This window comes from Bifidobacterium hominis, from assembly GCF_040095915.1.
GTDB lineage: Bacteria > Actinomycetota > Actinomycetes > Actinomycetales > Bifidobacteriaceae > Bifidobacterium > Bifidobacterium hominis.
Window position 1 is genome coordinate 1 of sequence record NZ_JBBMFR010000002.1, and the last position, 230,686, is coordinate 230,686.

The window sequence follows — 230,686 nt, forward strand, 5'->3', positions numbered from 1 at the left end:
AGGAGTTCCGGAGCATGTCCCTCGCGGTCTAGGGCTGTATCCTAATTAACAACGTCCAACAAACGGGGCGCAGTTCAGACCGGATCATGCGGGATTTTATTTATGAACGAACTTAGGAATGAATCCTAAGAACATGCTCTGGCAATTCAGGAACGTTTGCGCTTAAACACGAACAATGCTCCTGCTGCAACAACCAGAACGGCGACAACCACAACAACGCCGATCACGTTGGAACCGGTGTTGGCAACGTCGGCAGTGTTTGCCTTCTTGTGCGCGGCAGGCTTCGTGTTCTGCTTGTTGTCATCCTTCTTCGGTGCGTTCGGCGTGCTGTCCTTGATGGCCACAGTGAAGCGCACACGTGCACCTTGGTTGTAGAACACCACCACGGAACCGGTGCTGCCGGTTTCTCGACCATTGAGGAATGCGCTGCTCAACACGATGGAACCGTCATCGGCCACGGTGTAATCCGTGCCGGCGGTCAGCGACTGGTAGTCGTACTGCACGTCTTCCACGGTGTTGCCATTGGGGTTGATGGCAACGGTCAAACCGTTGGCATTGGCGGTCTTTTTATCGCTGTCATACTTGTCGTAGTCGAATGCGTCGCCATTCGTCAGCTCAGCATTCTTGATTTCGCCATCATTCAGCAGCCACACCTGAGTGCCATGGTACGGGTTTGCAGTACCGATTGCCAGACCGGCGTCGGTGACGGCAAACACGCGCAGGCCATGGTTGTTGTTGTCACCGAAACCGTTACGGCTGATGGTCTGGAAGTTCGTACCATCGGAGGAGACGATCAGGTCGAAGCCACGGGTCGCATCGTTGGAGTAATGCAGGTAGCTGAGCACGCCCACGAAGTCGGTGAAGTTCTCCAGATTCTCTTCGGTAAGCCACTTATCGAGCTCGTTGGTAATGAATTCCGGCAGATACTGCTTGTTCTTGTTGTACAGGTCGAGCAGGCGCTGCAGGGATGCGAGGAACTGGTAACGATCGTCGAGCGTGTAGGTTTCAGCGGCCTGCGGAGCGACACCGTCAGGGGAGACCACGTCGGTCTGCTTGGAGTTGAGGTCAGCGCCCATGTCTTCCAGCAGCTGCTGCATGGTGGCCACGTCAGCAACCACTTCGTCGGTCTTGCCGGCTTCTTCAACTGCCTGTGCAGCTTGATCGCTCTCAGATGCTTCGCCTTCGTTCAACGGCATGATGTCATCATCGCTCGGCTTGGTGGTTTCCTGAGATTCGGACTCGGAAGGCTTGGTTGCTTCCTGAGAGTCCGTGTCTGTAGTATTGGAAGTGCCGTTCTGATCATTTTTCTTCAGAGAGTCGAAGAAGATCTTGATGTATTCGATCTGCTTCCGCCACTCTTCCGGAGTGCGCTTCAGAATGTCGCCGTTGGCGAATTGGGTTGCCGGGTAGGCAAGATCACTGATGTCGAAGGTGCCGACGTACAGCTTGCCGTTGTAGGACTGCATACGCCACACATACTGGTTCAGGTGACGGCTCTGCTCGTCGCTGTCGCCCAAGCCGGACAGCATGGTATTGCCATCGATGGTGCCTTTGGAATCGCCGAAGTACTTGTTGTTGGCTTCGCCGGCGAGCATTTCGAAGTTTTCGTTGCCGTCTTCGTCAACGTCCATACGCCACAGGTTGACTGGGCTCTCCAGATCCTTGTACAGGTCGGAGAAGTCCATTTGCATGGCCTTCTGCAGAGCGTTCATCGGATCGTTGTAGCCGCCGATGTACAGGTGGCCCTTGTATACCACCATGTTGGCTGCGCCGGAACGACTCGCTCCGAAGCCCCACTCGTACTTGGCGCCGTCTGCCGGATCGCCGACCAGCGGCTTGAAGGTCCACTTGCCGGTGCTCGCATCCTGCGTGCCACGGAGCAAAGCGAAGGACTGCTTGGTGTTCTTGCCCTTGCCGGTCACCACGGTGACATACAAGTTACCCTTGAATCCGACCATATCCCACACGCAGCCACCGAATACGTTGTCAGTCACAGCGCATGCCGGATAGTTGTACAGGCCCTCGGTCTGGGTAGCGATAGTGGCGAAAGAATCCTGGCCTGCTGACGGGTTGGAAGAAGCCACGATAGTGGCACCGTTATCGGTGATCATGCTGGCGATAAGCTGATTGTTGACCACGGTCAAACCACGGATACCAGCAGTGTAGCCCTTCTTCAGACCAGTGGTCATGGCAGCGGAACGATACACGATTTCAGTGGCATCACCACTGTTCGGATCAACTTCCAGTAGGTACGGCTGACCCTTTGCGGCGGCAGCAAAGTACAGCTTGTCATGGAATTCAACGGCTGCACGATAGCCGTTGACCGCATGCTCTCCGCCAATCGCATTGACGATGATCTTCACTTCACCGGTCTTGACGTTGATCTTGAGCAGCAAGCTGTGGTTCTCGCCATTGTCGAGGAACAGCTCGCCGTTGAACGCAACATCCAAAGCGGCCTTGATGCTGGCATACTTGGTGCCCATGGTGTTAGCCATGTATTTCAGCGTGGAACCCATTGCGGAATAGCAGGTGCCCACGTACATCCAATCGCCATAACCGACCGAAGACCACGAATAGTTCTGACCACGCTCAGCCTCACCCTGCGTGAGGTCATCAGTGGATTCGCCGTTCAAGACGTTCACGATGCCGTCGTCTTCGCCCAGCCCTGCATTGGGGTGCGAAATCTTGGTAGCGGTATAGCCGGCACCAAGTGCGGCGGTATTCGAGGGCTCATCAGCATTGGCGCTGCCCGCTACCGGCAGCAACATGGCGCAAGTCGCAAGCGTTGCGATTGCAGCATTAATCACTTTATGGTAGTTGACCATATTTTCCTTAATAATCTCATATTCTCCGAAAAGATATCCCATCGTATGGCATATCCAATGAAAAAATACCAAAAAGGGTTGACCTAGGGTGCTATACGAAAAACATCGGGAACAAAATCCACCAAATAGTATTGCGTTAACTAGTATTTGCATGACTTTGAGGATTTGCGCATTGAGCGCAGCCCGAAATGCCGTCTTCCGATGATCTGGAAGTGTTGGTCGATTGCTTTATTGCAGAGACAGAGCGATGGGAAACTTGTGATGCCGCATGCATCTACTTGCTGCAGTGAAATGAAATACGGTCAACGGTAGATCGTCAGATGATGTCGAAATGCTTGAGAGCATTCCAAATGCCATTATGATCGACGTCATCGGTAATGTAATCGGCCACCGCCTTCGGCTCTTCGGTGGCGTTGCCCATCGCCACGCCGATGCCGGTAAAGCGCAGCATATCCACGTCATTGCCGCCATCGCCGAACGAAATCGTCTGCTCCTTCGACCAGCCATAATGGTCGAGAAAACGCTGAATGCCACGATCCTTACCTCCGTCGGCGGGAATCAAATCAACGAAATCAGGATGCCAGCGCACGCCACGTGTGTTCGGTAGCAGCGACAACAGCTCGGCTTCCTGGTCACGACTGATGTAGGGGCTCATCTGGAACGTCTCATGTTCCGCCGTGCGTACATGCGGATCGTCAAAGAATACGTCCGGTGCGGTCTTGCCCAAGCTTGCCCATGTGCGGCGCATCTGGTCGTTGCTGTGGTTGAAATACACGTAATCCTCTTCGCCGATGCAGGCGACGATGTCTTCATGCTCATCCAGCCAACGCACGATCGTGGCCACATCGGTTGCGTCAAGCGCATGCTTTTCCAAAAATCCGCTGCCGTCAACGCAGTATTGTCCGTTGAACCCGACAATGCCATCAAAATCAACGGGAATGGTATTGAGAACAACGCTCATCTGCGCAGGAGGGCGACCGGTGCAGATGAAAATCTTGACGCCATTGGATTGCAGCCCGTGCAATGCGTCAATGGTGGATTGCGGTACGACGTGCGTGGTGAAGCTCGTCAACGTTCCGTCGATATCGAAAAACGCCGCTTTAATGTCGATTGCGGTCATGGAAAACACCTTCCGAATATGCAATTTCGTAATTGCTCGCTTGTTTCAGTGTAGGGAGCGGACATGATTGCCGACACACCTGTGCATGCCACTATTGTGCATGATTCCATGCATTCCGGAGGATTGATGAAAATGCTGGAATCATTGCGATTGAACGCCCGCTATAACGAACTCCGATAAGGCAATTTTTAGGTTTCGGCGTCTCGCAGCGGAAGCGTCGCGTATGGTTGGACACGACGCGATGGCATGCAGTCCATCACAGACACGTTGGAAACCATGCAAAGCAATGAGGAAGAAGAAGAGAGGATTCATCATGGCAGAAGCAAATCAGCAGCCGGCAGGATTGCCGGAAGAACCGGTCCGCGTCAATCACACGGTACGTAACATCATCATCGCCGTCGTGGTGGTCGCACTGGTCGCGATCGGAGCGTTCTTTGGAGTTCGTGCGTTCAACGGATCCGACAAGACCGCAGAAAAGGGAACCGAGGCCAACCCGGTGAAGATCGGTGTGGTGGGCGCCACCGATCCGCAGTGGGTGGAATTCAAGAAGCAGGCCGAAAAGCAGAACCTGTACGTCGATATCGTTGATTTCCAGGATTACACTTCCGAGAATCCGGCCGTCGACTCCGGTGAGCTTGACCTCAACGAGTTCCAGCACCTACTGTATCTGGCCAACTACAATGTGCAGAACAACAAGGATCTGCAGCCGATCGGCGGCGTGACAATCTACCCGCTTGGTGTGTATTCCACCAAGTACAAGAGCGTCGACGAGATTCCTGAAGGCAGCACCATCCCAATTCCGAACGACGAGACCAACCAGGCCCGTGCCATCGGCGTGCTCAAGGCTGCAGGCTTGGTGACGATGAAGGGCGATTGGACGCCGTTCTCCACTCCGCAGGACATCGACGAATCCAAGTCCAAGGTCAAGGTCACCCCGCTGAAGGCCGAACAGGTCGCCAACTCCCTGAAGGACCCGCAGGTCGCGGCAGGCGTCATCAACAATGATTATGTCGCCGACGCTGGTTTGAAGGCCACCGACGCCATTTACCAGGATGACGCCGAATCCGAAGAAGCCCGTCCGTACATCAACATCTTTGCCACTCGCAAGGCCGACGTGAACAACGAGGTCTACAAGAAGGTCGTTAAGATCTTCCAGACCACGAGCGTGCTTGACAAGCTGCAGGAGAATTCCGGCGGCACTGCGGTTCTGGCCGACAAGTTCAGCACATCCGAACTTCAGGATTACCTGAAGACGATCGAACAGGAAGCCAAGGACGCCGAGTAAGTCCTTTTCGGAAAGCTCCCTCCAAGGAGGGGGCTTTCCTGTATGTGCGACCAACGTCAGGCGTGGTTGTATGGTCAAGGGTTGAAAAACCATTAATGAAAGCGGCAGTATGACAGAACACACACCGATCATCACATTCGACCATGTGGTCAAGGAGTTCCGGCAGCGTGGCAGCGGCACTGACGGCGGCAAACGCGGCACGACCGTTGCTCGCGCCGTCGACGATGTGAGCCTCACCATCAATGAAGGTGACATTTTCGGCATCATCGGCTATTCCGGAGCCGGCAAATCCACATTGGTGCGCCTGATAAATGCTTTGGAGAAGCCGACATCGGGTACGGTCACGGTACTTGGCACCGAAGTGTCGTCGCTCAGCGAATCCAAGCTTCGTCCGATTCGACAGAAAATCGGCATGATCTTCCAGCAGTTCAACCTATTCTCCACCAAAACAGTGGCGCAGAACATCGCCTATCCGTTGCAGCTCGACCATTGGCGCAAGGATTATCAGGACAAGCGCGTGGCGCAATTGCTTGACTTCGTAGGCTTAAGCGACCATGCGAACAAATATCCGTCGCAGCTTTCCGGCGGCCAGAAGCAGCGCGTCGGCATCGCCAGGGCATTGGCCACGAATCCTAAGATCCTGCTTGCCGATGAGGCGACCAGCGCTCTGGATCCGGAAACCACTACGGAAGTATTGTCGCTGCTTAAACGAGTCAATAAGGAAATGGGCATCACCATCGTGCTCATCACCCACCAGATGAACGTCGTGCAGCAGATCGCCAACCGTGTGGCGGTCATAAGCTCCGGCAAAGTAGTGGAATCCGGCAGCGTTTACGACGTGTTCGCGGCCCCGCGACAGCCGGTGACCAAACGATTCATCTCCACCGCCATCAGTGGTATTCCTGAAGAGTCGCGCATCAACACCATGCATGAGGAAAATCTCGGACACATCGTCACAGTGCTTATTCGACAGCATGACGTCGAAGAGCGTGAAGACGGTACCGTCATCGCGGCATCCGGGCAGAACATCTCACAACTTATCGCCAAACACGGCGTACGAAGCAGCCTCCTGTACGGCGGTATCGACACTGTCAACGGCGTGGCCATCGGAGCGATCACCTACGAATTCGGCGGAGACAATGTCGAATCGTTCCTGAACGAACTGGCGCAAAACAGCGATATCGTCGATTTCGGTACCGCGGCACAGCCGACACCATATGAACAGGCCCTTATCAAGGCCGGACAGGAGCAGGCATGACACAAATTGAAGGCGTAACCCTCGCAAGCCGTAGCGACTGGACGGTACTACGACCGCTCCTGTTTGAATCCATCGGGCAAACCTTGGAAATGGTGCTCGTCACCATGATCGTGGGCGGTATTCTCGGACTGGTCCTCGGCGTGGTACTCTACGGAACGCGTCCTGGCAACCTATTCGAAAACGCGGTCGTTTACCGCATCCTCGACGTGATCGTGAACATCATCCGACCGATACCGTTCATCATCTTCCTCGCAGCCATGCAACCGTTGACCATCAAAGTCATCGGCACCTCCATCGGCACGGCCGCCGCGATCTTCCCGATGATCATCATGTGCACCATGGCCACATCCAGGCTTGTCGAACAGAATCTGGTTCCCGTCGACTCCGGTGTGATCGAAGCGGCACGAGCCATGGGGGCCTCGAAATTCACCATCGTGCGTACCGTGCTTATTCCGGAGGCGCTCGCGCCGCTGATTCTTGCCTACGCGTTCCTGTTCATCGGCGTGCTCGACATGTCGGCCATGGCCGGATACATCGGCGGCGGCGGTCTTGGTAATTTCGCCATCGCCTACGGATACCAGAAATTCGACCAGACTGTGACTTGGACGGCGGTAATCATTATGATTGTACTTGTTCAGGTGGTGCAGGGCGTCGCCAATGCCATCGCGAAGCACCTGCTGAAACGCTGACAGCAACGGTGAAAGCCGCTTAATCTTAATGGAGAGAAGCAACCAAGGGGGATTCACGCAAGATGACTGAACATGTCGAAATCACGCCGGAACTCATCGAAATCCGCCATTACCTGCACTCACATCCGGAGCGCAGCTTCAAGGAATTCAAAACAAGCGCCTACATTGAGCAACTGCTCAGAGCGCACGACATCGAAATCCTGAACAATCCGCTCGAATCGGGTGTGGTCGGGCTGATCCGCGGAGAACAACCCGGACCGCGCATCGCATTGCGCGCCGACATCGACGGTCTTCCCATTCAGGAAGACACGGGATTGCCATTCTCCTCGGTCAACGATGGAGTCATGCACGGCTGCGGCCACGACCTGCACATGTCATATCTGCTGGGAGCGGCATTCTGGCTTGCCAAACACCGCAAACAAATCAAGGGATCCATCAAACTGCTGTTCCAGCCGTCCGAAGAAACAGGCACCGGCGCACGCGCCATGATCGACGCGGGACTGTTGGCCGATGTCTCCGCCATCATCGGCGCGCACAACAACCCCAACTATGCGCCCGGGCAGATTGCCATCGGCCCTGACCCCATGATGGCCGGATGCGTGAAATTCCATGTCACGCTCCACGCTACGGGCACGCATGCCGGTTACCCGCACAAGGGCACCGGTCCTATCGAAGCGCTCGCCACGATGATTCTCGCGTTGCAGACCATCGTGAGCCGTAATGTGTCGCCATTCCATCCATTGGTGCTTTCCATCACCGAACTGCATGGCGGTCATGTATGGAATGTGGTGCCGGCCAAGGCAAGTTTCCAAGGTACCGTGCGTTACTTCCACAAGTCAGACGGCATCATGGTCGGTGAACGCTTCAAGGAACAGGTCAACGCCATCGCAGCTGGCTACGGGATCACCGCCGACATCGACTGGGACGATTTCCAGGATCCGCTGGTCTCCGACGAGGGACTGTCGAAGATCGTGGCCGATGATGTGCGGGAATATGCGCAACTTGAGCCGATCCACCCGTCGATGGCGGGGGAGGACTTCTGCGAATACACCGAGGTTGCGTTGCCCGTGTTCGCCTTCATCGGCTCCAATGGTGAGGAAGGATGCCCCGACTGGCACAGCCCGAACTTCGTGGGATTGGACGAATCTTTGCAGGCGGGCGTGGAATTCTATACCAACGCAGCGTTTACCGTGTTGAACGAACTTGCGTAAGCTGGTCGATCTTCGGCCCAATTCTCCTGTGATCGAAGATAGCTGAAGATATATGCGATATGCACGATGATCATTCGGCACGCATGTGGTTTTTCTCGCCATATGCGTGCCGTTTGCATATCTGATACGCAAATCGCAATACACTAGTCAACTATGACAGACATTCGTTTCGCCCTCGCCCAAATCGACACTTGCGTGGGAGATCTCGACTCCAACGCAGACAAAGTCATGCGCTATGCGCATCTCGCTTCCAGCAACAGCGCACAAGTCGTGGTCTTTCCTGAAATGACGCTTACCGGATATCCGATTGAAGACCTCGCATTGCGGGCCACTTTCCGTAAATCCGCGTGGAACAAAGCCAGCTGGCTTGCCGCCGAACTGGCTGCCGATGGGCTTGGCGACCTGTTTGTGGTGGTCGGCACGGTCGGCACTGATCGCGAGACATCCAAGCCTCGCAATCGACTCGTCGTATTGCATGACGGCGTGGTTTGGGCCGGCTACGACAAGCACTTTCTGCCCAACTACGGTGTGTTCGACGAATTCCGCATTTTCAGTCCCGGCAACAAATCCATGGTGCTCGACGTGAACGGTGCACGCATCGGCGTGGCCATTTGCGAAGACATCTGGCAGGATGGCGGTCCCGTGGCGGAGCTCGCCAAGCAGAACATCGATCTGCTGCTCACCATGAACGGTTCGCCATATGAGGAAGGCAAAACCGACACCCGCATCGACCTTGCGGTACGCCGTGCGGCCGAAGTGAACGCGCCGATGATCTATCTCAACCAGGTAGGAGGCCAAGACGATCTGGTGTTTGACGGTGGCAGCTTCGTGGTCGATGCCGATGGCACGCTGCTGGAACGTTCGCCGATGTTCATGGAGGATCTGAGCTTCTTCGACCTCGACACCACTGCCGAACGCCAGAAAGCTGGATCTATCGCAGCCAAGCCCGATCCGGACGAAGAGGTGTACACCGCCTGCGTGCTTGGCTTGAAGGATTATATGGCCAAGAACCATTTCAAGGGCGTGTGCCTTGGCCTTTCCGGCGGCATCGACTCCGCATTGGTGGCGGCCATGGCCGCGGACGCCGTGGGAGGAGCTAACGTGTATGGCATTTCCATGCCGAGCATGTACTCGTCTGACGGTTCGAAGGATGATGCCGCCGATCTGGCGAAGAATATTGGAGCGCACTACGACATTCAGCCCATCGAACCGCTGTTCGTCTCCTTCCAGAAGCAGCTCGATCTTGAAGGTGTGGCCGCTGAGAACCTGCAGGCGCGTATTCGCGGCGTGATTGTCATGGCATATTCGAATTCCAAGGGGCTTCTGGCTGTCGCCACGGGCAACAAGTCGGAGCTTGCCTGCGGTTATTCCACGATTTACGGCGATGCGGTCGGCGGATACGCTCCGATCAAGGATCTGCTCAAGACCCGTGTGTGGGAGATCTCCCGCTGGCGCAACAAGGCTGCCGCCGAAGGCATGGGCATTGGCGGACTGCATATCGTGGGCAACGAGCAGGGGTCTGCGGGAACGCCGTTGCCGGACGGCGTGATGATTCCCGTCAATTCGATTGAAAAGGCTCCATCCGCCGAACTTCGCCCGGGGCAGAAAGACTCCGATTCGCTGCCGGAATATGAGCTGCTCGATCAGGTGTTGGCAATGTACATTGAACATGCGCATGGTCGCGAGGATCTTCTGGCCGACGGCTTCGATGAGACCACCGTCGACACGGTTATGCGATTGGTGGATCGCGCCGAGTGGAAGCGACGTCAGTACCCGCTTGGTCCGAAAGTGACGGCATTGGCGTTCGGTCGTGATCGCCGCTTGCCGATCACCAACGCGTTCCGCGAATAAAACAGCGACGAACTATTGTTTCGTTACACGCTTCGTAAGGAGTGATATGGAAAAGCAATGGTATTTCAATACGGTCACCGAACAGCCTGAACTGGGTATGATCTCACCGGCGAGCCATCGTATGGGACCATACAAAACCAGGGAAGACGCGCTCGATGCATGGAAGATCGTACAGGAACGCAACATCAAATGGGAAGAACAGGATCGCGAATGGAAACGCTGGTCTTCCAATGAAAAGTAGTTGATTCGATATATGAAATCGCGGTGTCCGGATTACGGCACCGCGATTTTTTATACTTCGCAAGTGTGACATATGTCACTTTTATTTCCTCGTAAACTCAGGTTCTATACAGGTTTATGCAGCTAGAATCGATAACTAGCGACGACGTAACGATGCGTCGCCAAACCAACACCCAGAAGGAGTGGAAATGGCAGCAGTTGATGCGACGGCAGTCTCCCCGGAAGAGCTTCAGGCTAAGGCTTGGGAAGGCTTCGCTGAGGGCAACTGGCAGAAGGACATTGATGTCCGTGACTTTATTCAGAAGAACTATACGCCTTATGAGGGCGATGAGTCTTTCCTGGCTGACGCCACCGAGAAGACCAAGCACCTGTGGCAGTACCTCGATGACAACTATCTGGCAGTAGAGCGCAAGCAGCGCGTCTACGACGTCGACACCCACACACCGGCTGGCATCGACGCATTCGGCGCCGGCTACATCGACTCTCCGGAAGTCGACAATGTGGTTGTCGGTCTGCAGACCGACGTTCCTTGCAAGCGCGCCATGATGCCGAATGGCGGTTGGCGTATGGTCGAGCAGGCCATCAAGGAAGCCGGCAAGGAGCCGGATCCGGAAATCAAGAAGATTTTCACCAAGTACCGCAAGACCCACAATGACGGCGTCTTCGGCGTGTACACCAAGCAGATCAAGGTTGCCCGCCACAACAAGATCCTCACCGGCCTGCCGGATGCCTACGGCCGTGGCCGCATCATCGGCGATTACCGTCGTGTGGCACTGTATGGTGTGAACACCCTGATCAAGTTCAAGCAGCGTGACAAGGACTCCGTGCCGTACCGCAACGACTTCACCGAGCCGGAGATCGAGCACTGGATTCGCTTCCGCGAGGAGCATGACGAGCAGATCAAGGCCCTGAAGCAGCTGATCAACCTCGGCAACGAATATGGTCTTGACCTGTCCCGTCCGGCACAGACCGCTCAGGAAGCAGTGCAGTGGACCTACATGGGCTACCTCGCTTCCGTCAAGAGCCAGGATGGCGCCGCAATGTCGTTCGGCCGCGTCTCCACCTTCTTCGACGTGTACTTCGAGCGTGACCTGAAGTCCGGTAAGATCACCGAGACCGACGCACAGGAGATCATCGACAACCTGGTCATGAAGTTGCGTATCGTGCGCTTCCTGCGTACCAAGGATTACGACGCGATCTTCTCCGGCGATCCGTACTGGGCGACTTGGTCCGACGCAGGCTTCGGCGATGATGGCCGTACGCTGGTCACCAAGACCTCCTTCCGTCTGCTCGACACCCTGACCCTCGAGCACCTTGGACCTGGCCCGGAGCCGAACATCACCATCTTCTGGGATCCGAAGCTGCCGGAAGCCTACAAGCGCTTCTGCGCCAAGATCTCCATCGACACCTCGGCAATCCAGTACGAGTCCGACAAGGAAATCCGCTCCCACTGGGGCGATGACGCCGCCATCGCATGCTGCGTCTCCCCGATGCGCGTGGGCAAGCAGATGCAGTTCTTCGCAGCCCGTGTGAACTCCGCCAAGGCCCTGCTGTACGCCATCAACGGCGGCCGCGACGAGATGACGGGCATGCAGGTCATCGACAAGGGTGTTATCGAGCCGGTTCAGCCGGAAGCCGACGGCTCCTTGGATTACGAGAAGGTCAAGGCCAACTATGAGAAGGCTCTCGAATGGCTGTCCGAGACCTACGTCATGGCTCTGAACATCATCCACTACATGCACGATAAGTATGCATATGAGTCCATCGAGATGGCTCTGCACGACAAGGAAGTGTACCGCACCCTCGGTTGCGGTATGTCCGGACTGTCCATCGCAGCCGACTCCCTGTCCGCATGCAAGTATGCCAAGGTCTACCCGATCTACAACAAGGACGCCAAGACCACGCCGGGTCATGAGAACGAGTACGTTGAAGGCGCCGATGACGATCTGATCGTCGGCTACCGCACCGAGGGTGAGTTCCCGCTGTACGGTAACGATGATGATCGCGCCGACGAGATCGCCAAGTGGGTCGTCTCCACCGTTATGGGTCAGGTCAAGCGCCTGCCGGTGTACCGCGGAGCGGTCCCGACCCAGTCCATCCTGACCATCACCTCCAACGTGGAATACGGCAAGGCCACCGGCGCCTTCCCGTCCGGCCACAAGAAGGGCACCCCGTATGCTCCGGGCGCAAACCCGGAGAACGGCATGGACTCCCATGGCATGCTGCCTTCCATGTTCTCCGTCGGCAAGATCGACTACAACGACGCTCTTGACGGCATCTCGCTGACCAACACCATTACCCCTGATGGCTTGGGCCGCGACGAGGATGAGCGCATCGGCAACCTCGTGGGCATTCTGGACGCCGGCAACGGCCACGGTCTGTACCACGCCAACATCAACGTGCTGCGCAAGGAACAGCTCGAGGATGCCGTCGAGCATCCGGAAAAGTACCCGCACCTGACCGTGCGCGTCTCCGGCTACGCGGTGAACTTCGTCAAGCTCACCAAGGAGCAGCAGCTCGACGTGATCTCCCGTACGTTCCACCAGGGCGCCGTCGTCGACTGAGACTAAACGGCACCGTGTGAAACGGTAGAGTGCAAGGGGCGGAGCGTGAAGGCTTCGCCCCTTGTTTTCCCTGTACAATATGGGGAAACCCATTGGAGAGATACAACGAAAGGACATCGATGTCTGAGAACGTACATTTTCGCTCCACAACCAGGCACATGCTCAGAGAATCGCAAAGCTACATCAACCAGACGCTTATGGGAGGATTGTCGGGCTTTGAATCACCGATCGGGTTGGATCGTCGCGATCGCATCAACGCGTTGAAAAGCGGTGATATCGGTTTTGTGCATTCTTGGGACATTAACACGTCCGTCGACGGTCCGGGGACACGTATGACTGTTTTCCTGAGCGGCTGCCCATTGCGCTGCCAGTACTGCCAGAATCCAGACACGTGGAAAATGCGTGATGGCAAACCCGTCTACTACGAAGCCATGGTCAAAAAGATCGAACGTTATGCCGACCTTTTCAAGGCGACGCATGGCGGCATCACCTTCTCAGGCGGCGAGTCCATGATGCAACCGGCATTCGTCTCCCGTGTGTTCCATGCGGCCAAGGAGATGGGTGTGCACACATGCCTCGACACTTCCGGATTCCTTGGCGCAAGCTATACCGACGACATGGTGGACGATATCGACCTGTGTCTGCTTGATGTCAAGTCCGGTGACGAGGAAACCTACAAGAAGGTTACCGGAGGCATTTTGCAGCCGACAATCGATTTCGGACAGCGACTGGCCAAGGCAGGCAAGAAGATCTGGGTGCGTTTCGTACTCGTGCCAGGGCTCACCTCGTCTGAGGAAAACGTTGAGAACGTGGCGAAGATCTGCGAATCGTTCGGCGACGCCGTGGAACATATCGACGTGCTCGGTTTTCACCAGCTGGGCCGTCCAAAATGGCATATGCTTGGCATTCCCTACCCGCTGGAAGATCAGAAAGGGCCGTCCGCGGCAATGAAACAGCGTGTAGTGGAACAATTCCAATCGCATGGTTTCACCGTCTACTAAACGGGAAGCCTTGCATATTCCAGCCAACGATCCCGGGCAAATCAGTCGTTTGAAAGTGCCTCAGCGATTGAAAAAAGGAATATTCGCGCAACTGTTGAACCAGCATTCGCCACGCGGAAAAATCTTCACATTCGACGCGTGGCGAAATGCTGTGAAATACCATGAAAACGGTGTCACGGCCGTAGTCTTGAATCATGGCGGACATCTATGCTTTTCCTCAGGGTGCACTCGACGAAGCGCGCACCACAGATAGGGGATCGTGCGCCTGCGCAGCCCCTCCTGAACAAATGTTGACCCGACCCTCCGGCGTGCCAGACAAGGTATGGGACGCCGTGCTTTCCGTAGAACGCATGCCTCGATTACCAAGCGTGTCGTATCGTGAGATTCCAGTGCCGTGCGCCATGGCGAGTTTCGGCATTGGAGTTGAGATGCAATGCGACGAGGCGCGTTCCACAGGCTGGATCATGGTGTTGTATTCGCACAAATACCGAAATGACTGGCATTCTCATTGGCGTTGCGTCGCTTTCGCCGCGTTGCCGTTGTCTGGAGGCGAAGGCGATTGTCTGACACCGTCCATGTATTGGGATGCGATGATGGACCGTGTCGGCTCGTACGATGTCGAACATGTTTCGGGAACCGTCACAGTCACGAAAAGCACGACGTTTGGCACTCAGTCCGACGCTCCCGAAACCGGGTGTGAGATTCGTGTGTCTTGGACGCCACTAGACTATGCCGATGGAGGCCTTGACGCGGGCGCCCAAGTGGGCGCGTGGGCTAGGTTCCTCCGGTCCATGACGCAATCCGAGGAGGATTATCCCGTTGACTGACGAGCCAAGGTTGCAGGCCGAGCCGCGTGAGGGCGTGCCCGATGTGATCGACACCCTACCGGCATTCCGCGAGTACTGCAGCGCATTGGCGTCTTCGCATGGGTCTTTGGCTGCGGATGCGGAGCGAGCATCCGGTTTCCGATACGGTCATGACGATTGGTTGGTGCAGTTCAAAAGGGACGGTGCCGGCATAGGTTTGCTTGACCCACAGGCATTGGCTGCCGAAGGTGTTAATTGGAACGATTTCAATGCTGCCGTAGGCGACGCGGTATGGATTCTGCATGATTCGTTGCAGGATTTGCCGGGATTCGCTGATTTGGGATTGCAGCCGAAACGTTTGTTTGATACGGAAATCGCCGCGCGGCTGCTGGGTCTCAAACGTTTCGGATTGGCCGCTGTCACCGAACATTATCTGGGATTGACGCTTGCGAAAGAGCATTCCGCAGCTGATTGGTCATATCGTCCATTGCCGCGTGACTGGCGTAATTATGCGGCGCTGGACGTTGAACTGCTGATCGAACTCGAATCGACCATGCGCGCCGAGTTGCAAAAGCAAGGCAAGATCGAATGGGCCGAGGAAGAATTCGATTACGCGCTGCGCGAAGGAACCGCGCCGCGCAAAGAGCATCCCATCCCATGGTTGCGCATCTCGCATATCACCGAGATCATGAAGGACCGCCAGGCTCTGGCCGTGGCAAAAGCCCTGTGGCTCAAACGAGACGAACTGGCTCGCGAATACGATATCGCACCCACATTGCTGCTTGCCGACAGCACCATCATTGAAGTGGCGGAGCGCAAACCGCACAATGCGGCGCAATTCAGAGCGGTTCGTTCCATCAACGAGCGTGTGCGCATCCAGGCCGGTGCCGAACAGGAGAAAATGTTCGAACGTTACGCGCCGATCCAACGTAAAATCAAGCCAAGCATGTGGAAGAGAATAATCCAACAGGCGCTTGATCTGCCGGAAAGCGAATGGCCGGTCATAGACAACAATCCTCAAAATCAGGAAGCACAGACCACGTCCGCTCCACGGGCGACGCGAGTCTGGAGGGAACGTTATCCGGAACGTCTCGCAACGCTTGACAAGGCACGCAAGATGGTGGCGCAGATAGCGGAAGACACGCGTACCCCTGCGGACGTCATCATCAAACCGCAGTATCTGCGCAACCTGTGTTGGACCGACGAACCGCAAAAACGTGACGTTGCGCAATTCCTCACCGACCAGGGCGCGAGGGCGTGGCAGGTCGCGCTGGTTGCAGAGTCCGTGAGTCGCGCTATCATGTAGAGGTTGCCTAACGGCAGAAATGTGAAGAACCGTATTTTTCAGGAGCGCAAGCGTGAAAATCAGCGTCAGGAATCTTGAGCCGACCAAGGTGAAGCTCACCATCACCGTTGATCCGGAAGAGTTCAACCCGTATCTCGACAATGCTCGCAAGGAAATCGCCAAGCAGGTGAACGTGCCTGGCTTCCGTAAGGGCCACGTGCCCGGCAAGATTATCGACCAGCGCATCGGTTTCGGTGCTGTTGCTGGCGAAGCCGTGAACAACGGCGTGCCGGAGCTGTACTCCAAGGCTCTCGAAGAAAAGGGCATCCACCCGATGGCCCAGCCGGACATCGACGTTCAGGAAGTGCCGGAATCCGCTAAGGACGAGACCAAGCTGAAGTTCGTGGCCACCGTTGAGCGCCGTCCGGACATCGAACTGCCGGCAATCGACGGTATGGAGATCGAGGTCGCCAAGGCTGAAATCACCGACGAAGACATCAACAACCGTCTGGAAGCCCTGCGTCAGCGTTTCGGCACCCTCGTGGGTGTGGACCGCCCGGCCGCCAAGGGCGACTACGCCAACATCGACCTGACCGCCGAAATCGACGGTGAAGTGGTCGACTCCCAGGAAGGCGTGAGCTACGAGCTCGGCTCCGAAACCATGCTCGACGGTCTGGATGAGGCCCTCGAAGGCCTGTCCTCCGGTGAAGAGACCACCTTCGAAGGCACGCTGGAAGCTGGCGAGCACGAGGGCGAAAAGGCCCAGGTCAAGGTCAAGGTCAACTCCGTCAAGGCTGAAGAGCTGCCGGAACTCGACGATGACTTCGCTTCCGAAGCTTCCGAGTTCGACACCCTCGACGAGCTGAAGGAAGACCTCAAGAAGGCCGCTTCCCAGGATGCCGAAGGCCGTCAGGCCACCGCAGCCCGCGACGCTTTCATCGCCAAGCTCGAAGAAGGTCTGGAGATTCCGGTGCCGAAGGGCGTCAAGGCTGAAATGGTTGAGCAGCAGCTCAAGGGTGTGACCGCTGATCCGGCCAAAGCCACCAAGGAGCAGAAGGCAGAAGCCGAAGAAACCGTTGAGAAGGAACTGCGCGACCAGATGGTGCTCGACGTGCTCGCCGAGAAGCTGGACGTCAAGGTCTCCCAGGCCGACGTGTTCAACTTCCTCGCTTCCATCGCCCAGCAGTACGGCATGGATCCGAACGCCTTCATCCAGGCCATCATGCGCAACGGCCAGCTCGGCTCCGCAGTGCAGGAAGTCGGCCGTTCCAAGGGCCTGCTTGCCGGCATGCGTGCCGTGACCTTCAGGTCCGAGGGTGAAACCTTGGACCTGAGCGCCTTCCTCGGCGAAGCCGCTGAAGATGAAGAAGCCGAGAGCGTTGAAGCTGCTTCCGCAGCCGCCGCTGTGGCTGACGAACTCGCTTCCGAAGAGTGAGCTTCTCTTAATGCCTGACTCGTTAGAGTCATCTTTCTAGGGCGCTGAGGGGTGGAATCCATACTGGATTCCACCCCTCAATTTATTTCGTATTCGGTTTCGGCATCCTTAAACAGGGCAAGACAGAGACTGCCGAAACATGAGTTACAGCAGGAATTTAATCTCAGCAAAAAACTCGCGAACCATGTTGTTGACAAGCATATCCTGAGGGGAACCGGCCGCAATGCCTTGGGCGTTGTCCAAACCATATTTGTCGGCAATCTGCAACGCGCGGAACATGTGGAAATTGTTGGTGATTACCCCTACGGAAGCATTATCGTCACTGATCAGCTTCTTGCTGTTGACAATGTTTTCCTCAGTGGTCTTCGAATCCGGCTCTTCAAGAATGCGCTGCTCGTCAATGCCATGTTCTTTAAGATAATCAGCCATGCCTTGGGCTTCGGGGAACGGCTCGTTCGGTCCCTTTCCACCGGAGACTATGCATGTGGTATTCGGGTTCGCGTCCAAATACTCAATAGCCTTGTCAAGACGGTAACGAAGCACAAGGCTTGGCCCGGACTTGCGCACCTGAGCTCCAAGCACCACCACATAATCGAGATTTGGTTCACCTTGCGCATGCATTTTGCTGACAATGCAACCTTCCACCGTGCCGAATGCGACCAGACCGACGCATGCGACTGCGATCGCCACACCTCTGACCAGTCTTGGCAGCATCGCCCACCATTGGAAGAGCACTCCGAATCCAAGCACGGCGAACAGCGCCGCGAATGCTAGCCAGACAATCCAGAATACTGTGCCGGAATGCGTGTTACGCACTGCGAAAGAGTAACAAACACATACCGCGGCGAGCACTATGCATAGCGCGCCCGCAATTCGTCTAACCAACGTTGCCATATGAACCTCTCATTCATTGCGCGTCGCACGCAATCCTGTCTCATCCTAAGCGCGTGACCCCAGACCCCCAAGCGTCACACGCCAATGCCAACAAATCCTGCGCATTCCTGCTATCGCAATACCATGTGCATTATGCCATCCAGGAACGGAGCTTTGGCATGGCTGCGGCTAGGATGGGGGAGCATGACTTCAGAAACAATTATGCTTCGGACGATGCGTCGCACGGATTTTCCTGCGCTTGAAGAACTTGTTCGACAAGCTTGGTATGCGGATGATGAGTCGGATGATAATGGGAACGTTCCGAACGATGAGCGCGGGCTGCGTAAGTATAAGCTGCGCAAGGCGATTCACTTGCGTAATATGCATCGACTCGCGGCCATCGACATGCATGATTTTCTTTCCCGCACCACCGAGGCTACGGTCGCTGAACGTGATGGTCGGGTGCTTGGCGTGGTATTGGGATCGTTGAGGTCCCGTGTCACCACAGCGCAGAGGATACGTCATGCTATTACGCGAAATTGCTTGGCGTTGCCCTTGTTGGCAAGTAAGGATGGCCGTCGAGGACTTGCCGATCAGATTGCGATTTTGCAGGTCGATGAAGTGTTGAAACGAGATGCCGGCAAAAGCTATCAGGCTGAGATAACGTTGTTTGTGGTTTCCCCGGAAGCGCGGGGCATGGGCGTCGGTCGTAAGCTGTTCAACCACATGCTTGACGTGTTTCGTGATGCTGGAATGAACGAGTATTTCCTCTTCACTGACACTACCTGTGATTACGGTTTTTATGATTACCGTGGTTTGACGCGTAAAGCGGAATGTACCATACGTAGGGATTCCTTTACTCAGGGCGGTTTGGAAGACGGTTCGCTTTCCTTCTTCCTGTACGAGGGGCGCTGCTGAACATTTTTGCCCATCACTGTGAAAGGCGAGACGGGACGGGAGATTATCCGCAAACGTGACGAACACCTGCTGCGGGCATTGGTAGAGGAGTGTTCGGTCGCGAAAACAGGAACTTAATTTCCGCGAAAAATTCGCGGAGCATATTGTTTGGCAGCATTTCGCGAGGTGAGTTGGCGGCAATGCCCTCAGCTCCGATTAGTCCGTTTTTATGCGCGATCTGCAATGCGCGGAACATGTGGAATTGGTCACGATGCCGATTGTGGCATTGGGCTTTGTAATCAGAGCACGACTATTCGAGATGTTTTTCCTGCGTGGTCTTCGACTTCATCTCTTTGATGATGCGGTTTTTCTTGATGCCGTACGATTCAAGGTAGTTGGTCATGCCCTGCGCTTCCGCGACCGGTTCATTCGGCCCTTTGCCACCGGAGACGATGTAAGTGGTGCCCGGATTTTCGTTCAGATGGTCGATTGCGGTGTCAAGACGATACCGCAGCACTTTGCTCGGACTTGATTTGCGCACCTGCGCTCCAAGCACCACCACATAGTCGAGATTAGGATCGGCGTGCTCGTCCATTCTGCTGATGATGCACCCCTCCACAGTGCCGAACGCCACAATGCCGATAAAGATCAGAGCAATAATGACATTCTGTACGAGACGGGGAACATTTGATCACCAGTCGGTCGCTGCAGATCGCGAGTAGGATGAGAATGATTGCGATGACCAGCCAGATCATCCAAAAGCTGGTGCCGGAATGAACTCTCCGCACGACGAACGCATAGAACGCCGACAATAGAGCCAATGCAATGCACAGAACGACTCCCAACCGTTGTCCCATCGTCTTCATGCCAACCTCTTAATGCGTGTTGCCTTTTTCTTAAGTCCACCACTCAATCCCTGTCTAAGAATAAATGCGATAACGGATAAGACCGTCATATTGTGGATGATGAGACGATTCCTTCGCGTTCCTTTCGGAATGTGAAGTCCTTGCTTTACATGGCATGAATCGCTCGTAATGACATCCGTCGTTCCTGCCCGGGCCGCGCAGGTCGAGGAACGGCCCACGGCGACCGCCGCGATCTCCAATTCACGGTGCGCGGCGTCAACCAAGGCAAGGATTCATCATGGCAGAGCCATCCTCTGAAACGATTACCCAAAAACCACGCATCCCGATGCTGAAGCATGCTCCGCAAACAACGGAGGAAACACGCAGATCCCTGAAATGGCGTGTCGTCGACATCGCCGTCGGAGCGGCCGTCGGCGTAATGTCCGGCGTGATGTTCTGGGTGTTCGATGGCATGTCCTATGGCTTGTTTCCTTTACTGACTCTGATACTTCCAGGCTCCGCGGCACTGCTGCACGCATTGTTCTATTTCCCCGCCACACTGGGCTTGTTGATCGTACGCAAACCGGGCGCGTCGGCCTACGTGCTGTTAGTCGCCTCGTTCGTGGAAGTGGTGCTCGGCACGAAATACAGTGTGAGTCTGGTAGTGATCGCGCTCGTGCAGGCGCTCGCCGCCGAAACGGTGTTCGCGGTGTTCCGCTACCGCCGTTGGACGCTTGGCGTCACATTGCTGTCATCCGTGGCGATCGGCATCGTATACAACTTCTACCTGTTGTTCTTCTACTACCAGGCGTTTTCGTTCTTCAGCCCGCGCGGCCTTATCGGCACGGCATGCGAGCTGCTGAGCGCGATCGTATTCGCCGGGTTCGGCTCGTGGATCCTCTACCGAGCCTTGGCCAAGTCGGGAGTCCTCACCCGCTTTGTCTCCGGACGATGACGCATGCTCGAGGGAATTTACTTTGATTGGTCGGCGTGCCGGAATGTGAACCAGGCGAGGATCTGTTGTTCGCTGACTGGCTTGAAATCCCATGCGTCGAGCCCCACGTTCACGCTGAGCGGATCGGTGCCGTCTGGAATGCCTTGATGCGTGTGGCCGTAGAGCAGCCAACCTTCGGTGGTAGGCGCCACATCGGCGAACTTGTTCCAGTTTTCCGGCCAGTTGCCGTGTTCTTCGGCCAATGCCGAGAGTCTGGGAAAGTGGCTCATGCCTATGGTCTGCCGTGTGGTTGCGGCCGTCGGCTTGCCGGTTCCGTCGAGGACGGGAAGTTCCATGTCGATTTCACGGTAGTCGTCGATGGTCTCGAACACGTTCTCGTATAGCGCGTCATTGGATCGGAGACGGAAGTTGCGGTCGTGGTTGCCGATGATCAGGTGCAGATGGCGGCAGTTGATGCGGCGCAGGCAGTCGAGCGTGTGCTCGACGGTGCAACGGTAGGAGAGATCGCCGAGAATCCATAGCTCGTCATCACGCCCGACGGTCTCGTTGATGTTGCCGATGATGGTGTTCTCATGGCGTGTGATGTCGCAGATTGCTTTGAATGACGTCTGATTGTCGCGCACATATTGTTTGATCCATGTGTGCGCGGCGGCACGCCCCTGCGTCTGCCAGACATCACGGTATTCGGCGCGGAGCCTGCCATTGTTCAGGAATCCGCGCAGTGCGGTGACCAGAGGGTGGCCGAAATGCGTGTCCGAAGTGAAATAGCGCATGTGGTTCCTTACGGTATGCGATTGCTGGATGCCTTTATCAATGATAGAGCGCAACATTACGCGAAAAGCCTTCCCCAAAATGCTTGTTGGCTTGTTTGTGGCACTGTTTGGCGATTATGGCGAGTATGAGCGTTGGAATTCCAACGCTCATACTTCGGATTTCAGCGTTCGGCTGCCACAAATAAGACAAGTAGCGAAAATCAAGTAGTGAAGACGGGCTGGGCCGGCTTGATTTATCCGGTAGATATCAGTGAATAATTACACGACGCGGCAAGATCGATTTACCAGGAAGCGCAATAGTCCGAGCGGTTTCCCGCCCATCAGTTTGGATGAGGAGAGTACGGCCCGCGATCATGCGGCGCATGTGGGGCTGTGAGGGGCTGAAGCATTGCGGGGCATGCATACTGATGGAGGCTAATCAGAGGAATTCCGTGAAAAAACAAAAACTGATGTTTCCGCAGCTGATACACCGCGTATGTTTTGTCGTATCCTTTAACGAATATCTGGGGCGCCAATCAGGTGCATGTTCATCAGATGGGTTCGAAAGTGAGCGAGAAGCCTCGGTCTTTGCCAATGGCTTGCGATGAGGATTATTACGGATAAAGTTCGTCCCTGTTTGACGCTCTAGACGGTAATTAGCTTGTAAGCTAATATATCGGTATGGGAACAATACATGAGCTTAACGAAAAGCGCAATCGATTAGGTTTCTCACAGAAAAGCGTGGCGGAATCCATGGGCGTGACCGCTCCTGTGCTGTCTCGCGCGCGGTGAGGGGGAATCCGACACAGGCTTTTACCCGGCGTTATCAGGATGCGCTTGACGCGATTTCGCGGGACACCACGCCTCAGCAGATAGCGGAGATTGCTCGTCCTATCGCGCTGCGGCATCATGTCAATGAACTGTACCTGTTCGGTTCCATGGCTCGAGGGGAGGGACATGCGGATTCGGATATCGATTTCATCTATCAGTTTGACGACACCGCCAATCCAATGATTGATGAGTGGGCTTTGCGTGATGATCTTGCATCGACTTTTGGTCGGGAGATCGACTTGGTGAAAAAACGATACATTACCATTGAACTGCAGGACAGACTGGCTGAAATGCAGCGTGTGATATTCGTCAATTCCATAACCTCCAATCCGATGTTCCGCATTATCTGAGGTGTGTCATATTTATCATTTCCTTCGATACTGGGCTTTCTCATGACAATGAGATTCGGGGAGCTGACAAATATTGGTCAGGTGGCTGTGTCTAATGCCACCGTTTAGGATGGCATAATCCCCAGAAATAGTCATCATTCGACTCAGCTTGCTTTATAAGCATGGATGAATATGTGGAATTCTTTTTTATTCCATCGATTAAATCCATGAGAACAATAAGAGATTTCCAGACGGAGCGGTCTTCATAAGCATATGAGCCATAGCGCTCAGCTGTGGCATCAAGGACTGGGGGAGGAAGGACAATCTCCCTGTTCCAAAGACGGCAATGGTGCGAGCAAATGTTGCGTAGATACACCATGCTGTGAATGATTTGCGCAGCACGTTGACGATTTTTCCCTAGAGAAAGCGACTGATTGAGTTCGTCAACAGCTGTTGTGTTGGTATGCAATGAAATCATTTTTGAGAGAGTGTCAAAGGGCATCGCCTCGACCGCCGCCCATATGGGAATAGGCTCGTTGTTATTCCGATAATGGCGAATGCATACTTCGCTGGAACGTTCAAGCCATTTGTGAATGTTCTCAATTAGAGCTTCTCTGGCTTCGGTGCCGTCAGGATATTTGATTGTTTTATATGAACTGAGATCAGTGTAGGAGTAGGCACCTTCATTTTGGGCAAGGTAGTAAGCAAAATGGGCCCGAAGCGTTTGTTCTAAGGATGATGTTCCACGAAGGATGAGTAGACGTAGCTGTTCATCCATCAAATAAGGAATCATGAAATCCTTAATGTGCGTTCCATTTCGAAAGCGATTATTGCCATGGGAAGGATCAATCTGAAAGGCTCGGAAGTAGCCGGACAATCTGTAATAGTTGCAATCAAGGAGGACGGTGCTGAATTCGGAGAATCCGGTGATATCCAAGCCGCGTTCTTCGACTAAAAGCGTCATCATTTCCTGTATTGTTTTTGGCTGCTTCGTCATGGCGTATCCTTGTGCGACTTGATAAAAAAAGAGCCCCCGGATTTGAGCATTGTTAAGAGGCTTGGAGGCTACTGTTATTAGTTACGATAGCATAGTTGGTTCGCTTGGTCGATTCGAGCGTGTCTCAAGGAATGCTCTACCGTTGTTACAGAGAAGAAGAGACCCACCGCGTTTCAGGACGTAAACGTAGCCTTGGATAGGACTGTACATTCTTTGGCGATTTGAACATGCCGCATATCATCCATCGAACGAATGAAGGAGCAGATACCATGGGCATTAAACACAGTGCGTCTTATCAGAGTGAGGAGAACATGGCCAAGAACTCGAGTGGTCGATTGGCCGATGTGCTCGTGCGCAATCTAAATGGTGAGTTCGATGAGACCGGTATGGAACTCCGCCCGGAATTCAGAAAAGCTAAGTCCTCGGAAGACGACGAAGTCACGATTCATGCGATTGAGATAGATGACTGAAAAAACCGATGGGTTGGAGATATTAAAAAGGAGAAGGCGACGCATCGGCTCTTCCTAGGTGTCGCCCGAAGGCTTCCACCGCAATTAAATTGTTAACCTAGCATGAAAACGAATGCCGCACGTCGATAGGACGGTTTTTCAATTCTCTTTTTGCAATTCGCCAGAACATGCGATGCCGTTATCGCACAGATGCTGCATAAGTTCATCCAGTGTTTTCGTTGCACCTCTATCCGTCGAAGTCATAAGAGCTAATTGTAACTTGAAGCATGCCGTAACAGTGTGGCATCTGCTGGCTCATGGTGTTGGAGGAATCTTTTCATTACAGCCATGTTTTCGGACACTACCCGATCATGACGGGATTATGACGGGATTCGGATTTTGATGACGCGATTATGACGCGATTGCGACGCGATTCGGATTACAATGACGCGATTGCAGCTTGCGTATTCCCCGATTCAATATCTCGTTGTGCGTTTTACTGCCAAGGAGTTTCATGGGAGCATCGTTGGTTTCCTTGGCGATTGAACATGCCGTACGAATGACGAAGTATGTGATCAAGATCTGAGTGCGCGCATTTGTGCGTGCAAATACGTGCAAATGCGTGCAAATGCGCGAGTGGCCTTGATTGATTCGTTGATTTGAACGCAGAATCTATCTGCTGGAAGTCCCTCGCGCTCGCGAAGAAAACATGGCTTATGGTAAATGCGCATTGTTCGCATATCATCCATCGAACAAGTAAGTGAGTAGATACCATGGGCGTTAAGCGTAGTGCGTCTTATCAGAGTAGGGAGAACATGGCTAACCCGGATTCAATGGATGGAAAGTGGAACAGGCTACACTTTGATGGGAAGACAAAGAAATACGAATGAAGAGGGTTGGCTCTATGACTTCCGATGATTCGCTGTTTGAGGAAGCGAAAAGTGACAAGGACACACGTAAGGCGGTTCAAAATCAAATTGCGGATATTAAGAATTTCGTCAAGGGCATCAATATTGATGAATTCAAAAATGGAGAATGGTTTGCGAAGTTGCTGACCTTCTCTCTTGATAAGTATGTCCAGAAGGTGAATGCTGACTATTTTAGGGGAAAATATCCCAACCTTCCTCCTGATGCAATTGTCCAAGCCCGAATAAAATTAGCGGCCAAATATGCGGGGATAGAGGGGTCTTTGACTGCAGCGGCGTATTCCACAGCTGTTATTGCGACCCTAGGATCAGCTGGTGGTGCTTCCCCTGTTACTGGGCCAGCTGGTCTTACTGCATTCGGTGTGGATTTAGTTTATGCTTCTCAGCTGCAGCTTCGTTTGGCATATGATATTGCAGTTTTATATGGCGTTCCACTGGATTTGGACGATCCTGAAGATTTGTGGAAACTGATCAGAATAGCTTTTGCCATACAGGTTGGAGAGGATGCCGGTAATGCTGTTCTAAAAGGGGTCCCGGCTGTGGTCCGACCAGTGGTAAAAGCGATTTTTTCAGGTCCCAGACTCGTCGCAGCCAAGAGCCTTCCGGTTATCGGCAAGTATTTATTGCAGCGCAACATCATCAAAATTTCAATTCCGGTGGTGAGCATACCGCTGTCTACGGGTGTGAATTATTGGATGACGAAGGTAACGGCAAATAAAGCCCGTGAAATCATGCGCAAAGAGGCCAAGATGATTGAATCCGCAAAGCGCATGGTGAATGCTTCGGAGCATTGCTTGGATGAATTATTATGGGCCGCTTGGATGATTATTGCCGCAAATGGTGCACAGCCGGATGAGGCTGAATATACATTGTTTCATTATCTGACTTTGATCAGTAGCGAGTCAGGTGTCTCAGCTGAGACGTTAGCTGAAATACGCAACACGGTAGAAGTGGATTATTCCAAAATCTGGAGCATGCTGAGTCAAGTTAGTGACGCTGCTCCGATTTATCGTGCATGTACTGTTATGGCAGCGGTCGATGGCAAGATCACAAGCCAAGAGATTGATGTGCTGCGGCGTCTGGCAGATTGTTGCGGTGAAACTTTCAACGAGCAGGAACTGCGCGCAGAAGCAAGACGATGGCGCAAATGATTCCTTCTTGTGAAGGTTGCGTCGTGTAGAATGCGATGCAACCTTCACAAGAAGGACGTTTACCGATTGAAGGAATCAAAACAACGTGGAATCGCCTGATCGTTCTTTGATGAGTGTTTCGACAATTCCTGGAACGTTGTGCTTCAACTCGTACTGCCAATATTCATTTACTGCTGACGCGGATACTTTGGGTTTCATATCCGGAAGGCAAGTGAGAGTAGTCTCTTTGCCATCCAGCATGAAAGTCATCTTGTCGCTTTTGAATGAACATACCGCCCTTACGTCATCCTGGATCACTTCTGCAAGCGAAGCAAAGGCATCCCGTGCATCACCATCAGACACGTGATTTCTCACAGTCCCATTCATCGCATAGTCAAGCAAATCAAGTGCTGCGTGACGATCGAGCTGATTGTGGAATTGCTTGTTATAGTAATGCTTCAGACAGGAGAAGCATGCATCTTCGCAATCGCAACTGGTGAGTATGCCTCTAGTCTTGCCGAAGAGTTTCTCGAGATTATGCCCTTTGGAAAGGGCGGACGAGTATCCGGCTCCACTGGAGAGAGAATCGAAAAGAAACACGTCTGCGAACGCGGATTCACCACTTCCATCAAGACGTGAGCGGCTGCCGACGCATAATTCATTGAAATCGATGTCCAACAGGTCGACGGCGGCGAGACGCATCGCTTCGGCAAGTGATACGCGAGCCCGTTTCAGCCATCTATTCGCTTGACCGACACTCACCTCGCTCGGGTCTAAGCGGAGGGCGAATATGATCATATCCGTATTGAACACGTCTCCGATATATATTCCGCTGTCAAAGTCATGCGTGCAGTCAGGCTGCCGGTTCTGCGGAGTCTTAGTATAAGGCGCCTTGATACGCTTAGCTATACCTGCTGAATCCGTTGTCGGGAAAGCGGCTCCGCACCGGGAACAAATCGTGAATCCCTCGCTATTCGGCCCTTTATTAATGACCATAAGGGAGCAGTCATGCCTTTCGCTGTACTTGATATGAGCATAACCGGCATCCGTCATCTCTTCGGAAGGCGTTGCGGAATAGAAGGGTGGTTCCGCAAAGGATAGTTCGGAGCGCTCGCTTGCTGATGGGGAAGGCTTTCCGTCCTTTGGCGCGAATCCCCATGGTTTGAGGAATGGCTTGTGTTCAAGTCCGGGTTCTTTGCAGAATGGGCAGCGGTCAGGTTCTCTCAATTCTTTTTCGTATCCGAACCATCCACAGGTCGGGTTTGTGCAGAGAAGTACCTCGTTGTGATAGTCCTTATTATTGAAATATTTTCTTGCTGGTTCGAAAGATTCTCCCTGTTTTTTAGCGAATCTTGACGAATGCGAGTAGATCCCGCCAGAAATGTACCGTTTCTTATTCACAATGAGTTCCCGTCCTGGGGCGTATTCGCTGATGGCCATGTCGAGTGACCGTTCCGGACGTTGCTCGAGTGTTTTGGCATCGGATGAATCCTCGATATCGAATCCGGTGACGTTACGAGGGAAGGAATACGTTGGAAGTATGGCTGCTTCAAGGAGGCTGTCCAAAAGACTTTTGCAGGTTTTATTATCTGCGGACAGATAATTTTCTCTGTATTTCCCGAAATCTTCTTTAAGATTGTTCAATTCCACAGATAGGGCCCGACGGAATCCATCGGGATCCAGCTTCCAATTCTGTGGGATTATCTGTTGCTGGACGATGGTGCCGAAATCGTACGATTTGAGGAAGGAATTCCATTCCTTCCAATAGCTTTCGAAGAAATCCTCAATGGTGATGTTCTCCATTGAGAATCCATGTTCGGTGCTGAAATCGGTGAGCAGGATGGTCGCCAGATGCCGTCTGATTAGCTTCTCATTATCCACATCGATGTGTGGCTCTCTCAACTCTCCTCGAACAATATGATCCGGGTGTTCGAAGTAGTGGTTGTCGAATGGCCTGGCATCGACATATGTCACGATAGTGGATATCGAAGAGCCACGACGACCCGCGCGCCCCGCTCTTTGCTGGTAGTTCTCACGCATCGGTGGAATGTTGCGAAGCGCCACTGCGGTAAGGGATCCGATATCTATACCGACTTCCATCGTCGTCGTACAGGAGAGAACATCCACGGGCTCTTCGTTATCGGACGTATAAATATCTTGGAACCGCATCTCGTATTCCTCGGTGGTGGACCAGCTTTCGCTCTGACCATCCTTATGGGACAGCTGGGCTGTATGTTCCTCAGTGTTGATTCTTGCGCGTAGGGAATCGTCATCACCTTGGAGAATCTTGACTATTGGATCGCGCCAGAACGCAACGGAACTGAAATCCGCGAGTTCATGCATGTCGCCTTGCCGGCAATGAGGGCATTTGCCCCATAGATCATATGGTGCGTTTTTGCCGCAGCGACTGCATACTTTCCATTGGGTATTCGGTTCGATTCTCAATGTGAGGCGGTGCGGATTCAGATATTTGTATCGAATATCTTTCGCCGATGTCTCAAGGAAATGATTTAGCGCATTCGTGAGATGCGTCATTTCATCGGCATCGAAACGTTTTTTCAAGAACTCGTACAACGATCTCTTTCCCTGAGTCTGTCCTTTGAAAATATTGTCATGGTCTATGCCATATTCTCTGGAGAAAGGCATTGCCTTATCTCGTGTGGACCATTTGATATTTGAGTCCAAAGCGGCGTTGTGGATGAGCAGATATTCACTCCACGCGTAGAAAATAGCCTTGAACTCGTCTTCAGTAATTCCGCTCTTGTCAAGTTCCTCGCTAATGTCGAATATATCTTCATCAAAAGGATCTATCCATCCGATGGCCATGTCGCTGAGGGACCGATAATGGTCGCAGACTAGTGCCAAAAGAAGGCGCTGATACTCTTCCGGCACATTGCTGTCGCTGCTTCTTAGAATTCTCAGGAAACGGTGTGGATTGTCGAAACGTCTCTGGTCGCTTTTGATTTGATCCATTACGACTGTGCGATCATCTCCATAGAAGATGCGTGATTTATGTTCCGAAACGGTTTTCAGGAACATCGGGTAAATCGCACTGACCGTTGCCTCGTCTTCGTACTGCTGGTACAGGTCGTATGCCGCCCGGCACAACAGCTTGCGCATCAGGTCCTTATCGGAGGATTCGGTCAGGTCGAGCGCTATTCTGGCGGCGGCTTGTCTGCTATCGGAGAAGAGGATCACTTTCTTTCCGGCGTTCGGATTCCTTCGTAGCTTTTCCGGGTCACTTGAAGGCTCTTGCAACGAGAATTGTTCGGCGACGACATTGTAGAACGGTTCGTTGCCTTTGGTCGTGAAATCGCTGACTGAAAGACGGCCATTGCATTTCGGGCAGGTGGTGAACTGCATCCTTTTGCCATCCATGTTTTGGGGTTGGTCGAAAGAGAAGGCCACATGTGAGAAATGCGGTTGTCCGTGATGATCGTCACGGTATATCTTGCCGGATATCGTATTGAGCCATCCTGTTTTGACATCGTCAGGGCGGGAATCCTCCGCTATCGGCATGATGATGAGTTCTTTGATTTCACTGTTTCCGACAGGTTTTTCGTTCCAGAAGAAGAAGCCGTCTTCACTGGGGTTGGCATAACCTCTAAGGAACAAAGCGCCGCAGGTACGATCGGTGGCCAGGCCGTAGGTCTTCGCGCCGCAGAGGCAGCGCCCAGCCGATTTGTTGATGAACGCCTTGCCAAGCGGCAGATCATCTCTTTTCTCCACATGAGGACATCCAGGATCGGCACAGATCGTGAGCGACTGGATTCCTCTGATGAAGAGATGCATGCGCGTCGGCAAGAGCGGCCGTCCATCGTTCAAGGCCAATGCGGCGATGTTCAGCAGGATGTCGGTCGCGTTGGCGGCATCGGGCTCGTCGTTGAAGATCTCTTCCGCGATCTCGTCCAAAGTCATTGTTCTCTGGCGGAGAATCTCCTCCAACATTCCGAATTGCTCAATCTTCTGGAGCTCGTCTCCGGCCAGTTCTCGTATCGTTTGTTCATCCATGTCATTCGGAACAGGTCGTCCGATTCCCGACAAGAATCGTCGGAGACATGTCATCGACGTATCCGGCCCATCACTGGTTCCAGCGGCGGCTACAATGTCCTTCGCGGAAAGGACTCGGGGACCGCAGATGACTTTCTGCTCCCTGCCTGTGATGATGCGCAGTTTTGAAGCTGATCTGCCAGCCATGTCCTCGAAGAATCGTGCGACCGGCTCATGATCCTCGGGAATGGAAGCGGAAGTCAGTATGAACTGGAAACGATCCATCCCGACACCGAGCTTTGCAGCAAGGCGCTTCAGCAGCAGGGCGACCTCGCCTCCAGCAGCGCCTTTATACATATGCGCCTCATCGAGAACGAGCAGCATTCGCTCCTTCGGATTCCGTTCCAACCATTTCGCGGTATTCTTCCAGATACCGTTTTCCGTGGATCGTATAAGCATGTACTGCAGCATGGAGTAGTTGGTCACCAGAATGTCCGGCGTATGCCGTTGCATTTCAAAACGCATCAGCATCTCAGCATCCAGTGGACTCCATCCGTCCCTACCTTCCGCGATCACATCGGCATAGGCGAGAATATCCTGCTTTTCCGGGAAACGTCCCGTTTCTGACAGATGAAGCCTGTCCTCCTCACTGAGTTCACAAAAATCGCGCCGCAGTGTTTCGGCATATTCCTTGTCGCGTCGCTTGCTCCTTGCGTCACCTGCGTAAGGTGTCCTGCCGGTATACATGCCGAATTGGGGGCGTCGTACATCCCCGACGGCACTTTTCCATATGTCAAGGAAGCTTCCTTGCTTGTCGCCGACCATTTTGCGCAGACGGCCGACCTGGTCTGATACAAGAGCGTTCATCGGATACAGAATCAATGCTCTAACCGCCCGGCTTCCTTCCCACGACTGACGGTCGCCGGTCAATCCTATTGCCTCTCCCGCCATTTTGGAGACGAGCGGCCACATGAAGCATTCCGTCTTTCCGGAACCAGTTCCCGTGGAGACCAGGACATCATAGCCGTTCCAGAATGATTCGAGGGATTCGATTTGGTGACTATAGGGTTTGGCGAACACGCCCTTGTCTTTCTCCGCCATAGTCCGGAGAAGGATTTTGATTCGTTCCGGAATCTTGGCATTGCCGATACCTCCTTCGGCAAGCTGATAGGCTTTCGCCGCCTCCAGATACGGTTTCTGGAACAGTGTTCCAGGAGCGGCGAGTGTTTCCTTGCATCTGGAAAGAAGCTCCCGTGTCTTGCCGAAGTATTCGGTCTCGATGTATTCGATGAGTCTATTCGAGATGGCTTTCTCGGCGTCGGCGATACTCAGTTGGACTGGCATGTTTTGCTGTTCCTTACTTTGATTCCGCAGGATTCAAGCATATCCGTGGCGGTTTTCAATAATTCGGTGCGGATGATTCGGAATACGCAATCATCGGGGGTTTTCTCAGGCCATGTCATGAAATCAAGCCATCTGGATGTTTCGGGCGGAAGTAGGCTGAAAGGCGCTTCAATCCTGTAATGGGCATCATCCAGTTTTTCCACGTCCGCCCAATAGGGATTGCCCACGATGTTCCTCAGATGCGTGTACAGCGACGGCCATCGGTAGTCGTCGATGATTCTCGCTTCGATAGTGTCCTGATGGTTATGCAAAAGGAAGTATGTGTATTTATGGGCTTCCTGTCTCCTTCCAAGACCGATTCCATCCGGTAAAACGGGTTTCGGAATCCAACAGTCTCTGACGCTCTTTCGGGATGGGTCGGCGTATTCGTTGATTCCCTCGTCGGAGCAAGACGACCAGGCATAGTATTCTCGTGGCAGATTCCACCATTCCGGGTTACGTTTGATCTGTGGTTCAGCTTGGTCGCGTTTCGAGAGCATCATTCCCGAAATCGGCAGAGACGTGTCGTTGCCTGTCGTATCGTAAACGCCTAAGAGCGCCTTCAAGCCATTGTCGATTTGAATCGTATGGCGGGAGGAACATCTGTATGTTCCGCCGTTGTTCTCGGAGATGATGTCACCGACCATGATGAGTCTGTTGTAGAGGAGTTTGGAAAATGGCGTATAGTGCCGTTGGCTGTTAATCCATTGTCCTATGAACGGATATATGGATGAGATTCTGTCGAGCCAAAGGTTCAGTTTTCGTGAAATGATGCCGGGCTGGCATCCATCAGCCCCCATCCGTCCATCGTCCAGACAAAAGGCTTCGATCCAGAATCTTGAAGCGGAATAAACCGTTCTGATGCCGAACGATTTATCCGATTCATTTCGATATCGACTCATTCCAAGATCCGCGGCCATAATATTGAGCAAGTCGTCATGCTTCATTGGCTGCGTCCTTGTCGATTCTTCTGAGAAGCCGTTCGGCTCGATTCGTCTCATCTATGTTTTTGGCGAAGATCATCATTTCTCTCGGTCCGGCGAAGGCATAGACCAGAATGAGCAGATGATCGATTGTCCATTGCTGGAAATCGCTCATTTCTTTTCTTTTTTGCTGCTCATCTGTTTTGGCGCTGTTACGTCGAAATGCCTCGAGTATCTTGCATGGAAGCACGAGCGCGTTATTTGGCAGCGTGTCTTGAAGATTTTCGTCCAATGATTCCTTGTTCTTGGGCTTGAATTCGACCTGCTCAATATCGGACAAGTCTTTTGCTTTGTATTGGGCCAGCATCTCATCCGATGGATCCTGCATGAATCCATCGGTCGGTACATAGAAGATACGTTCCCATAATTCCGGCGCGAGGAGCTTGAGGTTTCCTCTCGCTCCGATGGGGAAGACGATGGTCTTATCGGTTCCCGATCGCACGAGGGAGAATAGAAGTCCTTCGTTCATGGTGTCGATGATATTGTCTATCACCAAGACTGTGCAGTCTACTTGATTTGCCTTCTCCAACACGGTGTCGGCGTTGGTCCAATCAATTGGCACTGCGACATGGTAAGCGGGTTTGCCGGATATCGTGAACGACAACGAATTGGTAATGCTGCAGCAGAATGATGAATCCATGGCAAGGAATCTGGTCGCTGCCATTGTTGCCAGTAATCCGTCTGATAATTTTTCCGTGCTGATTTCCCCGATTGCGTATATACCGGAATCCTCGAGATTGTCGATGAGCGTGCCGCCCGCTTCTACTCCCGGTTCTGCTTTCTTTGATGCGCCAGACAAAGGGCAGGGGAGGGGAATCGAACCGATTGGGCTGTCGGTGGCCGTTGGCATGTTCCGAACGACACTTCGTAGCCCGATTTTCAGAGCAACGTTATTTTCCAGTTCTTTCAGAACCTCGTCCTCATTTCGACGCGTCATCTTTATCTGTTGGTCGAGTTGGGAAAGCTCCTCAACAGACTTCGAATGTTTGGCTTCGTCGTCAGCTTCTCGTTGTTTTAGCGAAGAAAGCATAATGTTCTTTTCGCGTATACGATTCTCGATTTGCTGGAGGGTCTTGTTCTTTTCCTCGATTTCCTGGTCCTTGCTTGTAAGAACAACTTCAAGACATTTACGATGGAAGCTTTCGTCTGCCGCTAATACGTGGATGATGATCCGATTCATCAAATCATCATCAGCATGTATCAGCCTTTGTACTACGCGCGAGTAGAGCTGTTCATCGTGCTCATTGAGAGGTCTTCCTGCATAGGTTTCCAGTGTGGTTGGTGAGCTGATGGTCTCCTTGAACAACGCTGCGATTCTTTGACGCTCGTCTTTGGAATAATTGAAGCCGGATTGGTCGCAATACCATTTCAGATAGTCGTCAGCATAATCCTCAAAAGGCCTGATGGGTATGGTGCCTTTGGAATCCGGAAGAGTGGCTTTTGAATAAAGCATCCGTGCGGTCTTTTCTCCGAACTGTCTAGGCAGTACCAGCACGTCGTCTTCATTGATGATGAAGCAGGGTGCCGTCACTTTTCCGTCATGCATGTATTTGCGCAGCTTCGCTCTTCCATTCTGGAATTCAAATTTGCTGCTCTGGAGCATAGTCGCTTCCAGCATGTTTTTCTTGTGGCGCTTGTATACGAGGAGAATACGCTCTGCTGGTCTGCCTTGGTATTCGAATCCGACAGAAAGCATCTCAGAAAGCGCGGCGTTGTTGTCTGTCAGATAGACCACCTCGATGAGGCCACGCGGATTGGTGTCATAGGACGAATTATGGAAATCAAAAGGATCAATTACAGTCGGTCTGTCTGGTTTTGAGGGGTTAGGCCTCCACCTCAGGCGTACGAAATCGCTGCTGAAACGTTCACTATTGCTAGTGATGCTCATCGAATACAGCGTTGCTGGGTCATCCGGATCGTTCTTATCGATCCAACGACCGGGATCCAGCCACAGGAAAGGGATATCCTGCGCTTGGGAATCATAGTCGGCAAGACGGAGATAATTGTTGACTGTGCCGTCATGGTTGTATCGAACCATGCAGATTGATTCTCTTATGTACTCTTGTCCCCATGCCATTTTTATTCTCCTCTCCTTGCTTGGATTAGTATTTTGTTTTTTGATGCGCTATTTTCCCTGGTTGTGATGCCGGCACGTCTCATTGCAATTGACATGCCGTGACTTACTTCTCGCAGTCGTGACTTCGAATCAAGCCCAGTGACGGGGCAGGACGCTGACTTCACTGTCATATCGGCATTGTTTACGCATAGCAGGAAAGACCTTGGGAATGCCTTCCTTGCCGATGCAACCAGAACCAGATCCTTCCGCTTCGTAGGAAGCGTTTCCTCGCTTGTAAGAAGGCTCTCGGTCTGGACGTTCCCTGTCCTCGAACGTATTTCCACGTTCACAGGGAATGAGCAAGTCAGATTCGGCTTGTCATCTGATGCCAGGATCACCGACGTTTCGTCGCACTCCGATGCCGAAAATGCTGACAAATCGATTTGATCTTGGCTGATCATTCGCCATGTGTGGAATTCATCCGGTCGGGACACCAAAAAACCGGTGTCCAATTCATAAATTGGGCGTTCATGTTTGCCTGTTCCAATATATCCGAATGGAGATATGTAGTCGTCTCCCAGCGCATAGATTTCTGCGGGATGCGTGAGTTGAACGGTTCCATTATCCTTGTGGCTGCCGGTTCCCTCGGGTTCGTGATATATGATGGATGTGTTCTCGAACAATGGCTGATCGATTCCATTGGAGGTGAGAGATGGAGGCCAAAGCAAATCGACTGTTCTTTCCTTGTCGGTAAGACGGCAGCCGAAATGGGCGAACATATTCGCAGCGGTCTCTCTTTTGGAGGATGACGCGGCAACAGACACACGCCAAACAGTGAAACAGCTGTTTGCTGTAAGGACTCCGACTTTTTTCGCCGTATCGAAGGATGTGGCAACCGATTTGGACAGTTTCGGCTCCCTTGAATCGATTACAAGATAATAACGTCGTCCCACATACACGTCATTTCCACGTCGGATTCGGATTCCGATATGGTTGGCATGATTTGGCGGAGCGCTGTCATAGTCACTGGTGAATACCATGCCGGATCTGCAATCTTCGGCTTCTCCTATTCTTCTGCGTATGGATTCAGGAGCCATTACCGTTATCTCATTGCTTAGTTCCAGCGTTGGAAGTTTCCGAATGGGAATCCTCAAAGACTCAGCTGCCATCTGCCATAACGGGTATGTTCGCCCATTGACTGACATGTAAGCCTCTGTGGTCTTTTTGAGATCGCTGCGCAGTCTTTTTCCGATTCCATACAGTCCCGTCTTCAGCACGTACCGTTTTGTGGATTCGCCTTCGAGATCAAGGAAGATGGGAACGACAGGATTCCTCATGAGGAGGTTTCCGGATCCGTTACTGCTGACATACTCATCACAGAATTTGGCCAGTTCATCATTTCGGTGATGCTTGAAATAAGTTGTGACTTTCGTGGAATCCAATGCGGCGAGATCAACTGGACGACCACAGTAAGGGCACTTGAAACGGGCGCCATGAGTGACGCGCTTTCTCCCCTTACTGCTGAGATCATGCGCGAAGACAGTTATCTCTCTGCCATCTTTTAATGTCTTCGCCCGATCCATCGTTTAATCTCCTGTGGTTGATGATGAACGCTGAATGGTCATGTCCTCACTGACCTTTTCATTGTAGGAACGGGTGGAAAGATTTTGTCAGATTTCTAAAGGGTGTGTTTCCGGAATTGGACGAAAAGAATGAGGAAAAGCAGAGGGTTTCCACCCCTAATGGCATACAATATATGCGAAAACATTGGGATTAAGAGCATATGGGGGAGCACATGGCGATGAAGCATGGCGCGCATTCGGAACGAGAATTGCTCTCTCCGGGCATGAGGGTTCTGGTTCGCGGCCAGGAATGGCTCGTGGATAAGGTCGAGCCGAACAGCCTCGGGAATCACGCCGTCTCGTGCACCGGCATCTCCGCTCTGGTGCGGGATGTGACGGCCACGTTCCTTGATGATTTGGACACAATTACACCTGTCGATCCGGTGAAGACGCGTTTCATTCCCGACACCTCGGCAAGAGCTGCGAAATCGCATCTGTTCATCGAGAGTCTGTTACGTGCCACTGCGCCGACCGATGCGAGGATTCATGTCGGCAACAAGGCTGCCATGGACTCCCTGCCATACCAGCTCGTTCCGGCGAAGAAGGCGCTCGCCCAACCGCGCCAGCGAATTCTCATCGCTGACGCCGTCGGTCTTGGCAAGACCTTGGAGGCCGGTATCCTGATGTCGGAACTCATCAAACGCCGCAAAGGACGTCGTATTCTCGTGGTGACAGCGAAAAGCATGATGGTCCAGTTCCAGAAGGAGATGTGGGAACGGTTCACTATTCCGCTGATTAGTCTGGACTCCTCGCGCATCCAGCAGATTCGTTCCGAGATTCCTGCGAACGCCAACCCGTTCTCCTACTACGACAAGGTGATCATCTCCATTGATACGTTGAAACGGGACATCCAATATGGCGCGGCACTCGATGCCTCGTATTGGGACATCATCGTGATCGACGAGGCCCAGAATGTCGCCGACCGTGCCGTCAACGGCCGTAGTGCACAGCGCGCCAAGCTCGCCAAGCGCCTTGCCTCCCGTTCCGATACGTTGATCATGCTGTCCGCCACGCCTCATGACGGCCGCGCTCGCAGTTTCGCCTCGTTGATGAACATGCTCGACCCAACCACTCTGCCCGATCCGGAGCAGTACGACAAGAAGGATGTCGAACACCTGTACGTCCGCCGTTTCAAGAAGGACGTGATGGCCGAGGTGTCAGGCAGCTTCCCGGAGCGCAAGGTGACGCAGGAGAAATGCATGGCCACCACAGCCGAGGAAGAGGCGTTCGATTACTTGACCGATATGAAACTCGTCATGGATATGCATCAGAAGAGAAGCAATTCCTTTCTGTTCAAGACGATGCTTGAGAAGAGTCTGTTTTCATCGCCGGCAGCGTGCATCAAGACCATCAACGAGCGAGTGAAGCGGCTTGCTAAAAAAGATGCGTCCGATCAGATCGGAGACATCGACAGGCTTGAAGGGCTCAAAGCTGCTTTGGAGAAAATCGGCCCGATGCAGTTTTCCCGATACCAGAGACTGCTGCAGCTTCTGCGCAGTGCCGATTACGGTTGGCATAACGGTGAAGACGCCGACGACCGTATCGTGATTTTCACGGAACGCATCGAGACGAAGAACTATCTCGAGGAGCACTTGCGGCAGGATCTCAAACTACCGAAGAAGGCTATCGTCTCCATGGATGGAGGCATGAGCGATGTGGAACAGCAGAAAATCGTCGAGGATTTCGGTACGAAGTCCTCGTCTGTACGTATTCTCGTGGCCTCCGACGTGGCCTCTGAAGGTCTGAACCTGCACTATCTGAGCCACAGACTCATCCATTTCGACACTCCATGGTCGTTGATGGTATTCCAGCAGCGTAACGGACGCATCGACCGTTATGGGCAGCGTAAACAGCCTGATATTCGTTTCATGATGATTAACTCGCGTAATGCAAAGATTCAAGGTGACGCGCGTATTCTCGAGATCCTGCAGCAGAAGGAAGACCAGGCACGTAAGGATATCGGCGATCCGTCCTTGCTCATGGGTAAATTCGACGTCGATCAGGAGGAAAATTTCACCCGCGAAGCGATTGAATCCGGCGAATCAGCGGAGAATTTCGCAGCCAGACTTTGTATTCCTGATGAGGACATCGATCATTCGGACGAACGTTCCGGAGACGTTGAGACTGTGGTGGATGACGATGTTTTCGATCCATTGAGTTTTTTCAACCTCACTACGCTGGATGGTTCCGATACTACGAGCACTGAGGAAAACGAGTCCGCAGGGGAGAGCGTGGCTGGGAGCGCCGACGATGGCGGCATAGTCGATTCCTCTACGCTGATGTCGGATTATGAGTATGTGGATGAGGGGCTCTCCTGCGAGGAGTTCCGGCAGTCGGCTGGTCTTAAATCGAAACGTCAGTTGCGTGATGCTCATGGATTCGCGGTGGAGTTCCAAGGGGATAGCCCGTTGCGCGCGTGGCTGCGCAGACGTGTGCCGAACACGCAGGTGTTGCGAGATAACATCGCTGAATGGAGTGATGACGCGAAATACTGCGAAGACCAAGCCAACGGTCTGCTGGCCCGTATCAACGACGAGTCATGGAGTCGGGTCCAATACCTGTGGGAATTGAATCCAATCACGGAATGGGTCGGGTTGAAGGCTTCCTCACTGCTGTACCAACGTGACGAGGCCCCGATTATTGGCGTGACCAACGGAAATCTGCATGCGGATGAGACGATTATGCTGATGAACGGCATGGTCGCCAACAGGCACGCATCCCCGGTGATCGATGAATGGTTCGGTGTACGGTATCTCAATGGCGAATGCATGGGCATGCTGCCACTTGAGGAAGTGTGGCGTATCACCGGATATCGTGGGAACTTGATTCCGGGAACTACTGAACGTCGCTATGTGAATCGAGAGGATTCCGCGGCCAGCTCTGAACAGATAGATGCGGCACAACTGCTGTTGGAGGATGCGGTATCGCGCGGCAAGAGCATGCTCAGCGATTGCGGTGAACAATATCGTGCGCAGGCAGATGAAGAAGTGACTCGGCAAATGGACCGCATCGAGCATTGGTCCCATGCACGCAAGGCACTGTTGCAATCCCAAGGCAAAAACACCAAGGAAAACACAAAACAGGTTGATCGGATGCTCGAACAATATGCCGACTGGGTTCAGGACACATTGGACGCCTCCGGCGAACCAGTGATCCGCATTGCGGCCGCATTCGTAGGTAAGGAATAGAAGGGGGAGACCATGGCGAAGGAACTGAACGAGACATTCCCAGGCATCGAGGCGGTCAACGACTTCTACACGCCGTACTACATGAAGGAATATTTTCCGGATGAAGTGAAGAATGCCTCCGCACCTTGGAAACAGCTTCCTCCTGAGAAACGCCCAGCGCGACTGCTGAAGGACATGCGCCAGTCGTTCATCGAAGTCATCAACAACAACGAGAACGATCTGTTTCCAGCTGAACGGGTACGGAATTTCATCGACGGCATGCTCGCCGCACTCGGCTATACGCAGGAGGGGAATCAAGCCAAAGACGAGGGATTGCCCGACCGGATTTCAGGGAAGTCTGTTCCTGTCTACTATCAGGTCAATGATTCCGATGGAGCTCCGCGCTTGCAAGTTTTGGTGAGCCTGTCCGATAGTGCGGAGGCAGGCGTTCTGGAAAGTCCCATCGAAGACGGCTCTGGCAAGGACGGCACCTCCTGTGAGGAATATGCACGTATGCTGCTTGCCGATTTCGACGAGCCGGCACGGTGGATTCTTCTTATGGGGTTGCATCAGATAGCGTTGATCGACCGCCGTAAATGGAATGACAAGAAATGCATGCTGTTTGACCTAGACGAGATCTTCAGCCGCCATCAGGATCATGTGTATGCGGCGATGGCTGTGCTGTTGCGTCGTGATAGTCTCTGCCCGAACAAAGGTGACAGTCTGCTTGACACGTTTGATGACACGTCTGCGAAGAACGCGGTTGAGGTGTCTGATAATCTGCGTTCCGCGTTACGTGAATGTGTGGAGATTCTTGGTAATGAGGTCATCCACGACTGGACTTGTAATAAGGGGCGGAGCATCGACGAAATCGACGCGGGCGACCTGACTGTGCAGGCGTTGCGATACATGTACCGTCTGCTGTTCCTCCTGTTCATCGAAGCGAAGCCGTCGCTCGGCTACGCGCCGATGAAATCCGACATCTACCGCACCGGCTATTCGCTGGACAGCTTGCGAGATATTGCGGAACAGATGCGTGGCCGCATGGATGAGGCTGGCGATTCCACCTATCTAGCGGACACATTGCGCCGACTCGACGATCTGGTGTTCAACGGTTACCCGAAGACGGATGAGGATTTCAAGGGGCTGGCTGGCGAGGAAGCCATCAATGCGGTGTTCATGGTGCCACCGCTCAAAGCGCACATTTTCGATCCGGAGCGGACCGCGCTGATTGAACATGCCGCACTCCGCGACAGCGTGATGCTGCGCATCATAGACCTGATGAGCGTCACCAAGACGGGTAAGGGGGTCAAGCGCAGGCAGCGTATCTCTTACGCGGCCCTTGGCATCAGCCAGATGGGTGCCGTGTATGAGGCATTGCTGTCATACCGTGGTTTTATCGCCAAGGAGAAGCTCTACGAGGTCAAACGTGCCAAGGATTCCTACGACCCTTTGAAAGTCGGCTACTTCGTGCCGGAACGCGAACTTGACAACTATTCGGAGGACGAACGCGTTCGCTACCCGGACAAAAGCCCGCATGCCGGCGAATTGCGCACCTACGAGCCGGGCACGTTCATTTACCGGCTTGCAGGCCGGGAGCGTGAAACGTCGGCCTCCTTCTATACGCCGGACAGTCTTGCGCAATGCCTGGTGAAGTACGCGCTCAAGGAGATTAAGCCACGTATCCACCAGGCTACCGACATTCTGGATCTGAAGATCTGCGAGCCGGCCATGGGTTCCGCGACCTTCCTGAACGAGACCATCAACCAGCTGGCCACCATGTACCTGAACCGCAGGGAGAAGGAACGGGTCGCTGAGGAAGGCCAACGGGCGGCGATTCCCGCGGAACGCCGGCAGGCCGAACTGCAGAAGGTCAAGATGTACATCGCCGACCACAACATCTACGGCATCGACCTGAACCCCGTGGCTGTGGAACTTGGAGAGGTGTCCCTATGGCTTAACACCATCTGTGAAGGATCCTTCGTGCCATGGTTCGGCACCCAGCTGCAATGCGGCAATTCACTGATCGGTGGCCGCCGCGTCGGATACCTTGAGTCGGATCTGGCCAGCACGACCAAAAACCGTCACTGGTATGAGGTCGAGCCCAAGCATATCGGGTTCAACCAGAGCTCGTCGTCCGTCAAGCGCGTCTACCAGTTCCTGACCGGGGACCCAGACATGTGCAAGTACGACGACAAAATCGTCAAAAGCATCGAATCCGAACATCTGGAAACCATCAAGGCTTGGAAGAAGAATTTTGCCAAGAAGCCTTATTCCCAGACGGAGATTGGCCTGATGAGGTCGTTGTCAAAGACCATCGACGAACTATGGCGCGGCCAGATCAAAGCGCGCCAGCAATTGGAAAAGGCGACTCAAGACGATCTGATTATCTACGGGTTTGACGCGAACGCCTCCAAAAAGACCGCGAAGGCTTTGGAAAACCAGCAGAAGCATGGGCAGGGCTCGCTCGGCATCGAAAATGAATACTTCCGTGGCAACAACCTCACCATTCGCGAGAAAGATGAGATGCTTCGCATTGCCTACCATTCGGAAAAGGCCGAGAACGCCAGCGAATACGCTCGTTTGAAACTTGCCATGGACTACTGGTGCTCGCTGTGGTTCTGGCCCATCGACCAAGCGAACCTGCTCCCCACAAGATCGCAGTACCTCACGGAAATGTCGCTGATCCTTACCGGCGAGATCCCGCAGGAAGAAGGATTCACGCTGACATCGATGGACAACGGCCAGCCTACGTTCGATGATGCCATGGACGACAGCCACGAGCGCGATTACATGTATGACCATGCCGTGGATTTGAACGAGCTATGCAAAGGCGACGGGGAACCCGCACAAAGGCTTCGCTTGGTGAAGAAAATTGCCAAGAAGCAGCGTTTCTTCCATTGGGAGCTCGAATTTGCCGACGTGTTCAAAGACGGCGGCTTCGACTTCATGGTCGGCAACCCGCCGTGGGTGAAGCTTCAGTGGGAGGCGGCCAATGCCATTTCCGACGTGAATCCGAAGTATGCGGTCCAATCGATCAGCGCATCCGATTTGAACAAGAAACTACCCGAATTGCTGAAGAACCAGCGCACGCATGACGCATTCATCAGCGAATATGTTTCAACGGCCGGTCAGATGTCGTTCTACAACGCCATCGGCAATTATCCGCTGCTGTAAGGCCAACAGACGAACCTGTTCCGTTGTTTCCTGCCGAACGCTTGGGATTACACGCGCAAGCATGACGGGGTGAGTGCGTTTGTGCATCCAGACGAACTGTATGGTGACACGAGAGCGGGCATACTACGCGAGCAGATGTATCGCAGGCTTCGGTACCATTTCCAATTCATCAATGAAAGGAAACTTTTCGCCGGTGTCCATAACGAAACTATATTCAGTCTGAACGTGTATCGGAATCCGAATACGGATTACAATCTTCCCCGTTTTGATTCCATCTGGAACCTCTACGATCCCAAGACCATCGACGAATGCTATGCGTCCGATGGCTCGGGAGCCGTTCCCGGAGTCAAAAACGAACTAGGCGAATGGAATACGCGAGGGCACAAGAGCCGTGTTGTTTCTATCTCCAAGGATGAACTGTCCATGTTCTCCAAGCTTGTGGGTAATGGACAGGAGAATGGGTGGAAGCAGACTCCGATGGTTGGAATTCATGCCATTGAGCTGCTTTCTGCATTGGAAAGAATGGCTTCTTCTCCGGAGAAATTGCGTAACCATTCCGAGGGAATCACGTACTCTCCAATGTGGGATGAGACCAATTCCCGTAAGGATGGCACCATCAAGGATGACATTCATTTCCCAACCTCAACGAAAGCGCTAATCTACTCCAGCCCATTTATAGGTGTCACGAATCCACTTTTACAAGTGGCGCGCCAAAAATGTCAAACTAATCGAGATTACGATCCGATTGACCTGACCGACATTCCAGCAGACTATATGCCTCGCGTGAAATACTCGCAGGCATGCACGGATGCGGAATATGAGGCGCGTGTGCAAAAAATGGCCGATCCGAATCAAGAAGACGGTGCTGCTGGCCGATTTGATGCCGTTTATAGGCTTTGTAATCGCGAATACGTCGGGCTTAGCAGCGAAAGGACACTGCAGGCGTCCTGTGTTCACCCAGGCGTAGCCTGGGTGAACACCATAGCAGGCTATGGTGTGCACCCAGAGCGCTACGCGTTGCTCGCGCTCATGAGCGGCCTGGAGGCCGCCTTGCCTTACGATTTCTTCGTACGCTCCGCTGGAAAGCCACACATTAACAGATCCGTGCTGGAATCTTTACCAGTTCCGGCAAGTGTCCTCAATCCTGAGATCCGTCTCCGTGGTCTGCTGCTCAATTGCCTGACCAAGCCGTATGCGAATTTGTGGCAATCCTGTTGGGACGAGACGTACACGTCCATGAGCTGGGCGAAGGATGATCCTCGACTTACCGCCGATACGTTCACCTCATTGACGGACGAGTGGGACTGGCATACGCCATTGCGTACGGACTACGAACGCCGGCAGGCATTGGTGGAGCTGGACGTACTGGCATCCATGGCGCTCGGCATCACCTTGGACGAGCTCATTGACATCTACGGATTGACCTTCATGGTTCTTAACCAGTATGAAGCGGATACATGGTATGACGCCAACGGGCGCGTGGCTTTCTCATCCAAAAAAGGGTACGGGAAGCTGACCTTCGACCGTCCCGATTTCGAAAGAATCAAGAACGCGCCTGCAGGCAAAGTATTCACTCGCACCATCACAGACGACACCCAGCCGGGTGGTCCACGTGAGCGGACCATCGAATATGTGGCGCCGTTCGACAAATGCAATCGCGTAGAGGATTACAAAACCGCGTGGAAGTTCTTCACGCAGAAGTACGGAGATGCCAAATGATTCCCATGGTGCTTGCACGGCACATCCAGTCCGGACTCGCCGATTACGTGGAGACCACGTTCCCCATGACCAACAAGCCGTTCCGTGGCTCCATCCGCAGGCTCGCACATCAGGAAGGCATGCTTTCCCAGGAGCCGTTCGTATCAGTCAAACTGCCGTTCCGAGTGGTCGGCAAACACGCGGAATTCCCGTTCCCATGCCTGCACCCCTCGTACCGGCCATACGCGCACCAGATGCGCGCATTCAAACGCATCGCCGCCGGCGAATCCACACTGGTGGCCACCGGCACCGGCTCAGGCAAGACCGAATGTTTCCTGTACCCGATCCTCGACTACTGCTACCGGCAGCGTAGACTTGGACGCAAGGGCATCAAGGCCATCCTCGTCTACCCGATGAACGCCCTCGCCACCGACCAGGCGAAACGATTGGCCGAACTCATCCACGACAGTCCGGAACTACGCAACAACGTGACCGCGGGCATGTATGTGGGCCAGATGAGCCAAGGCGGCAGCGACAAGGACAATCATGCCATGACCGCCACCAACATCGTGACCAGTCATGAGGAACTGCTCAAGAACCCGCCGGACATCCTGCTCACCAACTACAAGATGCTCGACTACCTGCTGGTACGCCCCAAAGACTCCCGGATCTGGGACAGCAATGATCCGGACACGCTCAAATACTTCGTCGTGGACGAATTGCACACCTTCGACGGCGCACAGGGCACCGACCTAGCCTGCCTGCTGCGCAGGCTCACCGACAGGCTGAACACCACCAGCGACAACATGTGCTTCGTCGGCACGTCGGCCACCATGGGCACCGAAGAGACAGTACGCGACATCTGCGCGTACGCCAGCCAAATCTTCAACACCACGTTCACACCGGAATCCGTGGTGACCGAGAATCGTCTTCGCGTCGATGAATTCTTCGTCACCAGCGACTACGACGACACCATGCCCACTGCCGCGCAAGCTGACCGGCTCATCGAACTCGAAGAGGATGTTGACCCCAGCGAATATCTTGCCCTTGCGGCTCAAGCATGGCTTGACGAAGCTCCCACAGAGCCAAGCGCCACAGATAAGGCACGCATCCGGCTCGCCGAATCCCTCCGCCATTCAAGGTTCCTGGCCAGCCTGTCCTCGTTCATCTGCGACGAACCCCAGCAAATCGATCGCAAACTGCTGGACAGACTCGCCATCATGGATGCAAGGTTCAACGCCTTGCATCCACGCCAACAGAAGGCCTGCGTGGACGCGCTGATAGCACTCGTCTCCCACGCGCGCACCGGTTCGGAAGGCCACACACGTCCATTCCTGAACGTACAGGTACAACTATGGGTCAAGGAACTCGGCCGCGTGGTCGCCAACATCACCTCGCAGGAAGGGAACATCGACTACCGTCCGGTCGTCGAACTGTCCAAAGACGACCTCAAGACCCGCATGCCGGTGATCAACTGCCGTGATTGCGGAGGAACCGCATGGATCGGACTCGCCGGCAAAGACGGCGGTATCAGCATGGGCGACCCCCGAACGTTCTACAACGAGTATTTCGCCTACCATGCCGATAATGCGTTGGTGACCCTGCAGCCCTGCACCATGGATTATGTTCTTGACGGTCATGCCGACAACGGAGCCATGGTCTGGTTCTGCAATGCATGCATGAAGGAACAGGCCGTAGGACGTTTCGAATCCACGGAACGTGAATGCCCAGCATGTGGAGAGCAACGCATACCCATGGTCGCCAGGGGCATGGAGCTTGTATCCGGCAACCGCAAACACTATCAGTGTCCGTTCTGCGGCAGCGAACAGGACATCGCCATGGTCGGCGTGAGAACCACCACGCAGGTCAGCGTGATGCTCACCCAACTTTCCGGAGACTCCTTCAACGACGACAGCAAGGCCATCGTGTTCTCCGACAGCGTGCAGGACGCCTCCTACCGAGCCAGCGTGTTTAACTCCCGCACCTGGCGATTCGCCCTGCGCAACTCCGCCATGGACTACATGCGCGAGGAGTGCAAGGAAGGCGTCTCCTTCGCCGAATATCTCAACAAGCAGAACAGCTACTACCATCGCCGCTATCCGGACGAAAACGAATACATCGTGCGATTCATCGCGCCGAACATGACATGGATGCGCGAATACGAAGCCGTATTGCAAGGCAATCCCGCAGGGCCCGGCCGGCGTCAGCTGCTCGATTGGATCGAGCGCAGACTCCGACTGGAATCGCTGCTGGAATTCGGCATGCGCTCCCGTACCGGACGCACATTGGAGAAATCCGGTTGCGCCGCAATAGCATTCGACCAGATTCTCCTGAAACGTGTGGCACAGGCCGTTGCGGAACGTTGCCATAACGAGATCGGATTGCACGAGAATTCCATCATGGAGACCGACTGGCTCCGGCTGATCGTGGCGTTCCTCGACCAGCTGCGCACGAAAGGCGCGTTCTTCGACGTGACCTATGACCAGTTCCTGCAAAACGACGGCAACAAGTTCCTGCTTTCCAACACGAACATCAAATGGATGCCCGGCATGTACGCGGATGGTATGCCCTATTTCCTGTCGGACAAGGAACCAGTGCGCAAAGGCGTTTTCAATACCCTGAATTCGCCGGCATACCGTCAGATCGTCGACCGGTACCTCACCGACGGCGCCCTTGAAGGCGACATCCACCACGAGCTGTTGAGAATCGTGCTCGAAGAGTGCATAGCAGCAGAATTCATCACGCAGCAACGTTATCCAAGCATGAAAATGGAACGCACCGTGTACGGGCTCAACGAGTCCGGCTGCACGGTCAGCGGCAAGGTCACGCAGCTGATCTGCGACACGTGTGGACGGAGCTATTCGTGCGCCACACAGAACCTTGACGCATGGAACGGAGCACGTTGCCGTATCCACAAATGCCCGGGCAGACTGGTATCCGGCACTCCCGAAGCCGAAGCCTTGGAATTGCGCTACTATGGCAAACTGTACTGCGGGGAGCCAGCCGATCGCATCCACGCTGCCGAACACACGGGACTGCTCAACGGCGACGACCGTGCCAAGGTCGAAGAGGAATTCAAGCGCAAGAATCGCAAGCCCGGCGACGTGAACGTGCTCGCCTGTACGCCGACCCTGGAGATGGGCATCGATATCGGAGACCTCTCCACAGTGATTCTCTCGTCAATTCCGCCTACCCAAGCCCAGTACATCCAACGTGCCGGTCGTGCAGGGCGACGTGACGGCAACTCCTTGGTGCTGGCGGTGGCCAATACCAAGGAACACGACACGTACTTCTACCAGCGTCCGAAAGATATGCTTGGAGGCGCGGTGAACCCGCCGCACATCTTCCTCGACGCGACCGCAGTGTTGGAGCGTCAGCTCACCGCCTACGCATTGGATCGTTGGGTGCATGCCATGCTGGATGCCGGCAGCGAACCGGCCGATGTGGTACCCGACAAATTGAAAAACTGTTTGGATAATGTCAACGGCAGCGGCTCCAGCGGGTTCCCGGTGAATTTCCTGAACTGGACAGGCCAACATTCCGGCGAACTGCTCGACGGATTCGGAAGAATGTTCTCATTCTCCGAGGAACTCCGAACGCAGCTCGACGGATTCGTACGCGGTACGGAAGATGGCAGCACCATGGCCAGACGCGTCTACGATGTGTTCCAAAAAACCAACGATACCGTCAGAACGCTGGAATCGCAGAAGAGCGCTGCGAGGCAGCTGCTCGACGAGCTCAAGAAGAAGCCCTCCGACTCATCGTTCGAAGAGCAGCAGCGCGAATGCGAAGATGAGATTCACAATCTTGGCCGCATCGTCACAAGCATTCTCAACACCAACACGTTCAACTACCTTTCCGACGAAGGTATCCTGCCCAATTATGCGTTCCCGGAAACCGGTGTGACCCTCCACACCATCCTCAAAGAGGACAAGGAACCGTCCGATGCGGCACACGGAATCGAGCCTGCCGCGCAGGACAAGACGAAACGCAGGGGGAAGGCCACGCGTGATTTCGTGCGCCCGGCGGCCACGGCCATCACGGAACTGGCGCCGGGAAACACGTTCTTCGCGGGCGGACGCAAATACAAAATCAGCCGTGTGCTATGTTCGAAAGGCGGTGCCGACGACGAACTGGCAATGTGGCGCCTATGCCCGAACTGCTCGCACGCGGAACCCGCCTCCAGCACCGAGAACCTCGCCAGCTGTCCCTCCTGTGGGTCAATGCAGTGGGCCGATAACGGCCAGAAAAGGCCGATGCTGCGCATCGACACCGTCATATCCGATGAGACCTACAGCGAAAGCCTGATTGAGGACACCTCCGACAGCAGACCCAAGACCCAGTTCCTGAAGAATACGATGGTGGACATTGATCCGGCAGACATCCAATCGGGATGGCAGTTCAAGGGAATCACGAACTTCGGATTCGACTACACGCCGCAGGGCACAGTCCGTGAAATCAACTTCGGACAGGTTTCTGATAGGGGAGCCTCGGTGGAAATCGCCGGTAGCAAGGAGATACGTAACGGTTTCAACGTGTGCCTGAAATGCGGCGCGTTGCTCGGCGAGCGCGAATCACGGCACGCCTACTTCTGTCCGGAACGCAAGAAGGCGCAGGAACAGCAGTTGGAGCAATCGGAGTGGAACGGTACGTGCCTGTTCCTATACCGTGAGGTCAAATCGGAAGCGTTGCGTATGCTCGTGCCAGGGCTTGCCGATGCCCAAGGTGCGGATGGTGCTGCGGAGTCGTTGACCGCCGCAGTGATGCTTGGGCTGCGTGAACGCTTCGGCAATGTGGAACATCTACAGGCGACACTCATGAACGAGCCGTTGCCGGATAACTCCGGACTGCGCAAAACCTATCTTGCACTATACGACACAGTGCCCGGAGGAACTGGCTATCTTAAGCAGCTGTCCGATCCGGATACGATGTTCGAGGTGTTTTCCAGGTCAAAGGAAGTCATGAAGCATTGCGAATGTGCAAAGAACGGCGGCGACGGGTGCTACAGATGCCTGTATGCATACAGACAAAGCCAGGACCTGAAACTTATTTCCCGTAAGACCGCGCTGGCGATGCTCACGGGCATCCTCGACCCGTCCAACAAACGCAGTCGTGTGAAGACCGTTTCGAAGATCAACACGAACAAACTGTTCGACAGTGGACTCGAACAGCAGTTCATCGAAGCTCTCCGGTGCATGCATGCCCATCCCTTCGCGGAATCCGACGATGCCAAGGGACGTCGTGCCATCGTCAAGGACGAATTCATCAATAGCAAACCCGGATATTCCATCACCGTGAACGGAAGCGTGTGGAGCGTCGAGCCACAAGTCGCGTTGGGGCCGGCCGATGGGGTCGCGATTCCCTGCAAGCCTGATTTCGTGCTGACGGTCAGCAATATCGATGAATCTGGTGACGTGGTTGAGCATGACGGAAGGAAGCCGGTTGCCATCTTCACCGATGGCCTGCAATACCATGCAGGCATCGTCGCCCAGGATTCCCTGAAGAGGGAAGCGCTTCGTCAGGCAGGCTATCGCATATGGTCCTTGGATTATGACGATGTGATCGGATATGTGCAGGGCAAGGATGTGGCGCAGCTCGCCGATCCGATGCTGGCACCCAAGTCCATGCCGTCTCCGGTGGCTTACAAGAGCACGATTGGCAAGAGGACTGACGAATTCAACCCCAGCGAAGTTTCGGCAATGGCCATGCTGGAATATTATCTCGCGGAACCGGATGCCGAACGGATATTCGCCATCCAAGCGCTGGCAATGAGCTATGCTCTGAATCCGCGAAACAAGAACGTTGAACCTCAGGCCGTGGATATGCTGCATCGGAATGAAGCGTTGCACGGCGAGAACGAATCGACATTCATGATTTGCTCGTCCTGGAATCCTTCGAACTGCACGAGACTGAAATTCCAATCCGGTTTGTGCATTGGAGAGGATATGCGGACCACCGAACCCCACGTCGGCATGGTGTTCTCGGACATTCAGCGTGATGCCGCGAAAGCAAAGAACGATGATTATAATCCGTTGGATGCTTTGGACGAGAACGAGGCAGAGGCGTTCAAAACGCAGTGGGCAGCCTTCTGGCATTTTGCGAACGTGATGCAATTCTCGGAATACTTCCATGCTATCGGTGATGCTGCGCTACGTGACGAATCCATGTACGAGCCGCTTCGCAACGGCCTGCGGAACGCTCCTGATCTGCAGAAAGACAATGATTCCGAATGGAACGATATTCTGGCGGATCCGACCTACGTGTATTGCGCGGATGAAACCAAGGAGGTCGTCAAACGGTTTATTGAGTCTGACATACCGGCACCGGATGCACTCGGATATGAGCTGCTGGACGAGAACGAGGAAATCATTGCGCAGTCAGAGCTCGCATGGGAGGATGGGAAGATCGTGTTTTTCCCGTCCTACGACTTGCAATCCGACCGAGAGAACGCCGACGAATTCGTCAAGCGCGGCTGGACTATCATTACGGAAAATAACGATGACCTTGACAAGGTGTTCGCTTCATTGACGGAAGGCATGGAACGCTGATGGCAGATATACGTACGATGAACAAACCCGTGGTCGCACTCGGCAGCGATCTCATGCGCAGCCTGCTCGAGCTGCCTAAGAAAGCGCAGAAACATGCCACGACGTTTCTGACAAAATTCCAGGCGAATCCTCGATCATCCGGAATCAATCTGGAACGAATCGCCAATGCGGCGGACGAAAAACTGTATTCCGCGCGCATCGACCAGCGATATCGCGCCATCATCGCTTTCCAGAAAAGCAGCAACGTGTACGTTTTGCTGTACGTTGGAGACCACGATGACGCTTACAAATGGGCGGAAACAAAGCGAATCAGCGTCAACCCGAATACGAGGGCCATCCAGCTGTACGATATGGCTCCTCAAGAGGAAATCGACGCAGCGATGCATGAGGATTCCCAAAACAAAGTTGGATGGGGGAGCGTTGCCGCAAACGCGCCCCAATCAGATTCCGCTGCGTCGGAATCTGTTCCCCAGCCCACGGAAGACCATGCCGGCACGAATCACGGAATAGCTTCAGCTATTGCAACTTCAGCTGTGACGGACAAGACGCCGCAGATGCCACAGCAAGCTCCCGAACCTCATACCGGTCCGCTTCCAGACACTTATCGGGCATTGACAGATAATGACATGCGCCGGTTCGGCGTACCTGACATGTATGTGCCAGTCATGTGCACGAGAAAGACGTGGGAAGCGTTTGAACGGTGGGGGGCCAGGCTCCCAAAGGATGCTTTCATGTACCTTACCTTCGTTGCTGAAGGACTTCCCAAGTCCGAGGTCTTCGGACTGCTCGATGAAACCGAAGGCAAGACCAGCGACAGGCTGGGGCTGGAGCAGCAGATGTCTGCCTCGTCCATCGAATCTGGTGAAGAGGCCGATCCGGAGGACTTCCGTGCCGCCCTGTCAAGCTATGCATCGCAGCAGTCTTTCGTGGTCGTGCAGGGAGAAGCGGATCTCAAACGTATTCTGGATGCGCCGCTGGAACAGTGGCGTGTGTTCCTGCATCCATCGCAGCGTCTTTATGTGGAACATGATTACCATGGTCCGTTCCGCCTGCTCGGCGGTGCCGGTACGGGAAAGACCGTGGTGGCCATGCATCGCGCGAAACGTCTCGCTGCAAGACTGCTGAGAAGCGGTAGCCGTCAGAAAGTGCTGTTCACCACATACTCGCGTAATCTTGCCACCGATATTGCATCGAACCTGAAACTCATCTGCACGCCAGACGAATTCAATACCATCGACGTGGTCAATCTCGACAAGCTCGTAAAAGATCTGCTGACGGGGCATGGCTATTCCGGTGAGATTTGGTATGACGGTATCTCCGACTATGGCAACGATCTTGACACCGCGTGGCGTAAGGCTATCGCGTCCATCGGCGTGAACGATCCGAAACTCACGGTTTCTTTCTTCAAAAGTGAGCTCAGCCAAGTGATTGTGCCGCAGCAGGTACGGAATGCTGCCGATTACATGCGCGTGCTACGCAAGGGGCGTGGCACGAGACTGAACCGAGCCCAGAAGCTTGTCGTATGGAAAGTTGTGGAAACGTATCGGCGCATCATGCAGGCGAACGACGCATATGATGTGGACACAGCCATGCAGAACGTCGTGTCGTTGCTTACGCAGGGTGATGCGCCGAGGAAATATGCGCATGTGGTGGTCGATGAAGGGCAGGATTTCTCTGTGCCGGCATACCGTGTGATTCGTGCTCTGGTGGATGAGGGAGACAACGATATCTTTATCGTCGGCGACGCACAGCAGCGCATCTACGGTCATACTGCGGTGCTGTCGAAATGCGGCATCCGTATCCAGGGACGTGCCCGCAAACTGCGGATCAATTATCGCACCACCGAACAGATTCGTAGCGCCGCCGACTCCATTTTCCGTAGTTCCGGCGCCGATGTCGCGGATTCGGTGTTTGCGGCTGTTCGCGGCATCGGAGATGCTTCGCCGGCCACAACGTTCGATGACCTGGACGGAGGGGAGAGCCCGACCGGCGACAGCCGGTCGCTGATGAGCGGTCCCGTTCCCGAAGCGCTGCGGTTTGCATCCCAGTCAGATGAGATGGATGCCGTTAGGGAATGGATTTATGGATTGTGCGGCACGGCGGAAGACGCGGCCAGCGATGAGTCCGACGGCGGGCGTGTGGATCCGCGTAATGTGTGTGTGGTGGCAAGAAGTCGCTACTGCATCGACCAGTGGTATAAGACGCTTGATGACGGCTTGCCGTATGGCGTGTACCGGCTTGATAGGGATGCAGAAAACAGGCAAAGGCAAGGAATTCGCATCGCCACCATGCATCGAGTCAAAGGTCTGGAATTCGACTATGTGGTGGTAGTCGATGTGAACGATGGTGTATGCCCGCCGAAGCCCGCGTTGCAATCTGCCGGTGCCGATCCGGCTGCGTTGAATGACATCTACAGGGAGGAACGAAGTCTCATTTATGTGGCTATGACACGTGCCAAAAAGGGTGTGCTGCTGACTGGCGTCTCGGCGCATGTGAGGTAAGGGAAGAGGAGCACCATGGACGCTGGAAAGAAAATCCTGCTGGACTTATTGACCGGTTCGCTTCGGTTCGTGGTTCCGGTGTATCAGCGCAGATACTCATGGGGCGAGACGCAGTGCCGGCAATTGTGGGCCGACATCGTAACGGCTGGCAGGCATCCTGAGAGAACGCATTTCACCGGATCGATCGTGTGGATGCAGGACGGCGGCATCGGTCCGGATGGTGTCAGCCGGTGTCTGCTCATCGACGGCCAGCAGCGCCTCACCTCGGTGACTCTGCTGCTTATCGCACTGGCCGAATATGCTCGCGAACACCCTGAGAACCTGCGATTCTCCACAGACATGCTTATCGACCGTGGCTATATTGTCGACAAGTACGCAACCGGCGAAGGCCGCTACAAGCTGACGCTTTCCGGCGACGATAGGGAAGTGCTGCACAGCATGTGCGACCATGCGATCGCCCCAGATCGGCCGGACCATGCCAATATGGGTTCCCGGCTGGAAACGAACCTCGATCTGTTCCGTTCACTGGTCGCCGCAATCGATGATGCGAACGTGGTGTGGAACGGTCTGCAGCGTCTCGAAGTCGTGTCTGTCACCTTGGACCAAGATCGTGACGAACCGCAACTGGTATTCGAATCAATGAATTCCACCGGGCTTGATCTGGAGACTTCCGACCTGGTACGCAACTACATGCTCATGGGGTGCTCCATGGCCGAGCAGAAAACCTTATACGAAGACTATTGGCTGCCCATGGAACGTGTTCTCGGCAACCTCTCATTCGATGCATTCCTGCACGACTGGATGGTCGTTACATTGAAAAAGCCCGTGCTCAAAGGCCGCGTCATGTACGCGGAATTCAAACGTTTCGCGGCCGACAGTTCCTTGCTGCGCATGGAACGCACGCGTAATCTTCTGGCGAACATGCTGGAATACGCCAAATACTATGCCGCTATCAAAGGCGTTGCCGCCGCTGGCAGCGGCGATATGAACGTGGACCGCCGTCTCGAATCAATTCAAAAACTGGTCAGCACGGTTACGGACCCGTTGGTTATGTACATGTTCGCGGCATGGAAGCGTGATCGCGTAAGTTGTGATGGACTGCTGCGCATGCTTGCGGATCTTGAATCGTATCTGTTCCGCAGAATGATCTGCTCGGTATCCAGCAACGGATTGAACAAGCTCGTTCCGTCGCTGATCGTCAGACTTGATTCGGCTGAAGATGATTTGGCCGAAACCTTCGCCGCACTACTCATCACCGAGACCGCCAAAGCTACACGCATGCCTACTGACAGTGAATTCAGACAGGCGTTGCTCGGCGAGAACCTGTACCGGCCGGCCTGGCGATGCAAGTATTTGCTTGCCGGCTTGGAGAACTATAACCACCCCAAGGATCCGCGGTCCTTCAGCGAATACACCATCGAACACATCATGCCGCAGAACGCCATGGCGCACGCCGAATGGCGCAATATGCTCGCAGACCTCGACCGATTCCCGCTATTGGTGAACAGTCTGGGTAATCTGACGCTGACCGCATACAATTCGGAGCTTTCCGACGGAACGTTCGAACAGAAGAAGAACCGTGCGGTCGGCGGATACGATAGCGAATACCTATCCATTTCCGCGGAACTGCATGATGCTTTGCAATGGGATGAACAGAAGATCGCGCAGCGCGGAGCCAGACTTGCCGATCTCGCACTGCAGGTGTGGGTACGGCCCACGGCGGGGGAACAGGTTATGTGGACTTTGCATAATCGGAACGCGCGCCAAGGGGAACGTGAACAGAATGCCGTTGATTTCGCTGATTTGTGCAGACGCGGAGTCCTCGCGGCCGGAGATGTGCTGGAAAGCTGTTACGCTGGCGTAACCGCCACGGCTACCGTAACCGAAGACTATCGCATCCGCTTGGCCAACGGCGAGATATTCGACAGTCCATCCGGCGCGTTTCGCCGTGCCAGAATGCTCGAAACCGGCGAGGACAAGCAGGTCAACGGGTGGACAGTGTGGAAAGTCGCGGACGGCAGAACTTTGAACGAATTGCGGTGAGTCGGCAGTAATATCTCGCTGCGGCGTAGTTTCTGGAATGGATTGTACGAATATGCCGCAACACGGCCCGACTTCGTCGACGTGTATGGCGATCCATCCGGCCGCAAGACAAACAGCGACACATGGACAAGTTTCGGCGTGGGTTCGGAAATCTGCCACCCAGATGGGACGCTGAATATCCGTGGCGGCTATATTACGGTCGACCTGTACTTCGCCGACACGTTCCAGTACGCGAAGCTCTACACCATGAGGGATTCCGTTGAACGGATACTGGCAAATCTGGGCGAGGTGATGTGGAACGAGCCGGAAGCCGACAAGAAAAACTGGCATCTTTGAGTGCGTCGTGATGTGGATTTCTCCGGTGACATGACGGAAGCCTACCGGTGGATGACGGACGGGCTGCTCGCCATGCGCAATGTGTATGAGCTGCTCGGCTGATGTTTTGGCCGTTTCGACTGCTGTGTGTTCAATGCTTCATACAATGAACGTAGTCATCCGAAAAGAGGCCGTCATGAAATATGGGATGAGGAAACCTAGCTGGAACATCTACGACGCCGAAACGAACGACATGGACACGAAAATCCACAACAACCAATGCATGGTGAACTGACGGAAACGATTGTAGCCGGCGCCGCCTAGCATGCAATATGGGAAATGACGCCGGCCACAACGACCGGCCAAGACGGACGGAACACACGAAAAGGCGAATCAAACACAGCATGGGCAAGAACGGCACGCAACCAACAACGAAAAACGTCACACCGGCGGTCACACCATGGGGCAAGAACCGTGTGAAGAACACCGAAACCAGCAAGCACGTGCTCATCATGCCGGGCATTGGATACACCGTAGACCGACCGCTGCTGTACTGGGCAGCGCAGGCGCTTGCGGCCAACGGATGGTTCGTGGACCGGCTCGACCTGAAACTGACGGAAAGCGTCGAGTTTCCGGAAATGATCGCCTGCATGGAACGCGTGGTCGACGAATGGCGCAAGGCGGCGCTCGAACATGCTGCCGAATCGGGTGAGGAGCCGCATTTGCTGGTCGTCACCAAATCGCTCTCCACACTCTCATATCCGCATTCCGCAAAACTAGGATTGCGTGTGGTGTTGCTCACCCCGGTACTCAACCCGCCGCCATTCGACAAGCACAAGTCGGTCATTCCCGCGCCGCTGCCGGGAACTGCCGGCAGCCCGATGCCGCTAATCTGCGCAGGTGACGCCGACCCATACTACGATGACGCCAAAGCGCATCTGCTCACCGACCATGTGCGCACGTATGCTGGTGCCAACCATTCCATCGAAGTGCCGGACGATTGGCAGACGTCGCTCGACTACCTGAAACAGGTCACGCAGGCCATCGTCGACTACGCCGGCTGAAAAGAACGAGACGGAATATGCGCATCGTATTGCAGAAGGTCAGTGAAGGATCCGTCGACGTGGTCGACGAGACAAGCGGAGAAGTCGACACCACATTCGAACCACAGCATATAGGCATCGGCTATGTGCTGCTCGTCGGAGTGGAAGACACGGACGGAGCGAAACAAATCGACTGGCTCGCCCGCAAAATCGCCAACCTGCGCGTCTTCGAAGACGAGAACGGCAAAATGAACCGTTCCATCCACGACGTGAACGGTAGTGTGCTGTCCATCTCCCAATTCACGCTATACGCGGACGTGCGCAAAGGCAACCGCCCAAGCTTCGTGAAAGCCGGAGCGCCCGCACACGCCGAACAGACATGGCACGGATTCAACGACGCCCTGCGCGCACAAGGACTCGAAGTAAAAGAAGGACGATTCGGCTCCCACATGCGCGTGCGGCTTGCCAACGACGGTCCGGTCACCATCATCTTTGACACCGACGAACTCGGCGTCTGACCCAGAACCCAACGTGAAACCCTATATCCGACGATTGTCATAGGGTAAAACGCATGGGAATATGGAACGACCGCAAATTGATCGTCAACTGCCTGCCGTTGACCGAATCCGAACGCGCGCAATTCATACGTGCTGCGAAAGACATACCACAGGAATTCGTCGGCGATTCGACCCAACGGGGAAGCATGAGCTGGACCGCCGCAGTACCGGAGGAGCTCAAAGCCAAAGCCACCGCGGTCATCGGCAACATCGCGCCCGAGGAATGCGCGCAATGCCCCAAACTCGAATGGCTGCAAACTTGGAGTGCCGGAGTCGACAAATACCAGCGACCCGGCATCTTACAGCCCGGATCCATGCTCACCAATGCCACCGGAGCCTACGGACAAAGCGTCTCCGAACACATGTTCGCCATGATGTGGGCCATCATGAAGAACCTGCACATCTATGCGGCAAGCAACCCGAATGCCATGTGGCAAGACGCGGGCCGCGCCGTCAGCCCCAACGGAAAAACGGCGCTCGTCATCGGAACCGGTGACATCGGATCACACTTCGCACGACTCTGCAAAAACGTCGGAATGACAACCATTGGCATTCGCCGTAATCCCGCCGTCGAAGCGCCGGGCGTCGATTATATGGTCGGTTTCGATTCCCTCGACGACGTGCTGCAATACGCCGATGTGATCGCCATGTGCGTACCATCCACTCCGACAACGTACCACCTGCTCAATGCGGAACGCATCGCATCTCTCAAACCTGACGCCATCATCATCAACGCGGGCCGCGGCAACGCCATCAACAGCCAGGCGCTTGCCGACGCGCTCGCGGAAGGACGAATCCGTGGCGCCGCGCTCGACGTGACCGAACCGGAACCGCTGCCGGAGGAATCGCCATTGTGGAGCGAACCTCGTTGCCTGGTCACGCCACATGTGGCGGGAGGCAACCATCTTGAGATCACCGAGCGCCGCATCATCGCCATCGCATTGGGCAATGTCCGCTGCTACGCCAACGGTCAGTCGCTTGACAATCGCATGCCCCTTAAAGGCTGATGGCCACGCGTGCGGGGAGATCCGCATGATGGCAGTCGATGGCAGTCGGAAAGAAAGGAAAGGGTATGACATTGAACAAATGGCGTCGTGCGACGGAATGGTTCATGACGGCATTGGCATTGGTGTTCCTGCTCGCGTATTCGTGGGAAGTGCTGGCGAGGACGCATATCCTGTTGTGTGAAATGGTGATCAACATCATCTGGATGGCGTTCATCGTCGACTACGTCGTTTCGATCCTGCTGGCGGAAGACAAGAAAACCTGGTTCAAAGACAATCTGCTGATGCTGGTGTCCATCGCATTGCCCGTCTTCAGGCCATTGAGACTGCTGCGTCTGGTGGCAGTGCTCAACGTGCTCAATCGTACCGGTGGCATGGCTGTGCGTGGGCGCATCACACTGTACACATGCTGCAGCGTGACACTACTGATGTATATCGGTGCCCTTGCCGAATTGGATGTGGAACGTGGGGTTCCAGGCGCTTCCATCACCGATTTCGGTGAAGCGATATGGTGGTCGTTCGTGACCGTCACCACTGTCGGCTATGGCGATTTGTCCCCGGTGACATGGCAGGGAAGATGCATCGCCATCGGACTGATGATAACCGGCGTTGCCCTGATTGGCATCGTCACCGCGACGCTGGCTTCATGGATCGTCGACCGTGTTCGTGACGAGACCGACAAGCGTGCGGATGAGGCGGAATCGGAAACGGAACAGTTGCGCCACAATGTGCGGGAACTGACGGACACCGTCAACCAGTTGCGCGATGATATTGCGCAACTGCGCAGGTTATAGCGGTTCTCATGCCTGCACCGCGGAAATACGGAAAATGCTGAGGCATAGGAAAAGCGCCAGATGAATAACCTGGCGCTTTTCCTATGTCTCACCACCATACGTCTCGCAACCGGAAGGTGGAGACACTGTATTGGATTTATTCGCAGGCGACTCCGTCATGGTCGCGATCCAGTTGTAAACGGTAGCCCGGCTGACCCTGGTAGATAGGCGCGGCGCCAGCGGCTCGTGCCGCGGTACAGTTCTGGTAGTAGACGTCCTGCTGTGGCGCTGGCTGGGACGCGGGAGCTGGAGCCGGAGCGGGTTCGGGCGCAGGTGCCTGTGTCGTTTGCTGATTCTGCTGGGCCTGCTCAGCTGATTGTTCGGTCTGCTGTTCGGTCTGCGTCTGTTCTGCCTGCTCGGATTCGGTGGTCTTCTCGACTGTAGAATCCTTGACTCCCGTGTAATCGGGCACGGTCTGCGTCGGGCAGGAGGACAATACCTTGGATATGGCCTCTTTCTCGGCCTGAGTGATCCACAGCGAATATTTGTGCTTCACACCAATCTGACGTGCCACATATTCGCAACGGAAACTTTTGTTGGACGGCAACCACGTGGCCGCATCGCCATCCGACTTCTTCTGGTTGGCTTTTCCCTGTACCGCCAGCAGATTATACGGATCATTCGCCAGTTCGGTACGCTTCGTCTGGCTGAGTTTCTGCGCGCCCTTCTGCCATGCGTCGCTCAACGCCACCACATGGTCGATTTGTACCGTTGTGGAGGTCTTCCATCCCTTCTTGAACGCGATGTCCTTGCCGGTATACGGATCATGCAGTTGGCCGGATTCCACCACGCAATCGTGCGTACGCACCTTATGCTTCACGTCAGTCAGATCACGGTTGAGGATGTCGTTGCGCGTATCGCAACCGTTGCGATCCACATCGGCCCATGCCTTGCCGAATTGCGTGCGCTTATACCCCGTCTTCGGGGCGCGGCCTTTGACCTCCAACGACTCCAGCGCTTGAGTGGCGCTCTGGCCGGCACCGGTATTATCGGTCGGTTCCACGGCCAACGCGGATCCAACCGATAAGCCGACAACCAACCCCACGGCCAGCAATCCGGACAATACGGACATCATCGAATTGTGACGACGCATGATATGCTCCTCATCTCCAAACTCTCACACGCTATCAGCGTACCTGCAAATCGAAGTCAAATCACTTATATGTGGCAGATTTCCCATTCCGCCTGATGTCATTTCGCTTATATGTGGCAGATGCTTTTGGGGAAACCCGTACAAGGGGGTATTTTCCCGAGGTTATGGAGGCGCTGGCGTGGAAGAAAGTGCCACATATAAGCGAAATGGTTTTCCGCAAGTGGCTGAATCTGCCACATATAAGCGAAATGGAATTGGGGCAGGACGAAATGGGGGCTGAAACGTGCCTTTCTGTCAAGGCATACGGCGAATATCGGCGATATGACAAACAGTAACAAGGCAATCAAATCGGAACGTCTCATGCAATACGCCAAGGACTTCAACGCAGACCGCGCCAATCTCGTGGCGGCCAACGCGGCGGTATCTGCGGGCGTGCTCGAAGCTGCCACTGATTACAAGGGTCAGCGCTCGCTGCCGCGCGACTTCTCCATAGAACTGAAGCAGGGCTCCATCACCAACCAACGTAGATCGGGCCGCTGCTGGATGTTCGCATCCCTCAACACCCTGCGTTATGAGCTCATGCACAAATGGGGACTTGACGATTTCGAATTCTCCGAAACCTACCTGTTTTTCTGGGATGCGATGGAGAAATCCAACGCATATCTTGAGAATGTGCTTTCCACGCTCGACGAGCCGACCGACAGCCGCCTGTTCCAGGAGATCAACTATGGTCCGGCCGACGATGGCGGTTGGTGGCAGATGTTCGCCGCCCTTGTTGACAAGTACGGTCTTGTGCCGAAGAACGCATATCCGGAATCCGCCAATTCCAAGGATTCCGACGCATTCAAACAGTATCTCAACAGCAGGCTGCGTCAGTTCGCGGCGGATTTGCGCGAACGCCATGCCGCTGGAGCTTCGATTGAAGAGTTGCGGTCGGTCAAGGAAGACGACATGTCCACCGTGTACCGCATGTGCGCCATCTCGCTTGGTGAGCCGCCGGAGAGGTTCGACTTCCTGGCCCGCGTGAGCGACGATGACAAGAAAAACGACAAGAAAGCCGACGAAGGCAAGTCCGACAATCCAAAGACCGGCAAGGACGAGCGCAGGCAGATCCGTGAGACCGGCATCACGCCGATGGAATTCTACAGGAAATACGTGCCGGTGGACGTCGATGATCTGGTGACGCTGTGCAACGTGCCAATGAAATCCCGCCCGTTCAACAAACGCTACCGTATCCGCTACACCGCCAATGTCGCCGAAACGGAGGATATGGAATTCATCAACGTGCCGCTCGACGTGTTCAAGAAGGCCGCCGTCGACCAGATCAGTGCCGGCCATCCGATCTGGTTCGCCTGCGACTGCACCCAATTCTCGCTACGCGCGGCCGGCTATTTCGACTGCGACAGCGTGCGCGTGGACCAGCTGTTCGGCACCGATTTCGATTTCGACAAGGCGCACGGCCTCGAATACGGCGACAGCCCGAGCAACCATGCCATGACCATTACCGGCGTAAACCTTGATGAACAAGGCAAGCCGAACCGCTGGAAGGTGGAGAACAGCTGGGGCAAGGACAACGGCGAGGACGGCTACTACGTGGCCTCCGACGCATGGTTCGACCGCTATGTGACCGAGATTATCATCCGCAGGGAATACCTCGACGACGCCACCCTCGCGCTGCTGGAAGCCGAACCGGTGGAACTCGATCCATGGCAGCCGCTCACCAAGCGTTGCCGCTGATATAACCTGTATGGAGCGAAGCCGTGGCTGAGATTGCAGCCACGGCTTTCCTGTTCCGCTGTGCTGATACTCTTTCATAAGAACAAATGTGCGAACGATTGGGGTTCAGTTGGCGGATACTTTGCCATGGCTTTCCGACGAACTACGCAGCGAATGCAGTCAGCCTGTATTGCAGCGTGCCCGTGGAATCGCCAACCAGTGGCGTGCGAAAATGTCGGATCTGCATTGCCTGAACGACTCCGATTCCGATCGCATCACCCTGCATGCCAATATGCGGGGCACCACCTCACCGTCCAGCCGATACGAAGTGCAGGCCACGCTCGATTTGCATGATGAGCTTTTCTTGGCCAGGTATTGCTCGTGCCCGGCGTTCAACGGTTCGCAGCACGGTTATGGCACGTATTCGTCGGCATATTCGCCCAGCTACCGCAACAATCCAAATTATCGCAGTTTCGACGATGATGACGATGAATACGATTACGTCGACGATTATGATGATTTCGAGTCAGGATCGACGTTCGGTCATGTGCAGGACGATGACGAGTTCGATTCGGAGCCGGCTGGGAGGCGCCGCTATACGGGCATGTGCAAGCATGTCGCCGCAATGCTGCTGCTGTTTCTTGACCAGCCCGAACGGTTCCGCGGATTCAAGCGAAGTGGCGTGACCTCGCATATCCTCTCCGACTATATGCGTGCGCTGGATGCGAAGAATGACAATACCGGTCAAAGCGCGCAGCTTGACGTGCTCAAGCGCATCGTCGACGCGAAAAGCCGTCTCGCTGACGAGCAACGAGGCGTCATTACGCAAGGGGCCGCGAAAACAAAACGCAAGAGCGGTTCCATCATAGTGAAACCGGGAAGTGTGCGTCTGGAGCCCACGCTGATCATGAACCGTGAGCTGTGGAGCCTGACGTTGAAAATCGGCTGCGGCGACGCAAGTTATATCATCAAAAGCATTTCCAAATTCGTAGCCGACATGCACGACGAAGCATACGTGTCATACGGGCAGAAACTCTCGTTCACCCACACTCCGGATATGCTCGAACCGTTCTCGCTGCAGCTGTTCCGATTCCTGCAAGGTGTTGTTGGATCACGTGTCGCTGCACAGCTGCAGAACAACTACTATTACGCGCCAGACGTGCGTATCGAACGTGAAATCATGCTTACCGATGGGGAATTGTGCGATCTGCTGAACCTGTTCGAAGCGGAACCGCAACAGGACTACATCGAAGACGTGCTGATAGCACGTGGGCCGCTGGAAGCTCCCAAGCATGAGGGGCGTGAGAGGGCGCGGCAGCTCACTCCGAATGATTTCGCCTATACGGATGACGCCGCTCCGGACTATGTCGAAGTGGCCACGCCAGGGGAGTCCAGATCGCATACTATCGCCATATTCGATGGCAATCCGCAATTTCGGTTCATCGCCGAATATGTGAAGGAAGGCGCTTCGTCGGGCGTGCGTATCACGTCGAACCGTACCATCACGGATCGGATTGTTGGGCAGCGGGGCGTGTACCTCATGAGTGCCGAACATAACGGCACTCCGACGGATTCCCATATGATGCCAGTGAGCGTACTCTTCCGTTGCGCCGACAGCATCCTTCCCGCAGTGGACGCGTTGATGACGTTGTGCGCGTCGAACGTTAGCGATGGTGTGTTCATCGCGGAAAACGACTGGCCCATGTTCGCACGAACAATACTGCCAAAACTTACCGAAGCGGGCATTGGTTTCGATATTCCGCAGGAAGTCGCCGAACGGATGGGAGTCGACTGCCAGATTGAATTCTACTTGGACCGTGATCTGCAGGGCATCACCTGTGAGGCTGTGGCACGATACGGCGATTTCATGTTCCAGTTGGTGCCGACCGCTAAAGCACTACGAGGCGTGATTAATCCGGATTCGCGGTCGAAAGCGGCGCTCATCAAACGAGATACGGCTCGCGAATCATTCGCGGTGCAGGTGGTTCGCCAGCTTTTCCCGACATGGAGTTCCATTGACGTGGCGCGGGTTCGTGAGGAAGATGAACAGACGATTTTGCTCTTGCTCACCGAAGGCGTGGATATCTTGCGCTCGGTCGGGCAGGTGTTCTCCACGGCCGCGTTCGACGGCATGATGATGCCAAGCAGCCCTACAGTGAAGGTCGGACTGTCCATTGACTCGAATCTGGTTGAGATCTCGCCGATAGCCAACGAAGTGCCGATGAACGAGGTCGGTGCGTTGCTGAATTCCTACCGTAGGAACCGCCGCTATCATCGATTCAAGGATGGTACGTTCGTTGATCTGAAGAATGCCGATCTGCATGAACTTGACCAGATTGCCGCAGATTTTGACCTTAATGAGCAACAGCTTGATTCCGGAAGAATCACCATTCCCGGATATCAGGCGTTCCTCTTGGACGCTCAAGTTGATGACGACGGCAAAAGCGAATCATTCGTCGACTATGTCAACGATGTGAAAATCATCGACCCGAAACGATACGAAGTGCCCAGCAACCTCAAAAACGTACTGCGCCCATACCAGGTGGAAGGCTTCCAATGGCTTTCCACCTTGTGGGACAAAGGCTTCGGTGGCATTCTCGCCGACGAAATGGGTTTGGGCAAATCCGTGCAATTGCTGTCACTGGTGGAAGCTCGCAAGGGGAGCGGCCCAGCGTTGATTGTCTGCCCGGCATCCCTGGTATACAACTGGGCCGCCGAATGCGAGAAGTTCACGCAGGATCTCACCATCGAAGTCGTGGCAGGCACGAAAGCACAGCGGCGCAAACTCATCGCAACCGTGGCGCAGCAATGGAACAATTCGACTGAAACCAACGAAACGCAGCAAACCGATGTGGTGATCACCTCTTATGATTTGCTGCGTCGAGACGTGGATGATTATGCCGACTGCCGATTTGCATTAATGGTACTTGACGAAGCTCAATACATCAAAAACCATGCCACCAAACTAGCCAAAGCCGTCAAGCAAATCACCGCCGAACACCGGTTCGCATTAACCGGCACGCCCATCGAAAACCGGTTGAGCGAACTGTGGAGCATCTTCGACTTCCTCATGCCCGGATTGCTGGGAACCTACACGAAGTTCCGAGAAAAATACGAACAGCCGATCATGGCACCCGGTTCTGAACATTCCGTCATGGCTGACAAACTGCAGGCTTTGGTCGGACTGTTCATTAAGCGACGTCTGAAAAAAGACGTGCTGACCGATTTACCTGACAAGTTCGAAAACGTGCTCACCGTCAAATTGGAAGGCGAACAGCGCAAGCTCTATGCGGCACATGAGCAACGGTTGCGTGCCACCCTTACCAAAACCAAGGATGCCGACTTCAATGCCAAGAAAATCCGCATTCTTGCCGAATTCACGTTACTACGCGAAATCTGTTGCGATCCGAGACTCGTCTATGCGGATGCGAAAAATGCTTCCGCCAAACTTGACGCCATTTGCGAACTCGTATCCACGTGCATGGACGAAGGCAAGAAAGTGCTCGTATTCTCGCAGTTCACTTCATTCCTTGACCTGATTGGTACACGTTTGGCTGAACAGGGCGTGGATTTCTACACCATCACCGGTGAAACACCGAAGAAACGCCGTGTGGAACTGGTGGACGAATTCAATGGCAACGATGTTCCCGTGTTCCTCATCTCGCTCAAAGCGGGCAATACGGGGCTGAACCTTGTGGGTGCGTCCGTAGTGGTGCACGCCGACCCGTGGTGGAACGCGGCCGCGCAGAACCAGGCCACCGATCGTGCGCATCGTATCGGCCAGACGCAGGATGTGAACGTGTACCAGATCGTAGCCAAAGACACCATCGAGGAACGCATCCTCAAACTTCAGGAGAAGAAAAGCGAACTCGCCCAACAGTTCACCGACTGTACCGCATCCGGAGGCGTCGGCACACTCAGCAAGGACGACCTGCTCGGCCTGTTGTCGTGACGTGCGGTCGGAGGAATCTTGCGTTCCAAATCGCAAGATAAAAACGGAACACAGGTTGCGAATATCGCATGGTGGGCGTATATATTGTCGTGCAAGTTTCAGGGAAGGTGAAAATCCTTACTGGCGGTAACGGTACGACTGACGTTCATAACAGTCCCATGCCGAAGCCCGCGACCCGCGAAAGCGGCTGATCCGGTGAGAATCCGGGGCCAACGGTCAAAGTCCGGATGGAAGAAACGGGGCTCAACATGAGTGTATCCTCACCAAATAATACCCAAAACAACACCGCCGAAATCGCCAGCGAAAGCATGACGCGTCCCGACAACGCGCATTCCACAGGCGTGGCCGATTCCGGACGCTGGTCCACCAAACGCATCGCCATGTATGCGCTGTTCGTGGCGCTGTCGATGGCCGTCAGCTTCGTGGACTTTCCCATCATGCCAGGCGTGGAATGGCTGAAATATGATCCGTCCGGCATTGTCAGCCTGGTAGCAGGTTTCGCCTACGGTCCAGCAGCGGCGGCAATCGTCAGCGTGCTCGGTTTCCTGCCGCACCTGTTCACCAACCCATGGGGCACGCTTATGGCCGTACTCGTGGCTTTGGCGCTATCCGTGCCGGCAGCACTGATCTACCGCAGGAACAAGACCCGCAAGGGCGCGGTCATCGGCATCATCGTCGGTGCTATCGTGGCTTTGGTGGTGGCGATTGTGGGCAACCTGATCGTCACGCCGTTCTACGCGCACATGACCACCGCACAGGTCGTGGCATTGATCGTGCCGGCGCTTTTGCCGTTCAACGCGTTGAAATTCACCATCCATGGCGTGATCACCTTCCTGATCTACAAGCCGATCTCCAACCTGTTGAACCGCTGAGCCTCGTTCACCATATCGATTCCGCATATTGATGAATAGGAAGGAACCTTTCGACGTATGGAAGGTTCCTTCCGTTTATGAAAGACGATTCCATGAATCCTGATAGCGACACGAACATCGTTGCGGTCGAATTGCGTGATATTCGTTTCACGTATGACGCCGGCGCGACCTGGGCGCTCGACGGTGTGAACCTGACCATCCGCCAAGGAGAACGTGTATGCTTGGCAGGCCCAAACGGATCAGGAAAATCCACACTTTCACGCATCATTGCAGGGCTTGCCGCACCCGATGCCGGACATGTCACGTTGTTGGGAAACAACGTATTCGATGAAAGCGGTGCGCACGCTGACGCTTACCGCAGCGCCCGGCATGGTATCGGGGCGGTTTTCCAACATCCGGAAGATCAGATCGTCACCACCATTACCGAGGATGATGTTGCCTTCGGTCCGGAAAACCTTGCCATTGCGCATGATGATATCGATATGCGGATCGCCATGTCACTTGACGCAGTTGACATGAGCGGACAGCGAGAAGCCGATCCCACGCGAATGAGCGGAGGTCAGCAACAGCGCGTCGCCATCGCCGGCATGCTTGCCATGAATCCTGAAATCCTCGTGCTCGACGAGCCTACCGCCATGCTCGATCCGCAAGGCCGCGCCGACATCATGCATATTCTTGACGAATTGCAGCAGCACGGCACAACCATCATTCTCGTCACCCACCATCGTGACGAATTCGCCAATGCTGACCGCATCATTCGCCTAGATAACGGGAGTATCGTGCAAAGCGCTCACGGTGATACTGCAAGTATTCCGGAAATGGACGAATCAGACACGGCGCAAGAAGACAACCCAATTGCCAAATCCAATATCGCAAATGGTGCATCGAAGCCAACATCAGCTGTACCAATCATTGAAATCCATAATCTGATATACCAATATCCAAACAGTAGCAAGCCTGTGCTCGATAAGCTTTCCATAACCATCAATGCGGGCGAAACCGTGGCCATCACAGGGCATAACGGTGCAGGCAAAACCACCCTCGCGCGTCTTCTCTGCGCGCTTGACCAGCCGCAATCCGGCAACATCGCCATCAATACCATTCCCGTCGCACGCCAACGCACCAACGGCAATATGCAGTCGCTCAAACGTGCGGACCGTGAGAAACTGCACGCCACCATCGGCTACGTCATGCAACATCCTGAACGTCAGCTTTTCGCCGAAACCGTAGCCGAGGATATCGCCTACGGACCACGCAACCAACATCTTGACGAAACGCAGGTATCCGAACGCGTCAATCAAGCCATGACGCTGCTGCATATCGAGCATCTTGCCGATCGTTCGCCATTCGACCTTTCCGGCGGACAACAACGACTTGCCGCCATAGCGGGCGTCATCGCATGCCAACCGCAGATCCTTATTATGGACGAGCCGACCGCAGGACTTGACGAGGCGGCTACAACCCGCGTGCACGATCTCATCCAAACCCTCCACGCACAAGGCGTCACCGTACTCATCATTTCCCATTCACAAACGGAAATCGACGTGCTCGCCGATCGGGTGATTGCGCTTGATCGTAGACAAAACGGTAATGTCGCTACTCGAAATATCGAAGCCAATGGCACTTCCGAAACGGCAGGTTCGAAGAATCCGCACGCGATTGACTCCGGACGCGCAAAGGGAGACGTCCGTGAAAACCGCAGTTTTATGGAACGGCTTGACCCGCGCGTGAAGATGGTGAGTGCGTTGGCGATCATGTTCTCCGCGTTCGCCATCAGATCCTTCTGGCAGTTGCTTGTGGCCGCACTGCTGACCGGCATGATCGTTGCGATATCGGGCATCGGCGTGAAACAACTGTTCAAATCGGTTCACGTGTTCCTCGCATTGTTCGTGTTCTGCGGACTGCTCAATATGTTCTTCGTGCGATCCGGCAACGTTCTTACGAACATCGGGCCGATTCCAATCACCGACGACGGTGTGCGTATCGCCATACTGTACGCCTGCAGATTCGTCGTGGTCATTATCGTCGGAGCGGTATTCCTTGCCACCACCACGCCCACGGCCATCACCGACGCATTCGAAGCGTTGCTCAAACCTTTCGCAAAATTAGGCATGCATGCGCAGGAGATCGCGTTGGTGATGAGCCTCGCATTGCGGTTCCTGCCCACGTTAGGAAGCGAAGCGAAAGCCATTGTGGATGCGCAATCAGTCCGAGGCGGCAGCATTGAAACGGGAACATTCGTGCAGCGGATCAAAGCGATGACCGCCATTATCATTCCGGTATTCGCAGGAGCGATACGCCATGCCGATAATCTCAGCCTTGCACTCGACGCACGATGTTACGAGGAAGGCATCATGCGCACGCACTGGCGAATCATGCGGATCGCCAAACGTGACATCGCCGTAGTCGGTGTGGGTGTGTCATACATTGCCGCATTGACCCTGATCGCTGGACTATGCTGAGCATTCCGGACGGGCATGGCGCTCCACTGATCGTATTGGAAAGCGAAACCGCCGAAGAAGCACGTCTGAACACGCGCAGGAACATCGAAAACGGTGTGAACGCCATCAAAGGCGCGGGAGGAGTGATATGCAAGGTTTTACTGCCCTCACGCTACTCTTAAGCAAGCATCATAGATAGGAATGGAACAAGTTATGGCATTAACCAAGAAGCAGGTCAAGCAGTTGCGCGGCCTGGCCACCAAGCTCAATCCGCTCATCCAGGTCGGCAAGAACGATTTGAGCGAAAACGCCATCAAGCAGGCGGACGAGACCATCGAAAAGCGTGAGCTCATCAAATGCTCTGTGCTCGATGGATCCGGACTGACGGCTAAGGAAGCAGGCGAGGGGTTGGCCGAAGAACTGAATGCGGAACTCGTACAGGTTATCGGCAACCGTTTCGTGCTCTATCGCCGCTCCCATCGCGATGATGTGGAGCATATTCGTCTCGTACGCGAATAAAGCGGGAAACTGACGCGACCAAACATAACAGGGCGGGTGCTTTCTGAAAACCAATCAGAAGGCACCCGCCCTATTGCAATGAAAATAAACAATCGGAAGTCAGGAAAACATGCGATGGAGCGGTGTCAGCGCTCCTGATTCCATTCGGGCTTCCACGTGTACTGCATGTCGTACGCGCTGGCCCAGAACATGTACTCGTTCTCCACGCCGGTCACGAAAATGTCAATCAGCTCGCGCTTGCGCTCTTCGCTCGCGTCGGCTACCAGTTTCTCGATATGTTCGAGCAGCCACACGGAATCCTGCCAGAACTCGTCGGTCTTATACATGTCGACCCAGCTTTTGTACGGATTGTCGTCAAGCGTGTCGGCAAACTCGGCGGCAAGACGGTAACCATAATCCGCATACACCCAGGCGCACGGCAGCACGGCCACAAGAATGTCGAGAATATCCTTGCCATAGGCGATGGAAAGGATATTCGACGTGTAGGCACGCGCGAAGGCCGACTGGCGCACATTGTTCATCTGCTCTTCGGTGATGCCATAGCTGGCCAAGTAGGAGCGGTGTACTTCGGTCTCGACCTGCAGGGCGCCGTTCTGCACTTTGAGCATGAACGCCATGATTTCAGGGTCGGTGGCCTTGGCTAATCCCAAAGCGTGCACTCTGGCGTAATCGTTCACATAACGAAAATCCTGCAGCAGATAGAAGGCGAAACGCTCGCGTTGCAGTGTGCCTTCGCCAAGCTCGCGGATGAACGGCTGCTGGTAGCCTTCCTCCCAAACCAGGTCAGCAGCCTTGCGCATGCGCTGCGCGAACGGAGGAAGATTGTTGCGTTGGATGCCTTTGGCGGCGTCGAACTCATAATCGAAATTGGTTGTTGATGTCACAGCAGTCATTAGACATGCCTCCCTACGCTGGTATTAACCATCAGGTTCAAAGGGTTCAGGCCTCACTTGGCCTATCTCAACCCGACAAACACGGGTTCCCCTGCATTACGCCGTACATTATGGCAAAGCCGTCCGAAATGTGCAAGAGCCTGTCCGCCGAATGGAATCGTGCCGCATGATGCGAACACAGGCGATGTTCGGTTGAGGGCGAGTGCAAGAATAGAACGTATGACTGAAAAGCAAGTTGCGAAGAACACCATCGAAAAGCTGGCTATCGTCGTGGTGACATACAAGCGTCAGCAGCTGCTCGCCACCCTGTTCGAATCCATCGAAAAACTCACTGTGGCACCATGGCGTATCGTCGTCGTTGACAACGAGCACAGCGATGCGACCCAAGGCATGGTCGACGATTTCCGTGAAGCGGTCACCGCGCAGTGGGGCAATACCATCGCCGACCAGTCGGGCAACGAAAGTCGCGTGGTGTATGCACCTCAATCCGACAACCTCGGCGGCGCAGGCGGATTCTCCGCAGGTGTGAAGAAGGCATATGAGCTGGGATCCGAATGGTTCTGGGTGATGGACGACGATGTGGCTGTGATGCCCGAAGCCATCGAACGACTCGCCAAGTGGACCGGCAGCCATGATGTGATCCAAGGCAGCCGATACGACTATGACGGCGGTCCGTTCTACTGGCAATACGATTTCATCATTCCCCTCGGCATCCCCAATCCGATCGCTCCGGCCGCATTCGGACGCCCCGGCTACCGCGTGATGGACACCCTGTGCTTCGAGGGGGGTCTGTTCCGCCGCAACATCGTCGAACAGATCGGCTTGCCGGATCCGCGTTTCTTCATCTACTGGGACGACACGATGTACGGCTACCGCGCCAGCAAAGTCACCAACCCGATCGTGGTGCCTGACGTGATCCTGCGCCGCACTCGTGAAATCGGCAATTGGGATATCGCCGGCGTGCGCCAGCTCAACTCCACCTCTGACATGAACCGTTACCACATCATGCGTAACCGAGGCTACATGGCGCGCTATTTCATGGCGTTCGGCGATTACCGTCCGCTGATGTTCGGTCTGGGTACGCTGCTGACCGCCGCCAAGGAAGTCATCCGTCTGGTGATGGTGGACCGAGAGCATGTGAAGACCGGCTTGGTGCAGATAGCCAAGGGTTGGTGGGATTCACGCAAGCTGTTGCATGATCCGGATTGGAAGCCGATGCCGCCGCTCAAGTGATGCGGTTGCGCCGTCTTCAGACGGTCATCTTCTTACGATTCGCCCCATGCCGATGCGTTGAGTTGACATGGGGCGAATCGTTTGCAGAAAAAAGTTGCAGAATGAATCATTTCATTGCGAAAAATTATGCAATCGTATTCACCATTTATGCTTTTTCGGCGCGTTTTGGGGCATGGGGCGAGTTACTATGGCGCTTACCGGTTCGATAACACCCACTATGTACCTTGATAGGAGAGGTCGAAGATGATTGAAACTGCACAGGCGTTTGGCGTTGACATTGGAGGCTCCGGCATTAAGGCAGCCCCGGTTAACCTCGAAAAGGGCGAGTTTGCCGAACCGCGTCTGAAGATTCTTACCCCGGAAGTTTCCACTCCGAAGGCCGTCGGTGAAATCGTTCGCCAGCAGCTCGAGCATTTCGAGGTTCCCGAATCCGCTCCGGTCGGCATCGCTTTCCCGGCGCCGATCCACGTGGGCGAGAAGCTCGGCTACATGGCCAACCTAGACCAGTCTTGGGTCGGCGTGGACGTCACCGAAGTGTTCTCCGAAGCCTGCGGACGTCCAGTCACCGTGGTGAACGACGCTGACGCGGCAGGCCTTGCCGAGCAGCAGTTCGGCGCGGCCAAGGGCCAGGATGGTCTGGTCGTGGCAACCACGCTGGGTACCGGTATCGGCACGGCGCTGATTTTCAACGGTGAACTCATCCCGAACACCGAGCTTGGTCACCTGGAACTGCTCAAGGGCAAGGGCGACGCCGAAAAGTACGCGGCATCCTCCATCCGTGAAAAGCTTGATATGGGCTACAAGAAGTGGGCCAAGCGACTGACCAAGTACTATTCCCTGATGGAGTTCTACTTGGATCCGCAGCTGTTCGTTGTCGGCGGCGGCGTGTCTCGTGTGTCTGAGAAGTTCCTGCCGTACATCGACATCAAGACCCCGATCGTTGCAGCCAAGTTGCACAATGAGGCTGGCATCATCGGTGCCGCGTACTACGCAAGCACCAAGCAGAAGTGATGCCGTGAACCATTAAGGTTCCCAACTTTTGTATAAGCGAGAGCCGTCCGATTCGTCGGGCGGCTCTCGCTTATTCCGTCAACATTTGTGAGGCGAAGGCATACCATCTTGCTTGACGTAACGACTTGCGCAATCCAAGGAGTATGGTGGAGACTATGCGTTTTTCCTCCAGAGTCGATATCAGCGAGCCCAATCCCATCGCCAAAGCGGAAGCGGAAGCCAAAACAAGCGGCATCACGCTCGGCAAACTCAACGACTCCAATCCAACCAAGCATGCGCTCGCGCCGGAACTTCTGCCAGACATATATGGCGCTGAGCCACGCGGCCAACGGTATGCGCGCGAAGCGCTGGCCGCATTCCTTCAAGGGCGAGGCAATGATGTTGACGTCGAAGACCTGTACATACTGAGCTCAACATCCGAAGCATACTCGTGGCTGATCAAACTCCTGTGCGACGCCGGCGATGCCGTGCTCGCGCCGAAACCCGGCTATCCGCTCATCGAATCGATCGCACGACTTGAATGTGCCGACATGATCGAATACCAGCAGCGATTCGACGGATCTTGGTACATCGATGTGGCCGAACTGCGCGAAGCACTTGAAAGTGAAGAAGGCGAACGTATCCGCGCACTGGTGCTCATCAATCCCAACAATCCGACCGGATCGTACGTCAAAGCGTCGGAACGTGAGGCCATTGTGCGGCTTTGTCATGACCATGAGGTGGCCATCATCGCCGATGAGGTGTTCTACGACTATGATCTTGAACCATTCGATGGCAACGCGCGTCTTGCGGGGGAGACCGGCACGCTCACATTCGCATTGGATGGGTTCTCGAAGACGTTGGCCGCGCCACATGCCAAAGTCGGTTGGATCCAAGTGTCCGGCCCGGCGGCTGAAGTGGATGAGGCCAAGCGCAGACTCGACGTGGTCGCCGACGACTATCTGCCAATGAGTGAGATCATCGCCAAACAGATCCCCGCCATGCTGGGCGCCGCAGCCGCGCAGACCGCGCGCGTGCGAGAGCGCGTGCAAACCAACCTCGCAGCCTTGCATACCATGCTGGATGATGACGAGCAGGGCATGGTCAGCGTGTTGCGTGCCGAAGGCGGATGGAATGTGCTTTTGCACGTGCCCAGCGTGCTTGACGAGAACGAACTGGTGTTGTCCATGATCGAAAAGCACGGAATTTCAGGACAGCCCGGCTATTTCTTCGATATGACGTCGAACGGCTATCTCGCGATCTCGTTATTGCCGGAACCCGACGAATTCAGGCATAACGTTCAGACGGTGCTTGACACCGTCAACACAATGATCGGCTGAAACATGTTGTGGTTCCATCGTCGACACCGATGAAGGAGCCGCAACATGTGGGGAACGGGAATAATCCGTGGGTATGGTCAGGCTTTGGAAGCCTCATATTTAGCGCGGATGAGGTCCGTGTAAAAAGCGACGGCCTCATGCGGGCCACCGTCGAACACAACCTGATGGTCGTCGACCACCAGTGTGCGGTCGATCGCATACTCCGCGCGTGTGATCAGTTCCGTGTCATGCGTGGCGAACACTACCTGTTTGTCGTAACTGAACAGAGCTTTCGCCACATGCGCGGACGCCACCTCGTCCAAACCCTTGGTCGGCTCGTCGGCAACGATCACCGCGGGGGAGAAGCTCAATGCGGAAGCGATCGCCAGCAGATGGCGCTTCTCGCTATCCAACGCGGAAGCAGTCTCGCGCGCGACCGCAGCCAAATCAAAATGCGCGAACAGATTGCCGATGATCGCCTGGCGTTCGCTTTCCGGCACCTTATGCTTCTTCAACGGTTCATCAATCGCCTCGCGAATGGAATCCGCTTTGTAATAACTGTTCGGAATTTCCTCGCGACGAACACGGCCGATCATCGACTCGATACGTTTCAGATCACGCTTCACCGACGGATCATACGCAGCACCATTCGCGTCGATACGCACCGAACCGGACGTCGCTGTCAACGCGCCATCCAACAACTGCAATAGCGTGGTCTTACCAGAACCATTCAACCCGATCACGGCCACACGCTTGCTTTCCGGAGTGATCGTCAACGACGTCGGCTCCAGACCGACATTGCCATCCTCATACGTGTGGCCAGCCTGATCGAGCGTGAACGTGACATCATGCGCCACTTCGGGATGCTTAGATGAAAACAGCGAATCGAAAAAACCCATGGCAACCATTGTACGGGCGTGCCGAACCCATTGCATACGAAACGGGGACAGAAACCCAAACCCCTACAAGGAGTTCAGATTCCAGTCCCGTCAAGATTCGCGAATGCCTACGCGTCAGGCGAAATAGAATCCCGAGAAATCGTACTTGTACACGCGATAGATGTATGAGCTGTTCAACGTCATATGGAACTGCGCCAACAGATCACCATCCTCGTCGTACTGGCCGAACAGGCCCTTCATGCCCGAATCGATGAGAATCTGGCCGTTGTCCAATTCCTGTGCGGAACTGACATACGGCGAATATGGCACGTCGAACGACGACACTTCCGTATACGTGCCTGCATTCTCGTCGACCAGATACTTGCGATACTGCGACTCCGCCGTGTCGGAAGACAGTTCGGTCGAGATGCCGTCAATCACCGTCCAGTCAAAATCAGGACGCGTCAGTGAAGTGCCGAAATTGTTATCGAACATGTACAGGTAATATTGGCCGTCAGGCAGTGAATCATCGGCGACGTATGTGATGGAATGCTGTCCGCCGGTATCCGAAAAATCACCGGACTTCGTCAGGAAACTGCTGGCCTCATCGGTGCCTGCCCACACGGACGGCTCACCGATCATATAGTCGAGCGTCGGATCCGATTCCATATCATCCACCTTGATGATGGTGGACGTTTCGCGTGCGGAGAACAATGCGGAACCGTCATTCAACAGTTGGATGGTGTTGCAGTGCAGCCAATCCCAACGATTCTTGGCATTCGAATCCGACTCGTCGGTTCCCGCATGCGTGGTGGAGCCCTTATAGTCGGCGAACAGTTCACCGAAATCCACCAAGCTCGTCACACTGCCGGTGGAGGTGCTGAGCTTGATGACCTGATCTTGCACGGCATTGTCATCGCGGCCTATCTCGGTGGCCAACAGCACGATGTCGCCGTTGGAATCCATCGCATAATCATGATGCAGAATGTAGTCGGATCCCAGATCGTAGATCTTCTCCAACTTGCCGAGACGGTTCATCGCCACCATATGGTGCGTGGAAGCGGAGAACCACATGAGTCCGTCATCGTCGAACAGCAGACGATGCGAACGATAGTAGAGCACGGGGATCTCGCCGCGCAGCACGCCGTTCGTATCGTAATAGAACATGAAATCCTGTTCGTCGGAATCGTTGCCGAGAATGGCATACAGGCCATCGCCCAGATCCTCACCTGAATCGGCTGCGACGGTCTGCTCCAGCCGCACTTCCTCATTGCCAAGAAGGTAAGCGCCCTTATGTTCGAAGACATGTGTACGGGATTTGCCATCGGCGTCGGTCAACGTGATGGTGATGGTGTTCTTCTCGCCGGGAATAAGGCCGAGTAGCTGGAATTCATGGGTTTTGCTGTATTGCGATTGCTGGTAGGCGTCACGGGTGAAATCCGTGTAGCCGTCTGCATGCACGGTATAGGAGACGGCAACCGCGTCGTCGGTAGTGAAATACACATACAGCGACGTGGTGTTGGTGCCATACGGATTCTCGGTGACGAACATGTCGTCTTCCGTGGCGGCGAACTTGCTTTTTCCCTGCTCGAGCTTGTCGTCGGCCATATCCTGATAGTCGACCGTGTACACATTCTCGATACGTGCGTTCAGCCGTTCGATCCTGTTTTGTCTGATGGCCGCATCGACGTTGTCGTAGCTGACGAGACAGACGCCCAATGCGATGGCCAATGCGACGACGGCCGCGGTCCAGCGTCTGACACGAGGATGGTTCGACAGAAGTGGAAGCGATTTCATAACTGATGTCTCCAACAAGGGTTCATCTCATAGCGAACAGTTACGACACCACTGTTATCCGCAAAACTCGGAACAAACCGGCGATTTTATTGGACGGATCGTAACAAAACCCTGAAATAACCCTGAAAACGCCGTGCCTCATATCAGGGTGAACCACGACTGCACGTCGTGGAACAAACCGGGATCATTGCGTATCATTTCGTCGTCGCGACCATATAGGAACAACGACAACACTGTCACCGCCAACATGAACAGCAGCAGCGCCAGCACCAGTACGCGCAACAGCCAGCGCAGCCGCGGACGATCGCAATCCAGCGCAATGAGCAGCAGAGGCAACGAAGCCAAGGCGAACAGCCAACCGAAATCGGCGATGTAACGCCATCCAAGACCACCCAGCCGCGCGTCAAGCGCCACAATCAGCAAACCCAACAGCAGGAATGTCGTCAGCGTGCGCCACATGCCGGCATGGTCACGAGCGTGCATATGCCGGCGCAGGAATGGGCATGCCAGCGAAGCCAATGCGAGAGGTGCCATGACGAACAAGCCTCCAGGCATCGCCTCCGTGAACCCCCAATCCTTCAACGGGGCGGGTTCGACGGCAAGGAACGGGAACATATTCGTCCAACGCAACGGCAAAAACAGATAGTATGCGACCGTCCAAATGAAATTCGACCACGATTGATGGTAACTCGTCATATCCGTGACCGTCAGCTGATACGACGAACCGAAATCGAATGGCGAGGAGAAACGCACCATGTTATAGGCGAACAACGGCACCACCACAACCAATGCGGATACCAGCACGGCCAAAGGCGCACGCAACGCATGCAACATGGCGCAGACACGCCCATGCTTACCGGAAGCGAACACGCCATCACGCAACTGTTTGGCAATCGCACGAATCTGCGGCCAGAACAAAGGAAACGCGGCGAACGCCACCACCACAAACGACGGACGACAACCCACATTTGCGGCAATGCACACCGAACCGGCAGCCAAACGAGGCAGCGATAACGATCCGACCGCATTCCCCTCGCCATCCTCGCCAGCGTAGGCCGTGGATGGACGTTCGGCTCCCAACCATAGCCACAAGCCCAACGTGCTCAACAACAAAGACGCCGCGATCGGCACCGAATAGAAATTCGTCCGATACCACAAATACGGAGCATTCGACGCCAACAACACAAACACGCACAACATGCTGACCGCAGCCACCGAAACATGCGGACGCACACGCTTGATCACACGAATCGTCAACAGGCACGCGAACACCAAAAAACCAAACATCAGCAACGGCACCGCAGCGCCCGACGACATCATCAGACCACCATCAACCCACAACGACGTCATCGCACGATACGGCACAAACAACAGCAACGCCGGCACCACACCAAAATACGAATACCAACGTCCATTGAAAAACGCATAATCCCAATACACAGGACTCACGCCATCGGCAAGCAACTGCTGCCGGGTCGCCACATCATACGGATCATCCGCATCACGCAACCCCTGGGGCACATCCAAATCAAGCCACGCATGACCATCAAGCAACGCCCGAGCCACATGATCATACTGATCGTAATCATACGTATACATGCCATCCGTATGAAAGCTCAACGGCACGGCATACACCAACTGCCACACCACCACCGCAGCAGTCACCAACCCAGGAACCGCCAGCAACACGCCCAACGCCACCCGCTGACGCACACTCGACGTATCCAACGGCACCTTCCACAAGCGCGAACCCGGACGCCACAACGCCACCAACACCATCACCAACACCAACAACGCCACACGCAGCGGACTCACCGAAAAAGGCACACGCACATTCGCACGCACCGCCTCAAACGGAATCAAAGACCCCTTCGGCTCCACCACCTGCACACGCACCGTACGACCAGCCGCAGCCCTCACATACAATGAACGAGACGAATCCAACGACACCGAAGTAAGCTCACACGCCCTACGATCAGCATCAGGACGCACACGCACCGTACGCAACACGCGCTCACCCTGCCGCTCAGCCCCCTGCAACACCTCATCAGAAACAGGAACAACACGCACATAATCCGACGAACCATCCGCCGCCACCTGCAAATACGCCTGCGTCGGATCAGTAACCTCCAACAACCCATCATCACGACGCTCAAGCCCCGGCCCCAACGTGTTATACGCAGCCGCCGAATCACCCGACGCCGCCAACGACTGGAAAAAAGGCACATTACACAACACGCACTCAACCAACGCCACCACAACAAAAGCGACTACAATAGCTGCGCGCACACGATGACGCGCCTGAAAACGCTGTTTCGAAAAAACCACAAATATTATTCTAAAGGCTGCATGTCGCATTGAATTGAAAGAATAGCCCACATGTCACACCTCACACCAGCATCGCCATCAGCACACCATCCACACCAAGGACGGACCATGCTCAACCACGCCATGCAAGGGGTACGACAACTCATCAACCACAACAAACACCCCCACAACACCACCGACACCAACCCCTTCGGCAAAGCCCTCAACACGCCAGACGACATCGTCGCCGAACTCACCCGCAACGCCATCAAACTCAACCCACTCATCAAACGGCACATCATCAAAGGCTTCGAAGGCGTACCAAACACACTCCAACTCGGCTGGGCACAACTACCGCAAACCCAAGGCAAAGCCTTCTCCATCGGCCTATTCACCGACACCAACCACTTCGCACAAATCGCGCTCGCCGACAGCAAAGCGCGCGTCTTCGCAGGCACCGATCCCGAAATGGACGTGCAGGAACTGGATCCACGCTTCATCTTCGTCAAAGAGGAGACCCTCACTCTGCCGGACGGCCCACGATTCGGGCATGCTGCGAACGGCACGCCAAAAATGGTACGCGCATCACAAGGCGGTGTCGTAGGGCGCATGCCCGGAGGACGCATGATGTGGCTCGCATCCTGGCTCAAAGTCGGCAACCGCTACACGCTCGAACAGATGCGCGCCAACCTGCCGGAAGCCATGCGATTCGACCTGGAATACCGTGACGCCATCACCATCGCGTTCTTCGCGGCCTACATGCTGCCGCAAATGAACGGACTACTCGTAGGATTCGGCACTGGCAACATCTTCCGCAGACTCAACAGAGAAGCGCCTATGGGCGCGATCCGCCGATCCATCAGAGATACGATGAGTGCCCGCTCGCACGGCATGCGCGCCTCCGGACTCGAGGATTATTTCGCCGACCTCATGCGCGAGGCCGGGGCGCTCGACAAAGACCAAGGCCTTGAGTCCGTGCATGGCGCGGAACCGCTGCACCTGTACACGTCCAGCTATTCCGGCTGCTACTTCTTCGCATGGGATTCCACGTTGCCGTTCTCAGCATCGTTGCGTGCGTTGAACATCGAAGGCAATCTCAACCGTTTCGCCGCAGTCAGCTCATGGTTGGAACGCAACGCCCGTATCGGCAAGCTCCCCACGGAAGACACCGTGACACGGGCCGAAGCGGCGCAGATCGACATGGCGCTGCTGGAAAATCCGGCGTTGATCGCATTGAAACCGGATGACGAATTCGGCGCAATCCTCGACTCCAAACAGGATGATGGTGTGCAGGCCGTCATGCGTTTGATGGACATTGCCTCGGAAACCAGGCGTTCCATTGCCGAAAACACGACGGTCGGCACGGACAGCGTCGCCTTCGGCAGCGAAGGCGGTTCGGAATGGGTGTACCGCCAGACAATGTCTCGGCTGCTACGCAGCATGCGCCTTCCGTACCGTTTCGACGTGGATTTCCGATGCAGCCTCAAGGACGGCAATATGGCGATCGGCTTCACATCCGCAGGCGTTTCCATGATGCCGTCCACCAGATACGATGCGGCACGCCATGCATGGGTGGATATGACGGACGCCGAACGCGCTCGCATGAGCGCGGACTACAATCTGCGTGTCGGACTGATGATGGCTGCGTTGAGTTTCGGTGCCGATCCAGGCATCCAGCGCGTATCGATGCATATCGATTCGATTGGTTTGGAAGAGGCCGTGGCCGAGCAGGATTCCGCCATCAGCGAGCTGATGAGCGAGGCATTGGCCGCGTTCGAACGAATCCGTACCGGAGATATGGGCGTTTCCGGATCCAAAGCCGATCCGAAAGACGGCGATTTCCATGGGGATCCGTCTCGGCCGGTGACGCCGAAAACCGCTGACTTGGGTGTCGATGGCGGTGACGGTGATGATGCGGACGATTCGCTGAACAGACAGTTCGAGGATTTGATAAAGGATATCGACTTCGACGAGATGACGTTTGCGGTTCCTGACGAAGCTGCAAACGAGTCCACCGGAGAGGAGGGCGATTCCGAGCATTTCACGCATGACGGTCTTGATGCTGGTTTGATTGGCTATAACGATTTCGACGGGGATGGCGACGATCCGTTGAGCCAGCTTCGCAAGAATCCGACCGTGCGCAATTTGGTGACGGTCACCTTTACCAGAGACGAGTTCATGGAACGGTTGGGTGAGTGCGGACTGTCTGACCCGACAGGTACGTACCGCATGTTCGACGCGGAAATGGATGTGGATGGTCTTGGCGCATTGAAACCAGTGGATGCCGCGCTCAACCTGCGTGACAGCCGTTTCTCTCCGGCGGGAAGCCAAGAGGAGCCCGAGCTTTCCGATGTTACATTCGACCATAATACGGCGCAACTGTTCGGCTGCCGCGACATGTCGGGGCTGTCCATCCAGCGTGTGGACCTGCTGCAGCGCGCGGTTGGTGAATTCCATAGGATCGCGCAGGATCCCCTTCTGGAGTCGGTAGCCAAAGCGAAGCAGGCCATGGACATCATCAACGCCATCGCCGACCCTGAGTTAACGGTCTTGGCTCCGCAAGTGACGAGCGCTCTTATCGATGGCAAGGACACGCCGGATTTCTCATTCCGCGTGGCCGACGAGCTTGACGCGGAACGCATCAAGGCGAGAGACCTGCTGTTTTCCGGACAGGTCGACCAAAGCGTGGAACTGGCTGAAGCGGCGTTGGAACGAATGGACCAACTGTTCGCTTCGAATCCGGGCGTGCCGCGGTATTTCAACTCGTATGCGGAACGCGTCATCTACAATCGCATGTTCGCCACGGAAGGCGAACGGACCGTGCTGATTCCGGATAATCTGTTCTACGCGCATATGGAACTCGCCGACGTGCTCGCACAGGTCAAAGGCGTCAAGGCCGCGCTGCCGCATCTCAACGCGATGGTGCGATACGCGCCGGCCTATCCGCTTTCCCATCTCAAGTTGGCGGTTCAACTGGCGCGCGCCGAGGATTGGGATCCGGCCAGAGCGGCTTGCCTCAACGCGTTGCACGTCGCGCTTGACCGTGAGGATGCGTCATTCGCCTATTACAGACTCGCCTATGCGGAATGGATGTGCGATCACTTCGATATCGCGGCCGCCGCATATATCATGAGCGAGGAGATCGCACCGGCGCGTATCGCCATGTTGGAGGGTGAGCTTCAGGAATTGATCGGACGTGCGCAGTCGCAGTGCATTCCGGTGCCTACCAATGTGTCGGAAGCCATGCATGTGCTTACGCAGGCTGGACTGCCGGTATGGCCCAACACACAGGTTGCATCCTTGGTACGCAAGGCCGCGCGAGTCTGCGTGGACGAGGGCATGTTCGTGCCGGCACGTACGCTTTCGGTTGCCGCTTCAAGGATGGATGACGAGGAGCGCGACGGTGCCGATGTGGTGCAGATGCAGTTCCTGAGGTCGTTGAACAACTGACCGGCACCATCCGGGGCGAACAATTCAGCGTCGACGGCACGTTAGTCGAACATTTGTGCGATACTGTTCGAAGCGTCGCCGACCGACAGCACTGAAAGCACATCGAAAAATGTTGACGAGGTAGTGACAATGACAAGGCATGACGATTCCGAACAGCTCGCATGGGATTTTGACGCTCCCGAAACGGATGGCGGCGCCATGGGCACGTCGACGCCCGTGTCGGCAGACGAGGGAGCCGCCTCATATGCACCGGGAAGCGAACAGTGGATCGCCGCATTGCAGCCGACAGATGCGGATGCCATGCGACTGGACAGGATCGACGTTTCATCGATGAGCGCCGAGGCCGCGGCACGATTGTGGGCGCGAGTGGCAGCATGGGTGGAATCCGATCAGATCGCATACTATATCGATGATGCGCCGGTCTCGTCTGATGCGGCCTACGATGCGAGAATGCGCTGCTTACAGGCTTTGGAAGCGCAGTTTCCATCCCTTGACTCCACGCAATCGCCGACGCATCGTGTTGGAGGCACCTTCTCCAACGATTTCGCATCAGTGCGTCATCCGTCACGCATGATGAGTCTTGACGATGTCTTTTCGCTTGAGGAATTGCGCGAATGGTATGACAGTGTCATCCGAGGTCTTGATTGGTCGGATACGAAGCCCCTGCCAATGACCTGCGAAGTGAAGATTGACGGACTTGCGCTCAATCTCATTTACCGTAATGGCGTGCTTGAACAGGGCCTGACCAGAGGCGACGGTGTGACTGGCGAAGATATCACACTCAATGTGCGCACCATCTCCACCATTCCACAGAATCTTGCCGGGCCAGAGGAGGATATTCCTGAATTCGTGGAGATTCGCGGCGAGGTTTTCATGCGATGGGATGATTTCAACACGCTCAACAGGGAAAGCGAGGATGCGGGACGCGCGCCTTTCGCCAATCCGCGCAACGCGGCCGCAGGAAGCCTGCGTCAGAAGGACCCGCGCATCACCTCCACCAGAAGGCTTAGTTTCTACGCGCACGGTATCGGCACGCTCCAATGGGGCGCCAAACGAGGCGACGGCCACGATATCGTCAACAACCAATCCGAGGCGTACGAGCTATACAAGAAGTGGGGTATACCGGTCTCTCCGCACAATCGTGAAGTCACCACATTCAGCCAAATCCTCGACATGATCGACTATTACGGTGAGCATCGCGGTGACATCGAGCATGCGCTCGACGGCATCGTCGTGAAAGTGGACGATCTGGGGTTGCAGCGGTCGCTGGGTGCGACCTCGCGTGCGCCACGTTGGGCCATCGCCTACAAGTATCCGCCGGAGGAAGTCAATACGGAGTTGCTCGACATCACCGTGCAAGTGGGGCGTACCGGCCGCGTGACGCCGGTGGCCATTCTGAAGCCCGTATATGTTGCGGGTTCAACGGTGTCGAGAACCACTTTGCATAATCCGTTCGAGGTGGAACGTAAAGGCGTGCTTATCGGCGACACCGTTGTGGTGCGCAAGGCAGGCGATGTGATTCCCGAACTTGTAGGTCCAGTGTTGGAGCGTAGGGAAGGGTGCGAAGACCAGCTGCGCCGTTTCGTGATGCCTTCGCATTGCCCGAGCTGTGGGGCACAACTCGCTCCGGCCAAAGAGGGGGACAAGGACATCCGCTGTCCGAACGTGGAATCCTGCCCGGCACAGTTAACCGAACGCATCATCAACCTGGCATCCAGAAAGGCGTTCGATATCGAACATCTGGGTGACCAATCGGCCATCGCGTTGACGAATCCGGAAGAGGATCGCCCCGATTCGGTGGCGACCTACGCGCCGAACATCACCGAAATCGTGGTGGCACCGGGGCAGGAGCCCGAACCGTACGAGCCGGTGGAAGGGCTGGAACTGCCGGCCCGGCAAACGCCGGTGTTGTCCAGTGAGGCCGGCCTGTTCTCGCTGACAGCCTCCGACCTGCAGGATGTTCGCGTATGGCGAGAAGCGCCAATCATCGAAATCCACGAAACCGTCGGCAAGAACGGTAAGCCGAAAAAAACGCGCAAACGTATCGGCGGATCAGGCCTATGGCATCAGGTCCCGGCGTTTTGGACGACTCCGACAGCGGCGAGAAAGCGTAAGGACGAAGTCGATGAATCCGCGGAATATCCCGGATATGACGTGCCTGAGGATGCCATGGTGATCCGAGAGGAAACCAAAGTATCGCGTTCCGGAGCATCCAGCGTGCAGCCGGTATATATACGCCCTGCGGAAAACACAAGGAAAATGCTTGACGAAATGGACAAGGCACGCCACGCCGACTTATGGCGTGTGCTTGTAGCCCTGTCGATCCGGCGCCTCGGACCGCCCACGGCACGTGTTATCGCCAATACGTTCGGATCGCTTGACGCCATCGAACGCGCCAGTGTGGACGAACTGTCTCAGATAGACGGCATCGGTCCGGAGATTGCGGAATCGGTGGTCACGTGGTTCACATCGGCCAAGGAACCAGGCGATTGGCGCGGCACGGTGTTGGAAGCATGGAAGGCTGCTGGAGTTGGTGTGGAGCAAGCTGAAATCAGTACACTACCGCAGACACTTGAAGGCAAGACAGTGGTCGTCACCGGTTCGTTGATTGATTTCTCGCGTGACTCCGCCAAAGAAGCGATTATCTCTCGTGGTGGAAGAGCCTCAGGATCCGTCAGCAAGAAAACCGATTGGGTGGTCGTTGGCGAAAACGCCGGCGCCAAGGCCGCCAAGGCAGAGGAATTAGGCGTTCCCATGTTAAACGAGGACCAGTTCAAAATACTGCTGGAAAACGGAACGGTGTGACGTCGGAACGTCAAGCTGGCAACATAATCGCAAGAAGGCTCTGGCATGCCGCGCCTCCAGACGCTAGTCTGGTACGCGGTTAAAGGAGGAACCATGACCGACGAGCGTACCATTGAAGCGCGCATCTATGAGCGACTCAGCAAAGTGATCGATCCCGAGCTGGGGCGGTCCGTGACCGATCTGGGCATGATCGCAGCCATCGATGCGATACCGGTGGAAGGCAAAACGAACACTTACGAAGTCCGTGTGGAAGTCGAGCTGACGGTGGAAGGCTGCCCATTATCGCAGACCATCACCAACCAAATCAACGGAGCGGTGGCATCCTACCCGGATGCGACGCTGCTGCCGCGTATCGAAGTCGGATCCATGAGCCAAGACAAGCTCACCCAACTCGTTGCAGGTCTCAAAGCCGATCGCAAGCAGAACCCCTTTAATAAGCCGGGCATCAAAACCCGTATTTTCGCCATAGCATCCGGCAAAGGCGGTGTCGGCAAATCGTCCGTCACCGCGAATCTTGCCGCCACTTTCGCGGCGCTCGGTTATGATACGGCCGCCATTGACGCCGACATCTACGGGTTCTCGCTGCCGCGACTGTTCGGCGTGCATGCGCAACCCACCAATCTGAATGGTATGCTCATGCCCGTCACCGCTTGGGGGGTGAAACTGATTTCCATCGGCATGTTCGCGGGCGCCGATCGTGCGATCCTTTGGAGAGGGCCGCGACTGCAGCGTTCGCTCGAACAATTCCTTTCGGATGTGTGGTGGGGCGAGCCCGACGTGCTTCTGCTTGACTTGGCTCCGGGCACCGGCGATATGGCGATTTCCGTGGCCCAGGCCCTGCCGAATGCGGAACTGGTGGTGATCACCACGCCGCAGCCGTCCGCATCCGACATCGCAGTACGCTCCGGCTTGGTGGCGCTGCAGGTGCCGATGAAAGTGCGCGGCGTCGTAGAGAACATGAGCTATTACGAGCATAAGGGTGAACGTCTGCGGATTTTCGGCGAAGGCGGTGGTACGCGCGTATCGGAACAGCTGACCGAAAGCCTCGGCTATGACGTTCCTTTGCTCGCTCAGCTTCCACTGGAACCGGAATTGCGGGAGACTGGTGAGGACGGACGCCCGGCCGTGCTGAATGAGGATGGCTCGTTACGTGCCGACGGTATTGGCGAGACATTCAGGAACCTAGCTGAATCATTGATGTGCAGACCTCTGTAAAACTCTATGGAACCGTGTTTCCGTGCTGCATTCAGTACGGGAGGGAAACCCGTGAAGACAGGCCATTGCAAAAATCCGAGCGTGTTCTATGCCGGAAACGAAGCGAAAATGAAACAGCCCTTGTGAAAATCTTGTGCCTTGTGTAGTATCAAGCGCAGACACGGGGGCCGTATGGCTGAGAGGAAGCAAACGCTTCGACCGTATGAACGTATACCGGGTAATGCCGGCGCACGGACGTCTCTCTTTTCCCGTGCCTTGACATAAAGAAAGGCACATTCATGACCGTAAATGAATCTTCCGCGGTGAAGAAGCACAACAACAAATGGCGAGTCGTTGATATCGTTGTGGCCGCCATCGTCGCGGTTGCAGCTGGTGTGATTTTCTGGGGCTGGGATGTTATCTGCGCGGCTCCGATCACGCTGTTCGAAGCGGTGACGCCTGGCTTCGAAGGCCTACTGAACGGCATCTGGCTATTTGCAGGACCTCTGGCCGCCCTTATTGTGCGAAAGCCTGGTGCTGCGCTGTTCGCCGAAACCCTTGCTGCCGCTATAGAACTCGCCATGGGCAATCCCTGGGGCATCGGCGGTTCCCTGATCATTGGCATCTGCCAAGGTCTTACTGCCGAAATCGGCTTTGCGATTTTCGCGTACAAGCGTTGGGATTTGCTGTCGGCCACCATTTCCGGCACCCTCGCCGGTTTGGGATGCTTCCTCTACAACTGGACCGTAAACCCCGCCTGGGCAGGCTTGCGTATTGCCGTCAACTGCGTCACTTCCGTTATTTCCGGCGCTTTGGTGGCTGGAGTCCTGATGTATCTGCTGCAGCAGGCCATTGCCAAAACAGGCGTGCTTGACCGTTTCGAATCCGGTCGTGCGCAGACTCTGGTCTGACGATTCGTTTGTGAAGTCCCGTATCGCATTCACGGTGGGTGGATACGGGACTTCTTTGATGCGTGTTCGCCTTACGAACGCCAAATGCAAAAGGAATGAAAGAACGATTCATGGGTACTGATGCAGAAAAATCGTTTTCCGCAGCCGGGGTGGTCGCACGCGATTGGGGATGGCGACATGCTTCACGTAAGGATTTTGCGTTAAGGCATGTGGACTTCACCATACAGCCGGGGGAGCGTGTGTTGCTGTTGGGTGCTTCCGGTGCCGGAAAATCGACGTTGATGGCCGGTCTTGCCGGCGTGCTCGGCGGTGATGATGAAGGTGAACTCGAAGGTGAGCTGCTGATCGACGGAACGGATGCCCGCCATTCGCGTGGGCGATCAGGATTGGTATTGCAGGATCCCGATGCACAGACGATTCTGGAACGTGTGGGAGACGATACCGCTTTTGGCTGTGAAAATCTGAATCTGCCAAAAGATGAGATTTGGAGCAGGGTCCGTTCCTCACTCGACATTGTTGGACTTGGCTATATGAAACTTGATCGCTCCACGCGCAGGCTTTCTGGCGGGCAGCGTCAACGTCTGGCTTTGGCTGGCGTGCTCGCCATGCACCCCGGATTGCTGTTGTTTGACGAGCCGACCGCCAACCTTGATCCGGAAGGCGTCAAGGAGGTGCATGATGCGGTACGTGATGTGCTTGACCGAACCCATGAAACCTTGGTGGTGGTGGAGCATCACATTGACGTATGGCTTGATTTGGTGGATCGCGTCATTGTGCTTGGCAAGCCGGAAGCCGATTCGCATGTCAGCGGAGTCATCGCCGATGGCACTCCTGAGGAAGTGTTCGGCAGCATGGCGACGGTGTTGGCAAAAGGCGGTGCCTGGGTTCCGGGGCGCACCATTGAAAGCCATATTCCCGAATCCAAGCAGTCATCGGGAAAGGTTGTTCTGCGAACCGAGGATCTCAGCTTCGGACGTGAATTCGCGCTTGGCGAGCATGTGAACCTCGCGTTCCATGCCGGCGAGATTACTGCCCTGACCGGCAAAAACGGTGTGGGAAAATCCACGCTTGCTTTGACTTTGGCTGGCTTGCTCAAACCGATTTCCGGGCGGGTAAGTATGGATGAAAGCATGGTTCCCGCACATAGGGAGAACAACGTCTTCACGTGGAAAAGCAGGGATCTTCTTGGGCGAATCGGCATGGTGTTCCAAGAGCCGGAACACCAGTTCGTTGCATCCAGTGTGCGCGACGAAGTGGCGGTCGGCCCTAAATCCATGGGAAAAACCGATGACGAGGCCTACGCCATCGCCGATATGATGCTGGAACGGTTGAACCTCAAACGGTTCGCCCCAGCCAATCCATTCACGTTATCCGGCGGTGAGAAGCGTCGCCTTTCCGTGGCGTCCATGCTTGCCGCGGCACCGAAGGTGTTGGTGATGGATGAGCCGACTTTCGGTCAGGATTTCACCACATGGACGGAAATGGTCAGGCTGATAGCGGGCGCGCGCGACGCTGGCTGTTCCGTCATCATGGTCACTCATGACGAACCGTTGATCGAAGCGTTGGGAGCGCGTCGCATTCTCGTAAGCGAGGGGGAGTGAGATGGAACAGTTGGAAACCATCAGCGTGGTGCCGCATAAGGAACGTCATGATGACGCCAAGCCGGCGTCTCCGTCATGGTTTGTCGCGAAGATCAATCCGGTCAGTCGTTTCATCGGCGCGCTGATATTGTGCATTCCCATGTTCGTGACGTTGGACGTGGTTTCCGCATCGGTGGCGTTCGTGTTGGAGATGTTGCTGCTCTGGATTGGAGGCGTCGCTCCATGGACGGTGCTTCGTAAAACCTGGCCGGTATGGATCGCAGCTTCGGGAAGTTTCATTTCCGTGGCATTGTATGGCAAAACCTCCGGTGCCGTGCTGGTCAATCTTGGCAATGTCATTGTGATTTCGCAGGGATCGTTGTATTTGGCGTTGGCCACGTTCCTACGTGTGGCAGCCATTGCCGTTCCCGGCGTGATCCTCGCGTTTGGCCTTGACCCGACCGATCTGGCCGATGGCTTGGTGCAGATTTTGCATTTGCCGTCGCGATTCGTATATGGCGGTTTGGCTGGTATGCGCATGTTCACGTTGCTGCAGAATGATTGGTATGCGCTTGGACAATCCCGCCGCTCTCGTGGACTGGGTGACGGTAGTGCCATCAAGCGCGTGTTTTCTCAGGCGTTCAGCCTATTGGTTGTGTCGATTCGACGCGGCACGAAGCTTGCCACCGCCATGGAGGCGCGTGCTTTCGGAGCGGATGCTCCACGTAGCCAGGCCCGGGAATCACGTTTGCATGCCGTCGACTGGCTGTTTTATGCGATTTGTGTGGCAGTGCCGGTGATTGCGTTGTCTTGTGCTTACTTCACGGGTTACTGGCATTGGGCTTTTACCGGTACCGGCAATTGATCGAACTCATGATCTCATAGCGAGAGATTGTTGGATTTGCGGCGATTGCAAAAAGGACGTTTCATTCGTTGTATGGAATGGAACGTCCTTTTTTGTATTTTTTATTATAAAAAGCGTGGCATCCGCTACTTGGCAAGCTTGTCAAGCAACAGCGCTTCGGTGATCACATTGTTTTTCAGACTTGGCAGGCTGATGGACTCGTTCGGGCTATGCGCATTGGCCTTCGGATCCTCCGGTCCGGTAACCAAGACTTGGGCCTTCGGGAAAATACGCTGCAATTCCGGAATGAACGGAATCGAACCGCCTTCGCCCTTGTTGACAGGAGCCACGCCAAAAGCCTCTTCCATGGCTTCCATGGCGTCCTTGGTGGCTTCGGCATTTGGATCCATGGCCCAGCCCATGCCATTGTCGAGCTTGTCTACCCACACTTCGGCGCCGAACGGGGCGTGCTCGACCATGAATGCGGCGAGTGCCTCCTGGGCCTCTTCCGGACGCTGGTTCGGAGCGGTGCGTAGGCTGAGGCGGAACGTTGTCTCAGGGGAGATCACATTGAAGGATCCTTCCACTGGATGCGCATCAAAACCGATGACGGTCACGCTTGGTTTGGTCCACAGGCGTGCGGCCAAAGAACCGGTGCCGGCCAGACGGTAGGAACCGACGATGCCGGCATCCGCACGCACGGTTGTCTCGTCCATGTCTCGCTGCAGTCCGCCGACTGGCTCTTCTGAGGCGACGCCCGGCACCGCCAGATCGCCGTGCTCGTCATACATGGATGCGATCAGCATGGCTGCGAGCGTGTTCGCATCGAGGATCGGTCCGCCGTACTGGCCGGAATGCACCGGATGGTGCAATGCCTTGACATGTACGTCGATGTCGGTGTTGCCGCGAAGTGATGTGGTAAGGGAGGGGATTTCCGCGGACCAGTTGCCTGAGTCGGCGACGATGATCACATCGGAGTCGAATTCGTCTTTGTGCTCTTCGATGAAGGGAATGAAGCTTGGTGAGCCCATTTCCTCTTCGCCTTCGATGAAGACTTTGATGTTGACTTTCAGATCGTCGCCGAGGGCCTGCAATGCGCCTGAATGGATGGCGATGCCGCCGCCATCGTCGGCCGCGCCTCGCCCGTACAGGCGGGTGTCGATTACAGTGCCGACGAACGGGTCGGTGTTCCACGCGGTTGCGTCGGGTACCGGCTGTACGTCGTGATGAGCGTACAGAAGCACGGTCGGTGCGTCGGCGTTGACGAATTTCGATCCGATGACTTCCCACGCGCCTGGCGTGCCATCGGGATTGTGGGACTGCACCACTTGGGCGTTTACGCCGACCTTGCTGAGTTCTTCGGCCACGAATTCGGCGGATCGTTTCATATGATCCGCGGTGATGCCTTTTGCCGAAATGGACTGTAATGCGATTTTCTTGTTAAGCACGTTGACGATGCGGTCAAAATCCGCTTCGACTCGTGATCGAACTTCTTCGACAGGTAAAGCTGCCATATTGCTCCTTACAAAGACGTGCTGCCATACAACAACGCAGCGTGATCATATGCGTGTAACGAATGACCATTGTATCGGTCTCAATCGGCACGTCCAATTGTTGACAGGGCAGGGCTAAAGCGTCGATACGTCACTTTACGCTCTATAGGCATGAGTTTGTTTAACAAGAAGGAAGAGACGACGCAGGAGCCTGTCGAGACCAAGGTTGCGGAAACCACTTCCGGCAAGGGTCGTCCGACGCCGAAGCGCAAGGATGCTCAGGCGCAGAATCTTCGCCCGTTGGTTCCCAAGGATCGTGAGGCGAGCCGTAAGGCCGCCAAGGCGCGTATGCGCGAGCGTGAGAACGCTGAGTACGATGCCATGCAGAAGGGCGACATCAACCACATGCCAAAGGCAGAGCGTCTGCCATGGCGCATTTACATCCGTGACTACGTCGACGCTCGTTTTAACCTCGGTGAGTTCTTCATTCCGGTTGCGTTCGTCATTCTGATCGGTTCGATTTTCGTAACATATCAGTGGCCTGCGCTGGCATTGCCGTTGATGGTGCTCATGTATGTGTACCTGTTCGCGGTGATCATTGACGTGGTGATCATGTGGCGCAAGCTCAAGAAGAAGCTTATCGAGAAGTTCGGCGAGCAGTCCGTGGCCAAGGGCATGCGTTCCGGCTCCTATGCGTGGAGTCGTGCCATCCAGATGCGTCGTTGGCGTCTGCCGAAGCCGCGCTATCCGAAGCGTGGACACTGGCCGGAGTGATCGGCTCCTGCCGGGAATCGCGGCCATCGTTTTTTCAAGCCGTCGGCGAAAACCGGCGGCTTTTCCATTACCATGTAACCAGTTGTAACGCACGAATCAACGAGGACAGACATGACTGAACAGCATTTCGACATCGTCATCATCGGAGCGGGACCGGGCGGATATTCCACGGCACTACGCGCTGCTCAACTTGGCAAAACGGTGGCAATGGTCGAGCGTGACAACACCTTGGGAGGCACTTGCCTCAATCGTGGATGCATTCCATCGAAGGCGTTGCTGACGGCCGCGCATAGCGTGGAGAACGTACGTCAGGCGGAGCGTATGGGCATCAATGCCGCATTGCAGAGCATTGACTTCGGCAGGTTGCGTGACTTCCGTACGTCCACGGTGAAGACGATGACGAAAGGATTGGCGGGATTGCTGTCGCACCGTGGCGTCACCGTGTTCCATGGCGAGGCACAGCTGCAAAATGGTCATGAGGTGCATGTTGCGCCGTCCGGGGGAGGGACGCAGGTTTTGCGTTCCATCAAGGCGGGAATAGAGGAACCTGTAGGGTCGGAACTGACGATCGCAGGAGACGATATTGTTCTTGCGACTGGTTCGCGCCCGATGCCGTTGCCTGACGATCCGTTTTCCGGAGCGTTGATTGATTCGACGCAGGCTCTGGAATTGGACACGTTCCCATCCAGCGCGGTGATCGTCGGCGCTGGCGCGGTGGCGTTGGAATTCGCATCATTGTGGAATGCGTCGGGATGCGAGGTGACCTTGCTCATTCGCAAGGACCGCGTGCTGTCGTCTTGGGAGAAGCGGGCTTCGATGACGTTGACGCGTGAGCTCAAACGCCGTGGCGTGAATGTGGTGACGCACACGTCGGTAAATCATGTGGACACCGGCACGAACTTGGGGGCCACCGTGCATTACAGGCAGGGTGATGGCGGTGAGGAGCGCACCGCGTATGGCGAAGTGGTGCTTGCTGCCATTGGCCGCATGCCGAACACCGATGTCGACTGGTTCGCATCCAACGGCATCGCATTGGATGAACGTGGCTATGTTCTGACCGATGTGTACGGGCGTACGAACGTGGAAGGCATATGGGCTTTGGGAGATATCACGCCGGGGCATGCCTTGGCGCACCGTGCGTTCGAGCAGGGCATCGCCATCGCCGAAACCATCGCGGGACTTGATCCTAAACCTGTTGCCGACGAAACCGTGCCGCAAGTCGTGTTTTCCTTCCCCGAGGCGGCAAGCGTCGGGCTTACGCTCGGCGAAGCGAAAGCCCGTGATACCATTGTCGATCCGCAGGAAACCGCATATCCGATGCTGTCCAACTCGCGTATGCTCATGAGTGGAGAGGGCGGATCCATGACCATCGTCAGCGGTGCGATGGCTGACGCTCCCGATATTCCTCTTGTGCTTGGCGTGCACATCGTTAGTCCGATAGCCAGCGATCTGATCGCGGAAGCCGAACAGCTGGTCGGCAATCATGTGCCGCTTGCCGACGCGGCGAGGCTCATCCACCCGCATCCCACGTTCAGTGAAACGTTCGGAGAGGCGCTGCTCAAAGCGGATGGCAGGCCTTTGCACACCCGATAATCACCGTCAATCAAGGGAAACGGCGGCAATCATGCGATATGGCATGGTTCCTGATAAACTACCGTTCCAGTGTGAGTAACCGCATAACCAAGTGAGGAAGTCGATGGCAGACAAAGAAGAGCCAAAGAAGAAGCAGAGCACCATCAAACAGGTCATTCAGATCTTCAAGTACACCCATGCCGAAGACAAGGCTCTTCCGTGGCTGTGCGGAGGCGTGTTCGTGGCGCCGATCATCGTATTCGTAGTGCTTGGCATCGTATTCAAGTGGTCGGTGATCGGATGGGTCACGTCCATGATCCTGGCCGTCATGCTTGGCTTGCTGTTCGCCACCATGATGCTCACCAACCGTGCCGACAAGGTTGGATACGCCAAGCTTGAAGGCCGTCATGGAGCTGCCATCAGCGTGCTCGGCAACGTCAACAAGGCTGGCTTCAACTTTCCGCAGGAACCGGTGTGGGTTGATCCGAAGACCAAGGACGCCATCTGGCGCGGTACCGGCTACAACGGTATTTATCTGTTGGGTGAAGGCGAATACGGCCGTGTCAAGCGTGCCATGGATCGTCAGGAACAGAACATCAAGGGCGTGACCGCCGGATCCGATATTCCTGTTTACCGCATCTACGTCGGCCAGGGCAAGAACCAGACGAGCCTGAAGAACCTGCGTAAGACCGTGCTCGACTGCAAGAGCTACCTGCCGACCCACCACAAGAACAAGCTGGTGGCTGCCATCCATCCGAAGAGCCGTTTCGTGCTCACCAAAACCGAGTTGAGCATTCTCAACGAGCGTCTGCGCACTCTGCAGATGAAGAACGGCATGGGCATTCCGAAGGGTGTCGACCCGATGCATCCGCAGCGTGTCAGCCGTCGTGCCATGCGCGGCCGCTGATGCCTAGGACTGATAATCCGATATAACGTGCAGGAACCTCGATTGGCATGTCAATCGAGGTTCTTTTTTATTTCATCGTTCCACGAGCCTACGTAAGGGTGTTGCCTGGAAAAGAACTGGCGTTACGGACGGTGTGACGACACGAGTGTCCGCAAATTGAACGGTTTTGCGCAGGCGAATATGCGTGTTCGTAACAATTGAATCCCAGTTTTCCGCGAAATCATCCTTCGAATATGTCATTACGAAACATTCTCGTAACCCAATTGGCGAGTGAGCGAAACGCGCGTTCTTAGACTAAGAGCCTGTAAGTTACTTATTCGAAAGGAGCGGTCCCGTGACTGCACTTGAAACCAAGGCTGATGCTGAGGCCCTTATCAACAAGGAAGGCATCGAGTATGTCTCCGTTCGCTTCACTGATCTGATCGGTGTTCAGCAGCACTTCACCGTGCCGGCAAGCGAATTCCTGAAGGATGCCTTCACCGACGGCATGCCGTTCGATGGCTCCTCCGTGGAAGGCTTCCAGGCCATCAACGAGTCCGATATGAAGTTGGTGCCGGACGTTTCCACCGCATTCGTCGATCCGTTCCGCAAGCACAAGACCCTCGACGTGGCCTTCTCCATCGTCGACCCGCTGACTGACGAGCCGTACTCTCGCGATCCGCGTCAGGTCGCAGGCAAGGCCGAGGCTTACCTGAAGTCCACCGGCATCGCCGACACCGCTTCCTTCGCTCCGGAAGCTGAGTTCTTCATCTTCGACAAGGTGCGCTTCGAGAACAGCATGCAGCGCTCCTTCTACGAGGTCGACTCCATTGAAGCTCCGTGGAACTCCGGCATCGACACCGAAGACGACGGCACCCCGAACATCGCATTCAAGAACCGCGTCAAGCGCGGCTACTTCCCGGTTCCGCCGATCGACCACACTCAGGATCTGCGCGACGACATGGTCGCCAACCTGCAGAAGGTCGGCCTGATCCTCGAGCGTTCCCACCACGAGGTCGCCGGCGCTGGCCAGCAGGAGATCAACTACCGCTTCAACTCCCTGCAGCACGCAGGCGATGACCTGATGAAGTACAAGTACGTCGTTCACGAGACCGCCGCTCTGGCAGGCAAGGCCGCAACCTTCATGCCGAAGCCGATCGCAGGCGACAACGGCACTGGCATGCACTGCCACCAGTCCCTGTGGAAGGATGGCAAGCCGCTGTTCTATGATGAGAAGAACTACGGTGGCCTGTCCGACCTCGCCCGCTGGTACATCGGCGGCTTGATCAAGCACTCCTCCTCTGTGCTTGCTTTCACTAACCCGTCTCTGAACTCCTACCACCGTCTGGTTCCGGGCTTCGAAGCGCCGGTCAACCTGGTGTACTCCGCACGTAACCGTTCCGCCGCCATCCGTATTCCGCTGGCCGGCACCTCCCCGGCTGCAAAGCGCATCGAGTTCCGCGCTCCGGATCCGTCCTGCAACCCGTTCCTCGCCTTCTCCGCACAGCTGATGGCAGGCCTGGACGGCATCCTGAACCACATCGAACCGCCGGAGCCGGTCGACAAGGATCTGTACGAGCTGCCGCCGGAAGAGCACGCAGGCATCAAGCAGGTTCCGAGCTCTCTGGCCGAGGCCATGGACGCCCTTGAGGAAGATCACGACTTCCTCACCGCAGGCGACGTCTTCACCGATGACCTGATCGAAACCTGGATCGGCATCAAGCGCGGCGAAATCGACCAGGCTCGTCTGGCTCCGACCCCGCTGGAGTACGAGCTGTACTTCCACATCTGAGGCCTATACCCAGTTTCCCTTGAAATCAAGCTGTTTTGGACTCCAAGGGTAATCAGAAGGTAGCCAGATTGGTTATAAGGAGAGCCTCTCCAAATTGGGGAGGCTCTCCTTATTCCTACAGAATTTCTTCCATCCGGGACGGCAAAGACCTTACGGACCGGTCTTCTGACTCCTCGCCTCCACGAACACATCAGACGCATCCGATAAATAACCGTTGATATGAGCCGGACGTGCTTCCACAGGTTCACCGTTAATGTCGTCGTATTCATACAACGCAGGAGCGTTTGTGCCTCTGTCGAATCCGACAATGACGACATGCACGTTCGCATTGTCCGTAGTCTGAGCGTCCCAGCAGAACGTACGGTGAGCGAACCGGATACGCCACCCTCGTTCGATCACATGCTTGAATAGCGGGGCGACTTGCTGGCTTTGTGTGATGCTATTCGGGGATACGAACGCGAATTGCGCGGAGGGATTCCCGTCAAGGAAATCAATAGCTTTAAAATACCATCCAGCCACATAATCCAGCGAGCCTCCGGCCTTGCCGCACACCAGTTCCATATCATCCTTGATCTGCTGCGTGTGCTGCTGATGGCCGATGAACGGCGGGTTTCCCATCACATACGAGCATTCATCACCGGTCAGCAGAAGACTGACGAGGTCATAGCCATAGTCACTCGCGAACGCTCTCGCCACCTTGGCGCCGTGGCATCTTCGAGGATGCTTTCAAGCGCCTCACGAGTCCCCAACGTCCTTCTCTGCATGAATGAACCTCCTTGTATGGCTGGAAGTTATCGTCACAGATGATTTCGTACCACTTACCTCTGTTCAAGCGCCGCGTTGACCTGTGCCTTGAGTGCAGGCAAGGTCTCGGCCTCGAACCAAGGATGCCTGCTCATCCATAGCTGGTTGCGCGGCGACGGATGTACCAAAGGGAAGAATCCCCGGCCGATATAGGCATCATAATCGCGCACCACGGTTGTAAGGCTGTCCGAATTCTTGAGATGCAGGTACCTGCGGACGGCATATGCGCCCACAAGCACAGTGAGCCGAACATTGGGCATGAGCGCCAAGAGTGCAGGATGCCGCTGCTCGGCGAATCCCTTGCGCGGCGGTAGATCGCCCGACCTGCCATGTCCCGGAAAATAAAAGTCCATGGGGAGAAGCGCCACCCGCTCAGGATCATAAAACGTCTCGCGAGAAACACCCAGCCAATCGCGCAGACGCTCTCCTGACTTGTCGTTCCAGGGGATGCGCGTCTCTTCCGCCACCGCGCCTGGTGCCTGCCCGATAATCACGATGCGAGCGCCAGCCCCGACGGAGTAGAGCGGATCGATGCCGCGCTTGGTATAGTCTGCATTCGCCCCATCAGCCTTTATGGCATTAAAAATCGCAAGGAAATCCTTGTCCATGTCGAAACCATCTCCTTGGCGACATGCGCCGTTCATGCATATTGATTGCTCGTTTCCCACAAATATACCTTGCCTTTGCGCTGCAGGGTATATCGTAGGAAATTATCCTCATGTAGTAATTCCCGCATAGCCGCTTAGCGTCTTTCAAGATTTTTATTGCCAATGTGTATCACAAAGCACTACGTCTAACTGGATTAAATAAATACTCAGGTTTCAACCGTCCTGCAAGCGTAGCGTTACCGCGAACCGCTCTCTATAAGCACCCATGGCGCCCATCGTAGATAACAAGCCGAAAGAAGGAGAACGCGGTCCGGACGGCCTGTTTCAAGCCTCTAAAGGAGTAATCCTTTCGGGGCTTTTCTATTGTCCGAAAGGAGGCGGCACGCATGCCGAGAAAACCAAGACATCCCTGCCGTTTCCCCGACTGCCCGAACCTTTGCGAGGACGGCGAGCAATACTGTGAGAAGCATCGCAAGGAAGCTGAGCGGCAGTACGAGCATTTCACGCGCGGCCACTCCGCGGGCAAGCGCTATGGCAGGCAGTGGAAGAAGATCCGCGACCGATAGAAGAACATTGGCATAGTCCTCAAAGTGAAATCCCCTTATGAGGCCAGACAGATCTGGCAGCGGGACACCATAGGACGCCGCCACATACGTTAGATATTCCCGGAATGTGAAATACCGAAATGACTGATCTTCCGCTGCCCCTAAATCCAGTGAAAAATCAGAAAGTAAGGGGTGATCTGCGGTGTACCAGACGCTTAAATGGTTCAAGGAAAGAAGTGCCTTGCTGTCCATTCTGCATTACCTCCGATTGTTTTTGTCTTTCTCCCAGAGCGAATAGGCGGAGAACAGGAACATGCCGCCGAGGAAAATGTACAGCAGGACAAACGGGATGTTCATGGTAACGAAACTGTAAAACATGCAGACAATAAAAACGCAAATCCATTCTTCGCGTGGCCGACGGATACGGGTTCCATCCGATCAGCAGGTTCGGCAAACAAAGCATCCCGGAGTTGACCGGATGCGCTGCGGGGCATGTGGGTGCATGCCGGTTGTGATGGGCCGGTTGGAGGATATTCCGGCCGATTATGAGGGTCGTTTGGGCGTCCCCGTTTTCTTGAAAAAGACCTGTCGAATAAAAACGGCCTGACTGAGCCGCCTATGCCTTGTGCATGGCGATAATATGCTCTATCTCGGCAAGATCCGAAGCGAAATAGATACCATGCTGGCGTTCCCCTGTGGAGAAGCCATCGTCGATCATGCGATGCAGCAGCGCCTTCATATCATCGTAGAAACCGTTGAGATTATAGAAAATACAAGGCTGTGCCAACTGGTCAAGACAGACTTTGGACACGACCTCGCTGATCTCCTCCAACGTTCCCGTGCCCCCGGGGAATGCAATGAATACGTCGCCAAGCTCGATCATGCGCGTGCGTCGTTCGGTGATGTTCGGCACGATGGTGAGTTGGGTCAGATTCTTATGCGCGACACCCCTGTCCACGAACATCTGCGCTTCGATACCGGTCACCTTGCCGCCATGCTCAAGCACAGTGTCGGCGATGACTGCCATCAGCCCCTCGTTGGAACCGCCATACACCAAACGGTGCCCGTTCTCGGCAATCCATATGGCCAGCTCCGCCACGGCCTGCTTGTATACGGGGTTGTTGCCTTCGTGAGCTCCTAAATACACCGTGACGTTCATGCTTGTACCTCCAACATTCATGGGATGATGTCGCGCGCCCAACCGTAATCAGACAATAAGTCAGACAATCAGTGTAACGAACCGATGTTCGCAAACCAATCGAAAGCGGTGAGACACACTCGCAAGCTGTGCATATCTTTCATGGATGTGCAAAAGCCCCATACTCGGCCTGCCAAATTCATGACATGCCGAATATGGGGCGAAATAAGGGGAGCGAAGCGTCCATTGACACCCTGCATATCGCGACCGAACTGCGCCGCAACCTTGACTTTGTTCGCACCGATCGCGGTAAGTACGCCGATCTCATACTTACGTTCACGTACGTTCAGCAATGTGATGACCACCAGCACCACAATGAGCAGCGTCAACGCGAACTTCGACAGGTTGTTGAGCGTACCAGGTTGGATTCGCGATTCTCCACTTTTCTGAATCAAAAACACGACATGAACGGGGCATTCGTTGCGGCAATGGTGTTAGGCTAACGCGTATGCCTATAAAATCCGAAGTCATTGCGAACACCAAGTCGGAGCGCGTCCACCGCGTGTCCGAACTTGCCGATCGAAAAGGGCGGAAACGGTCCGGCCATTTCATGGTGGAAGGCCCGCAGTCGGTGCGTGAGCTGCTGACATACCATCCTGGGATTGTCGAGGACCTTTACGTTGAGGTCGAGTCAGCACAGCCCGATGCCTCGTTTGTGACACCTGTCGTCGCGCAGATGGCGGGCAAGGCCATGCAATCCGGCGTGTATGTGCACAAGGTCACTCATGCGGTGATGCACCGTATGAGCGCCGACGCGCAAGGCGTGCTTGCCGTCGCAGACATGCAGGCTTTCCTTGATTCATCCGCTGTTCCAGACGATTTCGACGGACATGCGATGGTCGCCGCGTTTTGGCAGGTCCGCGATCCCGGTAACGCTGGAACCGTGATCCGTTCCGCCGATGCGGCCGGCTGCTCTGCCGTGGTATTGGTCGACGACTGCGTGGACGTGTTCAATCCGAAAGTGATCCGCTCCACTGCGGGATCACTGTTCCACCTTCCGATTCTGGCCATGGGAACAGACGACTTCTTTGCATGGTGCGATACTCACGAGCTGGCAGTGTATGCGGCCGATGTATATGGCACGGATTCCCGACAGCCGGAATCCCTGACGGATGTAATCGCCGCGCCGGAAACGCTTGCCGGAGCCAAAGCGGTGTTGTTTGGCAATGAGGCGCGTGGATTGACCAAGGAAGTTTTGGAACGAACCGATAGGATCGTGTCCATACCGCTCTATGGCAAAGCGGAATCCTTGAACCTCGGTACCAGTTCGGCGGTAATGCTGCTGAGCTTGGCTATGTCGAGTCATGTTGAAAGAATGTAAAGTCGGAAAACGTTGAAATTGCGCGTTTTTCGCGTAAAACAAACGGGAAATGAGAAAGGTATCTCGTGGCAGAAGGTGCGGTATTCGACGCCCAAGCGGTAACCGATGCGGTTGCCGAGGGCATCGCGAAAATCGAAAACGCCTCCAGCATGGAGGAATTGAAAGCCATCAAGACGCAGTACGCCGGAGCGGAATCCGCGATGACGCAGGCCAGCAAGGCCATCGGCGCGTTGCCGAAGGACCAGAAGAAAGACGCCGGCAAGATTATGGGCAAGCTGCGCGCCGATTTCGGTCGTGCGTATGGCACCAAGGAACAGCAGGTCAAAGCCGAGGAAGAGGCCCGTGCGCTTGCCGCCGAAACCGTGGACATGACCCTTCCGGTCAATCGTAAGCCGCTTGGCGCGCGCCATCCGTTGCCGAAGCTGATGGAGGATGTCGAAGACTTCTTCATCTCCATGGGCTGGCAGATTTCCGACGGTCCTGAAGTGGAAACCGAATGGTACGACTTCGACGCGCTGAACTTCGGTCCCGATCATCCGGCACGTCAGATGCAGGATACCTTCTACGTCAAGGGCAATCAGGCCAAGGATGCCGCAGGCTTCGTCGGATCCAACATGGTGCTGCGCACCCAGACCTCCTCCGATCAGGTGCGTGGTCTGCTCACCCGTGGCGTGCCGCTGTACATCGCATGCCCAGGCCGTGTGTTCCGCACCGATGAGCTCGACGCCACCCATACGCCGGTGTTCCATCAGGTGGAGGCTCTTGCGGTCGACAAGCATCTGACCATGGCCGACCTGAAGGGCGTGCTCGATAAGCTTGCCGTGGCCATGTTCGGTCCGGAAGCCAAGACCCGTCTGCGCCCGAGCTATTTCCCGTTCACCGAGCCGAGCGCCGAACTCGACCTGTGGTTCCCCGATAAGAAGGGTGGCGCAGGCTGGCTTGAATGGGGCGGCTGCGGCATGGTCAACCCGAACGTGCTGAAGTCCGCAGGCCTCGATCCCGAGGTCTACACCGGCTTCGCCTTCGGCGTCGGCGTGGAGCGTACCCTGCTGCTGCGCCATGACATCAACGACATGCACGACCTGGTCGAAGGCGACGTGCGATTCAGCGAACAGTTTGTGATGGGGGAGTGATTGACCCATGCCAATGGTTGACATTGATTGGCTCAAGGACCACGTCGAGGTTCCGGAAGGCCTTACGTACGAACAGCTTGCCAAGGATCTGGTGAAGGTCGGTCTCGAAGAGGAAGAGATTCACACCTCCCAGCTGGTTGGTCCGATCGTCGTCGGCTACGTGGTCGATGCCACTCCGGAACCGCAGAAGAACGGCAAGATCATCAACTGGTGCCATGTCGACGTCGGTGACGAATACAACGAAACCGATGAGAACGGCAACAAGGTGCCGCGCGGCATCATCTGCGGCGCTCCGAACATGGCCGCAGGCGAGAAGGTCGTCGTGACGCTTCCCGGCGCTGTGCTTCCGGGCGATTTTAAGATCGAGCCGCGCAAGACCTACGGTCATATCTCCAACGGAATGTGCGCTTCCGAGCGTGAGCTTGGTTTGGGCGATAACCATGATGGCATCATCCTGTTGCGCAAGTACGGCTTCACCCCGGAAGAGTATGAGAAGCTCCAGCCGGGCGACGACGCCATGCACCTGCTGCACTTGGATGAGCCGCTGCTGGAAATCAACATCACTCCGGATCGCGGCTACGCGTTCTCATACCGTGGCGTGTCTCGCGAATACCATCATTCCACCGGTGCCGCCTACACTGATCCTGCTGTCGCTCTGAATGAGAAGGCGCCGATCACTAAGGGTCTGCCGGAAGGCACCAAGACCGATATCGAAGTGATCGTCGACGACAATAATCCGATTCACGGTGTGGTCGGATGCGATCGCTATTACGCTCGCGCGGTCAAGGGCTTCGATCCGGCCAGCCATACGCCGAACTGGATGCGTCGCCGTCTGGCCCGTGCAGGCATGCGTTCCATCTCCTTGGCTGTAGACATCACCAACTATGTGATGCTCGACTTGGGACAGCCGATGCACGCCTACGATCTGGATAAGATCGAAGGACCGATTGTGGTGCGCCGCGCCAATGAGGGTGAGAAACTCACCACACTGGATGGCAAGGACCATGATCTGAGCATCGAAGATCTGCTGATCACCGATTCCCCGAACGGTGAGCGCGGTTCCCGTGTGCTCGGCATCGCCGGCGTCATGGGTGGTCTGTACGGCGAGGTTACCGCTGAGACCAAGAACATCCTGCTGGAATCCGCGCACTTCGATCAGGTGTCGATCGCGCGTTCCGCACGTCGTCACAAGATTCCGTCCGAAGCCTCCCGTCGTTTCGAACGCGGTGTGGACGACCAGCTGCAGCCGGCAGCCGCCCAGATGGCGGCCGAACTGATGGTCAAGTACGGCAATGGCGAGCCGAGCGAGCACCCGACCGACTTCAATACCGTCTCTAACCGCCGTCCGATCCTGTTCAAAGCTTCGGAAGTGGCTCGTGTGGCCGGACTTGATACGGACGTGAACACCATCAGCGACATTCTTACCGATATCGGTTGCTCTGTCGCAGGAGGCGGCAACGGCGAGTTTTCCGTGGTGCCTCCGAGTTGGCGCCCCGACTTGAACGAGCCGTGCGATCTGGTTGAGGAAGTGGCACGTCTTGTCGGATATGACGAGATTCCCGTCACCGTGCCGCCGGCACCGGTCGAAGGCAGGGTCGGTCTGACTGCTGAGCAGCTGCGTAAGCGTCAGGTTGCCGATGAACTTGCCGAATACGGCATGGTGGAAACGTTGAGCTATCCATTCGTCGGCGATGAGGATTACAAGAACTTCGCGTTGGACGCCGCTGAGACGAAGAACATCAGCGTGGAGATCGCCAACCCGCTCGCCGGTGATCGTCCGTTCCTGCGTCGTGACATTATTCCAACGCTGGCACAGACCGTTCAGCGCAATCTGCGTCGCGGTGTGGAGAATGTGTCTCTGTATGAGATTGGCCACGTGTATCTGTGGGATCCGAACGCTCCGGCGATTCCGGCGCTGCCGGGTGCCGTCAAGCCGACGGACGAGCAGCTTGCCGCGCTTGATGCCGGTCTTCCGGAACAGCCGATGCACGTTGCTGGCATTCTGACCGGCAACGCCGTTGACTCCGGTTGGCTGGGCGACCGCCGCGCAGTGGATTGGTCTGACGCCGTCGAGGCGGTGCAGCGCATCTCCGACCGTATTGGCGCAGCTCTCACACTGGATCAGCCGAAGGCTGAAGATGTGTCGGCACAATGGCATCCGGGCCGTGCAGCCCGCGTGATGGCCGGTGACGTATTCGTCGGCATGGTCGGCGAGCTTCACCCGCATGTCAACGAGGCGTTGGGCTTCCCTGCCCATTCCGCGGCCTTCGAATTGGATTTGACCGCGCTGTTCGCCACGTTGAGCGGCAAGCCGGTGCAGGCCAAGCCGATTTCCACCTTCCCGCCGGTCAAACAGGATCTGGCTTTCACGGTGTCCACCGACGTTACGGCCGCTGAACTCAAGCAGGTCATCGTCGAAGCCGCCGGAAACAGTCTTGAAAGCATTGAGCTGTTCGATGTGTACACCGGCGATCAGCTGGGCGAAGGAGAGAGGTCCTTGGCCTACGCGGTCACATTCCGTGCTCCGGATAAGACTCTCGCCTCCGAAGACAGCGAAGCTATCCGCAAGCGTATTGTGGATGAAGCGTCCAAACTGGGTGCGCAGCTGCGCGCCTGATCTCGACCTTCCCAAGAACAGAGGATGATTATGAACGAACCGGAACAGTATCAGCCGAACAACACCGACGAACGTCAGGAGACGGCTGATGCTGCTCCGGTTTCGTCATCTTCTGGTGCCGCTGCGCCTTCACAGCCGGAGTATGGTCAAATCAACCAACCCGAATATGGCGCGATGAGCAGCCAGCTGCCAGCCGGCTACGATCCGTACGTGTATGGCGCGCCTGAACCTGAACCGCAACCTGTGGATGCCGTCCAGCAGCAGAATATGCAATATCAAACGGGGCAATACCCTCCAAACGGGCAGCAGCCAATGCCTCCGTACAATGCGAACGGACAACAGAATCCATACGGTGCCAATCCGTATGGGTCAAATCCGTATGATCCGAACCAATATCCACAACAGGGCAATATGCCCTATCTGCCGAATCTGGATCTCAACGATCCCCGGCAGAATCCCGCATACGGCCATTGGGATGCCTATGCGATCATGTCTCTCGTGTTTGCCGTGCTGATGCCGGTGCCGGTCCTTCCTGCGTTGGTCGGCGCAATCTCGATGTGGCGCACCAAGAAGCTCCACATGAAAGGGCATGGCTTGGCTCTCGCCGCGGTGATCATCAACGTGCTGTATACTTTGGCCGTGATTTGGTTGGCGATGCATGGACTATCCGTCGCCGACCTGTATAACGAGACCTTGCAGTACATGCTTGGCGGTGCGGGATCAGGCCAAGGAGACGAGTCAATCACCGCCTGATTCGGCGTGTTTCCTTGTCTTCTGATAATCGTCATAGTCACGCAATGACCACTATGCGACACGAAACGAATGCATAATTATGCAATATAGTGCATAAAGTGTATGCTGAATGTGTTTTCAGTGAGTCAATGAAAAGAGACGTGACTATGGCCAAATACACAGTAGCCGTGGCCGGCGCGACCGGATATGCGGGAGGCGAGGCCCTCCGTATCCTCGCGGCCCATCCATATTTCGAAGTGACGTGCGTGACCGGGCATTCGTCCGTTGGGGACAAGCTTGGCAAGCATATGCCGCATATTCCGCAACTTGCCGACCTTGTGGTGGAAGACACCACTCCGGAAGTTCTTAATGGGCATGATGTCATCATTCTTGCTCTGCCTCATGGGGCATCCGGCGCATTGGCCTCGCAGCTTGATCCGAATGCCGTGGTGGTGGACTTGGGGGCCGACCATAGGCTTGAGGAAAAAACCGCATGGGATGAGTTCTACGGCGGTGACTTCTATGAGCACTGGACTTACGGCATGCCTGAGCTTATTACCGGCATATCCGAAGATGGTTCTTACCGGCGCCAACGTGAAGTGATTCCAGGAACCACGCGTATTGCCGGTCCGGGATGCAATGTGACCGCAACTACATTGGCGCTGCAGCCGGGCATTGCCCAAGGGCTTGTTGAGCCGACGGATATTGTTGCCGATCTGGTGGTCGGTTACTCCGGCGCAGGGAAGAATCTGAAGCGCGTCAATTTGCTTGCAGCTGAGGCATTCGGTTCCGCATTACCGTATTCTGTCGGCGGCACTCATCGTCATATTCCTGAGATTTTGCAGAACTTCGCCCATGCTGCAGGAAAGAACGCAGCTGTGGCAAATGAGTTCACGCTGGGATTCACTCCTATTCTTGCGCCAATGGCCCGTGGCATTCTTGCCTCGGTTTCCGCTAAACTAACCGATAAAGCATTGAGCATGTCGGATGCTGAAATCAGGCAGGTTTGGGCTGACGCATATGCGGATCAGGATTTCATGATTGTTTTGCCTGAAGGCGTTATGCCGGCCACCGCCAACATCATCGGATCGGACGCGGCCCATATTCAGGTGGCCGTCGACCGCAAGGCAAGTCGTTTGCTGGCCTTCGCGGCAATTGACAACCTCAACCGTGGCACGGCCGGACAAGCGGTGCAGTCGTTGAATGTAGCACTGGGACTTCCTGAAGATGCAGGACTGACAAAGATTGGAGTGGCGCCATGAGCGTAACGTTTGCGCAAGGTTTTTCCGCGGCTGGCGTGGAAGCCGGTATTTCCGCAGTCGAAGGTAAGAAGGATCTGGCTCTTGTGGTCAATAACGGTCCGCTGGATATGGCTGCCGGAGTGTTCACTTCGAACCGTTTCTGCGCAGCTCCCGTGCAGTGGACGCGCAAGATCGTGGCCGACGGTCATGTGAAAGCCGTCATCCTTAATTCCGGAGGCGCAAACGCATGCACCGGCCAGCCGGGATATGAGCAGTCCAAGGCCACGGCCCAAAAGGTCGCGGCGCTTGTAGGTGCCAAAGACAGTGATATCGCGGTCTGCTCCACGGGCCTGATCGGTGAGCTTCTGCCTCTTGACCATGTGCTTTCTGGCGCAGACAAAGCGTTCGCGGCCCTTGCCGATACCGCTCAGGCCGGTGCGGATGCGTCCCATGCCATCATGACCACCGACACCAAGCCGAAAACCGTTGAGTTGGAAGGCTCCAACGGCTTCCATATCGGAGGTATGGTCAAGGGGTCGGGCATGATTGCCCCGCAGTTGGCCACCATGCTGTGCGTCATCACTACGGATGCCGTGGTGAGCGCCGGCCAGTTGCAGGCGGCATTGAATGCCGGAGTGGAGATGTCGTTCAACCGCATCGATGTGGATGGATGCATGTCCACCAACGATACGGTGCTCCTGCTCGCATCCGGCGCTTCGGGCATCGAACCCGATCCGGACGAATTCAACGATCTCGTTGCGCAGGCCACGGCGTCTCTGGCACGCCAGATCATCGGCGATGGCGAAGGCGCGAGCCACGACATCCGTGTCAAGGTGATCGGCGCCACCACGGAGGATGCGGCGCTTGCCTGCGGTCGTGCGGTGGCCGCGTCCAACCTGCTTAAATGCGCCATTTCCGGCAATGACCCGAATTGGGGACGTATCGTCAGCTCGTTGGGCACCGTGCCGCCGGAAGTCGCGCCATACGATTCCAATAAAGTCACGGTTGATGTCAATGGCGTGCGTATCTGTGAGAACGGCGGAGCCGGACGCGACCGATCCGAAGTCGACATGACTCCGCGCGAGGTGCACATCGACATAGATTTGCATGCGGGAAATGCGGAAGCAACTGTCTGGACTGACGATTTGACCCACGAATACGTACACATTAATGCAGATTACGAAAGCTGATTGAACGGTAATGACCAAGGAACTCAAAGGACCTGGATTCCATTTTGACGTGCATACCGATTTGCGCGCCGACCAAAAGGCGGAAGTGCTGATTGAGGCACTGCCATGGCTTGAGGAATTCGCCGGACAGCGCATCGTCATCAAATATGGCGGCAATGCGATGATCGACGATCATCTCAAAGCCTGTTTCGCTGAAGATATGGTTTTTCTGCGACAGGTCGGCTTGCATCCGGTTGTGGTGCATGGCGGAGGCCCGCAGATCTCGCACATGCTTAAGGCTTTGGGCATTAAGTCGGAATTCAAGGGAGGTCTGAGGGTCACCACGCCGGAGGCCATGGATGTGGTGCGTATGGTTTTGACGGGCAAGGTTTCCCGTGAACTTGTCGGATTGATCAACGCCCATGGCCCGTTCGCAGTCGGTCTTTCCGGCGAGGATGGTGCGCTCTTTTCCGCCATGCAGCGCAAGCCGATCATCAATGGCTCTCCAACCGATATTGGTTTGGTCGGCGACGTGGTGAGCGTCGACGCATCCGCGGTTGAGGATCTGATCAATGCCGGACGCATTCCTGTTGTTTCCTCGGTGGCTCCAAATGAGGATGATGCTACCGAAGTGTTGAATGTGAACGCCGATTCCGCGGCTGCGGCGCTTGCGGCCGCCCTTGGAGCCAGCAAGCTGGTCGTGTTGACTGATGTGGATGGCTTGTACGCCGATTGGCCAGACAAGGACTCTTTGATCGGACGCATCGGCGTGGAGAACCTACGCGATATGCTGCCGGATTTGGAAAGCGGCATGCGTCCCAAGATGGAGGCCTGCGTCAGGGCCATCGACGGAGGTGTGCCTCGCGCCCATATCATCGACGGACGCAAGCCGCATTCCATCCTGAATGAGATTTTCACCACAGATGGCATTGGAACCATGGTCGTTCCCGAAGACGGTATTGAAATGAGGAGCTCGTATGGCAACTGAACAATTGGAAAACCTCGGCAGTGAGGACGCCAAGTGGCTGGGGAAGTACTCCCGAGTGCACATGAACGTGTTCGGCACGCCGCTTCGCGTTATGGACCACGGAGAAGGCGCGCATGTCTGGGACGTCGATGGCAATGAATACCTCGACTTCCTTGCGGGCATCGCGGTGAACGCACTCGGCTACGCCCACCCGAAATGGGTGAAGGCCGTCAGCGAGCAGGCCGCCAAAGCCGCCCATGTGAGCAACTACTTCGCCACGGAGCCGCAGATCAAACTGGCGTCGAAGCTCATTGAGCTTGCGGACGCTCCCGAGGGATCTCATGTGTATTTCGGCAACTCCGGAGCGGAAGGCAACGAGGCGGCATTGAAGCTTGCCAAACTGTATGGACGCACCTTGCCGGGCGCATCGCCTGCCATTGGCGGGAAGCCGGCACGTATCATCGCCATGACCCACGGCTTCCATGGGCGTACCATGGGCGCGCTGTCCGCAACGTGGAAGCCCTCCATCCGAGAAGCGTTCGAGCCGCTGGTTCCCAATATCGAATTCGTCGAAGCTGGTGACGAGGCCGCATTGCATGACGCGTTTGCCGAAACCGGTCTCGGCAAATACGGCAAGGGACCTGTCGCCGCCGTCATCATGGAACTGATCCAAGGTGAGGCTGGCGTGCGTCCGCTTGGGGCCGGCTATGTGAAGAAGGCCCGTCAGATGTGCGACGACAACAACGCGCTGCTCATCATCGATGAGGTCCAGACGGGTATCGGGCGTACCGGATCCTGGTTCGCGTTCCAGCGTGAGGATCTCTCGGGCGGAGTGGTTCCGGATATCGTAACCTTCGCCAAGGGCGTTGCAGGCGGTTTCCCGATGGGTGGCATGATCTCCTTCGGCGCCAAGCTTTCCGCACTGTTCACCCCAGGCTCCCACGGCTCCACCTTTGCGGGCAATCCGCTCGGAGCGGCCGCCGCGATGGCCACGTTGGAAACCATTGAGGAAGACGGCCTTGTGTCCAACGCCGAGGCGCGTGGCCAGCAATTGCGTGACGGCATCATGGCTTGCGGCAATCCGCTTTTCGTCTCCGTGCGTGGACGTGGCTTGCTCGATGCGGTCGAACTTGCCCATCCATGTGCGCATGCGGCGATGAATTGGGCGTTGGAGCACGGCTTGATCGTCAACGCGGTGGCGCCAGATGCGCTTCGTCTTGTTCCTCCGCTGGTGGTGACTGAACAGGATATTGATCAGGCCATCTCCATCCTCGCGAAGATCCCCGCGAATCTTCCCAACGACTGAACATAGCCGGCAATCACAACGAACTGAAACTCTTTTGAAAGGAGCCAACAATGGCAACTCCTGAATTGCGCCACATGTTGCGCGATGACGATCTCAACCATGAAGAACAGAAGCAGGTTCTCGAACTCGCCATCAAATTCCACAACGATCGTTTCTACCATCAGCCATTCGCCGGCCCGCAGGGCATCGCGGTGATCTTCGACAAGCCGAGTACCCGAACCCGTTCCAGCTTCTCCATTGGCGTTGCCGAACTGGGCGGCTATCCGCTGGTCATCGACAAGTCCGGCTCCCAGCTTGGCCGTGGCGAACCGGTCGCCGACACCGCACGCGTGCTTGACCGCATGGCCTATGGCGTGGTGTGGCGCACCTTTGGCCAGGATCGTGTGGAGGAAATGGCCAAGTATTCCACCCATCCGGTGGTGAACGCTCTGACGGATGAATTCCATCCCTGCCAGATTCTTGCCGACTTCCAGACTATCGCAGAACATCGTGGTGGCGTCGACAATCTGAAAAACCAGACCATCGCCTACCTCGGCGACGCGGCCAACAACATGTCGAACTCCTATCTGCTTGGTGGCGCCGTGGCCGGCATGAACGTGCGTGTCGCAGGGCCGAACGGCTATCTGCCGGATCCGCAGATCGTTGCCGATGCCGAAGCCATCGCATCCGAAACCGGCGGTTCCGTGTTGGTGACCACCGATCCGAAGGAAGCGGTCGCCGGTGCCGACTGTGTGTTCACCGATACATGGGTTTCCATGGGCGAAGAATCGGAATACGCCATCCGTTCCAAGCCGTTCTGGGATTATCAGGTGAACGCCGAACTCATGTCTTATGCCAAGGAAGACGCTATCTTCCAGCATTGCCTGCCGGCATACCGTGGCAAGGAAGTCACCTCCGAAGTCATCGACGGACCACAGTCCGTGGTGTGGGACGAGGCCGGCAACCGTCTGCATGCGCAGAAGGCACTGCTGACTTGGCTTACCGGCAAGACCCGCGGCGATGAAAGCCTGCTGGCCTGATGACGGACCAAACACCTGCGCTGCAACGTCCTGCCACACGGGCCGCTCGATTGAGCGCCATCGAGCAGGCGTTGCTGACGCGCATCGTCACCTCGCAGTCGCAGCTGTCCCAGATTCTCGCGGATCAGGGCATCGAAGTGACCCAGGCCACCTTGAGCCGCGATCTTGACGAGATCCATGCCACCAAAACCCGTTTGGCTGACGGAACCGTGGCCTATGCGCTGGGCAGACAGCCGGAGGAAAGCGCGTCGGCCAATCCTGATGCAAAAACGGAACAACAGATGAATCGTGTGCTTTCGGGACTGGTCACTTCGGTCGCGGCGGCTAGGAATCTGGTGGTGGTCCACACGCCGTCTGGCGCGGCCCAGTATGTGGCAAGTGTGATCGACAAGCAGCCCATCGATGGCGTGCTCGGCACCATTGCCGGGGACGATACCGTCATGGTGATCTGCGCCGATGACGATTATGCGAAACAGCGTGCGCAATGGCTGTTGGACGTCGTGTCCAAAGGCTGAATAGCCGTATAGTGGACGCGACGCACCGTATATGCATAAATATACAGAGCATTGCATATACTGATGAATAACGTTTGATGTTAGAAAGGGAAACCATGAGCGATCAGAATCGTCTCGTCTTGGCATATTCCGGTGGTCTGGATACCTCCGTCGCCATCTCATACCTAAAGGAACGCACCGGCAAGGATGTCGTGGCCGTGTCCCTCGACGTCGGTCAGGGTGGCGAAAGCCTCGAAACCATCAAGCAGCGCGCGCTTGCCTGCGGCGCCGTCGAAGCCTACGTGGTCGACGCCCGTGACGAATTCGCCAATGAATACTGCATGAAGGCATTGAAGGCCAATGCGCTGTACGAAGGCGTGTATCCGCTGGTTTCCGCCATTTCCCGTCCACTCATCTCCAAGCATCTTGTACGTGCCGCACACCAGTTTGGTGCTGACACCATTTCCCATGGCTGCACCGGCAAGGGTAACGATCAGGTTCGTTTCGAGGTGTCCATCTCTTCCATCGACCCGACGTTGAAGGCCATCAGCCCGATCCGCGACCTGTCGTTGACCCGCGACGTCGAAATCGCCTTCGCCAAGGAGCACAAGCTTCCGATTGTGCAGACCGAGAAGAGCCCGTTCTCCATCGACCAGAACGTGTGGGGCCGTGCCATCGAAACCGGCTTCCTCGAGGATCCGTGGAACGGCCCGACCAAGGACTGCTATTCCTACACCGATGATCCGGCATTCCCGCCGGTCGAAGATGAGGTCGTCATCGAATTCAAGCAGGGCATCCCTGTCAAGATCGACGGTCATGACGTCACCCCGCTGCAGGCTATCGAAGAGATGAACCGTCGCGCAGGTGCACAGGGCATCGGACGTATCGATCTGATTGAGGACCGTCTGGTCGGCATCAAGTCCCGCGAGCTGTACGAGGCTCCGGGCGCTATCGCACTGATCACCGCCCACCAGGAACTCGAAAACTGCTGCCTCGAGCGCGAGCAGCACCGCATCAAGCGCGATATCGACAAGCGCTGGGCCGAACTCGTCTACGATGCGCAGTGGTTCTCCCCGGCAACGCAGTCCCTGAACGCCTTCATCGAAGACACCCAGAAGTACGTTTCCGGCGAAATCCGCATGATCCTGCACGGTGGGCGCGCCGTCGTGACCGGTCGTCGTTCTGACACCTCGCTGTATGACTACAATCTGGCCACTTACGATTCCGGTGATAGCTTCGATCAGAAGTCGTCCAACGGCTTCATCGACATCTATGGTCTGCCGAGCCGTGTGGCCGCAGCCCGCGACGTCAAGTTCGGCAATGGCATCGAGGTTCCGGAAAACAGCGTTGAGTAAGTGAGTTTTTTACGCTGAATCGTCTCGATAATGGGGGAGAGCGTACCGTTAGGACCATCCTGACTGGTATTCTCTCCCTCAGTCATATCTGCAAGGAGAATGAAGTAACAATGACCGAGAGCACAACCAATGGTGAACACCTCGCCCTGTGGGGCGGCCGTTTCAAGTCCGGCCCGTCTCCGGAACTCGCGCGACTAAGCAAGTCCACCCAATTCGATTGGCGTCTTGCCGATGACGACATCGCAGGCTCACGTGCCCATGCCCGTGCGCTTGGACGTGCAGGACTGTTGACCGCCGATGAATTGCAGCGTATGGAAGACGCTCTCGACGAACTGCAGCGCCGTGTGGACTCCGGTGCGTTCGCTCCGATCGAAGACGATGAGGACGAGGCCACCGCATTGGAACGTGGGCTGCTTCAGATCGCCGGAGATGAGCTTGGAGGCAAGCTTCGCGCCGGTCGATCCCGCAACGATCAGATCGCCGCGCTGATTCGCATGTGGCTCCGCCGCCACAGCCGCGTCATCGCCAAAATGCTGCTTGGTCTCGCAGCCACACTGACCGAACAGGCCGAAAAGGCCGGACGCACCGTCATGCCGGGCCGCACCCACATGCAGCACGCCCAGCCGGTGCTGCTCGCACACCAGCTCATGGCCCACGTGTGGCCGTTGCTGCGCGACGTGGAACGTCTTGCCGATTGGGATAAGCGCATCGACGCCAGCCCGTATGGTTCCGGCGCCCTCGCCGGCAACACTCTCGGCTTGGAGCCGGTGGCCGTGGCCCGCGAGCTCGGTTTCTCCAAGGTGACCGCGAACTCCATCGACGGCACCGCCAGCCGTGATCTGGTCGCCGAATTTGCATTCATCGCAGCCATGGCGGGCGTCGACATCAGCCGACTGTCTGAAGAGATCATCATTTGGAACACCCAGGAATTCGCGTTCGTGCGCCTTGACGACGCCTATTCCACCGGCTCGTCCATCATGCCACAGAAGAAGAACCCGGATATCGCGGAACTCGCACGAGGCAAGTCCGGCCGTCTCATCGGCGATCTGGCTGGTCTGCTCACTACGCTAAAGGGCCTGCCTACCGCTTATGCGCGTGATCTGCAGGAAGACAAGGAAGCGGTGTTCGACCAGGTCGACACGTTGGAAGTGCTTCTTCCGGCCTTCACCGGTATGGTCGGCACCATGGTCTTCAACAAGGAGCGCCTCGAAGCGGAAGCTCCGACCGGCTTCGCCCTTGCCACCGACATCGCTGAATGGCTCGTCAAGAATGGCGTGCCGTTCCGTCATGCGCATGAGCTTTCTGGCGCATGCGTGAAGATCGCCGAAGACCGTGGTCAGGAACTTTGGGATTTGACCGACGATGACTTCGTCGAGGTCTTCAAGGAATTCCTTCCGGCCGACAAGGCACCTGAAGTGCGTGAGGTGTTGTCCACCGAAGGTTCGGTTTCCGCCCGTAACGGCAAGGGAGGCACGTCTCCGCTGCGCGTGCGCGAGCAGATCGTTTCCGCGAAAACCGCCATCGAACAGCTGCGCGCGTTCGCGAACTCCGTCAGCGATGGCCCTGCATACAAGACGCCGGAATCATTGCTCAAGTGAGCTTTAATCGGATCCCAAACAAACGATTCCGAAGTCGACGAAACGAAAACCAATCGACACCAATCGAATAGGCAAGGCAAAGCGGTGCTGCTGACACGCATGCAGATACAACATCTTGTCCGTATTCACGGGCGGGAAATCCTTAACCATGAACATATGCGGATCGAGAGAGAATGCTACCAGCATGGCGTGGTCACCACATTCGCGCATTCCATCCGTGTGGCCTGTCTGGCCGTATGGATCGCAGACAGGCTGCACTTATGGCATAGGGTGGATTTGCGTTCGCTGATTCGCGCCGCTTTGCTGCATGATTATTTTCTTTATGATTGGCACGAGTGGGACGATGGTGTGCATCGCATGCATGGTTTCACTCATGGTGGCACCGCCATGCGCAATGCCATGCGCGATTTCCGCCTCAATCGTGTGGAACGCGACAGCATCGAAAACCATATGTTCCCGCTGACGCCTTGCCCACCAAGGTATATCGAAGGATATCTGGTGACTGTGGCTGACAAGATCAGCGCCACGCAGGAGACGCTTTCTCTGGACCGTTTCAACAAGCCGGCGCTTGACAATCCGGAGAGTGGAAAGTGAAATGCATGGCATGATTGCATTGGAATACCTGTTTTTATGGTTCCTGCTGTATGCATTTGTCGGATGGGTGTACGAGTCGATTCTGGTATCCATTTCGGAACATCGTTGGGTGAACCGAGGTTTCCTCAACGGTCCGCTTTGTCCGATCTACGGTTGCGGCGCGGTTTTGGCGATTGTGCTGTTGCACGATCTGCATAACCCCGTGGTGATTTTCTTCATTTCGTCGTTTGGCGCATGCACGCTCGAATACGTTACCTCTTGGGGTATGGAAAAGCTGTTCCACGCCCGATGGTGGGACTACAGCCACTACCGGTTCAACATCCAGGGGCGAATCTGCCTACTGGGAGCCGTGGTGTTCGGCTTTGCGGGCGTGATCATCACTGACGTCACCCAGCCGGTGGTGGAACGTATAACACGGATGATTCCTTTGCCGGCCGTGCATTGGATGTGTGCGATTTTCGCTGTGATCGTTATTACAGATACCGTCATCACAGTGCTTGGCGTCATCGATCTTGCCGACAATCTTGCGAAGTTCAGCGAAACCGTCCAAACATATGCGGAAAAGGCCGGCGACTCGTTGCAATGGGGTAGGGATGCTTTCCGAGATAAATTCCGTGGTACGTTCCAAGGCCTGTCGGAATCCTCCCAAGAGGCGTTTGAGGCTCTTGCCAACATGCAGGCCACTGCAACTTCCATTTTGAACAGACAGCAGCGTCGTATGATCAGTGCGTTCCCGCGTTTGCGCTCCACGGATTCCACCAAATACAGCAAGATCATCGAAACCGTACGTGAAATGCTGCGTCGCAGGCAATCGCACAATAATGCCGACATCAAATAATTCCACGAAAAACGCCGAGTGTGGCTGTCTTCATCTTCTGCGAAACTGTAGGATGCGTAAAACGCAGTATCATCCGCAATTCAATAGGGAGAAAGCACAGCTATGGCTCACGTCATCGATTTCAAGGAGGCCGGTTTCGAGTCCGTCCTCGATGAACTGGAATGGCGCGGGTTGATTTCCCAGTCCACTGACAGGGATCGACTCGCCGAAGCGTTGAATGGAGATCCCATTTCCTATTATTGCGGTTTTGATCCGACCGCAGCTTCCCTGCATATCGGCAATCTGGTGCAGCTGATCAATATGCGCCATCTTCAGGCTGCGGGTCATCATCCGATTGCTTTGGTCGGCGGCGCCACCGGTTTGATCGGCGATCCGCGCCAGTCGGGCGAACGCACGTTGAACCCGAAGGATGTCGTGGCTGGTTGGGCCGAGCGTCTGAAGGCGCAGATCGGCGGCATTCTCGAAGTGGAAGGCAGCAATCCGGTTCGTTTCGTATCCAACTATGATTGGACCGCCTCCATGAACGTCATCGATTTCCTGCGTGACGTCGGCAAGAACTTCCGTTTAGGCACCATGCTTGCCAAAGACACCGTCGCCCGTCGACTGAATTCTGAAGAGGGCATTTCCTTCACCGAGTTCAGCTATCAGGTGCTGCAGGGCAACGACTTCCTGCATCTGTTCGACGAATACCAGTGCGTGCTGGAGCTTGGCGGATCCGACCAGTGGGGCAACCTCACGTCCGGTCTTGACCTGATCCACAAGGTACGTGGCGCGGATGTGAACGTGTTCACCAGTCCGATCATCACCGACGCTCAAGGCAAGAAGTTCGGCAAGTCCGAAGGTAACGCCGTCTGGCTTGATGGCACTATGCTGAGCCCGTACAAGTTCTACCAGTTCTGGTTCAACCGCCCCGACAGCGAGATGGAGAACCTGCTGAAGGTGTTCACGTTCCTGCCGAAGGCGGAGATCGAACGTCTTGTGGAGGAAAGCAAGACCAATCCGGGCGCACGCGAGGCGCAACGCACCTTGGCTTGGGAGGTCACCAGCTTGGTGCATGGTGAGGAAGCCACCCGACAGGCCATTGAGGCCGCCGGCGCGTTGTTCGGCCGTGGCGGCGATCTTGCAGGCATTGACGAGTCCACGCTTGAAGCCGCTCTTGACGGCGTGAAGATCGACGGCGAGTTCGCCAAGGCTGCGGTGGGCGACCGTGTGGCGGAAGCCGGCATGAAGGCCGGACTGTTCAAGTCGATTTCCGAAGCGCGCAAGACGATCAAGGCCGGCGGCGTGTATCTGAACAACGCCCGTGTTGAAGACGAAGAGCAGATCCTCAACGAAAACGACTTCCTGCATGGCCGTTTCGCATTGATTCGTCGCGGCAAGAAGGCCCTCGGCGTCGTCGAAAACGCGTAAGCGATCGCGAACGGCGCAAACAAGCGTAAGCAAAGAACAAACGAAGACCACCCTCAAAAAATACAAGGAATATAAGGAACAGCATGGCAGAAGAACAGCGCGGATCGCGCGGCAAGTCCTACGGCAACCACAAGTCCTACGGCTCGGGCAGGCCGGGCAATCGCGGCGGCAAGGGATTCAAGCCGCGTGGCAATGGCGGCAAGTCCTACGGCCACAAGTCCGGCGGCTTCCACAACGACGACCATAAGGGCGGATACCGCAAGGGCAATGGCGGCAATTTCCACCGCGACCGCGATTTCCGTCGTGATGGTGAGGGGGAAGGTCAGGAGCGCCGCTTCCATAACGGTCCGCGCAAGTTCAACCGTGACGGCGAGCGTCGCGACGATCATCGCGGTTATCGTGGCGGTCGTGGAGACAATCCGCGCTATCAGCGCGATGGCGAGCGTTCCGGTTTCCGTCGTGACGATCGTCGTGATGGAAACCGTAAGGACTTCCATCGTGACGGCGATCGCCGCAACTTCCGCCGCGATGACCATCGTGGCAATGATCGTCGTGACGGCGGCCGCCGTAATTTCCGTGATGGTGATCGTAAGGACTTCCATCGTGACGACCAGCGCCGCGACTTCCACAAGGATCGTAACCAGCAGCAGGGTGAGGAACGCCGCGAGTTCACCCGCGAAGAGAAGATGGCTTACCGCGAGGAGAAGCGTGGCGAGTATATGGCCAAGCCACGCCGCAATTCCGATGGTACGGTGAGCTTCCCCTCTCAGAATCCATATACGCATCGTCGTCCTGACGAGCCGAAGATGCCGAAGGGTATCGAATGGCGCATGCTCACCACCGACGATCGTGAACGCCTGCGTGGACTGTCGAAGGAGCACGCGGAGAACATCGGTCTGCACATTCTTGCCGCATACACGCTTGAGGAAAGCAATCCGGAACTGGCTCTCGAACACGCCAAGTGGGTGGCGCGTCAGGCTTCCCGCATTGATTTTGCTCGTGAGACGCTCGCCTTCGTGGCATACCGTCAGGGTGATTATAAGCTTGCACTACGCGAGTTCCGTACCGCGTTCCGCATGAACGGTTTCCTGGATTACCTGCCGTTCATCGCCGACTGCGAGCGTGGCATGGGCGAGCCGAAGAAGGCCATCGAAGTGGCAGCGAGCGACGACGCCAAGTATCTGCGCGGCGAAGCCAAGGCTGAAATGTTCCTGGTTTACGCGGGCGCCTTGGGCGATCTGAAGATGTGGGACAAGGCCATTGAGATCGTGCATACGCTGGGTCGTTCCAAGGGATTGGCCGGCGAATACCGCATGCGTGCGGTGCAGGCCGAACAGTACTTCCTTGAAGAGGCCGGTCGTACCGATGAGGCCATCGCATTGGATCGTCTGCTTGACAAGCTCGAACTGCAGTATGCCGATGTTGAGGATGATGAGACTTCCGATGATCTTGTTGTCGAATACGATATGCAGGAGCTGAACGACGAACTCATGGATGTGCTTGGCATTTCCGAAGATGACGCGCAGTACGCCCCGGAAGATCCTGAGGATGAGGAAGGCGAATCCGAAGCCATCGACGAGAACGGCGAAACCAGCGATGAAACCCAGCTTGAGGCCGAGGAGGCGGAAGCTGGCGCGGAATCCGATGACGAGCCGGCGACTCAGGCCGACGCTGAACCATCCGAAGCCGACAAAGCGGATGAAATCGTGGAAAACGAAGCCCACAGCGCCGAAGATGAGGCCGAGGAATCTTCCGAAGCCTCCGAAGACAACGAGTGAGGTGCGTGGCCCACATGCTGAAGTTCACGAATCAGCCGCTCAGTGAGACATACAAGCTGGCGTTGCTCGATCTTGATGGTGTGGTTTACCGTGGTAAGAACCCTGTGGAACATGCCGCCGAGAATATTCGCAAGGCCGAATCCTTGGGCATGACGGTGGAATACACCACCAACAATTCGTCCAGATTGCAGTCCGTGGTGGCGGACCAGCTGAAAGGGTTCGATCTGGAAGCCGAACCATGGCAGGTCATCACCTCGTCGGTTGTCGCCGCACGAATGGTGGCGCGTGCCGTGCCTGAAGGCTCGAAGGTTTTCGTGCTTGGCGCCCAACATCTGCGTGAGGAAGTGTCCAAGCAGGGACTTGAGGTCGTCGATCGTGCGGAAGAGCAGCCGGTTGCCGCCATTCAAGGCTGGTATCCCGACATGTCATGGAATGAGATGGCGCAGATTGCTTATGCAGTCGAGCATGGCGCGACCTATTTCGTTACCAATCGTGATCTGACCATTCCCCGCGAGCTTGGCATCGCCCCGGGATGCGGTTCCATGATCATGGCGGTGATCAACGCCACCGGTGTGGAACCGGTCTCGTCCGCAGGCAAGCCGGAATCCGCCATGTATGATGAAGCGCGCGTTCTCGCAGCCCATGATGGTGACGATCCGGTGGCCAAGGAACTGTGCCTCGCCATTGGAGACCGTCTTGACACCGATATCGAGGCGGGCAATCGTGGAGGATATGATTCCCTTGCGGTGTTGACCGGCGTCACTAATCCGAACGAACTCATGTTCGCGCCGGCGCATCTTCGCCCAACCTACATCGCCAAGGATTTGCGCGGCCTTAACGAGCCTGCTCCTGAAGTGGTGCATGATGAGGGCGCATGGCTGTGCCGCGATGCGAAGGCTCGTGTTGACGGCGATCGTCTGTATGTCACCGACGTCACCAGCGTCGACGGGTTGCGTGCCGCATGCAGTGCCATGTGGGCCGCTGCTGACAGCGGACGCGACGTGAGCAGCATCATCGTTCCGGAACTCCGTATTTCCTAACGAACAGTTCATGCCGATTATTGGAAAACCATTGCGAAACAGTGATTCCGTTCAAGTGGTTCGTCTTGACGTTGCGTTGTTGGAACGAGGTCTGACCGACAGTCGTTCCAAAGCGCAACGTCTGATCGCGGACGGCAAAGTCAGTGTGAACGGTGTCACCGTCACCAAGGCGTCAACGAAAGTCTGTTGCGATGACGTCATCGCCGCCGATAGGGGAGACGGCTACGTTTCCCGTGGCGCATACAAGCTTGTCGGCGCGTTCGAACGGTTCGCCGACGTCGGATTGCGTTCCGCGCAAGGATTACGTTGCTTGGATATCGGCGCGTCCACCGGCGGTTTCTGCGACGTGCTATTGCGCAATGATGCCGCGCAGGTCATCGCTTTGGATGTCGGCCATGGGCAATTGGATCCGAAAATCGCGCATGACGACCGTATTATCGAAATGAGCGGCGTCAATATTCGCGACGTGTATGCGGAGGATTTGCCGTATCGTCCGGAAATGATTGTTTCCGACGTATCGTTTATTTCGCTGACATATGTGATTCCGGCGATCGCAAGAATCGCCGCACCGCAGGCGCAGATCGTGCTGCTGGTCAAACCGCAGTTCGAGGTCGGCAAAGGCAACCTTGGGAAAAACGGGATTGTCGAAAGTCAGGAATTACGCGAACAGGCGTTGGCATCCGTCGTGGCATGCGCGGAATGCAACGGGCTTGACGTGCGCGCCACAACGGTATCTCCCATTGAAGGCACGCATGGCAATATCGAATATCTGCTGTACGCGGTCATGCAATGAAACAGTGGCTGATTGAGAAAACCGTGTCTGCAGTGTAAGCAAGGCAAATAAGGTAAGTAAAAGAAAATCCGGAAATCATGATTATGAAATTCCGGATTTTTCCATATGGAACGAGCATGTCAGCCGCGTAGGAACCGGTCGATCTGATCCTGCTTGCCCATGATGATGAGCTCGTCGTTGCGGTGCATGATGAGCTCTTTCGAACCGTATTCGAATTCCTTGCCCGGGGATTTGATACCGACCACGGTGATGCCGAAACGTTCATGCACGCGAGCGTCTTCGATTGTGTAGCCGACCACGTGTGCGGGGGTATGTATTTTGACGACGTTGTATGCGCCTTCAAGTTCGATGTAGTCGAGATAGTTGCCGGACACAAGATGTCCGACGCGTTTGCCTGCATCGGTTTCCGCGTTGATGATGTGGCGTGCGCCGATGCGCTGCAAAATGCGGGCGTGTTCCTTCGACACGGACTTGGCCCAAATGTCGGAAATGCCGGCGTCGAGCAGATTGCCGGCGGTAATGACGGAAGCTTCGACGCTGTCGCCGATGGCCACGACGGCCGTGTCGAAATCGGATGCGTTGATTTGCTCCAACGCCATCACATCGGTCATGTCGGCCTGCACAGTGGGAATCTGCGAAGACCAACGGTTCACCAGTTCGCCATCTTTGTCGACGGCGAGCACATCCTGGCCCATCATGTCGAGCGTGGTGGCCACAGAGCTGCCGAAACGCCCCAAACCAACTACGAGAACGCTTCTGGTGTTGTTAGCCATGATGTTATACACCTTTCGAAATTCCGTCTTCAAAAAACTATATTCATGTGTGATTGCAGGCAACTGCAAGTATATGAAGCCGTATCGTCAGCCGACCACGATCTGCTCGGTGGGGTAGCGGACGGCCTCGAGATTGTGTGGACGCGAAATCGCGTAGGCGATGGTGAGCGGTCCGAGACGCCCGATGAACATGGTGGCGGCGAGAATGTATAGCACCGTGGGACTGCTTTCACTGGCCACGCCCACCGAGTAGCCGCCTAGGCCGAACGCGGAGCAGGTATCGAACAGTGCGTCGCACAGCGAGCAGTCGGTGATGATCATCAGCGCCATCGACACCACGGTGACCAGCATGAGGCATGCCGTACTTACGGCCACGGCGGTCATAACCGCCTGCGTGTGTATGCGGCGGTGGAACGCGTTGATGTCGTGGCGTCCGGTGAATGCGGCACGACAAGTCAGCAGAATCACCGCGAACGTGGTGACGCGGATGCCACCTGCGGTCGAGGTGCTGCCACCGCCGATGAACATGACGATGGACAGGAACACTTTGGTTGCGTCGCTGACGCCTGGCATCCACGACAGGTCAAATCCGGAGCTTCGTGGCATGACGGCCGCGACCATGGCGTGCCAGAGGCGCGGCTCGATGCCGTCTCCGGCGAACAGCAGCTTGTTGTTCCATTCCATCAGCAGGAACCACGTGAACGAGGCGATCACAATGCAGAACGTGGTGGTCAGTGTGAGCTTGGTGTGCAGGCTCCAGCGCTTCGGAGGACGGCGCATGCGCCAGGAGCGCATCAGGTTCAACAACACCGGGAAGCCGAGGGTTCCGCAGAAAGCACTGGCCAGGATCGGCAGGCCGACCGCCCAGTTGTTGACATGCAGCCCGGCTCCGTCGGGGGTGAAGCCGGCATTGTTGTACGCCATGACCGCGAAGAACAGCGATTCCCACAATGTGTGGCGCACATTGCCGTGGTTGACTTTGTAGAGGCCGGGGAACAATGCGACGAATGTGATGCCTTCGATGACGAACGCGGTGGTGATGACCACGGTGAGCACGCCTTTGATTTCACCGAGCTTCGTGGTGCCGAGTTCGTTGGCGGTCAGCATGCGTTGCGTGGCCTTGAGATGGTGGTTCACGGCCAATGCGATCAAGGAGGCGAACGTCATGACGCCAAGGCCGCCCATCTGCACGGCGAAGATGAGCACGCCTTGGCCGAAGGTGGTCCAATGCGTGGTGGAGTTGACGATGGAGATGCCGCATGTGGAAATGGCGGATACCGCGGTGAAGAACGCGGTAGTGAACGTGGTGGTTTCGTCTTTCGGTGTGGCGATGGGTGTCATCAGCAACGTAGTGGACAACGTCGCGAGCGTCAGGAAGTAGAAGATGGTCAGGCAGCCCGGATGGTTGACGAGTCGGTGCATGAGGCCGCGTTTGCGCGGCTTGCGGTCTTCCGCCATGGCCTTCTCGAAAGTATCTCCCGAGAACCACCATGCGTAGCCATGCGAGGCCTCACGATTGGAGGAGGACTCGTCAAAGACGAGGTTTGACATGCCGTTCCTCTCTCCTTTTCTTATGATGTGTTGGTCTTCTTTCCTGTGAGCTATTGTAGGCATATGTGCGACTAACAGGCTATTTGACGGCTGACATTCCTGATTCGTGGCTTGCATTGGAGGCGGATTTGGGGTATTTCCGCGGGTTCTGGCATGTTTCCGACGCGCATTGCCGGTTTTCGTTCATTTGTTCGATTACACTGGAGGTCGGTGGCGTCTTCATAGGCGTTTTTCATAGGACGTTTCCTTTGCTGGAAAGGGATTGACGATGTTCGGTACCCGTCATGCGGTGGTGGTGACACATAGTCGCCTGAGAGAGAGCGGAACGGTGGTTGAGGAGGCGGTCGAGCAGCTGACCCAGGCCGGTTTCGAAGTGTCGATCATCGACAATATCGAGGCGCCGGACTTCGGCAGGCAGTCGCCGGTGGTTCCCGAACGAACCGAAATCGTGGTGGTGCTCGGCGGGGATGGCACCATTCTTCGAGCGGCCGAACTGGTGCACTGCACCAGCGTGCCGATTCTTGGCGTGAACTTGGGACATGTCGGTTTTTTGGCGGAATTTGAAAGCTTCCAGATGAGTGAGGCGATCCGCAGGGTTGCCGAGCATGATTATTCCATCGATGAACGCATGATCGCGCATGTTGACGTGTGGCTGCCGGGGGCGAATGAGCCGATTGGCGATTGGGCGTTGAATGACATCACGCTGGAGCGTGCCGACCGTGGCAAAATGGTCGAATTGTCGATTCGCGTGGATGATGTGGAAATGAGCTCCTTCGGCTGCGATGGCGTGATTGTATCGACGCCGACCGGTTCCACTGCGTATGCGTTTTCCGCAGGAGGGCCGATCATGTGGCCGAACGTGAAGGCGTTGCAGTTGGTGCCATTGGCGGCTCATGCCTTGTTCGCCCGTCCGTTGATTATTGGTTCCGGTTCCACGTTCGCCATCGATATTCTCGAGGATTCCACGTCGGACGGCTGGATCTGCTGCGATGGCCGCCGCCAACGCGCATTGCCACGAGGCACGCGCGTCGAAGTGCGCGAATCGAAGAGCACCTTGCGTCTGGCCCGTCTTTCCGGCGTGCCCTTCACGAATCGCTTGGTCACGAAATTCGATCTTCCTGTTGTCGGATGGCGCGAACAGGCACGTAAAACCGGGGAAGTACATCGTGGCCACGTGTCTCCGGAAGATAAAGAAGCGAACGAGTAAAAACACTGATGCTTGAAGAACTTGAGATTCATAATCTTGGGCCGATCCGTTCGGCATTGATCGCACCTGCCGGCGGTATGACGGCGATCACCGGTGAGACGGGTGCCGGCAAATCGATGCTGCTCAGTGCGATCCGGCTGATTTCCGGCGGCCCTTCCGACGGTGGCCGCGTATCGGTTGGAGCGAACGAAGCGTGGGCGCAGGGCGTGTTCGAGGTCGCCTCATCGCCTGCGGCGGTTGCCGCGGCGCACGAGGCGGGTTTCGAACCTGAAGACGGAGAACTGTTCCTGTCTCGCAAGGTGCCTGCCTCCGGTCGTTCCCGCAGCATGCTGTCAGGGCGTAGCGTGCCTCGTTCCGTACTGGGGTCGATCGCAGCGGAGCTGGTGACGATTCATGGTCAGGCAGACCAGCTGCGTATCGCTTCTTCCGTAAGACAACGTGAGTTTTTGGATCGCTATGCCGGCGATGACGTGGCGTTGGCCGCATACGGCAAAGCTTGGAATGCGCTTCGTGCCATGGATGATCGGTTGGAGCGATTGTCGAGCCAGGAGTCGTCCATGCGTCAGCAGGCGGACTACCTGCGCGAGTCCATCGAACGAATCAACCGCATCGATCCGCAGCCGGGGGAGATGGCCGAGTTGCGTGCTCGCCGTGATCGCATTGAGAACGCGGCCGAGATTGCCGAAGGGGTGAACCGTGCGTTGAGTGCGTTGGATGCTTCGCAGGTTGTTGACGATGTTGAATCATCCAGCGCCACCGATCTGATTGATCGCGCGTCGCAGGCGCTTCGTGCCATTCACGTGGACGGCGTGTTTTCGGAATTGGCCGATCGGCTTGATTCCATCAGTACTGATTTGTCTGATGTGGTGTTTACCTTGTCGGGCGAAGTCGACAATGATCTCGGCATGGAAGACTTGGACGCCATCAATGGACGTATCCATGAGCTTGACGAATTGGTTCGTCGTTGGGGGCCGGAACTGTCGGATGTGATCGCGTGGAGGGATCAAGCGGTGTTCGACTTGGAAGACTTGGATGCATCTCCGGAAAAAGTCGGCCAATTGCAGGAGGAACGCGAGAAACTGTTTGGTGAAGCGTTGAAAGCGGCACGTGCGGTAAGCAAAAGACGTACCGCCGCGGCGAAAGAGCTCGCCGCCAAAGTCACTGCGGAACTTGAATCACTGGCCATGAGTGGATCAAAGCTGGAAATCCGCGTATCGGAACGTGAACATTTGGACGCCTCCGGTGCTGACGACATTGATTTTCTGTTCACACCGTTTCCCGGCTCACCACAAATGCCTATGGGTAAAAGCGCGTCTGGTGGCGAGCTGAGCCGACTCATGCTGGCACTCGAACTCGTTGCGGCGGAAAAACATGTGGTGGCGGGCGGTTCCGTGCCTCCCATGACGTTCATTTTCGATGAGGTCGATGCGGGTGTCGGTGGCAAAACCGCGGTGGAGCTTGGCGCGCGATTGGCGAAACTCGCTCAATCCGCGCAGGTCATAGTCGTCACCCATCTGCCGCAGGTCGCATCCTGGGCCGACGAGCAATATGTTGTCGCGAAAGGCGAAACGAAAGATGGGTCGGTCGAAACCACCATCAAACAGGTGCGTGGCAGCGATCGTGTGCATGAGATCGCACGCATGCTGTCCGGCAGCGAAAGCGAAGCCTCGCTGGAACATGCCGAAGAACTGCTCAAATCATCGGTTCTCGATTAACGTAGGACGCACAATAATAAAGGACCCCGTGAAACAGGAATCGACCATCAAAAACTGCGTGAGCAGTTTTGAATAAGAATCGAAAGGCAGGATATCGATGGCAAGCAACCAAGGCAAAGGCGCCATTTTCGATCTTGACGGCACGCTACTTGATTCCATGGGCGTATGGGATCAGGTTGACATCGATTTTCTTTCAAAACGAGGCATTGACGTGCCGGACGATTACATGACGAAAGTTGCAGCCATGCAATTCCGTCAGATCGCCGAATATACGATCGCGCGTTTTGATCTATCCGACACTCCCGAAGAGCTGATGGACGAGTGGGATCATATGGCTCGCGTCATGTATTCCACAGTGGTCGAAGCCAAGCCATATGCGCGCGAATATCTCGCTCAATTGAAGGGGAGCGGAGCGAAACTTGCCGTTGCCACATCGCTGCCGCCGATGATGAGAGAGCCGGCGATGAAGCATGTTGGTATTTTCGACTACTTCGATGAAGTGGTCAGCGTCGATGATGCCGGCGATGTCGGCAAAGACCGGCCGGACGTGTATCTGTTGGCTGCATCTCGTCTCGGAGTAGAGCCGGGGGAGTGCACCGTGTTCGAGGATTTGCTGGTCGGCATGCGTTCCGCCAAGTCGGTTGGCATGAAGGTATGGGCCATGCACGACGATTCGTCCGATGCCGATTGGCCGGCGATTTGCGGTCTGGCAGATGGTGTCATGTTCGACTTCCACGACGCGCCTGCCGTATTGTAGGAACCGGCGTCGTACGGGGATATATGCATTTGGGGCTTTCCGTTGATTCGGAAGACCCCAAATACGTTCCATAAGAGTCTACCGGCTGGCTCGGTTCAGATGTCCTTGCTGCCGTAAATATGCAGCGATATCTTGCGGGAGAACGCCAAGGCGAGTACGTCGATGATCAAGAATGCCGCTAACGCAATGGCTTGGTGCCGGCTGATCGCCTCGGCCAGCTGTTCGACGGTCTTTGCGAGTTTCGGCAATGCCTTGCACAGTCCGATGACTGTGCCCCCGATCACGCCGATGCTCAGAATAATGGCGGCCATGGCGCGATAAGGGGAGAACCGGTACAGGAACGGCTGCACGATGGCGTTGAGCAGCACGAGGGTTAGCACGGTCATCGCGGCGAAGCCGATCGCATCCGTCACTTTAACTGGCTCGTGCATGATGATGCCGGCGCAGGCGATGCTGACGGCCACTTCCAATCCTGCCACCAGATCGCAGACGATAAGGAATGCGAATCGTCCGAGGATCTGGTGGTTGCGGCTGATGGGCACAATGCCGTTCATCCAATGATGGTTGTTCATCTGTTCATAGGAGAACAAGGTGATATTAAGCATCAGGAAGCCGGAGGCCGCTCCGCCGATGGCGGCTCCCGCAACGCTAGCGAGAGTGGACCCCGTGGCCGCCATCAGGCATGTGAAACCTGGAACGTACGCGAAGAAGATGGCTATGTACGACCGCCCGTAGCTGATGGTACGGTTCCAGTCCAAGGAAATCTGCCTAAGGATGGCGGTCATGGCGTCCGCGTTCGCTGTCGTGTTCATCGTACGTCTCCTTCGTTGGTATTGCCGATTGCCGTATGTGCCGCGGCGTTGGTCAGTCTGATCACATCTTCAATCGAAGCATGCTGTGTCAGGAGACCGTCGGTGCCGCCGATGTGTGGGATGTCCTGCGTGCGGACCAACGCGTCGAAGCCGGTTGCGTATGTGCGGATGCCGACCATTGCCCGCCGCAGACCATCAGTAAGCTCATCCGGACCGCCCTTGACCAGACGGAACGCGTCTTCGAACTCGTCTTTCGGCCCGCTGTAATACAGCATGCCGTTCGTTATATACGCGAGGAAATCCGCGCAGCGCTCCAAATCGGCGGTGATATGCGTGGAGAAGATTACGCTGTGTCCGCCATCCGCAACATAATCGGACAGGATGTCCATGAGCTCGTCGCGGGACAGTACGTCCAGACCGCTGGTCGGCTCGTCGAGAATCAGCAGTTTCGCATCGTGGCTCAACGCCACGGCGAGCATGAGCTTCATCTGCATGCCGCGCGACAGATCCTTGATCTTCTTGTTCCGTCCGAGTCCGAACCGTCTGAGGTATGCGTCGAACAGATTGTGGTCCCACAGCGGGTACATTGGGCTGCTTGTCCGTTCCACCGCGTCGACCGTCATGTATTCGATGAAATAGCTGCTGTCGAGCACTACGCCCAGCTGCTCTTTGGCCCGCTCCTCATCGGCCATCGCGTCAAGGCCGAGCACTTCGATTCGTCCCGCGTCTCGCGTGGTCATATTGAGGATCAGTTTGATCAACGTGGATTTGCCGGCTCCGTTCGGACCGACCAGACCCATGATGTAGCCGGACGGCAGGTCGAAGGTCACGTCATCCAATGTGAAGCCGGAATCATAATGCTTCGTCAATCCGGTTACGCTCAAGGCCAAGGTTGGCCGTGTTCCTTGGGGGAGTGAGGAATCGTTCATGATTGTTCCCTGTACGCTTTCTCGAACATGCCAAGCAGATCAAGCAGGTTGATGTCGGCGGCTTTGGCCTCGATGGAAACTTCACGGAGCTTGTCCATGATGCGTTCACGCGCACGTTCCTTCATGAGTTCGTTGCCTCGTTCCATCACGAATGTGCCTTTGCCCTGCACATTCTCCACGAGCCCCTCGTCGGCCAGTTCGTTATACGCTCTGGTCACGGTGAGCACGCTGACGCGCAGTTCCTTGGCGAGCTTGCGCAGTGAGGGAAGCGCCTCGCCTGCCGTAAGCTCACCCGACATGATCACGGACCTGATTTGGCTCTTGATCTGTTCGTAAATCGGTTCTCCGGACACGGATGAGATGATCAGCTTCAATCTGTGCCTCTTTTTCTGTATATTCCGTAGGTGATATATCTCCCAGCTGAACAGTTAGATGCAAACTGTTTAGCTGTTATATATAACAGTAACACAGAAAACCCGTACTGTTATTGCGTGTCGCATAACAGTACGGGTTTTGTCGGAATATAAGGGAATCCGCCGCTCCATGAACGTCTCTTGCGGTCGGCGATTGACGGAAGCGACATTTATTTGCGTTCGCGGATTGTTTGTTAATCGTTCACGTTTAAGGCGTTGCGTGTTCGCCTTCCAAGCCTATTTTGTCGCCCGGGCTGGCTTGTCTGACAGCTTCAATGTGGCAAAGCAGAAGAGGTAGAAGAATGAGGATAATGGCGAAAAACCATACGGCAACAAAGGGACAGCGGCAGGCAGGAGCCTGGCGCAAACGCGGTACCAAATCGGTGGGCGGTGGCATGCTCGCGTTGACAAGCGCTGTAGTGGCAGCGGCCATGCTCGCAACGCCAGCGGCTTTGGCTGGGGAAGGAACCGCCCGGTATTACAGCAGCAAGCAGCCGTATGTTGCACCGGCGAGCACATCATATTCAGCAATTCCGAACAGATACCATCTTGCATACACCGAGTCTGTGGTAAGGCATGGCTCGCGTGGCCTGTCGCGCTACAAGTATGACGCTTTGCTGGCGCTGATGGCTCAGTCCGCTGCGGAAAACAATTATGCTGGATTCGTTAGCCCAGAGGTTGGCAAGGAATTCATCAACAATGTCAATGCCATTACCGCGGCCAACGTAGGCAACGGGTATGGCATGCTCTCTGGTCAGGGCGCCATACAGCATCAGGGCATTGGTGAGAGAATATACCAGCGTGATGCTGATCTGTTCGCCAATGCCGCAAATCAGGGACTGCGCGTCTCATACCAGAGCTCGGGTGAGCCTCGTGCGACCGAATCCGGAGAGAATTTCAAACTAGGATTCGATCAGGCTTCCAACGGTTTGCTGGCGAATGCGGTTGTAGCACCGAATAATCCTGCGGATAACAATTCCGGCAAGGATTTCGACAAGAACACCACCACGTTGTATTTCCATAAGACCGATAATCCGGATGGTACGCAGAAAACGGGCGAGGCCAAGGAGCGCGCGGAACGTTACCAGCAGTTCGTCGCGAATGATGAGGGCATCGCCAAAGCTGAGGAAAACGTGACGAACGATCCATCCATGACCACCGCTTCGCATGATCTGCTCTCTCAAATCTTCACTGACGATTTCCTCGCGTCCATCGGCAAGGAGGAAGGCCAGCGCATCTGGTACAACACGGCTGACGGCACGAAGAAGGGCGCGGCCAATTGCGCTGCCGGCGCCGACCCTGCCAAGGATGCGAACGCGTGCGGTGACGCCAAGAAGAAGATCGCGTCGGAACAGGACGCGGCAATGGATTTGTACAATCTGTACATCATCGCGGCCGATATGGAACAGGAGAACACCGGATCCCACACGTTCAATTTCGACCAGTACTTCCAAGGTCAGCACGCCCAGGATGCGAAGACGTTTGCTTGGTCGCTTGATGCCGAGGACTTCTACGAGAAGGGACCGGGGCGCGCAGGTCAGGATGAGACCTACCGCATCGCCCAGCCGTTGCTCGACGATTTCTTCAATGCGATCGACACGAGGGAGCGGGCCGGCACCGCCGCGACGTTCCGATTCGCACATGCCGAAACCATTATTCCGTTTGCGGCATTGCTGAAGCTGCCTGGATCGCAGCAGCAGGCGAGTGAACTGTACACGTATGAGAACAATCCGTGGCGTGGCGAAAGTGTGACGCCGATGGCTGCGAATGTGCAGTGGGATGTGGTTGTGCGTGATGGTACGGACGCTTCGGGGCAGCCGTATCAGCCGTTGGTCAGAATGCTGTACAACGAGACGGAAATCGGATTCAACGATTCCTGCACGCCAATTGCGGATGGTTCGACCTGGTATAAGGAAAGCGAGCTGAAAAGCTGTCTGAATGGTAAGGGAACCACGGTTGATGCCCGACTGACGGATGAGGAAGGTCAGCCTGAAACGCCAGGCCATGAATCGACACCAGATGATTCGCAGAAGGCTCCGGGTGCGAATCATGCGAACGGCCAGCGGGAGCATCCGGTGAAATCGTCCGCGAACGGCGGCGATGCAGTCAAGCTCGCCAAAACCGGTTCGAACGTGACGCCCGCCATCGTGGCGACCGTCGTGATGGTGTCCTCCGCGATACTTGGAGGAAGCTACGCGCGGCGTTCCCGCCGGAAGGCTTGATTTAAAACCTTATCTCGACCGGGTTACGGCCTGACTTGCAACTTGGCCGCAGCCGGACTTCGGTCTAGCGTTTTACATCTGATGCGCTGTTCCCAATTCCCATCCTCGGGCTTGGAAGCAGCGCATCATTGCGTCAGGTGAGGTATGAGGTCAGTGCGTATGCAGCTGGGGCTTTTCGCGCACTTTGGCGGTGAAGTAGTCCGCTTCCACCTTCCATACGGTGACGGCGCATACCTGCTGGTCGGTGAACTCCACATGCTCCATACCGGCCTGCTGTCTCATCAGCAGTGCGAGCCCCTGGCGCGCCTCGTCAAGATCGTCGATGATGGACGCGGTACCATTGCCGACGATCGACTTGAACGCCTCGCCCCAATTGCACAGCGTGCGCCCCTCGATCACCTCGCAGTCAGTCGCCATTTCGAATGCTACAGGAAGCGCGTTGCCCGCGGCCTTGACCGCGTCCATCTTGCGCCCGGTCGCAGAACCATGGAAATACAAGGTGAGATGATTGGATTCCGTGTCGAATACGTATCCAAAATTCAACGGCACGATGGTGATGCCCTCCGCATCGGTGTATGCAATATTCACGATCTTGCACGTTGCGATAATCGCATCAATCTGCTGTGGTTCGGTTACCTCACGGTCGGCACGCCTCATCATGCGATGCCTTCCCGCAACCGTCCGCTCATCATTACGACGCGTCACCATGGCACGTTCCTCTCTGCTGGATTTACACACCCAGCCTACCGGCTCCCTCGGCCGATGCTGTACACGCCGGAACCATCATCTCACCAAGCATGATCCACCGGCTCCGGCTGCGCAAGACGCTTCGGCCCTTCAGCATTTCAATCGCCTTCAACTCCAAACGTTCACGCTCCTCAGCCAACGCATCGCCAACACGATCAAGCAAACCGCACACGCGAGCCGTGGACTGACATGTCGGAAGACGATGATTTATTGTTGGAAGTCTGAGTCTCATCGCGCTTCTCCTCTTCTCTTACGAGGCCGTGCCCCGCGCCGTTACGAGACCTTCGAAAGGCTTGTCGAAGAGACCATATTCGAAGACATCGGCACACTGCACGACCGCTATCAGGAATTCGGCATCTACCCGCTACTGACGCTGCTTGCGTCATTCGCATGAAAAAGCTGATCTATAAACAAAGCGGCATCGCATTCCAAACTAGAAAACGGAACCATCAAGCTTGTCGAGCGCCCGCAGCAAAGAATCAACATGACCCTTCGCGCGCACGTTGTACCGAGCGATACGAATCACTCCATCACCATCGATCACGAAAGTCGAACGAATTACACCCTCATAGACCTTGCCGTACAATTTCTTCTCACCATACGCACCATACAAACGATGCACAGTCAAATCAGCATCCGACAACAAAGGAAACGTCAAATGATCGCGCTCGCGGAACCGGACGAGCTTGTCCAGCGGATCCTTTGATATGCCGAGCACAGTGAATCCGCGGGAGCGCAGGCGTGCGAGGTTGTCGCGGAAGTCGCAGGCCTCAGTAGTGCAGCCAGGAGTCATCGCGGCAGGGTAGAAGTATAGGATGATATTCTGGCCGCGCAATGCGGAGAGCGCGATGCTATCGCCGTTGTCGCTGGGAAGTGTGAAGTCCGGGGCCGTCTGCCCCGCTTCGAGTCGTGCAGATGTACGGGAGTCCTGCGCTGCTGGGGTTGCTGGCGAATTGATGTCGGACATGATTGCTCCTTACCGTTCTTCGGACTTCGTGCCGATACAAAGCGCGAATAGGTGTCATCATACCCGCCTTACGTGCGCGCGGCTTGCTTGACTCGTTGCGCGACGATCTATTTTTCTCGTTCCAAAGCAAGCGCGGTATCGAATATTTCGATGTGAGCGGAACGGTTTTGTTTGTGCATGGGCTATTATTGGGATGACAAGTTTTGTGCCATTCCCCAAACCGGCTTGCCGTCGGTCGGGGCGGCGGAAGGCTTGCGAGAGGTCACTGCCGGATACCTCCGCCACGTCGGAGACGTGGAAACCGTAAGGGAGGCGTAGCATACCACCCGTGCGAAACCGTTGGAAAGCGGAAGGGTGAGCGAAACGTCCCGCGAGAGCGTGGCGAACCGCCCAAGCAGTGGGCGTCAGACCCGTCAAGGGAACAGATCCGAAAAGATCTGTTCCCTTCTTTTTATTCGGAGGGCAATGATGGCTGACCACAGCAAAGAGAAGGCGGAGTGGCTTCGGAAAGTAAGGGACGAAATCCGTCCCGCATATGCCCGGTTGTTTTCCTCGGGACGGTTGATTCTTCAATGTGATGACGGTAGCGAAGTTGCCATCAGGTTTACTAAAGGCGTTTTGCCCATCTATGTGGGTTTGAATACTACATGGACTTCCATAAGGGACGTCGTGCCCGGCAATCGGATTTCTATGACGACATCATACGAAGGAATTTTACGGCGAAGCGCGTGGACTACACCCATAGACATAGCGACAGGAACACGTCATACGAAAAGCGGCGGAGTCATACAAAATCAAAACTGGATATAGCAGGTGAGGCCTTCAACCATGTGGCGAGTGCTGCCTATGTGGTGGAATCTGCGAAAAGTGGCTTGATTTTATTTGCTGGTGATGAGCGGTGGGCGTTGGGCTTGTCGGAACAGGTGAACAAGAAAGATGAGCGGACGGGTGATTACATTCCTGCATCTCTTGTGAATGAGAGTGTTCTTTCCGAGAGCATCCACAGGCGGGGTACGCGTGTGAGAAGCGTCGTATCAGCAAGATGGGAGTGATTCCGGAAACCGTTTGCTTGGTCTGTAGTCGTAGGCTTTGGTGGCGTAGTGGCGGTCATCGCTGCAGGATAAGAGCGGGATGATATTCCGGACGTGAACGATGTCTCGATCATTCTCTTTGGGATTCCTCGTCGGCCATGAATTAAGGAAAGCAGGCTGTATCTCGCCTATATATGGCAGATTTCGGGATGCGACGGGAGGTATTTCGCTTATATATGGCAGCCTGTTCCTCAAAAATGAAGCTTTTCATACCCCCTACCTACTGTTTCGGCAGACTGGCCTGCCATATATAAGCGAGAAGCCTCCGGACAAGTCCGTGAATCTGCCATGCATAAGCGAGATGAGGACAATGCACATCGAGGTGATGATGTTTTGTCTTTGCCGACGTGCTGGGCATCCCTGTCGAAAACGTCGCAGTAAACGAGCTCGGCGGCCTTGGCGACGCGATGTGCTCCGCCGTGGGAACCGGCTTGTACAAGGATTTCCAAGAAGCGCTCGACCACATGTCGAAGCCGGGCAAAAGATTCGAACCCAGAATCGACCAGACCGCCATCTACGACCGCAAGTACAAGGCCTACGAGTCGGTCCTGCGCGTCACGGACGCGGGATGGAACACCCTCCGCGTTATGCAAAACAGTCCGACCCACTGAACTAATCAACAGAAGCACACGAAGCAAGAGTCGGACACGACGTGTCGATCGTCGTGTCCGACTCTTATATGGCGTGCGCCTGTTGGATGCCGATTATGGTTTGAAGGTTTTTTGGATTGGCGTCCCCCCGGAATATCGCGAATGGGGCTAATGAAGGGAAACGAAAACATGGCGTCTAAACATGTTCTGAACTGCGCTCCGTTCATTGTCTGTTTTTGAGAATAAACTTGAAAGACAAAGGTGATTCCTTAAAGGCGAGGAGGGTCTCATGAGCGCTATGGAGCTGTCGGAGTGGGAGGGAAAGCTCAACGAAGAGGTCCGAATCGACTGCACTCTGGAGGCCTTGGCACCGGGTCAACTTATCGAATGTGCGGGTGGAGAAGAAAAAGGGAACGCAACACGAGTCGATGACGAGGTAACCGTCATCAATGTCGAATGCGAGGAAGCATCTAACGGAAAACAGGCCAACTATTATCGGCTGGCGTCGTGGTGTGGAGTAATCGCGGGTGCCATCGACTCGTTGTGGGTCGGACGATTTGACCTTGATCGTGCAAGAGAATGGGGAAGCGGTCAGATTGATGCGTTCGTGATTGCTGTAGCGAGGATGGATTCGGAATACAAGGGTGACGATCTGAAATCGGCGATTAGGTTCCTCGAGAAGATGCATCCGTTCGTCGGTGACAAGGTCACTCAGGAGTTCGGCGGCGGATACCAGCATCATTTGCGGGATTTTTCGCATCACATGAGCTTGGGAGGTCTTGCTTTCTCCATCCTGACGCAGTTCACGGGGAAGGTGTATGGGACGGACCGGCATGGGGAATTCCTGGCCGTGCCTGTGGAACGGGATGAGCTGATTGGTGGGAATCTGGAAGAGAAGCTCATGCTTGGCGTGGTGGGGTGGTTCTTCCATATGGTGAGCGATATGGCGGGGTCGAGCGGGTCAGTAGGGAAGGGGACTGGTACTCCTGGGCCGGTGTTGTCCTTGGTGAAGGAGTTGTCGGCATTGCCGTTATTCAAAGACGCGATGGCGGATGAGAGGTCGTTCCGTAAGATGCTGTCGAAATTGTTTAATGGAACACTGCTGAAGGATGTTGGTGAAGGTGGCGAACGGATTTATCGGCGCTTCGATCTCAGGGCGGAACTGGGTGTGGGACGTGAGCTGGCAAGGCAGTCCGTGCCTGTGATAATCAACGAATGTTTGGTATGCGTATGCTATACGGCGCAAAAACTGTATGAAATGTGTTCGAAGGGGATGTTGGACCGTGAGTCGCTGATGCGGCTTGGGATTGATACGCTGCTTCCGAATGGGTCTGCAGTCGCTGCAAGGATGGTCACCATTGCGACGGGAGTGTTTTCGCTGTTTGACGTTGCTGACGGGGTTATCCGCGCGCTCGTGGGAGGTAAATCGAAGATAGGAGCGTTGGCGGTTAAGGATCTCTTTCTGCACGTGAACTTTGTCGGGATCGCTCGGTTTGCATTTGCTGTGCGTACGGATTATCAGGTGAGTTCCGACGCGCGCAAAACGGCGCAATCGATCCCATATTCCGGGTTTGAGAATCGAGGCAATGGGTATGGTGATGATTCCTCGGTTATGCGATTCTTCGAAATGGATTTGGCGAAGACGAACATGTTGGTCTCCATCGAGTATCAGGCGCTTCTTGCCGATATAGAGCAGACGAAGAAAAAGTCTTTGCGGGCAGGCAAAGAGCAATGGCTCCAAGATTGGGAGAGAGATGTCAGTGCCGAATTCACGCTATTTTCCTTTGAAGAGCTCAGGGAAGAGGCGCAGAGAATCCAGACATATTCGGCAGTGGGATGGCAGGAGCTGGTGGCGTTGGAAGCTTCGCAGTTCGTGCCGTATCAGTTTATGTCTGAGGGTTCCGGAAATAAGACTGGCAAGAAACTGAAGTTTGATTCAGAGACGTTGGATGAGGTATGCGATAGATTACCGGGATTCGAAAAAGGAAGTTGCAGAAAATACGCGAAGGCGATAGCCGGGCAGGAGAAACGGCTGAAAGGCGTGAATGAGACAATACTGGTGGGTGCTGTCGGCAGTGTGTGCCTAATCACAGCGACAGGGGGAGCCGCATTTGTGTTGGCTCCGACCATCGCTCCGGTATTGGCGGGATCGACAGTGGCAGGCTTGTCCGGAGCCGCGTTGACGAGTGCGAGTCTGGCCGCGGTTGGGGGCGGATCCCTTGCGGCTGGAGGCCTCGGCGTGGCAGGAGGTACGGCCATCATTGCCGGTGGCGGCGCACTGGTGGGTGCTGCCGCCGGTGGAAGCGCCACCACATTAGGCACGTGGATAGTGTCGAATCAGGACGCATACGTACTCAACACGTGCGCGAAATTGACGGTGTTCTGCCGGAACGTGCTGCTCAATGATGAGCAGGGGAAACAGAGAGTTACCGAGATATGCCAGTACATACGTCAACAGATATGGATGGCTGAAGCGCAACTTGGGTTCATGTCGCAGCTTGAGAGTCTCGTGAAGAAAGAAGGCGGGATTTCCCTCGGTTCAGGACGTCAAGCCAAGCGGTACCGTAATGAGGCTGTGAAAGGGATTGAAGGCAGCATGAAGAACATGAAGAACAGTGTGAAATACATGAAGGCCTGCGAGAAACAACTCAAAAAGATCGCGGGTATTGATAGGGAGAGTGAAAAGAGTTCCACATGGAGGGTAGCTCCGCAAATCGAAAGCCAGTGAGTGATGGCGGAATAATGGAGCAAGCCGACGTGCCGGAAGAAGGCGATTCGCTTGTTGGTGGCTGGGGTCGTCGCGCTCTTTCCTCTGCAAGGACTTCTCCTGCGAGACGCCTAATTAATGCGCGTAAATTAGCTTGCACCTTTCATATGGAAAAACTGATTCAAAAGACCGCATCGCATTCCAAGCTAGAAAAACGGAACCATCAGGCTTATCGAGCGCACGCAGCAAAGAATCAACATGGCCTTTCGCGCACGTTGTACCGGGCCACACGAATCACTCCATCACCATCGATCACGAAAGTCGAACGAATTACACCCTCATAGACCTTGCCGTACAATTTCTTCTCACCATACGCACCATACAAACGATGCACAGTCAGATCGGCGTCCGACAACAACGGAAACGTCAAATGCTGTCGGGCTACTGGCGAATTGATGCCGACGTGATTGCTCCTTACGGTTCTTCGGACTTCGTGCCGATATAAAGCACGAATAGGCGTCTGTTGAGGTCGGTCGGAGGACTGTGAGCCACGGTCGGCCTCAACGTGCTAGATGGTTGTTAGAGGTTAGAAGACGCTGTAGCCGCCATCTACGCGAATATCAGTGCCAGTAACGTACGAGGAGGCGTCGCTGGCGAGGAAGAGGACCGTGCTGGCAATCTCGTCATTCGTGCCGAAACGGTGCATTGGCACGACTTCGAGCATGGCGTCGTGGCCAGGCATGTCGATACGGCCATTGAAAATTCCAGACCACACGTATCCGGGGGAGATGGTGTTGGAACGGATGCCATCTTTGGCGAGCGCTGCGGCAAGGTAACGTGAGTGTTCCATGATGGCCGCTTTGGTGGCGCCATACGCGTTCACCGGCGTCGGACTTCCCATCATGTAGTTCGCGTTGTGTCCGGACAGGGAGGCTGTGAAGATCAGTGAGCCGCCATGACCGTGTTCGCGCATGATTTCATGCGCGATGCGGCCGGTACGGTAGGTGCCGTTGAGGTTGATGTTGATGGTGCGCGTCCATACTTCTTCGGTGGCGTCTTGGTCATCTCCCGGTACGTTGACTCCGGCGTTGAGGAATGCGAAGTCGACGGTGCCCAGCTGTTCCACCAATTGCGTTTTGAGTTCCGCGACTTGTACCGTATCGGTGACGTCGCAGGTGAGCGCAATGACGTTGGTGCCGAAACCTTCGCGCATGTCTTCCACCAGTTCGGTGAGCTTGTCTTCTTGGCTGGGCAGGTCGACTAGTGCGACGTCTGCTCCGGCTTGGGCGAGTGCGGCTGCGGCGTTGCGTCCTAGACCGCCTGCGGCTCCGGTGACGAAGCCTTTGCGGCCGCGCATTGAGAATTTATCGAGTATCGAGTAGTTTGAATCCTTCCATTTGTCGAGGGGATAACGTTCGTCGAAGATTTGTTCGACGGTTTTCTCTGGAATCTGCGATGATTCATCTGCCATGTTTCGCTCCTTTGCGTTATGATGACCGCTTTTTAGATGCGTTCGCAGCACCATGTTTCCAACACATCATATGAACCGCGTTTGCGGTTGCCTATGCTCGTGCCTGCGGTCGTTCGGCGTCCGTGCCGAACCAATCCGAGTGTAGCAAATAAAACGATGGCGATGCTGTCAGTATTTGTCAGGTAAAACGTAGTGAGGAAGCCGTAGAGTCAAGACCAGAAGATGGTTGGCGATCAAAAGGGGGGTGGTGATGGCGGATTTGAAAATGTTTTCCAAACCCGTGGTGTTCACGGATTTCGATGGGGTGCTCAACGCATTCCCGAATGACAAGCTTCTGCGCAGGGGCGGCGTGAACAAGGTCATGGCCTGGGCGAAGCCCGACAGTCCCTACGTGAAAATGTATGATCCGGAAAAAGCGTTCCACTTGGACGGCAACGAAAAAGCCCACACGCCCGTAGGATCATGGCGTATTCATTGGTCCAGCGAACTGTCCGACGCGATGTATGCGTTGGCGGTCGACGGTATCGTGGAATTGTGGTGGCTGTCCACCTGGCAGCCGTACTGCAATCAGATCCTCGACCTGATGCTCGGCTGGGATCCCATGCTGGTCGATGTCGTCACCTGGTATGATCCCGTCACCAAATGGGGACGTGAGACGGGCAAATGGCAGACCATCCAACGACGCGTACGCATCGAATGCGAAGAGAATGAACCCGCGCCGATCGTATGGATCGACGATGATGAATGCTTCGAACAGCGCGCGCAGCTCTTGGAGGAACTCCAGCCGAAAGCGCCGGTGCTTATGGTTCGCCCGGACTATCGTATCGGCATCAGCCGTCGTCAATGGAAGCTGATCGATACGTTCGTGCACCATCCCGAACAGTTCGACACGGTCACGTTCGACATGGAACCAACCTGCAGGATATACGACATCCACCACGGTTTCTAGCCTAAATGAATTACCATGGGAGGATAGTCGAGCGGAACGAGATGAGGATCTGGAATTCGCCAAGCTCATCGACACGAAGGCCCAGCCGTTGTTCGATGAGGAGTATCAGTAGCGCGAACGGCTTCTATGGGGCGAGTAACGGTCCGACTATGTTGCCGTGGTTTCTCCTTCCGAACGTGACATGAACCGAATGTGCATTGAGATGTGCAATTCATGCACATTGCGGTCGCCGGCCGTTCACCTTCATGTAAGAAGGAATCAGCCTTCGGGCTTTAGCATGAGTTGCAATGGCGCGTATTGGATGCGCGCGTACGAGGAAGTGAGAGCTGCTTACATGCGTGTGTTCGATTTCGACGGAACCATCTATGACGGAGAAAGCCTGTTCGACCTGTACCTGTTTTCGGCCAAATACAATCCGAAGGTATTGCGGTACATCGCCCCGGTACTGCGGTACGCCATCAAATACAAGCTCGGACGAGTCACGCTCGACCAAATGGAATACGGTGTGGGCAAACTATGCCACGGATATTTAAGCGAACTTGCCGAATCGTTGGAATTCGAAGAATTGGTCAACACCTTCTGGGATCAGAACATGAAGCGCATCAAACCCTGGTATGAGCCACGCGAAGACGATGTGATCCTCACCGCCTCGTTCGACATCACCGTGGGCGAGGCCTGCCGCAGGCTTGGCGTGCAACATTTGGTCTCGTCCACCATCGACGGCAACACGTTGAACGTAAACTACCTCAACTTCAACACCAACAAGCCCAAACGATTCCGCGAACTCTACGGAGACAACGTTCGAGTGGACGAATTCTACACAGACAGCCGATTCGACCAGCCCATGATCGACATGGCCCGACGTGCCTACATGGTTAAAGGCAACAAAATCCACCAAGTCAAATAGCCGGAAAGGCTGGAACGGAATACGGCGGCATGGGCTGATTCTTGCGTGTCCTTCAGTGGGGATGCCTTGCGTGGGCCAAGATGGGCGCCGGTTGTTCGGATTGCCGCATATAGGGAAAATGCAATCGAATGCAAAAACTAGGGCGACACGCGCTTGTAGGGGATTGATCCCGCGGAAGAAAAGTGGGATGATTGCTCGCAAAACAAAAGGGCAGGGCACGAAGCCATTCAGGATTCCATCGAATGTGGGCCGGAGCTTTTTCCCTTCAAGACCAAAGGCATTCTGCTTGTCTCGTCGAGATACGAAAACCTCGATAGGGACCGGGTGCGCATACATTTCGACAGCAGGAACATCGAAGGAATCCTCGATGGCGGGCACAATACCCTCGTCATCGGACTGCTGATCCTGAAGCGTGCCTTGGACTTCACCGGAGGGAAACTGCCTCGCGGCCAAAAGACATGAGGCATATTCAAGGCTTTCTGGACGCAATACCGGTCCAATATCGACGAATATCAGAAAGCCGTCCGCAAAGACGAAGATGGGACTGCGCCCGAAACGACAGCCGAAGGAGACCTATCCTTTTATGTTCCAATGGAACTCATCGTCCCGACTGATCCGGACGACAGGATGTGCGTGACGGAATTCCGCAACAATCTATTGGAAATCTGCGAAGCGAGAAACAACAACGCACAGCTGACCACAGGAACAAAAGCCAACCAAAAAGGATACTTCGACACACTCTCACAACAACTACGCCTCCAAAACAAACAAATCGCCGACCGAGTGGAATGGAAAAGCAACGACGGAGGAGACGCACCCATACAGAACCTAATAGCACTCACATGGATCCCACTCACCCTAATCCCGCCAGTCTCCGACGCAAACACCCTACAATGGAAAACAAGCCCACAAAACTTCGTCGAACAACACTTCGACGAAATCATGCGCCAATACTACATGAACCTGACAGCATGCCAATACGATCCACAAAAAGTCGGCAAAATGCCAAGCAGTTACAGCACGGCCCGCAACGCATACAAAATGGCGCTCGCAGGTATTGGCGGGTAAAGCCTTGTGGATTATGAAGGGGGTAAATATGGAATGCTGCATGAGCCGAAGCAAGGTGTCTACATGCTGAAGGTGAAAGAAGTATCCGGTATGAAGACCACCCGCCGCGAGAGCGGGCAATATGCAAGAAAAGGACGTTAACACGCGCGACGAATATGATTTTAGCGACGCGAAGGCGAACCCCTATGCCGTTGCGGCCCGCAGGCCGGTGACCATGAACCTCGCGGGGTAAGCGATCGAATACTTCAAAGACATGTCCAAGGAGACTGGCATTCCATATCAGAACCTCATCAATCCGTATCTGGTGCAATGCGCCCGGGAACATAAGAAGCTCGAATTCGTCTGAGCGAGGCCGTTCGCCGACGTCGGACCGACCGAACCGCGGATCGTCCCCCGCGATCTGGCACTGGCGTTCGGATCCGGTCGAACTTGCCCCTTCAGTCCGTTTTGCCGCCGTACAGCAGTCCGCCAGCTCAGCCGCCCACGCACATGTAGACCAGCCATCTGGGCAGGGGATAATAGGAACCCGTCGAACCCGTCTTCCACCCAGCCACGCTCCTCGAGCGAGTACGGAAAGAAACTCGTACCGTGAGATGTTGGAGACACGGTACGAGTTACAACCGTTTTCAGCGCCCAGTTAGGAAGGTGGGATATCGGGCAATGATTTCATCGAGCTGCTCTTCAGTGGACGTGGCCGCACCATGCACGAGGAACGGTTCACGATAGGAGGCGTGTACATAACGAGACATGGCCTCATACGGCGACAGCAACTCTTCCATAGTTCTCGCCTGACTACCATCATGCGTATAGCATTCAGCCGGTGCACCAGTGGAAACAGCCACCATGATCTCCTTGCCCTCCAACGCATAATCACCATAAGCCCAGCCGATATTCAACACGTCATCCTCCCACTGCTTAAGCAGTGCCGGAGCCGAATACCAGTAAAACGGGAACTGCAACACAATGCGGTCATGCTCCTGCAGCAACGCATGCTCACGTTCCACATCAATTTTGAAATCCGGATAGGCGGCATACTCATCCACCACAGTCACGCCATCGACCTTTTCGGCCACATCCATCAGCTTACGATTAACGTGGGAATCCTCCACATGCGGATGAAACACCAACACCAACGTCTTCATAAGTCGCCTCCTGACAACGGCCGTTCTACGTTACCCGCCATAGTAACCCCAATCGCAATCACAAATACGAAACACAACCGTTCAGCCCACGGCTCAAAAACGCAAGTAAACTCCCACTCACTTCCGTAATCCGAAATCCGGCAACGAAGTTTCGAACAAGCAAGTCAGAAACTTCACACCATCATCCAACAACTACCGCGAAACACGTCTCACACACAACCAATAAATCAACCAAGCAACAGGAACCGTCAACATAAACACCGGATAAAACCACACAACCGGCAAACGCCCATACACCAAACCACCCACAAACGGACCAACCGACATACCCAAATCAATACCCGCATAATACGTACTATTCGCAATACCACTGCGCTCGCGGCCGGCGATCACTACAGCCTGCGCCTGCGTGACTGAACTCATCAAGCCATATCCGACGGCGGTGAAAAACGCAGCCAACAACAGCATCCAATCGTTGAACAGGAACGTCATACACGCGAGCATCGCCAGCATGCCCAATGAGCAGAGCGTAAGCCAAGAACGGAAGCCCTTACTGTCGAATAGGTCACGCAACACCAGCCTCAACACCAATAACGTGACCGCATAGAACATGAAAAACAGGTCGGCCGACACCGGCAGATGACGTGCCTCGACATAGTTCATTATGAATGATTGGTTCGCGAAATACGCTATGGCGAACATCATGAACGTCAACGACAACGGCACCACGCGTGGTTCCAAAATCGAACGGATCGAAAGATGATGTTTTTTGGTTGCGCCAGCAGAACCGTCAATGTCTACGGCAAGGGAGGGATTCTCCGTTGTGGAAGGCTGCTTTTTGCGTACCGGCTGTCCGCCATTCTTCACCATTAACGTGGCAATCAGCATGATCACCGCCAATATCAGCGAACTTAAAAACGTCAGTCGGTAGCCGATGTACTTCTGCGCGCGAATACCCAATGCCGGGCCGACCGCCATGGCTAGCGCGTTCATTGTGCCGTACAACCCCATGCCGGCACCCATATGGCGAATCGGCAGCAGAAGCGACATCCACGTGGCCAAGCAGACCGAACAGCATGCGAAACCGACACCGTTGATCACACGCGCCATGATGAGCATGATGGGGGAGTTCGCGAAATAGTACAGCAGTCCCGCGGTGAAATAAAGCACTGTGCCGGCCGTTACAAGCGTACGTTTGCTGGTTCTGTCGGAAAGATTGCCTGCGATCGGGCGGCAGAACAATGAGGTGAAACTCATCGACCCTGCCACCACCCCCATCAACATACCGGACGCGCCTAACGATTCCGCATATCCGGCGACAATCGGATTGGCAAGCATATTGCTCGACATGAAACAGAAGGTCGCGAGCATGACCAACGCCATGTCACGGGTGATGAGACGATCATGCTTACGTTGTAGCTGCTTCGGCTTGTTTGATTGTTGTGCCGGTTGTTCCTGCTGCATTGATTCAGATGCGGATGTCGTCGGTAATGTCATGCTCGTTCGCCTCCGAACATGCAACTGTAGCAGTCTTGACGAAAAACGGCCGTCCACATATTGCGGACGGCCGATAATGACGAACTAACGGTTCGAAGACATGCTTCGTTTACAGGGTTTTGGCGGCCTGCTCGACGAAGTCTTCCATACCGTCGATGTCAACGAAATGGTCGAAACGCACGTTGGCGGTTTCCAATCCGCGCAATGCGGCTGGGGCAGTGGTGCCGGTCGCTTCGGCAAGCACGTCCATGCATTCAAAATCCGTACCGGAAGCGTCCAATCCCAAGGACTCGTTGACCACACGCGGGAACTTGTACGGGCTGGCGGTGCTCAACAGCACGCGCGGCGTCAGCGGATCGCGAGGCATCTGCTGCATTACGTAATAGCCGCACGCGGTGTGCGGGTCGATCACGTAATGGTTCTTGTTCCAGCAATCCGCGATCATCTCACGCACCTGATCCTCATCGGCCCAGCCAGTGCCGAACAGGGAACGGATCTTAGCCAGCATCGGTTCGGGAACCTCATAGGCGCCCCACTGGTTCAGATCGTTCATCAGCATGGCGATCAGACGAGTGTCCTTGTCGGACATGTAATACAGCATGCGCTCCAGATTCGAGGAAATGAGAATATCCATCGACGGGGAAATCGTCTGATAGAACGGACGCTGACGGTTATACGTGCCGGAAGTCAGGAAATCGAACAGCACATTGTTCTTATCGGACGCAACAACCAGATGCTTGACCGGCAGGCCCAGCAACTTCGCATAATATCCGGCGAGAATATCACCGAAATTACCGGTCGGCACCACGAACTCGACCTCATCGCCAACATTGATGACCTGCTGTTCGAGTAGCTGCGCGTAAGCGGAGAAATAGTAGACGACCTGCGGCACCAAACGCCCCACATTAATCGAATTTGCGGAAGACAGTACCACATGCGAGTCGGACGCCAAGCGGTTGGCAAGCTCGCGGTCGCCGAAAATGCGCTTGACCGCGGATTGTGCGTCATCGAAATTGCCCTTGACCGCGCACACGTTCACATTCGAACCGGCCTGCGTGCTCATCTGCAGTTCCTGCACTTGGCTGACCTTGCCTTCCGGATAGAACACGGTGATGCCCGTGCCCTCGGCATCCGCGAAACCAGCGAGTGCTGCCTTGCCGGTGTCTCCGGAAGTGGCGGTCACGATCATGATTTTCTCGTTGTCGTCGCCATCGGTCGGGGTGGTGCGTGCCATGAAACGCGGCAGGATTTGCAATGCGACGTCCTTGAATGCGGAGGTCGGACCGTTGAATAGTTCCATCACGTAGTCATCGCCGAGCGGCTTGACCGGGGTGATCTTTTCGTCGGACCACTGCGCACCGTATGCCTCGCTGATGCATGCTTTGAGTTCAGTTTCGGTGAAGTCGGGCAGCAACACGCTCAGCACGTCGAATGCGATCTGCTGGTAGGACTTGCCTGCGAGGGATGCGATGTCCACGTGGGTTTCGCCCAGTGAGTCGGTTACGAACAGGCCTCCATCGTCGGCGATGCCTTTGCGGATGGCCTGCTTGGAGGTGAGCGAATCGGTGGTGCTGCGGGTGCTGTGGAACGTGGTCACTGGATTTCCTTAGCAATAGAACGGGCAATAACGTCAAACAGTATTAAGTGTAGCGTTATGGGCGGGAAGAAACATGCTTGGCGTCCGTGGAATGGGACGACATGCGATTTGCAAATAGGCGATTGTTTCCTTCTTGTTTCGTGATTGCTGCCATGTTTCGAAACGCCCTGTTCTCCCATACGATTTATGCACGTACACTTCATCGTGGAGCCCGCATGCTCGTGCGGGCAACGTAGTTATCCTCCAAGCCAAGGAGAGTTCAATGACCGCATCACCTCTCGCGCAAACCCCGAACGACATGTTCAATGCACCCATTGCCGAAGCAGACCCCGAAATCGCCGAAGTGCTTAACGCCGAACTGTCCCGACAGCAAAACGGCTTGGAAATGATCGCCTCCGAAAACTTCGTGCCGCGTGCAGTGCTTCAGGCACAAGGCTCCGTGCTGACCAACAAGTATGCCGAAGGCTATCCGGGACGCCGCTACTACGGCGGCTGCGAGCAAGTCGACAAGATCGAAACCATCGCCCGCGAACGCGCCAAGAGCCTGTTCGGCGCCGAATACGTCAACGTGCAGCCCCACTCCGGCGCGCAGGCCAACGCAGCCGTCTACCAGGCGCTCGTCAAGCCGGGTGACACCGTGCTCGGCCTCGCACTCGACCATGGCGGACACCTTACCCACGGTATGAAGATCAACTTCTCCGGTCGTTTCTACCATGCCGAAGCCTACGGAGTCAACCCCGAAACCTTCCGCATTGACCCTGAAATCATCCACCAGCGTGCGCTCGAAACCCACCCTGCCATGATCATCGGTGGCTGGAGTGCCTACCCGCGTATCGAAGATTTCAAGGCCATGAAGGAGATCGCCGACGAGGTCGGAGCCAAGTTCTGGGTTGACATGGCACACTTCGCGGGACTCGTCGCCGCGGGACTGCATCCGAGTCCGGTTCCATATGCCGATGTCGTGTCTTCCACTGCCCACAAGACTCTCGGAGGCCCGCGCTCTGGCTTCATTCTCGCCAAGCAGGATTATGCCAAGAAGCTCAACTCCGCAGTCTTCCCGGGCCAGCAGGGTGGTCCGCTCATGCATGTCATCGCAGGTAAGGCCGTCGCATTCAAGGTCGCATCCTCACCGGAGTTCAAAGACCGCATGCAGCGCACCCTCGACGGCGCCAAGATCCTCGCCGAACGTCTTATGGCCGACGACGTCAAGAACAACGGCATCAGCGTCCTCACCGGTGGCACCGACGTCCACCTCGTCATGGTCGATTTGCGCAACAGCGAAATGGACGGCCAGCAGGGCGAAGACCTCCTCGCACAATGCGGCATCACCATCAACCGCAACACCGTCCCGTTCGACCCGCGTCCGGCAAGCGTGGCCTCCGGCCTGCGTATCGGCACCAGCGCGCTCGCCACCCGTGGCTTCGGCAACAAGGAATACGAAGAGGTCGCCGACATCATCGGCACCGCACTTGCGGCAGGCAAGGACGCTGACGTGGAAGCCCTCAAGGCTCGCGTCGACAAGTTCGCCGAAGACTTCCCGCTGTATCCGGGCCTCGACCAGATCCACTGATTCCATGTCGAATAATAGTTGATCGAGAACGGTTCCGGACATGAATCTCTGGAGCCACACGACATGTGAAATCGCGCCCTGCTCCCGACGCTACGACGAAATAATGGTCGAAGCTGCGGAACAAGGCGCGATTTCGCGCTAATCTAGGAAACTATGACGAACCCACAGATCCAAGCCAACGCCATGGAAATCGACGTGCTCAACGAAGTGTGCGCCAAAGCCGACGCCGCACGAATCGCGCAAGCGCAACTTGCCCAAACCAACACGCAACGTAAAAACGAGCTTCTCAACGTCATCGCGGACGCACTCGACTCGCGTGCCGGAGAAATTGCCGCAGCCAACGCCATCGATATGCAGGAAGCTGCTGAACATGGTATGGACGCAGGCAAGCTGGACCGACTCAAATTCGACGTGTCCCGAGTCAACGCGGCCGCACAAGGCGTACGCCACGTAGCTACCCTGCCGGATCCGATCGGCGAAATCGTACGCGGATACCATCTCGACAACGGTCTACGACTCGAACAGGCCCGCGTGCCCATCGGAGTGCTTGGCATGATCTACGAAGCACGCCCCAACGTCACCGTCGACGTCGCATCGCTCTGCATCAAATCCGGTAATGCGGTGCTTCTCAGAGGCGGACACGCGGCCGAACGTACCAACGCAGCCACACTCGGCATCATCGCCGACGTGCTACGCGAATACGGATACGACCCTGCGCTCATCGCATCCGTCGACGAATACGGACGCCAGGGCGCCACCGCCATGATGCAAGCCCAAGGTCACATCGACCTACTCATTCCGCGAGGGGGAGCGGGTCTTATTCAAGCCGTCGTGCAAAACTCCAAAGTGCCGGTCATCGAAACCGGAGCTGGCAACGTACATATCTACGTCGACCAAACCGGCGACCAAAACAAGGCCATCCCCATCATCCTCAATGCCAAAACGCAACGTGTCGGCGTCTGCAACGCCACCGAAAAACTCCTCGTGCATCAGGGCATTGCCGAAACGTTCCTTCCGCAGGCCGCAGCCGCACTCGCCGCCGCCAATGTTGAAATGCATGCCGACGAGCGAGCTTACGCAATCATCGATAAAGCCGGTATCGACGGAGTGGAACTGATGCATGCCACTGATGAAGACTGGGATACCGAGTATCTGGCATTGAAAATCGGCATCAAAGTGGTCGACTCACTCAACGAAGCCATCGAACACATCAACCGTCATTCCACCGGACATACGGAATCCATCATCGCCGAAGACTATTCGGCCATCGAGGAATTCACCTCACGCATCGACTCGGCGGTGGTGATGGTCAACGCATCCACACGCTTCACCGACGGGGGAGTGTTCGGTTTCGGCGCGGAACTTGGCATCTCAACGCAGAAAATGCACGCACGCGGCCCCATGGGACTACGCGAAATGACCACGACCAAGTGGATCGGTTACGGAACGGGGCAGGTGCGAGCATGAGCGAACAAAACGGTATCAACGAAAACGACAGTCAGATGGAGGGAACAATGACCGACGTCAAGAATCCATGGAATGCGGATCTCAATGATCCATATCTGGGATTGAAGCTCGCCTCCGAACGATTAAGCATTGTACGATACGTGTTCCTTGTGCAAATCGAGGACGGCATCGCCTCGGCGGCACAGCGCGCGTCACTCGAATATGCCGATGCGGTGTTGATTGGCTGGCCGGAAACCGGCGCCGACGACGTGGTGGAACTCAGCGAGGAGAAACTCAGGAACGTCGACGAGCAGATGCGTCTTATGGAACAGTACATTGCCAAATTCAGTGCCATGGAACGCGAACAGGATATCGACGGCATGACTGATACGCTGATTCGTGTCACCGAACGTGTGGCCGAGGTGCGACGTGCCTACCAGCCGGACTTCCCGTTGCCGACCTTCGCTGAAATCAGACGTGTTGTGCAGGACGAGTGGGACGAGGATATGGACAAGATCGATCCTGACAACGCTTCGCCCACGGCAGACAGCATCGGACGTGAAACCGCGGACGCCGATCAGGAGCAGAAGAGCGAGGACGCTTCATGACCGGTCCGAAACGCATGCGGCCCGAATCCGCCGAAGCCGATTCCGAACTTGCCATCAGCTATGTGGTGGAACCGGAACGGCGCATGTCCGGCCTTTCCGTGGAATCAGCAGGTTCCGCAGTGTCCACGGGTCGACGTTCAGCGCGCGGCAACTGGCATAGCAGGCCTCGCATCGGCATTATGGGCGGTACGTTCGACCCCATCCACAACGGCCACTTGGTGGCGGCGTCAGAAGTGTCATGGGTGTACGACCTCGACGAAGTGATCTTCGTGCCGACAGGACGCCCCGTATTCAAACTCGACAAGAACGTCACCAACGCGGAAGACCGCTATCTCATGACGGTCATCGCCACCGCATCCAATCCGAAATTCACCGTATCACGTGTGGACATCGACCGTCCGGGAATCACCTACACCATCGACACATTGCGAGATATCCGTGTGCAACATCCTGACGCGGAACTCTTCTTCATCACCGGAGCCGACGCGGTCGCGGAAATCATGCAATGGAAAGATGCCGACAAAATGTGGGATCTGGCCCACTTCGTGGCCGTGACCCGCCCCGGATACTCATCTCCAGAAGGGGTGAAACTGCCGGAAGGCAAGGTCGATACGTTGGAAATACCGGCGCTGGCGATTTCTTCGACCGATGTACGTCGACGCGCGGAACACGGGGAACCTGTTTGGTACCTCGTACCGGACGGCGTGGTGCAATATATTGGCAAGCACGGACTGTACCGGTAAATTTCAGGTGAACACGCGCGGATGAGACGGTCTGCGCGGATGGTTAGTATGGGTCACGTCCACTTGACGCAAAAACAGACGTTTGGAGACATGGTGAGCGCAATCCTTGAAGGAAAGCCGGATAAAAACCTTATCCTTGTCACAGGCAGAACACATCCGAAACTGGCGGCGGAAGTCGCCGAACAACTCGGTATCGATGTTCTGGAAACCACAGCATACGACTTCGCCAACGGCGAGATGTACGTGCGCTACACCGAATCCGTGCGTGGCGCGGACGTGTTCGTACTGCAAAGTCACGCAGCTCCGATCAATCAGTCGATCATGGAGCAGCTCATCATGATTGATGCGCTCAAGCGTGCCTCCGCACGTTCCATTACGGCGGTCTGCCCACTGTTGGGTTATTCCCGCCAAGACAAGAAGCATCGCGGCCGCGAGCCTATTTCGTGCCGTCTGATGTTCGACCTGCTCAAGACTGCGGGCGCCGACCGCATTATGAGCGTCGACCTGCATGCGGCACAGTCCCAGGGCTTCTTCGACGGTCCGGTCGACCATCTCATTGCTATGCCAGTGCTTGTGGACTACATTCGTGATCGTTTCGCCAACCAGCTTGACAACGTCGCTGTCGTGTCCCCGGATGCAGGACGCATTCGTGTTGCGGAACAGTGGGCGCAGCGTCTTGGCGGCGGCCCGCTCGCGTTCGTGCACAAGACGCGCGACATCACCCGTCCGAATCAGGCAGTCGCCAACCGAGTCGTGGGCGACGTCGAAGGCAAGGACTGCGTGCTTGTCGACGATCTGATCGATACCGCTGGAACAATCGCAGGCGCCTGCAATGTACTCAAGAACGCTGGCGCCAAGTCGGTGACCGTTGTCGCTACGCATGGCGTGCTGTCTGGTCCGGCTGTAGAACGTTTGAAGAACTGTGGCGCCCGAGAAGTCGTGCTTACCGACACCGTGCCGATTCCTGAAGAGAAGCGTTGGGACGGTTTGACCGTACTATCGATTGCGCCGCTTCTGGCCAGCGCCATCCGCGCCGTGTTCGAAGACGGCTCCGTGGCCGAACTGTTTGACACCTACCCGGAACACCACGGCCAGGGCTTCTTGTTTGCCTGACATAGGTGTGTATAGGTGCATTTGCGAGGTGCCCGCTCCATATGGGGAGGGTACCTCGCATATTTTTTGTATTGCGAATATTTTTCCCGGAATGCCGCTGCGCTTTCGGATAAGATAAAAGCTCCTGCAGACTGATTCTGCAGGAGCTTTTATCCTAACAAGCTCCCCCACCTGGACTCGAACCAAGACAAAGGGTTCCAAAGACCCGTGTGCTGCCATTACACCATGGGGGAACGGCAGAAACATACGTTTTCTGCCAAGTGTTCATTATGCCATATTATTCGGACGCCGCATACCACGGGGTGTCGCGCGACGGCGTTGCGAACTTTTTGGAGAATCTTGATATGGGATGGCTCTGCTGCGAACGGTGTAGAGACAATTTTTTAAAAAGTTTTTTGCGAAAAACTGGCGTCATAAGGCGCAAAGTACCATAATACGAACACATGCGAACAAACACGATCAATATCTTTCAGAAAAAGTCGGAGCTGTCCATTTTTATTAAGATATTTTGAGACGAATTAGGGGCAATGCTGAAGCAGGCCGTTTAATTGCATTTCCAGCAAAGAGCCACTCTATTCTTCAGTATATGAAGGGTGGATAAACGCATATTTAGGGTGTTCTGTAATAGTTTGGATATCTGAGTTATCCACATATCCACAAAAGGCAGATGTTAACTTGACGGGGGCAATCTTTCATGCCTTAATGGTTCCTACACCCCCTCTCAACGATGAGTCGGGCAAAGAAGAAAGGTGCCATCATGGATGGTTCATTTGAAAATGAAGTTCCGCCGCCAGCAGTTGACGGGACGGGTTTGGCTATTCCGTCTTCTGGACTGGATGTGCTGTTCAATAAGAAGGGGGAGGATGATCCTAAAGAGCTTCCCACGGAGGAAGAACTGACTGAATGGAAAAAACTGGTTTTTCCTTCCGGTCGAAAGCTTCCCACTTATGATGGGTTTCTCGATTCAGACCTTTTCGGTAGGAAAATTCCATTTCACTTTGTTCAGATCATGCCCGGGCCATGCGATGCTGAGTTTGCCTACTCCATGAGCATGTTTTCTGCGCGGCTACTTTGCAACATTGTTGATATTTTCCGCGGTAGGCAGAAGCTGTCGCTCGTGGAGAAGGTGTTGAGTGAAGACTACATGCGAAAGCTGAAGATTGCCTCCGCCCAGATCGTAAGCCGGATGAAGAAGGACGTAAAAGTGTACGCCCAGCTCGGATTGCTTCCGATTACCGTCTATACCGTCGAAAGCTGGATGATCTCGCCAACATGTTTCGAAAGCACTGTGCTGATGGGCATCGGAGGCCGGAGACTATGCGGCAACATGAAGTGCGTGCTCAAGGGATCCGCTTGGAAATGCGTGACTGCTGATTTCGGCATGTGACGAAAAACGGCTAATTATTCAAAACCCTTGGAATTGGCTAAATTCAGCCGATTCCAAGGGTTTTCAGCGTGCCTTAAATGTACTGCAACTACTATAGGGATTCATGTTGAGAGAATTTATACCAGAACCTGCGTATAGCACCACGGATGAGGATACCGTTTTCGCGTTGCTCTCCAGACGCGCTGAGCGTGATCCTGAGGATCTCATCGCCCAATGGCAGGACGATGAGACTCGTCGTTGGCATGACGTCACGGCTGGGGAGATGCTCGAACGTGTGCGTTCGGTTGCGAAAGGCCTTCTTGGCTTGGGGGTCAAGACCGGCAATATGGTGGTTATCTATTCGCCCACTTGCTACGAATGGGGAGTCGTTGATTTTGCCTGCGCCGCGATTGGAGCGGTAAGCGTGCCTGTATACGAGACCGATTCCGCCAAGCAGACCGAGTCAATTATCGAAGAGGTGAATCCGGTTATCGCTTTCGCTGGCGATTCCGCGCACACGCAAACGCTTGAGCGGATCCGTGAAGAGCACAGCAGCTTGCGGTATGTTTTCAATTTCAAGGCAGATGGTCTCGATGCCGTTGCTGATTTCGGAGAGGGCGTCAGCGAGGACGCGCTTGATCAGGTGATCGTTAGAGTCAAGGCCGATGACATGCTCACCATTGTGTATACGTCCGGTTCCACAGGCAAGCCCAAAGGCGCCATGCTCTCTCACCGGAACTTCACGCATATCGTGTTGAACGGCTACATCATTCTCGACGAAATGCTGTATCAGCCGAATCGTCTGATGCTGTTCCTGCCGTTGGCGCACTGTTTCGCCCGCTACATCCAATACGTTGCGATTGGTGGTCAAGGAGTGGTCGGCTATCTTCCGGGAGCCAAACATCTGCTTGCCGATTTGCGCAGCTTCAAACCAACCTATCTGCTGGGAGTTCCCCGCGTGTTCGAAAAGGTGTACAACGCGGCTTCGCAGAAGGCCGGAGCGGGCATTCGGGGAAGGGTGTTCGCTAGAGCATTTGATCATTTCGTGCAATGGTCGAAGGATGAGCAGGAAACCGGACACCATTCCATCGTGGCTCGCGCCGAACATTCGTTCTTTATGTCTGTCGTGGGTAAATCCATCCGCTCCGCTTTGGGGCCGAACATGAGGTACCTAGCCTGCGGAGGAGCCCCCCTGAACGTTGATCTCGCCCATTTCTTCAACGGTATGGATGATATTACCTTCATCCAAGGCTACGGTATGACGGAAACTGCCGCACCGATGATCGTCAACTGGCAAGATGCCAACCGTGTCGGTTCGGTAGGCAAGCCTGGTCCCGGTATGGGTGTGCGGACCGACGATGATGGGGAACTGCAGGTGATGGGTCCTAATGTGTTCCTTGGCTATTACAAGAAACCAGAGTTGACGGCCGACGTCAAGATGGCCGATGGCTGGTTGAAGACCGGTGATTTGGGAACCATCGACGATGATGGCTTTGTGTATATCACGGGACGCAAGAAAGACATCATCATCACTGCTGGTGGCAAGAACGTCAGTCCCGCACCCATGGAAGACATCATCAACACCTGCCCGATAGTGTCGCATGGTGTGGTGGTCGGCGACGGCAAACCATTCATCGGGGCCCTGATCGAGCTTGATCAGGAGATGGTCCGTTCCTGGCTTGCGCAGCAGGGACTTGACAGCAACATGTCCATGGAACAGGTTGCAAGGAACGATGCCGTGCGAGCGTTTATCCAGCAGTATGTTGAAAAGGCGAACGCGAACGTTTCCCGCGCGGAATCCGTACGCAAGTTCGAAATCCTCGACGAGGAGTTCAACCAGGAGAACGGCACGCTGACGGCGAGCCTGAAGGTCGTCAGGCCGAAAGTGCTCAAACGGTATGAGAACATCATCGACAACGTGTTATATGCTCCAAAACCATCCAACAGGCCGTTGCCGAAGACGGTGCAGATCCTTGACCGCACTACGGAAACGGTCAAGCAGGCATCCGAATCCATGCGGCAGGCATCCGAATCCGTAAGCCCGAAGGTTCGGCAGGCATTTGATACCATGCAGGAGAAAATCAAGAAGCAGTCCGAAGAAACCGACGGCGAGTCGTCAATGCCTGTGGTCCCATCGGAAACTGAGGAAACAACTATGATTGAGGAGAGATAGCTTTGGCAATACGTGAGATTCGAGTCGTACCTGATCCGGTGCTGCGCACGCCCTGCGACCCTATCAAGGAGATTACGCCGGCTGTGCGTCACCTGGTGCAGGATCTGCTTGATACCGTTGACGATCCGGGACGTGCCGGTCTGTCGGCCAACCAGATTGGCGTGGGTTTGAGGGCATTCTCCTACAACATCAACGGCAAGATCGGATACGTGCTCAACCCTGTCCTTGAAGAAACCAGCGGCGAACAGTACGGGGATGAGGGGTGCCTGTCCGTGCCTGGATTGTGGTACAAGACTCGTCGTGCCGATTATGCTCGTGTGCGTGGCATCGATTTGGACGGCAAGACGGTCGTGCTGGAAGGACATGGCATTATGGGCCGCATGCTGCAGCATGAAACCGACCATCTGGATGGCCATGTCTATCTCGATCGGCTGGAGAAAGAGGAACGGCGTGAGGCGATGCGCTACATGCGCAATCACCGCAAGTAATTGCTGCCGTTCCGTTTAATATGACGATTTGGGGTCACGTCTTTGTAAAAAGACGTGACCCCGTGGTATTTTTACACCTTGTGTGCCATCCGGCAAGGAACTGTGTCGTGAAAGTTCCGAACCACCAATATTGTCAACCGGCATACAACCAATTCGCGTCATGTTCGCGACGACCTGTGTCGGTCGGCCAATGCCGTAAGGTTTTGGCTGCACGCAGGAACGCATGACCAGGCAAGAACCGACAAGAAAGAGGTAGTAATACCATGGCTCAGATCAATATGAGCGACATGCTGAAGGCAGGCCTGCACTTCGGCCACCAGACCCGTCGTTGGAACCCGAAGATGAAGCAGTTCATCCTCACCCAGCGCAACGGCATCCACATCATCAACCTGTTCAAGTCGCTCGACATGATCGATAAGGCCTATGACTTCATCAAGGCTACCGTCGCTCACAACGGCACCGTGCTGTTCGTCGGCACCAAGAAGCAGGCTCAGGAAGCCGTTTCCAACCAGGCCACCCGTGTCAACATGCCGTATGTTTCCGAGCGTTGGCTCGGCGGTATGCTGACCAATTTCCAGACCGTGTCCAAGCGCGTCTCCCGTCTCAAGGAACTCGAAGAGATGGACTTCACCGACGTTCGTGGCTCCGGCCTGACCAAGAAGGAACTGCTCCTTCTCGAGCGTGAGAAGGACAAGCTGGCCAAGCAGCTGGGCGGTATCCGCAACATGAACCGTACTCCGTCCGCCATGTTCGTGGTTGACGTCAACAAGGAAGCCCTGGCCGTCGAGGAAGCTCACAAGCTGGGCATTCCGGTTGTCGCCATCGTCGACACCAATGCTGATCCGGAGTCCGTTGAGTACCCGATCGCAGCCAACGATGACGCCATCCGTGGCATTGAACTGCTGACTAGCCTCATGGCTGACGCAGTGGCCGAGGGCCTGCTGGAGCGTTCCGGCAAGGCCGCCAAGGCTGAAGGCGAAGCCGAACAGCCGATGGCCGCTTGGGAGAAGGAGCTTCTCACTGAGGGCGCTCCGGCCGCCGACGCACCGGCTGAGGCCGAAGCTGAGGGCGAAGCCAAGGCTGAGTGAAAATATCCACTATGATGGGAGGTGTTGTGCCTCCCACTCATATGGGACATCACTATTTTCCAGAGGAGACAAATCAATGGCAGCAATCACTGCAGCTCTGATCAAGCAGGTGCGCGAGGAAACCGGTGCCGGCATGATGGACGTTAAGAAGGCTCTGACCGAGGCTGAGGGTGACGTGGCTCGCGCCAAGGAGATCATCCGCGCCAAGGGCATTCAGGCCGCTGGTAAGCGCGAAGGACGCAAGGCTCAGGAAGGCACCATCGCCTCCAAGGTCGTGGAGTCCGCCAATGGCCAGACCGGTTACGCCGTCGAACTGAATTCCGAGACCGACTTCGTGGCCAAGACCCCGAAGTTCGTGGAATTCGCTGACAGCGTTCTCGAGGATGCCGTCAAGGCCGAAGCCGCTTCCGTGGACGAAGTGCTGGCAGCCGCTTCCGGCGAAGCCACCGTGAAAGAAGCCGTCGAAGAGGCGGCCGCTCTGTTCGGTGAGCATGTCAAGGTCGGCCAGTTCGCCAAGGTCGAAGGTCCGCACGTCGAGATCTACGCCCACAAGAAGTCCGCTGAAATGCCGCCGAGCATCGTGGCCATGATCGCCACTGATGAGGCTGGTGCCGCCGTGGCTCACGAAGCCGCTCTGCAGATTTCCGCAATGGGTGCCCAGTGGCTGACCCGTGAGGATGTTCCGGCCGATGTGGTCGAGTCCGAGCGTCGCGTGGCTACTGAGAAGTCCCTGGCTGAAGGCAAGCCGGAGAAGATCGTTCCGAAGATCGTTGAAGGACGTCTCAACGCCTTCTACAAGGAGAACGTCCTGCTCGAGCAGTCCTACGTCAAGGATCCGTCCAAGACCGTCGGCGACCTGTTCAAGGAAGTCGGTGGCGCGGCCGTGGCCTTCGCTCGTGTCGAGGTCGGCAAGGGCGAAGCCGAGTGAATTGGCTTTGTAAGTGAATCCATGCGTTAGACGCACGGCGATTCCATAAAGGTGGCCATCATCCATAGGGTGACGGCCACCTTTGTTTTTAGACTGTGTCGCTACGCTGATGTGTCTGTGTTTGCCGATACTCTTGAGAGCGGTAAATTTCGTGAGTTCTCGGGCAAGAAAGGCTTTTCATGACTGGCGAAAACACTGGTGATAATCCACGCAGGGTGCTGCTCAAACTATCCGGAGAGGCGTTTGGTGGCGGCAAGGTCGGCATCGACACATCTGTTATCCGCCGTATCGCGGAAGAAATCGTTCCTGCGGTGCAGCAGGGCGTTCAGGTTGCCATCGTTGTCGGTGGAGGCAACTTCTTCCGTGGCGCGGAACTTCAGCAGGCTGGTATCGATCGCTCCCGCGGCGACTATATGGGCATGCTGGGAACTGTGATGAACTGTCTCGCATTGCAGGATTTCCTGGAACAGGAAGGGCAGGCCACGCGTGTGCAGACTGCCATCACTATGGGGCAGGTCGCCGAACCGTACATTCCACTCAAGGCCATTCGTCATCTGGAGAAGGGCCGCGTCGTGATTTTTGGTGCCGGCGCCGGCATGCCGTATTTCTCCACCGACACGGTGTCCATCCAACGTTCCTTGGAAATTCATTGCGATGAGGTACTGATGGGCAAGAATGGCGTGGATGGCGTCTATACCGCTGATCCTCGCAAAGACGAGAACGCCAAGCGTTTCGCCACGTTGAGCTATAACCGTGCGCTTGTCGACAATCTCGCCGTCATGGATGCTGCCGCGCTTTCCATGGCTCGCGATAACAAGCAGCGCATCCGCGTTTTTGGACTTGAAGGCGCCGGTAATGTGACTCGCGCTCTTCTCGGTAAGGAAATCGGAACCATGGTTTCCACTGCGGAATCCACGCTCGCTGAATAACGACATTCAACGTCGAATATCGATCGAACAAACCAACAACAAGGAGTAAACAAATGGCAACTATCGTCGAACAGGCCAAGGCGCAGATGGCCAAGTCCGTGGAATCCACCAAGGAGAACTTCTCCGGCATTCGCACCGGTCGTGCCAATCCGGCGTTGCTCAACGGCATCACCGTCGACTACTACGGCGCCCCGACCCCACTGAAGGCCGTCGCCACCATCGGCGTGCCGGAACCGCGAACCCTGTCCGTCACCCCGTTTGACGCATCCCAGGCCAACGCCGTCGAGAAGGCACTGCGCGATTCCGATCTGGGCGCAAGCCCGCGTCGTGACGGCAACGTCATTCGCCTGACCATGCCGGAACTGACCGAAGAGCGCCGCAAGGAATACGTCAAGCTTGCCAAGGGCAAGGCAGAAGACGGCAAGGTCGCTGTGCGTAATATTCGTCGCAAGGCCAAGGAATCCCTCGACAAGGCCATCAAGGATGGCGAAATGGGCGAGGACGAGGGCGATCGTCTGCTCAAGGAACTCGACAAGGTCACCAAGCAGACCACTGACGAGCTCGACACCCTGCTTGAAGCCAAGCAGAAGGAGATCATGGAGGTCTGAGACCTTCACTCCTGAAAAAGAATCGACGCACAGCTAGACAGGGGAGCATGATGGAACATCAGGAACAGCACGAAAAGGAAGCCGAAGAGGCCATCAACGCCATTAACAAGAAGACGGGCCGTAACATGCCTCAGGCCATCGCCACGGGAGCGGTCCTCGTCATCCTCATTTTGGCATGCCTGCTGATCAGCATCGACTTGTTCGTCTATCTGGTCGTGCTTTTCATGATGCTTGCCCTGTGGGAGCTGCGCGTCGATTTCGCCACTGTGGGATTGCACATTCCTGTGGCGGTGCTGTGGGTGTGTTCGGCGGCGACGCTGCTGTCCACCTATTACAGCGAACGTCATATCGTCGCCATGACGGTATGTGTACTGGCGTCTCTAGTGATTGTCGCGATCGCAGCCAGCGCCAAGGTGACGTTCGGCAGCCGCATCTCACTGGCGGTTGCCGACAAACTTTCCCATACCGATGCCGGCGCAAGACTCGAATCGTCGTTCAACCATGAGCAGGGAGAGGTAACCCATAGCCGTTTGAGCCATGTTGCGGTTTCCATGTTCACCGTGTTGTATATTCCTCTTCTGGCGTCTTGCGTCATCATGCCACTGACATTCAATGGGCATCCCGTTGCTCACGCCATCATGATGGTGTTCATGCCCGCATTGAGCGATACTGGCGGCCTGTTTGCTGGAGCATGGCTGGGCAAGCACAAGCTGAGCCCGCGTATTTCGCCGAAGAAATCGTGGGAAGGACTTGCCGGGTCCATCCTGTTCTCCATGGTTGGCTCCTTCGTAGTGATGTTCTGCACATACGAGCCAGACGTGTGGGCTTCTCGTTGGTGGGTTCCCGTCGTGGCAGGTTTCATGATCGGCATTGCCGGAACGTTTGGTGACTTGTGTGCATCCATGCTGAAGCGAGATATCGGTATCAAGGATATGGGCCATCTGCTCAAGGGGCATGGCGGCGTGATGGATCGAGTGGATTCCATTCTGTTGTGCGCACCATTCGTGTGCGTGCTGCTGTGGGCGACTGGAATGTAGGAAGGGTCAAAGAAAAGTAATGAGCGACTCTGCGAACTCCATGAAGGATCTGCCAGAGACCGGCATCACCCCAGGAGGCACCACTGGTGCTTTCCGAGACGTGTTATCCAAAGATCATGCGCGTCGAGGCAAGCCGCCGATGCATTTTGCGGATATGACCGAGGAAGAGCGTATCGCTAAAGCCAAGGATCTTGGACTTCCGAAATTCAGGGTCAAGCAGCTTGCCAATCATTATTACGGGCATTTCGATGTCAACGCGGAGGAATTCTCCGACTTCCCAGCAACGAAACGAGTCGAGGCCGCGAAGGTGTTTTTCCCGACGCTCATTACCGAAGTGACTCGTCAAGTGGCTGATGAGGGCACCACTATCAAAACGTTGTGGCGCCTGTTCGACGGTTCGCTTATTGAGTCCGTGCTCATGCGCTATCCCACACGCACCACGTTGTGCATCTCCAGTCAGGTCGGTTGCGGCATGGGATGCCCCTTCTGCGCTACGGGCCAATTGGGTCTGACTCGAAACATGTCGGCAGGCGAGATTGTGGAACAGGTCCGTGTGGCCGCGAAAGCCATGCGTGACGGAGAAGTTGCGGGTGGGCCCGGACGCCTGAGCAACATTGTATTCATGGGCATGGGAGAGCCCATGGGCAACTATAAGTCGGTATTGAGCGCTGTTCGTCAGATCAGTTCCATGCCGCCCGAGGGTTTCGGTATTTCGGCACGTAACATTACCGTCTCCACGGTCGGCGTGGTACCTGGTATTAAAAAACTTACGGCTGAGGGTATTCCGGTGCGTCTGGCCGTGTCTTTGCACGCTCCGAGCGATGAACTGCGAGATGAGCTTGTTCCAATGAACAAACGTTTCAACACCACGCAGGTGCTTGACGCCGCACACGACTACTATCTGGCTTCGAAGCGCCGCGTGAGCATCGAATATGCTCTGATGCGTGGCATCAACGATCAGGCCGAACATGCCAAGTTGCTCGCTAAACGCCTGAACCATTACGGTGATAATTGGGTTCACGTCAACCCGATTCCGCTTAATCCTATCGAAGGGTCGAAATGGACCGCTTCGAAGCCTGAGGATGAACAACAGTTTCTTGACATTCTTCACAAGGCTGGCATCACCGCTACGTTGAGAGATACGCGCGGGCAGGACATCGATGGCGCATGCGGGCAGCTTGCGGCTAAAGAACGCGATTAGCTGTCAAGGAAAGAAGCTGTTTTGTCCGCTACCCGGACTTCCGACAGACATGCGTAACGTAAAACGGTTACTCTTACATTCGTTGCACGATACCATGCGCGAAGGAGTAAAACAGCATGTCACTGGCAGTCCGAGTCATTCCATGTCTTGATGTTGATGCGGGAAGAGTAGTCAAAGGCGTGCATTTCGAAAATCTTCGCGATGCCGGCGACCCGGTCGAGCTTGCCGCGGAATACTACCGCCAAGGAGCCGACGAGCTGACCTTCCTCGATGTGACCGCGTCAAGTTCGCATCGACAGACCATGGTCGATGTGGTAAGTCGAACCGCCGAACAGATTTTCATTCCTCTGACTGTCGGCGGAGGCGTGCGTGCTCCTGAAGATGTTGATTCACTGCTGCGTTGTGGAGCCGACAAGGTAGGCGTCAATACCGCTGCCATCAACGATCCGACACTGATCAGCCGTGTCGCGGAACGTTTCGGCAACCAGGTGCTCGTATTGTCCGTTGACGCGCGTCGTGAGCAGGGGGAGCGCCATACTCAGTCTGGTTTCGAAGTCACCACCATGGGAGGACGTAAGTCCACGGGCATTGACGCCATTTGGTGGGTCAAGCGTGCCCAGGAGCTGGGAGCGGGAGAGATTCTGCTGAATTCCATGGACGCAGACGGCACTCAGCAGGGTTTCGACCTTGAAATGATTAAAGCTGTGCGCAAGGAAGTGAAGATTCCGATCATTGCTTCCGGCGGTGCTGGAAAGGCTTCTGATTTTCCTCCGGCAATCGAAGCTGGTGCGGATGCCGTTCTTGCCGCGTCGATCTTCCATTACGGCAAAGTTACGATCGGTGAAGTCAAGAACGCGATCAAAGCCGCCGGCTACATCGTGCGTTGAAGGCCGAAAATAGCAAAAACAAGCGAACATTAATCAATAATCGAAGAAACGAACCATACCATCACCATGACCAACGAAGCATACGACAACAGCACTACTCTCGATCCACGAATTGCAGAACGTCTCAAGCGTGACGACAAAGGACTGGTGGCAGCTGTCATCCAGCAGTTCGACACCAAAGAGGTGCTGATGGTCGGATATATGAACGATGAAGCCGTACGCCGCACCTTGACAACCGGCCGCGTTACTTTCTGGTCGAGGTCCAGGCAGGAGTACTGGCGTAAGGGAGATACTTCCGGACATGCCCAATATGTGAAGTCTTTCGCGCTGGATTGCGATGGTGATGCCATTCTTATTGAAGTTGACCAAGTAGGAGCGGCTTGCCATACCGGCAAACGATCCTGCTTCGAGGAAGGCGGGCAGTTGCCCGTGGTCGTGGGATATCGCACCAAGGAACAGGAGGGCCAGCGATGAGCGAATGCAGCGTACAAGCACTCAAGTGGGGCGCCACCTGGCCGAGACGTGAACAGTTCCACGAGTTGGCGGACCAGGGATATCGCGTCATTCCGATTGTACGTCGCCTTCTTGCTGACTCCTTGACGCCAGTCGGCTTCTATGAGCGACTTGCTGCTGGACGTTCTGGCACGTTTATTCTCGAATCCGCGGAATTCGGCGGTACGTGGAGCAGATACAGTTTCATTGGCGTGAATTCCATGGCTCAGTTGCGTTCCAACAACGGTAAGGCCGATTGGTTGGGGCGGGTTCCTGCTGGCGTGCCTGCTGAAGGCGATGCAATGGAAGTCGCGCATGCCGCGCTGAAAACCTTGAAGGCGCCGCATGTTGAAGGACTTCCGAATCTGACCAGCGGTCTGGTTGGTACCGTTGGCTGGGATGCGATTCGCCACTGGGAGCCGACCCTGCGTGCCGAGGCTCCGAACGAGACCGGGCAGCCTGAAATGGTGTTGGCCCTAGCCACAGATATTGCCGTGGTCGACCATGTGTCCGGATCGGTGTGGTTGATCGCCAACGCGGTGAATGTGGACGACCGCCCGACCCGTGCCGACGCCGCATATGATGAGGCTGTGTCGCGATTGGACGATATGCAGCGAAAGGTTGCCACGCCTGTCGAAGGTGAAGCTCGCGTCAACGTGCTGGATGAGACCGTTAGCCAGCCGGAACTTCGCTTCCGCACGGAGAAAAGCGATTACGAGCGCTCTATCGAAATCGCCAAGCAGCATATTATCGACGGTGACGTGTTCCAGGTGGTTATTTCCCAGCGTCTCGACATTGATTCGCCTGCCGATCCGTTCGACGTCTACCGTGTGTTGCGTACGTTGAACCCCAGTCCTTACATGTATTTCATGTCGCTGACTGACGCGCAGGGACGTGATTTCAATGTCATCGGTTCCAGCCCGGAAACACTGATCAAAGTGGATAACGGTCATGCCATGACCTTCCCGATCGCGGGTTCCAGACCACGTGGCGCCACCGTTGAGGAAGACGAGCAGCTCGCCAAGGATCTGCTGTCTGATCCGAAGGAACGCAGCGAACACATCATGCTCGTCGATTTGTCGCGTAACGATCTGAGTCGCGTATGCCTTCCGGAAAGCGTGGAGGTTGTTTCCTTGATGGACATCAAGCGATTCAGCCACATCATGCATATCTGCTCGACCGTCACCGGCAGGGTCAACCCCGACATGACATCATTCGACGTGTTCACTTCTGCATTTCCTGCGGGAACGCTTTCTGGAGCGCCGAAACCGCGTGCCATCGAGATCATCGACGAGCTTGAGCCCGCAGATCGTGGCATTTACGGCGGTACTGTCGGTTATTTCGATTTTTCGGGCAACCTCGATATGGCAATTGCCATTCGAACTGCATTCATCCGCGACCATGAAGCGAGCGTGCAGGCCGGAGCTGGAATTGTACTTGATTCCGTGCCGGCCAGTGAGTGGCAGGAGACTCGCAATAAGGCCGAAGCCAGCGTTGAGGCTGTTCAGATCGCCTCGCAGCTTCGCCAATTGTGAGTCAAACCAAACAAGCTAACTAATCGAGTCAATTGCTGAAAGGAACACTATGTCTGTACTCGATGAGCTGGTTACAGGAGCAGTTGAAGATCAACAAGCACGCGAACAGAAAATCCCTCTTGATGAAGTAAAGCGTCAGGCGTTTGCCGCGCCAGCGCCTATTGATGCGCGGCAATGGCTGAAAAAGACCGACGGCATTCCGGTCATCGCGGAAATCAAAAGAGCCTCGCCATCGAAAGGCCTCCTGAGCGATATTCCCGATCCAGCCGCTTTGGCCAGAGAATACGAGAAGGGCGGAGCCAGCGCGATTTCCGTGCTTACCGAGGGACGTCGCTTTTTGGGATCGCTAGATGATTTCGATAAAGTTCGTGCAGCTGTGAAAATCCCGGTATTGCGTAAGGATTTCATCGTCACGGAATATCAGATTTGGGAAGCGCGTGCGCACGGTGCCGATCTGGTGCTATTGATCGTCGCCGCGTTGGACGACGGCAAGCTCAAGTCCTTGCTTGAGCTTGCACATAGTCTCAATATGACGGTGCTGGTCGAAACGCATACCCGTGAGGAAATCCAGCGTGCCATTGATGCGGGAGCGCGAGTCATCGGCATCAACGCGCGGAATCTCAAGGACCTCAAGGTCGATGTGAACAAATACAACGAGCTGGCCGCTGATTTGCCGAACGATGTGATCCGTGTAGCGGAATCCGGAGTGTTCGGTTCGGTTGAGCTGGAGGATTATGCCCGCGCCGGAGCCGACGCGGTGCTGGTTGGCGAAGGTGTCGCAACCGCAGCCAACCATGAGCAGGCTGTGGAGCGACTGGTAAAGGCAGGAGCAAGAGTGAAAGCATCCGAACAAACCCCATTGGCAAGTCACGAAGGACCATATTTCGGCCAATTCGGCGGACGTTACGTGCCGGAAGCGCTGATCACGGCGCTTGACGAGCTTGAACGCGTCTATGAGGAAGCCAAGGCCGATCCGGAGTTCCATAAGGAGCTGGCACGACTGAACCAGCAGTATGTTGGACGTCCATCACCGTTGACTGACGCTCCGCGTTTCGCCGAGCGTCTCAAAGAAAAAACCGGTCTCGACGCGCGTGTGTTCCTCAAGCGTGAGGATCTCAACCATACCGGCGCGCACAAGATCAACAATGCGCTTGGGCAGGCTCTGCTGGTCAAGCGCATGGGGAAGACCCGTGTCATCGCTGAAACCGGCGCGGGACAGCATGGTGTGGCCACCGCTACGGTGTGCGCCATGCTCGGATTGAAGTGCCGCATCTACATGGGTCAGATCGATGCGCGTCGTCAGGCGCTTAATGTCGCTCGCATGCGCATGCTCGGTGCCGAGGTGGTGGAAGTCACTTTGGGAGATCGCATTCTCAAGGACGCCATCAATGAGGCTTTGCGAGACTGGGTCACCAACGTCAAAGACACGCACTACCTGCTTGGCACGGTCGCAGGTCCACATCCGTTCCCGGCAATGGTGCGCGACTTCCAGAAGATCATCGGCGAGGAAGCCAAGCAGCAGCTTCAGGATTGGTACGGCATCGACCATCCGGATGCGGTTTGCGCATGCGTCGGCGGCGGTTCCAACGCCATCGGCATCATGAACGCTTTCCTTGATGACGAACGCGTGAATCTGTACGGCTACGAGGCGGGCGGAAATGGCCCCGAATCCGGGCGTCATGCCATTCGTTTCGCTCCGGGAACCGGCGAACTGGGCATGTTCCAAGGTGCCAAGAGCTATCTTCTCGAGAATTCCGAAGGCCAGACCCTCGACACGTATTCCATCTCCGCCGGTTTGGATTACGCATCCGTCGGCCCGGAACACGCATGGCTCAAAGAAATCGGACGCGTCAACTATTCCTGGGCAACCGATGAGGAAGCGATGAGCGCTTTCAAGGATCTGTGCGAAACCGAAGGCATCATTCCGGCGATTGAAAGCTCTCATGCAGTTGCTGGCGCATACAAGGCAGCTGAGGATCTCAAGGCCAAGGGATACGAGCACCCAGTCATGATCATCAACATTTCCGGTCGTGGAGATAAGGACATGAACACCGCTGGCAAATGGTTCGGTTATTTGACCGATGAACAGGCCAAGGCGCTCGAAGCCAACGGCGCCCAAGGCAACAACGCGGACAGCAAGTGAAAGAAGGAGCATCCCATTATGACGCACGCAACAGCAACCACGCTGTCCGGACAGCCGCTCGGCATCAGCCACAAGTCGAGTCCGTCGGAAGCCATGTTCGATGAGTTCGAAGCCGCGAACAAGCCCGCATTCATCGGCTATCTGCCATATGGATTCCCGAACCCGGACTATTCGCTGAAGGCATTCCGCACCATGGTCGAGCATGGCGTCGATGCCGTTGAAATCGGCCTGCCGTATTCCGATCCGGTCATGGATGGTTCCGTCATCCAGGCCGCTTCACAAATCGCCATCGACAATGGAGAGAAAATCGCGGACGTGTTCAGGGCCGTTGAGACCGTGGCCAATGCCGGGGGAGTTCCGTTGGTGATGAGCTACTGGAATCTCATCTACCATTATGGCGTCGAACGTTTCGCGCGTGATTTCGAGAACGCCGGTGGCGCTGGCCTGATTACCCCCGACCTCATTCCGGATGAGGCTGGCGAATGGATCGAAGCTTCAGACCGTCACGGACTTGACCGAATCTTCCTCGTGTCGCCGGATTCCACAGACAGTCGTTTGAAGGTCGTTTCCGACAATGCTCGCGGTTTCGTCTATGCAGCCGCCCGTATGGGCGTCACCGGTGAACGTTCCACCATTGACGCTTCGCCTGAGGAGTTGGTGGCACGCACGCGCAATGCCGGTGCGAAGAACGTCTGCGTCGGCATTGGCGTCTCCACCGCCGAACAAGGTGCGCGAGTCGGCTCCTATGCCGACGGTGTCATCGTCGGATCCGCGTTGGTGCATACCATGCTCGACGAATCCGGAAAGAACGCCGTCGACGAGGCCACCGGGCTCAAGGCATTGGCGGTCAAGGCCGAAGAACTTGCGGACGGCATTCACAACGCACGCTCCGCGAAGTAAACCATTCCAACGATTTCGGTAGTCCACGCAACGCCATATCGGATGCGTGGACTACCATCAGGAAACCATGACACTTGCATACATTCCATCGCCAACGATTTCACAGTTTTCCATCGGCCCTGTAACGATTCACATCTATGCGTTATGCATTCTGTTGGGAATTGTGCTGGCGGTATGGATAACCGCCACACGATGGAAGAAGTTGGGCGGTAATTTCGATCAGGTTCTTGACATCACTTTGGTCAGCGTCCCCGCCGGTATCGTGGGTGCCCGAATCTATCACATCATCACCACGCCCGAACGTTTCTTCGGGCCGAATGGCGATTGGGCGGAGATGTTCCGCATCTGGAATGGCGGACTTGGCATCTGGGGCGGAGTGCTGCTTGGAGCGTTGGCCGCATGGGCTTGGTGCAGACACAAGCATTATCCAATGGCCTTGCTGGCCGACGCCATCGCCCCGGGATTGTTGGTAGCACAGGCTGTTGGGCGTTTGGGCAACTGGTTCAATCAGGAGCTGTATGGCGCGCCGACGACTTTCCCATGGGGCCTGAAGCTCAATATGGAAGGCACTGCTATCGGGCACAGCGAGCAATGCTACGACGGGTCTACATGCCCAAGCGGAACACTGTTCCATCCAACCTTCCTGTATGAGATGATTTGGAATCTCATCGGAGCCGCAATCATCGTGTACATCGGATCCAAGGCCATGAAAAAGCTTAAAGCCGGATCCCTATTTACCGTGTACATCATGTGGTACACGTTGGGACGTACTTGGATCGAATCCCTGCGCATCGATTATGCGCATGAGTTCTTGGGCGTGCGCATCAACGTGTGGGTTTCCATGGCGGTGTTCGTGCTTGGCGTGGTGGCGTTCATCGTCGTGCAGCAGATGGGCAAGGACACTGACCTGTTGGCGGAGAAGCTTCGTACCGTCACTGAAATCGAGCAACGTCTCGAAAACAGTGGGGCGGAAGAATCCGCCGATCATGCAGCGACTCTTTCAGAGCAAACTGCGGATGAAATCGAAACCAACGATACCGAAACCGTCTCGAATACCGACAAACAGTCCGACATCAAGTAACAGCAAGTCGATTACCTTTCATAGAATGAGAGCCATGACTATTCAAATCGCACCAAGCATCCTGTCCGCCGATTTCTGCAACCTTGAGCGTGACCTCAAGGCCATTTCCAATGCGGATCTCGTTCACGTCGACGTGATGGATCATCATTTCGTCCCGAATCTGACTTTGGGCGAGCCGATCGTGGCTCGTATCTGCGAAGTCACCGATCTTCCGGTTGACGTGCATCTGATGATTGAGGATCCGGATCGTTGGGCACCTGAGTACGCCAAGCTGGGCGCCGCATCCGTGAGCTTCCATATGGGTGCCACCCATGCTCCGGTGCGTCTGGCACGCCAGTTGCGCGAAATGGGTTGCAAAGCCTGCTTCGCGGTACGTCCGGCTGAACCTGTCGAGCCGATTTTCGATATTCTCGACGAATTCGACATGATTTTGATCATGACCGTCGAACCCGGCTTCGGTGGCCAGAAGTTCCTCGACAACCAGATGTCCAAGGTGCGTCGCTTGCGTGACGAAATTACCCGCCGTGGTCTTGCCACCAAGATTCAGGTCGATGGCGGTGTCAGTCCGAAGACTGCCCATATCGTAGCTGAAGCGGGTGCTGATGTGTTGGTCGCGGGTTCCGCTGTGTACGGCGCTGAGAATCCTGCGGAAGCCATTGATTCCATTCGCGAGAAGGCTGAAGCCGCATTCAAGGCCTGACCTTCCATCAATTTTTTGAGGATAGACAAGAACAATGAAGACTTTTGAATCCCTTTTTGCCGAATTAAGCGAGAAGGCCGCTTCCAAGCAGGCCGGCTCGCTAACCGTTGACGAACTGGGCAAGGGCACGCATTTCATCGGCAAGAAGATCGTCGAAGAAGCGGGCGAGACCTGGATCGCAGCTGAATACGAAGGCGCCGATCGTACCGCGGAGGAGATGAGCCAGCTCATCTACCACCTGCAGGTCATGATGATCGACCGTGGCATCACACTCGAAGACATCTACAAGAATCTGTGAGTTTTTGGCCATGCCGCAGAAGGCATGGCCTTTTTTGGGAGGAAAAATGCTGAGAATCGCCGTGCCTAACAAGGGCATGTTGTCTGAACCTGCATGGAACATGCTGGCCGAAGCTGGCTATCGTCTGAGGAGCAATCCGCGTCAGCTGGTCGTAGAGGATTCCGACAATGACGTGGAGTTGTTCTATCTGCGTCCACTCGATATCGCCGTCTACGTTGGACGCGGTACCATCGACGTCGGCGTCACCGGCCATGATCTGTTGCTCAACTCCGGAACGGACGCCAAAGAGCACATGGAACTTGGCTTCGGCGCATCGACATTCCGTTTCGCGGCCCCGAATGATTCCCCTATCAGCACGCTTGAAGACATCGAAGGCAAGCGTGTCGCCACCAGTTTCGACAAGCTTGTGCATGATTATCTGGTCGAGCATGGCATCAACGCCGAAACCGTGCATCTTGACGGTGCCGTCGAATCGTCGGTGCAGCTTGGAGTGGCGGATTTGATCGCCGACGTTGTGTCCACGGGCACCACGCTCCGCAATGCCGGCTTGCGTATTTTCGCGGAGCCGTTGCTGCATTCCGAAGCCGTGCTCATTCGCTCTCCGCGTCTCGCTGAGAACGACGACCGCCTGACGATTCTCAGCCGCCGACTGCAGGGTGTGATTACCGCCCAACGCTACGTGCTCATGGATTACGACATTCCAGTCGAGAAGGTTTCCGCCGCTGTGGCCATCACGCCGGGCTTTGAGAGCCCGACCGTTTCCCCACTGCATGACAAACAGTGGGCGGCCGTGCGCGTTGTCGTGCCAAAGGCCAAGGTCAACCAACTGATGGACCAATTGTATGAAGTTGGTGCCCGTGGCATAATTGTCACCGCCTTGCAGGCCTCGAGAATGTAATGTTGCTCGAAGTATGAGCAAACTGATTATCAAAAAGCAATACAGTCCGGAACCGCGGGATATTTATTTCACGGTTCCGAACCTTATTAGCCTGTTGCGAATCATTTCGATTCCTTTCATCTCGGTATTGGTCTCTCGCCATGAGATGGTGCTTGCGTTGGTCGTGCTTGCGCTTTCGGCGGTATCTGACGGTTTGGATGGTCTTATTGCAAGGTCGTTCAATCAAGTGAGCAAGATCGGGCAGATTCTCGACCCCATTGCCGATCGTCTGCTGATTTTCTGTAGCATCCTCGCGTTGGGCGTCGCCGACATCATTCCATGGTGGATGCTGATCATCGTTGGATTGCGCGATTTGATTATGGCGATTCTCGTGTTGGTATTAGCTCAGCATGATTATGGTCCGTTGCCCGTGCATTTTGTGGGCAAAGCAGGCACTGCCATGCTGATGATTGCTATTGTCGCTTTGATCTTTGCGGATATCTGGTCTAATTCCGCTACGGATACATTGCATTTATGCGGTCTTGCCACCGGCATATGGGGCGTAGGATTGTACTGGCTTGCCGGCTATATTTACATACGTCAGGGAATCCAGCTGCTGGAAAACGATAAGGATTAGCGCACATGATGCATGATGCTCCGGAACGTGCGTCGTTTCCGGTGTCTCCGGAGAATACGCCCACGAAGCGGCGCGCCGTTTTTTCGGCGTCTTTCGCTGGGCTGACCTCACATCATGTGCAGCCCGACACTGTTGCATCCACTTCACGAAGAGGGCGGAATCTGGACGATGATTCGCTGCGGCTCATCGACGACCTGACCAACCGTCCGATGGATGTGATGTATACGGATTCGAGACTGGCCACCAAAACACCGTCGATGTTTTCGGTCTGGTTTACCCGTGTGTTGGTGTTTCTCATCTGCATTGCCGTGGGCACGGCAGGCAGCGTATTCGTTCGTCAGTTGAGCACCGACCCCCGTAAGGAGGTGCGTAAGCAACTGTCAAGCCAGTTGGCTGAGCAAACAAAAAACGTCGAAACTCTCACCAAAGACGTCAATGCGCTGCGTGCCCAAGTTGAAGAAGAATCGAAATCCGTGTCGAACTGGTCATTGAACCAGACCATACAGGATGACGAAATGGTCAATGGCATACTTCCCGTGCAAGGCGAAGGCATCACGCTCACCATCGCCAATCCGCTGTCCGTGAGCGGTGACAACGCGGATTCGTCGCTGCCAAGAGAAAACGGCAGTCAGGTTCGCGTCGTCACAGATTCGGATCTGCAGGTGCTCGTCTCGCTACTCTGGCAGGCCGGAGCGGAAGCGATCGCCATCAACGGATACCGTCTCGGCGTGCAGACTTCCATACGAACGGCTGGAACGACGATTCTCATCGGAGTCAATTCCGTGCAAAGTCCGTATCGCATCGAGGCAATCGGCAATTCCAACGTTCTTGCCAATACGGTGAGCAAGAAAACACAACAACGTTTATACGATGATTTCAAAGAAGCGGGCATCTATCCGCAAGTGAGCAAAAACAAATCGATTACACTGGAAGCGGCGGTGACTGGCGAAGTGACATATGCAAGGAAGGTCAAGTAATGGCAGCGGTCTTGGGACTTATCATTGGCGTGGTCATTGGCGTGTTCGTCCGGCCGGACATTCCCATTGCCCTTCAGCCGTATCTGCCGATTATGGTTCTGGCCGCGCTCGATGCGCTGCTTGGTGCCGCACGAGCCTATTTCCAGCGCAGCTTTTCCGATAAGGTCTTTGTGATCTCCTTCTTTTCGAACGTCATCACCGCAACATTGCTGGTTTTCTTGGGAAACCAGCTTGGCGTTGGTTCCCAGTTGCAGACCGCCGTCATTGTCGTGCTCGGCATTCGAATCTTCACCAATGTGTCGACCATCCGACGTTTCATCTTCAAAGGATGACGTGATATGAGCAGACGTGACGATGACAACAAGGACGTGCTCTCCAAAATTCACGAGCAGATCGTTAAGGACCAGAACAACGACAGCACCCAGACCGGATCATTCCCAGTGGTCAGGCGCAAGCCGAAGCGGATTTCGCTGAACGCGAAGGCCACTCGCGCCCGTCTGTACTCCAGCGTGCTTGTAACCATACTTTGCGCGTTGCTCGGCTTTAGCTATGCCATTCAGTTGAACAACACAACGTCCACATATGAGACGATGAGCGAGGACGAACTAACCAAACTCATCAGTGAAACCAGCGCGCAGGTCCAAAAGCTTGAGCAGCGCAAAAGTGAGCTGTCCAGTCAGCTTGACTCGCTGAAGGACACAGCCGACAAGAACGAAAAGGCGGCGGAAATCGCCAAACAGAATGCCGAATCGAATGGAATTCTTTCCGGACGTCTGCCGGTATCTGGAGAAGGCGTGGTCATCCGTATTTCCAAAGGATCAAAGCAGGATATTGATGCGTCGATTCTGTTCACGTTACTTGAAGAATTGCGAAATAGCGGTGCGGAGGTCATTGAAATCAACGATATTCGTGTGATTACCAGTACGTATATCAGCGATTCCGCAGACGGTCTCAACTGCGATGATACGAATATTGAGGCGCCATTCATCATCAAGGCGATAGGGGATAGCAACAATCTGCAGAACGCCGTCAATCTTGCGGGCGGTGTCGGTTCACGTTTGAAGGTGAAGTATGGCTCCACCGTGTCGATTGTGCCTTCCGACAAGGTGGAAATCACGTCGACGCGAAGCGCGCCGCAGTACACTTATGCGCATGTCGTCGAATAACGCCTTAAGTAGCGTTTTCTTTTGGCCGGTCCTAAAAATAGTTGCGTTGTAGCGTGCCGTTCACCTTTTCAGCGTGCCGATGTCTGCCCTCAACCCTATCTTGTTCATCGTTGACATACAGTCCAGGCCTGCACATTAGTAACGCGGACCCCGATAGCAAAGGACAACCCATGGCTGAACAGACCATCTCCATCACACTCAACGGCGAAGCGAAGGAGGTGGCAGCAGACCAGACTGGCGTCCAGCTCTTTGCAGAAGACAAGAACATCATCGCGGTGCGCATTAACGGCGAACCTCGCGATCTGTATACCGAACTGCATGACGGCGATGTTGTGGAACCAATTGCGCTTGATAGCGAAGACGGTTTGGCCATTATGCGCCACTCCGCGACCCACGTCATGGCACAGGCCGTGCAGGAGATCCGCCCGGACGCCAAGCTTGGTGTCGGCCCGGTCATCAAAGATGGTTTCTACTACGATTTCGATGTTGAGACTCCGTTCACTCCTGACGATCTCAAAGAGATCGAAAAGCGCATGCAGCGCATCATCAAGTCGTCCCAGTCCTTCCGTCGCCGCGTGGTGACCGAAGAGGAGGCTTTGGCGGAAGAAGCTGATCAGCCGTACAAGCTAGAGCTGATCAAAGATAAGGAAGCCCACCTCGATCCGGAGGCCGCCACTGAAATCAGCGGCAAGGAACTGAGCTTCTACGATAATGTCGACCGTGACGGCAATGTGGTTTGGAAGGACCTGTGCCGCGGCCCGCACCTACCGAACACCCGCTATATCAAGGCGTTCAAGATCGAGCGTTCCGCAGCCGCATATTGGCGTGGCAGCGAAGCCAATCCGATGCTGCAGCGCATTTATGGTGCGGCTTTCGCCACCAAAGAAGATCTCAAGACCTATCAGACTCGTCTTGAGGAGGCCGCCAAGCGCGACCACCGCAAGCTTGGTGCGGAAATGGATCTGTTCTCCTTCCCGGATGAGATCGGTCCGGGCCTGGCTGTGTTCCATCCGAAGGGCGCTGCCGTGATCAACGCGATGGAGGATTACTCCCGCGAAATGCATCGCAAGCACCACTATAGCTTCGTGCAGACTCCGCACATCACCAAGGGCGGTCTGTACGAGACTTCCGGCCACCTGCATTGGTATAAGGATAGCATGTATCCCGCAATGCGTCTGGATGAGGAAAAAGACGAGAACGGCAACGTCGTCAAGCAGGGCTTCGACTACTACCTGAAGCCAATGAACTGCCCGATGCACAACCTGATTTTCAAGTCCCGCCAGCGTTCCTACCGCGAGCTGCCATTGCGCCTGTTCGAATTCGGCACGGTGTATCGCTATGAGAAGTCCGGCGAGGTTCATGGTCTGACCCGCGTGCGTGGCTTGACTCAGGATGATTCCCACATCTACTGCACCCGCGAGCAGATGAAGGACGAGTTGAAGAGCTTGCTGACCTTCGTGCTTGGCCTATTGAAGGACTTCGGTCTGGATGACTTCTATCTGGAGCTGTCTACCAAGGATCCGCACAAGTACGTCGGTTCTGACGAGATCTGGGAGGAAGCCACCAATACGCTGGCCGAAGTCGCCAAGGAATCCGGCCTTGAGCTGGTTGACGATCCGTGCGGCGCAGCCTTCTACGGTCCGAAGATTTCCGTGCAGGCCCGTGATGCCATCGGCCGTACCTGGCAGGTGTCCACCATCCAGCTTGATTTCAACCTTCCGGAACGTTTCGGCTTGGAATACATCGCTGCGGACGGCACCCACCAGCGTCCGGTGATGATCCACCGTGCGCTGTTCGGCTCCATTGAACGCTTCTTCGCCGTGCTTCTTGAGCATTACGCCGGCGCTTTCCCGGCATGGCTCGCTCCGGTTCAGGTGCTTGGTGTGCCGGTTGCCGATGAATTCGCTCCGCACCTGCAGAAGTTCATCGCCAGCCTCGAAGAAGAAACGGTTCGTTGCGAAATCGACATGTCCGACGATCGTTTCGGCAAGAAGATCCGCAACGCGTCCAAGTCCAAGGTTCCGTTCATCCTCATCGTTGGCGAGGAAGACATGAACAACAATGCGGTGAGTTTCCGCTTCCGTGATGGCAGCCAGCTGAACGGCGTGCCGGTCGATGAAGCCAAGACGCAGATCATGACCGTGCTCAAGAAGCGCGTGCAGGTCAACGACGTCGACGACTTCAAGGCCGCCATCGCAGACTGAGCCGATTCGCTTGCATTCAGTCTTATAAGATCATGGATCATATAAGGGCGCACGAGCATCATATTGACGCTTGCGCGCCCTTTTTGTTTTCCGAGAAACAGGAATCCGCATGTTAGAACATCTTCGTGCACCATTCAAAAAACTCATAGAACCGCTTGCCAAAGCGTTGATATCCATTGGTTTGACCGCAAATGCGGTGACGGTCATAGGCACCATCGGAACCATTGTGGTTGCCTTCGTCGCCGGCATCACAGGATGGCTTTTCGCGGGAGCCGTAGTACTTACATTGCTGGTGCTGGCCGATTCCCTGGACGGTTCGATCGCGAAGCTGACCACGGGAGGCACTCAGTTCGGCGCTTTTTTGGATTCCACGTTGGATCGTATCGCCGATTGGGCGTTGCTTGCCGGAGTAATAGTCTTCTTCATCTTGCACGCCGATTGGTGGTATGACATCAGCCAGTCAAGCCCGGATTACATCAGTTGGGTTGGTGTTGGCGCGGCCATGGTGTCGATGATGACGTCGTTTGTGACGTCGTATGCGCGTGCCCGTGCGGAATCTGTTGGTTTCGAGGTGAAGAACGGCATCGCAACACGCGCCGACAGACTGGTCATCATTTTGGTGGGCATGGCGATCACTGGGCTGACGCATCACGGCTTATGGTTGGCCATTGGCATGGTATTGCTTGCGGTTTTGGGTGTGGCCACAGTGTTCCAGCGTATTCTCGAAGCGCGTCGACAGATGACTGCCGGCCATAGGACATATCAGCCATAACTGCCTGCAAACGGCGAATGTTGACGCGCCTGACAACCGTATGTCAGGCGCTTTGTCTTAGAACCGCTTTAGAATCGTTTCGTTTGAAACATCCGCAACCTGCCTAGGAGCATTATGTCAGGTCATTCCAAGTGGGCGACCACCAAGCACAAGAAGGCCGCCATCGACGCGAAGCGTGGCAAGCTGTTCGCCAAGCTGATCAAGAACATCGAGATTGCAGCACGTATGGGTGGTGGTGATCCTGACGGCAACCCGTCCCTGTACGACGCCATCTACAAGGCCAAGAAGGCTTCCATGCCTGCCGATAACATCAAGCGCGCTGTCAAGCGTGGTTCTGGTGAAGAGGCCGGCGGTGCCAACTACGAAGATATCGTCTATGAGGGCTATGCTCCCGCAGGCGTCGGTCTGATCATCGAGTGCCTTACCGACAACCGCAATCGTGCGGCCGCTGAAGTGCGTTCCACCCTGACCAAGGGCAATGGTTCCTTGGCTACCTCCGGTTCCGTGAGCTTCAACTTCGAGCGCAAGGGCCAGATCATCGTTCCTGCCGAAGGCGTTGATTTCGACGATCTGTTCGAAAAGGCCGCTGAAGCTGGTGCCGAGGATGTGACCGAAGATGGCGATGTGTTCACCGTTGTCACCGATCCTTCCGAAATGATCGATGTTCGTAAGGCTCTGCAGGATGCTGGTTTCGATTACGATTCCGCTGATCTGGTCATGATGCCGAAGAACGAGGTTGAATTGACTCTTGAGGATGCTCAGAAGGTGTCCAAGCTCATCGACAACCTCGACGATTTGGACGATGTGCAGAACATCTACTCCAACTGGACCGCTTCCGATGAGGTCATGGCTCAGCTTGACGAGGAGTAATCGAGCGTGATTATTCTTGGCGTCGACCCCGGGCTGACTCGCTGCGGGGTCGGCGTGATCGAAGCCGGCGCATACCGCCGGCTTTCTTTTATTCATGTGGATGTGGTGCGGTCCGATCCGAAAATGTCACAGGATTTGCGCCTGTTGGCCATATACAATGGTTTGGTTGAAAAAATAGAACGGTTTGCGCCGGATGCCGTGTCCATTGAACGTGTGTTCGCACAAGAGAACCGCAACACCGTGTTGGGGACCGCGCAGGCGGCCGGGCTGGCCATGTTGGCTGCAGCCCAGCGTGGCATTCCCGTTGCCCTGCATACGCCGACTGAATCGAAAATGGCGATCACTGGCAACGGCAAGGCCGAAAAGATTCAGATGGAACGTATGGTCGCCCGTATTCTGGGGCTGAATACCCTGCCCAAACCTGCTGACGCGGCCGACGCCTTGGCCATTGCGATTTGCCATGCCCTTCGTCCTGCGGGTGCGCTGCAAGGAGGCGAACGTGAACAGCATCTCACTGATGCGCAACGTCAATGGGCGCTTGCCTCGCAGAATGCGGCCCGGCAGCGTGGCGTCCGCAGAGGAATGTAGACTATCGAACAAATGTTCTATAGTTGTTTATGGGAGGTGACGGCATGATAGGCATGCTGCATGGCCAAGTCGATTCCATTGACGCGGCTTCGTCGATCATTGAGGTCGGGGGAGTTGGCTATGAGACCAGGATGCCTTCGGCAGATCTGGCTTCCATGCACGCCGGTCAAACGGTGAAGGTGTACACGTCGTTGAACGTTTCGCAGGATGCGATCACGCTGTATGGCTTTTCCTCGCTCGCATCGAAACGTATGTTCCTGCAATTGCAGAAGGTCAGTGGCATTGGCCCGAAGGTTGCCCTTTCCTTGCTTTCGACGTTGCCTCCGGAACGTTTGGCGAGAGCCGTGGCGGACGGCGATGCCACTGCGCTGGCGAAAGCGCCAGGATTAGGTAAAAAAGGTGCGCAAAAAATCATCCTTGAGCTTAAAGGGTCCATTGACCTTAGCCAGATTGAAGGCGCTTCTCCTGAAACACGTTCCACGGAAGATACTGGTTCGGAACAGGTGGTGGAAGGCCTGATGTCTCTTGGATGGCGTCAACAGGATGCCGTTCATGCCGTGCAAGACGTCTGCGAGAGCAACCATATCGATATTCCACTGGGAGACGATGACGTGCCTCGTGTGCTCAAACTCGCGTTGGCGTCCCTTGATCGAGGTAGGTGAATCGCACCATCATGACGAACGACTCTGCATTCGACCAGCCGAATACTGGTGCCAACGAGGAATCACTCCGCATGGTTTCCTCATCGCCCGTCGGCAACGAGACGGTGAGCGATGAGGAACTGCGACCCCATGTTCTTGACGGTTTCATCGGACAGCCAAGGCTCAAGGCGCAGCTGCAGCTATTTTTGGATGCTGCCCGCAAGCGCGACGTTCCTCCAGATCATATTCTTTTGGCGGGGCCTCCGGGCTTGGGCAAGACCACGTTGGCTATGATTGTTGCCAACGAGCTTGGAGTGCCGATCAGAGTCACTTCCGGTCCGGCCATTCAACATGCCGGCGATCTGGCTTCCATTCTGAGTTCTTTGGATGCCGGGGAAGTGCTCTTCATCGACGAGATCCATCGCCTTCCACGTGCGGCCGAGGAATTGTTGTATATAGCCATGGAGGATTTTCGTGTTGACGTAATGGTCGGCAAAGGACCGGGCGCTTCCTCCATTCCTCTTACTCTGCCGCGGTTTACGGTGATCGGTGCCACCACTCGTGAAGGCATGCTGCCATCGCCGTTGAGGGCTCGTTTCGGTTTCACCGCGCATCTCGACTTTTATCCGCATGAGGAGCTTGAAAAGCTTATCGAACGATCTTCGGCTATGCTCGGCATCCATCTCGAGGACGGCGCTGCGCATCAGCTTGCCATGCGTTCGAGGGGTACACCGCGTATCGCCAACCGACTGCTTCGCCGCGTAAGGGATTGGGCAATCGTGCATGATCTGGAAACCGTGCATCCAGATGATGTCAAGGAGGCTTTGGCGTTGTACCAGATCGACACTGAAGGTCTGGACCGCTTGGATATCGCGGTGCTAAAAGCCATTGTCACCAATTTCAACGGAGGGCCGGTCGGACTGAACAATCTGTCGGCCATGGTCGGCGAGGAATCGGAAACCGTGGAAACGGTTTGCGAGCCGTATTTGGTTCGTGAGGGGTTCCTTGTGCGCACGCCGAAGGGACGTGTGGCGACACGTAAGGCATGGGAACATCTCGGTTTGGTGCCTGACGAATCTCAGGTTGATGTCAGCAATCTAGCCTAGACTCGTTGTCTTGGACATAGGGTCCCGTTTGAGCGTCCACCTCAAGGAGTTGTGCTTTGGATTACATTTTTCTCATCGTCATCGTTGTCGCCATGTTTGGCATGATGTTCTGGCAGTCCAAGAAGGCTAAGCAGCAGCAGGCCGAGCGACAGGATTTTCGTGCCAATCTTCAGCCCGGCACCGAGGTCATCACCATCGGCGGCGTGATCGGCAAGGTTGTTTCCGTTGATACCGAATACGAGGAGATCGTCATCGATTCCGAAGGTTCCCAGATTCGTTTCGGCTTCAACGCCATCAGCCGTGAATACGTGCGTCCCGCATATGTGCATGATGACGAGGTCGATGAGAACGGCAACCCGCTTCCCGTCGATTCTGCAGATGAAGATCAGGTTGCTCAGGAGCCGATTGAGGGTGAGATCGAAGCGGTACAGACTGAGACCGAACAGAAGAACAGCTGACAGCATATAAAAAGATATCGGCGAGAATCTCATTTTTGGGATTTTCGCCGTTCTTTTTCGCGTCGAAATCCTATAATGCAAAGTGCCGCATATTGAAGGAGAAGGAAACTACCGCCATGGCATCAACGGATATCACCGTTTCCGGTTTAAGCAGGGTCGGAGCTGAAAACGCCGAGTACCTCATTTCTAAAATTCGCACGATTCCCGGTTTCCCAAAAGAAGGCATTCTTTTCCGTGATTTCATGCCGGTATTGGCTGATGCTCGTGCCTTTGGCGTTCTTCTGGACGCTCTTGAGGCCGCGCTGCCAGTGGATCCCAATGACTTCGACGCCGTTGCGGGTCTTGAAGCGCGAGGTTTCTTATTTGGTCCTGCATTGGCCGCGCGTCTTGGCAAAGGATTTATCGCCGTGCGCAAGGCGGGTAAGCTTCCGCCTGAGACTGTGTCGCAGCATTATGATCTTGAATATGGCCAGGCTGCCGTGGAAATCGAAACCAGCGCCGTGCATGAGGGTGAACGTGTGCTCATCGTTGATGATTTGATCGCCACCGGTGGAACTGCTAATGCAGCCAGTGCGCTGATCGAAAAGTGCGGTGGCAAGGTGTCTGGTTTCAGTTTCGTTATGGAACTTACCGGCATTGACGGCATGAAGTCCCTGCAGGGGTATCCAGCTAGTTCGTTGATCACCATGCCTGCGTGATTTAAGTATATTCTTTGTAAACAACCAATAGCATCAAGGGAAAAGAATCCATGGATCTCTATGAGTACCAGGCTAGGGAACTGCTTGAAGAGCAAGGTATTCCAACGCCTAAGGCAGTGTTCGCGCAGAACTCTCATGAAGTGGCTGAGGCTGCCGAGCAGATTGGTTACCCCAATGTGATCAAGGCTCAGGTGAAGATTGGTCATCGCGGCCAGGCTGGTGGTGTCAGGCTGGCGAAGAATCGCGATGAGGCCATTCTTGCATCCGAAGGCATCCTGCCGATGACCATTCACAAGCACAAGGTTAGCGGTGTGTTGGTGGCCGAGGCAAAGAACATTCTTCACGAGTACTATGTCTCCATTTCTGTGGATCGTTCCTCCCGTGATTTCGATGTGCTTGCTACAGCGAATGGCGGCACCGAGGTTGAGGAGATCGCCAAGGAACATCCGGAATCCGTCAAGCGTCTGCATATTGACGCGCTTGAGGATTTCGACCTCGAAGCGGCTACCAAGATGGCTGAAAGCATTGGCTTCTATCATGCCGATGTTAATCAGGCCGCACAGATCCTGCTGAAGATGTGGCAGTGCTTCAAAGACAATGACGCTACGCTTGTTGAGATCAACCCGCTTGCCAAGATCGGTGATCCGGATGATGAATCGTCCAAGACACTGTGTGCGTTGGACGCCAAGATCTCTTTAGACGACAATGCGGCGTTCCGCCACGATGGTTGGAGTCGGTTCGCAGACCCGGTGCATGTCGATCCGTTCGAGCAGAAGGCACGTGAGCATGGCTTGCATTATGTGCATCTCCAAGGTTCCGTTGGCGTAATCGGCAACGGTGCCGGTTTGGTGATGAGCTCGCTCGACGCCGTTTCCGGTGCCGGTGAGGATCAGGGAACCAATGTCAAGCCCGCAAACTTCCTTGATATCGGTGGCGGCGCGTCTGCCGAAGTGATGTGCAGCAGTCTGGAGATCGTGCTTTCTGATCCGCAGGTAGAATCGGTGCTGGTCAACGTGTATGGTGGCATCACATCCTGCGAACAGGTGGCGAAGGGCATTCTGGAAGCTCTTGACAAGCTTGGCAGCTCTAAGCCTCTGGTGGTCCGTTTCGACGGCAATGCCGCTGCTGAGGGTCTGCGCATTCTTGCCCAAGCCAATCGAGTCAATCTGCATGTCGCACAGACTATGGAAGAGGCCGCACAGCAGGCTGCACGCCTTGCGGCCAACGGCAAGGAGGTTCGCTGAAAATGACGCTTTTCGTTGAGGATGGCACACCTGTCATTGTGCAGGGCATGACTGGGCACCAGGGTATGACCCATACCGCGCGCATGCTGAAGGCCGGCACCAATATCGTCGGCGGCGTCAATGCTCGCAAGGCCGGTCAGGAAGTCAATTTCCCTGAAGCAAAAAACGGCGAAGATGTTACCCTGCATGTTTTTGGCAGCTGTTCCGAAGCCGTTGAAATTACCGGTGCGCAGGCGAGTGTTGTGTTCGTACCGCCACGTTTTGCTAAAGACGCCGTGGTTGAGGCCATTGAAGCCGGTATCAAGTTGATTGTGGTTATCACCGAAGGTATTCCGGTTGCCGACAGTGCGTATTTCGTTGAGCTCGCATTGCGCAAGGGCGTACGCATCGTCGGGCCGAACTGCCCTGGTCTGCTTACGCTTCCTTCGACGGAAAATGCGCAGGGCTGCAATCTCGGCATCATTCCGGACGGCATCGTCTCCCGTGGACCTTTGGGCTTGGTGTCCAAGTCCGGCACCCTTACCTATCAGCTGATGGGGGAGCTGTCCGACATCGGCTTCACTGCATGCTTAGGCGCTGGCGGCGATCCCATCGTTGGCACCACGTTGCAGGAGGCCCTTGAAGTATTCGAAAACGATGATGCCACCAAGGCCGTCGTGATGATTGGTGAAATTGGCGGTAGCGCCGAACAGGATGCTGCCAAGTGGGCATCCGAGCATATGACCAAGCCTGTCGTCGCCTATATCGCAGGCTTCACGGCGCCGGAAGGCAAGCAGATGGGCCATGCTGGAGCCATCGTTTCAGGCGGCAAGGGAACCGCGCAAGACAAGAAGGAAGCACTCGAAGCCGTGGGCATCCGTGTTGGACGAACTCCGGGGCAGACTGCTGAAATCATGCGCGAGGTGCTCGCTTCCAAGTCGATATGATGGCAAAGAACCTGAAGTATTGGTTGAAAGGGCTTGCCGTAGCGGCAGCGTCCATGATTATCTATGCTGTCGCCCTCGGCTGCTATATAGCTCTGATGCTTCTGATCATCTCCATGGAGGAAGGCGGCGACAATCTGTCCGCCTTCTCCGTTCCCCTGACTGAAGCGGTTGTGCTTCTCAGCCAAGGATCCGGTTTCAAGACCGGATCCATCACACTGACGATTATGCCGTTGCTGCTGACGGTTATGCTGATCGCACTTATTTCATCGCTTGCCAAGCGTATTGGGACCAGTTTCTCCGGATGTGTGACGGGGACTATTGGCTGGGTGCTGATTAACATATTCTTCGCCAACAGCGTCGATACCGAGCTTGTTGACACGACTGGCATGATTATCGTGAAAACGGCGTTCGTCTTCATACTGGGATATGCCATTGCCTTGATTCCCGGGGCTCCGCTGACCGAGCGAGGTTTGGAATGGACTGGCAAGCATGTCTCGTTGCCGGTCCGTAAGACAATCATTATAGGCTTAGCTCTTGGTCTGTTGTTGATTGCGGTCTATTTGGTCATTGGCCTGATCGTGGTCGTGTATTGGGCGTTTTGCAATCAGTCGGCCATGGTGAAGCTGTATGAATTGTCGGGAATGCAGAGTGGCTCTCGTATACTTACGACGATCGCTATGCTCGCGTGGATTCCGAACATTGCGATTTGGGCGGTTTCCTGGGTGTTCGGAGCAGGTTTTTCAATTGGCGACCTTGCTGAATTCACTATGTGGAGCGGTCAGGGAACGGCATTGCCGTCGCTGCCGATATTCGGTCTGCTTCCTTCGGCAATTGAAACGGACTGGGTCCGAATCGCATTGATGTGCATTCCTTTGGCGTTGCCCTGTATCGCAGGCATGATCGTCATGTTGTTCAACAAGGGATTCCACATCAGAGTTGATGATGCTGATCACCAGATTGACGTCAAGCGGGTGGTGTCTGGATTCGCCTATCCTGCGGGAACATTCTGCATGTCCTGCGTGATCGTATCGGTAGGCTCGAGTTTGCTGTTCTCCATCTCTAACGGGGCACTGGGATCAAAGCATCTTGCGCATGTCGGTGTCGATGTAATTGCGTCGACTCGTAAGGTCGGGCAGCCCACTGCAGTCGGGCTGTTCTCATCGTGGCTGCTGACTTTGGTGGCCGTATTCATGTTTTTCGGAATACGCTGGGTCATAAAGCGTGTCCGCGAGGGCAGGAGTGGTACATCCGCTGCGGTTCTCGAACCAAATAATCGTGGGATCACCGATGCGGCCCGCACAGTGACCTCAACCATCAACAATAAGGAGGAGCAAGGTGACAACAACGAATCGACCGATACGTCGAGCTCTGGTATCGGTCTTCCATAAGGAAGGTATCGAAGTTCTTGCCGAGGCGTTCATCAAAGCCGGCACTGAAGTGGTTTCCACGGGTTCCACTGCAAAGCGTCTTGCGGAACTCGGCGTCAAGGTGACGGAAGTCTCGGAAGTCACTGGTTTTCCCGAGTGTCTCGATGGCCGTGTCAAAACTCTCGACCCACATATCCACGCAGGTATCCTCGCTGATATGACCAATGAGAACCACGCGGCTCAACTGGAAAAGTTTGGCATCAAGCCGTTCGATTTGGTGGTCGTCAACCTGTATCCGTTCGCTGATACGGTTCGTTCCGGTGCGGACGAAGCTGCCACTATTGAAAAGATCGATATCGGAGGCCCGTCCATGGTTCGCGGAGCGGCGAAGAACAACGCCACTGTGGCCATCGTCACGGATCCGAACGATTATGCGTTGGTCGCGGCCCGTATCGAGAACGGTGAAGGTTTCTCCCTTGAGGAACGTCGCTGGCTGGCCGGTAAAGCATTTGCTCACACGGCGTCTTATGATGCCACTATCAACGAGTGGACCGCGAAGCATTGGCCGAAGCCAGCTACCGTCGATCAGCCGACTGCCGAAGGTGAGACGGAAGTGAATGAGGCCAAGTTCCCGGCCGCATTCACCCGTACTTGGGATCGCGCCCACGTTCTGCGCTATGGTGAGAATCCTCACCAGCAGGCCGCGTTGTATCTCGATCCGCTGAACCAGAACGGCTTCGCACATGCCGAACAGCTCGGTGGAAAGCCGATGAGCTACAACAACTATGTTGATGCCGATGCCGCTTGGCGTGCCGTGTGGGATTTCGCTCCGCAGATTGCGGTCGCCGTGGTCAAGCACAACAATCCGTGCGGCCTTGCCATTGGAGCCACCGTCGCTGAGGCGCACAAGAAGGCGCATGCTTGCGACCCGATGAGTGCCTATGGTGGTGTGATCGCTGCGAACAGCAAGGTCACCATGGAAATGGCAGAAAGCGTCCGTCCTATCTTCACCGAAGTGATCGTCGCTCCCGACTATGATGCCGATGCCCTTGAGCTGTTGCAGACCAAGAAGAAGAATCTTCGTATTCTGAAGGTTGCCGAACCGCCGAAGTCCAAGACGCAGTTCCGTCAGATTGACGGTGGTCTGTTGGTGCAGTCCACTGATCTCATCGACGCTCCGGGCGATGATCCGGATGCGTGGAAGCTGGTTTCCGGCGAGCCGGCGGACGAGCAGACCGTCAAGGATCTGGTTTTCGCTTGGCGAGCCATCCGTTGCGTCAAGTCCAACGCCATTCTGATCGCCCATGATCAGGCCACGGTCGGCATCGGCATGGGTCAGGTGAATCGTGTCGATTCTGCCAACCTGTCCGTTGAACGTGCGAATACGCTGGCTGATGGTGCAAATCGAACTCAGGGCGCTGTTGCGGCATCCGACGCGTTCTTCCCGTTCGCCGATGGTGCGGAGATTCTTATCAACGCAGGTGTCAAGGCCATCGTCCAGCCGGGTGGTTCCATCCGCGACGAGGAAGTGTTCGAAGCGGCCCGCAAGGCCGGCGTCACCATGTATGTGACCGGTACCCGCCACTTCTTCCACTGATCGTTCCAGCCCTCATACGAGGGTATTGTGATTAGCGTGGCGTCCGATTCTGTATTGGTTTCGGACGCCACGTTTATTATGATTACGATTGTTGCAGGCAAGCGAGATATGAAAGGCCTCGGAATGAGCCATCCTTACGTTTCCGAAGATCATGAGGGCAAACCGTGGTTCGAATGGATCGTCGCAGTCGTAGTGATTATTGCGACGGTGCTTGCGGTTGCAGGATATACAAAAGCCGCCACCGCTGCGATCGCGGTGACGGCCATAGTTACTGGGCTGGTCAGGCTGGTATTGCGTGAACGCAGTCCATGGAAGGTCCGGTCAGTTGCTTTCGACGCCTTCATGGGTATAGGTTTGGGCGCTGGACTGCTCATTCTCCTCACCATCGTTCCCGTCGGAAACTGACGCTTCGTCGAGAGCAGTGTCGTTTTCGATTTCATCGGCGACTTCGGCATCCGGCGTGTTCTTCTTCGTGCTGACCATACCGGAGACAATGACGATAAGTGCAACGACGGCAGCGGCGAGAACAGGGCAGATCCAGAAGACCCACAGCTGCTGCAGTGGTTCCTCATTCAGGCCCTGGTTTTGCGCGAAAATAGCGATGCCAGTAGCGCGTGCCGGGTTCAATGCAGCTCCGGTCACCGGGTAGGCGATGGCGGTGCCGATACCGTAGGCAAGCCCCATGGCGACGGCATGGTTCGTACTGGACTCGCCATGTTCGCCCGTGGTGCGAAGCGCGGCGGCAACAATGACGATGCCTGCGATGACTTCGACAGCGATGGCCAAGGTGATGCTGAACGTCACGCCATAGTTGCCAAGCGTGGAGTAGGAGACGGAGTTCTTATCGAAGCCGTTGATCGTCGGCGTCATCCAGATCTTGAATGTCACCTGCTCGGAACTTGGCAGAAGGAATCGGATGGCAGCACCGGCGCCAATGCCGCCGAGCACTTGGGCAATGATGTACAGAATGCCATCAAGCACATGGGTCTTGCCGGTGAGCATGGCGGCGACGGATACGGCCGGATTGAATTGCGCTCCGGAGATGGATCCAAAGATTACGGTGGCCGCGGCATACACGATGCCCGTCAGCAGGGCGATGAACGCCATATTGATGCCGTACACTGCGGAGCCAAGCGAGCAGATCGCGTAAATCGCGAAGCAGATGATGAAGCTTCCCACAAGTTCCGCTCCGACACGAAGTGCCAGCGGCTTGCTTTGCTCTTCCTTAGTTATGGACGTTGCTTCAACAGCAGTCATAGTCTTTCCTCTGTCATATAGTGGACAAGTTGCGATTTTTGGAAATCGCCAAACGACTGCCATAGTACCAGCAGTCCCTATAAGTATTATCCGGCCACGTTGGGAGAACGATGCCAAACGCATATTCCCGCGCCGCGAAGGCGCATACGCATGACAATGAAGGTATCCGTCTGCAGAAGCTTCTTGCTCAGGCAGGTTTTGGGTCCCGTCGCAAATGTGAAGAGATCATTACTGAAGGACGCGTCGAAATCGACGGTGAACTTGTCACCGAGTTGGGAACGCGCGTCGACCCGAAACACCAGGAAGTTCGCGTGGACGGCTCCCGTGTTCGTGTGAACCCCAATCATGTCACGCTTGCCTTGAACAAGCCGAAGCGCGTACTCAGCGCCATGGAGGATCCGAAGGGACGTTACACCCTGAGCGACATCGTCGGCGACAAGTATGACCGTATTTTCCACATGGGTCGTCTGGATTACGATTCCGAAGGCCTGATTCTCATGACGAACGACGGCGAGTTGAGCCAGCATGTCATGCACCCCAAGTATGAGGTCGAGAAGACCTATATCGCCACATTGGAAGGTCGTATCAGCGGTCAGGTGTGCCGCCGACTGGTCACCACCGGCGTGCAGCTCGACGACGGTTGGATCAAGCTTGACCGTTGCGCGATTCTTGATGCCAGCCGCGATGGCACCCTGGTCAAGGTGGTGCTGCACTCCGGCAAGAACCGTATCGTCCGTCGTATCTTCGGCGCGATCGGTTTCCCGGTCAGGCGTTTGGTGCGCACTCAGATCGGTCCGATCAAACTTGGCGATCTGAAGTCCGGATCGTACCGTGTGCTTTCGCAGACTGAGGTGCGTTCCCTGTCCAAGGCGGTGGGCCTGTGATCCGCGTAGCTATTGATGGACCTGCGGGCGTCGGCAAGTCTTCCACGTCCAAGGCGCTGGCCAAGTATTACGGTTTCGCCTATCTCGATACCGGAGCCATGTATCGTGCCTGCGCATGGTGGTGCATGAACAAGGGTATCGACCTCGATACGGAGACTGTCGACGAACAGCTAGTCACCGAAACCGTGGGCGAGTTCTTCACCGAGGGTCATTTTGACATCAGTGTCGATCCGGACGATCCGAAGGTATATGCCGATGGCGAAGACATCAGTGAGGCGATCCGTTCCTCTGAAGTGTCATCCCATGTGTCCAAGGTGTCGAACATCATTCCGGTCCGGCATGTGCTTATTGCCGCACAACGCGCGTATATTGCCCGTGAAGCGGCTTCCGATTCCTTCTCCGAAGGTGCTGGTGTGGTCGCCGAAGGCCGTGACATCACTACGGTCGTCGCGCCGGATGCTGAAGTGCGTGTATTGCTTACCGCTCGTGAGGAAGTCCGCCAAGCCCGTCGAGCAGGGCAGTCGGCTTCCGGAGTTGGCGCGGAAAATGTTGCGGCACGAGACAAGGCTGATTCCAAGGTCACGCATTTCACGTCCGCAGCGGAAGGTGTATTGACTGTCGACAATTCCGATTTGGATTTCGGCGAAACCCTTGATGTGCTTGTACGCATTGTCGATGACGCCATTGAAGAGCAGCAATACCGCCAATATGCGTCCAATCTTGATGATTATGAGTTGGATGAGGGCGATGAAGGACTGATTGATGGATCGTCTTTCGTTGGGAGCGAACGCCAGTCCGGCCCGAAGCCGGTCGGCGTGCTTGCCGTTGTTGGACGTCCGAACGTTGGCAAGTCCACGCTGGTGAATCGTATTCTCGGACGTCGTGCGGCCGTTGTGGAAGATACTCCAGGCGTGACCCGAGACCGTGTGAGCTACGATGCTGAATGGGCCGGCACTGATTTCAAGCTGGTCGATACCGGTGGTTGGGAAGCCGATGTCGAAGGCATTGAATCCGCCATCGCGTCGCAGTCGCAGATTGCCGTTCAGCTTGCTGACGCCGTGGTGCTTGTGGTGGATGGTCAGGTTGGACTTACCAATACTGACGAGCGTATCGTAAGGATGCTGCGAGCCTCTGGTAAGCCGGTCACGCTTGCGGTGAACAAGGTCGACGATCGTGAGAGCGAGTATCTGACCGCCGAATTCTGGAAGATGGGTTTGGGGGAGCCATACGGCATTTCCGCCATGCACGGCCGTGGCGTCGGCGAACTGCTTGACGCGGCTTTGGATTCGTTGAAGAAGGCTGAGAAGACTTCCGGGTTCCTCACTCCGTCGCATCTTCGTCGTGTGGCACTGGTCGGACGCCCGAACGTCGGCAAGTCGTCCTTGCTGAACCAGCTGGCGCATGAAGAGCGCACCGTGGTCAACGATCTGGCTGGAACCACCCGCGACCCTGTCGATGAGGTGGTGACGGTTGATGGTGAGGATTGGCTGTTCATCGATACCGCCGGCATCAAGCGTCGCCTGCACAAGTTGTCCGGCGCCGAGTATTTCTCGTCGTTGCGCACGCAGGCCGCGATTGAGCGTTCGGAGCTTGCACTGGTGCTGTTCGACGCTTCTCAGCCGATCTCTGATCAGGATCTGAAGGTGATGAGTCAGGCCGTGGATGCCGGCCGATGCGTTGTTCTGGTATTCAACAAGTGGGATTTGATGGATGATTTCGATCGCCAGCGCATGGAACGCTTGTGGAAGACCGAGTTCGACCGCGTGACGTGGGCCCAGCGCGTGAATCTGTCGGCCAAGACCGGATGGCATACGAATCGTCTGGCCAGAGCTATGCGTGGCGCCTTGGAGTCGTGGGACAAGCGTATTCCAACCGGTAAGCTCAACGCTTTCCTGGGCAAGATTCAGGCTGCGCATCCGCATCCGCTTCGTGGTGGCAAGCAGCCACGCATTCTTTTCGCGACCCAAGCTTCGACGCGCCCACCGCGCTTCGTGATTTTCGCTACTGGCTTCCTTGAGCACGGTTATCGTCGTTACATCGAACGTTGCCTGCGTGAAGAGTTTGGTTTCGAGGGTTCCCCGATTCAGATTTCGGTGAATATCCGAGAAAAGAAAAAGCGCAAGTAGTCCGCTTTTTTGGGGTGCACGCCACGAATGATGGTGTGCACCCCAAAAAAACGGTTGTAAGGAATACTATATCTGCCAATCTGTGTAGCTTGTAGCTAATGTGTGGCACGCTATTGACTGGTCGTCTTAGAAGAGTGGCTGTTCCTCGGCGTCTCTTTGGCGTAGATATCCGCTGATCGCACGTCGGGCGAGAGAGCTCAAGGATATGCCCTCTTCCGTTGCGCGTTCCCGTGCCGTCTTGCCGATGGCATAGGGGAGTTTGATTTTCCATTCGTCGCCAAGCTGTTCGCGTCCGTCGGTGTTCTTTGGCCTTCGTCCTGGACGAATGGTGTCGGCTGTGTTGCTCAGGTTATCGCTTTTAAGTGCTCTTCGGGTCAACTCGGTGAGAGTGATCCCATCATGTTTCGCGCGTTCTCTGGCTTCCACGCCAAGTTCTCGGGGCAGACGGATCTTCCATTCATCTTCAGGCACGGAAAAGTCAAACACGTGGGCAAGGTCATCAACATCGTCAAACTGTGGCTGGGCGTCCCTCGACTTCAAGACAATCACCCCTTACCTGCATGTGTAAGACTGACAACCTTAAAAAGAAAACCCGAAATCATGCGAATCCGGGTTTTTCTGGTCGGACCAGCGGGATTTGAACCCGCGACCCCTTGACCCCCAGTCAAGTGCGCTACCAAACTGCGCTATGGTCCGAACGATGCAAAAGCACCGAGAAAAAAACATAGCATAGTCTGTGGTTTTTTTCAAATACATCGTGTCGCGCAGTCAATGAAACGTGATGAAGGGCGCGTAAAGATGTCTTTTGTGTTAAAAAATATCTTTTTTAACTTCCAAAAGCCCCCGTTACGGGAAATATGTCGTAGTATTACCTAGGTACGACGAGAACATAACGCCCGCACGAAAGGGAAAGACATTGACCGAGGACGTATTCGAACACTCCGCCGCAAAGATGCGGGAAAATGGGATGACCGATATGGCCATTGCGCAGTTCAAGCGTCTATATGAGGTTTGGCGTAACGAGGAGGCAAGCAGCTGGATTCGTGAGGATGAGGTGGAACCGTTAGTGGGGGTGCCAAGTTTCCATGACGTTTACGAGACCATCAACCACGACAAAGCCGTTGATGCGTTCGCAAAAACCGCATTCCTTAAACTCAATGGTGGGCTTGGCACCTCCATGGGACTGGATTGCGCCAAGTCTCTCTTGCCCATGCGTCGCCACAAGGCCCGTCAGATGCGTTTCATCGACATCATCATCGGACAGGTGTTGACCGCACGCACTCGTCTGGGTGTGGAGCTGCCGTTGACACTGATGAATTCATTCCGCACTTCGAACGACACCATGAAGGTGCTGAGAGCCAACAAGAAATTCCATCAGGAGGATATTCCTCTGGAGATTGTGCAGCATCAGGAACCAAAGATCAGCGCGGAAACGGGCCTTCCTGTCAGCTTCCCGGCGAATCCCGAACTTGAATGGTGCCCGCCAGGTCACGGTGACCTGTTCTCAACCATCTGGGAATCCGGGTTGCTCGACGTGCTCGAGGAACATGGATTCAAGTATTTGTTCATCTCGAATTCCGACAATCTCGGTGCGCGACCTTCGCGTACGCTGGCTCAGCATTTCGAAAATACCGGCGCTCCGTTCATGATCGAAGTCGCCAAGCGCACTCCCGCCGACCGCAAGGGCGGCCATATCGTGCGTGACAAGGCGACGGGTCGTTTGATGCTGCGCGAAATGAGTCAGGTGCATCCAAATGACAAAGACGATGCTCAGAACATTGAAAAACACCCGTACTTCAACACGAACAGTATCTGGGTGCGAATTGACGCTTTGAAGGCCAAGCTGTCAGCATATGACGGCGTGCTGCCGTTGCCGGTCATCCGTAATAAAAAGACCGTTGATCCCACCGATCCGACGAGCGAGCCGGTCATTCAGCTGGAAACGGCCATGGGAGCCGCGGTGACGTTGTTTGATGGTGCCACTTGCGTGTGCGTGGACCGTATGCGTTTCCTGCCGGTGAAAACCACCGACGATTTGTTCATCATGCGGTCTGATCGATTCCATCTGACGGATCAGTATGAGATGGAGGACGGTAACTACATTTTCCCGGACGTTCATTTGGACGCACGGTACTACAAGAACATTCATGATTTCGATACGAGATTCCCGTATGGAGTCCCATCGCTCGCCGCGGCGAATTCCGTCGATATCGAGGGCGACTGGACCTTTGGCAGGGATGTAATACTGTTTGGTGACGCGCGGTTGCCTGACACCGGCGAGCCGAGTTATGTTCCGAATGGCGAATACGTTGGCCCGCAAGGCGTGGAACCTGACGATTGGGTCTGATTCGAGGGGTGTTCTCAACACGAAAAACTGTATTTTTTCGTAAAATAGGCACAATCTGAGCGAAAACCCTCTATCATAGAGAGGTGTGTGCGGAAGCCTATACTGGTTACGCACTTAGAATGAAACGTTAACGAGACGTGAGGACTAATGGCAGAGGGCAGTAACGGAAGGCGTCGTTTCTCCGACAAATGGGGCAAGCACGAACTTGATGTGTTGGCTGTGCTTTCCTCAGCTTTTCCGCAATGGCTCACTTCCCGTCAGATTGCTCAGCGCGTGAAGGCGTATGCCGATTCCTATGGGGAACTGGCCGATCAGGCGGCGAAGGCGGCTTTTGCCAAGCAATTCCAGCGTGACCGCGCCAAGCTTGCGGCCATGGGCATTGCCATCGAATCAAGGCAGCCGGAGTATTCATCCAAGTCGGAGGGGCAGGACTTCGCGTCCTACCGTCTGCAGCTTGGTGACGAGCCTCGTGTTCGTCTGCTGTTCGGGGATGAGGATCTGCCGATTTTGGCTGCCGCCAACTACTTGGCCCGTTCTATGTCGATTTCCTCGGCTCCTGCGCATGAGACGCAACATACGTCTCGTACCGCGCCGCGTGTTCCTCAGACACCTATTCCGGGACTTGGTCTTGACTCCATTGCTCCTGGACTGGGAACCCAGTCCATTCCCGACGAATTGGTCAAAGTCGTCGATCAGCGGCGTTTCGCGGCCACGGTGGATGTTGATGGCGAGCATTTGAATGTCGCTTATACTGATTCCGATGATCTGGCCATGTTCGTACTATCCCATCCAGGCGCGTCCATCGTCAGCCCGCAGGAAGCTGTTGACGCGTTTAACCGTCGTTTGAATGCAGCAACGCAGTTCGTACCTGCCGACGAGTCCACGGGAGACGACAGTTCCACCGTCACTGCCATGGAGATCAGTCGCAATAGCGCAGACGATGACGATGTCGAGGAAAGCAAAGGACGCCCGAAGAAGAATTCCGCATTCCAGACCGGTAGTGAAGTCGACCGTCGCCTGCGTTTGATGCTGTTCCTTTCGGCTCACCTTGGCGAGGAATATTCGCTTGAGGAGCTTGCGGAACGTTTCATTGGCAAACCGAAGTCCGATGATGAGCTGAAGAAGTTCGTCAATGTCATTCATAAAGACATCAACACGCTGACCACGGTTTCCGATGATGGGGAGATGGCGGGAAGCCAATTCTTCGATATCGATTGGTCGCTGCTTGATGCGGAAGGCATCGTTTCCGCCACGAATTCGCTTGGTTTGGAACGCTTGGCAGGCATTTCACAGCAGTATCTGAGTATGCTTACCGCATCCGTAAGCTATCTCGCGCATTCGTCATTGCTGCCGGACAAGCTTCGCGAGCAGGCCGAATCGTTGTACAGCCGTCTTCGCCGTCATGTTGAGCCGGGGGATATGCCGTGGCTGAGCCTGACTGGCTATGAAATGGAGCCGCGCAACTTCTCCATCGTGAAGAGCGCGATTTCCAAGAGTTCGCTGCTTGACATGGAATACACGGATGGCGCAGGACGAGCCCAGCGCAAGCTTGTCGCTCCAGACAAGATCTTCGTTGACGAGGGTGTTTTCTACGTTGCCGTATGGACTGATGTCGCTGCTGCTGCACCTGCGGATAAAGCCAAGTATGTGAAGAAAGACACCACGATCAACAAGGCTACAGGCAAGCCTCGCATCTGGCAGGTGCTACGTATCTCCCGCATTGAAAAGGCTGAATTAGTCGAGCCGATTGCAAAGATCGACATTCCTGATGTACCCGCATCCGAATTGCGCAAGTGGAGCTTTGACAATGGAACTTCGGCTGTGTTCGTCACCAATCAGGACAATCTGTCGTTTATTGACGGATTGTCGGGGGCAACGGTCGAAAAGTGCGGAGAAGGCGAGAAAGTGCATCTGATCGTCTCGTCCGATTCCTGGTATGTCGCGTTCTGCATTTCACATGCGCGACATATCACCGCTGTGGCTCCTGAGACGCTGCGTACCATGATCGTTGCCCGTGCTCAGCATGAATTGAGCATCGGTGACCGTGAGAACGAGAACTGACGGGAGTGGTTCTATGCCTTGGTGGGTTTGGCTGGCACTCGCTCTATTCATGCTGGTGATGGTCGTTTCCGGGATCGTCTATGCGTGCCTTCATGGTTACCATGCGTTCAAGGATGTGGCGAAACTGGGCGAACGCGCGGCGAAGCGGATCGACGCGATGGGTAAGCCATTGACCCAGCAAGACGAGAACGATGCACCCTTCTTCACCAGACCTCTGCAGGATGTTACCGAGCGCTACACGAATGCCCATACTGAAGTCATCGAAAGGCGTGAGGCGAAGCGCAATCGCCATGCCCAACAGTGGGCGCAATGGCGTCATTTTAATGATTGACCTGACTAAATTGTAAGGAATTATGACCCATCATCGTCGCCGTAATAACGGCACTGGCATGTCGGATACCAATGAGACCGTCAAACTGTCCCCCGCACAGCGGTACGCCGCATTCAAACAGACGCAGGCCAAACAGCGTACTGTTGCCGCCGAGTTTGCCAGATCCCTGCCATTTGAACTTGACGAATTCCAGTTACAGGCCAACGAGGCATTGGAGGCCGGGGATAATGTGCTCGTAGCGGCGCCGACCGGCGCGGGCAAGACGGTTGCAGCGGATTTCGCCATCTATCTGGCACAGACACGGAACGTCAAAGCTTTCTATACCACGCCGATCAAGGCGTTGAGCAATCAGAAGTATCATGATCTGGTTGCCCAGTACGGCGCGGATAAGGTTGGATTGCTGACCGGAGACACATCTATCAATTCCGAAGCGAACATTGTGGTCATGACCACCGAAGTGCTGCGCAATATGCTGTATGAGCATTCCGTAACGCTTGAAGCGCTTCGTTATGTGATTCTCGATGAAGTGCATTATCTCGCCGACCGTTTCCGAGGTCCGGTATGGGAAGAAGTCATCATCCACTTGCCGGAGAATGTGAAGATAATCGGTCTTTCCGCAACGGTCTCCAATGTCGAGGATTTTTCCGAGTGGATTGAATCCGTCCGTGGCAAAACCACGCTGGTCGTATCGGAACAGCGTCCGGTACCACTGGAACAGCATGTGCTCGTGCAGGCAGACGACCATACCGAACCGGAGCTTATCGATCTGTACCGCCGTGACGCCAACGGTGAACAGACGGTCAAACTCAATGCACAACTGGTGAACAGACTCGATCAGCTGGACCGTCAGGCGGCACGTCGCAGAGGAGAGGAGCGTCCCGACAGGCGTAGTTCCAAAGGCAAGGGCGGACGCTGGGATGAACGTCCCCACAAAGCTGAACGTCATACGCCTCGACGTTGGGCCGTTGTGGATGAACTGAATTTTCTTGACATGCTGCCGGGAATCTATTTCATTTTCTCAAGGAATGGTTGCGATCAGGCGGTCGACCAATGCATCAATGCTGGTTTGGAACTCACCACCGGCGATGAAGTACGTAGGATCAGACGGATCGTTGATGAAATGGTCGAAGGCCAGCTAAGCCAAGAGGATTTGAAAGCGCTGCATTTCTCGCAATTCCGTTTTGCTTTGGAAGAAGGATTTGCCCCACACCATGCGGGAATGGTCGCACTGTTCCGACAGATTGTCGAACGTTTGTTTGAAGAGGGCTTGGTCAAGATGGTTTTCGCAACGGAAACGCTGGCACTGGGCATCAATATGCCGGCGCGTTGCGTGGTGGTCGAAAAACTCGAGAAATTCGATGGCACCGGACATGTTGGCTTGACTCCCGGCGAGTTCACCCAGCTGACCGGTCGCGCAGGACGTCGCGGCATCGACACCATTGGACATGCCGTTGTAGTGGATCACCGTGGTTTTATGCCAGCCACTGCGGCCTCGTTGTCCAGCAAGCGAGTATATCCATTGCACTCAAGCTTCAGACCGACTTTCAACATGGCTGTGAACCTGTTGAATACCAGCGATTACGAGACCGCCCGCGTTACGCTCGACCATTCCTTCGCGCAGTGGGAGGCCAACGAGTCGGCTTGGCAGCTTGAAGCGCAGATGAAAACCCTGTGCAAGGCTTTGGAAGGGTACGAACAGGCCTTCCAATGTGAGTTTGGTGATTTCAAGGAATTCATGCGTCTAAGGATGCGCTTGAGTGATTTGGAGAAGAATGAACGTCGCAGGCTTAAACATGAGGTGTTCAGCACGCAGAAAGACCGTAGCCAGGCGTTCATGGAGCTTGACCGACGCATTAAAAAACTTCGTGAAGAAGACCGTGACCACCCGTGCCACAAGTGCCCAGACGTGCAGAAGCACTTGAAATGGGGGCATCGCTGGGCGCGTGAGACGCGTGAATTAGAACGTGTTCAGCATCGATACGATTCGCGTACCGGTTCCGTGGCACGTCAGTTTGATCATATCTGCACTGTGCTTGCCGACCTCGGCTATCTTCAGTCGGTGCGGGGATCCGCGGGCCATGGCGATTATCAGCTTACGGAACGGGGCCAGTTGCTGCGGCATCTGTACAGTGAGCTTGATTTGGTATTGGCCCAAGCGATCGAGGCTGGTGCATTCGACGGCTTGAATGCCTGTGAGTTGGCCAGCATTGTCGCATCGCTGGTATTCGAAGCCCGCAGGGGAAGCGGGGGAGAGCCGCGTCGTTATCCTGGAGGCATTCAGGGCAATGTGGCCGTGTGCGCCGCGCAGCTCAAAGGTGTACATGCGTCGATCGCCATGCTGTGTGAGGATCATATGCTCGAAGAGCCACGCCAGCTTGATTTCGGCATCACCGACATCGTCTACGAGTGGGCGCAGGGTGAAAGCCTCTCGCAGGTGTTATATGGCACTGAGCTGACTGGCGGAGATTTCGTGCGCAACTGTAAACGACTTGCCGACGTGCTGCAACAGATAGCTGTGGCCGGACCGTATCTTGCCGAACGCGCCGAAACATTGCCATCAATCGCAAGACAGGCATACGAGCGTATTAATCGCGGCATCGTCGCATATTCTGGCGTCGACTAAAATTGACAGTAAAAATCGGCAATCAGCAAACGAACAAGGAATAAAAGACACGTCCGAACTGTTCTGTAGCTTAGAAAGAGCGGACAATCCCAAGGAGGCAAAGGCAATATGGCAGAACGCAGCCTGCGAGGCATGAGCATCGGCGCAAAGTCGTTGGAATCCGATGACAATGTGGATTTCGCGGCACGAAACGACGTCGCATATGTGTGCCCGAAAGGGCACCGTACGATTCTGCCGTTCGCTGAGGGCGCGGAGATTCCGGAGGAATGGGAATGCCGTTGCGGCATGACTGCGCGTCGTGAGGGCGATGAGGATCGTGAGGACGACGAAATCTCCAAGCCGACTCGTACACACTGGGACATGCTGCTGGAACGTCGTACCGAAGACGAGTTGAAGACGCTGCTTGAGAAGCGACTGCAGATGCATCGTGACGGTTGGTTCCCAGACTACGAGTGACCTGCAGTTGAACGACACTTGAACATTATGCCCAGTCAGTATGGCTGGGCATAATTGTTAGCGTCAACAGGTATCACATCGATGAAAATGAATCGATAGGAATAAAGGGAGAACCAATTCATGTCCGAACAGACCAAGCAATCCAAGAAAGTCGTTCTGCTTGACCTCGACGGTACGCTGACCAAATCCGATCCGGGAATCATCGGCTGTGTGGTCAAGGTGTTCGAGGAATTGGGGTATCCGGTCCCGGATGATGAGGAGTTACAGCGATTCATCGGTCCTGCGATTATTGAATCCCTGCAGCGCAACGATATTCCTGAAGATCGTCTTGATGAGGGCATTGCTATTTATCGCAGGTATTATGCAGATGAGGCTGTGTTCGACGATCCCAACAATCCAGGGCAGAAAGTGCCGGGGCGTTTGAACAATACCATCTACGAGGGTATTCCGGAGCAGCTGACCAAATTGCGTGCTGATGGATATTATCTGGCGATTGCCAGTTGCAAGCCGCAGTATCAGTGCATTCCGATTTGTGAGCATTTCCACTTGGATACGATGGTCGACGGTATTTATGGTGCAAGCACCGATAATTCCCGCCTTGACAAGGATCAGGTGATCCGTTGGGCGTTTGAGCATATCGGTTTTGATGAGGCTGCCGGTGATCGTGCGTTGATGGTTGGTGATCGCTGGACCGATGCCGATGGGGCCAAGGCGTGCGGCCTTGACTGCCTAGGTTGCGGATGGGGCTATGCCGAGCCAGACGAGCTTAAGGAGCATGGCGCATACCAAGTCATCGATACTGTAGACGAACTCGCGCAGGTCGTTGAGGAATATTTCGGCTGACGTTGCGTCCAGAAAAGGCGCGACACGCTGATTTGCGAATTACGGAAATGTGAGTATAGTAGATACTCGTGCTCAGGCAGTGATACTGCGGAGCACATGCGGACATAGCTTAGTTGGTAAAGCGCAACCTTGCCAAGGTTGAGACCGCGGGTTCGAGTCCCGTTGTCCGCTCTAAGGTTCCGATTGATTATCGACCTTTAGGGTGGGTTAGCCAAGCGGTTAGGCAGCGGCCTGCAAAGCCGTATAGACGAGTTCGACTCTCGTACCCACCTCTCATTGTGCTCGACGTAAGTTGGCGTGATGGATAACCTGGGCGGTTGGCGCAGAGGTAGCGCACTTCCCTGACACGGAAGGGGTCACAAGTTCGAATCTTGTATCGCCCACTGGGACATGAGTTCCTGTACAACCATTATTGGGTGATTGGCGCAGCGGCTAGCGCACTTCCTTCACACGGAAGGGGTCATAGGTTCGATTCCTATATCACCCACCATCGGGCGGCATGATGTGCCGCTTTTTTTGTTGGTTTCGTTGGGATTCCGCCGTTTCGTTCGGCGTGTCGGAAATGGGTGGCGGCCGTCGGGTTTGGACGGTGGTTCTCATGGTCATGGGCGTTTCGGTCTGCAGTAGAGTCTGCAGTGGTTTCGACTGGCTAGTTTTCGTCGGTTTGGGCGTCGTTTCAGGCGTGTCGTATGTAGCGGCCGGCAGGGCGAACTCGCTGGCCGAAGCCATACTCTCCAGTCAATGCTCTTAATTCAAGAGTAACCGATGATTTTGCTATAAAACGAATGGTCGGGCAATGATTTCAGTCTGACAAATCTCTATATTGGTACTTGTCAACAACAGAAGATGGTAAGACGCAAGGTGCGTCAAAGAAAACGAGCACTAAGGAAATAACATGAACAAGAATCAGATTTTCTCCGCAATCAAGCGTGGTTTCGAAATCAGCGGCATCAACGCCCTGTCCATGGCGGCCGGTTCTCCGTCCGTCAACAAGGCACTGCAGGAAATGATCGACGAGCAGCGCTGAAATTATTCTTTGTAATATTGATCTTTAAATGTGATTTAAGCCCGGGCACACGCTGTATCCGGGCTTTTCGTACTCTTTCAGGGTGTGTGGCTACAATGGCTGTCTGTGAGTGACGAAGCATTGAATCTCAATCAGCCGGTCAAAGATATGGGACCGAACGAGCTGAAAGCTTATGCCAAACTTGGTCAACAACAGCATGACGAGGCAAATCGTGAGCTGGAACGCCGTTGGCGTAGCTATGACGACATGCTGCCGCACGACCAGTTCGTGTCGATTATTGACAAAACTGAGGGGTGAAACCCGCTTTGCGGTGTATGATTCGTGACCATGCCGGCCTCAATGCCGGCTATTTGTAAGGGTAATGACTAGAATGGCGACTATGACTGATCCGATTCCAAGCGCAGGTGAAACGACCATCATTGGCCTTCCTGCAATAACTGTACCGGTTACTTCCACCGGAGACCGTCCTCTGACGAAGGAGGACCTTGAAACCATTATGCGTCTTGCCGACGGCACGGCGCTGCTGATCTCGACTAGGGGAGCGGTATCGGGGTCGCGGTATCTTCTCGATGAGGATGAGATTACCGTCGGCCGTGATCCGAGTGCCGATATCCTTTTGGATGATTCCACGGTTTCTCGCGCCCACGCGGTGTTCCGCAGGTCGAATGGCAGGTATTGCGTCATCGATGCGGGAAGCTTGAATGGCACGTATGTGAACCGTCAGCGTGTTGATCAGCAGGAACTTAAGAATGGCGATGAAATCATTCTTGGCAAGTTCCGTTTGGTTTATTTCGACAATAAGGCCGTCATTGCCGGTTGATCCGCGTGATGCGGGATAAACTGTGTACAACAGCTTCGCGCCCATGGGCTTCATACAGAGGCTCATGGGCGTTGTTTATGTGTCGTAGGAGAATGCGATGAATGAGGCAGGGCCAACAATGCGGTTGCATCTGCATGTGCCGACTGCGGTACAGGGGGAGTTGTTTCCCGCAAGCGATGCACAGCTGGTGACGCGTGGCTATAAGGGTTCAGTGGCATCGAGGGTGTCCGGCATCACTTATCGTCAGCTTGATTATTGGGCGCGCAGGCAGATTGTGGAGCCTTCCATCACTCCATCGCATGGGTCTGGGTCACGTAGATTGTATTCGTTCAAGGACGTGGTGATTCTTGCCGTGTCGAAAAAACTGCTTGATGCGGGCATCAATCTGCAGAATGTGACAGCTGCCATTGGCTTTCTAACGCAACGCACTACTGAGCAGCTGGAAAACATCACTATTATGTGTGATGGGCAGCATGTGCACGAATGCACGGACAGCGAGCAAATGATGGCACTGTTGCAAAGCGGTAGGGCAGTGTTCGGAGTATCCATGGGATCCCTGTGGAAGCAAATCAGGGATGCTCTTGAACACGAGGAGTATGTCGATTTATCTACAATGCCTTCCACCGCGGACTCGACCCGTCCTGTTGACGACATCGCTGCGATGCGCATGAAAAAGAAGCTTGATGCGAAGCGGCAGGCACACACCGCTGTTTCACTGTAATATACAGGTTTGGCGATACCGCATAGGTTGAACAGGCCAAGTCGGGTTACATGGTCATCGATATACGGTAGATATGTAGAGACGGATTACAATAGGGGGAGTGTCGCATGCCTGATATCCTGCCGGCATTGCTGTGGATTGTCGCGGCAGTCATTGCAGTGAACATTTGTTCGATTACCGCGATTCGCGGAAATATCTTCTCAAAAACCAAGCGCGACGTATATCCAGTACGTTGGCCGATTGTTGGTTTACACTTCGCCTCATTGGTTATTGGCGCCTTGCCATACCCGGTATATACGATGTTCAAATCTGGTTTTTCCGTAAAATTCCGGCATTTCTACGAGCAAGTAGGATGGCCGTCAGCCGCGCTGATGATTTTGCTGATCGCCGCGGAGCTGGTGTTTATGTATCTGCAGGCCAGGAATGGCATGAAAAGCGAAATGGAAAGAAAACTCAATCGAGCCATCAAAGGCTGACCATGAAAGGCGTCCAGCGCAGCGAAGACGCCACCCGTCATACCGTTGGATTATGTCCGAGCAAAGTCCTGAAAGGGACGTGCTGGCGTAATCCACGATGTTATGTACAGAAGAGAGTGTCAGTCGAAGGCGGGCATACTTTTCTGACATAACATACATTATCGGACAAAATGATAAACGTCTGAAAGTGCTGTGAAAATAGACCGTTAACTGTTTCGTTGACTGTCTGCAGTGGTTTTCAGCGATATCGCGAATGCTTGTCATTCACCGACGGCAAAAGCGTGTCGCAGCCTCTACGGTTTCGTTATACATTTGAAATATGTGTGAGGAGACGACAAGACGAACGACGATATTGATCGCCGCATTCGAGGGTTGGAATGATGCCTGCCAGGCCGCGACGAATGTCATACGGCATCTTGTATCGCGATATGATTCACAGGAGGTGCGTCATATCGACAACGAGGGTTTTTATGATTATCAGGTGGCTCGCCCGATGATCTGCTCGGTACAGGGACGTAAACGAATCATTTGGCCGCAGACCACGTTTTATGACATTGACGTCTCCCCTACGCTGCATTTGCTTGCGCAGATTGCCCCCGAGCCGAATTATCGTTGGGAGGAATACTGCAGGCATACATTGCGTATCGCAGAGGATTACGATGTGAGCGATATCGTCACGTTAGGATCCATGTTCGACAACTGCCCCCATACGAGGCCTTTGCCGCTTGACATTTCCAAGAATGGCTGCGAAAGCGAGCCTGACAAGGAATATAACGGCCCTGTGGGCATTCCTAATATTCTTGACGCTTTTGCGTCGGATGCAGGATTCCGAACCACGTCCATGTGGGTTTCCGTGCCTCATTATTGCGCCAATACGGAATGTTTGCAGGGCACGCTTGAGTTGGTTCGCGCATTGTCGCTTCTGTTGGAGCATCCGCTTATCGAGGGTGATTTGAACAGGAAGGCCGCAGAATGGCGCAAAAATGCCGATGAGATTGTCGAGCAGACACACGCTGGCGATTATCTTGCCTGTTTGGAGCGGGATTATGATTTGAACGCCCAGGCACAACGTATCGCGTCGAATGGCATGCCGGCATGTGAGGAATTGATTCGCGAGGCCGAATCGTTCTTGCGTGGCAATTGATGTTGCAACTGACGACAGGCTGTCAATATACAAGTTGGGCCGACCATCCTGCGATGGCCGGCCCAACTTTCTTGTTTGTTGTTCGCTTATCGAACTAGGTTCACGCTGTAGCCACGGCTTCCAGCGGAGAGAGCACGCCTGTGATCAGCAGCAGTGCCACAACGACTGCCAAGCCGATGCGGTAGATGGCGAATGCCTTGTACGAGAATGTGGATACGAACTTCAGGAAGCCGATAATCACCACATAGCCGACTACGAACGCTACGATGGCTGCGGCGATGGTCGGGCCCCAGCCTGGGAACATGCCGGCATCCCCCGTCGCAACGTCCTTAACGGCCGATACGGCTTCCAGAATGCCTGCGCCGAATACGGCGGGAATGGCCATAAGGAAGCTCACGCGAACGGCTGCCTCACGGGTGTACCCCATAGCACGGCCGAAGGTGATGGTGCCGCCGGAACGGGAAACGCCTGGGATCAGGGCGAGCATCTGGCCGATGCCGAAGATCAACGCGTCCTTCCACGTCATTTCCTTCATGGTCTTGACCTGCCTGGAACGAGCATCGACCACCCACAGCAACACGCCGAATAGCACAAGCACGGTGACGGTGATCCACAGATTGCGCAGCGATCCTTCGATGGCATGCTTGAACAGCAGGCCCGCAATCAGAATCGGCATGGTGCCGAGAATAATGAACCAGCCCATCTGGGTATCCGGATTGTGTGCGCCCATACGGCTTTTGAAGTCCTTGCCCTCCTTGCCGAACAGGGAGCCAAACCAAGCACCGAGAATACGGATGATGTCGTGACGGAAATACAAAATGACGGCAAGCTCGGTGCCAATCTGAATAATGGCGGTAAACGCGGCACCCGGGTCAGAGCCCAGCATCAAATCGCCGATGATGCGGATATGGGCACTGGAAGAAACCGGCAGGTACTCGGTCAATGCCTGCACCAGCCCAAGGAAAATCGCTTGGAAAAAATTCATGAACCCTCTTTTATATGTATCAATGGTTTCGTCTGCTTTTCCGCATCCAAGACTAGCGAGAGGGGTCTAATTTTTCACTATGGATCCTTGAGTTGTCTCAAACTATGCACACAATGGTGCCAAAACCTATCGGAATCTCGCCAGCGACTCTATATAGTCTCGCAAACGTGGCGCATGATGCAAAAGAAAGGCCTGGCATTATGAGCAAATACCGCAAAAGCAGAGCATTCAGCCCGGAAGGTTTCTTCGAATGCGAAGGCCGTGGCCTGCAATGGCTTGGTGAAGCGAGCTCCAAGGGAGGTCCGCGTGTTGTGGACGTATACGATTGGGACAAGGATTATCTTGATATCGAACGTGTGAACGCCTGCGGGCCGACACTGCAGGCCGCGCATAATTTCGGCGCGTCCCTCGCCCGCATGCACGATGCCGGTGCTGATTATTTCGGATCCGCCCCGGCCGGCTATGCGGGAACCTGCTATTTTGGCCCCCTGCAGGATCCGGTTCCTATGGATACAGGCGAATGGGATGACGTGGTCACATATTTGGCCGAAGGCAGGCTCCGACCAATGGTACGGCTTGGTATGAAACGTCGCGAACTGACCGACTACGACATGGAGTTGACTGAAGCTGTCATTGAAGCGCTGCCTGAAATACTGGGCAAAGCAGCTAACGATAAGCCTGCGCGTGTGCATGGCGATCTGTGGAGCGGCAATGTCATGTGGTCAGCCGATTCCGGATCTGTGGAAGCGGTGCTGATCGATCCGGCCGCGCATGGCGGACATCGTGAAGAGGATCTCGCCATGCTTGACCTGTTCGGTATGTCGTATTTGCGGGACATTCTCGACGGATACCAGTCCGTGCACCCGTTGAAGGCAGGATGGCAGGAACGAACCACTTTGTGGCAGCTCTACCCCATCGCCGGCCATTGCGTGTTCTTCGGCGGCGGTTATGTGAACCAATATCGCGCCATGTGCCGGTCATTGCTCAAATAAACATGTAGATATGTCTAATGATTGGCTGTTGTAGACATGAGACAATCCGCTTGCTACAGCAGAAACATTGACAAAATAGCCGGTTGCCTTGATTTTTGAAGCAACCGGCTATTTGAATGCGATCTAACGCTGTTTTCTTATCGGATGTAAGGCATTAGAACAAGGAAAATCAGCGCAACGCATCTTTCAACTTGGAGAAGAATCCCTTCTTCGTTCCGGTAGTTGGACGTGCACTTACCGCGACATGCTGGGCGTCGGCGTCATGCTTTTCGGCGAACTGTTCCATCAGCTTACGCTCGTCATCGGTAAGCTTTGTCGGAATCTTCACTGCGATATGCGCCACCAGATCGCCGCGTTCGTTCTTGTTGTTAAGATGGGTGACACCCAGGTTCTTCAAGGTCACAGTGTCATCAGGCTGACTTCCTGCAGGCACGCTCACCGACTGCTTGCCGTCGAACGTGTCGATTTCCAGATCATGCCCCAGCACGGCCCAGCTCATCGGCACTTGAATCCAGCAGTGCAAATTATCACCGTCACGAGTGAAGGTGTCGTCTTGAGCGATGCGGATATCGATATACAGGTCGCCGGCAACACCGCCGTTTTCACCCACTTCGCCCTGATTGGCGAGACGCAGACGGGTATTGTTCGCCACTCCGGCAGGCACGGACACACCGACATTACGAGTGGTGCGCACGCGACCATGACCAAGGCAGGACGGACACGGATTTTCGATAACGGTACCGTGTCCTTCGCAGCGTTCACATGGCGCAGTGGTCATCATTTGGCCGAGCATGGTGCGTACTACGCGCTGGGCGTAGCCTTGTCCATGGCAGTCGGGGCATTGCGCAGGCTGGGTGCCTTTCTGGCACCCTGTTCCGGCGCATTCCTGACATAGGCCGAACGTCTTGATCTCAACATGCGCGGTGTCGCCGAACACCGCCGTCTTCAAGTCGATGGTTACCGTGGCAAGTGAGTCACGTCCTGGCTGCGTACGCGGGGTCGGTCCACCGTTACCACCTCCGAAGGCACCTCCAGTGAACATGCTGAAGATGTCTCCCATATCGCCGAATCCGCCACCGAATCCGCTGCCGCCCATACCTCCGGCATTTGGATCGTTCGGGTCCACGCCGGCGTCGAACATCTGACGCTTCTGCGGGTCGGACAGTACCTCGTAAGCGTTGTTGACTTCCTTGAATTTATCTTCGAATTCCGGACCTGCGATATCGGGATGATATTTGCGGCTCATCTTTCGATAGGCCTTTTTGATCTCCTCGTCGCTTGCGGAGCGGTCTACGCCCAGCACTTCGTAATAGTCCGTCACTGTTGTTCTTTCTCCCTATTGTTTTCTGCGTGTCATTGTGCCATAAGGCGGGGTCAGCTGTTGGTTTGGTTTTCGTCGTGTGCCACGAATGCGGTCAGATATCTGGCGACGGCACGCACTGCGGCCATGGTCGCCGCGTAGTCCATATGCGTCGGCCCGATGGATCCGACGAAAGCAATGGGCTCGCTGGAATCTTGCGCTGTAGTGGTGCGATCGCTGGCTTCTCTCCCTTGTTCTTCTGCAGTTTCGCCTTCTGCGGCGTCGTCAACGGTTGCCGAGGTTCGACCGTATCCGCTGGTCACCACGGATGCGTGCAGCAGGCCGGGCGTGTGCGTTTCGGATCCGATGGCCACCCCGACTCCATTGGATTGCGTGGCTTCACTCAACGAGCTCATGAGTTTCATGAGCACGACTTGCTCTTCCAACGCATCGAACAATGGTGCAAGATCGGCCACGGTACGCTGGTGCGCGAGCCGTGAGGTTCCTGCCATATAGAGTTCGCTCGCGCGCTCGTCGTCGGCCATGCCATCGAAAGCCTGGGCAAGCGTTTCCACCAATTTGCTGATGGAGTGGTATTCCTTGCGGGACGACATCTGCCTGACATAGTCTGCGGTTCGAGTCAAGGAAACGCTGGCGCACTGCGCATTGATTTCGTTGACCAGATGCGACAGCACCGTGGCATCCGGCAACTCGGAAACGTTGAGTATATGCTGCGCCACTCGGCCGGTGTCGGTGATGACGACGGCCAATAAGGTGTTGATTGATACGGGAACGATTTCGATATGCCGTAACGTTGATTTCGCCAACGACGGCGCCGCTACGACTGCGACCTGACCGGTGATCTGCGCCAGAAGACGGGCTGCGCGCTGCAAGGTGTCCTGCAGGTTGACGGATCCCGACAAGAAGCTGTTGATGCCACGGCGTTGCGCTTCGGACATCGGCACCACTGTGGCCAAACGGTCCACGAAGTATCGGTACCCTTTTTCCGTTGGTATGCGCCCTGCTGACGTATGGGGTTGAATAAGGTATCCCTCATCTTCCAAGGCGGCCATATCATTACGGACGGTGGCCGAGCTGACGCCCAGATCATGATCTTTGGTCAAGGTGGTCGAACCGACTGGCTCCTGCGAGCGAATATAGTCCTCGACGATGGCACGCAGTACCAACATACGTCTTGACTGCGTCATGCGTGCCTCCTCTTTCACATATGCGATACAACTCAGCGGAATCCGGTTTTCGGTATATCTGCGATATTAGGCGAAACCATCTTCCGTAAATGCTTCTCCCATTGTATTAGCACTCGTGCCGCGCGAGTGCTAATACGTTCGCTTCCAGAGTACGTGTTTCTCGTTTTTTTCGATATCGATCTCCCGAAATGCTCGTCATACCACCAATCGAACAGAACAATCGCACGAGAATGTTAATTGTTAGCGCTAACAGAACACAAACTACCAAAACACGCCAAAAATCCATCACAACGTCACCTCACGTCGCTACTATGGGAAACGCAATGTGAGGGCGTCGAGCGCTCGGCACAAGCCGGATACGCGGCCCGACCAATTGGAAGGAAAGTAATCCATGACCGAATTCAAGGAGACCGAGCTGGACGAGCGCGCCATCAAGATGGCCAAGGTCCTGTCGGCCGACGCGGTTGAGCGTGCGGGACACGGCCACCCGGGTTCCCCCGTCTCCCTGGCGCCTATCGCCTACACTCTGTATCAGCATTTCATCAAGCATGATCCGAACGATCCCAACTGGGAAGGTCGCGACCGCTTCATCCTTTCCGGCGGCCACGCCTCCCTCACCCAGTACGTCCAGCTGTACTTCTCCGGCTACGGCCTGACCCTGGACGATCTGAAGAACTTCCGTGGCGGCGCTGACACCCGTACTCCGGGCCATCCGGAATATGGCCTGACCCCGGGCATCGAAATGACCACTGGTCCGCTGGGCCAGGGCTTCGCTTCCGCCATCGGTTTCGCCTATGGCCAGCGCTTCCAGCGTGGCCTGCTTGATCCGGAAGCTCCGGCAGGCGAGTCCCCGTTTGACCACAACATCTGGGTCATCTGCGGCGAAGGCGATATCGAAGAAGGTATCTCCGGCGAAGCTGCGTCCCTTGCTGCCAACCAGCAGCTGGGCAACCTGACCGTAATCTTCGATGCCAACCGCATCCAGATCGAAGGCGACACCAACCTGGTTCTGGCTGAAGACGTGCTCAAGCGCTTCCAGGCCTACGGCTGGTACACCGACGAGTTCAGCTTCATTCAGCCTGACGGCTCCTACAAGGAGGATGTCGAGGGTCTGGCCGACACCATTGCCAAGGCTCGTGAAGCTGCCCCGAACCAGCCGAAGCTCATCAAGGTCGACACCCTGATCGCTTGGCCGACCCCGGGCAAGACCAACGATCCGTCTTCTCATGGCTCCAAGCTGGGCACCGAAGCCGTCGCAGGCCTCAAGGAACTGCTCGGCTACGATCCGGAAGAGTCCTTCCATGTCGACGAAGAGGCTCTGGCTCACGCACGCAAGGTTGCTGAGCGCGGTCTCGAAGCCCACAAGGAATGGGACGAGAAGTACAACGCATGGCGCAAGGCCAACCCGGACAACGCCGCTCTGTACGACCGCCTCAAGGCTGGCGAGCTGCCGGAAGGCTTCGACAAGGCCATTGATGACCTTGAAGCCACTTTCGAAGTCGGCAAGGGCGTTGCAACCCGTGGCGCTTCCGGCTCCGTGCTGAATGCCATCGCCGCTGTCATGCCGGAACTCTGGGGCGGCTCCGCCGACCTCGGTGGCTCCAACAAGACCGATCTGAAGGGCGCTGCCACCTTCGCTCCCGCCGAGTGCGCCACCAAGCAGTGGCCGGTCTGCAGCCCGTACGGCCGTCAGCTGCACTTCGGCGTGCGCGAATTCACCATGGGTACCATCACCAACGGCATCCTTCTGGGCTCCCACACCCGTCCATTCGGCGGCACCTTCTTCATGTTCTCCGACTACGAGCGTTCCGCCGTGCGTCTGGCCGCCCTCATGCAGATTCCGAACCTGTATGTGTGGTCCCACGACTCCGTCGCCGTCGGCGAAGATGGCCCGACCCACCAGCCGGTGGAGCATCTGGCCTCCTTCCGCGCCATCCCGCAGCTTGAGGTCGTTCGTCCGGCCGATGCTTACGAGACTGCCGAAGCCTACCGCTACTTCTTCGAGAAGAAGAACACTCTGCCGGCAGCTATGGTGCTGACCCGTCAGGGCGTTCCGGTTCTCGCTGAGACCGCCGAGAAGGCCAAGGACGGCGTCAAGAAGGGCGCCTACGTGCTCGTTGACACTGAAGGCACCCCAGACGTCATCATCATGGCCACCGGTTCCGAAGTGCAGTGGGCCGTGTCCGCAGCCAAGACCCTGGCTGACGAAGGCATCAAGGCTCGCGTTGTGTCCGCTCCGTCCCTCGAATGGTTCGAGGAGCAGGACGCCGAGTACAAGGAAGCCGTGCTTCCGGCCTCCGTCAAGGCTCGTGTCTCCGTTGAGGCTGGCGTTGCCATGCCGTGGTACAAGTACCTCGGCTCCTACGGCAAGCCGGTTTCCATCGAGCAGTTCGGCCTGCAGGGCGACGGCGCTCAGAACATGATCGACCTGGGCATCACCGCCGAGCATGTTGTCGAAGCCGCCAAGGCCTCCATCGCGGAAGTCGAAGCCGCCAAGTGATTCGACGGGGAGGGGCACAATGCATGTGCCTCTCCCCTTTTACCGCACAATAGATAAAGATTTGATCCAAAAAGGTATCAAGGAGAAAAACAATGACTGAAGCAACTCAGCGCACCTCTGACTCCGGTGTCTCGATCTGGCTGGACGACCTGTCCCGCACCCGTATTGAGTCCGGCAACCTGCAGGAGCTCATCAAGGACAAGAACGTCGTTGGCGTCACCACCAACCCGTCCATCTTCCAGAAGGCTCTGAGCCAGGTCGGCCCGTACGATGCACAGCTCAAGGAGCTCGGCAAGGTTGACGTTGAGACCGCTATCCGCGAGCTCACCACCACCGACGTGCGTAACGCCACCGACATCTTCCGTGAGATCGCCGAAGCCACCGATTTCGTCGATGGCCGCGTCTCCATCGAAGTTGATCCGCGTCTGGCCCACGAGACTGAAGCCACTGAGAAGCAGGCTGTCGAGCTCTGGGAGAAGGTCAACCGTCCGAACGCCATGATCAAGATCCCGGCAACCCTCGAAGGCCTGCCGGCAATCACCGCAACCCTGGCCAAGGGCATCTCCGTCAACGTCACCCTGATCTTCTCGCTCGAGCGTTACGAGCAGGTCATCGACGCCTTCATCGAAGGCATCGCTCAGGCTGACGCCAACGGCCATGACCTGAAGCACATCGGTTCCGTCGCTTCCTTCTTCGTGTCCCGCGTGGACACCGCCGTCGACAACAAGCTTGAGGAGATCGGCTCCGATGAGGCCAAGGCTCTCGAGGGCAAGGCCGCTATCGCCAACGCTCGCCTCGCTTACGAGCTGTTCGAGAACAAGTTCGCCAACGATCCGCGTTGGGCTGCTCTCGAAGCCAAGGGTGCCAAGAAGCAGCGTCCACTGTGGGCCTCCACCGGCACCAAGAACCCGGCCTACTCCGATTGCGTCTACGTTGACGAGCTCGTCGCTCCGCTCATCGTGAACACCATGCCGGAGAAGACCCTGAACGCTCTCGCCGATCACGGCAACGGCGCCCCGACCATCAAGGGCACCTACGAAGAGTCCCACGCCATCATGGCCAAGCTCGCTGAGCTGGGCATCGACTTCAAGGCTGTTACCGACAAGCTGGAAGCCGACGGCGTCGCTTCCTTCATCAAGTCCTGGGATTCCGTCCTCACCGACGTCCAGGCCGGCATCGACCGTGTCAACGGCTGAGCTTCTTGCTTAGACGTTAGCGATTTAGGCTAAAAAATTCCCCTGTCAGAATTCTGACAGGGGAATTTCTGTTATTGCTCTACATGTTTTCAGCTTATTCCAGCACGGAGGCATGAAGCGGTAGCCTGACGGATCCGCTTGGATCGCCTGCGCTTTGCATCCTCCAAAGGATCGTAACCATACTTATGGGTAATGTGACTATAAGTATTTAGGGGTGGAGCGTCGCGATACTGCGCGCGCTTCACCCCATGAATGTCCTTCAAACAACCAAGGTCATCATGCCTGATGATATGTACTCAAGAAATCAGCGATCTCACCTATGGTTTCCTTCAACATCGTGATACGCGGCAGATATACCACCCTGAAATGATCTGGATTCTGCCAGTTGAACGCACCGCCATGACTGATTAGAATATGCTTGTCATGCAGCAGATCCAATGCGAACTGCTCGTCAGAGTGAATATTGAACTTTTTGACGTCTAGCTTCGGGAAGATATAGAACGCCGCTTTCGGCTTAACTGCGGTAACGCCGGGAATTTCATTGAGCATCCGATAGACCAGTTCGCGCTGCTCGTACACGCGGCCACCTGGCTTGATGTAGTCTTTGACACTCTGATGCCCACCCAAAGCGGTCTGCACCACCGACTGAGCGGGAACATTCGAACACATACGCATGTTCGCCAGCATGTTCAGGCCCTCGATGTAATCCTTTGCAATACGCTTGTTGCCGGAAAGTATCATCCATCCAATGCGGTATCCGGCAATCATATGCGACTTCGACAGACCGGAGAACGTCACACAGAACAGATCCGGAGCCAGCGATGCAATAGAAATATGCTCCAACCCATCCATGACTAGGCGATCATAAATCTCATCGGAGAAAATAATGAGCTGATGTTCCCGGGCAATGTCGACAATCTGCTGCAACAGTTCCCTCGGATAAAGCGCTCCGGTCGGATTATTTGGATTGATGATGACAATTGCTTTGGTCTTATCCGTGATTTTAGAGCGGATATCGTCGATATCGGGATACCATTCGGATCCCTCGTCACAGATATAATGCACGGCGGTGCCGCCGGCCAAATTCACGCAGGCGGTCCACAGAGGATAGTCCGGCGAAGGCACTAGCACTTCGTCGCCGTTGTCCAACAATGCGGACAGCGACAGGTTGATGAGCTCGCTGACGCCATTGCCAGTAAAGATATCATCGATGGAGACATTCGGAATATTCTTGAGCTGTGCATACTGCATGATGGCTTTGCGTGCCGAGAACAGACCTTTGGACGGTGAATATCCTTCGGTCTCAGGCAGCTGTTGCGCCATGTCATACACAACTTCATCCGGAGTCCGAAATCCGAATGGCGCAGGATTGCCGATATTGAGTTTCAGAATATGCGTTCCCGCTGCTTCCATGCGTGCCGCCTCGTCCGCCACCGGACCACGAACGTCGTAGAGCACATTGTCGAGCTTATGGGATTTCGCAAAGGTGCGCATAGTCTTTCCTTCTTTTGATTGCGCTGATGCAGGATTGCTATCATGTCGGGTTTCATCAGACTCGATTGCAGGCAAGGCGGCGGGGTTCTGCTCCATGGGAACGTCCTTTCCCATCAGCCAATCCTCATTGACCTGCAGAAAAGCCGCAAGAAAATGGGCGATATCGGCACGTGGCACGGTTTTGCCGCTCACGTACTGACTCATATGACTTTTACCAAGTTTGATATTGAACTTCTCAGCCGCATGCACAAAGTCAATTTGTTTGACATTGCGGAACGCCATTGCGGCGTTCAACCGGCTGGAGAATGATTCTGTCATACCAGTCCTCCCAGTTCAATTCTCGTCAAATACTAGTTCAAATCCTAGCACAAGCCACCTATTGAAATCACGGAAGTTCAATATCGAAATGTAACTATTTCGCATCCCTTTGCAACAAAAGTTCAATTCATGAAGTTCAACTCATGTAACTCTTGAACATTACGAGACGTCACAATAGATTATCTTCAATCCACTGTGCCACACCGTCATCGTTGTTGGATGGGCAGATTTCATCTGCGATGTTCAACACATCCGGATTGGCGTTCGCTACCGCCACTCCCCTGCCGGATTTACATAGCATGGCAATGTCGACCAAATCATCGCCGAATGAGACGGTTTTGCTTATTGGCGTCTCAAAATGCTCTGCAAGCAGATCCAATGCATGTTCCTTGTTGGCTTGAGGATTCATTAACATCCACAGCGATCCCTCAGAGATGTGAACATCAAAGTCGCTGGGCACAAGAGAACCGACCTGATTCCACTGCTCATCGTTAGGGAAGATAATGAGCTTATCGGCAATACCTTCAGGAACATCGTCGAAGTCAGTGTATCGCCAAGTCTGTGTTTTCCAGTATTTCGTAACGTCGAAATTGGTGTATCTCACATCATCCATGACAATGCCGACTTCCATGCCGGGCAGTTCGGTCAACAGATTCTTGCAGACTTCGCATGCTCGCTGTGAGGAGAACCCGATTTTCTTAAGATGGCCATCTTCCGGCAGTATCGGCGAAGTAAGCATTTCATAATTTGATGAGGATGGATTGAAATCGATCAATGCTCCATTGAGATAGGCGACGGCATCAACCGGCAGTTTTTCCACGAACGAAAAGCCTGTGCTGACCGGACGTGCCGTTTCCACAGCGAAAGTCACGCCATTATCGTGCATGCGGTTAATCACATCGATGGAACGTTGTGTGAGAAAACGTTCCTCGAATGTTTCACCATCATGCAGCAAGGTACCGTCCAAATCCGCGACAACCATCGTGGTTTCTTGGGTTTTCTCGATTTTCAAAGACGTCAAATCAATCCTTCGCTCGTATGTTGCAGCCAATACTACGATAGAAACAACTTCGGCCCATGGCTGGATTACAGTCATGGGCCGAAGCAAAAAGCCAATCAGATGAGGTTGAATTTCGTCATCAGACCGAGGGCGATGATGATGGCGACCCACAGTATTGCGATGATGACGGTCCAACGATTCAGGTTCTTTTCGGCGACGCCAGAGGAACCCGCATTCTGGGTGAGGCCGCCGCCGAACATATCGGACAGACCGCCACCCTTACCCTTGTGCATAAGAATCAACAGGGTGAGCAAGAGGCTGAAAATAACAAGAATAATCTGCAGCACAAGCTTGACGATGGCCATAGCGGACACGAGTGAACCTCCAGTTCGTAAACACTGTCGTTAACAATAGCGCAAGGTATTGAGAAAATCGAATAATGACCGTACCTTGAAAGACCAACTCGATAAAAACATTATTCCGCGAACATCATACCGTCGCATTCATGGTGAGCTGGCAGATTCTGGTGAGCTCATCCACATTCAGCGCGGCGCCGCCGATAAGGAATCCGTCCACATCGGGCTCGCCAATCAATTCTTCGGCATTCTTTGAAGATACGGAGCCTCCATACAGAATGCGCACAGCCTCTCCCACATGTATTCCGAAAGTCGCAGACAGATCATCCCGAATCGCTTTGGCCGCGTCCTGAGCGGATTGTGGAGTGGCCACCATTCCGGTGCCGATGGCCCATACCGGCTCATACGCTACTATCAGACGCGATGCTTCCTCGTCGGAAAGATCGCGCGTGACGTCATGCACCTGCCCCACGGCGAAATCAAGCTCAATGCCTTTGCGACGTTCCTCATAGCTTTCGCCAACGCAAAGAATCGGTTGCATGCCGGCCGCCAAAACAGCGCGTACCTGGTCCACGATGTTCGCGTCATCTTCCGGATGGTATTTACGGCGTTCAGAATGGCCGACAATCACATACGAACAGCCAAGGTGAGCGATCATATCGGCAGACACATCTCCGGTGAACGCGCCCTGCGATGTTACGGAAACAGCCTGTGCGCCGTAGCGAATCTTCAAATTGTCAGATTCGACCAACACCTGCACGCTGCGCAACGATGTGAAGGACGGCATCAATGCGATTTCACAATGGCGGTAGTCAAAATGGATGTCACGAAGTTTCCATGCGAGCTGTTGAACGAAATAGGTGGCTTCAAGATGATCGAAGTTCATCTTCCAATTGCCGGCGACCAGTGGAATTCGTTGCGATGCCATGTGTTTGCCCGTCTCCGTTCTTATTTCATTCAGTGTTAGTACGCCGTAATTTCGGTTTAGTGAAAACAAGAGGTGCTCCCCCACCTTTGTCGATAAGGGAGCACCTCCAGATTATGCGTTAAGCAATTAGTCGAGCACCTTCAGGCCCGGCAGTTCCTTGCCCTCAAGGAACTCGAGGGAAGCGCCGCCACCGGTAGAGATGTGCGAGAAGCCATCCTCCGGGAAGCCGAGGTTGCGCACTGCGGAAGCGGAGTCACCGCCACCGACAATGGTGAACGCGCCAGCTGCGGTTGCGTCGACCAAGCCCTGAGCCACGGCCTTGGTGCCGGCTGCGAATGCCGGAACCTCGAACACGCCCATCGGGCCGTTCCACACGACGGTCTTGGAATCCACAATCTTGTCGTGGAAGAGCTTCTGGGAATCCGGACCGATGTCCAGACCCATCTTGTCGGCCGGAATGGCATCGGCTGCCACGACTTCCGGGGCGATGTCCTCATCGGACTTCGGGAAAACCGGGTTCACCACGATGTCGGTCGGCAGTACGAGCTCAACGCCGTTCTGCTCGGCACGATCGATGTAGCCCTTGACTGTTTCGACCTGATCCTCTTCCAGCAGGGAAGTGCCGACCTCGAGGCCCTTGGCCTTGAGGAAGGTGTAGACCATACCACCGCCGATGACCAGACGGTTGGCCTTGTCAAGCAGGTTCTCGATCACGCCGAGCTTGTCGGAAACCTTGGAACCGCCAAGCACGACGGTCAGCGGGCGCTCCGGCTCGACGGTGGCGCGGGACAGAGCCTTGACTTCCTTCTCGACCAGCAGGCCGGCGGCTGCCGGCAGATCAGCTGCAACGTCGTAGTTGGAGCCCTGCGCACGGTGAACGACGCCGAAACCGTCGGACACGAACGCTTCACCGAGAGCTGCGATCTTCTTGGCGTAAGCGGAACGCTCCTCCGGATCCTTGCTGGTTTCTTCTGGGTTGTAGCGCACGTTCTGCAGCAGCACGACATCGCCATCGTTCATTGCGGCGACCTTGGCCTGAGCGTCTTCGCCGTAGGTGTCTTCAGCCAGCGGAACCTCAATACCGAGCAGCTCGCCAAGACGAGCGGCGACCGGAGCGAGGGACAGTTCCGGAACGACCTTGCCCTTCGGGCGGCCGAGGTGGGCCATCAGAATGACCTTTGCGCCTTCTTCGCGCAGAGCCTTGATGGTCGGCAGAGCGGCCTTGATGCGACCGTCATCGGTAATCGTGGTGCCGTCCAGCGGAACGTTGAAATCAGCGCGAACGAGAACGCGCTTGCCCTTGAGATCTCCAAGATCCTTGAGTGTCTTCATGTATATCCTTTCCTAGCCGCTTGTAAGCGTGGAATGGCCATATTGCCATTTACGAATAATACAAGCTCAAACGAACAAAAACACCATGCTGTTCGAAAACAGGCATGGTGTTTCGTGCAAAAACTCAATCAGACCGACTGTCGGCGCGCCTTCTCGGTTTTTTCGGCGAGCTGCAGCAGTCGGCGAATGCGACCGGCGATGGCATCCTTGGTAATCGGAGGATCGGCCAAACGTCCCAGCTGTTCCAACGACGCATCCGCATGATCGAGACGGAGCTGGCCCGCAGACTTGAGGTTATCGGGAATATCGTCGCCGAGGATTTCAAATGCCTGATGCACCTTATCACATGCTTCCGCGGCCGCCTTGGCGCTGCGGCGCATGTTGGCGTCGTCGAAGTTGGCCAAACGATTCGCCTTGCCTCGCGCTTCGCCGTCGGAACGCTTTCCGGTCCATTCGCGTGCTGAACGCGGGGCACCCATAAGGATGAGCATGCGTTCGATGGCATCAGGGTCACGCAGGGTCACGCGCTCGGAGCTGCGCAGCTTACGTGGCTTGGCGGTGATGCCCAAGCGTCGTGCAGTGGAAACCAGCGCCAGAGCGGCCTCATGGTTCGGGCATACGATCTCGAGATAGCTGGCCTTGCCCGGGTCGGACAGGCGGCCGTTCGCAAGGAACGCGCCACGCCATGCAGCTTTGATCTGCGCGATCTTGCCGTTGACGATATCGCTCGGCAGGCCAAGCACCATGTTCTTCGTGTAGCGGCTGTATAGACCGGTCTGCAGCACAAGTGCCGCACTGCCCTTCGGCACGCGGATCACATAACGCTGCACCGTACCGGTCGGCGTTTGCCTAGAGACAGGAGTGAGCGTGGCTTCGTGGCCATACAGGTTCTTGATGGTGTCTTGCAGCCAAGTGGCCGCATCTTGGGAGTCGAGCTGCACCTGCACAAGAATGTGGTGATCCACCGAGTGCAAACCATTGCCGAACCGAATCATTGCCGTAGCCTGCGCCTTTTTAGCGATTGGCAATTCATTGTCGATTGCGGACAGCTCGCTTTTGACGTCATCCAGAAGAGCCAAGAGCCAACCTCCTACCTTGCTGTTCTTCCCTAAATTTCAGGCGAGTCGCGGAATCACTCCGCACCGCCACGGCTTACTGTGATACCGAATATCTTGGACAATCACAGCTTGATTTCTTTATATATGGACACTATTTTCTCATAATACGATCATTTTTCCGCTGACCGCTTATCAAGCTCACGTGCGGAAACGGAAACCGATAGCCCCCTCGCACGCAGGCGCTTGGCCAAGGCCTCGCTCATCGCAACGGAACGATGCTGTCCTCCGGTGCAACCGATTGCAATCGTCACATAATGCTTGTCTTCCTGCGCATACCCTTCGATCGCAATCGCAATCGCTTTTTCGTATGCGTCAAGGAAATCGGCGGCACCTTCGCTGGAAAGCACGTAATCGCTGACTGCCTTGTCTCGTCCGGTGAGCGAACGCAACTCCGGAACCCAGAATGGGTTCGGCAGGAATCTCACGTCGGCGACAAAATCGGCGTCGATGGGAATACCATATTTGAAACCGAAACTGAAGATGTGTACGGAAACCGTGGTCGGCCCAGATCCAAGCATGGCCTCATATAATTTCGTGGACAGCTGATGGATGCTCAACGACGACGTGTCAATGACGATGTCCGCACGCTCCTTGAGATTCTCAAGAAGGTCACGCTCCTCGAGAATGCCGTCGATCAGCCGGTTGCCCTGTTGCAACGGATGCGGCCTGCGTACGGATTCGTATCGTTTGATCAACACCTCGTTGCTGGCGTCGAGGAACAGGATGCGTGTTTTCACACCAAGATCATCCAAATGGCTGAGCACCGCGGACAGATCGGCGAAATAATCGCGGGAACGCACATCCACGACTGCCGCAAGCTTATGGATGTTGGATCCGGTGGTCATCATCATGTCGACCAGCGGCACCAACAGTTTGGGAGGCATGTTATCGACCACATACCAGCCCATATCCTCAATACTGTTGGCCGCATGTGATCGCCCCGCACCACTCATGCCGGTGATTAGCAATACTTCAAAACCTTCGGCAGGCGAAGGAGCGCTGGCATGCGTGCCATTCGCTTGTGCGTCGATATCTTCCTGTGTCATCACAGAGCCTCCTCAAGTGCGATGCGCATGGCTTGTTCCAACCGCGCGGTGCGGTCCTGATTAATCATGCCACTCGGCGGATCATTATTCCAGATTCCCGTCATCAGGCAAACCTGCACCATTGCTTGGTACAATAGCATTTCCTCGCCGCCGATGGCGGTTCCTCCCCTTTGACGCCAAGCTTGCATCAGTTTGGTAGGACGTGGATCGTACACGACATCAAGCAATGTTCCACCCATGTTCGCATTTGACGTTTCCAAAGCTTCGGCGATACTGTCCGCAGCCAGACCAGGGATGGTGTTTACCGCCATATCTGCATGGCGTAACGCCTCAACAGCATGATCCATTCCGACAATGGTTATCGGGCGTTCCGACGGCAAATATCGTTCGGCAAGAGGTTTGAGAGCGGTATTCTTTTCGGGATGGCGAGCTACGACGATGACATGTCCGATTGCGGGGGATTCAACGCACGCGGCCAACGCTGACGTCGCCGTGTTGCCGTTGCCGATGATCACGGCCGTTCCCGAACGGTCCGTCTTCGATTTCGTCCTGCGCGCCTGATACGAGTGTTCGAAAGCGAGCTCGATGCCTCGCACATCCGTGTTATACAGCTTGATGGCGGGAAGATTCGGATTGCCGTTGACGCAGGTCCCGTTCCAATCGAACACCGCGGTGTTGGCTACCATAAGTTCCTTCGCCCACATATTGCAGGGCGTACCATACGGTTGGATTGTTTTCTTCAATGGCATGGTCAGACTGAGACCAGCCCAAGTCGGGTCAAGCGATTCGAGAAAACCTTCAAGATCGGGCTCTCCTACCGCATGCTTGTCGTACACCCAATCATCAAGTCCTAACGCCTGATAAGCGGCATTGTGCAGCACTGGAGACAACGAATGCGCGATCGGCTTGCCCAAAACCGCGCACCGATGATTGACCTCAGTCATATTCCCTCCCTTAATACTCACCGTCATCATGCTAGCAATTCGATTATCTTTTTCCGCTACTCAATCCTAATTCATTCCATCCTTCGGGCTATTCGACGAAACTGCATCTTCCGTCGGTCGCTGCCCGTCATGGGCGTGCAACGCCTGATAAATGGCTTCGGCTTTGGCTTTCCCAACGCCTTTGACCTGCTCGAAATCCTCGACATTCGCCTCTCGCATGGCACGAACCGAACCAAAATGGTTCAGCAGACGCTTCTGATACGCCTCTCCGACGCCGGGAATATCGTCCAATGCGGAACGCAATGCACCTTTCCTTCGTGTCTGGCGATGGTAGGTAATGGCGAAACGATGCGACTCGTCACGAACACGTTGCAGTAGATACATGCCTTCGGACTGACGTTTGAGGATGATTGGATAATCGTCGTCCGGAACCCATACCTCTTCCAAACGTTTCGCCAATCCACAGACGGCCACATCATCCACGCCGCAATCCTCAAGTGCTTTCGCTGCCGCCATGACCTGCGGTTTGCCACCGTCAACTACCACGAGATTCGGCTTATAGGCGAAATGATGACGGTTGACGTTCTGCTGCACCGACGGCTCCTCGTCCTGTTCGCCCTGTTCGGATGCTCGTCGTTCGTTGTCCATGCTTTCGCCGGAATCGCCTGCGATATTGCCATGCCGGAATCGACGTGTCAGCGTCTCATACAATGCGCTCAAATCGTCAAGCGCGCCTTGCCCGTCCGCGCCGCGAATGGCGAAACGACGATATTCCGACTTCTTGGCGATCGCATCCTCGAACACTACCATGGAAGCGACCTGGAACGCGCCACCAACGGTATTGGAAATGTCGTAGCATTCGATACGTAACGGCGCCTGTTCAAGCCCAAGCGCCTTGGCGACATCATTCATGGCCGTAGTGCGGGCGCCCATATCGCTGATACGGCTCATTTTGCTGCGCTGCATCGCCTGCTTGGCATTGTCGTTGGCACGGTCCAGGAGTTGCTTTTTGTCTCCCCTGCTGACCACACGAATGCTCACGGCACCGCCGCGCAGTCCGCTGAGCCACGATTCCAACTCCTCACGCCGGGCTGGCTCGATGGGAACGATCACCTCACGCGGCACCGGAGAGATAGGAGCGAGCAAATCCGCACGACCAGTCTGCCCCTGACGTTCATTGCGTTCTCGTGTTGCCTGTGCGCGCGCCAAAGCATTGGTCGCAGTCACGGTTTGCGTTGATCCGATGGCATTACGTTGTTCGGTGACGACGGTTGACTGGGGGACATTGGATGTATCCCCCGCAGTTTCCGAATACACTTGTACGATGAGGTCGGCGATCAGCTCCTCGTCTGTCACATCCTCAACCCGTTCCACGCTCCAATTGCGTTCTCCGCGAATGGAACCGGCACGCACGTAAAACGCATGCACGGATGCTTCCAGCTCATCCGATTCGACGCCGAAAAAGTCGGCATCGACATCGGAATCGAACACTACGGCATTCTGCTCGACCACCGTGGACAGCATTTGGATTTGATCACGCAATCGTGCTGCCTTTTCAAACTCAAGTTCAGCACTTGCTTCTTTCATTTCGCGAGTGAGCTGTGCGATATACGATTTGCCGATGCGACCGGTCAGCACGCCGACGAGCTGCTCGCACATTTTCCGGTGTTCCGCTGCACTGATGCGCCCGACACAAGGTGCCGAACACTTGCCGATCGAAGCCAACAGGCATGGGCGCCGGGTAACTTCCGCCTTGTGATAGACGTTTTGCGAACAGGTGCGCACGGGGAAGGTTTTCAGCAGACGATCAAGACTATGCCGCAAATCCCATACCTTGGCATAGGGGCCGAAATATCTGGTATCACGACGTTTGCGGCTTCTGGTCACCCACACCCTCGGCACGCGCTCTGAGGATGAAATCGCCAAATACGGGTAGGTTTTGTCGTCTCGGAACACGACGTTGAATCGTGGATCAAACTCTTTGATCCACGTGTATTCCAATGTCAATGACTCAAGTTCGGTACCTACGACCGTCCATTCCAGGCTGCGTGCCGTAAGCACCATGGTCTGGGTACGCGGATGCAGCTGATACAACGGCTGGAAGTAGTTGGTCAAACGGTTGCGCAGGTTTTTGGCCTTGCCCACATAAATGACCCTGCCTTCGCCGTCTCGCCACTTATAGACGCCCGGCTGTGCCGGAATATCGGATGTTTTCGGACGAAACAGGTCGCGCGAATCCCCCAGCAGAGGCGCGCCATTCTTGTTAACTCTTCCGCAGGAAGGCGCATTTCCGTCAGAAAGGGCACTCCTTACGGTATCGCTGCTGTCAACGTTCATCTGCTCGGCGGTTTTGCGCCAAACTTCCGGACTGTGACGTTCAATGGGTGTGCTCACAGCATGTCCTTAAGGAATTTGCCGGTCCAGGACCGCTCGCACTGCGCCGCCTGTTCCGGCGTGCCTTCAGTAACGATAGTGCCGCCTCCATCTCCGCCCTCTGGGCCAAGATCAATAAGCCAATCAGCCGATTTGACCACATCGAGATTGTGTTCAATAACGATGACGGTATTGCCTTTGTCTACCAATCCCTGCAGGACAAGCAGTAGTTTGCGCACATCTTCAAAATGTAAGCCTGTGGTAGGTTCATCAAGAATATATACGGTTTTACCCGTAGACCTTCGTTGCAATTCCGTGGCAAGTTTCACTCGCTGCGATTCGCCTCCGGAAAGCGTTGGAGCTGGCTGTCCGAGTCGAATATATCCCAGGCCCACCTGAACGAGCGTGTCGAGATAGCGAGAAATGGAAGGATAGGCCTTGAAGAACTGGGCAGCCTCTTCGATTGGCATGTCAAGCACATCGGCAACGGATTTGCCGTTGTATTTCACTTCCAGCGTTTCGCGATTGTAACGTTTGCCATGGCATTCCTCGCAGTCCACGTACACGTCCGGCAGGAAGTTCATTTCGATTTTCAGCGTGCCGTCGCCGTGGCAGGCTTCGCACCGTCCGCCCTTGATATTGAACGAAAAACGTCCTGGACCATATCCACGTACCTGAGCTTCGGGAGTCTTAGCAAACAACGTGCGGATTTTGTCCCATACTCCGGTATAGGTGGCCGGATTGGAACGAGGGGTACGCCCAATCGGGTTCTGATCGACGTGGATCACTTTGTCGCACTGGTCCACGCCTTCCACCCGGGTATGCTTGCCGGGCACGATGCGTGCGCCGTTAAGTTTGTCGGCAAGCACCGGATACAGAATCTGATTGACCAAAGTGGACTTGCCGGAACCGGAAACACCCGTCACGCAGGTGAAGACTCCCAGTGGGAAATTAACCGTCAGATCCTTCAGATTGTTTTCACGGGCTCCGACCACGCGCAGTTGTTTGGTTTTGCGTACTTTGCGTCGGGACTGTGGCACTTCGATCTTTCTACGACCGGCGATATAGTCTCCTGTAACCGAGCGTGGAGCGTCAATGAGCTTTTTTGCGGGGCCAGAATAGATGACCTCGCCACCATGCTCGCCAGCTCCCGGTCCGATGTCGATGACCCAGTCGGCATTCTTGATGGTGTCCTCATCATGCTCCACGACAATCAGCGTATTGCCGAGATCGCGTAGGTGATGCAACGTGGTGATCAGGCGTTCGTTGTCTCGCTGATGCAAGCCGATGGACGGTTCGTCAAGTACATACATCACGCCCACCAGTCCGGAACCGATCTGCGTCGCCAAACGGATACGCTGTGCCTCGCCGCCAGACAAGGTCTTGGCCGCACGGGACAACGTCAGGTAGTTGAGTCCGACGTCGTTGAGGAATCCAAGGCGGGCACGAATCTCCTTCAGAACTTCGCCTGCGATTTGGGCGGCCGATCCTTCAAGTTGCAAGCCATTCGCCCATGCGAGGCTTTTCTCGGCGGACATGTCACACACGTCGGCGATGGACTCGCCGCCAACGGTCACTGCCAATACCTCAGGGCGAAGTCTACGTCCCTGGCATGCCTGGCATGGCACTTCGCGCATGTACGATTCGTAGTACTGTTTCATCTGGTCGGAATCGGTCTCGTCGTGCCTGCGCATCAGTGTGCGCACTACACCTTCAAAACCGGTGGAGTATTCGCGCATGCGACCCCAACGATTACGATATGAGACTTGAACCTTGAAATCGCGCCCATACATGATGGCCTGACGAGCCTCCTCCGGAAGATCTTTCCAAGGAGTGTCAAGATCGAATCCCATCTCATCGCCGAGCCCCTCAAGCACATGACGGTAATATTCGCCAGTGCCCTTGGTCATGCCCCACGGTTCGATGGCATTCTCATTCAGGGTTTTGCTGGGATCGGGAATCACCAGTTCCGGATCAATCTCCAGCTTGTATCCGATGCCGGTACACACGGGGCAGGCGCCGTACGGCGCATTGAATGAGAATGTACGAGGCTCGATCTCGTCAAGCTCAAGCTGATGGCCGTTCGGACATGCTCGTTTCTCGGAAAACGGCTTGCGGCGGCCGGGATCCTTCTCATCCAAATCCACAAAATCAGCTACAACGATACCCTTGGCGAGTCTCAACGCGGTTTCAATGGAATCGGTCAAACGCTGACGAATGCCGTCTTTGACCACCAGTCGGTCCACCACCACTTCGATGGTGTGCTTCTTCTGCTTGGCAAGTTTGATATCGTCAGACAGCTGCTTCTTCTCGCCGTCGATCAGCACACGCGCGTAGCCGTCGCCTCGTAACAGATCAAGTAAGTCCTCGAACTCTCCTTTACGCCCGCGAACGACCGGCGCGAGTATCTGGAATCGTGTACGTTCCGGATACTGCAGCAGCGCATCCACCATTTGCTGTGGCGTCTGCGCACTTACCAACGCGCCGCATTCCGGGCAATGTGGAACGCCCGTACGCGCGAACAGCAGTCGCAGGTAATCGTAAATCTCCGTAATCGTACCGACCGTCGAACGCGGATTACGATTCGTGGTCTTCTGATCAATCGACACGGCCGGGCTCAAGCCTTCGATGAAATCGACATCCGGCTTGTCCATCTGCCCCAGGAACTGCCTCGCGTACGCCGACAGCGACTCCACATACCTGCGTTGGCCTTCGGCGAACAGCGTGTCGAACGCAAGCGAGGATTTGCCGGAGCCAGACAACCCTGTGAACACCACCATGCGATTGCGTGGAAACTCAAGGTCCACGTTCTTCAGATTATGCTCACGAGCGCCCTGGATGATGATTTTGAGGTCGTTGGGTAGGTGTTTGAGGTCGGCTGTGAGTGATCCGTTTTTTTGTTTGAGGGGGGCCTTTTTGATTTCTTTTGTGAGGAATGCGTCGCTGGTGAGTATGCGTTCGATTATGGTTTCGCCGTTTGTTGTGTTGTTGTGTTTGGTTGTCACGGCTTGCCTCCGCTGTGGGTGTTTTGGGTTCTGGTTGTTTAGGATACCTTATTTTTTATTGTGATTTCGAACGGGTGTTCTATTTGTGGTGTGTTGTTTTTCATTGGTGGTGGGTTGCGTTTCGTTTTGCGCGATGGTCGCGCTGTCGAGTTCCTGCAGGTATGAGTTGCCGGTGGTTGGGTCCTTGTATGCCACGTATGCTCTGTTGGAGACGTTGAGGATTTCCGCGGTTTTGCTTTCCGGGGCGGAGACGATGATTTGGAAGCCGAGTCGTGGCAGTACGGTGAGCGCGCGTTTGGTGTAGCGGCCGTCGGCTTTGATGAGTGCTTCGTCGAGGAAGAGCGTGGTGTAGGTGGGGTGTGCGGTGAGGTCTCCGCCGAGTAGGTAGATGAGGGCTGCACCGTAGACGAATGAGGTGAGTTCTTGCAGGGCTCCGCCGGATTTTCCTCCGGTGGAGCTGATGCGTTCGTCGGGGGCGTTGTTGTGGTGCACGATTGCGTAGAATGAGCTGCGTACGCGTGGGTCGAGGTTGCGTGCGCCGTATTCTTTGATGCCGTTGGCGTCGTGTATTTTTTCGAGTTCGTTGTTCAGTCCGTTGATGAATGTTTCGCAGTTGTTGAATGCTTTGCGTGTTTCTGTGGGGTTGTTGGTTGCGTTGCGTGTCCAGTCTTCGAGTTTTGACAGGATGCGACTGAGGGAGGTTTCGAATTGGCGTTCGGTGGGGCTGAAGGTCACGTCGAGTGATAGTCTGCCGCCTCGTGGGCCGAATTGTTGCTCTTTGAGCATGCTGTTGATGCGGTTGAGCTGTTCTTTGATGTTTTCTTCGTCGGTGCGTAGCGCGCGGTTGAGCTGTTGGAAGCTCATGTAGAGTTTTTTGACGCTGTTGGAGTATTCTTCGTCGGTTGCTGCGCGGGTGACGAGCATGTTGAGTTCGTCGAGTTCGTCGAGGAAGTATCGGTAGTCTTCCACGCTTGCCATGACGGTGTTGTCGTCTGTGGAGTGGTTTTTGAGGTAGTCGTCCATGATGCGTTCCGTGTCAGCGCGCAGTTGGTTGGCTCTGGCGTTGATTTCTTGGATTCGTGTGCGTGCGATGCGTGATATGTTGCGTAGCACGCGCGTGTGGAATGGTGTTTCGTTTTCATGGTCGAAGAGGCCTGCGATGAGTTTCGGCCGGTCTTGCGCGTGCACGGATGCGCCGAAGCAGCTGTCGTATGCGTCGGCGAGTAGGTTCGACACCATGCTGGATAGTGTGGAGTCATCAAAATCGGTGTTGCCATGGGCGTCGAGCCATGATTGTTCGGCTTGGACGGCGTGTTGGGCGTTGTCAAGGTCGTTTTCGGCTTGATACTGGTTTTTGTTTTCGGCGGTGGCTTGTTGGCTGAGCTGTTTCAGCTCGGCTTGCAGTTGGCCGAGTTCCGGGTTGCCTTCGATGCGTTCGATCTGCTTGCGGATTCGTGTTTCCTGTTCCTGCAGTCCGTCCACGTCGATTTTGTTCCATGGCATGTCGGCTATGATTCGTGCGAGCTCATGCTCGTCTTGCAGCAGGCTGATGGCGTTGGACATTTGTTCGATTTGACGGTCGGCGTCGTTCAACGCCCGTTCGGCCTTGTCGAGCTGGTTTTTCAGTTCGGCCAAGTATTGTTCGTTCATGAAGCCGATGACTTGGTGCAGTCCTTTGCTGCCGTGGAATCCACGGTCGCCGGATTTGATCTGACCGTCGGCCTGCACCTGTCGTTCACTGCGGTTCGAATCGTCGATGGCATGAACGCAACGCGCGTCGAAGTGCGGTGACGTCGTCTGCGTTTTCAGCCATCCGACGAACGGCGAATCCTCCCGATACTGCAGTTTCGACGACATCCAGCCCTCACTGCTGGAGGAATCGTATCGCATGCCGGTATCGACGAACCGCCAGGTGCGGCGCGTCATGAGGTTCGGGTCGATGGCGCTGATCTTCGCCGCGAATCCTTGTTCGTGGCGTTTGTCGACGAGAATGGTTTGCGCGATGGGCGCGTAGGCGACGTTCATTGCCAAGCGCCACTGTTCATTCTGTTCGTTCACGTCCATCAGTTCGGCCACATACGGCAGTTCAGACGCGTCCAGTCCGGTCGCCCGCATGATGAGCGTGCGCGCGTCGTCCATATCGTCGCTGATGCGTGTTTTGTGCGCGAGCTTGCGCTGGTAGTCCCGTCGTAGGATGTCACGGTCGCGCTGCCGGTCGTGACGCTCCCCCACCAATTGTCGGAATTTGACGTTCGCATCCCGCAGTCGTTCCTCATACGCGTCGAACGTTTCGGCAAGTATGGCGCGTTTGGCGTCCCATGCCTGCTCGCTATCGGGAAGCCTGTATTCGACCTGTTCGAATCGTTCGGCTATGGCATGTCGTTGCCTGCGCGCCTCGTCAATGTCCTGGCGCACGCGTTGCAGATCTTTGCCGAGCTGCTGCAGGCTGCCGCCGTCGATGCCGCGGATGCGTTCCTTAATGGCGTCGACTCGCGTGTTGAGCTCGCCGACGCGTTGTTTCGCCCGGTCGATGGCCTCCTGCGATTCCCTGACCTTGCGTTGCATGGCCGGCAGCCCCGCGCGCACTTCGCCGGCCATGCGCGAGCACGCCCATACGGACAGCGTCTCGCCGCCATGCTCGCTGTCAGGATTGATGAGCTCGTATTCGCGTCGTTCGCTGATTTGCTTCGCGTATTCGCCGTAACGTGTCTGAATGTTCTGCAGGATGGCGACGCGGGCCATTTTGTCTTCCATGCTGCGGAAGTTCTCGCTGAACCGGTTATAGTCGTTGACGGTTTCGCGGGCGAGAGGGATGGATTCCGGTATGTCGAGCACGCCCTGTTTGAAAATGTCGTCGAGTTTCGAGGGTGCGTCCGCCGATTGGATTTTATGCAGGAGACGGCAGGCGTCGGCGCTCAATCCCATGTCTTGCCAGACGGAGGCGTGGAAAGCCGCGGCGTTGGCATGCGTGGTGCATTCCGGATAGGTTTTTTCGAACATGGACCGGGTGAATGGCGTGTCGCGGTACTGGTCCATGAGCCGTGGGTCGATGGTTCGATTCCACGTGACATACCGGCGGCGCAGGCCGTCCTGCCCGTCTCCGGCGCTCAGATAGAGGAATTTGCCGCAGGAAAGCAGGCCTCCGTCGGTTTTGTTCACGTATGTGTCGACGATCGCTCCCCAAATGTTCTGCGGAACGCCGTCCGCATCCCTGCCACGCAGGAAGATCGGCGTTTCGCCGTTCTCACTGTCGCTCACGCCGATCATGCCACGCAGATAGGTGTAGTCGTTACGTTCCGAACGACCGGAATTCGACGCCTTATTGTAGGGGGTTCCGGATGGGTAAAGCAGCGAGATCTGCGCGTCGACGAGAGTAGATTTGCCTGATTCGCTGGCGCCGGCGAGCAGCGTCACAGGCATGATGTCGTCCATGGATGGGCGGAATTCATGCCAGCCTCCATAGGAGCCCCAGTTGACGATCTGTCGGCTTTGCAGCATCCACCTGTCGGAAACGATCTTCATGCCGTCTGCCATCAGTGCTCCTCCTCATCGAAACGGTCGTCGTCGATGTTGAAATCGAATGCGTCTTGTTCCATGCCGGCCGTCATCCTGTCGTCCGTACCGGCAATGTCGTTGTCGTCGGCGGGTGCGCTCCCGTCCGCGGCTCCGGATCCGAGCCACTGGTCGGCAAGATTCCTGTCAAGCACCATGGGCACCAGGGGCGTGAGAACGTACATGTCGTCGTCTTCGGCTGGCGCGAGATACCCATAGGTACGCATGCGCGAGACGATGGACGTGATCTTCCTCGCCGTGCCCTCCTCGTCGTTGCTGGCGGTGAGGAATCCCGCGCCGGTGGCGAGTAGCGCGCGGATGTCGTCGAAACTGATGAGCCAATCGCACGGTTCGGCGTTCTGGTTCTCGTATTCCAACACCTTGATGCGAAGCGCGGCAAGCGTGGCGGCCTCCTCGCGGGTCAGGCTCATGCGTGTTTTCAACGAACGGATGCTTGTTTCCGAATCGGTGACCGGCGACGCGTACATGATGTGATATTTCGTATTGTCGACCAGTCTGAGCATGTCGTTGTTGAGCGAACGTTCCACAGCCTCGCGGTGCTCGCAGGCATGGTCGTACAGGCTTCCATCGATGTAACGTTCGCGTTTGAGCGCGATCGCTGCCATGCGCGCCTCGATGGGCATGTCGCCGGTATCGCCGTTGAACAGCGCGGGCATGGCCTGCGGACTGTCCGATCCTTCGAACGACGGTTCGTTTCCCGTCGGTGTCTCTTCTTCGATGCTGGTTTCGATGTCGTCCGTCATGCTTATTTCTCCTCGATGATGTCGTCGAGCGTTGCTTCGGTGGTGAGAATGGGTTTGGTGCGCCATACGCGTTCGCTGCCGTCGATCGATACGCAGTGCCATGTCACGTATGACGAGTCGTCCTGCGTGCGCAGGGCGCTGAGGAAGCCGACCAGTTCGCTCTCCCTCCGTTCGTTTTTCGGCAGCCGGTTGAAGCTTTCCGCAAGATCCACGAACATGCCGTCCGATGTCGTCGCCGGATTGCGGCGAATAAGCCTGATCATGCGTGTCAGACGCGGACCGCATATTTCGACCATGTTCTTGAGGTCGGGCGCTTCGACGGTCGCCGTTGGAGCGTCGTTCAGACTGGACGATATGGCTCGCGCCATTGACTTGGCCGGCCGTGACGGCAATGCTTGGAACTGCGCCTGCCCCGCGCCCGTATGGTAGGGGCGTGACGGATCGTTGGGATTGGCTTTGGCTTCGGCGCTGGTCTTCGCGAACAGCTGGTTGAGTTTGACGAGCATGGTCCGGTAGCTGGTGTCCGTCTGCTGGCGTACAAGACGGCTGACCGCCTCATCGGACGTGCGGATCTGCCGGCGCACGTCTTCGATACCCTCGTAGATGCGTTTGAGTTCGGAACGCACCTGATTGAGCAGCACGCTCGGCTCGCCATCCAAATACGGGTTTCTGGCAATGTCTCGCACTGCATCGTCGATTTCGCGCCTGCCCTCGTCGGTGACGATGACCTGGAACGCGTCTTCGAAACGGCGTCCGCTGTCGGATTCGCGGAACGCTCGTCGATATTCGTCATGGTATGCGGTGAGGATGCTTTCCACGCTCAGAGCGCCGGCCTGCATGCGCCGGCGTAGCGCGTCGCCGTTGTCCCGTTCGGACAGGGCAAGCTCACGCAGATCGATGGGCACGCCACGCAGAGTGTTGTGAATCACGCCGATGATGTCGCCGACCTGTTCGGACGTGAGCTTCTCCAGAGCCTCGCTATGCTCCAGTTCGTCGATCTCCTTCTGCCGTTCCTCGATGTCTTTCTTCAGCAGGCGGATGCGTTCACGCGGATCAGCGGTCAACTGCATGCGCGCGTTTTCGATTTCCATGATGATGCTGTTGGCCTGCGCGCCGGACAACGCTTTCGTGGTGTCTTCAAGCCTATCGAGCGCTTCGATGGCGCGGTGCGCTCGCGCGGTGAGCCGGTACAGGTAGCGATGCGAGGCCACATCCATGGAATTGGCGAGCCAGGCGTAGT

183 protein-coding genes, 6 tRNA genes, 1 pseudogene and 3 riboswitches (1 of these 193 cut by a window edge) are annotated in these 230,686 nt (G+C 55.4%); of the genes and pseudogenes, 137 read left to right on the forward strand and 53 right to left on the reverse strand.

The window, feature by feature from the left end:
• Positions 1-146: 146 nt before the first annotated feature.
• Both WMO36_RS01495 and WMO36_RS01500 read right to left on the reverse strand, forming a co-directional pair.
• A complete protein-coding gene (locus WMO36_RS01495; RefSeq protein WP_349076542.1) occupies positions 147-2,825 on the reverse strand; it encodes a X2-like carbohydrate binding domain-containing protein in 2,679 nt (892 codons plus the stop codon).
• Between the two features lie 316 nt (positions 2,826-3,141).
• A complete protein-coding gene (locus tag WMO36_RS01500) occupies positions 3,142-3,945 on the reverse strand; it encodes a Cof-type HAD-IIB family hydrolase (RefSeq protein ID WP_302147360.1) in 804 nt (267 codons plus the stop codon).
• A gap of 313 nt (positions 3,946-4,258) precedes the next feature.
• On the opposite strand from WMO36_RS01500, the gene WMO36_RS01505 reads away from it, so the two are divergent.
• The 8 genes from WMO36_RS01505 to pflA all read left to right on the forward strand — a co-directional run bounded on the left by WMO36_RS01505 (position 4,259) and on the right by pflA (position 14,044).
• Positions 4,259-5,230 (forward strand): MetQ/NlpA family ABC transporter substrate-binding protein, encoded by a 972-nt coding sequence (locus WMO36_RS01505; RefSeq protein ID WP_349076544.1) that lies wholly within the window; start codon positions 4,259-4,261, stop codon positions 5,228-5,230.
• A gap of 109 nt (positions 5,231-5,339) precedes the next feature.
• The gene (locus tag WMO36_RS01510; RefSeq protein ID WP_055063479.1) at positions 5,340-6,488 is read left to right on the forward strand and encodes a methionine ABC transporter ATP-binding protein; all 1,149 of its coding nucleotides are present in this window, start codon (positions 5,340-5,342) and stop codon (positions 6,486-6,488) included.
• A complete protein-coding gene (locus WMO36_RS01515) occupies positions 6,485-7,177 on the forward strand; it encodes a methionine ABC transporter permease (protein WP_055063478.1) in 693 nt (230 codons plus the stop codon). Before WMO36_RS01510 ends, WMO36_RS01515 begins: the two co-directional genes overlap by 4 nt.
• A gap of 62 nt (positions 7,178-7,239) precedes the next feature.
• Positions 7,240-8,388 carry a M20 metallopeptidase family protein gene (locus tag WMO36_RS01520; protein ID WP_144164968.1) on the forward strand — a complete coding sequence of 383 codons (1,149 nt, stop codon included), beginning with the start codon at positions 7,240-7,242 and terminating at the stop codon, positions 8,386-8,388.
• 153 nt (positions 8,389-8,541) lie between these two features.
• Positions 8,542-10,239 (forward strand): NAD+ synthase, encoded by a 1,698-nt coding sequence (locus tag WMO36_RS01525; RefSeq protein WP_065439833.1) that lies wholly within the window; start codon positions 8,542-8,544, stop codon positions 10,237-10,239.
• Between the two features lie 46 nt (positions 10,240-10,285).
• Positions 10,286-10,480 carry a hypothetical protein gene (locus tag WMO36_RS01530; protein ID WP_304304715.1) on the forward strand — a complete coding sequence of 65 codons (195 nt, stop codon included), beginning with the start codon at positions 10,286-10,288 and terminating at the stop codon, positions 10,478-10,480.
• Positions 10,481-10,667: 187 nt separating this feature from the next.
• The gene (gene pflB / locus WMO36_RS01535) at positions 10,668-13,043 is read left to right on the forward strand and encodes a formate C-acetyltransferase (protein WP_099571243.1); all 2,376 of its coding nucleotides are present in this window, start codon (positions 10,668-10,670) and stop codon (positions 13,041-13,043) included.
• 119 nt (positions 13,044-13,162) lie between these two features.
• Positions 13,163-14,044, forward strand: a complete 882-nt coding sequence (gene pflA, locus WMO36_RS01540; RefSeq protein WP_302165206.1) for a pyruvate formate-lyase-activating protein — start codon at positions 13,163-13,165, stop codon at positions 14,042-14,044.
• Here the strand turns inward: pflA and WMO36_RS01545 are convergent.
• Positions 14,031-14,249: a hypothetical protein gene (locus WMO36_RS01545; RefSeq protein WP_349076549.1), complete on the reverse strand. Its 219-nt coding sequence runs from the start codon at positions 14,247-14,249 to the stop codon at positions 14,031-14,033. The two genes, pflA and WMO36_RS01545, sit on opposite strands and share 14 nt — an antisense overlap.
• Between WMO36_RS01545 and WMO36_RS01550 the strand changes: the two genes are divergently transcribed.
• From WMO36_RS01550 to tig, 3 genes are read left to right on the forward strand one after another with little or no spacing between them, the layout of a single operon-like run.
• Entirely contained in the window at positions 14,239-14,871 is a 633-nt protein-coding gene (locus tag WMO36_RS01550) for a DUF3000 family protein (RefSeq protein WP_250778440.1), read from the forward strand. The genes WMO36_RS01545 and WMO36_RS01550 overlap by 11 nt on opposite strands.
• Positions 14,864-16,156, forward strand: a complete 1,293-nt coding sequence (locus WMO36_RS01555; RefSeq protein ID WP_186291087.1) for an HRDC domain-containing protein — start codon at positions 14,864-14,866, stop codon at positions 16,154-16,156. The genes WMO36_RS01550 and WMO36_RS01555 overlap by 8 nt, the downstream gene beginning before the upstream one ends.
• A gap of 52 nt (positions 16,157-16,208) precedes the next feature.
• A complete protein-coding gene (tig, locus tag WMO36_RS01560; protein ID WP_349076552.1) occupies positions 16,209-17,570 on the forward strand; it encodes a trigger factor in 1,362 nt (453 codons plus the stop codon).
• Positions 17,571-17,714: 144 nt separating this feature from the next.
• Here tig and WMO36_RS01565 read toward each other — a convergent pair whose 3' ends face one another.
• The gene (locus tag WMO36_RS01565) at positions 17,715-18,386 is read right to left on the reverse strand and encodes a YdcF family protein (protein ID WP_459166561.1); all 672 of its coding nucleotides are present in this window, start codon (positions 18,384-18,386) and stop codon (positions 17,715-17,717) included.
• A gap of 261 nt (positions 18,387-18,647) precedes the next feature.
• On the opposite strand from WMO36_RS01565, the gene WMO36_RS01570 reads away from it, so the two are divergent.
• Positions 18,648-19,361, forward strand: a complete 714-nt coding sequence (locus tag WMO36_RS01570) for a GNAT family N-acetyltransferase (protein WP_099571236.1) — start codon at positions 18,648-18,650, stop codon at positions 19,359-19,361.
• 289 nt (positions 19,362-19,650) lie between these two features.
• Here the strand turns inward: WMO36_RS01570 and WMO36_RS01575 are convergent, their stop codons facing one another.
• A complete protein-coding gene (locus WMO36_RS01575; RefSeq protein WP_250778452.1) occupies positions 19,651-19,974 on the reverse strand; it encodes a YdcF family protein in 324 nt (107 codons plus the stop codon).
• 509 nt (positions 19,975-20,483) lie between these two features.
• On the opposite strand from WMO36_RS01575, the gene WMO36_RS01580 reads away from it, so the two are divergent.
• Positions 20,484-21,140, forward strand: a complete 657-nt coding sequence (locus WMO36_RS01580) for an ECF transporter S component (RefSeq protein ID WP_229029478.1) — start codon at positions 20,484-20,486, stop codon at positions 21,138-21,140.
• Positions 21,141-21,157: 17 nt separating this feature from the next.
• On the opposite strand, the gene WMO36_RS01585 is transcribed toward WMO36_RS01580, so the two are convergent.
• On the reverse strand, positions 21,158-21,913 hold the full coding sequence (locus WMO36_RS01585) for a metallophosphoesterase (RefSeq protein WP_250778458.1): 756 nt from the start codon (positions 21,911-21,913) through the stop codon (positions 21,158-21,160).
• Positions 21,914-22,680: 767 nt separating this feature from the next.
• Here WMO36_RS01585 and WMO36_RS01590 point away from each other — a divergent pair.
• Positions 22,681-23,073 carry a nucleotidyltransferase family protein gene (locus WMO36_RS01590; protein WP_250778459.1) on the forward strand — a complete coding sequence of 131 codons (393 nt, stop codon included), beginning with the start codon at positions 22,681-22,683 and terminating at the stop codon, positions 23,071-23,073.
• 91 nt (positions 23,074-23,164) lie between these two features.
• Here WMO36_RS01590 and WMO36_RS01595 read toward each other — a convergent pair whose 3' ends face one another.
• Positions 23,165-24,049, reverse strand: coding sequence for an Abi family protein (locus WMO36_RS01595; RefSeq protein ID WP_349076555.1), 885 nt, complete (start codon positions 24,047-24,049; stop codon positions 23,165-23,167).
• A gap of 269 nt (positions 24,050-24,318) precedes the next feature.
• Here WMO36_RS01595 and WMO36_RS01600 point away from each other — a divergent pair, with 269 nt between their 5' ends.
• Entirely contained in the window at positions 24,319-24,519 is a 201-nt protein-coding gene (locus tag WMO36_RS01600; protein WP_080788621.1) for a hypothetical protein, read from the forward strand.
• 883 nt (positions 24,520-25,402) lie between these two features.
• Positions 25,403-26,575, forward strand: coding sequence for a hypothetical protein (locus WMO36_RS01605; protein WP_349076556.1), 1,173 nt, complete (start codon positions 25,403-25,405; stop codon positions 26,573-26,575).
• A gap of 75 nt (positions 26,576-26,650) precedes the next feature.
• On the opposite strand, the gene WMO36_RS01610 is transcribed toward WMO36_RS01605, so the two are convergent.
• Genes WMO36_RS01610 through WMO36_RS01625 form a run of 4 tightly spaced genes read right to left on the reverse strand, consistent with a single transcriptional unit; the run spans position 26,651 to position 36,549 of the window.
• Positions 26,651-31,888 (reverse strand): DEAD/DEAH box helicase, encoded by a 5,238-nt coding sequence (locus WMO36_RS01610; protein ID WP_349076558.1) that lies wholly within the window; start codon positions 31,886-31,888, stop codon positions 26,651-26,653.
• Positions 31,873-32,874, reverse strand: coding sequence for a hypothetical protein (locus WMO36_RS01615; protein WP_349076560.1), 1,002 nt, complete (start codon positions 32,872-32,874; stop codon positions 31,873-31,875). Before WMO36_RS01615 ends, WMO36_RS01610 begins: the two co-directional genes overlap by 16 nt.
• Complete coding sequence (locus WMO36_RS01620; protein WP_349076563.1) at positions 32,864-34,948, reverse strand: hypothetical protein; 2,085 nt, start codon at positions 34,946-34,948, stop codon at positions 32,864-32,866. Before WMO36_RS01620 ends, WMO36_RS01615 begins: the two co-directional genes overlap by 11 nt.
• Positions 34,949-34,989: 41 nt before the next feature.
• Positions 34,990-36,549, reverse strand: coding sequence for a hypothetical protein (locus WMO36_RS01625; RefSeq protein WP_349076565.1), 1,560 nt, complete (start codon positions 36,547-36,549; stop codon positions 34,990-34,992).
• 212 nt (positions 36,550-36,761) lie between these two features.
• Here WMO36_RS01625 and WMO36_RS01630 point away from each other — a divergent pair, with 212 nt between their 5' ends.
• The 11 genes from WMO36_RS01630 (at position 36,762) to WMO36_RS01680 (ending at position 59,435) form a co-directional block, all read left to right on the forward strand.
• A complete protein-coding gene (locus tag WMO36_RS01630) occupies positions 36,762-39,776 on the forward strand; it encodes a DEAD/DEAH box helicase (RefSeq protein ID WP_201797049.1) in 3,015 nt (1,004 codons plus the stop codon).
• Between the two features lie 12 nt (positions 39,777-39,788).
• Positions 39,789-42,932: an Eco57I restriction-modification methylase domain-containing protein gene (locus tag WMO36_RS01635; protein WP_349076567.1), complete on the forward strand. Its 3,144-nt coding sequence runs from the start codon at positions 39,789-39,791 to the stop codon at positions 42,930-42,932.
• 225 nt (positions 42,933-43,157) lie between these two features.
• Positions 43,158-44,651, forward strand: coding sequence for a hypothetical protein (locus WMO36_RS01640; RefSeq protein WP_349076569.1), 1,494 nt, complete (start codon positions 43,158-43,160; stop codon positions 44,649-44,651).
• Positions 44,648-51,178 (forward strand): DEAD/DEAH box helicase, encoded by a 6,531-nt coding sequence (locus WMO36_RS01645; protein ID WP_180753695.1) that lies wholly within the window; start codon positions 44,648-44,650, stop codon positions 51,176-51,178. The genes WMO36_RS01640 and WMO36_RS01645 overlap by 4 nt, the downstream gene beginning before the upstream one ends.
• The gene (locus tag WMO36_RS01650; RefSeq protein ID WP_099571224.1) at positions 51,178-53,679 is read left to right on the forward strand and encodes a UvrD-helicase domain-containing protein; all 2,502 of its coding nucleotides are present in this window, start codon (positions 51,178-51,180) and stop codon (positions 53,677-53,679) included. Before WMO36_RS01645 ends, WMO36_RS01650 begins: the two co-directional genes overlap by 1 nt.
• A gap of 15 nt (positions 53,680-53,694) precedes the next feature.
• Positions 53,695-55,722 (forward strand): GmrSD restriction endonuclease domain-containing protein, encoded by a 2,028-nt coding sequence (locus tag WMO36_RS01655; RefSeq protein WP_302147256.1) that lies wholly within the window; start codon positions 53,695-53,697, stop codon positions 55,720-55,722.
• Between the two features lie 138 nt (positions 55,723-55,860).
• The gene (locus tag WMO36_RS08345) at positions 55,861-56,058 is read left to right on the forward strand and encodes a hypothetical protein (protein ID WP_236824309.1); all 198 of its coding nucleotides are present in this window, start codon (positions 55,861-55,863) and stop codon (positions 56,056-56,058) included.
• A gap of 311 nt (positions 56,059-56,369) precedes the next feature.
• A complete protein-coding gene (locus WMO36_RS01665; RefSeq protein ID WP_271724988.1) occupies positions 56,370-57,101 on the forward strand; it encodes a hypothetical protein in 732 nt (243 codons plus the stop codon).
• Positions 57,102-57,118: 17 nt separating this feature from the next.
• On the forward strand, positions 57,119-57,598 hold the full coding sequence (gene dtd / locus WMO36_RS01670; protein WP_144164947.1) for a D-aminoacyl-tRNA deacylase: 480 nt from the start codon (positions 57,119-57,121) through the stop codon (positions 57,596-57,598).
• Positions 57,599-57,651: 53 nt separating this feature from the next.
• Positions 57,652-58,644 carry a D-2-hydroxyacid dehydrogenase gene (locus WMO36_RS01675; RefSeq protein ID WP_302147258.1) on the forward strand — a complete coding sequence of 331 codons (993 nt, stop codon included), beginning with the start codon at positions 57,652-57,654 and terminating at the stop codon, positions 58,642-58,644.
• Positions 58,645-58,709: 65 nt separating this feature from the next.
• Positions 58,710-59,435 (forward strand): potassium channel family protein, encoded by a 726-nt coding sequence (locus WMO36_RS01680; protein ID WP_271724984.1) that lies wholly within the window; start codon positions 58,710-58,712, stop codon positions 59,433-59,435.
• 136 nt (positions 59,436-59,571) lie between these two features.
• On the opposite strand, the gene WMO36_RS01685 is transcribed toward WMO36_RS01680, so the two are convergent.
• Complete coding sequence (locus WMO36_RS01685) at positions 59,572-60,549, reverse strand: GmrSD restriction endonuclease domain-containing protein (protein WP_302147272.1); 978 nt, start codon at positions 60,547-60,549, stop codon at positions 59,572-59,574.
• A gap of 89 nt (positions 60,550-60,638) precedes the next feature.
• Here WMO36_RS01685 and WMO36_RS01690 point away from each other — a divergent pair, with 89 nt between their 5' ends.
• The 7 genes from WMO36_RS01690 to WMO36_RS01720 all read left to right on the forward strand — a co-directional run bounded on the left by WMO36_RS01690 (position 60,639) and on the right by WMO36_RS01720 (position 70,067).
• Complete coding sequence (locus WMO36_RS01690; protein WP_302147259.1) at positions 60,639-60,902, forward strand: hypothetical protein; 264 nt, start codon at positions 60,639-60,641, stop codon at positions 60,900-60,902.
• The gene (locus WMO36_RS01695; RefSeq protein ID WP_349076574.1) at positions 60,889-62,304 is read left to right on the forward strand and encodes a C1 family peptidase; all 1,416 of its coding nucleotides are present in this window, start codon (positions 60,889-60,891) and stop codon (positions 62,302-62,304) included. Before WMO36_RS01690 ends, WMO36_RS01695 begins: the two co-directional genes overlap by 14 nt.
• A gap of 211 nt (positions 62,305-62,515) precedes the next feature.
• Positions 62,516-66,235, forward strand: a complete 3,720-nt coding sequence (locus tag WMO36_RS01700) for a DEAD/DEAH box helicase (RefSeq protein WP_349076686.1) — start codon at positions 62,516-62,518, stop codon at positions 66,233-66,235.
• Positions 66,236-66,325: 90 nt separating this feature from the next.
• A riboswitch (FMN riboswitch) is annotated at positions 66,326-66,478 on the forward strand.
• Positions 66,463-67,107 carry an ECF transporter S component gene (locus tag WMO36_RS01705; RefSeq protein ID WP_154035195.1) on the forward strand — a complete coding sequence of 215 codons (645 nt, stop codon included), beginning with the start codon at positions 66,463-66,465 and terminating at the stop codon, positions 67,105-67,107. It overlaps the preceding riboswitch by 16 nt.
• 77 nt (positions 67,108-67,184) lie before the next feature.
• On the forward strand, positions 67,185-69,569 hold the full coding sequence (locus tag WMO36_RS01710) for an energy-coupling factor transporter ATPase (protein WP_349076577.1): 2,385 nt from the start codon (positions 67,185-67,187) through the stop codon (positions 69,567-69,569).
• Positions 69,563-69,730: a hypothetical protein gene (locus WMO36_RS01715; RefSeq protein WP_349076579.1), complete on the forward strand. Its 168-nt coding sequence runs from the start codon at positions 69,563-69,565 to the stop codon at positions 69,728-69,730. The genes WMO36_RS01710 and WMO36_RS01715 overlap by 7 nt, the downstream gene beginning before the upstream one ends.
• Positions 69,731-69,761: 31 nt before the next feature.
• The gene (locus WMO36_RS01720) at positions 69,762-70,067 is read left to right on the forward strand and encodes a YhbY family RNA-binding protein (RefSeq protein WP_022245108.1); all 306 of its coding nucleotides are present in this window, start codon (positions 69,762-69,764) and stop codon (positions 70,065-70,067) included.
• Between the two features lie 125 nt (positions 70,068-70,192).
• Here WMO36_RS01720 and tenA read toward each other — a convergent pair whose 3' ends face one another.
• Positions 70,193-70,960 (reverse strand): thiaminase II, encoded by a 768-nt coding sequence (gene tenA, locus WMO36_RS01725; protein WP_003834566.1) that lies wholly within the window; start codon positions 70,958-70,960, stop codon positions 70,193-70,195.
• Positions 70,953-71,063, reverse strand: a riboswitch (TPP riboswitch). It overlaps the preceding gene by 8 nt.
• Positions 71,064-71,179: 116 nt before the next feature.
• Here tenA and WMO36_RS01730 point away from each other — a divergent pair.
• The 3 genes from WMO36_RS01730 to WMO36_RS01740 all read left to right on the forward strand — a co-directional run bounded on the left by WMO36_RS01730 (position 71,180) and on the right by WMO36_RS01740 (position 74,523).
• A complete protein-coding gene (locus WMO36_RS01730; protein WP_080788612.1) occupies positions 71,180-72,193 on the forward strand; it encodes a glycosyltransferase family 2 protein in 1,014 nt (337 codons plus the stop codon).
• A gap of 243 nt (positions 72,194-72,436) precedes the next feature.
• Positions 72,437-73,204 (forward strand): polyphosphate--glucose phosphotransferase, encoded by a 768-nt coding sequence (gene ppgK / locus WMO36_RS01735; RefSeq protein ID WP_003834570.1) that lies wholly within the window; start codon positions 72,437-72,439, stop codon positions 73,202-73,204.
• A 155-nt stretch (positions 73,205-73,359) separates the two neighbouring features.
• Positions 73,360-74,523, forward strand: coding sequence for a pyridoxal phosphate-dependent aminotransferase (locus WMO36_RS01740; RefSeq protein ID WP_099571490.1), 1,164 nt, complete (start codon positions 73,360-73,362; stop codon positions 74,521-74,523).
• A 77-nt stretch (positions 74,524-74,600) separates the two neighbouring features.
• On the opposite strand, the gene WMO36_RS01745 is transcribed toward WMO36_RS01740, so the two are convergent.
• The 3 genes from WMO36_RS01745 to WMO36_RS01755 form a co-directional block, all read right to left on the reverse strand.
• Positions 74,601-75,401, reverse strand: a complete 801-nt coding sequence (locus WMO36_RS01745; protein WP_349076582.1) for an ATP-binding cassette domain-containing protein — start codon at positions 75,399-75,401, stop codon at positions 74,601-74,603.
• Between the two features lie 114 nt (positions 75,402-75,515).
• Positions 75,516-77,177, reverse strand: a complete 1,662-nt coding sequence (locus WMO36_RS01750) for an aryl-sulfate sulfotransferase (RefSeq protein ID WP_349076584.1) — start codon at positions 77,175-77,177, stop codon at positions 75,516-75,518.
• A gap of 138 nt (positions 77,178-77,315) precedes the next feature.
• Positions 77,316-79,535, reverse strand: coding sequence for a hypothetical protein (locus WMO36_RS01755; RefSeq protein WP_260846075.1), 2,220 nt, complete (start codon positions 79,533-79,535; stop codon positions 77,316-77,318).
• 93 nt (positions 79,536-79,628) lie between these two features.
• On the opposite strand from WMO36_RS01755, the gene WMO36_RS01760 reads away from it, so the two are divergent.
• From WMO36_RS01760 to WMO36_RS01785, 6 genes are all read left to right on the forward strand, one after another.
• Positions 79,629-82,934 (forward strand): tetratricopeptide repeat protein, encoded by a 3,306-nt coding sequence (locus tag WMO36_RS01760; protein ID WP_349076691.1) that lies wholly within the window; start codon positions 79,629-79,631, stop codon positions 82,932-82,934.
• 129 nt (positions 82,935-83,063) lie between these two features.
• Positions 83,064-85,739 (forward strand): NAD-dependent DNA ligase LigA, encoded by a 2,676-nt coding sequence (gene ligA, locus WMO36_RS01765; protein ID WP_294449821.1) that lies wholly within the window; start codon positions 83,064-83,066, stop codon positions 85,737-85,739.
• A gap of 93 nt (positions 85,740-85,832) precedes the next feature.
• Positions 85,833-86,954: an Mrp/NBP35 family ATP-binding protein gene (locus WMO36_RS01770; protein ID WP_039198599.1), complete on the forward strand. Its 1,122-nt coding sequence runs from the start codon at positions 85,833-85,835 to the stop codon at positions 86,952-86,954.
• Positions 86,955-87,104: 150 nt separating this feature from the next.
• A riboswitch (TPP riboswitch) is annotated at positions 87,105-87,207 on the forward strand.
• A gap of 25 nt (positions 87,208-87,232) precedes the next feature.
• Positions 87,233-87,844 carry an ECF transporter S component gene (locus WMO36_RS01775; protein ID WP_099595108.1) on the forward strand — a complete coding sequence of 204 codons (612 nt, stop codon included), beginning with the start codon at positions 87,233-87,235 and terminating at the stop codon, positions 87,842-87,844.
• Positions 87,845-87,939: 95 nt separating this feature from the next.
• Positions 87,940-89,445: an ABC transporter ATP-binding protein gene (locus WMO36_RS01780; RefSeq protein ID WP_435374412.1), complete on the forward strand. Its 1,506-nt coding sequence runs from the start codon at positions 87,940-87,942 to the stop codon at positions 89,443-89,445.
• A gap of 1 nt (position 89,446) precedes the next feature.
• Positions 89,447-90,289: an energy-coupling factor transporter transmembrane component T family protein gene (locus tag WMO36_RS01785; protein ID WP_349076589.1), complete on the forward strand. Its 843-nt coding sequence runs from the start codon at positions 89,447-89,449 to the stop codon at positions 90,287-90,289.
• A gap of 125 nt (positions 90,290-90,414) precedes the next feature.
• Here the strand turns inward: WMO36_RS01785 and WMO36_RS01790 are convergent, their stop codons facing one another.
• The gene (locus tag WMO36_RS01790; RefSeq protein WP_099571210.1) at positions 90,415-91,782 is read right to left on the reverse strand and encodes a dipeptidase; all 1,368 of its coding nucleotides are present in this window, start codon (positions 91,780-91,782) and stop codon (positions 90,415-90,417) included.
• Positions 91,783-91,932: 150 nt separating this feature from the next.
• On the opposite strand from WMO36_RS01790, the gene WMO36_RS01795 reads away from it, so the two are divergent.
• The 4 genes from WMO36_RS01795 (at position 91,933) to glnA (ending at position 96,785) form a co-directional block, all read left to right on the forward strand.
• The gene (locus WMO36_RS01795; RefSeq protein ID WP_144164916.1) at positions 91,933-92,535 is read left to right on the forward strand and encodes a DUF3043 domain-containing protein; all 603 of its coding nucleotides are present in this window, start codon (positions 91,933-91,935) and stop codon (positions 92,533-92,535) included.
• A 111-nt stretch (positions 92,536-92,646) separates the two neighbouring features.
• On the forward strand, positions 92,647-94,128 hold the full coding sequence (locus tag WMO36_RS01800; RefSeq protein ID WP_099571208.1) for an FAD-dependent oxidoreductase: 1,482 nt from the start codon (positions 92,647-92,649) through the stop codon (positions 94,126-94,128).
• Between the two features lie 103 nt (positions 94,129-94,231).
• Positions 94,232-95,014 (forward strand): DUF4191 domain-containing protein, encoded by a 783-nt coding sequence (locus WMO36_RS01805; RefSeq protein WP_099571207.1) that lies wholly within the window; start codon positions 94,232-94,234, stop codon positions 95,012-95,014.
• Positions 95,015-95,348: 334 nt separating this feature from the next.
• Complete coding sequence (glnA, locus tag WMO36_RS01810) at positions 95,349-96,785, forward strand: type I glutamate--ammonia ligase (RefSeq protein ID WP_055063452.1); 1,437 nt, start codon at positions 95,349-95,351, stop codon at positions 96,783-96,785.
• A gap of 150 nt (positions 96,786-96,935) precedes the next feature.
• On the opposite strand, the gene WMO36_RS01815 is transcribed toward glnA, so the two are convergent.
• Both WMO36_RS01815 and WMO36_RS01820 read right to left on the reverse strand, forming a co-directional pair.
• Positions 96,936-97,481 (reverse strand): DNA methyltransferase, encoded by a 546-nt coding sequence (locus WMO36_RS01815; RefSeq protein ID WP_349076593.1) that lies wholly within the window; start codon positions 97,479-97,481, stop codon positions 96,936-96,938.
• Positions 97,482-97,603: 122 nt separating this feature from the next.
• Positions 97,604-98,197, reverse strand: coding sequence for a uracil-DNA glycosylase family protein (locus WMO36_RS01820; RefSeq protein WP_349076596.1), 594 nt, complete (start codon positions 98,195-98,197; stop codon positions 97,604-97,606).
• A 386-nt stretch (positions 98,198-98,583) separates the two neighbouring features.
• On the opposite strand from WMO36_RS01820, the gene WMO36_RS01825 reads away from it, so the two are divergent.
• On the forward strand, positions 98,584-98,763 hold the full coding sequence (locus WMO36_RS01825) for a DUF8602 domain-containing protein (RefSeq protein ID WP_349076598.1): 180 nt from the start codon (positions 98,584-98,586) through the stop codon (positions 98,761-98,763).
• A 595-nt stretch (positions 98,764-99,358) separates the two neighbouring features.
• Here the strand turns inward: WMO36_RS01825 and WMO36_RS01830 are convergent.
• Both WMO36_RS01830 and WMO36_RS01835 read right to left on the reverse strand, forming a co-directional pair.
• On the reverse strand, positions 99,359-99,901 hold the full coding sequence (locus tag WMO36_RS01830) for an LOG family protein (protein WP_302694595.1): 543 nt from the start codon (positions 99,899-99,901) through the stop codon (positions 99,359-99,361).
• A 68-nt stretch (positions 99,902-99,969) separates the two neighbouring features.
• The gene (locus WMO36_RS01835; RefSeq protein ID WP_302694596.1) at positions 99,970-100,341 is read right to left on the reverse strand and encodes an FtsX-like permease family protein; all 372 of its coding nucleotides are present in this window, start codon (positions 100,339-100,341) and stop codon (positions 99,970-99,972) included.
• Between the two features lie 47 nt (positions 100,342-100,388).
• Here WMO36_RS01835 and WMO36_RS01840 point away from each other — a divergent pair, with 47 nt between their 5' ends.
• The 18 genes from WMO36_RS01840 to WMO36_RS01925 all read left to right on the forward strand — a co-directional run bounded on the left by WMO36_RS01840 (position 100,389) and on the right by WMO36_RS01925 (position 121,345).
• Positions 100,389-101,261 (forward strand): TrmH family RNA methyltransferase, encoded by an 873-nt coding sequence (locus tag WMO36_RS01840; RefSeq protein WP_144170969.1) that lies wholly within the window; start codon positions 100,389-100,391, stop codon positions 101,259-101,261.
• A 65-nt stretch (positions 101,262-101,326) separates the two neighbouring features.
• Positions 101,327-102,394, forward strand: a complete 1,068-nt coding sequence (pheS, locus tag WMO36_RS01845) for a phenylalanine--tRNA ligase subunit alpha (protein ID WP_004222372.1) — start codon at positions 101,327-101,329, stop codon at positions 102,392-102,394.
• Positions 102,395-102,401: 7 nt separating this feature from the next.
• Positions 102,402-105,011, forward strand: coding sequence for a phenylalanine--tRNA ligase subunit beta (gene pheT, locus WMO36_RS01850; protein WP_302694598.1), 2,610 nt, complete (start codon positions 102,402-102,404; stop codon positions 105,009-105,011).
• 24 nt (positions 105,012-105,035) lie between these two features.
• On the forward strand, positions 105,036-105,764 hold the full coding sequence (locus WMO36_RS01855) for a DUF4190 domain-containing protein (protein WP_180753691.1): 729 nt from the start codon (positions 105,036-105,038) through the stop codon (positions 105,762-105,764).
• Between the two features lie 146 nt (positions 105,765-105,910).
• Complete coding sequence (gene argC, locus WMO36_RS01860) at positions 105,911-107,005, forward strand: N-acetyl-gamma-glutamyl-phosphate reductase (RefSeq protein ID WP_349076602.1); 1,095 nt, start codon at positions 105,911-105,913, stop codon at positions 107,003-107,005.
• Entirely contained in the window at positions 107,002-108,174 is a 1,173-nt protein-coding gene (argJ, locus tag WMO36_RS01865) for a bifunctional glutamate N-acetyltransferase/amino-acid acetyltransferase ArgJ (RefSeq protein WP_250778500.1), read from the forward strand. Before argC ends, argJ begins: the two co-directional genes overlap by 4 nt.
• A gap of 10 nt (positions 108,175-108,184) precedes the next feature.
• On the forward strand, positions 108,185-109,141 hold the full coding sequence (argB, locus tag WMO36_RS01870; RefSeq protein ID WP_065435325.1) for an acetylglutamate kinase: 957 nt from the start codon (positions 108,185-108,187) through the stop codon (positions 109,139-109,141).
• Positions 109,131-110,426: an acetylornithine transaminase gene (locus WMO36_RS01875; protein ID WP_349076605.1), complete on the forward strand. Its 1,296-nt coding sequence runs from the start codon at positions 109,131-109,133 to the stop codon at positions 110,424-110,426. The genes argB and WMO36_RS01875 overlap by 11 nt, the downstream gene beginning before the upstream one ends.
• 50 nt (positions 110,427-110,476) lie before the next feature.
• A complete protein-coding gene (argF, locus tag WMO36_RS01880; protein ID WP_099571196.1) occupies positions 110,477-111,445 on the forward strand; it encodes an ornithine carbamoyltransferase in 969 nt (322 codons plus the stop codon).
• The gene (gene argR, locus WMO36_RS01885; RefSeq protein ID WP_004222349.1) at positions 111,445-111,960 is read left to right on the forward strand and encodes an arginine repressor; all 516 of its coding nucleotides are present in this window, start codon (positions 111,445-111,447) and stop codon (positions 111,958-111,960) included. Before argF ends, argR begins: the two co-directional genes overlap by 1 nt.
• 77 nt (positions 111,961-112,037) lie before the next feature.
• Complete coding sequence (locus WMO36_RS01890; RefSeq protein ID WP_003810287.1) at positions 112,038-113,294, forward strand: argininosuccinate synthase; 1,257 nt, start codon at positions 112,038-112,040, stop codon at positions 113,292-113,294.
• 110 nt (positions 113,295-113,404) lie between these two features.
• Complete coding sequence (gene argH, locus WMO36_RS01895; RefSeq protein WP_022244997.1) at positions 113,405-114,892, forward strand: argininosuccinate lyase; 1,488 nt, start codon at positions 113,405-113,407, stop codon at positions 114,890-114,892.
• Between the two features lie 99 nt (positions 114,893-114,991).
• Entirely contained in the window at positions 114,992-115,486 is a 495-nt protein-coding gene (locus WMO36_RS01900; RefSeq protein WP_349076606.1) for an HD domain-containing protein, read from the forward strand.
• A 10-nt stretch (positions 115,487-115,496) separates the two neighbouring features.
• A complete protein-coding gene (locus WMO36_RS01905; RefSeq protein WP_349076693.1) occupies positions 115,497-116,324 on the forward strand; it encodes a putative ABC transporter permease in 828 nt (275 codons plus the stop codon).
• A 102-nt stretch (positions 116,325-116,426) separates the two neighbouring features.
• Positions 116,427-117,734, forward strand: a complete 1,308-nt coding sequence (gene tyrS, locus WMO36_RS01910) for a tyrosine--tRNA ligase (RefSeq protein WP_099571195.1) — start codon at positions 116,427-116,429, stop codon at positions 117,732-117,734.
• Positions 117,735-117,817: 83 nt separating this feature from the next.
• On the forward strand, positions 117,818-119,512 hold the full coding sequence (locus WMO36_RS01915) for a helicase (RefSeq protein WP_349076607.1): 1,695 nt from the start codon (positions 117,818-117,820) through the stop codon (positions 119,510-119,512).
• A 14-nt stretch (positions 119,513-119,526) separates the two neighbouring features.
• Entirely contained in the window at positions 119,527-120,552 is a 1,026-nt protein-coding gene (locus tag WMO36_RS01920; protein WP_349076609.1) for an HAD-IIA family hydrolase, read from the forward strand.
• Between the two features lie 10 nt (positions 120,553-120,562).
• Complete coding sequence (locus WMO36_RS01925; protein WP_337509678.1) at positions 120,563-121,345, forward strand: TlyA family RNA methyltransferase; 783 nt, start codon at positions 120,563-120,565, stop codon at positions 121,343-121,345.
• A gap of 119 nt (positions 121,346-121,464) precedes the next feature.
• Here WMO36_RS01925 and WMO36_RS01930 read toward each other — a convergent pair whose 3' ends face one another.
• Both WMO36_RS01930 and WMO36_RS01935 read right to left on the reverse strand, forming a co-directional pair.
• Positions 121,465-122,118, reverse strand: coding sequence for a potassium channel family protein (locus WMO36_RS01930; RefSeq protein WP_033501112.1), 654 nt, complete (start codon positions 122,116-122,118; stop codon positions 121,465-121,467).
• Positions 122,119-122,205: 87 nt separating this feature from the next.
• Positions 122,206-123,669, reverse strand: a complete 1,464-nt coding sequence (locus WMO36_RS01935; protein ID WP_144170959.1) for a potassium transporter TrkG — start codon at positions 123,667-123,669, stop codon at positions 122,206-122,208.
• Between the two features lie 268 nt (positions 123,670-123,937).
• Here WMO36_RS01935 and WMO36_RS01940 point away from each other — a divergent pair, with 268 nt between their 5' ends.
• The 3 genes from WMO36_RS01940 (at position 123,938) to WMO36_RS01950 (ending at position 127,348) form a co-directional block, all read left to right on the forward strand.
• Complete coding sequence (locus WMO36_RS01940; protein WP_039198526.1) at positions 123,938-124,876, forward strand: NAD kinase; 939 nt, start codon at positions 123,938-123,940, stop codon at positions 124,874-124,876.
• An 8-nt stretch (positions 124,877-124,884) separates the two neighbouring features.
• Entirely contained in the window at positions 124,885-126,591 is a 1,707-nt protein-coding gene (recN, locus tag WMO36_RS01945; RefSeq protein WP_349076612.1) for a DNA repair protein RecN, read from the forward strand.
• Positions 126,592-126,688: 97 nt separating this feature from the next.
• Complete coding sequence (locus WMO36_RS01950) at positions 126,689-127,348, forward strand: HAD family hydrolase (RefSeq protein ID WP_039198523.1); 660 nt, start codon at positions 126,689-126,691, stop codon at positions 127,346-127,348.
• Positions 127,349-127,443: 95 nt separating this feature from the next.
• Here WMO36_RS01950 and WMO36_RS01955 read toward each other — a convergent pair whose 3' ends face one another.
• From WMO36_RS01955 to WMO36_RS01965, 3 genes are read right to left on the reverse strand one after another with little or no spacing between them, the layout of a single operon-like run.
• Positions 127,444-128,160, reverse strand: a complete 717-nt coding sequence (locus WMO36_RS01955; RefSeq protein WP_349076614.1) for an ABC-2 transporter permease — start codon at positions 128,158-128,160, stop codon at positions 127,444-127,446.
• Positions 128,157-129,089, reverse strand: a complete 933-nt coding sequence (locus WMO36_RS01960) for an ABC transporter ATP-binding protein (protein ID WP_065434634.1) — start codon at positions 129,087-129,089, stop codon at positions 128,157-128,159. The genes WMO36_RS01955 and WMO36_RS01960 overlap by 4 nt, the downstream gene beginning before the upstream one ends.
• The gene (locus WMO36_RS01965) at positions 129,086-129,463 is read right to left on the reverse strand and encodes a GntR family transcriptional regulator (protein ID WP_039198517.1); all 378 of its coding nucleotides are present in this window, start codon (positions 129,461-129,463) and stop codon (positions 129,086-129,088) included. Before WMO36_RS01965 ends, WMO36_RS01960 begins: the two co-directional genes overlap by 4 nt.
• Before the next feature lie 350 nt (positions 129,464-129,813).
• On the opposite strand from WMO36_RS01965, the gene WMO36_RS01970 reads away from it, so the two are divergent.
• On the forward strand, positions 129,814-131,724 hold the full coding sequence (locus WMO36_RS01970; RefSeq protein WP_435374424.1) for a histidine-type phosphatase: 1,911 nt from the start codon (positions 129,814-129,816) through the stop codon (positions 131,722-131,724).
• Between the two features lie 150 nt (positions 131,725-131,874).
• Here WMO36_RS01970 and WMO36_RS01975 read toward each other — a convergent pair whose 3' ends face one another.
• Positions 131,875-132,432 carry a pyridoxamine 5'-phosphate oxidase family protein gene (locus tag WMO36_RS01975; RefSeq protein ID WP_278746450.1) on the reverse strand — a complete coding sequence of 186 codons (558 nt, stop codon included), beginning with the start codon at positions 132,430-132,432 and terminating at the stop codon, positions 131,875-131,877.
• On the opposite strand from WMO36_RS01975, the gene WMO36_RS01980 reads away from it, so the two are divergent.
• Positions 132,431-132,865: a hypothetical protein gene (locus WMO36_RS01980; RefSeq protein ID WP_349076616.1), complete on the forward strand. Its 435-nt coding sequence runs from the start codon at positions 132,431-132,433 to the stop codon at positions 132,863-132,865. The two genes, WMO36_RS01975 and WMO36_RS01980, sit on opposite strands and share 2 nt — an antisense overlap.
• Positions 132,866-132,904: 39 nt before the next feature.
• Here the strand turns inward: WMO36_RS01980 and bcp are convergent, their stop codons facing one another.
• On the reverse strand, positions 132,905-133,438 hold the full coding sequence (bcp, locus tag WMO36_RS01985; RefSeq protein ID WP_099571902.1) for a thioredoxin-dependent thiol peroxidase: 534 nt from the start codon (positions 133,436-133,438) through the stop codon (positions 132,905-132,907).
• A gap of 1,438 nt (positions 133,439-134,876) precedes the next feature.
• On the opposite strand from bcp, the gene WMO36_RS01990 reads away from it, so the two are divergent.
• Positions 134,877-135,140, forward strand: a complete 264-nt coding sequence (locus WMO36_RS01990; protein WP_349076618.1) for a hypothetical protein — start codon at positions 134,877-134,879, stop codon at positions 135,138-135,140.
• Positions 135,141-135,408: 268 nt separating this feature from the next.
• Entirely contained in the window at positions 135,409-137,847 is a 2,439-nt protein-coding gene (locus WMO36_RS01995; RefSeq protein ID WP_349076620.1) for a hypothetical protein, read from the forward strand.
• Positions 137,848-137,961: 114 nt separating this feature from the next.
• Here WMO36_RS01995 and WMO36_RS02000 read toward each other — a convergent pair.
• Positions 137,962-138,265, reverse strand: a pseudogene (locus WMO36_RS02000) (redoxin domain-containing protein); the annotation flags it as partial.
• Positions 138,266-138,412: 147 nt separating this feature from the next.
• Positions 138,413-139,297, reverse strand: coding sequence for an SDR family NAD(P)-dependent oxidoreductase (locus tag WMO36_RS02005; protein ID WP_236824492.1), 885 nt, complete (start codon positions 139,295-139,297; stop codon positions 138,413-138,415).
• Positions 139,298-139,547: 250 nt separating this feature from the next.
• On the opposite strand from WMO36_RS02005, the gene WMO36_RS02010 reads away from it, so the two are divergent.
• The 3 genes from WMO36_RS02010 to WMO36_RS02020 all read left to right on the forward strand — a co-directional run bounded on the left by WMO36_RS02010 (position 139,548) and on the right by WMO36_RS02020 (position 142,221).
• Positions 139,548-140,246 carry a hypothetical protein gene (locus WMO36_RS02010; RefSeq protein ID WP_349076623.1) on the forward strand — a complete coding sequence of 233 codons (699 nt, stop codon included), beginning with the start codon at positions 139,548-139,550 and terminating at the stop codon, positions 140,244-140,246.
• A gap of 334 nt (positions 140,247-140,580) precedes the next feature.
• Positions 140,581-141,153 carry a haloacid dehalogenase-like hydrolase gene (locus tag WMO36_RS02015; RefSeq protein ID WP_250778852.1) on the forward strand — a complete coding sequence of 191 codons (573 nt, stop codon included), beginning with the start codon at positions 140,581-140,583 and terminating at the stop codon, positions 141,151-141,153.
• A gap of 591 nt (positions 141,154-141,744) precedes the next feature.
• On the forward strand, positions 141,745-142,221 hold the full coding sequence (locus WMO36_RS02020; RefSeq protein WP_099571898.1) for a hypothetical protein: 477 nt from the start codon (positions 141,745-141,747) through the stop codon (positions 142,219-142,221).
• 626 nt (positions 142,222-142,847) lie between these two features.
• Here the strand turns inward: WMO36_RS02020 and WMO36_RS02025 are convergent.
• The 3 genes from WMO36_RS02025 to thrC form a co-directional block, all read right to left on the reverse strand.
• On the reverse strand, positions 142,848-143,363 hold the full coding sequence (locus WMO36_RS02025) for an NAD(P)H-dependent oxidoreductase (RefSeq protein WP_099571897.1): 516 nt from the start codon (positions 143,361-143,363) through the stop codon (positions 142,848-142,850).
• 192 nt (positions 143,364-143,555) lie between these two features.
• The gene (locus WMO36_RS02030; RefSeq protein WP_180753758.1) at positions 143,556-144,860 is read right to left on the reverse strand and encodes an MFS transporter; all 1,305 of its coding nucleotides are present in this window, start codon (positions 144,858-144,860) and stop codon (positions 143,556-143,558) included.
• A gap of 109 nt (positions 144,861-144,969) precedes the next feature.
• Positions 144,970-146,457 carry a threonine synthase gene (thrC, locus tag WMO36_RS02035; RefSeq protein ID WP_099571895.1) on the reverse strand — a complete coding sequence of 496 codons (1,488 nt, stop codon included), beginning with the start codon at positions 146,455-146,457 and terminating at the stop codon, positions 144,970-144,972.
• Between the two features lie 262 nt (positions 146,458-146,719).
• Here thrC and glyA point away from each other — a divergent pair, with 262 nt between their 5' ends.
• The 5 genes from glyA to WMO36_RS02060 all read left to right on the forward strand — a co-directional run bounded on the left by glyA (position 146,720) and on the right by WMO36_RS02060 (position 151,937).
• On the forward strand, positions 146,720-148,027 hold the full coding sequence (glyA, locus tag WMO36_RS02040) for a serine hydroxymethyltransferase (protein ID WP_349076625.1): 1,308 nt from the start codon (positions 146,720-146,722) through the stop codon (positions 148,025-148,027).
• Positions 148,028-148,180: 153 nt separating this feature from the next.
• Positions 148,181-149,494 carry a glutamate-5-semialdehyde dehydrogenase gene (locus WMO36_RS02045; RefSeq protein WP_099571893.1) on the forward strand — a complete coding sequence of 438 codons (1,314 nt, stop codon included), beginning with the start codon at positions 148,181-148,183 and terminating at the stop codon, positions 149,492-149,494.
• 35 nt (positions 149,495-149,529) lie between these two features.
• Positions 149,530-150,081, forward strand: a complete 552-nt coding sequence (locus tag WMO36_RS02050; RefSeq protein ID WP_374110521.1) for a phosphoribosylglycinamide synthetase — start codon at positions 149,530-149,532, stop codon at positions 150,079-150,081.
• A 14-nt stretch (positions 150,082-150,095) separates the two neighbouring features.
• The gene (nadD, locus tag WMO36_RS02055; RefSeq protein WP_180753436.1) at positions 150,096-150,824 is read left to right on the forward strand and encodes a nicotinate-nucleotide adenylyltransferase; all 729 of its coding nucleotides are present in this window, start codon (positions 150,096-150,098) and stop codon (positions 150,822-150,824) included.
• Between the two features lie 90 nt (positions 150,825-150,914).
• Positions 150,915-151,937 (forward strand): ribose-phosphate diphosphokinase, encoded by a 1,023-nt coding sequence (locus WMO36_RS02060; protein ID WP_099571891.1) that lies wholly within the window; start codon positions 150,915-150,917, stop codon positions 151,935-151,937.
• Positions 151,938-152,099: 162 nt separating this feature from the next.
• Here the strand turns inward: WMO36_RS02060 and WMO36_RS02065 are convergent.
• Positions 152,100-152,170: transfer RNA gene (locus WMO36_RS02065), tRNA-Gln, on the reverse strand.
• Positions 152,171-152,694: 524 nt separating this feature from the next.
• Between WMO36_RS02065 and WMO36_RS02070 the strand changes: the two genes are divergently transcribed.
• The 35 genes from WMO36_RS02070 (at position 152,695) to WMO36_RS02240 (ending at position 186,324) form a co-directional block, all read left to right on the forward strand.
• Positions 152,695-153,324 carry a hypothetical protein gene (locus tag WMO36_RS02070; RefSeq protein WP_236824365.1) on the forward strand — a complete coding sequence of 210 codons (630 nt, stop codon included), beginning with the start codon at positions 152,695-152,697 and terminating at the stop codon, positions 153,322-153,324.
• 103 nt (positions 153,325-153,427) lie between these two features.
• Positions 153,428-155,476, forward strand: a complete 2,049-nt coding sequence (locus WMO36_RS02075; protein ID WP_099571889.1) for an AMP-dependent synthetase/ligase — start codon at positions 153,428-153,430, stop codon at positions 155,474-155,476.
• A 2-nt stretch (positions 155,477-155,478) separates the two neighbouring features.
• Positions 155,479-155,964 (forward strand): peptide deformylase, encoded by a 486-nt coding sequence (locus WMO36_RS02080; RefSeq protein ID WP_033501059.1) that lies wholly within the window; start codon positions 155,479-155,481, stop codon positions 155,962-155,964.
• A gap of 263 nt (positions 155,965-156,227) precedes the next feature.
• Entirely contained in the window at positions 156,228-157,052 is an 825-nt protein-coding gene (rpsB, locus tag WMO36_RS02085) for a 30S ribosomal protein S2 (protein ID WP_144165553.1), read from the forward strand.
• A gap of 76 nt (positions 157,053-157,128) precedes the next feature.
• A complete protein-coding gene (gene tsf / locus WMO36_RS02090; RefSeq protein WP_003834716.1) occupies positions 157,129-157,980 on the forward strand; it encodes a translation elongation factor Ts in 852 nt (283 codons plus the stop codon).
• A gap of 179 nt (positions 157,981-158,159) precedes the next feature.
• Positions 158,160-158,909, forward strand: a complete 750-nt coding sequence (gene pyrH, locus WMO36_RS02095) for a UMP kinase (protein WP_099571887.1) — start codon at positions 158,160-158,162, stop codon at positions 158,907-158,909.
• A 53-nt stretch (positions 158,910-158,962) separates the two neighbouring features.
• Positions 158,963-159,517 (forward strand): ribosome recycling factor, encoded by a 555-nt coding sequence (gene frr, locus WMO36_RS02100; protein WP_099571886.1) that lies wholly within the window; start codon positions 158,963-158,965, stop codon positions 159,515-159,517.
• Positions 159,518-159,567: 50 nt separating this feature from the next.
• On the forward strand, positions 159,568-160,554 hold the full coding sequence (locus tag WMO36_RS02105; protein WP_099571885.1) for a phosphatidate cytidylyltransferase: 987 nt from the start codon (positions 159,568-159,570) through the stop codon (positions 160,552-160,554).
• A gap of 40 nt (positions 160,555-160,594) precedes the next feature.
• Positions 160,595-161,755, forward strand: a complete 1,161-nt coding sequence (rlmN, locus tag WMO36_RS02110; RefSeq protein WP_099571917.1) for a dual-specificity RNA methyltransferase RlmN — start codon at positions 160,595-160,597, stop codon at positions 161,753-161,755.
• A 116-nt stretch (positions 161,756-161,871) separates the two neighbouring features.
• Positions 161,872-162,642 carry an imidazole glycerol phosphate synthase subunit HisF gene (gene hisF / locus WMO36_RS02115; RefSeq protein ID WP_144171060.1) on the forward strand — a complete coding sequence of 257 codons (771 nt, stop codon included), beginning with the start codon at positions 161,872-161,874 and terminating at the stop codon, positions 162,640-162,642.
• A gap of 66 nt (positions 162,643-162,708) precedes the next feature.
• Positions 162,709-163,116, forward strand: coding sequence for a phosphoribosyl-AMP cyclohydrolase (gene hisI / locus WMO36_RS02120; RefSeq protein WP_003834725.1), 408 nt, complete (start codon positions 162,709-162,711; stop codon positions 163,114-163,116).
• Positions 163,113-164,669, forward strand: a complete 1,557-nt coding sequence (trpE, locus tag WMO36_RS02125; RefSeq protein WP_271724921.1) for an anthranilate synthase component I — start codon at positions 163,113-163,115, stop codon at positions 164,667-164,669. Before hisI ends, trpE begins: the two co-directional genes overlap by 4 nt.
• Positions 164,670-164,718: 49 nt before the next feature.
• Positions 164,719-166,812: a bifunctional indole-3-glycerol phosphate synthase/tryptophan synthase subunit beta gene (locus WMO36_RS02130; RefSeq protein WP_302147244.1), complete on the forward strand. Its 2,094-nt coding sequence runs from the start codon at positions 164,719-164,721 to the stop codon at positions 166,810-166,812.
• A gap of 18 nt (positions 166,813-166,830) precedes the next feature.
• The gene (gene trpA / locus WMO36_RS02135) at positions 166,831-167,712 is read left to right on the forward strand and encodes a tryptophan synthase subunit alpha (RefSeq protein ID WP_276340416.1); all 882 of its coding nucleotides are present in this window, start codon (positions 166,831-166,833) and stop codon (positions 167,710-167,712) included.
• A 67-nt stretch (positions 167,713-167,779) separates the two neighbouring features.
• The gene (lgt, locus tag WMO36_RS02140) at positions 167,780-168,793 is read left to right on the forward strand and encodes a prolipoprotein diacylglyceryl transferase (protein ID WP_099595635.1); all 1,014 of its coding nucleotides are present in this window, start codon (positions 167,780-167,782) and stop codon (positions 168,791-168,793) included.
• A 34-nt stretch (positions 168,794-168,827) separates the two neighbouring features.
• Complete coding sequence (gene rpe, locus WMO36_RS02145) at positions 168,828-169,493, forward strand: ribulose-phosphate 3-epimerase (protein WP_033501068.1); 666 nt, start codon at positions 168,828-168,830, stop codon at positions 169,491-169,493.
• Positions 169,494-169,527: 34 nt separating this feature from the next.
• Positions 169,528-169,791: a phosphoribosyl-ATP diphosphatase gene (locus tag WMO36_RS02150; protein WP_003834733.1), complete on the forward strand. Its 264-nt coding sequence runs from the start codon at positions 169,528-169,530 to the stop codon at positions 169,789-169,791.
• Between the two features lie 46 nt (positions 169,792-169,837).
• Entirely contained in the window at positions 169,838-170,689 is an 852-nt protein-coding gene (gene hisG / locus WMO36_RS02155; protein ID WP_099571879.1) for an ATP phosphoribosyltransferase, read from the forward strand.
• A gap of 13 nt (positions 170,690-170,702) precedes the next feature.
• Positions 170,703-171,305, forward strand: a complete 603-nt coding sequence (locus WMO36_RS02160) for a CDP-alcohol phosphatidyltransferase family protein (RefSeq protein ID WP_099571878.1) — start codon at positions 170,703-170,705, stop codon at positions 171,303-171,305.
• Between the two features lie 5 nt (positions 171,306-171,310).
• On the forward strand, positions 171,311-172,282 hold the full coding sequence (locus WMO36_RS02165) for a DUF881 domain-containing protein (RefSeq protein WP_099571877.1): 972 nt from the start codon (positions 171,311-171,313) through the stop codon (positions 172,280-172,282).
• Positions 172,282-172,614: a small basic family protein gene (locus WMO36_RS02170; RefSeq protein ID WP_099571876.1), complete on the forward strand. Its 333-nt coding sequence runs from the start codon at positions 172,282-172,284 to the stop codon at positions 172,612-172,614. Before WMO36_RS02165 ends, WMO36_RS02170 begins: the two co-directional genes overlap by 1 nt.
• A 6-nt stretch (positions 172,615-172,620) precedes the next feature.
• The gene (locus tag WMO36_RS02175) at positions 172,621-173,448 is read left to right on the forward strand and encodes a DUF881 domain-containing protein (protein WP_099571875.1); all 828 of its coding nucleotides are present in this window, start codon (positions 172,621-172,623) and stop codon (positions 173,446-173,448) included.
• Between the two features lie 170 nt (positions 173,449-173,618).
• A complete protein-coding gene (gene thrS, locus WMO36_RS02180) occupies positions 173,619-175,652 on the forward strand; it encodes a threonine--tRNA ligase (protein WP_250778524.1) in 2,034 nt (677 codons plus the stop codon).
• A 109-nt stretch (positions 175,653-175,761) separates the two neighbouring features.
• Positions 175,762-176,424: a phosphatidylinositol phosphate synthase gene (gene pgsA / locus WMO36_RS02185; RefSeq protein ID WP_099595631.1), complete on the forward strand. Its 663-nt coding sequence runs from the start codon at positions 175,762-175,764 to the stop codon at positions 176,422-176,424.
• A 114-nt stretch (positions 176,425-176,538) separates the two neighbouring features.
• On the forward strand, positions 176,539-177,294 hold the full coding sequence (locus WMO36_RS02190; RefSeq protein ID WP_033501075.1) for a YebC/PmpR family DNA-binding transcriptional regulator: 756 nt from the start codon (positions 176,539-176,541) through the stop codon (positions 177,292-177,294).
• A gap of 6 nt (positions 177,295-177,300) precedes the next feature.
• Positions 177,301-177,882 carry a crossover junction endodeoxyribonuclease RuvC gene (gene ruvC / locus WMO36_RS02195; protein ID WP_099571872.1) on the forward strand — a complete coding sequence of 194 codons (582 nt, stop codon included), beginning with the start codon at positions 177,301-177,303 and terminating at the stop codon, positions 177,880-177,882.
• Between the two features lie 44 nt (positions 177,883-177,926).
• Positions 177,927-178,544, forward strand: coding sequence for a Holliday junction branch migration protein RuvA (gene ruvA / locus WMO36_RS02200; protein ID WP_144165535.1), 618 nt, complete (start codon positions 177,927-177,929; stop codon positions 178,542-178,544).
• A gap of 11 nt (positions 178,545-178,555) precedes the next feature.
• Positions 178,556-179,629: a Holliday junction branch migration DNA helicase RuvB gene (gene ruvB, locus WMO36_RS02205; protein ID WP_099571916.1), complete on the forward strand. Its 1,074-nt coding sequence runs from the start codon at positions 178,556-178,558 to the stop codon at positions 179,627-179,629.
• 92 nt (positions 179,630-179,721) lie between these two features.
• A complete protein-coding gene (locus WMO36_RS02210) occupies positions 179,722-180,087 on the forward strand; it encodes a preprotein translocase subunit YajC (protein ID WP_236824369.1) in 366 nt (121 codons plus the stop codon).
• 116 nt (positions 180,088-180,203) lie between these two features.
• Positions 180,204-180,785 (forward strand): adenine phosphoribosyltransferase, encoded by a 582-nt coding sequence (locus WMO36_RS02215; protein WP_099571870.1) that lies wholly within the window; start codon positions 180,204-180,206, stop codon positions 180,783-180,785.
• Positions 180,786-180,835: 50 nt separating this feature from the next.
• Positions 180,836-182,029 (forward strand): ADP-forming succinate--CoA ligase subunit beta, encoded by a 1,194-nt coding sequence (sucC, locus tag WMO36_RS02220; protein ID WP_099571869.1) that lies wholly within the window; start codon positions 180,836-180,838, stop codon positions 182,027-182,029.
• A gap of 2 nt (positions 182,030-182,031) precedes the next feature.
• Positions 182,032-182,955, forward strand: coding sequence for a succinate--CoA ligase subunit alpha (gene sucD, locus WMO36_RS02225; RefSeq protein WP_033501080.1), 924 nt, complete (start codon positions 182,032-182,034; stop codon positions 182,953-182,955).
• Positions 182,955-184,343: a cell division protein PerM gene (locus tag WMO36_RS02230; RefSeq protein WP_099571915.1), complete on the forward strand. Its 1,389-nt coding sequence runs from the start codon at positions 182,955-182,957 to the stop codon at positions 184,341-184,343. Before sucD ends, WMO36_RS02230 begins: the two co-directional genes overlap by 1 nt.
• Positions 184,291-185,919, forward strand: coding sequence for a bifunctional phosphoribosylaminoimidazolecarboxamide formyltransferase/IMP cyclohydrolase (gene purH, locus WMO36_RS02235; protein ID WP_099571868.1), 1,629 nt, complete (start codon positions 184,291-184,293; stop codon positions 185,917-185,919). Before WMO36_RS02230 ends, purH begins: the two co-directional genes overlap by 53 nt.
• 123 nt (positions 185,920-186,042) lie before the next feature.
• Positions 186,043-186,324 carry a DUF3017 domain-containing protein gene (locus WMO36_RS02240; protein WP_099571914.1) on the forward strand — a complete coding sequence of 94 codons (282 nt, stop codon included), beginning with the start codon at positions 186,043-186,045 and terminating at the stop codon, positions 186,322-186,324.
• On the opposite strand, the gene WMO36_RS02245 is transcribed toward WMO36_RS02240, so the two are convergent.
• Positions 186,241-187,176 carry an MIP/aquaporin family protein gene (locus WMO36_RS02245; RefSeq protein WP_099571867.1) on the reverse strand — a complete coding sequence of 312 codons (936 nt, stop codon included), beginning with the start codon at positions 187,174-187,176 and terminating at the stop codon, positions 186,241-186,243. The genes WMO36_RS02240 and WMO36_RS02245 overlap by 84 nt on opposite strands.
• Before the next feature lie 110 nt (positions 187,177-187,286).
• Between WMO36_RS02245 and WMO36_RS02250 the strand changes: the two genes are divergently transcribed.
• Complete coding sequence (locus tag WMO36_RS02250; RefSeq protein ID WP_099571866.1) at positions 187,287-188,060, forward strand: pseudouridine synthase; 774 nt, start codon at positions 187,287-187,289, stop codon at positions 188,058-188,060.
• Complete coding sequence (gene der / locus WMO36_RS02255; RefSeq protein ID WP_349076634.1) at positions 188,057-190,186, forward strand: bifunctional cytidylate kinase/GTPase Der; 2,130 nt, start codon at positions 188,057-188,059, stop codon at positions 190,184-190,186. The genes WMO36_RS02250 and der overlap by 4 nt, the downstream gene beginning before the upstream one ends.
• A 126-nt stretch (positions 190,187-190,312) precedes the next feature.
• Here der and WMO36_RS02260 read toward each other — a convergent pair whose 3' ends face one another.
• Positions 190,313-190,735, reverse strand: a complete 423-nt coding sequence (locus tag WMO36_RS02260; RefSeq protein ID WP_099571864.1) for a hypothetical protein — start codon at positions 190,733-190,735, stop codon at positions 190,313-190,315.
• A 70-nt stretch (positions 190,736-190,805) separates the two neighbouring features.
• Positions 190,806-190,882, reverse strand: a tRNA-Pro gene (locus WMO36_RS02265).
• A gap of 256 nt (positions 190,883-191,138) precedes the next feature.
• Between WMO36_RS02265 and WMO36_RS02270 the strand changes: the two genes are divergently transcribed.
• From WMO36_RS02270 to WMO36_RS02345, 16 genes are all read left to right on the forward strand, one after another.
• Positions 191,139-192,533, forward strand: coding sequence for a UTP--glucose-1-phosphate uridylyltransferase (locus WMO36_RS02270; protein ID WP_236824368.1), 1,395 nt, complete (start codon positions 191,139-191,141; stop codon positions 192,531-192,533).
• A 147-nt stretch (positions 192,534-192,680) separates the two neighbouring features.
• Entirely contained in the window at positions 192,681-194,594 is a 1,914-nt protein-coding gene (locus tag WMO36_RS02275) for a helix-turn-helix transcriptional regulator (RefSeq protein WP_099571862.1), read from the forward strand.
• Positions 194,595-194,607: 13 nt separating this feature from the next.
• Entirely contained in the window at positions 194,608-194,925 is a 318-nt protein-coding gene (locus tag WMO36_RS02280) for a hypothetical protein (RefSeq protein WP_099571861.1), read from the forward strand.
• Positions 194,926-194,983: 58 nt separating this feature from the next.
• Positions 194,984-197,548, forward strand: a complete 2,565-nt coding sequence (locus WMO36_RS02285) for a DEAD/DEAH box helicase (RefSeq protein WP_302147249.1) — start codon at positions 194,984-194,986, stop codon at positions 197,546-197,548.
• A gap of 108 nt (positions 197,549-197,656) precedes the next feature.
• The gene (locus WMO36_RS02290) at positions 197,657-198,004 is read left to right on the forward strand and encodes an RNA polymerase-binding protein RbpA (RefSeq protein ID WP_003834769.1); all 348 of its coding nucleotides are present in this window, start codon (positions 197,657-197,659) and stop codon (positions 198,002-198,004) included.
• A gap of 120 nt (positions 198,005-198,124) precedes the next feature.
• Positions 198,125-198,847 (forward strand): HAD hydrolase-like protein, encoded by a 723-nt coding sequence (locus tag WMO36_RS02295; RefSeq protein WP_302147247.1) that lies wholly within the window; start codon positions 198,125-198,127, stop codon positions 198,845-198,847.
• 98 nt (positions 198,848-198,945) lie between these two features.
• A tRNA-Gly gene (locus tag WMO36_RS02300) sits at positions 198,946-199,018 on the forward strand.
• Positions 199,019-199,048: 30 nt separating this feature from the next.
• A tRNA-Cys gene (locus WMO36_RS02305) sits at positions 199,049-199,119 on the forward strand.
• A gap of 39 nt (positions 199,120-199,158) precedes the next feature.
• Positions 199,159-199,230: transfer RNA gene (locus WMO36_RS02310), tRNA-Val, on the forward strand.
• Between the two features lie 31 nt (positions 199,231-199,261).
• Positions 199,262-199,337: transfer RNA gene (locus WMO36_RS02315), tRNA-Val, on the forward strand.
• A 405-nt stretch (positions 199,338-199,742) separates the two neighbouring features.
• Complete coding sequence (locus tag WMO36_RS02320; RefSeq protein ID WP_003834774.1) at positions 199,743-199,874, forward strand: hypothetical protein; 132 nt, start codon at positions 199,743-199,745, stop codon at positions 199,872-199,874.
• Between the two features lie 105 nt (positions 199,875-199,979).
• The gene (locus tag WMO36_RS02325; RefSeq protein ID WP_099571858.1) at positions 199,980-200,171 is read left to right on the forward strand and encodes a hypothetical protein; all 192 of its coding nucleotides are present in this window, start codon (positions 199,980-199,982) and stop codon (positions 200,169-200,171) included.
• 82 nt (positions 200,172-200,253) lie between these two features.
• A complete protein-coding gene (locus WMO36_RS02330) occupies positions 200,254-200,694 on the forward strand; it encodes an FHA domain-containing protein (protein WP_099571857.1) in 441 nt (146 codons plus the stop codon).
• A 97-nt stretch (positions 200,695-200,791) separates the two neighbouring features.
• Complete coding sequence (locus WMO36_RS02335; RefSeq protein WP_099595619.1) at positions 200,792-201,415, forward strand: MerR family transcriptional regulator; 624 nt, start codon at positions 200,792-200,794, stop codon at positions 201,413-201,415.
• Between the two features lie 107 nt (positions 201,416-201,522).
• Entirely contained in the window at positions 201,523-201,891 is a 369-nt protein-coding gene (locus WMO36_RS02340) for a hypothetical protein (RefSeq protein ID WP_099571855.1), read from the forward strand.
• Positions 201,892-202,210: 319 nt separating this feature from the next.
• Positions 202,211-203,035, forward strand: coding sequence for a PAC2 family protein (locus tag WMO36_RS02345; protein ID WP_144090336.1), 825 nt, complete (start codon positions 202,211-202,213; stop codon positions 203,033-203,035).
• A gap of 100 nt (positions 203,036-203,135) precedes the next feature.
• On the opposite strand, the gene WMO36_RS02350 is transcribed toward WMO36_RS02345, so the two are convergent.
• The gene (locus WMO36_RS02350; protein ID WP_099571853.1) at positions 203,136-204,020 is read right to left on the reverse strand and encodes an undecaprenyl-diphosphate phosphatase; all 885 of its coding nucleotides are present in this window, start codon (positions 204,018-204,020) and stop codon (positions 203,136-203,138) included.
• Positions 204,021-204,220: 200 nt separating this feature from the next.
• Between WMO36_RS02350 and WMO36_RS02355 the strand changes: the two genes are divergently transcribed.
• On the forward strand, positions 204,221-205,012 hold the full coding sequence (locus WMO36_RS02355) for a fructosamine kinase family protein (RefSeq protein WP_144164082.1): 792 nt from the start codon (positions 204,221-204,223) through the stop codon (positions 205,010-205,012).
• A 169-nt stretch (positions 205,013-205,181) separates the two neighbouring features.
• On the opposite strand, the gene dnaJ is transcribed toward WMO36_RS02355, so the two are convergent.
• Both dnaJ and hrcA read right to left on the reverse strand, forming a co-directional pair.
• On the reverse strand, positions 205,182-206,333 hold the full coding sequence (dnaJ, locus tag WMO36_RS02360) for a molecular chaperone DnaJ (RefSeq protein WP_099571851.1): 1,152 nt from the start codon (positions 206,331-206,333) through the stop codon (positions 205,182-205,184).
• 53 nt (positions 206,334-206,386) lie between these two features.
• On the reverse strand, positions 206,387-207,520 hold the full coding sequence (gene hrcA, locus WMO36_RS02365) for a heat-inducible transcriptional repressor HrcA (RefSeq protein ID WP_144090335.1): 1,134 nt from the start codon (positions 207,518-207,520) through the stop codon (positions 206,387-206,389).
• A gap of 391 nt (positions 207,521-207,911) precedes the next feature.
• Here hrcA and tkt point away from each other — a divergent pair, with 391 nt between their 5' ends.
• Both tkt and tal read left to right on the forward strand, forming a co-directional pair.
• Positions 207,912-210,020, forward strand: a complete 2,109-nt coding sequence (gene tkt / locus WMO36_RS02370; protein WP_099595611.1) for a transketolase — start codon at positions 207,912-207,914, stop codon at positions 210,018-210,020.
• Between the two features lie 92 nt (positions 210,021-210,112).
• Positions 210,113-211,216, forward strand: coding sequence for a transaldolase (gene tal / locus WMO36_RS02375; protein WP_003834796.1), 1,104 nt, complete (start codon positions 210,113-210,115; stop codon positions 211,214-211,216).
• 276 nt (positions 211,217-211,492) lie between these two features.
• Here tal and WMO36_RS02380 read toward each other — a convergent pair whose 3' ends face one another.
• The 13 genes from WMO36_RS02380 to WMO36_RS02440 all read right to left on the reverse strand — a co-directional run.
• A complete protein-coding gene (locus WMO36_RS02380) occupies positions 211,493-213,028 on the reverse strand; it encodes an aminotransferase class I/II-fold pyridoxal phosphate-dependent enzyme (protein WP_099571847.1) in 1,536 nt (511 codons plus the stop codon).
• Between the two features lie 169 nt (positions 213,029-213,197).
• Positions 213,198-214,010, reverse strand: coding sequence for an HAD family hydrolase (locus WMO36_RS02385; RefSeq protein WP_099595600.1), 813 nt, complete (start codon positions 214,008-214,010; stop codon positions 213,198-213,200).
• Positions 214,011-214,144: 134 nt separating this feature from the next.
• Positions 214,145-214,393 carry a preprotein translocase subunit SecG gene (gene secG, locus WMO36_RS02390; protein ID WP_099571845.1) on the reverse strand — a complete coding sequence of 83 codons (249 nt, stop codon included), beginning with the start codon at positions 214,391-214,393 and terminating at the stop codon, positions 214,145-214,147.
• Between the two features lie 124 nt (positions 214,394-214,517).
• Positions 214,518-215,312, reverse strand: coding sequence for a triose-phosphate isomerase (tpiA, locus tag WMO36_RS02395; RefSeq protein WP_099571844.1), 795 nt, complete (start codon positions 215,310-215,312; stop codon positions 214,518-214,520).
• A gap of 126 nt (positions 215,313-215,438) precedes the next feature.
• Positions 215,439-216,644 (reverse strand): phosphoglycerate kinase, encoded by a 1,206-nt coding sequence (locus tag WMO36_RS02400; protein ID WP_099571843.1) that lies wholly within the window; start codon positions 216,642-216,644, stop codon positions 215,439-215,441.
• Positions 216,645-216,772: 128 nt separating this feature from the next.
• A complete protein-coding gene (gene whiA / locus WMO36_RS02405; RefSeq protein ID WP_099571842.1) occupies positions 216,773-217,723 on the reverse strand; it encodes a DNA-binding protein WhiA in 951 nt (316 codons plus the stop codon).
• A gap of 149 nt (positions 217,724-217,872) precedes the next feature.
• Positions 217,873-218,808, reverse strand: a complete 936-nt coding sequence (rapZ, locus tag WMO36_RS02410; protein WP_099595598.1) for an RNase adapter RapZ — start codon at positions 218,806-218,808, stop codon at positions 217,873-217,875.
• A complete protein-coding gene (locus WMO36_RS02415; protein ID WP_349076642.1) occupies positions 218,808-219,752 on the reverse strand; it encodes a shikimate dehydrogenase family protein in 945 nt (314 codons plus the stop codon). The genes rapZ and WMO36_RS02415 overlap by 1 nt, the downstream gene beginning before the upstream one ends.
• Positions 219,753-219,818: 66 nt before the next feature.
• Positions 219,819-222,089: an excinuclease ABC subunit UvrC gene (uvrC, locus tag WMO36_RS02420; protein ID WP_435374472.1), complete on the reverse strand. Its 2,271-nt coding sequence runs from the start codon at positions 222,087-222,089 to the stop codon at positions 219,819-219,821.
• Between the two features lie 53 nt (positions 222,090-222,142).
• The gene (gene uvrA, locus WMO36_RS02425) at positions 222,143-225,130 is read right to left on the reverse strand and encodes an excinuclease ABC subunit UvrA (protein WP_349076645.1); all 2,988 of its coding nucleotides are present in this window, start codon (positions 225,128-225,130) and stop codon (positions 222,143-222,145) included.
• A gap of 48 nt (positions 225,131-225,178) precedes the next feature.
• Positions 225,179-228,664: an ATP-binding protein gene (locus tag WMO36_RS02430; protein WP_302146865.1), complete on the reverse strand. Its 3,486-nt coding sequence runs from the start codon at positions 228,662-228,664 to the stop codon at positions 225,179-225,181.
• Positions 228,664-229,359, reverse strand: a complete 696-nt coding sequence (locus WMO36_RS02435) for a DUF4194 domain-containing protein (RefSeq protein ID WP_435374473.1) — start codon at positions 229,357-229,359, stop codon at positions 228,664-228,666. The genes WMO36_RS02430 and WMO36_RS02435 overlap by 1 nt, the downstream gene beginning before the upstream one ends.
• Positions 229,360-229,448: 89 nt before the next feature.
• Positions 229,449-230,686, reverse strand: partial view of a DUF3375 domain-containing protein gene (locus WMO36_RS02440; protein ID WP_144090333.1) — the 3' portion only. The gene runs 259 nt beyond the window's last position; 1,238 of the gene's 1,497 nt are visible here — the last part of the coding sequence; its start codon lies off the right edge, out of view; its stop codon occupies positions 229,449-229,451.

Bases quoted from the DNA above. Each gene is read 5' to 3' on its own strand.
- hisF (WP_144171060.1), top strand. From the start codon at position 161,872: ATGTCACTGGCAGTCCGAGTCATTCCATGTCTTGATGTTGATGCGGGA.
- WMO36_RS01650 (WP_099571224.1), top strand. From the start codon at position 51,178: ATGGCAGATATACGTACGATGAACAAACCCGTGGTCGCACTCGGCAGC.
- argH (WP_022244997.1), top strand. From the start codon at position 113,405: ATGACCGAGAGCACAACCAATGGTGAACACCTCGCCCTGTGGGGCGGC.
- WMO36_RS01700 (WP_349076686.1), top strand. From the start codon at position 62,516: ATGTCGGATCTGCATTGCCTGAACGACTCCGATTCCGATCGCATCACC.
- WMO36_RS01680 (WP_271724984.1), top strand. From the start codon at position 58,710: ATGACATTGAACAAATGGCGTCGTGCGACGGAATGGTTCATGACGGCA.
- WMO36_RS01995 (WP_349076620.1), top strand. From the start codon at position 135,409: ATGAGCGCTATGGAGCTGTCGGAGTGGGAGGGAAAGCTCAACGAAGAG.
- WMO36_RS02400 (WP_099571843.1), bottom strand. From the start codon at position 216,644: ATGAAGACACTCAAGGATCTTGGAGATCTCAAGGGCAAGCGCGTTCTC.
- WMO36_RS01935 (WP_144170959.1), bottom strand. From the start codon at position 123,669: ATGTCAAACCTCGTCTTTGACGAGTCCTCCTCCAATCGTGAGGCCTCG.
- WMO36_RS02210 (WP_236824369.1), top strand. From the start codon at position 179,722: ATGTTTGGCATGATGTTCTGGCAGTCCAAGAAGGCTAAGCAGCAGCAG.
- WMO36_RS01900 (WP_349076606.1), top strand. From the start codon at position 114,992: ATGCAGATACAACATCTTGTCCGTATTCACGGGCGGGAAATCCTTAAC.
- hisI (WP_003834725.1), top strand. From the start codon at position 162,709: ATGACCAACGAAGCATACGACAACAGCACTACTCTCGATCCACGAATT.
- WMO36_RS01580 (WP_229029478.1), top strand. From the start codon at position 20,484: ATGGCAGAGCCATCCTCTGAAACGATTACCCAAAAACCACGCATCCCG.
- WMO36_RS02290 (WP_003834769.1), top strand. From the start codon at position 197,657: ATGGCAGAACGCAGCCTGCGAGGCATGAGCATCGGCGCAAAGTCGTTG.
- WMO36_RS01585 (WP_250778458.1), bottom strand. From the start codon at position 21,913: ATGCGCTATTTCACTTCGGACACGCATTTCGGCCACCCTCTGGTCACC.
- WMO36_RS01840 (WP_144170969.1), top strand. From the start codon at position 100,389: ATGCCTATAAAATCCGAAGTCATTGCGAACACCAAGTCGGAGCGCGTC.
- WMO36_RS01635 (WP_349076567.1), top strand. From the start codon at position 39,789: ATGGCGAAGGAACTGAACGAGACATTCCCAGGCATCGAGGCGGTCAAC.
- WMO36_RS02245 (WP_099571867.1), bottom strand. From the start codon at position 187,176: ATGACTGCTGTTGAAGCAACGTCCATAACTAAGGAAGAGCAAAGCAAG.
- WMO36_RS02380 (WP_099571847.1), bottom strand. From the start codon at position 213,028: ATGACAGAATCATTCTCCAGCCGGTTGAACGCCGCAATGGCGTTCCGC.
- uvrC (WP_435374472.1), bottom strand. From the start codon at position 222,089: ATGAACGTTGACAGCAGCGATACCGTAAGGAGTGCCCTTTCTGACGGA.
- frr (WP_099571886.1), top strand. From the start codon at position 158,963: ATGGCAACTATCGTCGAACAGGCCAAGGCGCAGATGGCCAAGTCCGTG.
- WMO36_RS01770 (WP_039198599.1), top strand. From the start codon at position 85,833: ATGACCGACGAGCGTACCATTGAAGCGCGCATCTATGAGCGACTCAGC.
- secG (WP_099571845.1), bottom strand. From the start codon at position 214,393: ATGGCCATCGTCAAGCTTGTGCTGCAGATTATTCTTGTTATTTTCAGC.
- WMO36_RS01795 (WP_144164916.1), top strand. From the start codon at position 91,933: ATGAGTTTGTTTAACAAGAAGGAAGAGACGACGCAGGAGCCTGTCGAG.
- tsf (WP_003834716.1), top strand. From the start codon at position 157,129: ATGGCAGCAATCACTGCAGCTCTGATCAAGCAGGTGCGCGAGGAAACC.
- WMO36_RS01510 (WP_055063479.1), top strand. From the start codon at position 5,340: ATGACAGAACACACACCGATCATCACATTCGACCATGTGGTCAAGGAG.
- tal (WP_003834796.1), top strand. From the start codon at position 210,113: ATGACTGAAGCAACTCAGCGCACCTCTGACTCCGGTGTCTCGATCTGG.
- WMO36_RS01970 (WP_435374424.1), top strand. From the start codon at position 129,814: ATGGCGAAAAACCATACGGCAACAAAGGGACAGCGGCAGGCAGGAGCC.
- WMO36_RS01655 (WP_302147256.1), top strand. From the start codon at position 53,695: ATGGACGCTGGAAAGAAAATCCTGCTGGACTTATTGACCGGTTCGCTT.
- rpsB (WP_144165553.1), top strand. From the start codon at position 156,228: ATGGCTCAGATCAATATGAGCGACATGCTGAAGGCAGGCCTGCACTTC.
- WMO36_RS01800 (WP_099571208.1), top strand. From the start codon at position 92,647: ATGACTGAACAGCATTTCGACATCGTCATCATCGGAGCGGGACCGGGC.
- WMO36_RS01780 (WP_435374412.1), top strand. From the start codon at position 87,940: ATGAAAGAACGATTCATGGGTACTGATGCAGAAAAATCGTTTTCCGCA.
- hisG (WP_099571879.1), top strand. From the start codon at position 169,838: ATGCTGAGAATCGCCGTGCCTAACAAGGGCATGTTGTCTGAACCTGCA.
- pflB (WP_099571243.1), top strand. From the start codon at position 10,668: ATGGCAGCAGTTGATGCGACGGCAGTCTCCCCGGAAGAGCTTCAGGCT.
- pyrH (WP_099571887.1), top strand. From the start codon at position 158,160: ATGACTGGCGAAAACACTGGTGATAATCCACGCAGGGTGCTGCTCAAA.
- WMO36_RS01715 (WP_349076579.1), top strand. From the start codon at position 69,563: ATGCTGAGCATTCCGGACGGGCATGGCGCTCCACTGATCGTATTGGAA.
- WMO36_RS01825 (WP_349076598.1), top strand. From the start codon at position 98,584: ATGCCGAGAAAACCAAGACATCCCTGCCGTTTCCCCGACTGCCCGAAC.
- glyA (WP_349076625.1), top strand. From the start codon at position 146,720: ATGACCGCATCACCTCTCGCGCAAACCCCGAACGACATGTTCAATGCA.
- WMO36_RS02020 (WP_099571898.1), top strand. From the start codon at position 141,745: ATGGAACTCATCGTCCCGACTGATCCGGACGACAGGATGTGCGTGACG.
- WMO36_RS01855 (WP_180753691.1), top strand. From the start codon at position 105,036: ATGATTATGAACGAACCGGAACAGTATCAGCCGAACAACACCGACGAA.
- WMO36_RS01730 (WP_080788612.1), top strand. From the start codon at position 71,180: ATGACTGAAAAGCAAGTTGCGAAGAACACCATCGAAAAGCTGGCTATC.
- WMO36_RS01720 (WP_022245108.1), top strand. From the start codon at position 69,762: ATGGCATTAACCAAGAAGCAGGTCAAGCAGTTGCGCGGCCTGGCCACC.
- WMO36_RS02160 (WP_099571878.1), top strand. From the start codon at position 170,703: ATGAGCAAACTGATTATCAAAAAGCAATACAGTCCGGAACCGCGGGAT.
- rpe (WP_033501068.1), top strand. From the start codon at position 168,828: ATGACTATTCAAATCGCACCAAGCATCCTGTCCGCCGATTTCTGCAAC.
- WMO36_RS02240 (WP_099571914.1), top strand. From the start codon at position 186,043: ATGAGCCATCCTTACGTTTCCGAAGATCATGAGGGCAAACCGTGGTTC.
- WMO36_RS01520 (WP_144164968.1), top strand. From the start codon at position 7,240: ATGACTGAACATGTCGAAATCACGCCGGAACTCATCGAAATCCGCCAT.
- WMO36_RS01615 (WP_349076560.1), bottom strand. From the start codon at position 32,874: ATGAAGCATGACGACTTGCTCAATATTATGGCCGCGGATCTTGGAATG.
- WMO36_RS02190 (WP_033501075.1), top strand. From the start codon at position 176,539: ATGTCAGGTCATTCCAAGTGGGCGACCACCAAGCACAAGAAGGCCGCC.
- WMO36_RS01980 (WP_349076616.1), top strand. From the start codon at position 132,431: ATGGCACGTTCCTCTCTGCTGGATTTACACACCCAGCCTACCGGCTCC.
- lgt (WP_099595635.1), top strand. From the start codon at position 167,780: ATGACACTTGCATACATTCCATCGCCAACGATTTCACAGTTTTCCATC.
- WMO36_RS02075 (WP_099571889.1), top strand. From the start codon at position 153,428: ATGTTGAGAGAATTTATACCAGAACCTGCGTATAGCACCACGGATGAG.
- argR (WP_004222349.1), top strand. From the start codon at position 111,445: ATGACGGACCAAACACCTGCGCTGCAACGTCCTGCCACACGGGCCGCT.
- trpA (WP_276340416.1), top strand. From the start codon at position 166,831: ATGACGCACGCAACAGCAACCACGCTGTCCGGACAGCCGCTCGGCATC.
- WMO36_RS02385 (WP_099595600.1), bottom strand. From the start codon at position 214,010: ATGGTTGTCGCGGATTTGGACGGTACCTTGCTGCATGATGGTGAAACA.
- WMO36_RS01920 (WP_349076609.1), top strand. From the start codon at position 119,527: ATGCTGAAGTTCACGAATCAGCCGCTCAGTGAGACATACAAGCTGGCG.
- WMO36_RS01645 (WP_180753695.1), top strand. From the start codon at position 44,648: ATGATTCCCATGGTGCTTGCACGGCACATCCAGTCCGGACTCGCCGAT.
- WMO36_RS02335 (WP_099595619.1), top strand. From the start codon at position 200,792: ATGAATGAGGCAGGGCCAACAATGCGGTTGCATCTGCATGTGCCGACT.
- WMO36_RS01915 (WP_349076607.1), top strand. From the start codon at position 117,818: ATGGCAGAAGAACAGCGCGGATCGCGCGGCAAGTCCTACGGCAACCAC.
- WMO36_RS01620 (WP_349076563.1), bottom strand. From the start codon at position 34,948: ATGGTTCGATACAACCATGACGGCACAGTCAACAATTATCTCCGTCTT.
- WMO36_RS01875 (WP_349076605.1), top strand. From the start codon at position 109,131: ATGGCAACTGAACAATTGGAAAACCTCGGCAGTGAGGACGCCAAGTGG.
- WMO36_RS01600 (WP_080788621.1), top strand. From the start codon at position 24,319: ATGGGCATTAAACACAGTGCGTCTTATCAGAGTGAGGAGAACATGGCC.
- WMO36_RS01740 (WP_099571490.1), top strand. From the start codon at position 73,360: ATGCGTTTTTCCTCCAGAGTCGATATCAGCGAGCCCAATCCCATCGCC.
- ligA (WP_294449821.1), top strand. From the start codon at position 83,064: ATGACAAGGCATGACGATTCCGAACAGCTCGCATGGGATTTTGACGCT.
- argC (WP_349076602.1), top strand. From the start codon at position 105,911: ATGGCCAAATACACAGTAGCCGTGGCCGGCGCGACCGGATATGCGGGA.
- argB (WP_065435325.1), top strand. From the start codon at position 108,185: ATGACCAAGGAACTCAAAGGACCTGGATTCCATTTTGACGTGCATACC.
- WMO36_RS02285 (WP_302147249.1), top strand. From the start codon at position 194,984: ATGTCGGATACCAATGAGACCGTCAAACTGTCCCCCGCACAGCGGTAC.
- WMO36_RS02170 (WP_099571876.1), top strand. From the start codon at position 172,282: ATGGCAGCGGTCTTGGGACTTATCATTGGCGTGGTCATTGGCGTGTTC.
- WMO36_RS02355 (WP_144164082.1), top strand. From the start codon at position 204,221: ATGAGCAAATACCGCAAAAGCAGAGCATTCAGCCCGGAAGGTTTCTTC.
- WMO36_RS02435 (WP_435374473.1), bottom strand. From the start codon at position 229,359: ATGCCCGCGCTGTTCAACGGCGATACCGGCGACATGCCCATCGAGGCG.
- WMO36_RS01675 (WP_302147258.1), top strand. From the start codon at position 57,652: ATGGGAATATGGAACGACCGCAAATTGATCGTCAACTGCCTGCCGTTG.
- WMO36_RS02130 (WP_302147244.1), top strand. From the start codon at position 164,719: ATGTCTGTACTCGATGAGCTGGTTACAGGAGCAGTTGAAGATCAACAA.
- WMO36_RS01665 (WP_271724988.1), top strand. From the start codon at position 56,370: ATGGGAAATGACGCCGGCCACAACGACCGGCCAAGACGGACGGAACAC.
- argJ (WP_250778500.1), top strand. From the start codon at position 107,002: ATGAGCGTAACGTTTGCGCAAGGTTTTTCCGCGGCTGGCGTGGAAGCC.
- sucC (WP_099571869.1), top strand. From the start codon at position 180,836: ATGGATCTCTATGAGTACCAGGCTAGGGAACTGCTTGAAGAGCAAGGT.
- WMO36_RS02230 (WP_099571915.1), top strand. From the start codon at position 182,955: ATGGCAAAGAACCTGAAGTATTGGTTGAAAGGGCTTGCCGTAGCGGCA.
- WMO36_RS01890 (WP_003810287.1), top strand. From the start codon at position 112,038: ATGTTAGAAAGGGAAACCATGAGCGATCAGAATCGTCTCGTCTTGGCA.
- WMO36_RS02330 (WP_099571857.1), top strand. From the start codon at position 200,254: ATGACTGATCCGATTCCAAGCGCAGGTGAAACGACCATCATTGGCCTT.
- rapZ (WP_099595598.1), bottom strand. From the start codon at position 218,808: ATGACACAGGAAGATATCGACGCACAAGCGAATGGCACGCATGCCAGC.
- WMO36_RS01605 (WP_349076556.1), top strand. From the start codon at position 25,403: ATGACTTCCGATGATTCGCTGTTTGAGGAAGCGAAAAGTGACAAGGAC.
- pheT (WP_302694598.1), top strand. From the start codon at position 102,402: ATGCCAATGGTTGACATTGATTGGCTCAAGGACCACGTCGAGGTTCCG.
- ppgK (WP_003834570.1), top strand. From the start codon at position 72,437: ATGATTGAAACTGCACAGGCGTTTGGCGTTGACATTGGAGGCTCCGGC.
- WMO36_RS01830 (WP_302694595.1), bottom strand. From the start codon at position 99,901: ATGAACGTCACGGTGTATTTAGGAGCTCACGAAGGCAACAACCCCGTA.
- WMO36_RS01625 (WP_349076565.1), bottom strand. From the start codon at position 36,549: ATGGATCGGGCGAAGACATTAAAAGATGGCAGAGAGATAACTGTCTTC.
- WMO36_RS01710 (WP_349076577.1), top strand. From the start codon at position 67,185: ATGAAAGACGATTCCATGAATCCTGATAGCGACACGAACATCGTTGCG.
- WMO36_RS01505 (WP_349076544.1), top strand. From the start codon at position 4,259: ATGGCAGAAGCAAATCAGCAGCCGGCAGGATTGCCGGAAGAACCGGTC.
- WMO36_RS01785 (WP_349076589.1), top strand. From the start codon at position 89,447: ATGGAACAGTTGGAAACCATCAGCGTGGTGCCGCATAAGGAACGTCAT.
- WMO36_RS01745 (WP_349076582.1), bottom strand. From the start codon at position 75,401: ATGGGTTTTTTCGATTCGCTGTTTTCATCTAAGCATCCCGAAGTGGCG.
- WMO36_RS02345 (WP_144090336.1), top strand. From the start codon at position 202,211: ATGTGTGAGGAGACGACAAGACGAACGACGATATTGATCGCCGCATTC.
- WMO36_RS01905 (WP_349076693.1), top strand. From the start codon at position 115,497: ATGATTGCATTGGAATACCTGTTTTTATGGTTCCTGCTGTATGCATTT.
- WMO36_RS02175 (WP_099571875.1), top strand. From the start codon at position 172,621: ATGAGCAGACGTGACGATGACAACAAGGACGTGCTCTCCAAAATTCAC.
- WMO36_RS01545 (WP_349076549.1), bottom strand. From the start codon at position 14,249: ATGTCCGCCATGATTCAAGACTACGGCCGTGACACCGTTTTCATGGTA.
- WMO36_RS02165 (WP_099571877.1), top strand. From the start codon at position 171,311: ATGATGCATGATGCTCCGGAACGTGCGTCGTTTCCGGTGTCTCCGGAG.
- WMO36_RS01755 (WP_260846075.1), bottom strand. From the start codon at position 79,535: ATGCGACATGCAGCCTTTAGAATAATATTTGTGGTTTTTTCGAAACAG.
- WMO36_RS01960 (WP_065434634.1), bottom strand. From the start codon at position 129,089: ATGAACGATTCCTCACTCCCCCAAGGAACACGGCCAACCTTGGCCTTG.
- pflA (WP_302165206.1), top strand. From the start codon at position 13,163: ATGTCTGAGAACGTACATTTTCGCTCCACAACCAGGCACATGCTCAGA.
- WMO36_RS01775 (WP_099595108.1), top strand. From the start codon at position 87,233: ATGACCGTAAATGAATCTTCCGCGGTGAAGAAGCACAACAACAAATGG.
- WMO36_RS01530 (WP_304304715.1), top strand. From the start codon at position 10,286: ATGGAAAAGCAATGGTATTTCAATACGGTCACCGAACAGCCTGAACTG.
- WMO36_RS01950 (WP_039198523.1), top strand. From the start codon at position 126,689: ATGGCAAGCAACCAAGGCAAAGGCGCCATTTTCGATCTTGACGGCACG.
- WMO36_RS01925 (WP_337509678.1), top strand. From the start codon at position 120,563: ATGCCGATTATTGGAAAACCATTGCGAAACAGTGATTCCGTTCAAGTG.
- WMO36_RS02320 (WP_003834774.1), top strand. From the start codon at position 199,743: ATGAACAAGAATCAGATTTTCTCCGCAATCAAGCGTGGTTTCGAAATC.
- hrcA (WP_144090335.1), bottom strand. From the start codon at position 207,520: ATGACGCAGTCAAGACGTATGTTGGTACTGCGTGCCATCGTCGAGGAC.
- WMO36_RS02070 (WP_236824365.1), top strand. From the start codon at position 152,695: ATGGATGGTTCATTTGAAAATGAAGTTCCGCCGCCAGCAGTTGACGGG.
- WMO36_RS01955 (WP_349076614.1), bottom strand. From the start codon at position 128,160: ATGAACACGACAGCGAACGCGGACGCCATGACCGCCATCCTTAGGCAG.
- pgsA (WP_099595631.1), top strand. From the start codon at position 175,762: ATGTTAGAACATCTTCGTGCACCATTCAAAAAACTCATAGAACCGCTT.
- WMO36_RS01685 (WP_302147272.1), bottom strand. From the start codon at position 60,549: ATGATGTCCGTATTGTCCGGATTGCTGGCCGTGGGGTTGGTTGTCGGC.
- WMO36_RS02010 (WP_349076623.1), top strand. From the start codon at position 139,548: ATGGCGGATTTGAAAATGTTTTCCAAACCCGTGGTGTTCACGGATTTC.
- WMO36_RS02430 (WP_302146865.1), bottom strand. From the start codon at position 228,664: ATGGCAGACGGCATGAAGATCGTTTCCGACAGGTGGATGCTGCAAAGC.
- WMO36_RS02270 (WP_236824368.1), top strand. From the start codon at position 191,139: ATGCGGGAAAATGGGATGACCGATATGGCCATTGCGCAGTTCAAGCGT.
- WMO36_RS02025 (WP_099571897.1), bottom strand. From the start codon at position 143,363: ATGAAGACGTTGGTGTTGGTGTTTCATCCGCATGTGGAGGATTCCCAC.
- WMO36_RS01525 (WP_065439833.1), top strand. From the start codon at position 8,542: ATGACAGACATTCGTTTCGCCCTCGCCCAAATCGACACTTGCGTGGGA.
- WMO36_RS02005 (WP_236824492.1), bottom strand. From the start codon at position 139,297: ATGGCAGATGAATCATCGCAGATTCCAGAGAAAACCGTCGAACAAATC.
- WMO36_RS02045 (WP_099571893.1), top strand. From the start codon at position 148,181: ATGACGAACCCACAGATCCAAGCCAACGCCATGGAAATCGACGTGCTC.
- dtd (WP_144164947.1), top strand. From the start codon at position 57,119: ATGCGCATCGTATTGCAGAAGGTCAGTGAAGGATCCGTCGACGTGGTC.
- tenA (WP_003834566.1), bottom strand. From the start codon at position 70,960: ATGACTGCTGTGACATCAACAACCAATTTCGATTATGAGTTCGACGCC.
- argF (WP_099571196.1), top strand. From the start codon at position 110,477: ATGGCAACTCCTGAATTGCGCCACATGTTGCGCGATGACGATCTCAAC.
- WMO36_RS01515 (WP_055063478.1), top strand. From the start codon at position 6,485: ATGACACAAATTGAAGGCGTAACCCTCGCAAGCCGTAGCGACTGGACG.
- WMO36_RS02340 (WP_099571855.1), top strand. From the start codon at position 201,523: ATGCCTGATATCCTGCCGGCATTGCTGTGGATTGTCGCGGCAGTCATT.
- tkt (WP_099595611.1), top strand. From the start codon at position 207,912: ATGACCGAATTCAAGGAGACCGAGCTGGACGAGCGCGCCATCAAGATG.
- WMO36_RS02415 (WP_349076642.1), bottom strand. From the start codon at position 219,752: ATGACTGAGGTCAATCATCGGTGCGCGGTTTTGGGCAAGCCGATCGCG.
- WMO36_RS01550 (WP_250778440.1), top strand. From the start codon at position 14,239: ATGGCGGACATCTATGCTTTTCCTCAGGGTGCACTCGACGAAGCGCGC.
- WMO36_RS01595 (WP_349076555.1), bottom strand. From the start codon at position 24,049: ATGACGAAGCAGCCAAAAACAATACAGGAAATGATGACGCTTTTAGTC.
- WMO36_RS02250 (WP_099571866.1), top strand. From the start codon at position 187,287: ATGCCAAACGCATATTCCCGCGCCGCGAAGGCGCATACGCATGACAAT.
- ruvB (WP_099571916.1), top strand. From the start codon at position 178,556: ATGACGAACGACTCTGCATTCGACCAGCCGAATACTGGTGCCAACGAG.
- WMO36_RS01750 (WP_349076584.1), bottom strand. From the start codon at position 77,177: ATGAAATCGCTTCCACTTCTGTCGAACCATCCTCGTGTCAGACGCTGG.
- WMO36_RS02275 (WP_099571862.1), top strand. From the start codon at position 192,681: ATGGCAGAGGGCAGTAACGGAAGGCGTCGTTTCTCCGACAAATGGGGC.
- WMO36_RS02215 (WP_099571870.1), top strand. From the start codon at position 180,204: ATGGCATCAACGGATATCACCGTTTCCGGTTTAAGCAGGGTCGGAGCT.
- thrS (WP_250778524.1), top strand. From the start codon at position 173,619: ATGGCTGAACAGACCATCTCCATCACACTCAACGGCGAAGCGAAGGAG.
- WMO36_RS01930 (WP_033501112.1), bottom strand. From the start codon at position 122,118: ATGGCTAACAACACCAGAAGCGTTCTCGTAGTTGGTTTGGGGCGTTTC.
- trpE (WP_271724921.1), top strand. From the start codon at position 163,113: ATGAGCGAATGCAGCGTACAAGCACTCAAGTGGGGCGCCACCTGGCCG.
- WMO36_RS02150 (WP_003834733.1), top strand. From the start codon at position 169,528: ATGAAGACTTTTGAATCCCTTTTTGCCGAATTAAGCGAGAAGGCCGCT.
- WMO36_RS01500 (WP_302147360.1), bottom strand. From the start codon at position 3,945: ATGACCGCAATCGACATTAAAGCGGCGTTTTTCGATATCGACGGAACG.
- recN (WP_349076612.1), top strand. From the start codon at position 124,885: ATGCTTGAAGAACTTGAGATTCATAATCTTGGGCCGATCCGTTCGGCA.
- WMO36_RS01790 (WP_099571210.1), bottom strand. From the start codon at position 91,782: ATGGCAGCTTTACCTGTCGAAGAAGTTCGATCACGAGTCGAAGCGGAT.
- WMO36_RS01695 (WP_349076574.1), top strand. From the start codon at position 60,889: ATGACAAACAGTAACAAGGCAATCAAATCGGAACGTCTCATGCAATAC.
- WMO36_RS01705 (WP_154035195.1), top strand. From the start codon at position 66,463: ATGGAAGAAACGGGGCTCAACATGAGTGTATCCTCACCAAATAATACC.
- WMO36_RS01570 (WP_099571236.1), top strand. From the start codon at position 18,648: ATGACTTCAGAAACAATTATGCTTCGGACGATGCGTCGCACGGATTTT.
- rlmN (WP_099571917.1), top strand. From the start codon at position 160,595: ATGAAGGATCTGCCAGAGACCGGCATCACCCCAGGAGGCACCACTGGT.
- WMO36_RS01805 (WP_099571207.1), top strand. From the start codon at position 94,232: ATGGCAGACAAAGAAGAGCCAAAGAAGAAGCAGAGCACCATCAAACAG.
- WMO36_RS01975 (WP_278746450.1), bottom strand. From the start codon at position 132,432: ATGGTGACGCGTCGTAATGATGAGCGGACGGTTGCGGGAAGGCATCGC.
- WMO36_RS02015 (WP_250778852.1), top strand. From the start codon at position 140,581: ATGCGTGTGTTCGATTTCGACGGAACCATCTATGACGGAGAAAGCCTG.
- sucD (WP_033501080.1), top strand. From the start codon at position 182,032: ATGACGCTTTTCGTTGAGGATGGCACACCTGTCATTGTGCAGGGCATG.
- ruvA (WP_144165535.1), top strand. From the start codon at position 177,927: ATGATAGGCATGCTGCATGGCCAAGTCGATTCCATTGACGCGGCTTCG.
- WMO36_RS02030 (WP_180753758.1), bottom strand. From the start codon at position 144,860: ATGACATTACCGACGACATCCGCATCTGAATCAATGCAGCAGGAACAA.
- WMO36_RS02105 (WP_099571885.1), top strand. From the start codon at position 159,568: ATGGAACATCAGGAACAGCACGAAAAGGAAGCCGAAGAGGCCATCAAC.
- WMO36_RS02050 (WP_374110521.1), top strand. From the start codon at position 149,530: ATGGAGGGAACAATGACCGACGTCAAGAATCCATGGAATGCGGATCTC.
- WMO36_RS01610 (WP_349076558.1), bottom strand. From the start codon at position 31,888: ATGCCAGTCCAACTGAGTATCGCCGACGCCGAGAAAGCCATCTCGAAT.
- WMO36_RS01760 (WP_349076691.1), top strand. From the start codon at position 79,629: ATGCAAGGGGTACGACAACTCATCAACCACAACAAACACCCCCACAAC.
- tyrS (WP_099571195.1), top strand. From the start codon at position 116,427: ATGGCTCACGTCATCGATTTCAAGGAGGCCGGTTTCGAGTCCGTCCTC.
- tpiA (WP_099571844.1), bottom strand. From the start codon at position 215,312: ATGGCATCGCAACGAATTCCACTGGTCGCCGGCAATTGGAAGATGAAC.
- WMO36_RS01820 (WP_349076596.1), bottom strand. From the start codon at position 98,197: ATGGACAAGGATTTCCTTGCGATTTTTAATGCCATAAAGGCTGATGGG.
- WMO36_RS01495 (WP_349076542.1), bottom strand. From the start codon at position 2,825: ATGGTCAACTACCATAAAGTGATTAATGCTGCAATCGCAACGCTTGCG.
- WMO36_RS02350 (WP_099571853.1), bottom strand. From the start codon at position 204,020: ATGAATTTTTTCCAAGCGATTTTCCTTGGGCTGGTGCAGGCATTGACC.
- WMO36_RS02280 (WP_099571861.1), top strand. From the start codon at position 194,608: ATGCCTTGGTGGGTTTGGCTGGCACTCGCTCTATTCATGCTGGTGATG.
- WMO36_RS01630 (WP_201797049.1), top strand. From the start codon at position 36,762: ATGGCGATGAAGCATGGCGCGCATTCGGAACGAGAATTGCTCTCTCCG.
- WMO36_RS02060 (WP_099571891.1), top strand. From the start codon at position 150,915: ATGGTGAGCGCAATCCTTGAAGGAAAGCCGGATAAAAACCTTATCCTT.
- nadD (WP_180753436.1), top strand. From the start codon at position 150,096: ATGCGGCCCGAATCCGCCGAAGCCGATTCCGAACTTGCCATCAGCTAT.
- bcp (WP_099571902.1), bottom strand. From the start codon at position 133,438: ATGTCCGACATCAATTCGCCAGCAACCCCAGCAGCGCAGGACTCCCGT.
- WMO36_RS01940 (WP_039198526.1), top strand. From the start codon at position 123,938: ATGTTCGGTACCCGTCATGCGGTGGTGGTGACACATAGTCGCCTGAGA.
- WMO36_RS02295 (WP_302147247.1), top strand. From the start codon at position 198,125: ATGTCCGAACAGACCAAGCAATCCAAGAAAGTCGTTCTGCTTGACCTC.